Origin of the sequence: Sorangium sp. So ce204 (genome assembly GCF_051526795.1) — a bacterium.
GTDB lineage: Bacteria > Myxococcota_A > Polyangia > Polyangiales > Polyangiaceae > Sorangium > Sorangium cellulosum_B.
In genome coordinates this window covers 1,556,772-1,784,646 of sequence record NZ_CP150317.1, presented here as the reverse complement: position 1 = coordinate 1,784,646, position 227,875 = coordinate 1,556,772, and the positions used below count along the sequence as shown (strand labels likewise).

General features: G+C 71.7%; 194 protein-coding genes, 1 tRNA gene and 4 pseudogenes (1 of these 199 running past the window's edge). 90 read left to right on the top strand and 109 right to left on the bottom strand.

The window, feature by feature from the left end; translation table 11 throughout:
• From WMF22_RS06665 to WMF22_RS06650, 4 genes are all read left to right on the top strand, one after another.
• Positions 1-414: the 3' end of an iron-containing alcohol dehydrogenase gene (locus tag WMF22_RS06665; protein WP_437298261.1), read on the top strand. It extends 765 nt beyond the left edge of the window; the window shows 414 of its 1,179 coding nt (coding positions 766-1,179); its start codon lies beyond the left edge, outside the window; it ends in the stop codon at positions 412-414.
• 27 nt (positions 415-441) lie between these two features.
• Positions 442-642 carry a hypothetical protein gene (locus WMF22_RS06660; RefSeq protein ID WP_437298260.1) on the top strand — a complete coding sequence of 67 codons (201 nt, stop codon included), beginning with the start codon at positions 442-444 and terminating at the stop codon, positions 640-642.
• Positions 643-685: 43 nt separating this feature from the next.
• A complete protein-coding gene (locus tag WMF22_RS06655; protein ID WP_438035222.1) occupies positions 686-1,846 on the top strand; it encodes a class I SAM-dependent methyltransferase in 1,161 nt (386 codons plus the stop codon).
• 251 nt (positions 1,847-2,097) lie between these two features.
• Complete coding sequence (locus tag WMF22_RS06650; protein WP_437298258.1) at positions 2,098-3,264, top strand: acyl-CoA dehydrogenase; 1,167 nt, start codon at positions 2,098-2,100, stop codon at positions 3,262-3,264.
• A 40-nt stretch (positions 3,265-3,304) separates the two neighbouring features.
• On the opposite strand, the gene WMF22_RS06645 is transcribed toward WMF22_RS06650, so the two are convergent.
• The 6 genes from WMF22_RS06645 to WMF22_RS06620 form a co-directional block, all read right to left on the bottom strand.
• Positions 3,305-3,598 (bottom strand): type II toxin-antitoxin system RelE/ParE family toxin, encoded by a 294-nt coding sequence (locus tag WMF22_RS06645; RefSeq protein ID WP_437298257.1) that lies wholly within the window; start codon positions 3,596-3,598, stop codon positions 3,305-3,307.
• Positions 3,595-3,816 carry an addiction module protein gene (locus WMF22_RS06640; RefSeq protein WP_437298256.1) on the bottom strand — a complete coding sequence of 74 codons (222 nt, stop codon included), beginning with the start codon at positions 3,814-3,816 and terminating at the stop codon, positions 3,595-3,597. Before WMF22_RS06640 ends, WMF22_RS06645 begins: the two co-directional genes overlap by 4 nt.
• A gap of 58 nt (positions 3,817-3,874) precedes the next feature.
• Positions 3,875-4,354 (bottom strand): DUF2383 domain-containing protein, encoded by a 480-nt coding sequence (locus WMF22_RS06635; protein ID WP_012233797.1) that lies wholly within the window; start codon positions 4,352-4,354, stop codon positions 3,875-3,877.
• Between the two features lie 268 nt (positions 4,355-4,622).
• The gene (locus WMF22_RS06630; RefSeq protein WP_438035221.1) at positions 4,623-5,129 is read right to left on the bottom strand and encodes a hypothetical protein; all 507 of its coding nucleotides are present in this window, start codon (positions 5,127-5,129) and stop codon (positions 4,623-4,625) included.
• 296 nt (positions 5,130-5,425) lie between these two features.
• Complete coding sequence (locus tag WMF22_RS06625; RefSeq protein ID WP_438035220.1) at positions 5,426-6,772, bottom strand: DNA topoisomerase IB; 1,347 nt, start codon at positions 6,770-6,772, stop codon at positions 5,426-5,428.
• A gap of 12 nt (positions 6,773-6,784) precedes the next feature.
• Positions 6,785-7,135 (bottom strand): polyhydroxyalkanoic acid system family protein, encoded by a 351-nt coding sequence (locus WMF22_RS06620; protein ID WP_437298253.1) that lies wholly within the window; start codon positions 7,133-7,135, stop codon positions 6,785-6,787.
• Between the two features lie 284 nt (positions 7,136-7,419).
• Here WMF22_RS06620 and WMF22_RS06615 point away from each other — a divergent pair, with 284 nt between their 5' ends.
• On the top strand, positions 7,420-9,384 hold the full coding sequence (locus WMF22_RS06615) for a hypothetical protein (protein ID WP_438035219.1): 1,965 nt from the start codon (positions 7,420-7,422) through the stop codon (positions 9,382-9,384).
• Between the two features lie 321 nt (positions 9,385-9,705).
• Positions 9,706-11,232: an amidohydrolase family protein gene (locus tag WMF22_RS06610; protein WP_438035218.1), complete on the top strand. Its 1,527-nt coding sequence runs from the start codon at positions 9,706-9,708 to the stop codon at positions 11,230-11,232.
• A gap of 123 nt (positions 11,233-11,355) precedes the next feature.
• Here WMF22_RS06610 and WMF22_RS06605 read toward each other — a convergent pair whose 3' ends face one another.
• From WMF22_RS06605 to WMF22_RS06590, 4 genes are all read right to left on the bottom strand, one after another.
• Positions 11,356-12,744: an MATE family efflux transporter gene (locus tag WMF22_RS06605; protein ID WP_438035217.1), complete on the bottom strand. Its 1,389-nt coding sequence runs from the start codon at positions 12,742-12,744 to the stop codon at positions 11,356-11,358.
• A gap of 56 nt (positions 12,745-12,800) precedes the next feature.
• A complete protein-coding gene (locus tag WMF22_RS06600) occupies positions 12,801-13,409 on the bottom strand; it encodes a DUF2239 family protein (protein WP_438035216.1) in 609 nt (202 codons plus the stop codon).
• 155 nt (positions 13,410-13,564) lie between these two features.
• Complete coding sequence (locus WMF22_RS06595) at positions 13,565-15,010, bottom strand: hypothetical protein (RefSeq protein ID WP_438035215.1); 1,446 nt, start codon at positions 15,008-15,010, stop codon at positions 13,565-13,567.
• 44 nt (positions 15,011-15,054) lie between these two features.
• Complete coding sequence (locus WMF22_RS06590; RefSeq protein WP_437298247.1) at positions 15,055-15,411, bottom strand: hypothetical protein; 357 nt, start codon at positions 15,409-15,411, stop codon at positions 15,055-15,057.
• 176 nt (positions 15,412-15,587) lie between these two features.
• Here WMF22_RS06590 and WMF22_RS06585 point away from each other — a divergent pair, with 176 nt between their 5' ends.
• The 4 genes from WMF22_RS06585 to WMF22_RS06570 all read left to right on the top strand — a co-directional run bounded on the left by WMF22_RS06585 (position 15,588) and on the right by WMF22_RS06570 (position 18,474).
• Positions 15,588-16,016, top strand: a complete 429-nt coding sequence (locus WMF22_RS06585) for a hypothetical protein (protein WP_437298246.1) — start codon at positions 15,588-15,590, stop codon at positions 16,014-16,016.
• A gap of 14 nt (positions 16,017-16,030) precedes the next feature.
• Positions 16,031-17,203 (top strand): hypothetical protein, encoded by a 1,173-nt coding sequence (locus WMF22_RS06580; RefSeq protein WP_438035214.1) that lies wholly within the window; start codon positions 16,031-16,033, stop codon positions 17,201-17,203.
• Positions 17,200-17,574: a hypothetical protein gene (locus tag WMF22_RS06575; RefSeq protein ID WP_438035213.1), complete on the top strand. Its 375-nt coding sequence runs from the start codon at positions 17,200-17,202 to the stop codon at positions 17,572-17,574. The genes WMF22_RS06580 and WMF22_RS06575 overlap by 4 nt, the downstream gene beginning before the upstream one ends.
• A gap of 168 nt (positions 17,575-17,742) precedes the next feature.
• The gene (locus WMF22_RS06570) at positions 17,743-18,474 is read left to right on the top strand and encodes a hypothetical protein (protein WP_438035212.1); all 732 of its coding nucleotides are present in this window, start codon (positions 17,743-17,745) and stop codon (positions 18,472-18,474) included.
• A gap of 44 nt (positions 18,475-18,518) precedes the next feature.
• On the opposite strand, the gene WMF22_RS06565 is transcribed toward WMF22_RS06570, so the two are convergent.
• The 6 genes from WMF22_RS06565 to WMF22_RS06540 all read right to left on the bottom strand — a co-directional run bounded on the left by WMF22_RS06565 (position 18,519) and on the right by WMF22_RS06540 (position 26,314).
• Complete coding sequence (locus tag WMF22_RS06565; RefSeq protein ID WP_437298242.1) at positions 18,519-19,178, bottom strand: hypothetical protein; 660 nt, start codon at positions 19,176-19,178, stop codon at positions 18,519-18,521.
• A gap of 324 nt (positions 19,179-19,502) precedes the next feature.
• Positions 19,503-20,045, bottom strand: a complete 543-nt coding sequence (locus tag WMF22_RS06560; protein WP_437298241.1) for a YkgJ family cysteine cluster protein — start codon at positions 20,043-20,045, stop codon at positions 19,503-19,505.
• An 83-nt stretch (positions 20,046-20,128) separates the two neighbouring features.
• Positions 20,129-21,580, bottom strand: coding sequence for an FAD-dependent oxidoreductase (locus tag WMF22_RS06555; RefSeq protein WP_438035211.1), 1,452 nt, complete (start codon positions 21,578-21,580; stop codon positions 20,129-20,131).
• Entirely contained in the window at positions 21,580-23,712 is a 2,133-nt protein-coding gene (locus WMF22_RS06550; protein ID WP_437298239.1) for a molybdopterin oxidoreductase family protein, read from the bottom strand. Before WMF22_RS06550 ends, WMF22_RS06555 begins: the two co-directional genes overlap by 1 nt.
• 100 nt (positions 23,713-23,812) lie before the next feature.
• Complete coding sequence (locus tag WMF22_RS06545) at positions 23,813-25,522, bottom strand: WD40/YVTN/BNR-like repeat-containing protein (RefSeq protein WP_438035210.1); 1,710 nt, start codon at positions 25,520-25,522, stop codon at positions 23,813-23,815.
• Between the two features lie 204 nt (positions 25,523-25,726).
• Entirely contained in the window at positions 25,727-26,314 is a 588-nt protein-coding gene (locus tag WMF22_RS06540) for a hypothetical protein (protein WP_438035209.1), read from the bottom strand.
• Positions 26,315-26,745: 431 nt separating this feature from the next.
• Between WMF22_RS06540 and WMF22_RS06535 the strand changes: the two genes are divergently transcribed.
• From WMF22_RS06535 to WMF22_RS06525, 3 genes are all read left to right on the top strand, one after another.
• Positions 26,746-27,021: a barstar family protein gene (locus WMF22_RS06535; protein WP_437298236.1), complete on the top strand. Its 276-nt coding sequence runs from the start codon at positions 26,746-26,748 to the stop codon at positions 27,019-27,021.
• Between the two features lie 939 nt (positions 27,022-27,960).
• Positions 27,961-28,500, top strand: a complete 540-nt coding sequence (locus tag WMF22_RS06530) for a hypothetical protein (protein ID WP_437298235.1) — start codon at positions 27,961-27,963, stop codon at positions 28,498-28,500.
• Between the two features lie 601 nt (positions 28,501-29,101).
• The gene (locus WMF22_RS06525; protein WP_438035208.1) at positions 29,102-30,604 is read left to right on the top strand and encodes a choice-of-anchor Q domain-containing protein; all 1,503 of its coding nucleotides are present in this window, start codon (positions 29,102-29,104) and stop codon (positions 30,602-30,604) included.
• A 91-nt stretch (positions 30,605-30,695) separates the two neighbouring features.
• Here the strand turns inward: WMF22_RS06525 and WMF22_RS06520 are convergent, their stop codons facing one another.
• A complete protein-coding gene (locus WMF22_RS06520; RefSeq protein WP_437298232.1) occupies positions 30,696-31,406 on the bottom strand; it encodes a DUF3943 domain-containing protein in 711 nt (236 codons plus the stop codon).
• A 315-nt stretch (positions 31,407-31,721) separates the two neighbouring features.
• On the opposite strand from WMF22_RS06520, the gene WMF22_RS06515 reads away from it, so the two are divergent.
• On the top strand, positions 31,722-32,468 hold the full coding sequence (locus tag WMF22_RS06515) for an SDR family oxidoreductase (protein WP_437298231.1): 747 nt from the start codon (positions 31,722-31,724) through the stop codon (positions 32,466-32,468).
• Between the two features lie 88 nt (positions 32,469-32,556).
• On the opposite strand, the gene WMF22_RS06510 is transcribed toward WMF22_RS06515, so the two are convergent.
• Entirely contained in the window at positions 32,557-33,063 is a 507-nt protein-coding gene (locus WMF22_RS06510) for a hypothetical protein (RefSeq protein WP_438035207.1), read from the bottom strand.
• A 344-nt stretch (positions 33,064-33,407) separates the two neighbouring features.
• On the bottom strand, positions 33,408-34,973 hold the full coding sequence (locus WMF22_RS06505; RefSeq protein WP_438035206.1) for a PLP-dependent aminotransferase family protein: 1,566 nt from the start codon (positions 34,971-34,973) through the stop codon (positions 33,408-33,410).
• A 68-nt stretch (positions 34,974-35,041) separates the two neighbouring features.
• Between WMF22_RS06505 and WMF22_RS06500 the strand changes: the two genes are divergently transcribed.
• Positions 35,042-36,322 (top strand): hypothetical protein, encoded by a 1,281-nt coding sequence (locus WMF22_RS06500; RefSeq protein WP_438035205.1) that lies wholly within the window; start codon positions 35,042-35,044, stop codon positions 36,320-36,322.
• Positions 36,319-36,861, top strand: a complete 543-nt coding sequence (locus WMF22_RS06495; RefSeq protein ID WP_438035204.1) for a GNAT family N-acetyltransferase — start codon at positions 36,319-36,321, stop codon at positions 36,859-36,861. Before WMF22_RS06500 ends, WMF22_RS06495 begins: the two co-directional genes overlap by 4 nt.
• A gap of 58 nt (positions 36,862-36,919) precedes the next feature.
• Here WMF22_RS06495 and WMF22_RS06490 read toward each other — a convergent pair whose 3' ends face one another.
• Positions 36,920-38,365 (bottom strand): sensor histidine kinase, encoded by a 1,446-nt coding sequence (locus WMF22_RS06490; protein WP_438035203.1) that lies wholly within the window; start codon positions 38,363-38,365, stop codon positions 36,920-36,922.
• 294 nt (positions 38,366-38,659) lie between these two features.
• Here WMF22_RS06490 and WMF22_RS06485 point away from each other — a divergent pair, with 294 nt between their 5' ends.
• The 5 genes from WMF22_RS06485 to WMF22_RS06465 all read left to right on the top strand — a co-directional run bounded on the left by WMF22_RS06485 (position 38,660) and on the right by WMF22_RS06465 (position 42,621).
• Positions 38,660-39,766: a substrate-binding domain-containing protein gene (locus WMF22_RS06485; RefSeq protein ID WP_437298225.1), complete on the top strand. Its 1,107-nt coding sequence runs from the start codon at positions 38,660-38,662 to the stop codon at positions 39,764-39,766.
• A 46-nt stretch (positions 39,767-39,812) separates the two neighbouring features.
• Entirely contained in the window at positions 39,813-40,643 is an 831-nt protein-coding gene (gene modA, locus WMF22_RS06480) for a molybdate ABC transporter substrate-binding protein (RefSeq protein ID WP_438035202.1), read from the top strand.
• Positions 40,640-41,455, top strand: a complete 816-nt coding sequence (locus tag WMF22_RS06475) for an ABC transporter permease (protein WP_437298223.1) — start codon at positions 40,640-40,642, stop codon at positions 41,453-41,455. Before modA ends, WMF22_RS06475 begins: the two co-directional genes overlap by 4 nt.
• Positions 41,455-42,231 carry an ABC transporter ATP-binding protein gene (locus tag WMF22_RS06470; RefSeq protein ID WP_438035201.1) on the top strand — a complete coding sequence of 259 codons (777 nt, stop codon included), beginning with the start codon at positions 41,455-41,457 and terminating at the stop codon, positions 42,229-42,231. The genes WMF22_RS06475 and WMF22_RS06470 overlap by 1 nt, the downstream gene beginning before the upstream one ends.
• 159 nt (positions 42,232-42,390) lie before the next feature.
• Positions 42,391-42,621: a hypothetical protein gene (locus tag WMF22_RS06465; protein ID WP_438035200.1), complete on the top strand. Its 231-nt coding sequence runs from the start codon at positions 42,391-42,393 to the stop codon at positions 42,619-42,621.
• A 311-nt stretch (positions 42,622-42,932) separates the two neighbouring features.
• Here the strand turns inward: WMF22_RS06465 and WMF22_RS06460 are convergent, their stop codons facing one another.
• From WMF22_RS06460 to WMF22_RS06440, 5 genes are all read right to left on the bottom strand, one after another.
• Complete coding sequence (locus tag WMF22_RS06460; RefSeq protein WP_438035199.1) at positions 42,933-43,424, bottom strand: Fur family transcriptional regulator; 492 nt, start codon at positions 43,422-43,424, stop codon at positions 42,933-42,935.
• A 102-nt stretch (positions 43,425-43,526) separates the two neighbouring features.
• Positions 43,527-44,021 carry a DUF3368 domain-containing protein gene (locus tag WMF22_RS06455; RefSeq protein WP_437298219.1) on the bottom strand — a complete coding sequence of 165 codons (495 nt, stop codon included), beginning with the start codon at positions 44,019-44,021 and terminating at the stop codon, positions 43,527-43,529.
• Positions 44,018-44,272, bottom strand: coding sequence for a UPF0175 family protein (locus tag WMF22_RS06450; protein WP_437298218.1), 255 nt, complete (start codon positions 44,270-44,272; stop codon positions 44,018-44,020). The genes WMF22_RS06455 and WMF22_RS06450 overlap by 4 nt, the downstream gene beginning before the upstream one ends.
• Positions 44,273-44,399: 127 nt before the next feature.
• Complete coding sequence (locus WMF22_RS06445; protein WP_437298217.1) at positions 44,400-44,759, bottom strand: ArsR/SmtB family transcription factor; 360 nt, start codon at positions 44,757-44,759, stop codon at positions 44,400-44,402.
• On the bottom strand, positions 44,743-45,261 hold the full coding sequence (locus WMF22_RS06440; RefSeq protein ID WP_438035198.1) for an SRPBCC family protein: 519 nt from the start codon (positions 45,259-45,261) through the stop codon (positions 44,743-44,745). Before WMF22_RS06440 ends, WMF22_RS06445 begins: the two co-directional genes overlap by 17 nt.
• 108 nt (positions 45,262-45,369) lie before the next feature.
• On the opposite strand from WMF22_RS06440, the gene WMF22_RS06435 reads away from it, so the two are divergent.
• From WMF22_RS06435 to WMF22_RS06425, 3 genes are all read left to right on the top strand, one after another.
• Positions 45,370-45,699 (top strand): ArsR/SmtB family transcription factor, encoded by a 330-nt coding sequence (locus WMF22_RS06435; RefSeq protein ID WP_437298215.1) that lies wholly within the window; start codon positions 45,370-45,372, stop codon positions 45,697-45,699.
• A gap of 10 nt (positions 45,700-45,709) precedes the next feature.
• A complete protein-coding gene (locus WMF22_RS06430) occupies positions 45,710-46,219 on the top strand; it encodes an SRPBCC family protein (protein ID WP_437298214.1) in 510 nt (169 codons plus the stop codon).
• 123 nt (positions 46,220-46,342) lie between these two features.
• Complete coding sequence (locus WMF22_RS06425) at positions 46,343-47,011, top strand: glutathione S-transferase family protein (RefSeq protein ID WP_437298213.1); 669 nt, start codon at positions 46,343-46,345, stop codon at positions 47,009-47,011.
• Between the two features lie 95 nt (positions 47,012-47,106).
• Here the strand turns inward: WMF22_RS06425 and WMF22_RS06420 are convergent, their stop codons facing one another.
• On the bottom strand, positions 47,107-47,952 hold the full coding sequence (locus tag WMF22_RS06420; protein ID WP_438035197.1) for a ketopantoate reductase family protein: 846 nt from the start codon (positions 47,950-47,952) through the stop codon (positions 47,107-47,109).
• 60 nt (positions 47,953-48,012) lie between these two features.
• On the opposite strand from WMF22_RS06420, the gene WMF22_RS06415 reads away from it, so the two are divergent.
• The 4 genes from WMF22_RS06415 to WMF22_RS06400 all read left to right on the top strand — a co-directional run bounded on the left by WMF22_RS06415 (position 48,013) and on the right by WMF22_RS06400 (position 50,707).
• Complete coding sequence (locus tag WMF22_RS06415) at positions 48,013-48,915, top strand: LysR family transcriptional regulator (RefSeq protein WP_438035196.1); 903 nt, start codon at positions 48,013-48,015, stop codon at positions 48,913-48,915.
• Positions 48,916-49,116: 201 nt separating this feature from the next.
• Positions 49,117-49,782 (top strand): TetR/AcrR family transcriptional regulator, encoded by a 666-nt coding sequence (locus WMF22_RS06410; RefSeq protein WP_438035195.1) that lies wholly within the window; start codon positions 49,117-49,119, stop codon positions 49,780-49,782.
• 17 nt (positions 49,783-49,799) lie between these two features.
• Complete coding sequence (locus tag WMF22_RS06405; RefSeq protein WP_437298209.1) at positions 49,800-50,096, top strand: YciI family protein; 297 nt, start codon at positions 49,800-49,802, stop codon at positions 50,094-50,096.
• The gene (locus WMF22_RS06400; protein ID WP_438035194.1) at positions 50,093-50,707 is read left to right on the top strand and encodes a DNA-3-methyladenine glycosylase I; all 615 of its coding nucleotides are present in this window, start codon (positions 50,093-50,095) and stop codon (positions 50,705-50,707) included. The genes WMF22_RS06405 and WMF22_RS06400 overlap by 4 nt, the downstream gene beginning before the upstream one ends.
• A 58-nt stretch (positions 50,708-50,765) precedes the next feature.
• On the opposite strand, the gene WMF22_RS06395 is transcribed toward WMF22_RS06400, so the two are convergent.
• The gene (locus tag WMF22_RS06395) at positions 50,766-52,172 is read right to left on the bottom strand and encodes an MFS transporter (RefSeq protein ID WP_437298207.1); all 1,407 of its coding nucleotides are present in this window, start codon (positions 52,170-52,172) and stop codon (positions 50,766-50,768) included.
• Complete coding sequence (locus tag WMF22_RS06390) at positions 52,169-52,708, bottom strand: hypothetical protein (protein ID WP_438035193.1); 540 nt, start codon at positions 52,706-52,708, stop codon at positions 52,169-52,171. Before WMF22_RS06390 ends, WMF22_RS06395 begins: the two co-directional genes overlap by 4 nt.
• 149 nt (positions 52,709-52,857) lie before the next feature.
• Between WMF22_RS06390 and WMF22_RS06385 the strand changes: the two genes are divergently transcribed.
• Positions 52,858-53,817 carry a LysR family transcriptional regulator gene (locus tag WMF22_RS06385; protein ID WP_438035192.1) on the top strand — a complete coding sequence of 320 codons (960 nt, stop codon included), beginning with the start codon at positions 52,858-52,860 and terminating at the stop codon, positions 53,815-53,817.
• 34 nt (positions 53,818-53,851) lie between these two features.
• On the opposite strand, the gene WMF22_RS06380 is transcribed toward WMF22_RS06385, so the two are convergent.
• Positions 53,852-54,916 carry an NAD(P)-dependent alcohol dehydrogenase gene (locus WMF22_RS06380; RefSeq protein WP_437298204.1) on the bottom strand — a complete coding sequence of 355 codons (1,065 nt, stop codon included), beginning with the start codon at positions 54,914-54,916 and terminating at the stop codon, positions 53,852-53,854.
• Positions 54,917-55,334: 418 nt separating this feature from the next.
• Here WMF22_RS06380 and WMF22_RS06375 point away from each other — a divergent pair, with 418 nt between their 5' ends.
• Positions 55,335-55,829: a DUF421 domain-containing protein gene (locus WMF22_RS06375; protein ID WP_437298203.1), complete on the top strand. Its 495-nt coding sequence runs from the start codon at positions 55,335-55,337 to the stop codon at positions 55,827-55,829.
• 45 nt (positions 55,830-55,874) lie between these two features.
• On the opposite strand, the gene WMF22_RS06370 is transcribed toward WMF22_RS06375, so the two are convergent.
• The gene (locus tag WMF22_RS06370) at positions 55,875-56,291 is read right to left on the bottom strand and encodes a LysR substrate-binding domain-containing protein (RefSeq protein WP_438035191.1); all 417 of its coding nucleotides are present in this window, start codon (positions 56,289-56,291) and stop codon (positions 55,875-55,877) included.
• 36 nt (positions 56,292-56,327) lie between these two features.
• Here WMF22_RS06370 and WMF22_RS06365 point away from each other — a divergent pair.
• Positions 56,328-56,867 (top strand): annotated as a pseudogene (locus tag WMF22_RS06365) (O-methyltransferase); the annotation flags it as partial.
• A gap of 260 nt (positions 56,868-57,127) precedes the next feature.
• Here WMF22_RS06365 and WMF22_RS06360 read toward each other — a convergent pair.
• Complete coding sequence (locus WMF22_RS06360) at positions 57,128-57,307, bottom strand: hypothetical protein (RefSeq protein WP_438035190.1); 180 nt, start codon at positions 57,305-57,307, stop codon at positions 57,128-57,130.
• Between the two features lie 124 nt (positions 57,308-57,431).
• On the opposite strand from WMF22_RS06360, the gene WMF22_RS06355 reads away from it, so the two are divergent.
• The 3 genes from WMF22_RS06355 (at position 57,432) to WMF22_RS06345 (ending at position 59,773) form a co-directional block, all read left to right on the top strand.
• Positions 57,432-57,668: a helix-turn-helix domain-containing protein gene (locus tag WMF22_RS06355; RefSeq protein WP_438035189.1), complete on the top strand. Its 237-nt coding sequence runs from the start codon at positions 57,432-57,434 to the stop codon at positions 57,666-57,668.
• Positions 57,665-59,095: an ATP-binding protein gene (locus tag WMF22_RS06350; RefSeq protein WP_438035188.1), complete on the top strand. Its 1,431-nt coding sequence runs from the start codon at positions 57,665-57,667 to the stop codon at positions 59,093-59,095. Before WMF22_RS06355 ends, WMF22_RS06350 begins: the two co-directional genes overlap by 4 nt.
• Positions 59,096-59,590: 495 nt before the next feature.
• Positions 59,591-59,773 carry a hypothetical protein gene (locus tag WMF22_RS06345; RefSeq protein ID WP_438035187.1) on the top strand — a complete coding sequence of 61 codons (183 nt, stop codon included), beginning with the start codon at positions 59,591-59,593 and terminating at the stop codon, positions 59,771-59,773.
• A gap of 221 nt (positions 59,774-59,994) precedes the next feature.
• Here the strand turns inward: WMF22_RS06345 and WMF22_RS06340 are convergent, their stop codons facing one another.
• Positions 59,995-60,840, bottom strand: coding sequence for a hypothetical protein (locus tag WMF22_RS06340; RefSeq protein ID WP_438035186.1), 846 nt, complete (start codon positions 60,838-60,840; stop codon positions 59,995-59,997).
• 443 nt (positions 60,841-61,283) lie between these two features.
• Between WMF22_RS06340 and WMF22_RS06335 the strand changes: the two genes are divergently transcribed.
• The 5 genes and pseudogenes from WMF22_RS06335 to WMF22_RS06315 all read left to right on the top strand — a co-directional run.
• A complete protein-coding gene (locus WMF22_RS06335; RefSeq protein WP_438035185.1) occupies positions 61,284-61,496 on the top strand; it encodes a hypothetical protein in 213 nt (70 codons plus the stop codon).
• A gap of 77 nt (positions 61,497-61,573) precedes the next feature.
• Positions 61,574-61,693, top strand: coding sequence for a helix-turn-helix domain-containing protein (locus tag WMF22_RS06330; protein ID WP_438035184.1), 120 nt, complete (start codon positions 61,574-61,576; stop codon positions 61,691-61,693).
• 112 nt (positions 61,694-61,805) lie between these two features.
• The gene (locus WMF22_RS06325; protein WP_438035183.1) at positions 61,806-64,526 is read left to right on the top strand and encodes a DUF499 domain-containing protein; all 2,721 of its coding nucleotides are present in this window, start codon (positions 61,806-61,808) and stop codon (positions 64,524-64,526) included.
• A complete protein-coding gene (locus WMF22_RS06320; protein WP_438035182.1) occupies positions 64,526-65,542 on the top strand; it encodes a hypothetical protein in 1,017 nt (338 codons plus the stop codon). The genes WMF22_RS06325 and WMF22_RS06320 overlap by 1 nt, the downstream gene beginning before the upstream one ends.
• 2 nt (positions 65,543-65,544) lie before the next feature.
• Positions 65,545-65,820: pseudogene (locus tag WMF22_RS06315) on the top strand (hypothetical protein); the annotation flags it as partial.
• 101 nt (positions 65,821-65,921) lie between these two features.
• Here WMF22_RS06315 and WMF22_RS06310 read toward each other — a convergent pair.
• Both WMF22_RS06310 and istA read right to left on the bottom strand, forming a co-directional pair.
• Positions 65,922-66,683, bottom strand: a complete 762-nt coding sequence (locus WMF22_RS06310) for an ATP-binding protein (RefSeq protein WP_438032200.1) — start codon at positions 66,681-66,683, stop codon at positions 65,922-65,924.
• The gene (gene istA, locus WMF22_RS06305; RefSeq protein ID WP_438032199.1) at positions 66,680-68,167 is read right to left on the bottom strand and encodes an IS21 family transposase; all 1,488 of its coding nucleotides are present in this window, start codon (positions 68,165-68,167) and stop codon (positions 66,680-66,682) included. The genes WMF22_RS06310 and istA overlap by 4 nt, the downstream gene beginning before the upstream one ends.
• Before the next feature lie 515 nt (positions 68,168-68,682).
• Here istA and WMF22_RS06300 point away from each other — a divergent pair.
• From WMF22_RS06300 to WMF22_RS06280, 5 genes are all read left to right on the top strand, one after another.
• A complete protein-coding gene (locus WMF22_RS06300; RefSeq protein ID WP_438032198.1) occupies positions 68,683-68,829 on the top strand; it encodes a hypothetical protein in 147 nt (48 codons plus the stop codon).
• Between the two features lie 82 nt (positions 68,830-68,911).
• Positions 68,912-71,869 (top strand): DUF1156 domain-containing protein, encoded by a 2,958-nt coding sequence (locus tag WMF22_RS06295; protein WP_438035181.1) that lies wholly within the window; start codon positions 68,912-68,914, stop codon positions 71,867-71,869.
• Positions 71,870-71,892: 23 nt separating this feature from the next.
• A complete protein-coding gene (locus WMF22_RS06290; protein WP_438035180.1) occupies positions 71,893-72,387 on the top strand; it encodes a hypothetical protein in 495 nt (164 codons plus the stop codon).
• Positions 72,387-72,764: a hypothetical protein gene (locus WMF22_RS06285; RefSeq protein ID WP_438035179.1), complete on the top strand. Its 378-nt coding sequence runs from the start codon at positions 72,387-72,389 to the stop codon at positions 72,762-72,764. The genes WMF22_RS06290 and WMF22_RS06285 overlap by 1 nt, the downstream gene beginning before the upstream one ends.
• A gap of 404 nt (positions 72,765-73,168) precedes the next feature.
• A complete protein-coding gene (locus WMF22_RS06280) occupies positions 73,169-75,928 on the top strand; it encodes a DEAD/DEAH box helicase (RefSeq protein ID WP_438037243.1) in 2,760 nt (919 codons plus the stop codon).
• A 189-nt stretch (positions 75,929-76,117) separates the two neighbouring features.
• Here the strand turns inward: WMF22_RS06280 and WMF22_RS06275 are convergent.
• The 5 genes and pseudogenes from WMF22_RS06275 to WMF22_RS06255 form a co-directional block, all read right to left on the bottom strand.
• Positions 76,118-76,201: pseudogene (locus tag WMF22_RS06275) on the bottom strand (SEC-C metal-binding domain-containing protein); the annotation flags it as partial.
• 129 nt (positions 76,202-76,330) lie between these two features.
• The gene (locus WMF22_RS06270; RefSeq protein ID WP_438035178.1) at positions 76,331-76,528 is read right to left on the bottom strand and encodes a hypothetical protein; all 198 of its coding nucleotides are present in this window, start codon (positions 76,526-76,528) and stop codon (positions 76,331-76,333) included.
• Positions 76,529-76,598: 70 nt separating this feature from the next.
• Positions 76,599-77,060 carry a PIN domain-containing protein gene (locus WMF22_RS06265; protein ID WP_438035177.1) on the bottom strand — a complete coding sequence of 154 codons (462 nt, stop codon included), beginning with the start codon at positions 77,058-77,060 and terminating at the stop codon, positions 76,599-76,601.
• A complete protein-coding gene (locus WMF22_RS06260; RefSeq protein ID WP_438035176.1) occupies positions 77,057-78,004 on the bottom strand; it encodes a hypothetical protein in 948 nt (315 codons plus the stop codon). Before WMF22_RS06260 ends, WMF22_RS06265 begins: the two co-directional genes overlap by 4 nt.
• A 283-nt stretch (positions 78,005-78,287) precedes the next feature.
• Positions 78,288-78,363: transfer RNA gene (locus tag WMF22_RS06255), tRNA-Asn, on the bottom strand.
• An 87-nt stretch (positions 78,364-78,450) separates the two neighbouring features.
• On the opposite strand from WMF22_RS06255, the gene WMF22_RS06250 reads away from it, so the two are divergent.
• The 3 genes from WMF22_RS06250 to WMF22_RS06240 all read left to right on the top strand — a co-directional run bounded on the left by WMF22_RS06250 (position 78,451) and on the right by WMF22_RS06240 (position 86,607).
• Positions 78,451-80,103 carry a lipopolysaccharide biosynthesis protein gene (locus WMF22_RS06250; protein WP_438035175.1) on the top strand — a complete coding sequence of 551 codons (1,653 nt, stop codon included), beginning with the start codon at positions 78,451-78,453 and terminating at the stop codon, positions 80,101-80,103.
• 189 nt (positions 80,104-80,292) lie between these two features.
• Entirely contained in the window at positions 80,293-81,966 is a 1,674-nt protein-coding gene (gene ettA, locus WMF22_RS06245) for an energy-dependent translational throttle protein EttA (RefSeq protein WP_438035174.1), read from the top strand.
• A 153-nt stretch (positions 81,967-82,119) separates the two neighbouring features.
• Positions 82,120-86,607: a translocation/assembly module TamB domain-containing protein gene (locus tag WMF22_RS06240; RefSeq protein ID WP_438035173.1), complete on the top strand. Its 4,488-nt coding sequence runs from the start codon at positions 82,120-82,122 to the stop codon at positions 86,605-86,607.
• A 54-nt stretch (positions 86,608-86,661) separates the two neighbouring features.
• Here the strand turns inward: WMF22_RS06240 and WMF22_RS06235 are convergent, their stop codons facing one another.
• The gene (locus WMF22_RS06235) at positions 86,662-87,465 is read right to left on the bottom strand and encodes a phosphate/phosphite/phosphonate ABC transporter substrate-binding protein (RefSeq protein ID WP_437298183.1); all 804 of its coding nucleotides are present in this window, start codon (positions 87,463-87,465) and stop codon (positions 86,662-86,664) included.
• A 182-nt stretch (positions 87,466-87,647) separates the two neighbouring features.
• Between WMF22_RS06235 and WMF22_RS06230 the strand changes: the two genes are divergently transcribed.
• Positions 87,648-91,076, top strand: coding sequence for a POTRA domain-containing protein (locus WMF22_RS06230; RefSeq protein WP_438035172.1), 3,429 nt, complete (start codon positions 87,648-87,650; stop codon positions 91,074-91,076).
• A gap of 66 nt (positions 91,077-91,142) precedes the next feature.
• Positions 91,143-92,273, top strand: coding sequence for a hypothetical protein (locus tag WMF22_RS06225; protein WP_438035171.1), 1,131 nt, complete (start codon positions 91,143-91,145; stop codon positions 92,271-92,273).
• A gap of 106 nt (positions 92,274-92,379) precedes the next feature.
• Here the strand turns inward: WMF22_RS06225 and trpA are convergent, their stop codons facing one another.
• The 6 genes from trpA to WMF22_RS06195 all read right to left on the bottom strand — a co-directional run bounded on the left by trpA (position 92,380) and on the right by WMF22_RS06195 (position 100,466).
• Positions 92,380-93,204, bottom strand: a complete 825-nt coding sequence (gene trpA, locus WMF22_RS06220; RefSeq protein ID WP_437298180.1) for a tryptophan synthase subunit alpha — start codon at positions 93,202-93,204, stop codon at positions 92,380-92,382.
• Entirely contained in the window at positions 93,201-94,394 is a 1,194-nt protein-coding gene (trpB, locus tag WMF22_RS06215) for a tryptophan synthase subunit beta (protein ID WP_438035170.1), read from the bottom strand. The genes trpA and trpB overlap by 4 nt, the downstream gene beginning before the upstream one ends.
• 50 nt (positions 94,395-94,444) lie before the next feature.
• Entirely contained in the window at positions 94,445-95,947 is a 1,503-nt protein-coding gene (trpCF, locus tag WMF22_RS06210; RefSeq protein ID WP_438035169.1) for a bifunctional indole-3-glycerol-phosphate synthase TrpC/phosphoribosylanthranilate isomerase TrpF, read from the bottom strand.
• The gene (trpD, locus tag WMF22_RS06205; RefSeq protein ID WP_438037242.1) at positions 95,940-96,983 is read right to left on the bottom strand and encodes an anthranilate phosphoribosyltransferase; all 1,044 of its coding nucleotides are present in this window, start codon (positions 96,981-96,983) and stop codon (positions 95,940-95,942) included. Before trpD ends, trpCF begins: the two co-directional genes overlap by 8 nt.
• A 547-nt stretch (positions 96,984-97,530) precedes the next feature.
• Entirely contained in the window at positions 97,531-98,442 is a 912-nt protein-coding gene (locus WMF22_RS06200) for a hypothetical protein (protein ID WP_438035168.1), read from the bottom strand.
• On the bottom strand, positions 98,439-100,466 hold the full coding sequence (locus WMF22_RS06195; protein ID WP_438035167.1) for a redoxin domain-containing protein: 2,028 nt from the start codon (positions 100,464-100,466) through the stop codon (positions 98,439-98,441). The genes WMF22_RS06200 and WMF22_RS06195 overlap by 4 nt, the downstream gene beginning before the upstream one ends.
• Positions 100,467-100,745: 279 nt before the next feature.
• Here WMF22_RS06195 and WMF22_RS06190 point away from each other — a divergent pair, with 279 nt between their 5' ends.
• The gene (locus tag WMF22_RS06190; protein ID WP_438035166.1) at positions 100,746-101,675 is read left to right on the top strand and encodes a hypothetical protein; all 930 of its coding nucleotides are present in this window, start codon (positions 100,746-100,748) and stop codon (positions 101,673-101,675) included.
• Between the two features lie 269 nt (positions 101,676-101,944).
• Here the strand turns inward: WMF22_RS06190 and WMF22_RS06185 are convergent, their stop codons facing one another.
• The gene (locus WMF22_RS06185) at positions 101,945-102,538 is read right to left on the bottom strand and encodes a Uma2 family endonuclease (RefSeq protein ID WP_438035165.1); all 594 of its coding nucleotides are present in this window, start codon (positions 102,536-102,538) and stop codon (positions 101,945-101,947) included.
• Between the two features lie 298 nt (positions 102,539-102,836).
• Between WMF22_RS06185 and WMF22_RS06180 the strand changes: the two genes are divergently transcribed.
• The 4 genes from WMF22_RS06180 to WMF22_RS06165 all read left to right on the top strand — a co-directional run bounded on the left by WMF22_RS06180 (position 102,837) and on the right by WMF22_RS06165 (position 108,410).
• Entirely contained in the window at positions 102,837-105,317 is a 2,481-nt protein-coding gene (locus WMF22_RS06180; protein ID WP_438035164.1) for a sulfatase-like hydrolase/transferase, read from the top strand.
• 18 nt (positions 105,318-105,335) lie between these two features.
• Positions 105,336-106,427: a formylglycine-generating enzyme family protein gene (locus tag WMF22_RS06175; protein WP_437298173.1), complete on the top strand. Its 1,092-nt coding sequence runs from the start codon at positions 105,336-105,338 to the stop codon at positions 106,425-106,427.
• Positions 106,428-106,518: 91 nt separating this feature from the next.
• On the top strand, positions 106,519-107,127 hold the full coding sequence (locus WMF22_RS06170; RefSeq protein WP_437298172.1) for an SH3 domain-containing protein: 609 nt from the start codon (positions 106,519-106,521) through the stop codon (positions 107,125-107,127).
• Entirely contained in the window at positions 107,124-108,410 is a 1,287-nt protein-coding gene (locus WMF22_RS06165) for a guanine deaminase (RefSeq protein ID WP_437298171.1), read from the top strand. The genes WMF22_RS06170 and WMF22_RS06165 overlap by 4 nt, the downstream gene beginning before the upstream one ends.
• On the opposite strand, the gene WMF22_RS06160 is transcribed toward WMF22_RS06165, so the two are convergent.
• The 4 genes from WMF22_RS06160 to WMF22_RS06145 all read right to left on the bottom strand — a co-directional run bounded on the left by WMF22_RS06160 (position 108,401) and on the right by WMF22_RS06145 (position 113,848).
• Positions 108,401-108,649, bottom strand: a complete 249-nt coding sequence (locus tag WMF22_RS06160) for a hypothetical protein (protein ID WP_044964103.1) — start codon at positions 108,647-108,649, stop codon at positions 108,401-108,403. The two genes, WMF22_RS06165 and WMF22_RS06160, sit on opposite strands and share 10 nt — an antisense overlap.
• A gap of 130 nt (positions 108,650-108,779) precedes the next feature.
• On the bottom strand, positions 108,780-110,165 hold the full coding sequence (locus WMF22_RS06155) for a hypothetical protein (RefSeq protein ID WP_438035163.1): 1,386 nt from the start codon (positions 110,163-110,165) through the stop codon (positions 108,780-108,782).
• 361 nt (positions 110,166-110,526) lie between these two features.
• Positions 110,527-111,909: a CCA tRNA nucleotidyltransferase gene (locus WMF22_RS06150; RefSeq protein WP_437298169.1), complete on the bottom strand. Its 1,383-nt coding sequence runs from the start codon at positions 111,907-111,909 to the stop codon at positions 110,527-110,529.
• Positions 111,910-111,961: 52 nt separating this feature from the next.
• On the bottom strand, positions 111,962-113,848 hold the full coding sequence (locus tag WMF22_RS06145; protein ID WP_437298168.1) for a protein kinase domain-containing protein: 1,887 nt from the start codon (positions 113,846-113,848) through the stop codon (positions 111,962-111,964).
• A gap of 210 nt (positions 113,849-114,058) precedes the next feature.
• On the opposite strand from WMF22_RS06145, the gene WMF22_RS06140 reads away from it, so the two are divergent.
• Positions 114,059-115,705 carry an ABC transporter permease gene (locus WMF22_RS06140; RefSeq protein WP_437298167.1) on the top strand — a complete coding sequence of 549 codons (1,647 nt, stop codon included), beginning with the start codon at positions 114,059-114,061 and terminating at the stop codon, positions 115,703-115,705.
• A 57-nt stretch (positions 115,706-115,762) separates the two neighbouring features.
• On the opposite strand, the gene WMF22_RS06135 is transcribed toward WMF22_RS06140, so the two are convergent.
• From WMF22_RS06135 to WMF22_RS06105, 7 genes are all read right to left on the bottom strand, one after another.
• Complete coding sequence (locus WMF22_RS06135) at positions 115,763-116,920, bottom strand: hypothetical protein (protein WP_438035162.1); 1,158 nt, start codon at positions 116,918-116,920, stop codon at positions 115,763-115,765.
• Between the two features lie 49 nt (positions 116,921-116,969).
• The gene (locus WMF22_RS06130) at positions 116,970-118,886 is read right to left on the bottom strand and encodes a 4Fe-4S binding protein (protein WP_438035161.1); all 1,917 of its coding nucleotides are present in this window, start codon (positions 118,884-118,886) and stop codon (positions 116,970-116,972) included.
• Between the two features lie 5 nt (positions 118,887-118,891).
• Positions 118,892-119,884, bottom strand: a complete 993-nt coding sequence (locus tag WMF22_RS06125; RefSeq protein ID WP_438035160.1) for a DUF362 domain-containing protein — start codon at positions 119,882-119,884, stop codon at positions 118,892-118,894.
• Between the two features lie 195 nt (positions 119,885-120,079).
• Positions 120,080-121,873, bottom strand: a complete 1,794-nt coding sequence (locus WMF22_RS06120) for a protein kinase domain-containing protein (RefSeq protein ID WP_437298163.1) — start codon at positions 121,871-121,873, stop codon at positions 120,080-120,082.
• A gap of 251 nt (positions 121,874-122,124) precedes the next feature.
• Positions 122,125-122,442, bottom strand: a complete 318-nt coding sequence (locus WMF22_RS06115; protein ID WP_438035159.1) for a type II toxin-antitoxin system RelE/ParE family toxin — start codon at positions 122,440-122,442, stop codon at positions 122,125-122,127.
• Complete coding sequence (locus tag WMF22_RS06110) at positions 122,439-122,675, bottom strand: hypothetical protein (RefSeq protein WP_272100633.1); 237 nt, start codon at positions 122,673-122,675, stop codon at positions 122,439-122,441. Before WMF22_RS06110 ends, WMF22_RS06115 begins: the two co-directional genes overlap by 4 nt.
• Positions 122,676-122,824: 149 nt before the next feature.
• Complete coding sequence (locus WMF22_RS06105) at positions 122,825-123,706, bottom strand: hypothetical protein (RefSeq protein WP_438035158.1); 882 nt, start codon at positions 123,704-123,706, stop codon at positions 122,825-122,827.
• Between the two features lie 818 nt (positions 123,707-124,524).
• Between WMF22_RS06105 and WMF22_RS06100 the strand changes: the two genes are divergently transcribed.
• The 10 genes from WMF22_RS06100 to WMF22_RS06055 all read left to right on the top strand — a co-directional run bounded on the left by WMF22_RS06100 (position 124,525) and on the right by WMF22_RS06055 (position 131,792).
• Complete coding sequence (locus WMF22_RS06100; protein WP_012233715.1) at positions 124,525-124,881, top strand: DUF4398 domain-containing protein; 357 nt, start codon at positions 124,525-124,527, stop codon at positions 124,879-124,881.
• A 7-nt stretch (positions 124,882-124,888) separates the two neighbouring features.
• Entirely contained in the window at positions 124,889-125,257 is a 369-nt protein-coding gene (locus tag WMF22_RS06095; RefSeq protein ID WP_437298160.1) for a hypothetical protein, read from the top strand.
• Between the two features lie 370 nt (positions 125,258-125,627).
• Entirely contained in the window at positions 125,628-126,062 is a 435-nt protein-coding gene (locus tag WMF22_RS06090; RefSeq protein ID WP_437298159.1) for a universal stress protein, read from the top strand.
• Between the two features lie 157 nt (positions 126,063-126,219).
• Positions 126,220-126,771 carry a CDP-alcohol phosphatidyltransferase family protein gene (locus WMF22_RS06085; RefSeq protein WP_437298158.1) on the top strand — a complete coding sequence of 184 codons (552 nt, stop codon included), beginning with the start codon at positions 126,220-126,222 and terminating at the stop codon, positions 126,769-126,771.
• 84 nt (positions 126,772-126,855) lie between these two features.
• Complete coding sequence (locus WMF22_RS06080; RefSeq protein WP_437298157.1) at positions 126,856-127,764, top strand: DUF4349 domain-containing protein; 909 nt, start codon at positions 126,856-126,858, stop codon at positions 127,762-127,764.
• Between the two features lie 14 nt (positions 127,765-127,778).
• Complete coding sequence (locus WMF22_RS06075; protein ID WP_437298156.1) at positions 127,779-128,261, top strand: serine/threonine protein kinase; 483 nt, start codon at positions 127,779-127,781, stop codon at positions 128,259-128,261.
• A 91-nt stretch (positions 128,262-128,352) separates the two neighbouring features.
• Positions 128,353-129,171, top strand: a complete 819-nt coding sequence (locus WMF22_RS06070; RefSeq protein ID WP_437298155.1) for a hypothetical protein — start codon at positions 128,353-128,355, stop codon at positions 129,169-129,171.
• On the top strand, positions 129,168-130,451 hold the full coding sequence (locus tag WMF22_RS06065) for a hypothetical protein (protein WP_438035157.1): 1,284 nt from the start codon (positions 129,168-129,170) through the stop codon (positions 130,449-130,451). Before WMF22_RS06070 ends, WMF22_RS06065 begins: the two co-directional genes overlap by 4 nt.
• Positions 130,452-130,549: 98 nt before the next feature.
• The gene (locus tag WMF22_RS06060; RefSeq protein ID WP_438035156.1) at positions 130,550-131,386 is read left to right on the top strand and encodes a hypothetical protein; all 837 of its coding nucleotides are present in this window, start codon (positions 130,550-130,552) and stop codon (positions 131,384-131,386) included.
• 142 nt (positions 131,387-131,528) lie between these two features.
• On the top strand, positions 131,529-131,792 hold the full coding sequence (locus WMF22_RS06055; RefSeq protein WP_012233706.1) for a NifU family protein: 264 nt from the start codon (positions 131,529-131,531) through the stop codon (positions 131,790-131,792).
• A 166-nt stretch (positions 131,793-131,958) separates the two neighbouring features.
• On the opposite strand, the gene WMF22_RS06050 is transcribed toward WMF22_RS06055, so the two are convergent.
• Positions 131,959-132,798 (bottom strand): hypothetical protein, encoded by an 840-nt coding sequence (locus WMF22_RS06050; protein WP_437298152.1) that lies wholly within the window; start codon positions 132,796-132,798, stop codon positions 131,959-131,961.
• 292 nt (positions 132,799-133,090) lie between these two features.
• Here WMF22_RS06050 and WMF22_RS06045 point away from each other — a divergent pair, with 292 nt between their 5' ends.
• The 3 genes from WMF22_RS06045 (at position 133,091) to WMF22_RS06035 (ending at position 136,337) form a co-directional block, all read left to right on the top strand.
• Positions 133,091-133,684 carry a cobalamin ABC transporter substrate-binding protein gene (locus WMF22_RS06045; RefSeq protein ID WP_438035155.1) on the top strand — a complete coding sequence of 198 codons (594 nt, stop codon included), beginning with the start codon at positions 133,091-133,093 and terminating at the stop codon, positions 133,682-133,684.
• A complete protein-coding gene (gene map, locus WMF22_RS06040) occupies positions 133,681-134,499 on the top strand; it encodes a type I methionyl aminopeptidase (protein WP_437298150.1) in 819 nt (272 codons plus the stop codon). The genes WMF22_RS06045 and map overlap by 4 nt, the downstream gene beginning before the upstream one ends.
• Before the next feature lie 305 nt (positions 134,500-134,804).
• Positions 134,805-136,337, top strand: coding sequence for an FAD-dependent thymidylate synthase (locus WMF22_RS06035; protein ID WP_438035154.1), 1,533 nt, complete (start codon positions 134,805-134,807; stop codon positions 136,335-136,337).
• A gap of 160 nt (positions 136,338-136,497) precedes the next feature.
• Here the strand turns inward: WMF22_RS06035 and recN are convergent, their stop codons facing one another.
• The 3 genes from recN to WMF22_RS06020 all read right to left on the bottom strand — a co-directional run bounded on the left by recN (position 136,498) and on the right by WMF22_RS06020 (position 141,691).
• Positions 136,498-138,195: a DNA repair protein RecN gene (recN, locus tag WMF22_RS06030; RefSeq protein ID WP_437298148.1), complete on the bottom strand. Its 1,698-nt coding sequence runs from the start codon at positions 138,193-138,195 to the stop codon at positions 136,498-136,500.
• Positions 138,196-138,229: 34 nt separating this feature from the next.
• On the bottom strand, positions 138,230-140,650 hold the full coding sequence (locus WMF22_RS06025; protein WP_438035153.1) for a hypothetical protein: 2,421 nt from the start codon (positions 140,648-140,650) through the stop codon (positions 138,230-138,232).
• Between the two features lie 228 nt (positions 140,651-140,878).
• On the bottom strand, positions 140,879-141,691 hold the full coding sequence (locus WMF22_RS06020; protein WP_437298146.1) for a hypothetical protein: 813 nt from the start codon (positions 141,689-141,691) through the stop codon (positions 140,879-140,881).
• A 223-nt stretch (positions 141,692-141,914) separates the two neighbouring features.
• On the opposite strand from WMF22_RS06020, the gene WMF22_RS06015 reads away from it, so the two are divergent.
• Entirely contained in the window at positions 141,915-143,129 is a 1,215-nt protein-coding gene (locus WMF22_RS06015; RefSeq protein ID WP_438035152.1) for a DUF3829 domain-containing protein, read from the top strand.
• 96 nt (positions 143,130-143,225) lie between these two features.
• Here the strand turns inward: WMF22_RS06015 and WMF22_RS06010 are convergent, their stop codons facing one another.
• Entirely contained in the window at positions 143,226-144,920 is a 1,695-nt protein-coding gene (locus WMF22_RS06010; RefSeq protein ID WP_438035151.1) for a glycogen synthase, read from the bottom strand.
• Between the two features lie 34 nt (positions 144,921-144,954).
• Positions 144,955-145,854 carry a shikimate kinase gene (locus WMF22_RS06005; RefSeq protein ID WP_438035150.1) on the bottom strand — a complete coding sequence of 300 codons (900 nt, stop codon included), beginning with the start codon at positions 145,852-145,854 and terminating at the stop codon, positions 144,955-144,957.
• Between the two features lie 89 nt (positions 145,855-145,943).
• On the opposite strand from WMF22_RS06005, the gene boxC reads away from it, so the two are divergent.
• On the top strand, positions 145,944-147,749 hold the full coding sequence (boxC, locus tag WMF22_RS06000) for a 2,3-epoxybenzoyl-CoA dihydrolase (protein WP_437298143.1): 1,806 nt from the start codon (positions 145,944-145,946) through the stop codon (positions 147,747-147,749).
• Positions 147,746-149,197, top strand: a complete 1,452-nt coding sequence (boxB, locus tag WMF22_RS05995) for a benzoyl-CoA 2,3-epoxidase subunit BoxB (protein WP_437298142.1) — start codon at positions 147,746-147,748, stop codon at positions 149,195-149,197. The genes boxC and boxB overlap by 4 nt, the downstream gene beginning before the upstream one ends.
• Here boxB and WMF22_RS05990 read toward each other — a convergent pair.
• Entirely contained in the window at positions 149,194-149,685 is a 492-nt protein-coding gene (locus tag WMF22_RS05990; RefSeq protein ID WP_438035149.1) for a hypothetical protein, read from the bottom strand. The two genes, boxB and WMF22_RS05990, sit on opposite strands and share 4 nt — an antisense overlap.
• Positions 149,686-149,728: 43 nt before the next feature.
• On the opposite strand from WMF22_RS05990, the gene WMF22_RS05985 reads away from it, so the two are divergent.
• On the top strand, positions 149,729-150,802 hold the full coding sequence (locus tag WMF22_RS05985) for an AAA family ATPase (protein ID WP_437298140.1): 1,074 nt from the start codon (positions 149,729-149,731) through the stop codon (positions 150,800-150,802).
• On the top strand, positions 150,802-151,434 hold the full coding sequence (locus WMF22_RS05980) for a hypothetical protein (RefSeq protein WP_437298139.1): 633 nt from the start codon (positions 150,802-150,804) through the stop codon (positions 151,432-151,434). Before WMF22_RS05985 ends, WMF22_RS05980 begins: the two co-directional genes overlap by 1 nt.
• Positions 151,435-151,476: 42 nt before the next feature.
• On the opposite strand, the gene WMF22_RS05975 is transcribed toward WMF22_RS05980, so the two are convergent.
• From WMF22_RS05975 to WMF22_RS05960, 4 genes are all read right to left on the bottom strand, one after another.
• Entirely contained in the window at positions 151,477-152,373 is an 897-nt protein-coding gene (locus WMF22_RS05975) for a hypothetical protein (protein WP_437298138.1), read from the bottom strand.
• Between the two features lie 130 nt (positions 152,374-152,503).
• The gene (locus WMF22_RS05970) at positions 152,504-153,073 is read right to left on the bottom strand and encodes a Uma2 family endonuclease (protein WP_438035148.1); all 570 of its coding nucleotides are present in this window, start codon (positions 153,071-153,073) and stop codon (positions 152,504-152,506) included.
• A gap of 49 nt (positions 153,074-153,122) precedes the next feature.
• A complete protein-coding gene (locus WMF22_RS05965) occupies positions 153,123-155,792 on the bottom strand; it encodes a HEAT repeat domain-containing protein (RefSeq protein ID WP_438035147.1) in 2,670 nt (889 codons plus the stop codon).
• 150 nt (positions 155,793-155,942) lie between these two features.
• The gene (locus WMF22_RS05960) at positions 155,943-157,043 is read right to left on the bottom strand and encodes a hypothetical protein (protein WP_438035146.1); all 1,101 of its coding nucleotides are present in this window, start codon (positions 157,041-157,043) and stop codon (positions 155,943-155,945) included.
• Positions 157,044-157,350: 307 nt separating this feature from the next.
• Here WMF22_RS05960 and WMF22_RS05955 point away from each other — a divergent pair, with 307 nt between their 5' ends.
• Positions 157,351-158,265 (top strand): hypothetical protein, encoded by a 915-nt coding sequence (locus WMF22_RS05955; RefSeq protein WP_437298134.1) that lies wholly within the window; start codon positions 157,351-157,353, stop codon positions 158,263-158,265.
• Positions 158,266-158,406: 141 nt separating this feature from the next.
• The gene (locus tag WMF22_RS05950; protein ID WP_438035145.1) at positions 158,407-159,330 is read left to right on the top strand and encodes a hypothetical protein; all 924 of its coding nucleotides are present in this window, start codon (positions 158,407-158,409) and stop codon (positions 159,328-159,330) included.
• 50 nt (positions 159,331-159,380) lie between these two features.
• On the opposite strand, the gene WMF22_RS05945 is transcribed toward WMF22_RS05950, so the two are convergent.
• Positions 159,381-160,343 (bottom strand): phosphoribosylaminoimidazolesuccinocarboxamide synthase, encoded by a 963-nt coding sequence (locus WMF22_RS05945; protein ID WP_437298132.1) that lies wholly within the window; start codon positions 160,341-160,343, stop codon positions 159,381-159,383.
• Between the two features lie 127 nt (positions 160,344-160,470).
• Between WMF22_RS05945 and mdh the strand changes: the two genes are divergently transcribed.
• Positions 160,471-161,412: a malate dehydrogenase gene (gene mdh / locus WMF22_RS05940; protein ID WP_012233684.1), complete on the top strand. Its 942-nt coding sequence runs from the start codon at positions 160,471-160,473 to the stop codon at positions 161,410-161,412.
• 114 nt (positions 161,413-161,526) lie between these two features.
• On the opposite strand, the gene WMF22_RS05935 is transcribed toward mdh, so the two are convergent.
• Positions 161,527-162,702, bottom strand: a complete 1,176-nt coding sequence (locus WMF22_RS05935) for a hypothetical protein (RefSeq protein ID WP_438035144.1) — start codon at positions 162,700-162,702, stop codon at positions 161,527-161,529.
• A 310-nt stretch (positions 162,703-163,012) separates the two neighbouring features.
• Between WMF22_RS05935 and WMF22_RS05930 the strand changes: the two genes are divergently transcribed.
• The gene (locus WMF22_RS05930) at positions 163,013-163,486 is read left to right on the top strand and encodes an N-acetyltransferase family protein (RefSeq protein ID WP_437744545.1); all 474 of its coding nucleotides are present in this window, start codon (positions 163,013-163,015) and stop codon (positions 163,484-163,486) included.
• Between the two features lie 52 nt (positions 163,487-163,538).
• Here WMF22_RS05930 and WMF22_RS05925 read toward each other — a convergent pair whose 3' ends face one another.
• The 4 genes and pseudogenes from WMF22_RS05925 to WMF22_RS05910 all read right to left on the bottom strand — a co-directional run bounded on the left by WMF22_RS05925 (position 163,539) and on the right by WMF22_RS05910 (position 166,901).
• Entirely contained in the window at positions 163,539-164,009 is a 471-nt protein-coding gene (locus WMF22_RS05925) for an NUDIX domain-containing protein (protein WP_437298129.1), read from the bottom strand.
• A 199-nt stretch (positions 164,010-164,208) separates the two neighbouring features.
• Positions 164,209-164,700 (bottom strand): annotated as a pseudogene (locus WMF22_RS05920) (hypothetical protein); the annotation flags it as partial.
• 326 nt (positions 164,701-165,026) lie between these two features.
• Positions 165,027-165,575, bottom strand: coding sequence for a hypothetical protein (locus tag WMF22_RS05915; protein WP_437298127.1), 549 nt, complete (start codon positions 165,573-165,575; stop codon positions 165,027-165,029).
• Between the two features lie 759 nt (positions 165,576-166,334).
• Positions 166,335-166,901, bottom strand: coding sequence for a Uma2 family endonuclease (locus tag WMF22_RS05910; RefSeq protein WP_437298126.1), 567 nt, complete (start codon positions 166,899-166,901; stop codon positions 166,335-166,337).
• Positions 166,902-167,003: 102 nt separating this feature from the next.
• On the opposite strand from WMF22_RS05910, the gene gpmI reads away from it, so the two are divergent.
• Positions 167,004-168,635: a 2,3-bisphosphoglycerate-independent phosphoglycerate mutase gene (gene gpmI, locus WMF22_RS05905; protein WP_438035143.1), complete on the top strand. Its 1,632-nt coding sequence runs from the start codon at positions 167,004-167,006 to the stop codon at positions 168,633-168,635.
• Positions 168,636-170,120: a serine/threonine protein kinase gene (locus WMF22_RS05900; RefSeq protein WP_438035142.1), complete on the top strand. Its 1,485-nt coding sequence runs from the start codon at positions 168,636-168,638 to the stop codon at positions 170,118-170,120.
• An 18-nt stretch (positions 170,121-170,138) separates the two neighbouring features.
• On the opposite strand, the gene WMF22_RS05895 is transcribed toward WMF22_RS05900, so the two are convergent.
• The 8 genes from WMF22_RS05895 to WMF22_RS05860 form a co-directional block, all read right to left on the bottom strand.
• Positions 170,139-170,663 (bottom strand): YkgJ family cysteine cluster protein, encoded by a 525-nt coding sequence (locus WMF22_RS05895; protein WP_437298123.1) that lies wholly within the window; start codon positions 170,661-170,663, stop codon positions 170,139-170,141.
• On the bottom strand, positions 170,615-171,631 hold the full coding sequence (locus WMF22_RS05890) for a peptidylprolyl isomerase (protein ID WP_437298122.1): 1,017 nt from the start codon (positions 171,629-171,631) through the stop codon (positions 170,615-170,617). The genes WMF22_RS05895 and WMF22_RS05890 overlap by 49 nt, the downstream gene beginning before the upstream one ends.
• A 73-nt stretch (positions 171,632-171,704) precedes the next feature.
• Positions 171,705-172,460: a ribonuclease HI gene (locus WMF22_RS05885; protein WP_437298121.1), complete on the bottom strand. Its 756-nt coding sequence runs from the start codon at positions 172,458-172,460 to the stop codon at positions 171,705-171,707.
• A 169-nt stretch (positions 172,461-172,629) separates the two neighbouring features.
• Positions 172,630-174,741 (bottom strand): DUF4215 domain-containing protein, encoded by a 2,112-nt coding sequence (locus WMF22_RS05880; RefSeq protein WP_438035141.1) that lies wholly within the window; start codon positions 174,739-174,741, stop codon positions 172,630-172,632.
• Between the two features lie 179 nt (positions 174,742-174,920).
• Positions 174,921-176,081, bottom strand: a complete 1,161-nt coding sequence (locus tag WMF22_RS05875; protein ID WP_437298119.1) for a glycosyltransferase family 4 protein — start codon at positions 176,079-176,081, stop codon at positions 174,921-174,923.
• A 4-nt stretch (positions 176,082-176,085) separates the two neighbouring features.
• Positions 176,086-177,081: an NAD-dependent epimerase/dehydratase family protein gene (locus WMF22_RS05870; RefSeq protein ID WP_438037241.1), complete on the bottom strand. Its 996-nt coding sequence runs from the start codon at positions 177,079-177,081 to the stop codon at positions 176,086-176,088.
• Positions 177,082-177,214: 133 nt separating this feature from the next.
• Positions 177,215-178,444: a glycosyltransferase family 4 protein gene (locus WMF22_RS05865; RefSeq protein WP_438035140.1), complete on the bottom strand. Its 1,230-nt coding sequence runs from the start codon at positions 178,442-178,444 to the stop codon at positions 177,215-177,217.
• Positions 178,445-178,708: 264 nt separating this feature from the next.
• Positions 178,709-179,143 (bottom strand): hypothetical protein, encoded by a 435-nt coding sequence (locus WMF22_RS05860; RefSeq protein ID WP_438035139.1) that lies wholly within the window; start codon positions 179,141-179,143, stop codon positions 178,709-178,711.
• Positions 179,144-179,450: 307 nt separating this feature from the next.
• Between WMF22_RS05860 and WMF22_RS05855 the strand changes: the two genes are divergently transcribed.
• On the top strand, positions 179,451-179,918 hold the full coding sequence (locus WMF22_RS05855; RefSeq protein ID WP_438035138.1) for a hypothetical protein: 468 nt from the start codon (positions 179,451-179,453) through the stop codon (positions 179,916-179,918).
• A gap of 51 nt (positions 179,919-179,969) precedes the next feature.
• On the opposite strand, the gene WMF22_RS05850 is transcribed toward WMF22_RS05855, so the two are convergent.
• The 8 genes from WMF22_RS05850 to WMF22_RS05815 form a co-directional block, all read right to left on the bottom strand.
• Entirely contained in the window at positions 179,970-180,608 is a 639-nt protein-coding gene (locus WMF22_RS05850; protein ID WP_437298116.1) for a lysophospholipid acyltransferase family protein, read from the bottom strand.
• 168 nt (positions 180,609-180,776) lie between these two features.
• Positions 180,777-182,225: a GuaB1 family IMP dehydrogenase-related protein gene (locus tag WMF22_RS05845; RefSeq protein WP_437298115.1), complete on the bottom strand. Its 1,449-nt coding sequence runs from the start codon at positions 182,223-182,225 to the stop codon at positions 180,777-180,779.
• Between the two features lie 126 nt (positions 182,226-182,351).
• Positions 182,352-183,710: a glycosyltransferase gene (locus WMF22_RS05840; protein ID WP_438035137.1), complete on the bottom strand. Its 1,359-nt coding sequence runs from the start codon at positions 183,708-183,710 to the stop codon at positions 182,352-182,354.
• Positions 183,711-183,714: 4 nt separating this feature from the next.
• A complete protein-coding gene (locus WMF22_RS05835) occupies positions 183,715-184,893 on the bottom strand; it encodes a glycosyltransferase family 4 protein (RefSeq protein WP_437298113.1) in 1,179 nt (392 codons plus the stop codon).
• Positions 184,890-187,508: an MMPL family transporter gene (locus WMF22_RS05830; protein ID WP_438035136.1), complete on the bottom strand. Its 2,619-nt coding sequence runs from the start codon at positions 187,506-187,508 to the stop codon at positions 184,890-184,892. The genes WMF22_RS05835 and WMF22_RS05830 overlap by 4 nt, the downstream gene beginning before the upstream one ends.
• Before the next feature lie 90 nt (positions 187,509-187,598).
• Positions 187,599-189,188, bottom strand: a complete 1,590-nt coding sequence (locus WMF22_RS05825) for a glycosyltransferase family 4 protein (RefSeq protein ID WP_437298111.1) — start codon at positions 189,186-189,188, stop codon at positions 187,599-187,601.
• A 259-nt stretch (positions 189,189-189,447) separates the two neighbouring features.
• Complete coding sequence (locus WMF22_RS05820) at positions 189,448-190,443, bottom strand: glycosyltransferase family protein (protein ID WP_438035135.1); 996 nt, start codon at positions 190,441-190,443, stop codon at positions 189,448-189,450.
• Positions 190,444-190,449: 6 nt separating this feature from the next.
• Complete coding sequence (locus WMF22_RS05815; RefSeq protein ID WP_437298109.1) at positions 190,450-190,992, bottom strand: cysteine hydrolase family protein; 543 nt, start codon at positions 190,990-190,992, stop codon at positions 190,450-190,452.
• A 396-nt stretch (positions 190,993-191,388) separates the two neighbouring features.
• On the opposite strand from WMF22_RS05815, the gene WMF22_RS05810 reads away from it, so the two are divergent.
• Positions 191,389-192,897 carry a serine/threonine-protein kinase gene (locus tag WMF22_RS05810; RefSeq protein ID WP_012233660.1) on the top strand — a complete coding sequence of 503 codons (1,509 nt, stop codon included), beginning with the start codon at positions 191,389-191,391 and terminating at the stop codon, positions 192,895-192,897.
• Between the two features lie 28 nt (positions 192,898-192,925).
• Here WMF22_RS05810 and WMF22_RS05805 read toward each other — a convergent pair whose 3' ends face one another.
• From WMF22_RS05805 to WMF22_RS05795, 3 genes are all read right to left on the bottom strand, one after another.
• The gene (locus WMF22_RS05805; protein ID WP_438035134.1) at positions 192,926-194,242 is read right to left on the bottom strand and encodes a glycosyltransferase family 4 protein; all 1,317 of its coding nucleotides are present in this window, start codon (positions 194,240-194,242) and stop codon (positions 192,926-192,928) included.
• Between the two features lie 280 nt (positions 194,243-194,522).
• Complete coding sequence (locus WMF22_RS05800) at positions 194,523-196,547, bottom strand: SBBP repeat-containing protein (protein WP_438035133.1); 2,025 nt, start codon at positions 196,545-196,547, stop codon at positions 194,523-194,525.
• Between the two features lies 1 nt (position 196,548).
• Entirely contained in the window at positions 196,549-197,484 is a 936-nt protein-coding gene (locus WMF22_RS05795; RefSeq protein WP_438035132.1) for a hypothetical protein, read from the bottom strand.
• 280 nt (positions 197,485-197,764) lie between these two features.
• On the opposite strand from WMF22_RS05795, the gene WMF22_RS05790 reads away from it, so the two are divergent.
• Both WMF22_RS05790 and WMF22_RS05785 read left to right on the top strand, forming a co-directional pair.
• Complete coding sequence (locus WMF22_RS05790) at positions 197,765-199,504, top strand: DUF1592 domain-containing protein (protein WP_438035131.1); 1,740 nt, start codon at positions 197,765-197,767, stop codon at positions 199,502-199,504.
• Positions 199,504-200,883, top strand: coding sequence for a DUF1552 domain-containing protein (locus WMF22_RS05785; RefSeq protein ID WP_437298104.1), 1,380 nt, complete (start codon positions 199,504-199,506; stop codon positions 200,881-200,883). The genes WMF22_RS05790 and WMF22_RS05785 overlap by 1 nt, the downstream gene beginning before the upstream one ends.
• 144 nt (positions 200,884-201,027) lie before the next feature.
• Here the strand turns inward: WMF22_RS05785 and WMF22_RS05780 are convergent, their stop codons facing one another.
• The 3 genes from WMF22_RS05780 to WMF22_RS05770 form a co-directional block, all read right to left on the bottom strand.
• Positions 201,028-201,675, bottom strand: coding sequence for a hypothetical protein (locus WMF22_RS05780; RefSeq protein ID WP_438035130.1), 648 nt, complete (start codon positions 201,673-201,675; stop codon positions 201,028-201,030).
• A 480-nt stretch (positions 201,676-202,155) separates the two neighbouring features.
• On the bottom strand, positions 202,156-203,247 hold the full coding sequence (locus tag WMF22_RS05775; protein ID WP_438035129.1) for a PEGA domain-containing protein: 1,092 nt from the start codon (positions 203,245-203,247) through the stop codon (positions 202,156-202,158).
• Between the two features lie 65 nt (positions 203,248-203,312).
• Positions 203,313-204,767, bottom strand: coding sequence for a protein kinase domain-containing protein (locus WMF22_RS05770; RefSeq protein ID WP_438035128.1), 1,455 nt, complete (start codon positions 204,765-204,767; stop codon positions 203,313-203,315).
• 176 nt (positions 204,768-204,943) lie between these two features.
• Here WMF22_RS05770 and WMF22_RS05765 point away from each other — a divergent pair, with 176 nt between their 5' ends.
• Positions 204,944-205,540, top strand: a complete 597-nt coding sequence (locus WMF22_RS05765) for a hypothetical protein (RefSeq protein WP_437298100.1) — start codon at positions 204,944-204,946, stop codon at positions 205,538-205,540.
• Between the two features lie 657 nt (positions 205,541-206,197).
• Here the strand turns inward: WMF22_RS05765 and WMF22_RS05760 are convergent.
• Positions 206,198-206,731, bottom strand: a complete 534-nt coding sequence (locus WMF22_RS05760) for a hypothetical protein (RefSeq protein ID WP_437298099.1) — start codon at positions 206,729-206,731, stop codon at positions 206,198-206,200.
• Positions 206,732-206,968: 237 nt separating this feature from the next.
• On the opposite strand from WMF22_RS05760, the gene WMF22_RS05755 reads away from it, so the two are divergent.
• Both WMF22_RS05755 and WMF22_RS05750 read left to right on the top strand, forming a co-directional pair.
• Positions 206,969-208,756, top strand: a complete 1,788-nt coding sequence (locus tag WMF22_RS05755) for a hypothetical protein (RefSeq protein ID WP_438035127.1) — start codon at positions 206,969-206,971, stop codon at positions 208,754-208,756.
• 11 nt (positions 208,757-208,767) lie between these two features.
• Complete coding sequence (locus WMF22_RS05750; protein WP_438035126.1) at positions 208,768-210,339, top strand: hypothetical protein; 1,572 nt, start codon at positions 208,768-208,770, stop codon at positions 210,337-210,339.
• A gap of 54 nt (positions 210,340-210,393) precedes the next feature.
• On the opposite strand, the gene WMF22_RS05745 is transcribed toward WMF22_RS05750, so the two are convergent.
• Positions 210,394-211,110 carry a type IV pili methyl-accepting chemotaxis transducer N-terminal domain-containing protein gene (locus tag WMF22_RS05745; protein WP_438035125.1) on the bottom strand — a complete coding sequence of 239 codons (717 nt, stop codon included), beginning with the start codon at positions 211,108-211,110 and terminating at the stop codon, positions 210,394-210,396.
• Positions 211,111-211,395: 285 nt separating this feature from the next.
• Here WMF22_RS05745 and WMF22_RS05740 point away from each other — a divergent pair, with 285 nt between their 5' ends.
• The gene (locus tag WMF22_RS05740) at positions 211,396-213,195 is read left to right on the top strand and encodes a protein kinase domain-containing protein (RefSeq protein WP_438035124.1); all 1,800 of its coding nucleotides are present in this window, start codon (positions 211,396-211,398) and stop codon (positions 213,193-213,195) included.
• A 25-nt stretch (positions 213,196-213,220) separates the two neighbouring features.
• Here the strand turns inward: WMF22_RS05740 and WMF22_RS05735 are convergent, their stop codons facing one another.
• Both WMF22_RS05735 and WMF22_RS05730 read right to left on the bottom strand, forming a co-directional pair.
• A complete protein-coding gene (locus tag WMF22_RS05735) occupies positions 213,221-214,015 on the bottom strand; it encodes an alpha/beta fold hydrolase (RefSeq protein ID WP_438035123.1) in 795 nt (264 codons plus the stop codon).
• Between the two features lie 200 nt (positions 214,016-214,215).
• The gene (locus tag WMF22_RS05730) at positions 214,216-214,902 is read right to left on the bottom strand and encodes a YqiA/YcfP family alpha/beta fold hydrolase (RefSeq protein ID WP_438035122.1); all 687 of its coding nucleotides are present in this window, start codon (positions 214,900-214,902) and stop codon (positions 214,216-214,218) included.
• Between the two features lie 45 nt (positions 214,903-214,947).
• On the opposite strand from WMF22_RS05730, the gene WMF22_RS05725 reads away from it, so the two are divergent.
• Together WMF22_RS05725 and WMF22_RS05720 are read left to right on the top strand one after the other, a co-directional pair.
• Positions 214,948-215,439 (top strand): N-acetyltransferase family protein, encoded by a 492-nt coding sequence (locus tag WMF22_RS05725; RefSeq protein WP_438035121.1) that lies wholly within the window; start codon positions 214,948-214,950, stop codon positions 215,437-215,439.
• 401 nt (positions 215,440-215,840) lie between these two features.
• Complete coding sequence (locus tag WMF22_RS05720; protein ID WP_438035120.1) at positions 215,841-217,127, top strand: MFS transporter; 1,287 nt, start codon at positions 215,841-215,843, stop codon at positions 217,125-217,127.
• Positions 217,128-217,153: 26 nt separating this feature from the next.
• On the opposite strand, the gene WMF22_RS05715 is transcribed toward WMF22_RS05720, so the two are convergent.
• From WMF22_RS05715 to WMF22_RS05690, 6 genes are all read right to left on the bottom strand, one after another.
• The gene (locus WMF22_RS05715; RefSeq protein ID WP_438035119.1) at positions 217,154-218,455 is read right to left on the bottom strand and encodes an ABC transporter permease; all 1,302 of its coding nucleotides are present in this window, start codon (positions 218,453-218,455) and stop codon (positions 217,154-217,156) included.
• Positions 218,398-219,624 carry an ABC transporter permease gene (locus WMF22_RS05710; protein ID WP_438035118.1) on the bottom strand — a complete coding sequence of 409 codons (1,227 nt, stop codon included), beginning with the start codon at positions 219,622-219,624 and terminating at the stop codon, positions 218,398-218,400. Before WMF22_RS05710 ends, WMF22_RS05715 begins: the two co-directional genes overlap by 58 nt.
• The gene (locus WMF22_RS05705; protein WP_438035117.1) at positions 219,621-220,742 is read right to left on the bottom strand and encodes an efflux RND transporter periplasmic adaptor subunit; all 1,122 of its coding nucleotides are present in this window, start codon (positions 220,740-220,742) and stop codon (positions 219,621-219,623) included. The genes WMF22_RS05710 and WMF22_RS05705 overlap by 4 nt, the downstream gene beginning before the upstream one ends.
• A complete protein-coding gene (locus WMF22_RS05700; RefSeq protein WP_438035116.1) occupies positions 220,739-221,533 on the bottom strand; it encodes an ABC transporter ATP-binding protein in 795 nt (264 codons plus the stop codon). Before WMF22_RS05700 ends, WMF22_RS05705 begins: the two co-directional genes overlap by 4 nt.
• Before the next feature lie 237 nt (positions 221,534-221,770).
• Positions 221,771-222,970, bottom strand: a complete 1,200-nt coding sequence (locus WMF22_RS05695) for a glycoside hydrolase family 88/105 protein (RefSeq protein WP_438035115.1) — start codon at positions 222,968-222,970, stop codon at positions 221,771-221,773.
• A gap of 25 nt (positions 222,971-222,995) precedes the next feature.
• Positions 222,996-225,248 (bottom strand): heparinase II/III domain-containing protein, encoded by a 2,253-nt coding sequence (locus WMF22_RS05690; protein ID WP_438035114.1) that lies wholly within the window; start codon positions 225,246-225,248, stop codon positions 222,996-222,998.
• 535 nt (positions 225,249-225,783) lie between these two features.
• Here WMF22_RS05690 and WMF22_RS05685 point away from each other — a divergent pair.
• Positions 225,784-226,101 carry a hypothetical protein gene (locus WMF22_RS05685; protein WP_437298078.1) on the top strand — a complete coding sequence of 106 codons (318 nt, stop codon included), beginning with the start codon at positions 225,784-225,786 and terminating at the stop codon, positions 226,099-226,101.
• Positions 226,102-226,135: 34 nt separating this feature from the next.
• On the opposite strand, the gene WMF22_RS05680 is transcribed toward WMF22_RS05685, so the two are convergent.
• Positions 226,136-226,531: a hypothetical protein gene (locus WMF22_RS05680; protein ID WP_438035113.1), complete on the bottom strand. Its 396-nt coding sequence runs from the start codon at positions 226,529-226,531 to the stop codon at positions 226,136-226,138.
• A 70-nt stretch (positions 226,532-226,601) separates the two neighbouring features.
• Positions 226,602-227,660 carry a glucuronyl esterase domain-containing protein gene (locus tag WMF22_RS05675; protein ID WP_438037240.1) on the bottom strand — a complete coding sequence of 353 codons (1,059 nt, stop codon included), beginning with the start codon at positions 227,658-227,660 and terminating at the stop codon, positions 226,602-226,604.
• Between the last annotated feature and the right edge of the window lie 215 nt (positions 227,661-227,875).

Below are 227,875 nucleotides of genomic sequence, written 5' to 3'. Positions count from 1 at the left end.
GGCGGCCTCTGCCTCGCGAACGCCGGCCTCGGGGCCGTCCACGGCTTCGCGGGGCCCGCGGGCGGCATGTACGACGCGCCGCACGGCGCGGTGTGCGCGGCGCTCTTACCCGCCGTCCTGGAGGTCAACCTGCGGGCGCTGCGCGCGCGCGACCCGGCGCACCGCGCGCTGCCGCGCTTCGACGAGCTGGCCGCGCTCGTCACGGGGCGCGCCGGAGCCAGCGCCGAGGAAGGGATCGCCTGGGTCCGCGAGCTCTGCCGTGACCTCGCGATCCCGGGGCTCCGGCGCTACGGCATGGCTGAGGCGGACCTCCCGGCGCTGGTCGCGAAGGCCAGGGCGGCGAGCAGCATGAAGGCGAACCCGCTGCCGCTCACCGACGAGGAGCTGTTCGACATCGCGGCGGCGTCCTTGTGATCGCGGCGCTGGTGGTATCATCACGGGGTGGCAAGCCCGTACCGCACGAGACCGCCCACTCCGCCGCGGGTCCGGTCGATCGACCAGCGGCGGCGGATCAGCGTGGCGAGCCTCGTGTTCGGCATGCTCTGCGGCGTGACGGGGATCTCGCTCGCCGACGAGGGTCGGGCAGAGTGCGCGCTGCTGTTCACGGGCGTCTGCGGCTTCGTCTTGCTCCTCCAGCGCTAGGGTGCACCCTAGCCTTGACCCCACCCCCGACGACCGGAGCTCGATGAAGAACGATCCCGCCCCGAATCCCACCCTCGACGCCATGCTCGCCGCCCAGCGCATCGCGTTTGCGCCCGTCATGTTCCAGGTGGCGCGGGTGATGCGAAACCGCGGCGTCCTCAAAGCGCTCCAGCGCGCTGGCAAGGGCGGCAGGACACCGGCGGAGGTGGCCCAGGACACCGGCCTCTCCGCCTATGCCGCCAAGACCTTGCTGGAGGCGAGCCTGAGCTTCGGCCTGGTGGAGCGCGCAGGCGGCGCAGGCAGCGGAAGCGGCGCAAACGCCGCGAGCGGCGCAAACGCCCATGCAGAGCCGCGAGAGCGTGGCGAGCGCTACACGATCACGCGGGTCGGGCTCATCGTCGAGAATGACAGGATGACCCGCATCAACATGGATTTCATCCATGACGTCTGTTACGAGGGCATGCGCTTTCTCGACGAGGCCATCGAGGACGGCAAGCCGGCTGGCCTGAAGGTCTTTGGCGAGTGGCCGACGGTCTATGAGGCGCTCCCGGCGCTCCCGCCGAAGGTGAGGGAGAGCTGGTTTGCGTTCGATCACCTCTACTCCGACTCCGCGTTCCCCGAGGCGCTGCCCGTCGTGTTCGAGCGGAGGCCGAGGACGCTCCTCGACATCGGCGGCAACACGGGGCGGTGGGCGATCCAGTGCTGCACGCACGACCCCGACGTGCGCGTCACGCTGCTCGACCTGCCGGGCCAGCTCGAGGACGCGCGCGTCAACGTCGAACAGCACGGCCTGCTCGGCCGGATCATGGGCACCCCCATCGATTTCCTGGATCACGGCCAGGCGTTCCCGAAGGGCTTCGACGCCATCTGGATGAGCCAGTTCCTCGTGTGCTTCTCCGAGGCGGACATCCTGCAGATCCTCCGGCGGGCCGCGTCGGCCATGGGGGACGAGACGGTGCTCTGGATCCTCGACACGTTCTGGGATCGGCAGGCGAACGAGGTGGCGGTCCACTGTCTTCACGGCTCTTCCCTGTATTTCACGTGCCTGGCGAACGGGAACAGCCGCATGTACAGCGCCGCCGATATCCGGCGTTGCATCGACGAGGCGGGCCTCGTCGTCGAGGCGGAGATCGACCACCTCGGCCTCGCCCACACGCTGCTCCGGTGCCGCCGGCGCGACGCGCCCGCGGGCAAGCGCGCGTGAGCGTCCAGGTGAAGCAACGCGCGTGGCAGCCTGGACGATCCCGACCCCGGAGCGCGCGGCGACACAACGGATGAGGCGGCTCGGAGCGGCGCGCCCCGTCCGCCGCCGGCGCGGCGTGGCCTGCGTTGCGCCGCGGCGATGACCGGGCGGGGCGCGCTCGAACGGCTTTCGCTCGTGGCCCTCGCGTAGCATAGTGGGGCGACGCCGCCATGGCGCCGCGCCGCGCCATGGGCCCACAAGGAGAAACCGTCGTGTCCCACCCCCCGCTCACCCAGCTCTCCGACGAGGAGCGCCTCTTCCGCGACTCGGTGCTTGATTTCGCCCGGAAGCGCGTCGCGCCGCGCGCGGCGGCGATGGACGAAGAGGGCGCGCTCGACCACGATCTGCTCCCTCCGCTGTTCGAGCTCGGCCTCATGGGGATCGAGATCCCGGAGGCGTACGGGGGCTCGGGCGCGGGCTTCTTCAGCGCGATCCTCGCGATCGAGGCGCTCGCCGTGGTCGACCCGAGCGTGAGCGTGCTCGTCGACGTGCAGAACACCCTGGTGGCCAATGCGTTCCTCCGCTGGGGCACCGAGGCGCAGAAGGAGAGGTACCTCCCGCGGCTCTCCCGCGACTGGGTCGGCTCGTATGCGCTGAGCGAGGCGGGCTCCGGCTCGGACGCGTTCGCCCTCGCGGCCCGCGCCGAGCGCCGGGGCGACCGCTGGATCCTGAACGGCCGCAAGCTCTGGATCACGAACGCGAACGAGAGCTCGGTGTTCCTTGTGTTCGCCAACGTCGATCCGACGAAGGGCTACAAGGGCATCACGGCCTTCGTGGTCGAGCGATCCTTCCCCGGCTTCTCGGTGGGCAAGAAGGAGAACAAGCTCGGGATCCGCGCCTCCAGCACGTGCGAGCTCGTCCTCGAGGACTGCGAGGTGCCGGAGGGCAACGTGATCGGCGAGGTCGGCAAGGGCTACAAGATCGCCATCGAGACGCTGAACGAGGGCCGTATCGGCATCGGCGCGCAGATGCTCGGCCTGGCCGCGGGGGCGTTCGACCACGCGATGCGCTACATCGGCGAGCGGAAGCAGTTCGGGCAGCCGATCGCGAGCTTCCAGGGCGTGCAGTTCCAGGTTGCGCGCGTCGCCATGGAGATCGAGGCCGCGCGCCTCCTCGTCTACAACGCCGCGCGGCTCAAGGACGCGGGCCAGCCTTTCGTGAAGGAGGCGGCGATGGCCAAGCTGTTCGCGTCCGAGGTGGCCGAGCGGACGGCGTCGCTCTGTATCGAGTTCATGGGCGGCGTCGGCTTCACCAAGGACTATCCTGTCGAGAAGCTCTACCGCGACGCGAAGATCGGGAAGATCTACGAGGGGACGTCGAACATGCAGCTCTCCACGATCGCGAAGCTGCTCCAGGCGGGGTACGACGCGAAGGGCTGAGCGGGGGAGTTCGCCCCGCGTCCCACGACCGACGTTGCCCTCAGCGCCTCCGCTTCCATGACTCGGGTCTTCGGCGCGTGTGAAAGCACGCGACGAAGACGACGACGTCATCCATCAGACGAAAGAACAGCCCATAGGGGAAGCGCCGGACGAGCGCTCGTCGTGTTTGGCGGTGCAGAACGGCGCAGGCCGTCGGCGCCTCGACGACCGCCTGCATCGCCGCGCGGACCTCCACGAGGAACTCCTCTCCTAGACCGTCGCGCTCTCGCTCGTACCAGGCATATGCCCGCGCGATGTCCGCCGCAGCGGCGGGCCGAACGAGGTACGGCCTCACCGTGACCGAGCGCGCGCTTGGGCGACGACCTCATCCCAGGTGAGCCCGGCTGGCCCCTCGGCCTCGAGCTCATCGAGGCGCCGATCGAGCTCGACCCGCTGGGCGTCGCTGAGAGGCAGCGCGTCAGGGTCTCGCCCGAGGCTCGTCCATAACTCGTCGAGGAGGTCGAGCTGCTCGTCGCGGCTCAGTCGGGTGATGTCCAGCGCAGCCCTGCCCATACGCCCGAAAGTATCGCACGGAGGACCCGCCGGAACAATCCACCGGCGGCTCCGCGCGTCACGGCAGCTGCCGCTTGAGATCCGCGAGCGAGCGGCGCGTCGATACCTGCTGCGGCAAGATCACGTCCCGCACCAGGGCGTGCGACTCGGTGTCGAGCTCCTCGATGTCGTTCCGGTAGTCCTTCAGGCCGTGCTCCTCCCCCTCGGCCAGCGCCGAGAGCGCCGTCTTGTGGCCGAGCGCCAGCGCGGTCCCCTCGACGGCCTTGGCGAACGCGCCCCATGGCCCGGAGCTCGCCGGGGGGTCGCCTCCGAGCTCCTCGATCCGCCGGCGCAGCACCTTCACCCGCGCCTCGTGCGACGCGAGGTTCAGCCGGAGGTGGTGAGCAACCCAGCCCTGGCGCGCCGCGGCGATGGCCTGACGGTAGGTCTCGACCGCGGACATCTCGCCGCGGCAGAACGATTTGAGCTGCTCGATCGAGTCATCGTCGATGAGTCCGTCCAGGCCCACGCTCTCGTCTGCGAATGCGACCGGTTCCATGGGTACTCTCCTGAGATGTCTGGTGAACGCCCGATTCCTCTCTCCTCCTTACCTCCCAAGGTGGGCCACCACGCCATACGTCCACGCAGGAGCCGCGATCGCCAGGGATCGTCGCCGCTGCGGGAAGGCGCGCGCCCCCGTTGCCTCAGGGGTACATGTTCGCCTTGTACTGCATCAGTCTCGGCTGAACCCTTTCATTCCCTTCAAGTCCCGTTCCAATGTCCAGGACTTCACGGTCATGAAGCGAGCTCATCGAGCCGGCGACGGCTCACAGCGCGGCGAAGACGCGGGCTCCCTTGCCCGTGCCGCAGAACTCGCCGTTGCCTCCGTCTCGCAGGATCGCGCGCAGCGCCGCGGCGTCCTTCTCGTCGCGCGCGAGGGCGCCGAGGAGCATCGCGCCTTCCTTGAGGCGCCTCTCGATCTCCGGCGCGCTCTGCTCGGGGATCCCGGCGTCGACGAGCACGCTGCTCAGGCTGGCCGTCTCGCTCGCCGAGCTCGCGTCCGCGAGCCTCACCGCGATGGGGCCGGCCACCGCGAGCCGCAGCCCCGGGACCACGAGCCCCGCGCTCGCCGCGGCGAGGACGGAGGTCAGCGCGCTCCCGTGCGAGGCCGCACCGTATGCGCGCGAGCGCAAGATGTGCTGGCGGCGCGTCGCCTCGCTCACGATGGCGCAGACGTCCCATCGCGTGTGCCCGCTGTCCAGGATGCGCCGGACGACGTCTTCGGCCTCCCCACGTGCTCGCACCATCCCGGTGATCAACCTCTGGCTCGCCATGCAGACCTCCTTGGCTGAGGGTTCGCGCCGCGCGCGCTGGTTTCCAAGGAGCTGCGCACAACACGAACCGTACCGCACGCGTACCCGGCGGGAGATCGCGGGCCGCTCGCGACCCCAGCAACAGCGCCCGTCGCGTCCGCGGCACGATGCCACAGCGAGGCGATCACGCTGTGACGCGACGACACGGCAGACCCGTCGGCAACAGCGGGGCGCGGCGCATCCCCGCGCGGCCGCTGCGCGCTCGCCGCGGCGCGGCTCAGGCTGCGGCGCTCGTGCGGCGCTCGCCGCGGCGCGGCTCAGGCCGCGGCGCGTCGTTCCCCGGGGGGACGCTTCGCGCTCTTGCCGGCTCGCCGCGCGTTCACCGCGCGCGCCGAGCGCACGCTCTCGCGGAGGCGGGTCACGAGCGGCACCGCCTCTCGCTCGCCGAAGCCGCGGACGATCCGGAGCATCTTCGCCTCTTCGGGCCTGAGCGCCGCGACCGCCCCGTCCGCGACGGCCTCCTCCGCGTCGATCAGGGACTGCAGGGCGCCCTCCGTGTAGGCGCGGATCACGGCGGGGTGGACGTAACAACGCTGGCAGACCGCGCGTGTGTTGCCCAGGCGGGCGGACACCCTGTCGATCACCTGCGCCACGCGCTTCTTCACCTGGCGGACCGAGCTCGCGATCTCCATCTCGCAGAAGAACGACGCGCACAGCACGGTGCCGGTCCAGATGCGGAAGTCCTTCGCCGTGAAGTCGTGGCCAGCGACCGAGCGCAGGTACTCGTTCACGTCGTCCGAATGGATCCTTTGCCGCCGGCCCTCGCCGTCGATGTACTGGAACAGCTCGTGGCCGGGCACGTCCTGACAGCGCTTGACGATGCGGGCGAGCCGCCGATCCCGCACCGTCATCGCGTGCTCCTTGCCGCCCTTGCCCCTGAAGTGGAACCTGATGAGACTCCCCTCTATCTCGACGTGCTCGTCGTGGAGCGTGGTGAGTCCATACGAGTCGTTGTCGCGCGCGTACTCGTCGTTTCCTATGCGGATCGACGTCTCGTCGAGCAGGCGCACCACGGCCGCCAGCACCTTCTCGCGCGGCAGGCCAGGCAGCGCGAGATCGCGCTCGCTCGCCGCGCGGATCGCCGGGAGCGCCGCGCCGAACGCGAGCATGCGGTCGTACTTCGTCTCGTCGCGGACCTCGCGCCAGCGCGGGTGATACCGGTACTGCTTCCGGCCGCGCGCGTCCCGCCCTGTCGCCTGGATGTGCCCGCGCTCGCTCCGGCAGATCCACACCTCGGTCCACGCGGGCGGGATCGCGAGGCGGCGGATGCGCGCGAGCGTCGCCTCGTCCTTGACGGGGCGACCGTCGGCGTCGACGTAACGGAAGCCCTTGCCCGCCCCTCGCCTGGAGATTCCCGGCTCACCGTCGTTCACGTACCGGAGCCCGGCCGACTCGGCGGACTCGACCGGTGACGGGGTGAGCTGCTCTGTCCCCGCGAGCTCGCCGTCCGCGCGGGCGAGCTCGACCGTCTCGACGGACTCGACCGACACGCTGACGCGGCGCCGGCGCAGGACGACGCCGCTCGCTGCTCCGCGCCGCTCGCGGCGCGGGGCGCTCCGCGGGCGGCGCCCTTCATGGGGGGTCGTGGCGCTTCCGCTCTTCATGGCGCGGACCGCTCAGAGCGCCTCCTGCGCGACCGCGCTCGGAGCGCGCCGCCGCGCGCGATCGCGGTGCGCGTCATCGATGCACCGCCTCACCTCGGCGTCGATCGCCGCGATCGCCATCCGGTTGAACATGCGCAGCGGCAGCGGCATGTCGATCGCGAAGTCGACGGCCCTGGGCCGGAGCTCGAGCCGCCCGGAGAGCGTGAAGCCCTTGAAGGAGAGGCTGAGATCCGCGCGCCGCTCATCGCTCCAGAAGATGGAGGGAGCGTACTCCGCGTATCGATCACAATACTTCGCCATCGCCCGCAGGACGGCGCACTTCGCTTCTTCGTCGTTCAGGTCGTGATGGACAGTGTGGTTCATGATGACCTCGGGTGATGGCTGGAAGCTGGAAGATCGACTCCAGCGGACCTCCAGCGGCGTCGACGCGCGACAGGCTCGCCAGCGCCGGCGTTCGCGGGGTTAGCAAGCCGGGTGCCTGCCGGGTCCGACGGAGGCCGAGCGCTCGCGGCAAGGCCATTTCCGGGCACGTCCGCGCGAGATCGGGCCCCACCGCGGTCCGCGCATGTCGACGTTCGCCACGAGCGGGGCATATCGCCACGGCCAGCCCTGAGCTCGCCCCCTCGCGCCGCGGCTCAGCTCGCGGCATGGCGCGTGCGATCCATGCGCTCATGCACGCGCTCCTGCCCGAAGCCGCCGCGCTGAAGTCCTCACCTGCGCTCAGCGGGCGGCTCGAGCCACGGGCCAGGAGGGCGCTGAAGGCGCTGTTGATCCTGCCTTTGGCGCTCTGGCTCGGCTACGTCGTCGTCGTGAACATCATGCTGAGCACGGGGCTCATCGCGAGGCTCGTCAGCGAAAACCCCGTCGACGCCTCGCTCTACTACGGCTCGGCGTGGAGCCTCTGGCCGGGCGTCGTTCACGTGAAAGAGCTCCGGCTCAGCGGCTCCGACAGCGTGCTTCAGTGGGCGGTGGAGCTCGACGAAGCGGACGTCGATATCCACCTGACCGATCTCCTCCGGAAGAAATTCTATGCGGAGGACATCCGCGCCAGGGGCTTCGTGTTCCGGCTGCGGATGCTCGTGGATCCGACGAGCGAGCGCGATCTGGAGGCGCCGCACATCGAGGCGCTGCCGCCCATCCCGGAGTTCGCGAACCCTCCGCTCAAGCCGGAGCTGCCGCCGAAGCACGATCTCGAGAGCTCGGACGAGGGCTACAACCTGTGGACGGTTCACCTGGAAGGCATCGACACGACGCTCAAGGAGGTCTGGATCCAGCAAGTCCGGTATGCCGGCGGCGGTCGCGTGCGGGGAGGGTTCTATTACAAGCCGCTCCGCGCCGTTCGCGTCGGGCCCGTCGCGCTCGAGCTCCGGTCGGGCGAGATCCACGTCGCCGATCGCGTCGTCGCGCGGCTCGACGCCGACGCCGACGTGACGATGAGCACGTTCGATCCGCGGGACGTCGACGGGCTCGACGTCCTCGAAACCGCCTGGGCGCGCGTCCGCCTCGACGCGCAGCTGCCGGGGCTCGATTTCATCCCTCTTCCCGCGGGCGATGGCGCCGGACCCCGGCTCGACGACGGGAGCGGAGAGCTCCGGACGAACCTCGTCGTGAACCGGGGGAGCGTCGAGCCGGGCAGCACCGTGTCCTACGAGACGAGCCACCTCGTGGCCTCCACCGCGTCGCTCCGCGCGACCGCCGAGGCGCGCGCGGCGCTCCGCGTCGACGAGCGCGGAGCGGCGCGCCTCGCCGTGACGCTGCCCCGCGCGACGCTCGAGCGCCCGGGAAGCGGGCTGCCGCCCATCGTCGTGGAGAGGGCGAGCGCCGCCTTCGACGCGCCGGAGCTCCACCTCCTGCGGCTGCAGCCGGGGTTCGCGTCGAAGGTGGATGTCGTCGCCGCGGCCATCCCGGACCTGCGCTGGCTGAACGCCGAGGGCGCCGCGCCGGACGCGCCGCGGTTCACCGGCGGCGCAGCCTTCCTGCGGAGCAGCCTGGAGGTGGACCCGCTGGGCCGGGGGACGGGCTCGCTGAACCTGCTGTTGAAGCACGGCGCCCTGCAGTGGAAACGGACGAGGGTGAAGGGCGACGTGGCGGCGCGCATGACGCTCGACGCGGCGAACGTCTTGAATCAGGCAGCCAAGCTGCGGAAGGGCCGCATCGACATCGAGGACCTCGCGATCGAGCACGAGGGCGAGGCGCTCCCTGGCTGGTGGGCGCACATCGACATCGAGGACGCCGAGGTGAAGCGGGGGCTCATGGAGGCGGCGATCCGGGTGGAATGCAAGGACGCGCGGCCGGCCGTGATGCTGCTCGACGCCGAGGATGCCATTCCTGGCTGGGCCGCGGGGCTCCTCACGATGGAGGGGCTCAAGGCATCCGCGAGGGTGAGGCGCGCGGACGACGGCGTCGATTTCAGGCTGCTGGAGGCAAAGGGGGGCGATCTCGCGATCCGCGGGCGGCTCACGAAGTCCGACGGGCAGACCCCCAGGGGGGCGTTCCTCGTGAAGAGCGGGCTGCTCTCGGTGGGGATCGCGCTCGAGCAGGACGGGGCCGGCGTGCACCCCCTCGCCGGAGACGGCTGGGTCAACGAGAAGATGACCGCGCTGGGCAGGTGATCTCGCCGCGACCGCATCATCACACTCGATACTCCTCTGTAGTCATTACCGGGAGATTCGCTGTGTAATACGGCATCTCGGGTGAAATTCTCCATCCGGCCTTCCAGCGCGATGCCGTGCGACCGTGCAACCGTGCGACCGTACAACGGCACAAGGCGCACGACCTCCGCGCTGCATCGCATCGTATCTCACGAGGCTCGACCCTGGCTTCCGCACCGGGTTAGTCTCTGCTTTGCTCAGCCCACCAGAACGCAGCGGTCGGTGTCTCGAGAGGCGGACGCACGACAGAAGGACGCGTGAGCTGAGCAGGAGGAACTTAGTATGTGCCAGAAGCTCTGTGGAAACGACTCGAACCACGACGGAGAGCCGGGCGAGGCGGGCTCGTCTCGTCGCCGGTTTCTCGCGGCGGGAGCTTCAGCGCTCGGTGCTGCGGCGGCCTTGTCGACGCCCGCGGCGGCGAGGGGAAGGTCGGAGCACGAGGATGACATGCCGCACGGGACCGGCGCCCCGCACCGGCGTTACATCCTGAGGGGCGGCGCCGTGCTCAGCATGGATCCGAACGTGGGGGACTTCGCCCGCGGCGACGTGCTCGTGCAGGGCAAGAAGATCATCGCGGTCGGGCCGCACCTGCACGCGCCAGGCGCGGAGATCATCGACGCGACGGGCACGATCGTGATGCCGGGGTTCGTCGACACCCATCACCACCAGTACCAGACCGCGCTGCGGAGCTTCCTCTCGGACGGCCTCCTGGCCAACGACGGGCTGCCGCACGGCGAGAAGAACTACCTCGACTACATCCACTTCACCATCACGCCGGTCTTCCGGCCGCGGGACGCCTTCCTCGCCATACTCGCCTCCTCGCTCAGCCAGCTGGATGCCGGGGTGACGACGGTCGTCGACACGTCCCAGGTGGGCCACACGCCGGAGCACACCGATGCCGTCATCCGTGGGCTGCAGGATTCGGGCCGCCGCGCGCTCTTCGTGTATTCGCCGGGCGCGGGCCCCGGCAACATCTTCCCGAACGATCTCGATCGGATCCAGAGCCAGTACTTCTCCTCGACCGACCAGCTCCTGACCCTGGCCATGGGCGGGGAGGTGTTCGACCCCGCGTGGCGCGATACCTGGGCGATCGGGCGCCAGCACGGCCTGCCCATCGTGACGCACCTCGTCGGCAGCATCGGCCAGGGGACGCTCATCGAGCAGATCGAGAGCGAGGGCCTGATGGGGCCAGATCTCGAGTTCATCCACGCCAGCGCCATCTCGGAGGCCTCCTGGCAGGCGATCGCCGATTCGGGCGCGAACGTCTCGATCGCGGCCCCGATCGAGATGACCATGAGGCACGGCATGCCGCCTATCCAGGCCGCGCTCGATCATGGCGTCCAGCCCGCGCTGAGCACCGACGTCGAGTGCACCATGACCGCGGACTTCTTCACCCAGATGCGGACCGTCTTCACGCTTCAGCGGGCGCTCATCAACGAACGCGCGCTGGCCGGGGAGACGGATCTGCCCGAGCTCCTCACGTGCCGCGATGTCATCCGCCTGGCCACGGTCGAGGGGGCCCGGGTGGCCGGTCTCTCCCACAAGGTCGGCACGCTGACTCCGGGCAAGGAGGCCGACATCCTCCTGCTGCGAGCGGATGCCATCAATGTGGCGCCGCTCAACAACGTACCGGGGGCCGTGGTGACGTTGATGGACCGCAGCAACGTGGACACGGTCATCGTCGCGGGGAGCATCCGGAAATGGCGAGGCAAGCTCGTCGGCGTGAACTTTGGCGGGCTCCGCGCCGGCCTCGAGGCGTCCAGGGACTACCTCCTCGACGCGGCCGGAGTCGAGCGCGTGCTCTTCTGAGGCGGTAGCCGCGAGCCTTCTCGCGAACGGCGATACGCCATCCACAGCCTCGGCAGCTACATCCTCTCGAACCTCGCGCGCTTCGTGCCGCGCGCCATGGCGGCGCGCACCCCCGGCGGCGCGTCACTGCGACACGGGCACCTTGAGGGCGAGCTCGCGCCGCAGCAGGATCTGCTGGAGCCCGAGCTGGCCGAGCGTGGTGGCGACCGAGACGAGCCAGATGGTGTGCATGCGGAAGCCGGGCCGCGCGCTCAGGACGAGCACGGGGAGGACGAACGCGACCGCGCGCGCCCCCGAGGCGGCGAGCGAAGGCCAGGTGTTGCCGAGGCCTTGAAAGACGCCGGCGCAGACGAACACGATGCCGCTCGCGAAGTAACCCCAGGAGGTCACCTGGAGGTAGTCGACGCCGGCCGCGACGACGTCTGGCGCGGGCGAGAAGAGCGCGACGAGCTGCGCGGGGAAGACCTGGCAGACCAGGGTGAAGAAGAGCATGAACCCGAGCACGAGCTTCACGCTCTCGAGCGCGGTCTCGCGGACGCGAGCGTAGGCGCGGGAGCCATAGTTCTGGCCGACGACCGCCGCAGCGGAGAAGCTGATCGCCACGGCAGGCATGAAGCCGGCCTGCATCAGCCGCAGACCGATGCCGAACCCGGCTTGCGCCTCCGAGCCGAAGGGGCGCGTGACCACGTAGATCACGCCCATGGTGACGGCCAGCAACAAGAACTCCGCGCCCGAGGGCAAGCCGATGGTCACCAGCCTTCGCCATGTGGCGAGGTCAGGCTGCCAGTCGGCGAGGCGGAGGCGAAGGAAGGTCTTGCCGCGCAGCAGATAGACGGCGAGCCCCACGACGGCGGCCGCGGTCGCGAGGAGCGTGGCGAGGGCCGCGCCGAACACGCCGAGCGGGCGCCCCGATACCCAGCCGAAGACGAGGAAGGGCGCGAGGACCATGTTGAGCAGCACGCTCGCGGTCTGGGCCACGAGCCCCGGCTTCATGTCGCCGATGCCGCGCAGGGCCGAGCCGAGCCCCACCATCGTGAACTGCAGCGCGAGCGCCGGAATGAACGCGAGCAGAAAGCTGCTCGCGAGCTCGGCGGTCATGGCGTCTCCCGAGAGCCTCTCGGCGTACGTGCGGTGAAGCGCGAGGCCGAGCACGAGAAAGACGGCGCCCGCCCACGTGGCGAGGCTCTGCACCTGGTTGAACAGGCGCTGCACCTCGCCGTGCTCCTTTCTCCCGGCCGCCTGCGAGACGAGCGCCACGCAGCCGACCGAGAGCATCTGCGTCGCGGCCAGGGAGACGAACATCAGGTTGCTGGAGACCGCCACGGCGGCGACGGCCTCCTTCCCGAGGCGACCCACCCAGTAGATGTCGATCAGGCCATAGAGGGTCTGGATCGCCATGCCGGCCAGGATGAACAGCATGACGCGCACGACGTGCACGCGCGGCTTGCCCTGCGTCATGTCGTGCACGCCGCGCGGCGCGGACGGCGCTTCGACTTCGATGTTGGTGTCCATATATTTTTACCGGGTAGTATCTGACCGTCTCGTGGATGGCGGCTCGGCGGCCACGGCTACCTTGTTCGCCGCGGTTTGCCCTCGCGCGCTTCAGGGAAGGCCCCGCCCTCGCGCAGGAGCTCGTTCAGGTGCTCTCGCACGTCCGCGGGCCAGGCGCGGGTGAGCTCCGTGAAGCGCCGCTTGTCCGAAGCGAAGAGCGCGCGCGACGCCTCCTCGAACAGGGGCAGGTCGCCAGCCATGACCCACATGAAGCGGCTGGCGGCGGCGCGGGCCTCCCGGGCGCGGTCCTCGTCCGGGGCGCGCTTGCTGGCCTCCTCGACCAGCCTGCGGAGCGCGGCCGAGATCCCCTGCGGCTGGCGCTCGAGCCACGCCCAGTGGCGGGGCAGGAGCGACACCTCGCGCGAGACGACCCCGAGCTTCGGGCGCCCGGGGCCCGCCCTGGCCGGGCGCTCCGGCCTGGCGCGCGAGAGGACCTGCTCGAGGGAGCCGCGGAGGTCGAAGTCGACCTGCTTCCCCGAGGCGTCCTCGAAGATCAGGAGCCGGAGCTCCGGATCCGCGTCGAGCCGCCGCTTGGCCTCGCGCAGCGTCTCCTCCAGCGTGCCGCGGACGACGCGCTCGGCGCCGGCGAAGGCGGTGAACGTCGGCAACGTCGGCGGATCGCTCATGACGGCGATAATATTACCCGGGTATATTCTCTTGGCAAGGGCCAGGCGGGCGAGCTCGTTCGCGACGGCTCGCCACCGCGGATCGGTCCTCGGGGGACGCGGCGATGGCTCTGCGTGTCATGATTGCGGCCAGGGAGCGCTGCCCCCGTCGGAGCTCACCAAGGCCAGTCGACGTCGAGGTTCTCGGGGTTGCCTTGGCCGACGGATCCGCCCACCGTGTTCTCCGCCTCCTCCCAGCTGTCGGAGTCGCCTGCGTTGGTGTGGCCGACGGATCCGCCCACCGGGTTCTCCGCCTCCTCCCAGCTGTCGAAGTCGCCTGCGTTGGTGTGGCCGACGAATCCGCCCCCGTGTTCCTCGACCTCGTCCCAGCTGTCGAAGTCAACGTGGCGGTGCCCGGCCTGCTGGGACCCACCGAATTCGTGGTCGGGCTGCTGCCAAGCTGCCGATGCCGTCGCTGCCGGCTTCGCTTTCGCGGCCTCGATCCTCTCCTGGTGGTCGTACCTCACCTGCATCATCTGCGCTCGCAGCCGGGGAGCTAGATGCGTCAGCTCGACGACCGTGTGCTTCTCGCGGATGTCCTTGGCTCCCTGCTGGTAGTGCTCATCCAGGGCGCGCTCGAGAGCGGCGTCGGGTTTGGGCGGCTTCGCGCCCTTCAGGGCCGCATCCAGCTCCGTGAGCGCGTGTCGGCGGTAATCGAACGCGCCCTCTGCAGCCTCCTCGTCGCTCTCGGGCACGTCGAGCGCGTCGAAGCTGAGCGTGACGCCGTCGCCCAGCGTCCGTCGAAGCCACTCCATCGTGCTGCCCACCGTGCAGCACAAGGGCAGGCCGCCGCCGGTCCATCCGTCCGCGCCCGCCTCCTCGCTGCCATAATTGTTGAGGAGAACCGGCCGCCCCTGGCTGTCCACCCAGATGCCGCCCGACTCGCCGGCCACCGAGACGGGGTTCGGGCTCTTCAGGACGGCGACGTTGACGAAGCGCGCATAGAGATTGCCGCCGAAGGAACACTGTCTACGTTCGTCGACGAAATCGAACGTGCCGCAGACGAGCCCCCTCCCGGTCCACATGCTCAGCACCTCGCCCTTCTCCAGCGGTTCCTGATCGAGATCCCGGACGGGCCCTCGGACGAGGGGGTGGGCCTCGACCTTGGTGCCGGGGACGAGCTGGGCCAAGCCCACATCATACAAGTTCCCCCCCTTGCGCGTGATCCTCGAGTACTGCCGGGTCCAGGCGACGATGGTCTCGCCGGACACCACCGCCAGGGAGCCCTCGCTGTCGTCGAGCCCTGAACCCGCTCCGAACACGTGGGCGTTGCTCACGATGAAGAACTTGCCGCCGTAGCGCACGCAGGCGCCGAGCGTGCCTTCCTCGAACCCGAGCCGGCCTTCGGCGGTCTTGGCGACCGAGATCGCCTGACCGAGCTGGACGCGTGGCCTCTGCCAATCATCGCGGGCGACGCTCTGCGCCAGCGCCTGCCTACAGGAGATCGAGGTCTGGCCGAGCTTGGGGCTCGTGGCGATCTTCAAGACCCATTCCGGGGTCACGACGGTATCGAGGTAGCGTTGGAGATTGTCGTCACCCGCCGCGGCCCAGCTCGCGATCACCGCGGTCCACCGCGACAGGCGCCGTTCCCCCGAGCCCTCGTTGTTCACGCTCGTTGCCTCCGCGAGCGTGTGGCGGCGTCGAGCAGCCTGCCCACCCGCGCGCGCTCGTCCCCCCCGCCGCTCAGGCACCGGGACGCCCACGGAAGCTTCGGGTCCGAATCGAACGCCGGCCCGAACACGAACATCAGCTGCACGAACACCCGCACTCCGGCTTCGCTCTCGATGCGGTACGACCGCGCCCGCCCAATCCCGTATCGGATCGCCTCCCGCACCCCCTCCTCGCCCAGGGCGCCGAACTGCCGAGGCAAGTGCTCGCGGAAGTGCGCTGAGAGCTCGCCGACGAAGCGATCGACCGCTATCTGCGCGAACATCGCCGACTGGCGGCGCCGGATCGTGAGCATCGCGCGGAGACTATCCCGCCCGCCTGCTGCTGTCACCACGCCCGAGCGGCAACTAACGGCAACTAACGGCAACTAACGGCAACTAACGGCAACTAACGGCAACTAACGGCAACAAACGAGCGTAGATCGGCGGCACCGCTCTTGAAGTTTTCCGGAGAAAAGCAGAGAGTGGCGGGATGATGAAGCCCTCGTGCCTCGTGGCGATCGCCGCCTTGCTCGCAGCGCCGCTCGTCACCTCTTCAGCGCGGGCGGACATCCCGCCGCCCGACGCGTGCGACACGCCGGGATCGAGCTGTAACAACGCAGGGCCCGAGGGCAACGGGCCTGGCACGTGCACGAAGCAGAAGTGCCAGCGAACGCTGCCGGGCGAGGACGGCGGCTTCACCACGATGGAATACGACTGCAATCTGTGCATTTCCTCGGGCGGGAGCTCGACGTCGACCTCGGGCGCGGGCTCGGCGTCGGCCGGCAGCGCGGGCGCGGACAAGGCGTCGTCGGACGACGGCGGCTGCGCCATGAGCGGCGCCGCCTCGGGCGGCGCGATGGCGGGGCTGATGCTGCTCTGCGGCGCCGCGGCGCTCGTGACCGCCCGCCGGCGCCGCTGAACCGGGCGTCGACCGTGGGTGCGCCCGGTCCTCCGCCCGCGAGCGTGGCCCGCCTGCTCGAGCGCGGCGTCGCGCCGCTCGACGGCGCGCGGCGGCGCCTCTTCGGCCTGCTCCGCCGGAGCGAGCTCGCGATCGCTGTCGTGGCGCGCCCCGATCGCAGGATAGCCACCGTCGCCGCGGCCAACGCGCTCGGCGCCTTCACCATGGCGGTCTTTGCGCCGAGCGCGCTGCTCGTGCTCGGGCCCGTCCTGCTCGGCGTCCTGCACGTCGCGGCCGACGTGCGCTACCTCGTGCTGCGGCGCGGGCTGCCGTCGTGGTGGCGCGGCGTCGTCTGGGCGGCCTGCGCCGCGCTCCTGGGGCTGCGGGGCGCCCAGGAGCTCTTCGGCTCGGCCGCGGCGCTGCTCCGCGCCGAGCACGCTTTGCTCGCCGCCTGGCTCGGCGCCGCGGTCGTCGCCGGCGCGCTCGCGTCGCGCGCGTGGCGGCGCGCCGCGCTGGCCGCCGCCGCCGCCGTGGCGCTGTCGGCGGCGGCGCTCGCCGCGCCGCGCGGCTTCCGGCTCGTCCTCGCGCACGCGCACAACCTGGTCGCGCTCGCGCTGTGGCTCGCGCTCTTCCGCCGCCGGGCGCGCGCGGTCGCCTGGCCGCTCGGGCTCGTGCTGGCCGGGACCGCGCTCCTCGCGGGCGGGGCGATGACCTCGCTCACCCTGCGCGCGGGGTGGCTGGACGCCTTCGGGCTGCACCTCTTCCTGGCGAGCGACTGGCTCGCTCCCGGGCTGCCGACCCGCTCCGCGGTCGCGCTCACCGCATGTTATGCGTTCCTGCAGTCCGTCCATTACGCGGTCTGGCTGCTGCTCATTCCCCAGGAAGATCACCTGGGCCAGCGGACAACCACCTTCCGCATGTCCGCGCGCTCGCTCCGGCGCGACTTCGGGGACGCAGGGCTCGCCGCTGTGGCGGTCCTCGCCGGCCTGGTGCTGCTCGGCGCCCTGCGCGGCGCGCTCGGCGCGCGCAACCTGGTGCTCTCGCTCGCCTCCTTCCACGGGTACCTGGAGCTCGCGCTGCTCGCGTACTTCTATGTCCGCGGCGACGTCGGCCGGCGCGCCGCGGAGGCGCGCCAGGAGCGGTCCGGGCGCGCGCGCGGGGTGGACCGCGGCGGGCCGGAGATCGCCGCGCAGCCGGCCGCGCCATGAGCCGCGTCTTCACCGATCCGCTGGTGGCCGCCTGGGCGCGCGCGTTCGCGTTCACGCTGCTCATCGAGCTCGCCGTCGCCTCACCGCTGCTCGGCGCGGCGGAGCGGTCACGAGCCCGCCGCGCCGCGCTCGTCGTCGTCGCCAACCTCGCGAGTCACCCGGCGGTGTGGTTCATCTTCCCCGCGCTCGCGCTCGGCGCCACGGCGCGACTGGCCCTCTCGGAGCTCTGGGCGGTGATGCTCGAGCTCGGCGTCTACCGGCTCGCGCTGCGCGAGCTGCCTGCCACGCAGGCCATCGCGGCCTCGGCGCTCGCGAACGGCGCGTCGCTCGGGCTCGGGCTGCTCCTGCGCGCCACGACCGGCTGGGTGTGAGCGGGCCGCGGAGCGCCGCTCCGCCGGCTCCGGAGCGACACCACCGCGGACAGCGCCCCTGCGGGCGGGCTCGTCCGGCGCGAGCGAGACGCGACATCGCTCGTTCGCCGACAGCGTGGGTGTTCGTCTCACGCAGCGCGGACGGCTCCGCTGCGCTATGACTGCGGGATGTTCGGTCCAGGGCGCCCTCAGTACCCTCCCCAGCAGCCGCCTCAGTACCCTCCGCAACCGCCGCATCACTACCCTCCGCAGCCGCCGCCTTACTACCCTCCACCGCCGCCGCAGCGCCCGAAGTCAGGCCTGTCGCCGCTCGTGATCGTGCTCATCGTCCTCGGCGGGCTTTTCGCGCTGGGCGTGGGCGCCATCTTCGTGATCGGCGGCGCGGTGTACCTGGTGGCGAGCGCCTCGCCGGAGCAAACCGTCGTCGAGACCACGCCTTCCGGCGTGTCGACCGCCGGCGGCGTCTCGCCCGTGGTGCCCACGTCGACGAGCACCCCGCTTCGCCCCGACCAGGAGGCCGGCGAGGCGGCGGGCAAAGACCCGTCGACCGGCGACCGCGCCGCGGGCGAGGCGCCGGCGCCTGCTGCCGACGACGAGACGGGTGAGGCGCCGGCGCCTCTGTCGACAGCGGCGCGGACGCCCGCCTCCCCGAGCGAGGGCTCCTCGAATGGAAGCCCGAGCAACGGAGGCGCGGCGGGCGGGACGTCCTGGTGGTGTACGGCGAGCGCGTCCGTGCGCGTCTGCGGCTTCGCGGGCGCGTGCAACTATCAGATGGTGTTCGGCAACGGCTCGGCGAAAGACCGCTTCATGGCGTCGCAGCAAGCGAAGAGGTCGTGCGAGGCGAGCGCCCGCGCCAAGGGCGCCACGGCCTTCTGCGTCGTGCAGTGCAGCCCTCGCTGACGGGCGATGACGTCGCTCGCTCCGCTCCGCTCCCCTCGCCAGCGCTAATAACCGCCGCTGCCGCCGACCCCCGCCGCGCTGTATCCAGAGCTGTAGTCGCCGCCGCCCGCGCCCCCGACTCCGACCGCAGTCACGTTTCCGCCGTAGTAGTAGTCGTCCGGATCTTCGTAGACGCTGACGCCGAGGTTCACCTTGCCGTTGAGCCACAGCTCGCTGCTCCCGATACCGAACGCATACTCGGCCCAGGTCGTCGAACGCGGCGAGACGTACACGTAGACCCGTTGCGGCGATAGCAGCGTGGCCTCCACGTTCGGATCCGTCACCGTGCCGTCCTCGACCTTCTCGAAGTGCCAGCCCGGAAGGAGCGTGACGCTGTACCCTCCCTGCTCCAGATCGACGAGGAGGGAGCTCTCGTTCGGATCCTGATCCTCGCTGCTGACCGTCACCACGGTTCCGTAGCCACCACCGACAGCCATGGCCGAGGTATTCTCGTCTTCGTAGTAGTAATAACCGTTCGAGATCTCGAACGTGGCGTCGCGGAGCCGATACCGCGCTCCAGACGGCGCATCGGCCGCGAGCGGCAAGCTGATCGAGCCGACGTCCGGCCCGCGATCGGCCCCCTGCGAGCCGCAACCGCTGAGCAAGGCCGCGAACACCACGCCAGCCGCCGCCACCGACCCAAACCCTCTGATCGTCTTGGTCATTCTATCCTCCAGATAAGCTGCCCCTCCCGGATCGACGGCGGCGTGTGCCATGACCTGCTACCGGTCCAGAGTGGGCCACCACCTAAAAGCAACCCGCGGGCCAACCTGGATTTGCCAAAAATTCGGGGAACTATCGGGAGCCACCAAGGACCCGGCCAAAGTGTGTCAGCCATAATGGGCCAACATGAGCCTGCACCACCGTCCGCCATGTGCCACGTCCAACGCGCACAGCCGAGCGCGGGGGCGTGGGGGCGTGGGGGCGCTGAGGGCGTTCGCTCAGCCGAACCCGATCTGCCCGTCATCAGGCCGGCGGCTCGGCGGCAGCTACCCCTCGCCCGAGAGCACCGCGGCGATCGCGACGCGCTGCCCTCGCGGCTGCCCCGCCGCGTCGGCGTGCGCCATGTCGAGGGCGGCCAGCACCGTCGACAGCGTCGTCTGGTCCAGGACCGACGACGCCTCGACGGCGTGGAGGTCTTCTCCCACGAAGTTCTTCGGGCAAGCGTCGATGACCGGCAGCGCGCGCTCGCTGGCCGGCGCGAACCGGATGGGCAGGCCGTGCGTGCGGCAGATGAGCGGCCGCGCCGCATAAAGCGCGCACCTCCCCTCCCCGTCGAGCGCCGGGCACACGCCCGGATCGCCCGCCCGCGCGCGCTCGGCCAGCGCCTCGCGGTCGGCCTCCGGGAGCGCCGCGAGCGCCTCGCGGATCGCGTCGGCCTCGATCGACGTCACCGAGAACCGCCGCCGGCAGCAGTCGCTGCACCCGGTGCGGCAGGCCATCCGCTCGCCGTGGCGGGCGCTCGCGCTCGCGAAGAACGCGTCGACCTTGGTGAAGAGCTCGTGGAGGCGCTCGCGCGGCGTGCGGTGCATGCGCCGCGGTCTATAGCGGGGCGGATCCTCGTGCGCCAAGGGCGCCTCCGCGCCGCTCGGCTCCCCGCGGCGTGTTTTCCACGTTATCCGACGGCCACGGCGCGGCCGCCGGCGACCTCCGGCGAGGGCGCGTGCCGGGCCACGAGCTGGGCGACCTCGCCGCGGCAGGAGCCGCACCCCGTCCCCGCCCTGGTCGCGGCGCACGCCGCCTCGAGCGAGCAGGCGCCGCCCTCGATGGCCTCCCGGAGGGTCGCCTCGCTGACCTTGTGACAGGTGCAGACGACGCGCTCGGCCTGCGCCGCCGGTCCCGCGCCGCCGCCGGCGCAGAGCGCCTCCAGCGGATCGGCGGGCAGCGGATCGTTGCGATCGAAGAGCTGCACGAGCGTGGCCGCGGCCGCGGTGTTGCCGACGAACTGGGCGCCCAACAATCGCCCGTCGCGGATGATCAGCTTCCGGTACGTGCTCTTCCGCGTCTCCACGACCTGGAGCACGTCGTCGCTCTCGAGCTCCGGCTCGGTGCTGCCCATCGAGGTGACGTCGACGCCCGCCACCTTCAGCCGCGTGTACAGCTTCGTGCCGCGGTAGCGCGCCTGCGGGTTCGCGCCCGTCAGGACGTCGGCGAGGACGGCGGCCTGCTCCCAGATGGGCGTCACGATGCCATAGAGCCTGCCGCGGTGCTCCGCGCACTCGCCGATCGCGTAGATGCCGGGCACCTGGGTGGCCATCGTGTCGTTGACGACGATGCCCTTGTTGATGGGCAGGTTGGAGGCGCGCGCGACGTCGACGCGAGGCCGGACGCCGCACGCGAGGACGACCATGTCGGCCGGCAGGACGCTGCCGTCGTCGAGGCGACAGCCCTCGACCGCCTCCTCCCCGCAGATGGCCTCGACGGTGCGCCCGGTGCGGACGAAGATGCCGCAGCGCTCGATGTGCTGCTCGAGCATGTCGCCGCCCATCTGATCGAGCTGCGCGTTCATGAGGCTCTTCGCGACGTGGATGACGGTCACGTGGAGGCCCATGTCGCTCAGCACCTTGGCCGCCTCGAGGCCGAGGAGCCCGCCGCCGACAACGATGGCGTTGTCCCCCGCCCGCGCGCAGCCGCGCATCCGGATGCAATCGTCCATCGTCCTGTACACGAAGACGCCCGGCCGCAGATCGCCGTCCGAGGTCGTCATGCCCTCGAGCGGCGGGACGAGCGGCTGGCTGCCGGTCGCGAGCACGGCGACGTCGTATCGGTGGCGCGCGCCGTCCGCCGCCACGACCGCCCTCGACGCGGTGTCGATCCGCGCCACGGAGGTGCCGCTGACGAGCCGCACCCCGTTCCGCTCGTACCAGGCGGGGGGCTTCGTGACGATGGAGTCGGGCGCCTCCCCTGCGAGCACCTTGCTGAGCAGGACGCGGTTGTAGGCGCCGCCCCGCTCCTCGCCGAAGACGGTGATGTCGTAGCGGTCCCTGGCGCCGCGCGACATCAGCTCGTCGAGCAGGCGGCACGCCGCGTTGCCGTTGCCAACGATGACAAGGTCCTTCCTTCGCATCAGTTCGACTCCGAGACCCGGCGCGCCCTGACGGCGCACACCTTGAACTCCGGCATCCGGCTGGTCGGGTCCAGCGCCGGCACGGTGAGGACATTGGCGGCCTTCCTGCCGCCCCAGTGAAACGGAGCAAAGAGCGTGTCCGGCCGGATCGAAGGCACGACCGCGACCCGGAAGGTGACCGCCCCTCGCCGGCTCTCGACGAGCAGACAGTCGCCCTCGACGACGCCGAGGCGCGCCGCCAGCCTGGGGTGGACCTCGACCTTCGGCTCGGGCCTGGCCTCTTCGAGCTTGGAGACCCGGCGCGTCTGGGCGCCGGAGTTGTAGTGTTCCTTGTAGCGGCCCGTCGTGAAGTAGAATGGATAGGCGTCGTCGGGGAGCTCGGCGGCGGGGCGGTGGTGGACCGCGTGGAACCGCGCCCGGCCGTTCGGGTGGTGGAACCGCTCGGCGAAGAGGCGCGGAGTCCCCGGGTGCTCGACCGACGGACACGGCCAGAAGACGCCTCGGTGCCGGCGTATCTTGTCGTAGGTGATGCCGCTGTAGTCCGCCCTGGCGCCCGCTGTCGCCCGGCGCAGCTCGTCGAACACCTGCTCCGCGGACGTGTACTGGAAGTGCCTGCCCGCGCCGAGGCGGCGCGCGAGCTCGCAGAAGATCTCGATATCGGTCTTCACCTCGGGGGGCGCGGGGCGGACCTTCTGCCGCAGGATCACCCGCCCTTCGAGGTTCGTCATCGTCCCCTCCTCCTCGGCGAACTGGGCGACCGGGAGGAGGACGTGGGCGTCCCGGGCCGTCTCGTTGGCGAAGGCGTCACAGACAACGAGCAGATCGAGCGAGGCGAGCCGCCGCTCGACGTTGAGCGCGTTCGGCGACGCGACAGCCACGTTGGACCCGAACACGAGGAGCGCGCGGATCCCCCCGTCGGGGCCGAGCGCGTCGAGCAGCTCGTAGGCGCTCTTCCCCTTGGCCGGCAGCTCGGCGGGGTCGATGCCCCAGACGCGGGCGATGGCCGCCCGGTGCTCGGCGTCCTCGATATGCCGGTAGCCGGGGAGCTGATCGGCCTTCTGGCCGTGCTCGCGGCCGCCCTGGCCGTTGCCCTGTCCGGTGAGGCAGCCATAGCCGCTGTACGGCTTGCCCACCTTGCCGAGCGCGAGCATCAGGTTGATGAAGGAGAGCACGGTGTCTGACCCCTTCGACTGCTGCTCCGGCCCGCGGCCGGAGAGCAGCATGCTGCTCGGCGCCTCGGCGAGCATCCGCACGGCCTTGAGCTGATCCTGCGTGGAGACCCCGGTCAGCCGCTCGACGTGCGCCGGGTGGTACGAGAGGACCGCGCGCCGGAGATCGTCGAAGCCGTCGGTGCGCGCGGCGATGTACGCCGTGTCGACGAGCTTCTCCTCGAGGGCGAGGTAGAGCAGGCCGTTGGCGAGCGCCAGGTCGGACCCGGGCGTGGGCTGGAGGTGGAGCGCCGCGGCGCGCGCCGTGTCGGTGCGCCGCGGGTCGACGACGATGAGCGCGCCGCCGCTATCGCGCTGCGCGAAGATCCATTGCATGATCGGCGGCAGGGTCTCCGCGCAGTTCGCGCCCCAGAGGAGGAGCGCCTTGGTCTGGGCGATATCGGACACGGGGAACGGCAGGCCGCGGTCGATGCCAAACGCCTTGTTCTGCCCCGCGGCCGCCGAGGACATGCAATAGCGGCCGTTGTAATCGACGTTCGGCGACTGGAGGGCGAGGCGGACGAATTTGCCGAGGAGGTAGGTCTTCTCGTTCGTCAGGGCGCCGCTGCCGAACGCGGCCAGCGCCGCGGGGCCGTGGAGCTCGCGCAGCCGGAGGAGCCGCTCCGCGACGAAATCGAGCGCCGTGTCCCAGCGCGCCGGCAGGAGGCGGCCGGCGCGCCCGCGGATCTTCGGCACCGTCAGCCGCTCGGGGTGATCGAGCAGCGCCGCGGAGGTGAACCCCTTGATGCACATCTGCCCGCGGTTGACGGGGAAATCGTCGTCCGGCCGGACGTCGATCGCCCCCGCGTGGTCCGCGCGATCCGTCATGACCACGCCGCACTGGAAGGCGCAGTAAGGACAGTGGGTGTGCGTTGTCGTCTCGGAGGTGACGATCTTGAGCCGGAGGGAAGAGCGCGGTGCCATGGAGTCGCGTCAGCCCCCCCTCACCGAGCGCGTCGAGGAGGCTCTCCCTGGTGTAGCAATCGCTCTGTTTCGAGCGTATTTCTCAGGAATGTGCGGGCAGTTAATCTGTCGACGCCCGATGCCGCCGGCGCAGCAGGAGGTTTTCTCCCAGCGCCCACACCTCGCCCCCGTCTCCGCGCACCTCGAACAGGGTGCCCCAGGTGCCGGACGCCTCGCCTCGCCAGGTGTGGCCCCCATCGATGGATCGCAGGAGCACGCCGCGCGCGCCGCACGCCCACAGCGTGCCGACGTCGTCTCCCCAGAGGCTCCTGAGGCTGCCGGAGACCTGGGCCAGCACCTCCCAGGTCGCGCCGCCGTCTCGAGAGCGCAGCACGTCGCTGACGCCCTGTCCGCCAGCCACGAAGAGCTCGTCACCCCTGCCCCAGATGGCGGACAGATCGCGGGAGCTGCCGCTCTCCGCGGCTTCCCACGTGGCGCCGTCGTCGATCGTGCGGACGATGGTCCCGCCGGAGCCGACCGCCACGGCGCGCTGCTCCGGCCCTGCCCAGACGGCGCGGAGGCGCGGCTCGCGCGGGACCTCCAGCTCCAGCCATCGTGAACCGCCCGCGACGAGGCGGCAGACCCGACCCTCGATGACGGCGAACGCCCTTGTCTCGCCCTGCCCGTGGACCGAGGCGCCGCCAGGTTTGCCTGCCACTTCTATCCAGGAGCGCCCGCCGTCCTCGGTCCGGATCTGCGAGGCGCCCTCGCCGACAGCCAGGATCGTCTCGCCGCTGCCCCACACGGAGATCAGCGCGCCGGCGTCCTCCACGGCGCTCCTCTCCCAGGTCTGGCCGCCGTCGTGGGTTCGCGCGACGGTGCCTCCGTCGCCCACCAGCACGACCCTCCCCTGGCCTTGCGCCCAGAGACCCCGGAGCTTCCCCCGGACTGGCACCTTTTCCCAGGGCCCGTCGAGCGGCGCGTCCCCTGCCTGGACTGGCACCTTGGCGAAGCTCTTCCCGCCATCGAGGGATCGGGCGGCAGGGCCGTCTCCCACGCACCAGATCGCGCCCTGGTCATCGCCCCACGCAGCGCAGCGGTGCTGATCGGACCGGAGCGCCGTGCGCCTCCAGGTGCGGCCCTCGTCCTCGCTGACCGCCAGGATGCCGCTCTCGCCGGACGCGATCACGAGGCCCGCGGCGCCGAGCCACAGCGCCTTGATCGAGCGCCCGGTCCCGGTGGAATGCGACTCCCACGAGGCGCCCCCGTCCCGGCTCGCGTGGGCATGGCCGTCGCCGTCGCCCACAATAACGAGCCCGCCTCGCGCGCAGAGCGCCCTCGGACTCCGGCCCGGGACCTTGTGGCGCGTCCATGCCGCTCCTTGCAGGGTGGCGAGCTGTCCTTCGAGCGCCAGCGCGACGAAGCGGCCCTCGGCGTCGACCGCGGCGGCCTCCAGGCAGAGGTCTCCGGGGCTCGCCCCGGCTCCCCAGGTCTGGCCGTGATCGCCGGAGCGGAGCACCGTCCCGCCGAGCCCCACCGCGATGGCCTCGCCGTCGTCCCGCAGGGCGACGCCGCGCAGGTCCGCGTTTGCGCTGCAGCTCACGTCGGACCAGCGCTGCCCGTCATCGCGCGAGGACAGCAGGGTCCCGCAGTGTCCGGCGGCGATCAGCGCCGCGCCGGTGCCTGCGAGCGCGCTCAGATCCTGGCGGGTGGACGTCTGCATCCTCTTCCAGCGCTGGCCGCCGTCCTCCGAGCGGAGCACGTGCCCCTCGGATCCCGCGATGACGATCAGGCGACCTCGTCCCCAGACGGCGCTGTGCCGGATGCTCATTCCGGGCACGATACCAGGCCGGTGCACCGGGGCGCTCGCGATCGTGTCCAGGCCTCCACGCGCTGCCGGCGAAGGCTCGCGCGGGTCGACATCGTGGGTTGGCAACGGCGGTGGTCGTTCGACGTCTCATGTCCTCACCACAAGGAAGATCGGCGTGAGGACGGCGCCGTGTACCAGCTGCCCGACAACCGACAGGAGCGGGGGTCAGACATCACCGGGCTCCTTCCGGAAGAAGTGACCGTGCAGAAACTGCCCGTTCGCCGGATCTCGATGATAGTTGTACTTGAAGCAGCGGCTCGGGCAGCTCACATCGAATAGGCTTGGCGAATCGTGGACGCGCAGCACCGCCGAACACAGGGGGCAAACGGCCGCCACGCCCTCGTGCCTCGCGATGCAGCCGCAGAGGTGCTGGAGCTGTCGACCTTCCGCCTCGTATCGATCGCGGCGGGCGGGAGTCCAGAGGTAGAGCGGCTTGTTCCTTCTTGCGGAGAACGCCCTGGCCTGCGCATGGAACACCAGATCGACCTTGATCGTGTCATCGCCCGACGAACGATGGAACGCGAACTCGAACTTGTAGATGTCGCGGACCGCGCTGTTCGGACCGCAGTACCTTTCGGCGTCGTAGGCCGCCACCAGGGTTCCGCTCGTCGACTCGAAGGGCTGTTCGACCTGCGGCAGCAATTCCTTCTCCAGAAATGCGCCGAGCGCCTCCTTGAGCTCCGGGGTCATCGCTGCCGCGTGGTAGGCGCTCGCAAAGGGGCCGAATCGAATGTTGGCGAAGGCAGGGTGCATCTTCGATCCCCAATACCGTCGTTCAGCAGCGGGCGCCAGAGCGACGGCGAAGCCCGCGGGCCGTGGCGTGAGAGCGGCCCCTTCGAACCATGGATAAGTTGTTGATACAGCGTCATTTTTCCAGGAGGGAGGCGGATCGCGCAAGGTGCTCGATGTCAACCAGCGCGTACAGCGTAACTGTACGGTGAACCGGTGATGCCGCAGGCCCTTCATCGCGGGCGATGTGGCGGCGGAGGGCGCCCCGGCCCCCTGGGGAGGCGTCGACCGCCGCCGGTGCTCGACGGACCTACCCCATGGCGCTGGACAGCATCGGGGCCTTGCGGCGCAGAGCCGGTTCATGCGACCTTTCGTGGGGGAGGCCACGAGAGGCGACGATCTCGACAGACCTGGTCAGGCGGCTTCGTTGACCCATCGAGGAACAGTGAGAAGACATGCGATCGATCGTCGTCGACTGCGCCCCCGTCCAGACAGAAGCAGACTTCTGGTCCGCGTACGTCATTGCGGCAGAGCCGGAAGGTGCGGCGTACTTTGGTCGGAACCTCGACGCCTTCTGGGACGGCCTGAACGGCGGCCCTGGGTGGCCGGGCGAATGTGAGCTCAAGCTCGTCAACACACAGTCCTTGCATCGGCTCCGCGACGGGCAGTTTGTTCGAGCGTTGCGCGACATCGCCAGTCGATCCACCTTTGTGAAAGTCACACTCGAGTAGCCTTCCACCCCGCCATACCGGCCGACGGCCTCCCGTCGCGGCTGAATGTCACAGGACCCGTGTGTTGCAGGATCGCGGGGAGGTCGTGGCGGTCCTCACGCGAATCGACCTTCCCGGGAGCTCGGAGCCCTTCGCGCGCTCGTGGGACGTACCCAAGAGAGCGCTCCTCAACATGATCCAGGCGGTCCACTCCATCATCAGCATGCTGGAGGCGAGCCACACGGAACGGGCGCTTGCTCTGATCTCGCAACGTCAGCGCGCTCGATAGCACCGTTTCATTTCTCGAACGCCGCCGTTCCAGCCCGCCGTCTGGCGTCGCCCACGGTGTCGCTGCATACTCTGGACGTGATCCTTGCGCGGTTGCGGGGTGGGCCGGATGCGCCTGCCTCCGTACCTCGGGCTGCAGCGGGCTCATCATGCGGCACCGCCGCTGCGGAGGGCATCACGGCGGATGGAACCTGGCCTCGATGATCCGCCGCGGTGCTCCGGGCCGATCCTTCCAGCGTGAGGGTCGCGCGCGGGCGCTGCGGCTCTTCCAGGCTGGCGATTGCCGTGAAGGGAGACGAGATCGCGAGCGGCACGCGCCTCGCCGAGCTCTGGGACCCACGAGCGAACTGCAGAGCCCGGCTGAAGGCAGGGCCTGTTCTACTGACCGAGCGGCTAGGACCCGATTGCCATTTTCACCTCGACCAGAGATATCCATGAAAACAACACGCTCGTTTAGACATTGACAGCGTTTCCGCTTGTGAGAATGATGCCTCCGCGCTGGCAGATGAAGCACGGGACGGGCTCTCCGCTGCGGAGCCCACAGCGCATCTTGCGGCGTGACCAAGACGCACCAATGAATCCCTGCGCCTGGCCACGCGCTTGGCTTGGAAACATAACCCATCATAACAGCACATTGGTTGACACATGAAACACACTCGTCACACGACGTCCATGGGCGCCCTGATCTGCGGCCTTGTCGGCGGAGTCATCTCGCTGAGCGCACCCGCTGAAGCTCAAGCGGTGGAATTTGGAGTATATGAAGGAGAAACTTGCCCCGTAGGATACACGCCGCTGCTCCCAGTCGACGCCTTCTGGACGTTTATCGCCAGCTGCGATGAGCTCCCCTATTCAGGAGTCTTTCGTCTCGCGGACGGGAGTTCGATAGACGGCCCGTGGAACAACTGCCAGCAGCATGCCAACGACACCCGCGAGCTGGACTACGTCCTCTGCAAACCCAACTACCAGCTCTTTGACATCGGCGGGACTACCTTTGCGGTAGTGAGAGGCGGAGATCAGTGCCTGGAAGGCTTCGAGCACGTGGATTTTGCTACCGCGTCCGCCTACTCCGATGAGATATGCACTCACGTCGGGTACTGGGGGATTGCGAGGATCGGTGGAGGGGGCTCCATCGACGGCGTAGGTTACGGTTGCGGCATCCGCGCGACCGACTCTCGCGAGCTCGGTGATGCCATCTGCGTAGAAAGCGAGTGAACATCCCGAACCAGAGGCAGCTCGCGCGATCCCGACCAACGTGAGGTCTGGGTGACGCGCGACGGAGCCGTCCACGACCGCCGCGTGACGCTCGCTCCTGCCGGCGCTCGATGGTGAAGCCCGAGGTCATCTCGTCGAGGCCGATGTCACTGACGTCCCCGTCTGCCGTGAGGACGCGCGACTGGGTCGAATCCCTCCAGAGCACGTCGTAGAGCGTCACCTTGAAGCCGGCGGGGAAGCCGGCGGAGCTGATCCTTGTGTCCCAGGCGCCGCCGCCTCCGACGAGCTCGTCGCGGAGGTGACGAGCCATGCCTCAACGCGCTCGCCTGCGCTGCCGCCCCTCCGATGCCCACCACCCCGGTCACGAGGCGCAGGGTGGGAATTCCCACAACGAGCTACGTGGAAGAGAGGACTTGATGAAGCGCTGAATGACGTCAGGTGAGAGCGTTCTTGGAACCAGGAAAATGCGCATGGCAGTCGTACCGCGAGCTGACAAACTGGAAAGGCGCGGAAGGGCTGCGTGCGATGCTGAGCGGATCCACGCCCAAGACGCCTCCGCGCGCGCTGCATTCCTTTCTCACGGAGGGGGCCGAGGATGGGCATGGAACGAAGAGCCGTGTCAGCGTTCGTCGCGCTGGCTGTCGTGGTCGCAGGGTCGCGCGCTGCGCGCGCACGCACCATCGACGTGCCGGAGGACTACCCGACGATCCAGGCCGCCGTTGATGCGGCCGGGAACCACGACAGGATCCGCGTCGCCACGGGCACGTACCCGGAATCCATCGCGTGGACCGGCAAGTCCATCGCGCTGATCGGCGCCGGGCCGGACGCGACGATCGTGGATCCGAGCCTCGGGCCGGGCGGCCGGTGTCTGATGCTGGTCGACGTCCCCCATGGCACCCGGGTGGAGGGCTTCACCTGCCAGAACGGCACGACCGACGCGATCAACCCGGACGGCGGCGGGATGCTGATCCAGGGGGGCAGTCTGCAGGTCAAGAGGGTGGTTTTTCAGAACAACCTCGCGTCCAGGGACGGAGGTGGATTGTGGATCGAGGGGGCCGACGTGATCCTCCACGAGGTCAGCTTCCTCAACAACGAGGCCTCCATCAGCAGCGGCGGCGGACAGGGCGGTGGGCTGGGCATCACGCTCGGTGGCGAAGTGAAGGTCGTGCGATCCATCTTCTCCTTCAATTTCGCCAACCCATCAGGGGGCGGGCTCGCCGTCCGTGACGGCAGCAGCGCGAAGGTGGTTGAGTCCCGTTTCGAGGGGAATTTCGGCAGGAGCGGGGGCGGGATCTTGTCCTCCGACAGCGAGCTCAGGGTCTCTGGCTCCATCTTCTCCGGCAACGCCAGCGACTTCAGCGGGGCCGCGCTCCGCGCCTCCAACAGCAGCGTCGAGGTGGCCGATTCGACGATCGACGGTAATGACTCGGACGCACGCCAGCAGCATGTAGTCAGCGTCAGCGGGAGCCTGGCGATGTTCCGGTCGAGCGTCACCGGCAACCTGGGCGGCGGAATCTCGTCCGTCGGCGACCTCACGGTGCTCGACTCCTTGTTCGCGAACAACACCGCGACGAGGGGTGGAGCGATCAACGCCACGGGCACCGCGCGCGTGACCAACAGCGTCTTCTTCGCCAACACGGCGAACGGCGCGGGCGGCCTCGACGACATCGAGGCGCAAGGCGGAGCGATCTACGCGGACGGCGATCTGGACGTGACGCACTGCACCTTCTACGGCAACCAGGCCCAGGGCTTCAACCCCCCCTCGGATGGCGGCGGGATCTACGTGGCCTCCGGGACCACAACGGTGCTCAACTCAATCCTCTGGGGAGACTCGCCCAATGAGATCGCGGGCCCCGGAACGGCCGTGATCACCTACAGCGACGTGATGGGCGGCTATCCGGGCGCGGGCAATATCGACCAGGATCCCCTCTTCGTTGCCCCTGCTGGCGGCGATCTGCACCTCCAGGCTTCCTCGCCCGCCGGGGATGCCGGGCTCCTCACTCGTGGCCTGCCAAGGACGGATCTGGACGGGAATCCGCGCGTCGCGGGAGCCGCTCCCGACATGGGCGCCTACGAGATTCGCCGACGAAGGAGAGGGTGTTGAATGACCTCGCAGGGATGGGAGGTTCGCCCCGGGGTCGTGCACGCGCCGCAGCGGCACCACGAACACCGAAGTCGCTCGCGCAGCGCGGGGCCTAGCAGCCGAAGACCCCGGCGCCCCGCTCGATCTCGCCGAACGGATCCATGAGCGCGCGCAGGATCAGGCGCGCCGGCCCGCTCTCGATGCCCCCCGCCGCGCGCCAGGTCGCGTACCGGAGCTCGCCCAGGAGGACCCCGGCGAGCGGCGTGTAGACCAGATCGAGCGCCGAGGGGCGGACGCCGTTGGCCTCGTAGCCGTACTCCCAGAGGTGCGTGCCGGCGATGGCGAACGCGAGCGCGGCCGGGGCGCCGAAGCGGCATATCCGCGCCCTGAGGTACATCTCGCTCCCAAGCAGGCCGTGGCCGACCACGTTGATCGGCCACGGGTCGTGATCCCACCGGAAGGCGGGCTGAGCGGCGTCGAAGATCGGCGGCTTCGTGAGCGCCTCGCCGTAGTGGTATCCCCATCGCTCCGCACGAAAGTCGGCGAAAGGCTCGGGCCACAGCACCGCCTCCACGCTGCGGGTCACCGTGAGCACGGCCAGGGTGTGCACGATCGGCGGCGCCCAGGCGGGCTCCACGGCGTCGGTCGCAGCGGCGCGGGGCCACGCCTGAGGCTCCCCCGTGGCAGGCGCGCGCTCCGGCAAGGGGGCCGGGAGGCCAGGTGGAAAGGCCGACTCGGCCGGAGGAACCGCCGTGGTCCGGCCGGCGCACGCGGAGACGAGCACGGCGACGGAGGCGGCGGCGAACAGGCGGATCGGGGCCATGGGACGAGCGGCCGCGTCGCGAGGTGGATGCGGCGACCAGACCCAAGTCTAGAGCGACAAACGGGCTGAAGCCCAATGCAAACAGCAAGAAGCTGAACTACCAAGCAAGAAGTTGAACCGCCAAGTCGCCAAGGACGCCAAGATTTTGATGTCTTCTTGGCGTCCTTGGCGACTTGGCGGTTCATTTTCATGTCTCCTTGGCGCCCCTTGCGGCTTGCCGGTTGATTTCTCCGGTTTCCAAGGCGGCATGCTCTGGCGCGACCGCGGGGCTGACGGCGCGCCGCCTCGCCGCGGGCTCGCGTAGGCTCCCGCGCCATGGCCGACATCATGCTCATCACGGGCGGCAGCCGCGGGATCGGCGCCGCCACCGCGCTGCTCGCCGCGAGCCGAGGCTACGCGGTCGCCGTGAGCTACCTGCGCGACGAGGGCGCCGCGGCGAGCGTCGTCGACGAGATCCGCGCGCACGGCGGCGCCGCCCTCGCGATCGCGGCCGACGTGAGCCGCGAAGAGGACGTCGTGCGCCTGTTCCAGACCGTCGACCGCGACCTCGGCCCGATCGCGGCGCTCGTCAACAACGCGGGCGTGGTCGACCGGCAGGCGCGCCTCGAGGACATGACCGCGGCGCGCGTGGAGCGCATCCTCTCGACCAACGTCGTCGGCAGCTTCCTGTGCGCGCGCGAGGCGGTCCGGCGCATGTCGACGCTCCGCGGCGGCAAGGGCGGCGCCATCGTGAACGTCTCCTCGCGGGCGTCGCAGCTCGGCTCTCCGGGCGAGTACATCGACTACGCCGCCTCGAAGGCCGCCGTCGACACGCTCACGATCGGCCTCGCGAAGGAGGTCGCCGCCGAGGGGATCCGGGTCAACGCCGTGAGGCCGGGGATCATCGCGACCGACATCCACGCGAGCGGAGGCGATCCAGGGCGGGTCGAGCGGCTCCAGGCGAGCCTGCCGCTGGGCCGCGCCGGCAGCCCCGAGGAGGTCGCGCACGCCATCCTGTGGCTCGCCTCCAGCGAGTCCTCCTACTGCACCGGCTCCCTCCTGGACGTCGCCGGCGGCCGCTAGCGCCGCCCGCCAGCCGTCTGGCCAGGGACTGGCGACGTCGCTGCATCGCCCTGCCGGGGGCGAAGCCGGGCCGCTCGCGCGCTCGGCCTCAGAGGTCCATGAGGCAGTCGCAGCCGCACTGGACGGTGGCCTCCTGCTGGTTGTATTGCCGCGAGCCGAGGGCACAGCCGGATTCTTCCCACGTGTCCGTGTCCGTCACCTCGTACGAGCACATCCCCGTGCCGGTCGTCTCGTCGTACCCGTTGAACTCGCAGATCTCCCGACAGAGGATGTCCCAGACCTCCGGGTTGTCGTCCCGGATCGCCTCACACTCGTTCTCCGCGTGGGCCTCGAGCGCGTCGATCGCGCGGCTCTCGGCGTTCTTCTTCCGCCCGATGAGGGAGCAGGACGAGCCGACGCCGTACGCTTCCATCTCGAACATCGCCATGGCCACGGGGACGCAACCGAACCCTTGATATTCGTTCTCGATCGGGCTGGCGAGCGCCTCGACCTCCTCCACGTCGGTCCCCTGCGAACCTTCGAGCCCGCCGCAGCCCAAAGCCGAGCCGACCGACAGCATGAGCACGGATATCCCCACGATCTTCTTGAGCAGCATGAATGTCTCCTCCGTCAACGAGGTCACGGGGCTCGCGGATTGCGACTTCGATGCCAGCCCGTCCTCGCGGCGAGGACCCGCGCGATCTCCGCATGCGCGCGGTCCGCTCCTGCTTCTGGCGCTCGCGCGCCCGTTCTGCGACGCCGGGGGGCCTGCCACACCGACCGGGTGTGACAGGTGTCAGGTGTGGCAGGAGGTGACACGGCGATGGCGTGCCTCGGCGTGCTCCTCGGAACGCGCCCGGACCAGCGGGCCGGATCGCGGACGAGCCCTGCTCGTACGGCGCGGTGGTGGGCGCGGCGCTCGCTCTCGACGGGCGGTACCCGCATCCTGGGGGACAAGCACTATCGCGGCGGCGACCCCGGCGGCGCGCCGGCCTCGCCCGCGCCGATCGCCTGCGTCACGACGGCCGCCAGCGTCCGCGCCGCGTCCCGGAGCGCGCCCTCCGAGTGCGCGCCGAACCCCAGGATGAGCCCGGGCGCGCGCGGCGCGCGCGCCGCCGTGCTGCGCGAGAGCGGCAGCGCGTCCACGCCCCGCGCCGCGAGCGCCTGGACGATGGCGACGTCGTCCGCGCCCGCGGGCAGGTCGAGCGTCAGCACCGAGCCGCCCGCGGGCGCCCGCGCCCGGACGGCGCTCGGCAAGAGCAGCCCGAGCTCCGCGAGCAAGAGGTCGCGCCGGCGCCGCGTCGCCTGCTTCAGCTTCCGGAGGTGGCGCGCGAAGTGGCCCTCGTCGATGAAGTCGGCGAGCGCGGCCTGCAGCAGGTAGGGCGGCGAGCGGGTCGACGCCGCGCGCACCATGGCCACGGCGCGCACAAGCGCGGGCGGCACGATCATGAAGCCGAGCCGCAGGCCCGGGAACAGCGAGCGGCTGAAGGTCCCCACGTGGATCACGCGATCCTTCACGCCCTCGAGGTCGAGGCTGAGGAGCGAGGGCAGCGGGGTGCCGTCGAACCGCAGCTCGCCCTCGTAGTCGATCTCGACGACCACGGCGCCCGCCCTGGCGGCCCAGGACAGCAGCTCGATGCGCCGCGGCAGCGTGAGCCGCGCCCCCGAGGGGAACGCGTAGGCCGGCGACACGAAGGCGACCCGCGCGCGCGGGGCGCCCCGACGTCGATGCGCGCCGGCGTGCACCCGGAGCCCGTCCTCGTCGACCGGGATCGGGATCAGCCGCGCGCCCGCCATGCGCACCGCCGCGCGGAGGGCGAGCGGCCCCGGGTCCTCCACCCAGGCGGCGTCGCCCGGGTCGAGCAGCGCGCGGCAGCACAGGTCCACCGCGGCCTGGGATCCCTCCGTGATGAACACCTGGTCGACCGTCGCGCGCACGCCGCGGGCCACCGCGATGTGGTGGAGCACCGCGCGCCGGAGCAGCGGCGCGCCCCGCGGATCGTGATCGAGCGCGTCGGCCGCCGACATCGAGCGGACGCGGCGCGCGAGGCACCGCTCGAGGATGCGCCACGGGAGCAGCTCGAGGTCCGGCAGGCCGACCCCGAACGGGCGCGACCGCGCGCGGCCGCCGAGGAGCGCGTCGAGCTTGTCGGGGGGCACCACCGCCGAGAGCCGCCGCGCGCTCTTCGACGTGCGCGGCGCGGCCGCCGCCGGCGGGACGCGGGCGGCGCCCTGCCACCCCGCGCGCGCCGGCACGTGCGCGACGACCGGCGCCCGCCGAGGGCGCACCACGATGGTGCCGTCCGCGGCCAGCGCCTCGTACGCCGCCACGGCGGTGTTGCGCGACACGCCGAGCTCCCGCGCGAGCTCGCGGGACGACGGGAGCGGGTGATCGGGCTGGAGGACGCCGTCCAGCACGGCGCGGCGCAGCTGCTCGACCAGCTGGGCGGCCAGCGTCGCCGGCGCGCCGCGCTGCAGGTGAAGGAAGGCGTGGGCGGCGTGGGAGGTGGAGCGCGCTGGCACCATCGAGATCGGCTTCGCTGGCCCTTTCCAGGGTGCCAGATCCGGGGCACCGTGTCGACGAGGAGCCAGCCATGCCCACCGCCGACGACCCGACGCTGTCGACCGCCCGCAAGCGGCCCACCGCCCGCGAGCGGCCCACCGCTCCCCCGCTGCGGCCGCTCGAAGGCGACAAGACGGGTGAGCTCTCGTCGCGCATCGCCCGCCGCGCGGCCGAGGCGCACGCCGGTCAGCCGCTCGATCGGCTCCTCGCCGAGGACCTCCCCGGCAACGAGCTGACCACGCTCCTGCTCCATTGCCTGCGCCGGCGCGCGCTGCGGCGGGGCTTCGCCGACGTCCTCGACCACGCGGAGCGCGCGCCCATGACGCACGCCTCGACGGCGGACGCGCGGCGGCTGCACGCCCTCGACGCGGCGGCGTACGCGGCGGCGGCGGGCTTCGAGGCGGTGGATCTCGCCCCGATCGGGCCGCTCGGCGCCACGGCGTGCGCGGGCGTCGAGCCGAACAACGTGCTCGCGACGGTCCGCTTCGCCGAGGTCGCCGCGGATCCCACGACGGGGCTCGCGCTGCACGCCGCGCGGCGCCGGCGCGGGACCCGGGGCGGCGAGCCGCTGCGGTTCTGCGCGAGCCAGCGCGTCCTGCGCATGCAGCCCACGACCCAGCCGGGCTTCACGCCGCACTTCCGCCTGTTCGCCCTCGTGACGGCGGCCCGCTCGCCGGGCCGCGGCGAGGACGACGCGTGCGAGCGGCGCGCCCTGCTCGAGCACCTCGTCGTCTGGGCGGACCTCGTCCGCGCGCTGCCTCACGCGGGCTTCCGCGCCGCGGGGCTGCGCGTCGTGCTCTCCGACACGTCGCTGGTCCGCGCGAGCCTCGGCGCGCGCGGCGTCGACGCGGGCGCGATGGCGCGGCGGGCGAAGGCGCACGAGCCCGGGTCGTCCGAGGCGGCCCTGCGCGAGGCCGGCGTCGATCTGCCGCGGCGCGCGGCGGATCTCGTGGGGGCCGCGCGGTCCCTCGGCCTCGGCCCCGAGCTCCTCGCGCGCGCCGAGCGCTGGGTCGCCGAGGTCAGCGAGCCGCTCGCCCGCGCGCGGCCGGAGGTCGAGGTCGTGCACGATCTCGGGCGGCTGCAGGGGCTCGGCTACTACGCCGGGCCGTTCATCCAGCTCGTCCTCCGCCGGGACGACGGCCTCGAGCTCCCGCTCGGGGACGGCGGCGCCTTGCCGTGGCTCGGCGCGCTGCTCTCGAACCGCCGCGAGCGGATGGTCGCGACCGGCATCGGGAGCGAGATCCTCGTGAAGCTCTTCGATCGATCGGAGGCTCGGGCCGGCGAGGCTCGACCGGAGGGAACGACGCCATGATCCTCGAGATGCCCGCGTTCACCCTGCGTCCCTGGGCGGCGGCCGACGTCGGCGCGCTCGTGAAGAACGCGAACGACCGCCGCGTCTGGGCGAACCTGCGCGATCGCTTCCCGCACCCGTACACGCGCGACGACGCCGAGGGCTGGATCGCCCACTGCGCGGCGCGCGCGCGGCCCGGCGAGGCCCTGGCGATCGTGGTCGCCGGCGAGGCGGCCGGCGGCATCGGCCTCGAGCGCCTCGACGACGTGCACCGGCGCACCGCGGAGCTCGGCTACTGGCTCGGCGCGGCCTACTGGGGCCGCGGGCTGGCGACCGAGGCGGTGATCGCGCTGACGCGGTACGGCTTCGATCAGCTGGGCCTCGAGCGCATCCAGGCCGGCGTCTTCGACTGGAACGGGGCGTCCGCCCGCGTGCTCGAGAAGGCGGGTTACGCGCTCGAGGCGCGGATGCGCCGCCACGTCGTGAAGGACGGGCGGCTCGGCGACGTGCTGCTCTACGCGCGCGTCCGGGAGGACGCGCTGGCCGGCGGGCAGCCGTGAAGCGCCGGGCGGCTCGGGCGCCGCCGCGCGCCGCGCGCCGCGTTGGTTGCTCGACGCCTCACCCGCGCGGGCGGCCCTCGCCTCCCGCCGAGGGCGCGGGCGCCTCTGCCGCCGCTGGCGCCTCTGCCGCCGCTGGCGCCTCGGCCGCCGCGGGCGCCTCTGCCGCCGCGGACGCCTCGTGCCCCGCCGCCTCGGCGATCGGGAGCGTGAAGTAGAACCGGGCGCCCTGCCCGACCTCGCTCTCCACCCAGATGCGGCCGCCGTGCGCGTCGACGATCCCCTTGGCGATGTAGAGCCCGAGGCCGGTGCCCTTCTTCCCGGGCGTCTCGTCCTTCCAGAACCGCTCGAAGATGCTCGTGAGGTTCTGCGGGGGGATCCCCGGCCCCGAGTCGAGGACGGCGAAGCGGGCCATCGCCCCGTCCCGGTCCACCGAGAGGGTCACCTGGCCGCTCTTGGGCGTGAATTTCAGCGCGTTGCCGAGGAGGTTCGACAGCACCTGGAGCACGCGCTCCCACTCCGCGCGGATCACGAGCCCGGGCTCCTTCAGCGATTGCTCGAACCGGACCTGCTTCGACTCGGAGAGCGGCCCGAACATCTCCATGGTCTCGTGCAGGAGATCCTCCACCGCGCACGGCTTCGGCGTCACCGAGAACCTGGAGGCTTGCATCGTCGTCACGTCGAGCATCGTCCTGATGAGGCGCTCCATCCGCAGCGAGACGTGCTCGATCGACTCCGCTTGCTGCCGTGTTCGCTCGGAGTCGGCGCCCCGCCGCAGCCACGCGGCCTTCAGCGCGATGGCGCCGAGCGGGTTGCGCAGATCGTGGGCCACGATGCCCATGAGCTCGTCGCGGGCCGCCAGCGCCAGGCGCGCGGCGTCGCGCGCCTCCCGCGCCTTGTTGTACGGGCCGCCGAGGAGCTTCGTGAAGTACCAGGCGATCCCCAGGCCGGCCAGCACCAGCAAGCCCAGCAGGCCATCGAGCCACAGCTCCAGCCGGACTCGCTCCGTCTTCGCGTCATCGTAGAGCTGCTTCAGGACGTCTTGCTTGTGCTCGACGATACGAGCGAGGGAGCCCTCGAGATCACGGTGACGCGGCCTCAGCTCCTCATCGAACCGACGCACGAGCTCGCTCGCGTCGTCGGTCCGCTGCCGTGCGGCGAGCAGCTCGTCCTGCACCCGGACGAACTGCCTGGCCGCCCGCTCGATCTCGGCCACTCGCTGAAGACCGGTCGGGCTGAGCGCCCGGTCGCGAAGCGCGCTGACGTTCTCGTCGAGGTGCGCCCTGGCGCTCTTCGCCTGCTCGAGGAGCTCGCGATCGCCGGAGATGAGGTAGCCCCTGCCGTGAGACACGATGAGCTCGCTGCTCCACCGGAGCCGCTCCGCGAGCGTGATCTCGTGCTCTTTGGCGCGTAGCCGATCGATCTGAGCCTCGGCGACGGACGAGAAGCGCCGCACCGAGAACGCCATGCCGAGCGCCAGGAGCAGGGTGAGGATGGCGTAACCCATCCTCGCCGTGGCCTCGAAGCGCGTCCGCGTCGGAATGACCGAAGTTCCGTCCTCTCGACGGGCGTCGGCGGATCCGTGGGGCTGAGCCACTCCGCGAAGGCTAGGCCGCGTTGCGCGAAGAGCAAGGCGCCCCGGCGCCGCGCCGCACGGCGAGGCGCGCTCCGGCGGCGAGCGGGAGCGTGGCAGGACGACGCGCGACGAGCGGGGCGACTCGACCTGTCGAGGGGGCGAGGGGCATTTCAAGGCCGCCAACCGATGACAAGCAATCGTTCCTCGGTGTAAAGAGGTTGCGTCATGACGGACCGAGCGGCGAACCGGGTTCGCGAGCGGCGCGAGGCGCGCGGGCTGACCCAGGTGGCGCTCGCCGAGCGCGCCCGCCTCACGAGGCAGAGCGTTGGCGCCATCGAGGCGGGCCGCGCGACCCCGGCGGTCGACGTCGCGCTGCGCCTCGCGAGCGCCCTCGACTGCTCGGTCGAGGTCCTCTTCGGGGAGCCGAGCGCGGTGGCGGACCTCGCGACCGAGACCGACGCTCCGGCGGCGCTGGGCCGCGCCGCGGTCGCGCGCATCGCGGATCGCTGGGTCTCCTACCCCCTCGAGCAGGACGCGGTGCGGATGGCCGCGGACGGCATCGTGACCGGCGAGCGGCGCGGGAGGGCCGTCGTCGAGCCGCTCCGGGCGCTCGCCGAGGTCGAGGAGAACGTCGTCGTGATGGGCTGCGCGGCCGGCCTCGGGCTGCTCGCCGACCGGCTCAACACGAGGCCGGGGCCGGGGCGGTTCCTCTGGTTCCCCCGCTCGAGCACCGCGGCCCTCCAGGCGCTGGCCCGGCAGCGGACCCACGTCGCGGGCGTCCACCTCGTCGACGCGCGCACCGGCGAGGCGAACGTCGCCGACGTCCGCCGGCTCGGGCACGCCGAGCCGATCGTCCTCATCACGCTGGCGCGCTGGGAGGCGGGCTTCCTCGTCCGCCGCGAGGACGCCGGCCGCATCCGCGGCGCGGCCGACCTCGATCTCCCCGGCCTGCGCGTCGCCGGCCGCGAGGCGGGCGCCGGCGCCCAGCGGCTCCTCGAGCGCGAGGTCCGCGGCCACGGGCTGCCGCTCGAGCTCGCGCGCAAGCCGCACCTGCGGGTCGCCGGCCACCTCGACGTCGCGCGCGCCGTGGCGATGGGCGCGGCGGACACCGGCGTCGCGACGCGCGACGCGGCGATGGCGTTCGGGCTCGGCTTCGTGCCTCTGGCCGAGGAGCGCTACGACCTCGCTGTCCCGCGCGAGGGGCTCGCCGACGGCAGGGTGCAGCGCCTGCTCGACGTCCTCGTCTCAGGGGAGTTCCGCCGTGAGCTCTCGGCGCTCGCCTACGACGCTCGCCAGGCGGGCGAGCGGGTCGCCGAGGTGCGGGCGGCATGACGGCGCGGACCGAGCCAGGGAACGACGGAACAGAGGAGCCTCCCGGATGAATTGCCCCCGACGACAGCTGGTGCGCGCCCTCCCCCTCCTGATCCTCGCGGCGTGCCTCGCCGTCCTCGGCGGCTGCAAGCGCTCGAAGCCGGCGTCCGCCCAGCGGGAGGACAGGCTCGTCGTCTTCGCCGCAGCCTCCCTCCGGGACGTGTTCACCGCGCTGGGAGAGGATTTCAAGCGCTCCTATCCGGGCGTCGAGGTGACGTTCAACTTCGCCGGCACGCAGGAGCTCCGCACGCAGCTCGAGCACGGCGCCGCCGCCGACGTGTTCGCCTCGGCGGATCAGCGCCACATGGACGAGCTCGTGAAATCTCAGCGCGCCGCCGGCCCCGTCGTCTTCGCGCGCAACGAGCTCGTCCTCGTCGTCGCGAGCGAGAGCGCCGCGACAGTCCGGGGGCTCGCCGACCTCCCCGCCGCGACCCGCATCGTCGTCGGCACCCCCGAGGTCCCGATCGGCCGCTACACGCTGCAGATCCTCGATCGCGCGTCGGCCTCCCTGGGCGGGGATTTCCGCGCGCGCGTGGAGTCCAAGGTCGCCTCGCGCGAGCCCAACGCGCGGCAGGTGCTCGCCAAGGTGCGCCTCGGGGAAGCGCAGGCGGGCGTGGTCTACAGGACGGACACGCAGGCGGCGCAGGACGGCGTGGTCGTCGTGGCGATCCCGCCCGAGGTCAACGTCCTCGCCGAGTACCCGATCGCCGTCGTGTCCGGCGCCGCGCACCCCGGGCTCGCGCGCGCGTGGGTCGACCTCGTGACGTCGGAGGCCGGCCGGACGGCGCTGTGGCGCGCCGGGTTCCTGGTGCCTTCCGGCGGGGGCGCGCCTCGGTGAGCGGGCGCCTCCGCGCGGAGCGGGTCGCCCTGGCCGCGGTCGGCGCGGTCCTCGTGGCCTTCCTTGCCGTCCCGATCCTGGCCTTGTTCGCGACGGCCACGGCGGGGGACGTCGCGCAGGGGCTCCGCCACCCCCTCGTGTGGCCCGCGCTGCGCCTGAGCCTCCTGACGACCTGCGCGAGCCTCGCCGTCGTGGTCGTCCTCGGGACGCCGCTCGCCTGGGCGCTGGCGCGCTCGCGCGGGCGGCTCTCGCGCGCGGTCGAGGCGGTGGTGCAGCTGCCCATCGTCGTCCCGCCCGCTGTCGCGGGCGTCGCGCTGCTGCTCGCGTTCGGCCGCCGCGGGCTCCTCGCCGGGTGGCTCTACCCCGCGGGGTGGTCGGTCTCGTTCACGACGACGGCGGTCGTCGTCGCCGAGGTGTTCGTCTCGGCGCCGTTCTTCGTGCAGGCGGCGACCAGCGCGTTCCGGAGGGTCGACGCGCGGCTGCTCGTGGTGGCGCGGACCTTCGGCGCGTCGCCGCTCCGGGTGTTCTTCCGCGTGGCGCTGCCGCTCTCGGCCCCTGGGCTCGCCGCGGGGGCCGCGATGAGCTGGGCCCGCTCCCTCGGCGAGTTCGGCGCCACGCTCATGTTCGCCGGCAACCTGGAGGGGCGGACGCAGACGCTGCCGCTCGCCATCTACACGGCGCTCGAGTCGGAGCTGCGCGCCGCGCAGGCGCTGTCGATGGTCCTCGTCGTCGTGGCGTTCACGCTGCTCCTGTTCGTGCGGGCCGTGCTGCGGCGCTCCACCGAGGCCGAGCGCCCCGAGGCGGCGCCGTGATGGCGGCGGAGCGCCTCCGCGCCCGCGTGACCGCGCGCGTCGGGCGCCTGTGCATCGAGGCCGATCTCGACACCGGCGGCGGGTCGCTCGTCCTGGTGGGGCCGAACGGCGCCGGCAAGACGACCCTGCTCTCGCTCCTCCTGGGCGTCTTCCCCGTGGAGCGAGGGCGCGTGGAGGTCGGCGAGGCGGTGCTCCTCGACACGGCGGCCGGGATCGACGTGCCGGTCGAGCAGCGCGGGATCGGCTATGTGCCCCAGGACTACGCGCTGTTTCCGCACCTCAGCGTCCGCGAGAACGTCGCGTTCGCGGTGCGGAGCGATCCCGCGCGGCGGGGGCGCGCGGCCGGCGCCGAGGTCGTCGACGCCATGCTCGCCGACCTCGGCATCGCCGCGCACGCGCACCGGCGGACGCAGGCGCTCTCCGGCGGCGAGAAGCAGCGCGTGGCGCTCGCCCGCGCGCTCTCGGTGAGCCCGCGGGCGCTGCTCCTCGACGAGCCGCTCGCCGCGCTCGACGTCCACTCGCGCCGCGCGGTCCGGGCGTTCCTCTCGGACTACCTGCGGACGCTCGCCATCCCCACCGTCGTCGTCACGCACGACGCCACGGACGCGCGGCTCCTCGGAGATCGCATCGCGGTCCTCGAGGCAGGGCGCGTGACGCAGGCAGGCACCTGGGAGGAACTCTCCGCCCGACCGGCGTCGCCCTTCGTGGAGGAGTTCGTCGCCTCGGCGCGCAGCGCCGGCGACGCGCCGCCCTCCCGGCGCGCGGATTCAGCCTGAAAATTCGGCAAGAAGCAGCGAAACCATCTGTCACGGCCGGATCTCCGGTCACGAGGCCATCCGTCCGTCCGTCGCTCCCCCCAGCGCGCAGCTGCCACCCAGCGCGATGATATTGAAAATGAGAATCATTCGCGTTACTGTCTCGCTCGGGAGGTCGACTTGTCAAACCCGAAGGACTGTCGTCACGAAACCCTCGCGCACAACGGCGTCGCGCACGTCCAGCGGTGCCTGGACTGCGGGAGTATCTCGATTTATCTCGGCCCCATCTCCGTCCGGCTCGACGATTCAAGCCTGGAGGCGCTGTGGGCGGTGCTCGGAGAGGCCACCGCGGAGCTCCACGCGAGGAAGACGACCGAGGTGCTGAACGTCATGAGGCGAGGTGTCGCGTGAGGGCCCGGGCGCTCGCGCGCGCGTCCTCGACGGCCCTTCCGCTGGACGGGCCCTGGGGGACGTTCGGCGTGCGGGTCCGGGGGCTCGCGTGCGCGGCCATGGGGCGCCTTGGTCGGTGGGTCGCCGCGGCCGGCTGCGCGGCGATGTTCGGCTTCGTCGGCGCGTTCGTCGCCCTGAGCGCCGGCTGGATCGCGTGGCCTGGCTACCTGGCGGCGGTGTCCGGGTCGCTGCTCGTGTACGCCGCCTGCCTCGCGGTCGGGCACGCCGGTGATCCGGTCGCGCTGCGGCGCCGGCAGGGCGCCTCTCGCGCGTCAGCCCTCGACGCCGGCAGCGCTGCAGTCCTTGCAGATCCCGAGCAGCTCGTGGACGTGGCCCGTCAAGCGGAAGCCGAATCTCTCCGCGACATCGCGCTGAAGAACCTCGATCGCCTCGAACTCGAACTCCACGACCTTGCCGCAGCGTGTGCAGATCAGGTGGTCGTGATGTTCACGCTCGAACGCCCGCTCGTACCGCGCGCCGTCGCCCTTCGACACGAGCGTCATCTGGAGGAGCCCCGCCTCCACCAGAAGGGGTAGGACGCGGTAGACGGTGGCGGGATGAGCGTCGATGATGCCGCCCTCGCGGAGCTCCTTCAGCAGGTCGTCGACCGAGAAGTGGCCTCGCCTGAGGAGCGCTGCGCGCGCGATGGCGTCGCGGACCGCCGACCCCTTCAGGCCGCGCTGCCGCACCGTGCGCCGCAGCCGCTCCAGTGCCCGCTCGAGGCCGGCCTCGTCGAGCGCGGGCGGCTGGATCACATGGCGCACGCGGGGGACTATACGAACCGTTCGCAAGATGGTCAACGCTGGCCCAGCACCTCGGCGGGTGCGCGGCATCGTGGGCTGGAGCTCGCCTGTCCGGCGCCGCCGTCAGTCCGCCTCCCCTGCTCTCTCCAGCACCGCACGCCAGACGGGTGTGGCCAGGCGAAACCCGAATGTCTGCAGGCGTTCCAGCTCAGGACGGACCAGGTCGAGAAGCCCGCGCTCCTTCGCGACCACAAGGACGCCAGCCGTTCCGGTGATGTGCAAGCCCAGGGATGTCGCGACAGTTCGCGCGTATCCGTCGTCCAGAAGGACCAGCGATCCAGGGAGCGACCGCGAGAGCGCTATCCCCTCGGTTTCCCCGGCGCCAAGCCCGTCGATCCCCTGGAGCGCATGAGCAGGGGGCGATCGCAGCTCGATCCAGTCCAGGGTGGTCACGTCGGGCAGATCCCTGCCCAGGCGAAGCCCTACGTTGAGCTCTGCGACGACGGCAGGTGGGACGAGCAAGCGCCGATAGAGATGTTGCAGAAGCTCGAGGCGCCCGAGGCGGTGAAGGTAGCTCAGCGGCCCCGTATCGCTGATCACCGCGACCGGAAGCGTCATCTCGCCGCCGTCTTGGCAACATCCACATCGGCCGGGTCGAACGCCGCGGTCGGGATGCCGATCTCCGCGAGCCGGGCGGCGAAGCGAAACCGCTCCACGCATGCGATTTCGGCGGCCTTGGCCAGCGACACCCGGCCTTCCTCGTAAAGGCGGATCGCGGCGGCGAAGGCGATCTCGGACGCCAGCCGTTCGGCCGGCACCTGCAGCGCTGCGCAGAGGTCGTCGGGAACCGTCAGGGCGACGATGGTCATGCCTCTGAGTATCGCGCGAAGCGCTCCGGTGTCGAGGTCGGCTCGGGGGCCACAGCCGGCGTCCGCGTCGCGATCCTGGGCGGCGCTCGACTGCCTCGCCCGAATGCGTGCGCGGCAAGCCGTTCTCCTAGCGCTTTTCCCGTTCACGCGTCGACGGCGGAGGCTCCTCGACCATCCGGCGCAGCCGATCGAGCGCGCGATCCCAGCCTGCGGAGATGCCGTCGAGGAACACGCGGGCTTCCTCGATCCGCCGCGGCTCGAGCGCGTAGAGGACCTCGCGCCCGCGCCGCTCGTGCGTCACGAGGCCCGCGCCCTCGAGCACCCGGAGGTGCTTCACGATCGCCTGTCGCGTCACCTTCGCTCCGTCGGAGAGCGCTGTCGCCGACAGCGCCCCTCCGGCCCCGAGCCGGGTCACCACCGACAGCCGCGTCCCGTCGCCGAGGGCGAAGAAGACGTCCGCGACCGCCGGTTCACACGCTTTCGACATACTTCGCGATGTTCTCGGCCTGAGCGGCCCATCCCCCCTCGTTCATGCGGAACGCGCGCTCGCGCCGATGCGCCGGCACACGGTCGAAGCCGGACTCCACGATGGTGAGCAGGGTGCCTTCAGCGACCCCCTCGAGGCGGAACTCGACGAGCGTCGTCGGCTCGTTCTCCGGGTCGGCCTCGGCGTCGATGCCATACGGGATCCAGCGAAAGCTGAAGTACCGCTCCGGCTCGACGCGCTCCACCGTGCAGAACACCGCGTTCTTCTCCGGGAGCTTCACCTTCGAAGGCCGGAGACCGCGGCTCTTCTGGTAGTCCATGATGGCGGCCTCGTTGAGCTCCTCGTCGAAGATGCCGGTGAGCGTCTTGCCCGCGACGAACTCACCCTCGAGCTCGACCCCGAACCAGCGCCCGAACTCCCGGGCGTCGGCGATCGCCCGCCACACGCGTGACACGGGCGCGCGCAGCGTGACCCGCTTCTCGATCCTGTCCGTCGATGCCATGTGCAACCTCCTGGATGCACAATACCGAGCCGCTCGACGAAGTGCAACCATATGATTGCACTTCGTCCTTCGCTTGACTTCAGGGAGCCAATCCACAACCATATGGTTGTGGATTCGCTGAGCACGACCCTGGCCGCCCTGAGCGACGCCACCCGGCGCGCGATCCTCGTGCGGCTCAAGGCGGGGCCTGCGTCGGTGCACGAGCTGGCGCAGCCGTTTCAGATCTCGCAACAGGCCATCTCCAAGCACCTGGCGACCCTGGAACGAGCGGGTCTCATCGAGAAGCGGCGCGACGGGCGGCAGCACGTTTGCCAGCTCAACCCCGCGCCGATGCGGGAGGTGGCGAGCTGGGTCGAGCAGTACCGGCAGCACTGGGACGAGGCGTTCGGCCGCCTGGACGACCTCCTGCACGAGCTGCATCCGCCGAAGAAAGGGTGATCACGTCACGATGCAATTCTCTCAAACCCCTCATGAGCCCACGGTCCTCATCGAGCGCACGTTCGACTTTCCGCGCGACGTGGTGTTCGATGCGTGGACGAACCCCGACCTGCTGGCGCGCTGGTTCGCGCCGCGGGGGTGCACCCTCCGCTTCGCGCGGATCGACGTCCGGCCGGGAGGGGGCTTCCACTCGTGCATCCACAACCCGCAGTTCGGCGATTGCTGGACCGTCGGTGTCTACCGCGAGGTGGTGCGGCCGGAGCGGCTCGCGTTCACCCTGCGGATCGCCGACGCGAACGGGGATCCCGTCTCCTCCGAGAGCCAGGGGCACGATCGGGAATGGCCCGAGGAGACGCTCGTGTCGATCACCTTCACCGAGCGAAGCGGGCGGACGCTCGTGAGGCTCGAGCAGAACGTGAGCGAGGCGCTCGCTCGCCGGACCGGCGCGCACCCGAGCTGGCTCCAGATGCTGGACGCGCTCGGCGAGGAGCTGGCGAGGGGCGCGCGGAGGCCCGGCTAGGACATCGATGAGGCTGATTTTGCGAGAATTTCGGGCGCTCCGATGGAGCGCGCGACGGTCTCGCCGACCATGACCACTTGCAGACACGAACCGCTCGCAGACACGCGAAGCAGCAAGGCCACCATGACGACACCGATCCTCTACGCCCACCCCTTCTCGTCCTACTCCCAGAAGGCCTTCATCGCCTTTTACGAAAAGGACGTCCCCTTCGAGCTGCGCCTGCTGGAGCCTTCCAACCCGCAGGCCGGCGCCGAGCTGGCGGCGCTCTGGCCGCTCGGCAAGTTCCCCGTGCTCCGGGTCGGTGACCTCGCCCTGTGGGAGGCGAGCATCGTTGTCGAGTGGCTCGACCAGGCCCATCCGGGTCCTGCCCGCCTGATCCCGCCCGATCCGGACGCCGCGCTCCAGGTGCGGATGTTCGACCGCATCTTCGACAACTACGTCATGAACATGATGCAGGTGATCGTGAACAACCGCATTCGCGCGATGCAGTCCAACCCGCGCGATGAGCACGGGGAGGTTCTGGCCCGCGCGGCCCTGGACAAGGTCTACGCCTGGCTCGACGGAGAGCTCGCCGGCCGCACCTGGGCGACAGGCGAGGCCTTCACCCTCGCCGACTGCGCCGCCGCCCCGTCGCTGTTCTACGCCGACTGGGTCCACCCCTTCGACGATCGCCCGAACCTGCGCGCCTATTACCGCCGCCTGCGCGAGCGCCCGTCCGTCGATCGTGCCGTGGACGGCGGCCGCCCCTACCGCCACTACTTCCCGGGCGGCGCGCCGGCCGATCGCGACTAGTTCCGCCCGCCAGAAGTCCGGCCAGCGATCTGGGGCGAGATTTCAACGCAAAGCCGCAAAGTCGCAAAGCCGCAAAAAAGAACAGATTGATACCTCTACGGGCGGATCGCCAGCAGCTCGGCGGCCTGACTCGGCGCCGCGGTCGCCACCATGTCGATGAGCATCCGGGGCTCGGCGGCGCCGAGCGCGCCGAGCTTCCGGAGCTCCTGGGTGCGGCTCATGAGCCACAACAAGCCGGTCGTGAACGGGCGCGGCAGACGGCTGAGCAGCGCCACCACGGCGGGCTCGACGGCGTGGCCCAGGCCGCGCACGATGTGAAACCCCTGGGCGAGCGCGGCGGCGTAGCGGCGCGCCTCACCCCATGTGATGCCGGCGTTCCGGTGCGCCACGACGACGCCGATCGACATGAGCGGGATCACCATGGCGGCGTGCGAGCGCAACCATCCGTGCATATCGGCGCTTGTCACGGTCGGGATCCCCGCAGCGCCGAACACCTTCGCCCAGGCCGCATCGCCCACGGTGGTTCCGGGCAGGATGCGCCTCCGCAGCTCGCCGTCGATGAGATGCGCCAGCACGCCGCCGGGGAAGCCGAACGAGAAGCGCTCGGCGCCCACCGCGTCCCGCAGTCGATCCAGCGGCTCGAAGGTGTTGAACATGAACATGACGTGTCGCGCGACGCTCTGTCGCAGCGCGGGTAAGACGCTGTCGACCTGAGGCGCCAGCACCGTCACGAGCACGAGATCGTACGGGACGCTCGGGTCGAGCGTGCCGGCGACGGCGACAGGGGCGCGCGCGCCGTCGGTCAGGACGATGGCGCGGTCTTCCCGCAGGCGCTCCAGCCGCGCGCCGCGCGCGACGGCCGTGACCTCGTGGCCGGCCTTCGCCAGCTGGTAAGCGAATGTACTGCCGATGGCTCCTGTACCGAGCACTGCTATTTTCATAAAGACAGCATAACCTGCGCCGCACCATGGATGTTTTGCGCGAATACAAAACAGTTTTGCATGGACGAAGATCCGCCGAGATGGCAGGGTCGCCCCATGGACTGGGACGATTGTCGTGTGCTGCTCGAGGTCCACCGCCGCGGGAGCTTCCTCGCGGCCGGACAGCGCCTCGGCATGTCGGCCTCCACGGTCATGCGCCGCGTCTCGACGCTCGAGCGCGCGCTCGGGCGCTCCGTCGTCCACCGGACGAGCCACGGGGTGCGGCTCGAACGCGAGGCCCTCGCGCTCGTAAAGATCGCCGCCGGGTTCGAGCAGGCGCTCGGGGCGCACGATCGTGAACGAGCCGGCACCGTGCGCCTCTCCGTGCCGGAGGGGTTTGGCGCCGTGGCCGCCCAGGCGGCGCGGCGATGCTGGGAGCAGGACCGGACGACCATCGTCGAGGTGTCGGTCGAGTCGCGGCTCGTCGACCTGGCGGAGCGCGAGGCCGACATCGGGCTCCGCGGGGGTCGTTCGGCCTCGAACGTGCTCATCGAGAAGCGCGTCGGCGAAGTGAAGCCGGCTCTGTACGCGAGCGCCGCTTACCTGGCAGCGCATCTGCCCGGACGCCTGGTCACGAGAGACGACTACACGGGCCAGCGCTTCATCGTCGATGAGCGGATCACCCAGGGACTCGGCCCCTTCCGCTGGCTCGTGGAGCGCGGCGCGCAGAGCTTCCCGCTTCGTTCAAACGCCGTGGAGACGCGGCTCGAGGCAGCGCGGGCAGGCATGGGCATCGTCGTGCACGCTGCCGGCGTCGATGTTCCGGGCCTGGAGCCCGTGGCGCTCGACGCCCCGGGTCCGTCGCTTCCGTTCTACGTCGTGATGCATCGAGAGCTGCGCCAGGTGCCGCGCATGCGCGCGATGGCGAGGGCGTTGGGTGAGATGTTCGCGGAGTACACGACCAAGGCCACCGCTCGCGGATAACAGCGGGCCCTCGCACCGCTCCAGCGTGCCGACCGGCGCGACGGCGGGAGGGTGCTGCAGACGCCGCCGGTCCGCGACCGTGCCCGCTGATGCCCCGGGTCGTGGCAGGGCGGGCGCGGCGACGCTTGACATCCTAGGACAATCGTCCTACAAGTTCGACTCTCCGCGGCTGCGACAGCGGCCGTCCGGCGAGGCGACGCTGTGAGCAACCCGACGACGCGCGCTCAGATCGTTCAAGCGGCCGATGGTCTCTTCTATCGACGGGGCTACGAGCACACATCCTTCGCCGATATCGCGGAGGCCGTCGGTATTTCACGCGGCAACTTCTATTACCACTTCAAGACGAAGGACGAGATCCTGGATGCGGTGATCGACGAGCGCCTCGCCAATACGCAGCAGATGCTCGATCGGTGGGAGACCGAGGGGAGCAGCCCCGCGGACCGCATACGTAGCTTCATCGGGATCTTGATCGCGAACCGCGCCAGCATCAAGCGATACGGTTGCCCCGTCGGCACCCTGTGCGCCGAGCTCGCAAAGCTGGACCACCCTTCCCGGCCGGGAGCCAACCGGCTGTTCACGCTCTTCCGGACGTGGCTGAGCCGGCAGTTCGCCCTGCTCGGCCGGGCGGACGACGCCGATGAGCTCGCGATGCACCTCCTGGCCCGGAGCCAGGGGGTGGCCACGCTGGCGAGCGCCTTCCACGACGAGGCCTTCATCGCGCAGGAAGTGGAGCAGATGCACGCGTGGTTGCTGTCGCTGACGACCAGCGCCGCCCCGCCTGGCCCCGACGCTCGGTCAGAGCGGGGGAGCCAGGCGACGCAACGCAAGACGACACGTGGCCGCCCCCGCGGCAGACGTGAGCCGTAACCCCAGGAGCATGCGCCGTGTTTCTTGTCCTTCTCAAGTTCTCCGACAACAAGGGTCAGGCCAGCCTGTACATGGAGCAACACAACGCCTGGATCCGGCGTGGCTTCGACGAAGGCGTGTTCGTGCTGGTCGGGAGCCTGAAGCCCCACGGCGGCGGCGGCATCCTCGCGCATCGGACCACGATGGAGGAGCTTCGCGACAGGGTGAACGGCGATCCGTTCGTCACCGCGGGCGTCGTCAGCGCCGAGATCCTCGAGATCGCGCCGTCTCGAGTCGACGAGCGGCTCGGGTTCCTGCGAGGCGACGCGCCATGAGCACCGCGACGATCGTGGGGCCCGACGGCCGAGCGCGTTGCCGCTGGTCCGGCGCGGCGCCGGAGTTCATCGACTACCACGATCGCGAGTGGGGGTTTCCTGTCAGCGACGACCGCCGGCTGTTCGAGAAGCTGAGCCTCGAGGGCTTCCAGTCCGGGTTGAGCTGGCGCACCGTCCTCGCCAAGCGTGAGAGCTTCCGCGCGGTGTTCCACGGCTTCGACGTCGACGAGATCGCCCGCTTCACCGGGCGAGACGTCGAGCGGCTCCTCGGAGATGAGCGGATCATCCGCCACCGCGGCAAGATCGAGGCGGTCATCCACAACGCTCGATGCGCCAGAGAGCTCGTCGCGCGCGAGGGCTCGCTGGCGGCGTTCGTCTGGCGCTACGAGCCCGCGGCGGAGCAGCTCGCGCGCCCGCAGACCGTGTCGACCTCACCGGAGTCGGTCGCCCTCTCGAAGGATCTGAAGAAGCTCGGCTGGAAGTTCGTCGGCCCCACGACGGTGTACGCGTTCATGCAGGCGATGGGGCTTGTGAACGATCACGTCGAGGGCTGCGTCATCCGAGGAGACGTCGAGCGCTCGCGCGAGCGATTCAAGCGCCCCCGGCGCTGACAGCCCGCACCCGTCACGGTCGGGACACCACGGCTTTCAGCTGCCCATCCGCCCACCGTCATGGCTCGCGGTGCGAGCCAGCGCGCAGCGCGCTGACGATCCCGGCGCTCAGCGTCAGCGCGGCGCCGATACCGAGGCCGATGCGCGGCGCGGCATCCACTGGCATGAGCGTGAAGAGCAAGGTCATGACGACGGCGCCCGCCGTCTGGCCGGCCAGCCGCGCGGTGCCCTGCATGCCGCCCGCGGCGGCGCTCCGCGCGCGCGGCGCCGCGAGGAACATGTTGCGGTTGTTCGGCACCTGGAACAGGCCAAAGCCCGCGCCGCACAGCGCCACGAACGGCACCAGCGACAGCGCGCCGCCGTGCGCCGGCGACAGCGCGAGCGCGGCGAGCCCCAGCGCGAGACACCCCGCGCCCGCCGCGCACAGCCAGGCCGTCGAGATGCGGTCGGCGAGGCGGCCCGCGACGGGCGCCAGGAGGGCCACGCTCAGCGGCCAGGGCGTGATCAGCAGCCCGGTGGCCAAAGCATCCTGGCCAAAGCCGTGCCGCAGATAGAAGGGCAGCGCGACGAGCGCCGAGGCCTGCCCCGCGAAGCACGCGACCGAGGCGATCACGGAGACGCGAAACGAACGGCTGCGCAGCAGGTCGAGCGGCACCAGGGGCGCCTCCTTCGGCAGCTCGCGGCGGAGCAGCAGCGTCGCGCTCAGGACGGCCGCGGCGAGCAAGCCGGCCCCGAGCGCCGGCGCCGCCGGCAGCAGCTCCGCACCTGTGATCAGCGCGCCGAAGGCCCCCGCGCTCAGCGCCATGCTCGTCGCGTCCAGCGCCCGCGCCGTGCCGGGGACCTCGGGGAGGCCGCGCGAGGCGAGCAGCACCGCCACGCCGAGCGGAAGATTGACGGCGAACAGCCAGGGCCAGCTCGCGCTCGAGAGCAGCACGGCGCCGACCGTGGGCGCCGCGGCCGAGGACAGCGCCACGGCGAGCGCGTTCCAGCCGATGGCGGCTGCCAGCTGCGCCTGCGGAACCACGAAGCGCAGCAGCGCCACCCCGAGCGCCATCACGGCGGCACCCCCGAGCCCCTGCAAGAAGCGCGCAGCGACAAGCCAGTGGAGCGACGGCGCCAGCGCGCACAGCGCCGACGCGCCCGTGAACAGCCCGACGCCCGCCGTGAACACGGCGCGATAACCCAGGCTCTCGCCCAGCGCGGCGCACGGCAACAGAGCCATCACCAGCCCGAGCTGGTAGGCGCTGACGACGCGCACCGACGCGGCGGGCGTCACCTGGAGCGCGTGCGCCAGCGCAGGCAGCGCCACGTTGGCGATGCCCGCGGAGAGCACCACAAGCACCATGGCCGCGAGCACGCACGCAATCGCCTCCGCCCGCGCCGGGCCCTGCGCACAGGAAGCCGCCTGATCGCGCGCCCCGCTCGGCAGGGGCGCGCCCGCGATCGAGGTGCGCAGCGCCATCATGTTCCCACCGTCCAGACGCCGTTGCGCTCGACATAGCGGGTCACGCGCCGCGCGACCTGATCTTCCTGTCGGAGATCGCGCTCGGTGAAACGGAACAGCAGCGCCGGGCCGGCGACGCAGCGCGTGTCGTGGATGTCTCCCGGCAAGAACAGCTGCGCCTGCCCGGCGCGCAGCAGCGTCTCGTCACGCTTGACCAGCTGGACGCCGGCCCCGGTCTCCACGCGAGCGTAGGTCGACATCGCGATCTCTCCGCGCTGCACGGCGTAGATCACCCAGGCGCGACCGTGGTCATGCGGCGGGCGGTAGAGCCCGGCTTGCTCGGTGTGGGCCTGCAGCACGAAGCCGTGCCTCGCGTCCCGGTAGAGCTCCCTGGACGCGGGCGCCTCCTCGTGCAGCGCCGCGAGCCAGGGCTCCGCGGCGCGCGCCTTCGCCAGCTGTTCCAGGTGATCGCGACAGCTGGCGACAAGGTCGCTGCTGAGCGGTCCCCAGCTGGCGCGGGTGCGATGGACGAACAGGTCAAGGGCGTTCTCGGTCATGGCTGGCCTCCGGCTCGGCTCGAATCGACGTGATCCGCGCTTCGACGTCGAAGCTAGGGCGCCGGCGCGGATTGCGGAACGCGCAACGATCGCAATCACTATGTGCATACGACGCTATAGTTCACCCCGACCTCTGCTAGCCTGGCGGCGTGTCGCTGCCTGATCTGAACCTGCTCGTGACGCTCGACGTGCTGCTCACGGAAGGCAGCGTCACCGGCGCGGCCCGACGCCTGCGCCTGAGCCCGTCGGCGATGAGTCGGGCGCTCGCGCGCCTGCGGGAGACCCTGGGCGACCCCCTGCTGGTGCGCGCCGGACGCGGCCTGGTGCCGACCCCGCGCGCGCTCGAGCTGCGCGAGCGCGTGAGCCACCTGGTGCAGGGCGCCGAGGCCGTCCTGCGCCCGGCCGAGGAGCTCGACCTGAAGCGCCTGGTGCGCACCTTCACGCTGCGCACCAGCGAGGGCTTCGTCGAGAGCTTCGGTCCAGCCCTGATCGAGCGCACCGGCGCCGAGGCGCCAGGCGTCCGGCTGCGCTTCGTGGCCAAGCCCGACAAGGACAGCGCGCCGCTGCGCACGGGCGCCGTCGACCTCGAGACGGGCGTCGTCGACGAGGACACCAGCCCCGAGCTGCGGACCCAGGCGCTGTTCCGCGACCGCTTCATCGGCGTCGTGCGCGGCGACCACCCCCTCGGCCGCGCGAAGATCACGCCCGCGCGCTACGCCGCCGGACGCCACGTCGTGTTCTCGCGGCGCGGCGTGGCCAAGGGGCGCATCGACGAGAGCCTGGCCGCGCTCGGCCTGGCGCGCGAGGTGGTGACCATCGTCGGCGGGTTCGCGACCGCGATCGCCCTGGCGCGCGCGACCGACCTGATCGCCACCGTTCCGGATCACCACACAAGGAGCCTGCGCGACGGCCTGTTCAGCTTCGCGCTGCCCTTCGCCGCGCCGGAGATCACGGTGTCTTTGCTGTGGCACCCGAGGCTGGACGCGGACCCCGCGCACCGCTGGTTGCGCGACAGCGTGCGGGAGGTCGTGGCAGGCGGGGAAGAGACGGCGGCGCGGAGCGGGCGCGCCGGGCCGCGCCGCGAGCCACGGAAGAGGCGAAGGGGCTAGCGCCGCCCCTCGGCTTCGACGATGACCTGTGGCTTTACCCCTGTGGCCCGGCGGCCAGGCTGGCGGTGTCGATGACGAAGCGATACTTGACGTCGCTTCTGAGCATCCGCTCGTACGCCTGTTCGATCCGCTGGATCGGAATCACCTCGATGTCGGCGACGATCCCCTTCTCCGCGCAGAAATCGAGCATCTCCTGCGTCTCGGCGATGCCGCCGATCGTCGACCCGGCGATCGTCCTGCGCTTGAGCACGAGGTTGAAGACGGCGGGCGACGGGTGGGCGTCCTTCGGCACGCCCACGAGCACCAGGGCGCCGTCCCGCCTGAGCAGCCTCGTGAAGGCGTCGAGGTCATGGCTCACCGCGACCGTGTCCAAGATCATGTCGAAGCTCTCGGCGTGAGCGTCCATCTCGCTCGCGTTGCGCGACACAACGACCTCGTCCGCGCCGAGGGCCTTGGCGTCTTGCCGCTTCGACTCCGACGTCGTGAACGCGACGGTGTGCGCGCCCATCGCGTGGGCGAGCTTGACGCCCATGTGGCCGAGCCCGCCGATGCCCACCACGCCGATCTTCTTGCCGGGCCCGGCGTTCCAGTGCCGGAGCGGCGAATAGGTGGTGATGCCGGCGCAGAGCAGCGGGGCCACGGCCGCCAGCTGCTCCTCGCGATGGCTGATCTTCACCACGTACTTGTCATTGACGACGATCCGCTGGGAGTAGCCGCCCAGCGTGTGCCCGGGGGCGTCCGGGGTCGGAGAGTTGTAGGTGAGCGTCATGCCCCTCTCGCAGTACTGCTCGAGGTGATCGGCGCAGGACGCGCAGGTGCCGCAGCTGTCGACCATGCAGCCGACGCCGACCAGCTCGCCCTCCTTGAAGCGAGATACCTGGGCTCCCACAGCGGACACCCGCCCCACGATCTCGTGCCCAGGAACGCACGGATAGAGCGTGCCCGCCCATTCACCTCGGACGGTGTGCAAGTCCGAGTGGCAGACGCCGCAGTAGACGATGTCGATCTGCACGTCGTGGTCGCCCGGGGCGCGACGAAAGATGTCGAGCGCCTCCAGCGGCTTGTCGGCGGCATGGGCACCAAAGGCTTTCACGGTCATCGTTTACTCCTGGAAGAGCTTGAGCTCCTGGAAGGGGGGGATCGGCCCTGCTGGCTCGTCGGCTGCCGGGCCACGTGCGGCACTATAGTGCGCTCGGCGCCGGCGGTGAACCAGCGCGCCGAGCTGGCATAAACACGAGCAAATACGATAATTTAGCAAGCAGCGCACCGAGCGCCCCCTCCTCGCCCGCGCGGCACACGATCTGGAGCGGTCCCCTTCTTGCGAGGGCCCCTCCAGCGCGAACGAAGCAGTGCTCCCGTGCCCCCGAAGGAGGCGGCCATGCCCAGCAACACAGAGATGAGACACCTGCACCGCTGCGTCGAGCTCGCGGCGCTGGCGCGCTGGGCGGCCGCGAACCTCGATCCCGGCTTCCGTCCCGCGCGCTGACGCGCGTGGCCGTACCGGTGGGAGGACGCCCATGGAAGGGAACTTCGGTTTTTCCAAGCCCCTCTGGGAGATCGCCCTGCGCACGACGCTCGTCTATCTCGCCCTCGTCATCCTGATCCGCGTCATCCCCAAGCGACGCACCGGGCATCTCTCACCGAACGACATGCTCGCCCTCATTCTCATCGGTGGTATGGCCGCCGACGGCATCATGGGCGGCTCGAGCTCGCCCGCGGACACCTTGCTCATGATCGCGCTCATCGTCGCCTGGGGCTACGTGCTCGATATCCTGGAGTTCCGCGTCCCCTTCTTCCGGCGTTGCCTGCGCGACACGCAGACGACCCTCGTCCGAGACGGCCGCCCGCAGTGGGAGAACATGCGCCGGGAGATGGTCACCGAGGAGGAGCTGCTGGCGGCCCTTCGCAGGCAAGGGATCACGGACATCACCACCGTGCGCTCTGCCTGCCTCGAGGCGGACGGGGAGATCAGCGTGGTCAAGGAGCAGGGTGCGCAGGGCGGCGAGCCGTGAGGCGGGTCATCGACCCATGTCCTCGAAGCGCTCGGCCCGTTGTCTCTAGCCGCGTCGCGGTCGCCGCTGGCGCTCGCTCTCCTGTCTGCGCGGCCCCATCTCCCGATCGCGAAGCGCGGCGCCGAACTCACGTACCAGGTCGACGAGCGGCCGGAGCAGGAGAGACTGCGCGTCGGGCCGCCACATCGCGATGTTGCGCATCTCCAGGCCGAGATTGCTGACCGGCTTCCAGATCGCGGTGCCGACCGCGAGGAAGGGCGCCGCGGGCTCCGCGCCGAAGGTCAATCCGAAGCCGCTCGCCACGAGCGTCAACAGGGCTTCTCCGTCGAGGATCTCCGAAGCCACGTTCAGGGTCACGCCGCGCGCGCGAACGGCGGCGATGATGTCGTCATACAGACGAGGGTTGCTCCTCCGCGGATCCATGAGCATGGGCTCGTTCGCCAGGTCCTTGACCTTGATCATGGATTTTGTCGCCAGAGGGTGCTGCTCCGAGCCAGCGATCTGAAAGGCACATATCGCGGGTTCGCGGAGAATTTCCTCAACGTCTCCCCGGATTTCGGGCGTTTCCTCTACATGTGTGCCCGCGCATGCAAGGCCAAGCGCATCGTGGAGTTCGGCTCCTCGATGGGGATCTCCACGATCTATCTGGCGACCGCGCTGCGCGATATGGGCGGCGGCCGCTTGATCGGGACCGACCTTGTGCCCAGCAAAGTCGAGCGGGCGCGGGCGAACGTCGCCGCCGCCGGGCTGTCCGGCATCGTCGAGCTCCGGGTCGGTGATGCGCGAGAGACCCTCGCGTCGGGTGTCGGCGGCGATATCGACATGGTGTTGCTCGACGGCGCCTTCATCCTTTATCTGGACGTCCTCAAGCTGCTCGAGCCGCATCTGAAGCCTGGCGCGATCATCATCGGCGAGAACGCGTTCGAGCAGGCCTCGGGCTATATCGACTACGTGCGCGACCCGCAGAACGGCTACCTCTCCCAGCCGCTCCCGTTCGAGGCGGGACGCGGCAACGAGCTCACGATCAGGACGAGCTGAGCACCCTGGATCGAGGCGCGCTGACCCCGGCAGGACCGCCGCATGCCCGCCGGGGAAGTAGAGCGCGCGAACGCTGTCCCGGCGCGCACGTCACCCGGCACCCGTTCCGGGACACCCGGGCGCGATCGGAGCGCAGCGACGCGATCCCTCGTCCGAGCTCGCATGGCACCGGGGCGGAGGGGGCCGCATCGGCTCGGAGGTCGAGGGCGGAGGCGCTGCCGGTGACCACGACCGGCGGCACGGCGGGGCGCGAGCGGCCGCTAGCGCGGGCGCAGAGGAAGCGCCTGCTCGGCTTGCTCCTCCTCGCGCCCGATCTTCACGCCGCCGTCCGTGCGCTCGAAGCCACCGACGGCGCAGAGCCCGATGGCCGAGCGGCCCCTCCGGTCGGTGGCCCGCGCGGGGGCGGGGGCCCCGCAGCGGGCGGTGTGCGCGTCCGCCATCCGGCGTCGGCAGGTTCCGAGCCACACCTGTTCTTCTCGACCCTGCTCGGGTCTTGTTGGCAGAGTTCGGCCCGGGTAGCGTGCTCCGGTGCACAGGGGATTCCACGCGACCGGAGCGGAGCCGATGACGCCAGAGCGTTGGGCCTCGGTTGAAGACGTCGCCAGGCACCTTGGGGTGGCGAAGGGCTCGGTCTACCGATGGATCGAGACCAGGAGCCTGCCGGCGCACGAAATAGGACGTCTCTGGAAGCTCCAGCTTTCCGAGGTCGACGAACAAGAACAGCGCGACGCTGCGCTGGCTGGCCTGCGCGACGAGTGTGCGCGCCTCAGCGGGGCGGGCAAGAAGGTGGTGCTCTCGTGACGGCCCGCATCGACCTCGTGGAGCTCGCGAGGCGGGAGAGCGAGCAGACGGAATGGAAAGAGAACGTCGCTGATGTCAACGACGTCGTCGAGACGCTCTCTGCCTTTGCGAACGACCTTCAGAATCTGGGCGGCGGCTACGTGGTATGCGGTGCGAAGGAGGAGAAGGACGAGAGCGGATTTCCCAAGCTCGTTCGCGCGGGGCTGACCGCGGCACGCTTGAAGGAGGTCGAGAACACGGTCCTGACTCGGTGCAGGGATCGCGTTTCTCCGCCTCTGGCGCCGTTGGTCGAGGAGCTCGAGTCGGATGATCCGCAGCGGCGGATCCTGGTCTTCCTCCAACCTGCCACGGGCTCCGCGCACACGTTCCGCCGAAACAACGAGGGGGCGAAGCGCTTCGTGCGGGTGAGCCGCTCCACCATCGAGGCGCGGAACGGGCTGCTCAAGGACCTGCTCGTTCGCAAGGGGGCGCTGGAGCCCTGGGATCGGAGGCCGTGCAGCGCCGCGACCGTGAACGACATCGATCTGCTCACGCTGAGGGACGCGCTGCAGCGCATGGGGGTCTTCACGCTCGACCGTGGTGTCGAGCCCTACCTGGTCGCCGGGGTCCAGCTGTCGCCGTTCGTGCCGTCGCTGTGCGTGGCCGAGCCGCTCTCCGGCGTGCTGCGTCCGAGGAACTTCGCCGTGTTGCTCTTCGGACGAGAACCCCAGCGCTTCATCCCCGGCGCGTTCTCGATCTTCTCCGCGTACCCGGGGCTCGATCGCACCGATCCCATCGCCCGTCGCTTCGAGATCCCCGGCACGCTGCTCGATCAGGCGCGCCGCCTTCAGGAGCTCCTCGACGCCGAAGCCGTGACGCTGTTCGACAAGACCAACCTCGAGGCGCCGAATGCTGAGAAATATCCGCGGCGAGCTCTCCAGGAGGCGATGGTCAACGCGCTCGCGCATCGAGACTATGAGCTCGTCGATCCTGGCCGCTTCACCTCGTACCGTGATCGCATCGAGTTCATCTCACCGGGACCGCTTCCCGTCGGTGTGACGCTGGAGAACCTCCGTACGGGTAACGTCACGCCCCGCTGGCGAAACCAGGCGCTCGCCTGGTTCCTCTCTCGCCTCCAGCTCGCCCAGGCGGAGGGACAAGGTATCCAGACCATCCGCAGCACGATGGCGGCGACGGGCTGTCCCCCGCCCATCTTCGATGCCACGGAGGTCTCCGTGACTTGCGTCCTGCGGGCCCATCCCCGCTTCGAGTCGGCGAAGCTAGGGAAGACCATGTCGAGAGGCGGAGCCAAGAAGCCCACTGCTTCGAAGAAGACCAAGCCGAAGGCAAAGAAGGTCGCATCGAAGTCGAGACCAGCGGCGAAGCCCAAGGAGACCGGCGCGAAGGCGACCCAGAAGAGCAGCAAGAAGAGGGTGCGTCGCGGATAAGCGCTGTCGCCGTAGAATGCGCCGCACCAATCGCTGCCGCACGCCGACGCCGTCGCCATCACGCGCGGCAAGGTCGAGCCGATGGTGCGGGGGCTGTTCCCGCGGGTCGAGCAGGACGCGGTGCTCGCGACGCTCGACGCGGTCGGCTATCCAGCTGCTACGGGCGTCGTGGGTCGCTGAGGAGGCTGCCCGACGCCGGTGATCGAGTCGGGTCCGACATCCATGCATGTCGGCCCGTCGGCCCGGCACGCCTTCTATGTCATCGTCACCCCACCGCCGTCACGTTCACGGGGAACCAGCACACGCACGCGCTATCGTGACATCACGACACCCTGGGCACGGGGCGCCGACATCGAACTCCCGGAAGATCGGAGGGTCGGGCAGCTTCGGCACGCGGCGAACGGCAGCTGGAGGCCTCGGTCTGCTGGAGGACCTGCCCCCTTCCCGTCGGGCGTTCCAGCCGGTCGAAGGGGGTCATCCCTCGTCCGAGCTGGCATGGCACCGGGTCGGAGGGGGGGCCGCATCGCGTTCTGCGGGGCGACACCGCCCGGCGTCGGCCTGGGAAGCAAGTCGGTCGCGGTCGTGGCGGTGGAGCCGGGCGCGTGTGCGCCGCAGGGCGGCGAGCCCGTCGGCGAGCTCCAGCCGACCGAGCCGTCCACGTTCTGCTGCATCGCCTGAGCTCGCCGGAGCCGCCGCCGTCCGGCGGAGCCGCGGCCCGGCGCAACGACCGGCTACCGGCGCCCCCAAACCGGCGGCGTTGTCTCGGATGGCTGCAAACAGTGATGGTGGATGGGGACGGGCGCGCCGCGGAGCACAGTTTCCGCGCGGACGGCGAGCCGGCCGGGATTGAGCCGGCCGAGGCCCGGCCGGGATGGCGGCGGCCGAGCGCCGGTCGATGTCTAGTTGGTCGAGGGCACGGCGGTCCCAGGCGCGGGCGCCGCCGCCGGCTTGCCGTTGGCCTGTCCGGCCTCGGCGGCCTTGCGGGCCTTCTCGCGCCGCGCCGCCGCGCGCCGGCGCCGCTCGTAGGCGCTCGTCACCTCGCGGGCGATCTCGGGGTGGCGCCGGAAGACGTGGGCCGCGGTCTTCCGGATGGCGCCCACGCGCCCGACCATGAGGTGCAGGAGCTGGTTGCGGATCGTGGTCGCGGCGGCCGAGGCGCCGGCCTCGGGGGCCGCTTCCAGCGCTCGCCGTTGCAGATCCTCCGCGAGCTTCCTGGCCTCGGCGATGAGGCGCACGTCGAACGCCTCGTCCGCCTCGACCAGGCGGTCCTTGAGCGGCTCCGCGAGCCCCGCGTAATCGCGGAGCGCCTGGGAGAGGGCGCTCGAGCGCTGGCCGTCCTGCGCGTGGAACTCCTTGATGCGCGCGAGCTGCGCGTCGGCGGGCTCGTCGACGTCGTCGTCGAGCAGGAACTCGAGCGCCGACTCGAGCTCATCGACGACGAACCGGGCGCGCTCGCCGAGATCGGCCACGGCCGGATCGACGATGAGGAGCAGCCGCGTCTGCGCCTCCTGCACCGCGTGCACGATGGAGAGCAGCTCCTCGCCGCTCGAGGCGGGCAGGCGGCTCTTGACCCGCTTGAGGCCCGGGCGATCGCCGTCGGGCTCCCAGTACTTCTTCACGAACGCCGCGGCGGCGACCGCCTCGCGCACGGCGACGTCGTACGGAATGTTCAGCGGGTTGTCGGTCCGCTCCGAGCCGGCGGCGACCTTGACCCAGCGATCGAAGTCCTGTCCTTGCTTTGCCATGACGATTGCCTGACCCCTCCTCCTGCGACCCGCGCCCCTCGGGGCACGACGCAAAGCGGCAAGGATGAGCTCGGTCGGAGGGACGTCCAGCGCGGAGCAGGATCTGGACGGGCGTGGGGGGAGCCGGGAGACGAGGCGGCTGGGTGGGACATGTCCAGATGGGTGGGCAGGGTGTCCAGATGACCCCGCCCCCTGTCCAGACGGGCGGGCGGGATGTCCAGATGGGCGGGCGGGATGTCCGGATGGGTCGAAGGGTGTCCAGATGGGCGGGAGGCGCGAACGGCGGGGACGCGGACGACGGCGGGGACGCGGACGACGGCGGGGCGCGCGGACGGCAGGGGCAGCAGCAATGCGCCGCACGGTGTCAGGTCGCCCGGATGCTAGCCCTCGCGCACCACCTCTAGGGCGCCATCGACCCGGGGCTCGTCGCAGACCAGCCCGCCGTGGCCCGCAAGCTGGGGCTCACGCGGGCGCGGGTGACGCAGCTGCTCGACCTGCTGCTCCTCGCGCCCGCTCTTCAAGACGCCGTCCTAGCGCTCGAAGCTGTCGGCGGCCCCGAGCCGACGGCTGAGCGGCCCCTCCGGGCGGTGGCCCACGCGGGGACATGGGCCCTGCAGCGGGCGGCGTGGGCGCGGAGGTACCCCAAATCGCCTTGAAATTTCGTCCTCGGCGTTGTCTTGGTGAAAGTGTTTCCGTATCCTCGTGCGGCCAGATGCCAGCGCGAGGACTAGCCTTGCCAGAGGACATCCTCACCATCCGTGAGGTCGCGGAGCACCTGCAGGTGACCGAGCGCACGCTCTACCGCTTGGTCCAGGATGGAAAGCTCCCGGCGTTCAAGGTCGGCAATTCCTGATCGTTCCGCCGCGAGAACCTGGAGCGGTGGATCCCCCAGCAGTCACGCGAAACAGACACGAACCACGAGGACGACCGACTTGAGCACGCCATCTGCCGAACGGGGCCGAACGATGCTGGGATTGACACTGCGCGAGGAGTTTCAGGGCCGCCGCCTCAAGGGCACGGCTATCGAGCTCGCGAACGAGAACAACACGGGCGCGACGCAGATCGGCGCCGCCGAGTTCCTCGGCATCACGTACCCGACGGCCGACGTGATCTCAGCGATGGAGGCAATCGGGCCCGGGCGCGGCCAACCCGTCGTGCTCATCGGCGAGCGCGGACAAGGTAAGTCACATTTGCTGGCCGCCGTGTACCACGGGTTCACGAGCCCCGAGGTCACCTCGGAGTGGCTCAAGGCGTGGGCCATCCGCCTGGGCCAGCCTAAGCTCGGCGAGATCAAGCTGCGACCGAAGACACACGTCATCAGCGAGAGCCTCCACCGCCAGAACTACAAGTTCCTGTGGGACCTCGTTTTCGAGCATCACCCGCACGGCAGCTACATCAAGGGGAAGTGGGAGGCACGAGGTGACAAGAAGACCGACATCCCTGGTGACAAGCTCCTCATCGAGCTCTTCAAGCACACTCCGACGGCGCTCATCCTCGACGAATTCCAGACCTGGTACGACGGCCTGACAAACACCAAGCAGTTCCCCTGGCGAACCTGGGCGTTCAACTTCATCCAGCTCCTCTCCGAGATTGCCAAGGAGCACCCCGAGTTGCTCGTGCTCGTCATCTCGGTCCGCAACGGCGAGACCGAGGCGTACCAGCAGGTCCACCGCGTCAACCCGCGTCAGATCGACTTCAAGGGGCCGCACGCGAGGCGTGACCGCCTGCGGCTGCTCCTGCACCGGCTCTTCGATAACCGCATGCACGTGCCCGCGCAGCAGATCGAGACGGCGATCTCCGCGCACATCTCGGAGCACATTCGCCTCGCGGACGTTGCGCCCGCCGAGCACCAGCGTGTCCGCACCGACTTCGTCGAGGCGTGGCCGTTCGCGCCGCACCTCATGACGTTGCTTGAAGATCAGGTGCTCGTCGCGACGCAGGCACAGGAGACCCGCGACCTGATCCGCATCCTCGCCGACGTGTTCAAGTCACGGAACGCCAACTCGCCTATCATCACGGCCGCCGACTTCCGGCTCGATGACGACAAGAGCGGCATCGCTGCGCTGCTCGACTCCGTTTCGAACCAGCACCACGCGAACCTCCGCGAGAAGGCGCAGCGCAACCTCAGCGCCGTCCTCGACGCGGTGAAGGAGCCGGCGCAGAATGTTCCGCACCTCGCTGAGATCGTGGGGGCGCTCTGGCTCCGCTCGCTGGCGATCAAGAACGCCGGCGCCGAGCCTGCCGAGCTCCACGTCGACATCACGCGGGCGAACGCGATCGACGACAACTTCTTCTCGGCCGAGCTGTCCACCATCGTCGAGCACAGCTTCAACATCCACCAGGACGGCTCGCGCCTCGTCTTCCGCGAAGAGGAGAACCCGCAGGCGAAGCTCATCGCGAACGCGCGCAACGACAAGCTCTTCGATGGTTCTGACAAGCAACAGCTCGCGCGCGAGCTGCGCTACGTCATCGGCAGCACCGAGAGCGTTGCCAATGCGTTCCGCGTCGTGGTTCTCGGCGCGAGCTGGACGACCGACCCCTGGGCAGGCGTCGAGGACAGCGATCTGCCCGCGCAGTGGGATGACCGCATCCCGCTGCTCGTCGTTCCGGAACCGCCGGACAAGGTCGAGGCGCGGCTCGGCACCTGGCTCAAGGAGCGGCTGCAGACGCGCCGTAACGCGGTTCGCTTCCTCCTGCCGCGCGACGGCAGCGAGAACCTGTTCTATGACCGTCACCTCCTCGTGCTCGCGCGCGCGGTGCTGCTCGCTGAGAAGTGGAAGACGCAGAACCCCGAGTTCAAGAAGCTGCACACGAAGTACGAGCGCGAGCTGCGCGATATCCTGAAGCGCCGCTTCGACCGCTTCGCGATCCTCGCCACGTGGAACTTCCAAAACCCCTCGCAGTGCATGTTTCACGTCGAGAGCCACAAGGCCGAGGGCGCGCAGATCCCGGAGACCGTCGACGTGCTCGTCTCCAAGAATCTCTTCGTCTCAGAGGACTTCGACGCGCTCGTCCTTGTGGCTGCCCAGCACAACGAGTCGGTCGGCAAGCTCCTCCGCGAGCTGCAGGAGCCGCGCCCGGGTGGCGAGGACTGCATCCCGTGGCTCGGAGAGACGCTGATGAAGGAGAAGCTCGTCAAGATCTGCGCGCGCGGCGAGATCGCCATCAACCTGCGTGGCATGGAGTATTTGCAGGTGCGCGCCGGGGAGAACGAGGACAGCGCGTGGAAGCGGATGCGCGGCAAGCTCGGGACCGGCAAGCACCTCGACGAGACCTACGTCCTTCTCCCGCAGGCGGTCCCGCACGCGGAAGGTGTCGTGCCGGTACAGCCGCCCGTCATCACGACGCCGAACGGCGGCGCGGGTGGCCAGATTCCTCTCGGGCCGCAGCCGTCAGTCGCGGGCGGTGATCCTGGCGCGGGCCAGGACCCGAGCGCGACGCCGCCCGGCGGCGGCATCTTCGGTGGCGGCTCGAACACGACGGTTCGTCAATTGAGCACCGCGGGCGCCACCTCCGCGCTCAACCTGCTCGGCAAGGTGGAGCGCTGGGGCATCACCACCGGCACGCAGGTCCAGGATGTCCAGCTCAAGGTCGCGAACCTCACGGGCGCGCAGCTCACTGATCTCCTCAGGAAGCTCCCCGACGGCATCACCTACGAGCTGACACTGAACAAGGAGGAGAAGTAATGCCGTTGCCGCTCACGCTTCTCCGGAAGATTCAGGCCGCCTCGCCGGCCGACGCCTGGGCACGGCTCTTCGAGCACGCATGGAACACCTGCTCGACGTCGCTCGCGCCGGAGAAGGCGTCCTCGGAAGGGACCAAACGCGACGCCGAACTCGGGGCAGCAGACCTGTTCCTCGCGACGGCGGGATGGGACCTGTGGAAGTCCTATGAGGCGCTGGTCCCTCGCACGGCCGACGTCCTGGCCTCGTGGTGGGCCGAGCGGGGCGCCGGGCGCGCCGTACTCGTTCTCGACGCGCTCTCGCTCCGTGAATTGCCGTGGCTCCTGAAGGGCGCTGCCGAGCGGGGCTACACGGTCCATCAGGCTCGCGCCACCGGCGCCGAACTGCCGGCCGACACGACGCCGTTCGCCGAGGCCCTCGGTTTCGCGAGCCGCAGCTCGCTCCAGAACAACGGCGGGGCTAGCAAGGGGCGCCTCCCGGGCGCGACGACCGACTCGACCGACCTGCCTTGGGAGGACTGCGCGGCTCAGATCAACGCCTCGCAGGACTGGCTGCTTTGGCACCACTGGCCCGACGAGCGACTGCACGACCTCGGCGCGCCGGGGCACGGCCTCGCTGCGCTGGCCAGGGAGGCCGCCGAGAAGCTCACGAGCGACGCCTTCTGGGGCCTTATCCACACGCTCACGACGGGGCGACGCCTCGTCATCACGGCCGACCACGGCTACGCGGCGAGCGGGCACTTCCCTGACACCGCCGACCCTGCGCAGGCGCAGTACCTGAAGGAGCGGCTCAAGAGTGGACGCTGGACCGCACTCGCCGATCTCGAGCAGCCCGATCCGGGCAGCTGGGTGCCGCCGCTCGACCTGCATCTGACGACCGCCCACGCCGACGCGACGTTCGCGCTCGGCCGTCGAAAATGGAAAAGCCAGGGCGGCTATCCAACTCTCACGCACGGTGGCCTCTCGTTGCTCGAAGTCGCGGTGCCGTTCATCGAGCTTTCGCGCACGGGTGGAGCATAAACATGGCCAAAACAAGCAGTAGTGGAACGACGAAGGTCCAGCGCGTGGCGAAGGCGATTGCCGACGCCGTCGACGCAGGCCGAGCAGTGCAGGTCGAAACAGTCGACTTCAACGATCCGAACCGGCCGAAGACTTGCCTCGAGATCGACTTCCCGATCCTCCCGGTGAACCAAGTCGCGGCGATCGAGGGCAACGCGGGCAAGCCCATCTACCAGATGTCGAAGTGGTGGGCGCGGCGTCGCTCGAGCGTGTTCCGCTCGCTCTTGTTGATGATCGCGGCAATCCGCGGAGATTCGGTGAAGTTCACCGGTGAAATCCGCGCCCGGTGCCGGTGAAACCCGCACCCGACGCCGGTGAAGTTCACCGGTGAAGAGGCCGCTCAGTGCTTTTTGGTGCGGCGCTGCTTGGTGCGGATGGCACTCAGCTCCTTGGCTTCCTTGAGCCGGTAGCTCTCGGCCTCGATCTCGATCACCTCGGCCCGGTGCACGAGCCGGTCGACGAGCGTAACGACGCAGGCGGCGTGCGGAAAGACCTGGCCCCAGTCGGAGAAGGCCTTGTTCGTACTGAGCAGGATCGGCTTCTGCGCGTCGTAGCGACGGGTGACGACCTCGAATAGCAGGTCGGCGTAGCGGCCATCGTAGGAGAGATAGCCGACTTCATCGATGCAAAGAAGGGCTGGAACCGTGTAGCGGTGCAGCCGGCGCGCGAGCGCGGCCGAGGACTCCTGCGCGGCGAGGTCGGCAAGCATGTCGCTCGCGGTCGAGAAGCGGACCGTGTGACCGCGGACGACGGCCTGGTGGGCGACGTTCTTGAGGATCATGGTCTTGCCGACGCCGTTGGGGCCGACGAGCACGGCGTTGTGGCCGGTGGCGAGGAAGCCGGGAGCGAAGAGGTCGTCGACGGCCTCGCGGTCGATTTTCTTGGGCCAGGACCAGTCGAAGTCCGCCATGGGCTTGAAGGCGGCTACGCGGGAGTTTTTGAGGCGGCGATCGAGGCTGCGTTTTTGGCGCTCGCGCTCCTCAATGGCGAGCACCTCGCGAAGCCAGGGCTTTTCGGCGAGCTCCTCCCAGCAGGCCAGCAGACCAAACAGGCCGAGGCTTTTCAGGCGGGCCTTGGTCTCGGTGGGCGTTAGATCGGTCATGGCGTCGGGTCCTTCTTCAGGGCGTCGTAGGTGGCGAGCGAATGCGGCGTGACGACGAGGGCGGCGTGCTGGCCGCGCGTGACGGGGATCGAGACTGGAGGCGGCAGGTGGCGCTCGGAGCGCCGGCGGTCGATCACCTGGCGCACGGCGCCGACGTGAATGGTGTCGCGCTCGAGCACCTCGACGAGCGCCTCTTCGAGCTCGGCGGCGCCGACGGCGTCGAGCAGGTGCAGAAGCCGGGCGATGGCGCTGCCGACGTTGTCTCCGCGCTCGGCGAGGATGCGCAGGAATGCCTGGCTGCTGCGGGCGGCGCGGGCGAGGCGATCGAGGCCGCGATGCTCGCGGGCGCGGCGCTTCTCGTCGACCAGGCGCTGGATGTGCTCGGGTTGCTCGATCTGCTGGCCGCGGTCCCACGAGCGGACATGGGTCGCGACGATCTCGTTGCCGTCAGCGATGCGCACCTGTTCGAGGTCGGCGAGGACGACGAGCGTGCGGCTCGTCCGGTCGTGGGGAACAGAATAGTCGTTGAGATCGAAACGCGCGTAGGGGGTCTTTCCGATCTCGACCTCGACGCGCTCATGGGCTGGAAACGGCGTGTCGGGGTGCCCGAGCAGCACACGGCTCTCGTCGTCGAAGGCCTGCCGCACGGTGCGGGCGCGGTCCTCGACCCAGGAGCGATCGAGCGCTGCGGAGCTGGTCCACTCGGTCGCTTGTCGGTTGAGGTCGTCGAGATCGGTATAGGTCCGGGCCTCGAAGAATGCCTCGCGGACGTAGCGGATGGCGCGCTCGACGCGGCCCTTCTCGTTGCCGCGAGCGACGGCGACGGGGCGCGGCTCGAAGCGGTAGTGCGCCGACAGAGCCAGGAGCATGGGGTGGAACCGGATCGCGTCGCCGTGACGCTCCACGACAGCGCTCTTGAGGTTGTCGTAGAGCAGCACGCGCGGGACGCCGTCGATGTCGGCGAACGCCTCGACGTGCCCGCGAACGAAGAAGGGCATCGCTGCGCTGGGGAAGAAGCGCAGGAAGATCCGCCGCGAGTAGCTGAGCACCATGACGAACGCCCAGAGCGGGCGCAGCGCCCGGCCGACAGCCAGCTTGCCGAAGTGCGCCCAGTCGACCTGCGCTTGCTCGCCGGGCAGCGTGCGCAGCCGCTGGAATGCCTCTGCCGGCTTCTTGGGGCGGAGACGACCGATCACTCGGCGCAGATGATCGGGACCGCCCGGATAGCCGCGCTCCTTGAGCATGCCGAAGAGGCGACTCGAGCGCAGCGAGGGATACTTGCCGAGCTGCTCGACGATGAAGGGCACGAACGGGTCGACCATCGACGGGCGCGGCGCGACGACCTTCGGGTCGACGCCCGCTTGCCCGAGCACGCGCTGAACGGTGGTGTGGTGCAGCCCGAGCTGAGCGGCAATGGTGCCCACGGGCCACTTCTCACCGTGGTAGAGGCGCAGCACCTCGGCCTCCTTCTCTTTCGCGATCACCGCCGCCTCCCGTCACCGCGGAGGGCTTCGTGGGACGCGGGGAGCGCGTCGGTGAACAGCTGACCGAGCGCGCCGCTCGCGCAGGGCCCAGGGCGGAAGCCGCGCTCCGCAGAGCGAGCAGCGGCCGACATCTCGGATCCAATCGTCATTGTTGTCCTTTCGGCCGGGGGTGATCTCCGGCGCGAGCTGGGACATCGACGCGGCCGCGGCTTGTGTCACCCTGTGATGCGTCACTTTCTGCGCGGAGAACTTGTCCCGCTGCCGGTCCCGATACCGGGCCTGGCGAGCGGCATGGAGGCGGCGAGCGCGAAGCTGCGTCTGGTAGGCCGCGCCGGCGCGGCGGAGCGACTCACGACGCTGGAGCGGGCGGCAGTCGGGGCAGAGGCGCTGGCCGCGATCGCAGCGACGGCAGAGGCGAAGCTGGACGCGGCAGCGGGCGCAGTGGGCGAGGCGGTAGGCGGACGAAGGCAACGGGCTCCATGACGCCGCTTTCTGGACCTGGAGCCCGGCTTGTGATGAAGGTGGGGGACTCCGGCAACGCGGAGCTCCAGAAGGCCCGAGGGTGGCAGCCCTCGGGCCTTCGACTTTTCGGCGGGCGTAACGTCTACGCCGCGGAGGCGAGCGTGGCCCAGATCGGCGTGGGGACCGGCGGTGAACGGTGAACGCCGCCGATCATGGGGCCGCGGTCTTCACCGATCGGACGCGGGACGCGATGCTCACCGACAGCTCTTGCTCTCGGCATCGATGAAGGCGCCCGAGGATACGCCGCAGGCGGCGAAGGCCGTATGGAACGTCTACTACGCGAACCACCAGAAGAAGCGTTCGTTCGCGAACCTCAAGGTCGCCGACATCTTCATGGGGGGCGGCACCACCATCGTCGAGGGCAGCCGCCTCGGCATGCAGATGTTCGGCAACGACCTGAACCCGGTCGCGTGGTTCGTCGTGAAGACCGAACTGGCCGACGTGAAGAAGACCGAGGTCGAAGCGCTCCTCGCAGACATCGAAGCCGACGTAAGGCCGCAGATCATGCCGTTCTACGCGTGCAACGGTCCGCACGGCGAGCGTGGAACGTGGACGCGACTCTCGGACGGCAGGGTGATGGGCGACGATTTCGACCCGCTGACGCTCAAGCCCGAGCAGCGCAAGGGCTTCAAGTACGACGGGCCCGAGACCGTCTACGTCTTCTGGGGCAAGCACATCCCCTGCGCGATGACAGGCTGTGGCCACCGCACGCCCGTCATGACGTCGCCTGTAATCGCGCTGAAGGAACTCTCTGTGAAGGCGTGGACGCACACCTGCAAGGCGTGCAAGGCGTCGTTCGACATCGAGGATTCCGAGGCGCGCATGGCGCCCGACGCCAAGCTCATCGTGTCCGATGACGAGAAGGCGTTCTGCCTGCTCGACACGAAGAGCAGCAGCATCGCGTGCCCGTCCTGTGGAAAGGCGGAGCCCTTCCCGAACCTCGGGAAGCCGACGAAGAAGAAGGTCCGACTTGCGTTGATGGCGCATCCTCGTTGGCTTGCAGGAATCGCGGGCACGAGCGCAGCCGGCGCGTTGGGAGGCAGTGTCACGGACAATGCCGCCGATACGTGCCGGTGGCTGGAGGAACGCTCGAAGGATGCCGTTGTCGTCGAGCTTCGTGGATCCTTGCCGGACAACGTCACCGTTGACGGCGTCGTCGTTCAGCCCAGCACGAAGGGTGGGACGGTTCCGAAGGATGGCCACTTCGCTTGCGGGGCATGCGGCGCGGTGCAGCGCATCGTGGTCGCGACCAACGCCTCCGGAAAATCAGCCCCCGTCGCGCCGCTCGTGATGCAGTGCCTTAGCGCCGGACTCAAGAAGACCAACGTTGCATATGGTGGGCGGTTCTTCACGGCGTCTGTCGATCCCGCTCCGTTCGAGGCCGCTTGCCGCGAGTGGGAAGTCCGTCGCGATGCTGATCTGAAGGGATATTGGCCTGAGAGCGACATCCCGTTCGGTCACATGACCCACCAGCGACAGCCTCTCCCGCAGCATGGCTATCTCCGCTGGACGGACATGTTCAACGCGCGGCAGCTGCTGGTTCACGCGTTGCTGCTGAAGGCGATCTCCAGCGTCGGTGGCGCGAAGCATCGCTGGGAGACGCGCGAACTCGTACTGGGTTCGTTCCAGCAGTACCTGCGAAATCAGAACATGTTCTGCTTCTGGAACTGGCAGCGCGACACGCCAGAGCCGCTGTTCTCCAACAACAACTACCACCCGAAGTACGTGGTAGTTGAGAATGGTGTCTTTGGGGCGATGGGGCGCGGGAACTGGTTATCGTGTACCGAGTCGCTGGCCGAGACCCTCGATTGGCGTGAGCGCCCGTGGGATGTGCTCAGCAACGAATGGCTAGCCGAGCAGTCGCCAACGATCGCGGCGGACCTTACCGGCAAGAGTGAGAAGGGCTACATCGGAGACCCGCCGTTGTTCGCGACGACGCTCAAGTGCGGATCGGCAAGCGACATCGATGAGTGGAAGACTGGGGACTTCGATTTGGTCATCACCGATCCGCCGTTCGGCGGCCTGCTCTTCTACGCCGAACTCGCGGACTTTTTCTACGTCTGGCTGCGGAAGGTTCTCCGCGACAGGTACCCCGAGTTCTTCTCGGCCGAGTACACGCCGAAAATGCTTGAAGCCATCTCGAATCCTGCCCAGCACCCGGACGACGCCGATGCTCACTACAAGCGCGTCTTGACCGAGAGTTGGCGTGAGGCATCGCGGCTTCTTCGCCCGTCGGGTATCCTCGCGTTCACCTTCCACCACAGCGAAGACGCACCGTGGGTTGCCGTGCTCGAGAGCCTCTTCGATGCGGGCTTCTACCTGGAAGCGACCTATCCGATACGTAGCGACGAGTCGAAGGGCGAAGGCGAGTTTGGCTCGAAGCAGATCGAGTACGACATCATCCACGTTTGCCGCAAACGAGCCGAGGAGCCGACCCCGGTGAGCTGGGCGAAGATGCGTCGGCAGGTCCTGCAGGACGTTCGCGCTCTGAAGAGCATGCTCGAGCACCACCAGAAGGCCGGTCTCCCCGAAGCCGACCTACAGGTGATCCGTCGTGGCAAGGCCCTCGAGTACTACTCGCGGCATTATGGCAAGGTGCTCGTCGACGACGGGCGCTCGATGGCGGTGCTCGAGGCGCTGGTCGGCATCAATCAGCTCCTCGACGAGGAGACGGGCGGCATCAAGGACCCGCCGCCGGTTACCGCCGAGCCGTTCACGCGGCAGTTCCTTCGACTCTTCGACGGCGTGAAGGAGCTCCCGCGCGACCAGATCCAGAAATTCCTGCGCGGCACCGGGATCGCTCCGTCGGATTTCGAGGCGCGCGGCTGGTGCAAGGAGGAGAAGAAGGTCTATCACCTGACCTCGCCGCTCGACATCGCTCGCGCATGGCAGGGCAAGCACCGTAGCGGGATGACGAGCGACTACGACCAGGCCGCGTTCCTGATCGGCGCGTGCTTCGAGAACAGTGGTATCAACGCGACCGACACGCTCTCTAACGAACGGTTCCGGCCGCATCCGGCGCTTGGGTCGTTGCTGGAGTGGTTCGCGACCCGCGGTGCGACCTCGGAGATCCGCAACGCCTCGTCGCGCGCGCGGACCATCCTGCGCTCGTGGCGATCGAAGCATGAGAAGCAGCACCAGCAGATGACGCTCTTCTTCGAAGACCAGGGGGCGGCATGAGGGTCGAGAGGTCACAACGATGGATGCGTCGCGGCTTCTCGCTGCTGTGGGAGCCGCGTGTTCTGACCGATGTCATCGTACCGACTGCCGTGGTCTCGATGCGCGACTTCTTCGCGCTCCGAAAAGCCTGGCCCGATGACCTGCCTGGTTCTGAAGGCGATGCGCTCGTCGTTGCTGGACTCGACGGCTGTCTCGATTCGCTCTCGGAGCAGGACGCGGTGACATGGCTCGAGACCGATCTGAAGTCGGTGGTGCTCAGCTTCCAGGAGCACTACGAGGGGCAGGCCGCACTCATCCTCTGGCTCGCGTCGGGCCGTACCCGCATCGGGATGGACCTCGCCGACGAGGAGTACTTCTGGAAGATCGGCGCTGGTCGTGACGGAGCGCGGTTGCCCCTCGGCCGTTACCTGTGGGGCGGCGCAGAGGCGGACGTCGCCCGTATCCTCGTCTCCGAGGAGAAAGACCCGGATTTCGACGGCAACGCGTACGTCGGCCTGCACCACCCGAGGATTTCTTGATGCAGCCTTCGAGCTTCTGTCCAGACGGATGCCCTCCCGACGATGCCGGACCTGCAGTTGGCAGGATCTTTCGTTTCGTGCAGGGTTCGCCGCCTTGTCGTGATGACATGAAGTCGTGGGCCGAGCAGGGACGCAATCCGGGCCAAGGAACCGAGTGCCAACGGTGCGCTCTCAGCGTGCTGGTCGCTGAAGGCGATGTCGCCAAGGTGCGGAAGGCTGTCCCGCTGTTCCGCAAATGGAAGGTCGCTGTCGCGGAGTTCAATCCCGGTCAGGGGATGATCAAGCAGACTGGGAACAACGAGTGGCACCACAGCCTTTGGGTCGCGCGCGCCATCGAAGCGACGGTGCATGAGCAGTTTCAGGTGGTGGCGGGGTGAAGCCGCTCACCACGTTCCATGGTCAGCGCACGCAGTTCTCGTGGCCTGACGAACGGCACTCGCTGTTGGATTTCGATGGTCCGGCTGCGATCTTGGCGATCGCAGATTCCAGCGCCGTTTACGTGGGCGTACTGGTTGACGAGGTTGAGGAGATTCGGCGCTGGCTTGTGGGCGAGCTGTCATCGGATCAAGCGATTGAGCTGCTTGGGGGGCGCCCGATCCTCCGGGATGCGATTGTCGACGGACAAGGTGTCCTCGTCGACCAAAGCGCATTCGAAGCCATCGTCGACGCGGTTCGAGTCAAGGGAGAGCTCATCCCGGAGGAGTATCTTCCAGCACAAGATGCCGCATTCGAGCTCACGCCAGCGGCTCGACGCACCCTGGTTCAGCGCCTCGAACGGCTCCTGCCTGTCGCTCAGCCGGGCGCCCGCGTCCATCACGCCGAGTTCGGAGACGGCGTTGTCGTCGGCGTAGCACACGAGGGGTACGCACGCGTCTTCTTCACTTCGAGCGAGCGACTCGTACCGATAGCGAAGCTGAGGCCCACCCTCGCATGGGCAGACCGTGTAATCGGCGATGTGGCTGCATCCGCCGAACGCGTCCGCCAAGCATCGCTGGTCTACGAATCATTCTCGCTGCCCCTCATGGAGAGCGCGGCCGCGCTGACAGCGGCGCCGATCGACCTGCTCCCACACCAGGTGGTACTGACCCATCGCATCGCGACCGCATCTCCGCGCCGCTACCTCGTCGCCGACGAGGTGGGACTTGGCAAGACGATCGAGGCGGCGTTGCTGCTTCGCGAGCTGGCTAGTCGAGGCGAGCTCAATCGCGCGCTGATGATCGTCCCAGCGGGCCTCGTGAACAACTGGCACCGGGAGATGAACGAGGTCTTCCGCCTCGACTTCGAAGTGTTCGGCAGCGAGGGCGACGTCACCGACCGCAAGTCCAACGCGTTCGCGAAGCACGACAGACTCATCGCCAGCATCGACACGCTCAAGCGCCCGGCTCGCATCAGGCGCCTACTCGAGGCCCCGCCGTGGGACCTCGTCGTGTTCGACGAGGCGCACCACCTAACCGCCTTTCGCAATGGCAAAAAGGTCACGAAGACCGAGAACTACAAGCTCGCGGAGGCGCTGAAGGCGCACGCACGCGACCTCGTACTGCTCTCGGCGACGCCGCACCAGGGCGACCACTTCCGGTTCTGGATGCTCATCCAGCTCCTGAACCCGACGCTGTTCAAGAGCCCTGAGGACATGGTCGAGAACCGGCACCGCCTAAATTCGGTGGTGTTCCGACGCACTAAGGCCGACGCGTGCCGCCCCGACGGCTCGCCGCTCTTCGCCCGGCGCTGGGTTCACACCGAGTCGTTCACGATGGTCGACGAGGAACGCATGTTCTACGCGGCGCTCAAGGAGTACCTCGAGGACGGCTTCGCGCTCGCCCAGCGGCAGGGGAACCAGGGCCGAGCACTCGGCTTCGTAATGACGATTTTCCAGAAGATCGCCGCGTCGAGCTTCGCGGCGGTCCGGCGCACGCTCCGTCGGCGCATCCTGATGCTCACGCTGCACGAGGCGATTCTCAAGGATCAGGAGCTGGACATCGACGCGCGCGAGCAGCTCTTTGCGGAAGCCCGAGAGCTAATCCACGACGAGTTCGAGGTGGCGCGCGACTCTGTGGGCCGCGGGCAGGTCGACGCGATCCTCGCCGAGCTTCGGGTGAAGTTGCTCAAGAAGCTCAATGAGGAGGAGCTGGAGCTCGCATCGGACTCGAGTGCCGGCGAGCTTGCCTCCAGCGGCAGCGAGGACATGGCCGTGATGGCCGTGAGCCTCGCGCTACCCGAGGAGCGGCTGCGCATCCGCGAGTTGCTCCGCGTCTTCCCCGAGCGTCGCGAGACCAAGGTCGAGAAGCTGCTGCGTGGGCTCGGGGCGCTGTGGGAGCAGGACCCGACCGAGAAGGTCGTCATCTTCGCGACGTACCTTGGCACGGTGGACCTCCTCGGTCGCGAGATCGAGAAGGCCTACCCGGGCCAGGGGGTCGTCGTCTTGCGCGGTGGCGATCACGGCGCGAAGCTGGCCGCCGAGCGGAAGTTCAAGAAGGCTGATGGCCCGCGCGTGTTGGTGTGCACAGCTGCGGGGCGCGAGGGCATCAACCTTCAGTTCGCCCGCATCCTCTTCAACTTCGACCTCCCGTGGAACCCGATGGATATGGAGCAGCGCATCGGGCGCATCCATCGCTACGGCCAGAAGCACACCGCGCAGGTCTACAACTTGGTCCTCTCAGACACGATCGAGGGGCGCATCTTCCTGCTGCTCGACGAAAAGCTGCAGGAGATCGCGAAGACGCTCGGCAAGGTCGACGAGCATGGCAACGTCGCGGAGGACCTGCGCAGCCAGGTGCTCGGCCAGCTCTCCGAGCGGCTCACGTACGACAAGCTCTACCGCGAGGCTCTCGGCGATCCCGAGTTGCGCCGCACGAAGGAGGAGCTCGAAGCCGCGCTCTCGAACGCGTCGGAGGCGCGCAAGGTCGTCTTCGAGCTGTTCCAGGACCTCGATGGCTTCTCGCTCGACGACTACAAGCCCTTTGCCGACGTGAAGCCGGGGCTCGAGCGCGTGCTGGAGTTCCTCCGGGCGTCGCTCGCCGCCGAAGGACGGCGCGTCGCGGCACAGGAAGACGGCAGCTATGTGGTCAAGGACGCGGAACAGAGGACAGTGTGCCGCTTCACGCTCGACCGAGAGGCGGCTCGTTCCCGCGCCGACCTCGACCTACTCGGTCTCGATCATCCGCTCGTGCAGGAAGCCATCAAACGCTGGCAGGCCACGTCGCCCGAGAGCATCGGCGTGGCCGTGTCGGGCGCGGAAGGACCCGGCGTGCTGACTTGGTGGCTCGTCGAGACGCGCGGCCCCTCGGGCGAACACCGCGCCTGCGTGTTGCCCTTGGGTGTGAGCGACGACGGCAAGCGCAACGCGCGCCTCGAGCGCCTCGAAGCGGGCGTGTTCACGCGACCAGGGCACGTCAACGACAGGACGTCCTCAGCGCGGAAGACGCTCCTCCACGAGAAAATCGAGCCGATGCTCGAGCGCGAGCTGCAGCACCGCGAGATCGTTCCCGAGGGCGGCAGCTACGCGGCGAAGCTCATCGGCTGGGTCGAGGTCGCTGGACCATGAACGCGTCTCATCGGGATGCGGCAGGACTTCGTCAGAATTCCGCGTTCCCGCCGTGCCGGTGGGGTTGCATGTACAGGCGACGAGCGACGTTGGGCCAGATCGACATGGCCGAGGAAGTTTTTTCAGCCGGCAGCGCCATGCTCGCAAGTTACCGTGCAAGCATGCGGGCAGCCTCGCCCCGGCGTGCCCTCATGCAGCACCACAGCACTTCTTGTGCTTCTTGCCGGAGCCGCAGGGGCACAGCTGCTTGCGGCCGACCTTCGGTATCGCCCGCGCCGGGACGATGCGCCCCGCAAGCCCGTGTACGATTGCGACCCGACGTGCGAAGCGCGCCGCGTCGAGAACGCCGTCATCGAGCCGGTCGGCGATGGCCTTGATCTCAGACCCCGAGGAAGCCCTGCGTCACGCCGGAATGTTCGCGTTTGCGGGCCGCAAGACGAGAACAGCGACATCGTGATGTCCGACGTAATGTCCCATGTGTCCCGTGCAGCGAACCTCGGCGAGCACCATCGGGCCGAGCTGCTTCCCGGCGACCATGACGTCCACGGGCGCGCCGCCGACAGGCGTCAGCCGGCCCTCGGCGAAGAGCTCGTGGTTCATGGCGCCGAGCACGGGGCTGTCCGGCGTCGCCGCGATCCCGCGAGCGCTTCCGTCGTGCGGGATGCGTATCCTAGTCGCCCTTGTGGCGCGATGCCATCATGGGAGCGATGACCTCGCCATCGAGGTGCTCGGGGATCAGGTGGGAGAAGTCGTCGTCCGTGGTGAGCAGCGTCGCGCCAGAAGCCTTGGCGCAGGCCTCGATCCACAGATCGTTCTTTCCCATGTTGCGGGCGCCGTCGGGATGGCTCTGCGAGACCAGGTCGAGCTGCACGTACGCGTCAAGGACGGCTGGATGATTGATGTCCACGACAACCAGGTTGTCGAGCGCATTCGAGAGCGCCTTCAGCTTGGCGTCGCCCCAGGCGTTGCGCAGCGCGAGCGCGCGCACCTCGCCGAGGCTGACCACCGACACGAGCGGGCGTTGCGCAGCGGACCGCAGGCCGAAGCGCTCGTCGATGTACCGACCGAGCGCGTTACCGCGCACCAGCGGGAGAATCACGCTCGTGTCGAGCAGGTAGATCCGCTGGCTCACCGGATCGCCTCGAGCGCGCCGAGCAACTCCTCGTCGGTCTCGTCCCCCGGCCATGTGCCGAAGAACGCCGACACGCCAGTGGCCTCGTCCTGCGGCACCCAGGAGGCCACGGGCTTCCTGGCGGTGGCTTTCGGCGCGCTCTCGAACACGGTGTCACCAGCGCGCGCGGGGCCGAGATACTCGACGTCGATGACCAGGAGCTTGCCGGACGGACGGAACTGGGCCATGCCCGAAACCACCACCCGCGAGCCGAACAGGGTCTTGAGCTGCTCGTTGTCGCGGGCGTCGAGCCGGGCAGCCACGGCAGTGCCATCGGCCAGCGTGAGCATGACGTCTGACGTCGTCGCGGACATCGTGTCCAGCGTGCCGGTCACACGCACGGCCTTGGGATCCGGGGTCTCGTCGCGAAGGAGCTCGATCTTGCCCACATCGTCGCGTCGCACGACGAGGGGGGCGTCGAGCCCAGCAATGCCTTCGAGCTGTACGCCATGAAAGCCGTCACGCGCAGCCCGAGCGAACCGGACGCAGGTGTCGAGCAGCGCGCGGTCGGCGAGCACGCGATCTCGGTCGCCCTTCACGACGCTCGCGAGCACCCCCGCGAAGAGGTCCACGGCCGAGCTGCTCGCCTCGATCAGCCGCTGCGCCTCGACGAACAGCGAGACTTGATGCGCGCCTCCAAAGCGCTCGGGCGCCACGTCGGCCAGCGTCGGAGCCTCGAGCGCCAAGACGGCGGAACCAGCGGTCAGCCCGGTGATTTCCACGCGACACGCCGCATCGAGCCACGCGGGTCGCGGCCCCTTGCGCGTGCTCTCGCCCTCGACGACGAAGCGCGTCGCGTGGCGGGCCCCCTCGATCAGCGCGCCGACCGTCTCGAGAAGCACGTCTGCCGGAACGCGAAGCTCGCCGCGCGTCCCTCCCAGCAGTGTCATGGTGTGCTTCTTCATCGCGGCCTCCCTCTCTATCTTCCGGTGTGCGGGCGCGACCGGCAAGGAGAGGAGGAGGAGCTGTGAACCCCAGAGCGAGGAGCCGTTCACCGTGAACTCAAGAGCACCGCTCGGTCTCGGCTCTCCGTGGGCCGAACCTTGTGGCTCGTCACGCGCCCCGTCTTGCTCTGAGCGATCTCCTGGGTTCCGCGTGCGCGAGCCGCGGAAAACAAAGAGGCCTTGCCAGGTTTTCCAGCAAGGCCCTTTGTCGGCCTGGCGCCCAGACCGGGTCGCCTCGATGAAATGGCTCCAGCTGCTGGACTCGAACCAGCGACCCGGCGGTTAACAGCCGCCTGCTCTACCAACTGAGCTAAGCTGGAATGCGTTGGAGACGGGCGCGAGGATAGTCAGCGAGGCCTCCCCGTCAAGCGAATCCGCACCGCCGCTGAAGTTTACGTGACGCCCCGGTGTGCTCGCCCGCTCCGCGCGAGATTGCCCGCCCGGCGTGCTTCTGCGACAACGCCGCCGTGCAGCACGCCGCCGTGCCCTTCCCGCCGCAGCCGCCGGACGCCCCGGCGCCCTCTCCGGCCCCCTCCCCCTCCGCCGCCCGCTCCGCGGGCCGCGGCGGCCTCGCCATCGCCGGCGCCAAGGTCTCCTTCATCCTCTTCGGCTTCGTCCAGCAGCTCATCCTCCCGCGGCTGCTCGGCACCGACGGCTACGGCGCTGTCTCCGTCGTCCTCGCGGGCGTCGGCGTCGTCAACAACGTCATCGTCGCGACAGGCATCCAGGGCGTCTCGCGCGCCGTCTCCAGCGTCGCGGAAGCGGACGTCGCCGCCGCCTTCCGCCGCACGCTCGCCCTCCACGCCCTCCTCGCCGTCGTCGTCTCCGCCGGCTTCGCGCTCCTCGCCGGCGCCATCGCCGACTTCTCCGAGGCCCCGCACGTCGCCACCCCGCTGCGGCTCGCCGCCGCCGTCGTGCTCCTCTACGGCCTCTACGCCCCGCTCGTCGGCGCGCTCAACGGCCAGCGGCGCTTCGTCACGCAGGCCGCCTTCGACGTCGGCTACGGCGCGCTCCGCACCGCGAGCATCGCCGCCTTCGCCCTGCTCTTCCTCCGCGCCGGCCAGAGCGGCGTCCTCGGCGCGATCGCCGGCTTCGTCGCGGCGGCCGGCTTCATCGTCCCCCTCGCGCTCACAAGGACCGGCCTCGGCCGCCCCGGCAGCGCCGGCCCCTCGATCCGCGAGCACGCGACCTTCCTCCTGCCGCTCGCCGTCTCGCAGACGTTCCTGAACCTTCTGCTCCAGACCGACTTCTTCCTCCTCCGCCGCTTCCTCGGGCAGGCCACGAGCGGCCTCGCGCTCGGCGCGAAAGCTGCGGACGACCTCATCGGCGTCTACCGCGGCGCGCAGCTCTTCGCGTTCCTGCCGTACCAGCTGCTCCTCTCGGTCACGTTCATCCTCTTCCCGATGCTCGCCCGCGCGCACGCCGAGCACGACCGCGCCGCGGTCCGCCGCTACGCCATGACGGGCGTCCGCCTCTCGTTCCTGCTCACCGGGCTCCTCTGCGCCCCGATCTCGGGCCTCGCCCCGCACGTCCTGCGCTTCGCCTTCCCCGTCGAGATCTGGAGCCGCGGCGGCGACACGCTCCGCGTCCTCTCCCTCGGCATGGGCGCGTTCGCCGTCCTCGGCGTCGCCTCGGCCGCGCTCACCAGCCTGCACCGGGAGCGCGTGGCCGCCGCCCTCACGGCCGCCACCGTCCTCCTCGTCGCCACCGGCTGCTCGATCGCCGTCCCGCCCGCCGCGTTCGGCCCCGACATGCTGGTGCGCTCCGCCGTCGCCACCTCGCTCGCGCTGGCCACCGCCGCGGTCGCCGGCGGCGTCCTGCTGCACCGCGCCGCCGGCGGCTTCGTCGCCGCCCGGACGGCGCTCCGCGTCGGCGCCGCGCTGCTCGCCGGGATCGCCGTGGGCACGCAGCTCCCGTGGCTCGGCAAGATCGCCGTGCTCGGCGAGGCGATCCTCGTCGGCCTCGTGTACCTCGCCGTCCTCGTCGCCACGCGCGAGGTCGGCCGCGAGGACCTCGCCGCCCTCAAGCAGGCGTTCGGGCGCGGCGCGCGGCGCGCCTAGCTCCGCCCGCCCGCCCGCGTCCGTCCCGACGCGCGCCCTGCGCGCCCGCCTACAGCTGCTTCCGCGCCCTCTTGACCGTCAGCCGGCGATCTCGCATACGGCCTCTCCCCCAGCCCGGCCAGCGCCGCGCCCGCTCGAAGGCCGAGCGGGGCCCCACGGCGCGCCGGGCACGCACAGGCAGGCGAAGACGTGGCCCCTCAATTCATCTTCACGATGCAGGATGTCCGGAAGGTGCACCCCCCGAACAAGGAGGTGCTGAAGGGCCTGTGGCTCTCCTTCTTCCCGGGCGCGAAGATCGGCGTCCTCGGCTCGAACGGCGCCGGCAAGAGCACCCTGCTGCGCATCATGGCGGGCGTCGACAAGGAGTACCTCGGCGAGGCGAAGCCCGCCGACGGCACCCGCATCGGCTACCTCCCCCAGGAGCCGCAGCTCGAGGCCGGCAAGACCGTGCAAGAGCACGTCGAGATGGCCGTCCACGAGGTCCGCTCCCTCGTCCAGCGCTTCGAGGAGATCGGCGCGAAGCTCGGCGAGTCGCCCCCCGACATGGAGGCGCTGCTCGAGGAGTACGCCGCGCTCCAGGACAAGATCGAGGCCGCGAACGGCTGGGAGATCGACCGCGTCGTCGAGCGCGCCATGGACGCCCTCCGGCTGCCGCCGCCCGACGCCGACGTCGCCAAGCTCTCCGGCGGCGAGCGACGCCGCGTCGCCCTCTGCAGGCTCCTCCTCGAGAAGCCGGACCTCCTGCTGCTCGACGAGCCGACCAACCACCTCGACGCGGAGAGCGTCGCCTGGCTCGAGCGCTTCCTCCACGAGTACCCCGGCACCGTCGTCGCGGTCACCCACGACCGGTACTTCCTCGACAACGTCGCCGGCTGGATCCTCGAGCTCGACCGCGGCGCCGGCATCCCGTACGAGGGCAACTACACCGGCTGGCTCGAGCAGAAGAAGAAGCGCCTCGAGCTCGAACAGAAGCAGGAGAGCGCGCGCAAGCGCACCCTGGAGCGAGAGCTCGAGTGGGTCCGCATGGCCCCGCGCGCCCGCCAGGCCAAGAGCAAGGCCCGCCTCGCCGCCTACGAGACCCTGCTCGCCGAGGACAGGTCGAAGAAGGTCGAGGAGAACGAGATCCACATCCCCGCCGGCCAGCGCCTCGGGAACGTGGTCGTCGAGGCCGAGCACCTCCGCAAGGGCTTCGGCGACCGCGTCCTCATCGACGACCTCAGCTTCTCGCTCCCGCGCGGCGGCATCGTCGGCATCATCGGGCCGAACGGCGCCGGCAAGACCACGCTCTTCCGCATGATCATGGGCCTCGAGAAGCCCGACGGCGGCGCGCTCCGGCTCGGCGAGACCGTGGAGCTCGCGTACGTCGACCAGTCGCGCGACGCGCTCAACCCGACCAACAACGTCTGGCAGGAGATCTCCGGCGGCGAAGACCGCCTCCTCGTCGGCAAGCGCGAGGTCAACTCGCGCGCGTACGTCGCGAGCTTCAACTTCGCCGGCAGCGACCAGCAGAAGAAGGTCCGCGATCTCTCCGGCGGCGAGCGCAACCGCCTCCACCTCGCCAAGCTGCTCCGCCGCGGCGGCAACGTCCTCCTGCTCGACGAGCCCACCAACGACCTCGACGTCGACACGCTCCGCTCGCTCGAGGAGGCGCTGCTCAACTTCGCCGGCTGCGCCGTGGTCATCAGCCACGACCGCTGGTTCCTCGACCGCATCGCGACCCACATCCTCGCCTTCGAGGGCGACAGCAAGGTCGTCTGGTTCGAGGGCAACTACGCCGACTACGAGGCCGACCTGAAGCGCCGCCTCGGCGCCGACGCGGCCGAGCCCCGCAAGCTCCGCTACCGCAAGCTCACCGCGGGCTGACCCGGCCCAGCGCGCCTCACACGCCGCCCCCGCGGCGTTCCACCCCGGAGCACGTTTCCGGTCGGGTGCGACGCGCACGCACCGGCATTTTCCAGGCACAAGATCGCCCCGCCCACGTAAGCGTCCGACCGCGCTTCAGCTAAGCTGCGCCCGATGCACGGCACGAGGAGAAAGGGCTCCCCGCCGAGCGCCCGCAGGGACTGGGGGCGCGTCGCCGTGCGCGTTTTGTGCGCCGTGTTCGCGCTGATCGGCGCGATCCCGCTCGCGCTCGGCTTCCTCGTGCGCACCGAGACGGTGCGGGCCTGGGCGGCGCGCGAGACGGCGGCGCTGCTCCAGCGCGAGCTCGGCATCACGGCCCGCTACGACGTGCGCGTCCAGGCCTGGCCCCTCATGGTCGGCCTGAACCGGCTCGTCGTCGACTCCTCGGACGGCGGCGCGCCGTTCCTCGAGCTCGAGCGCGTGGCCATCCGCCCGCGCCTGTTCTCGCTGCTCGCGGGGCACATCGACGCCGGGGACGTCGAGATCATCGGCCCCCGCGTCCGCGCGGTGCTGAAGGACGGGGAGCTCCGCAACATCACCCTCCCGAGCACCGGCGGGGGCGGCGGGGGCGGCCTCGACCGCGCGCCGCTCTCCTCGGTGGCCATCACCGACGCGCGGGTCGACCTGACGATCGACAACGTCCGCGTCCAGGCCACCGAGGTCGACGTCGACGTCTCCGCCGAGCCGTCGGACGCGTTCGAGATCGCGATGCGCTCCGGCCTCGTCTCGGTCGTCCACACGCACCCCGCGCCCGGCCACGAGGCCGAGGAGGACAGCGTCGACGAGGACGTCGTCTGCCGCTTCGACACGCGCGTCCGCGTCGAGCCGGGCCGCGCGCTCGTCCGCCGGCTGATCCTCGAGGGCGCCGCCGACTTCGACCCGGATCCCGGCACCGCGCCGCCCTGCGCGCTCCACGACGGCGACTGGCGCCGGGTGGAGCTCGAGCTCGGCGCCCTCCGCGCCGTCGGCCTCGGCGGCGGCATGCCCCACCGGATCGAGGGCCGCGTGCGGGCGCGCCTCCCCGTGCCGATCGTGCACCGCTTCCTGGCCCTGCCGCCCGCGTCCGGCGCGGTCTCGCTCGACGTCGACGCGGAGTACGACGCGGCGTCCGCGCCGCTCGGCCTCGCGCTCCCCCGCCTCAAGGGCACGCTCCTGCTCGACCGGCCGGGCCTCGACGGCAGGGTCTTCGTCACGCGCCTCGCGGGCAAGGTCTCGACGACCCCGGACGCCGTGCAGCTCTCCGACGCCGACGTCGCCTGGGCCGACGGCACGCTGAAGATCTCGAGCGCGGAGATCAAGCCGTTCGAGAAGGGCGTGCCGCTCCAGGCCGGGCCGATCGACCTCGCCAACGTCGAGCTGCCCGGCCTGCTCCGCGACCTCGCCGTCCACCCGCAGGCGCACGTCGCGTGGACGCTGCGCGAGGGCAGGTTCGATCGCTTCGGCGGCACGCTGTCCCCGCTCTCCCTCGAGGGCCCGCTCGCCGTGCAGACGCACGGCTTCGAGATCTTCGATCACCCGACGAAGCACCCTGCCCGCAAGCGCCTGATGGGCGTCAAGGAGGGCACGGTCCGCGGCTCGTTCCAGGTGCGGCCGAACGCCGTCGTGCTCTCGGGCTTCTCGATCGACACGCCGAGCTCGCACCTCAGGACCACCGTCTCGCTCGGCTTCAACGACCAGCTCGGGGTCGAGGTCCACCCGGGCTCGCGCGTGGACCTCGCCGAGATCTCCCCGCTCGCCGCGCTCGAGCTCGCCGGCGTCGCCACGATGAAGGCCGCGATGCACGGCTCGTACGAGCACCCGAAGCTCACCGGCGAGATCGGCGTCGAGAAGTTCGTGTTCGGCGGCTTCCCCATCGGCGACCTCGAGCCCTCGCCGGTCGCGTTCGAGCCGCTCGCCCTGACGCTCGAGAACGCGCGGGTCCGGCACGGGGCGAGCCGCGTCCGGGTCCCGTCGATCAAGGTCGATTTCGACCCGGCCGGCAACCTGCCCAAGGGCCGCCCGCTCGACAGCTCGACGGGGATCGTCGTCGTGGACGCGACCGTCGACACGCGCGAGGCGCCGCACCTCGCCGCGCGCGACCTGCTCGAGGTGCTCCGCCTCGACAAGGATCCGCGGTTCGCCGACTACAAGGCGACCGCGAGCGGGACGGCCCGCGCCCGCTTCGCGCTCGGCGGCCCCGAGGACCGCTGCGGCGGCGGCACCCTCGCCGTGAGCGCGGGCATGCGGCTCACCGGCGTCGAGCTGCTCGAGGAGCGCTTCGATGAGGGCGAGATCGACCTCGACATGATCTGGGACGACCAGGCCGCCGGCGCCGACGGCATGCGGCTCGACGTCCGCTCGGCGTCGCTGCGCAAGGGCACGGGCTCCGTGCTGGCGAGCGCCTCCATCACGCACGGCGGCGCGCTGAAGGGGAGCGTCATCGCGAGCGGCCTCCCGCTCTCGCGGATCGACGGGCTCGGGGCGGCGGCCTCGCAGTTCGACGGCTCGGTGTCGGTCGTCGCCAGCCTGGGCGGCACCGTGAGCAGGCTCGCCGGCTTCGCGGACGTGCACGTCTCGCGCGTCGGCATCCGCCGCGCGCACGCGAGCCTGCCGCCCTCGCGGGTCGAGCTCACGATCGTGCCGAACGACAAGCCGCCGAAGATCATCGGCAGGACGCCGATCTGCGGCAACCCCCAGGGCGCGCCGTTCGATCCGGCGGAGTACGAGCGCGACCTCCCCGACGGCGCCTTCGTCGCGAACGGCTCGCTGTTCGGCGGGCAGGTCGCGCTGAAGGGGCTCCGCGTCACGCGCCAGCGGCGCAAGATCGTGGACGGGGACGTGCGCATGGACGCGCTCGACCTCGGCACGCTCGCGAACCTGATCCCGGGCGCCGCGCTCGCGGCGGCGCCGAAGGGCACGATGACCGGGTCGCTCGACATCGAGCGGCTCCCCCTGACGGATTTCCGGCAGTCGGCGCTCACGCTCACGGTCGACGCGCTCAAGCTCGATCGGGAGGGCCAGGGGGTCCACCTCACGAGCCCGAGCGGCCCGATCCGCCTCGCGGGCAACACGCTGAAGGTGCCGGAGCTCCACCTCGAGGCGCACACCGCCTCGCGCCTGTCCGCCGCGTTCACGGCGTCCGGCGAGGTCAAGCGGGTGTTCACGGCGCCGGACCTCGACGTGGCGATCCGGGTGAGCCCGACGAACCTGGCGCGGCTCAGCGCCGACATCCCGCAGATCCGGCACGCGCGGGGCACGGTGCAGGCCGAGGTCCAGGTGGCCGGGCCGCTCCAGGGGCTGCGCTACACGGGCTCGGCGACGCTCAAGGAGGGCGAGCTCGACGTGGTCGGCCTGCCGGTCTCGCTCGACGACATCGACGTGGAGTTCGCGATCGGCGGCGACCAGGTGCGCCTCACGAAGGCGAACGCGCGGGTCGGCACGGGCACGGTGACCGCGGTGGGGCACATGCCGGTGCGCGGCCTGACCCTCGGCACGGCGCAGGCATCCATCGTGGCGACCGGCGTGAAGCTGCCGGTCGCCGAGGGGGTGAACCTCACCGCGAACGCCAACCTGACGGCGAGCTTCCGGCCCGGCGTCGAGGACGACGCGTCGGGGGAGAAGAACCTGCCGCGGGTCGAGGGGAAGATCACGCTCACGTCGTTCAGCTACACGCGGCCCATCCTGATGAGCATGGACCTCGGCGATCTCACGGGGCGCCAGCGGACGACGGTGCAGACCTACGACCCCGCCGCCGACGTGGTCCGGTTCGACGTCACCGTCGCCTCGCCGAACCCGCTGCGCTTCTCGAACGATCTGGCCGACATGCGGCTCGAGGTCTCGCAGCCCGGGCTCGCGCTCTCGGGCACGAACCAGCGCTTCGGCGCGCGCGGCACGCTGCGCATCCTGCCCGACTCGAAGCTCATGCTGCGCAGCACCGAGTTCGAGGTCCGGGACGGCTACGTCCGCTTCGACGATCCGTTCCGCATCGCGCCCAAGGTCGACGTGCGCGCCGAGAGCGAGTACCGCCGCTACACGTCGACGAGCTCTGCCGCGGCGGACGCGACGTCGGGCGCGGAGCCCGCGGCGCCGACGGCCGCGGCCGCGGGCAGCAGCGCGAACTCCAGCGGGCTCTGGCGCATCAAGCTGCACGCCCAGGGCGACGCCGACAACCTCCAGCTCAACCTGACGAGCGATCCGCCGCTCAGCCAGGAGGACATCGTCCTGCTGCTGACGCTCGGCATGACGCGCGCCGAGCTCAACCAGGGCGTCGTGTCGTCGCTCGGCGAGACCATGGGCCTCGAGGCGCTCTCGTCGCTGACGGGCGCCGACAAGGCGGTGAAGACGATGGTCCCCCTCATCGACGAGTTCCGCTTCGGCACGGGCTACTCGTCCAAGAACGGCGCCCCGGAGCCGACGGTGACGATCGGCAAGCGCATCACGGACGCGGTGCGCGCCAACGTGACGACGGGGCTCTCGCAGGGCAGCCAGGTGCGCGCGGGCGTCGAGGTGAAGCTCAGCGACCGGATGAGCCTCCAGGGGTCGTACGACAACTCGAGCGACGCCTCGAGCTCGCCGCTCGGCAACGTGGGCGCCGACCTGAGGTGGCGGCTCGAGTTCGAGTGACGCTCGAGCCGCGGATGGCGCTCGCAGGCTCGCGCGGCGCTCGGACCGCGGCCGTCAGGTGGCCGCGGCGAGCGCCGCGTCGAGGGCGCCGTACCGGTCGTCGCGGCCGGAGACCCACTGCCTGTGGCCCATGAGCTCGAAGATGCGCCGGTGCTTCGGGTTCTTCCAGGTCATGCCGAGCAGCGCGCGCTGGAACGCCTCGGCCTTCGCCTCGGGCAGCGCCGGCAGCGCGTCGAACATCGCGAAATCGTAGGCCGGCGTGGTCCAGAGGACGTCGACCCGGCGGAGGTCGATGTGGCCGTTCGCCTGCTCGGCGAGCCACACCGCGTCCCCGACCGCCGCCGCCTGCACCTTGCCCTCGTGCAGCGCCGCGAGCGCCTGGACCTCGCTCGTCGCTGTGTCCCCGTGCTTGCCGACGTCCACCTCGAACGGCACGAGCTGGATCTTCTCCACGGCCACGCCCGCCTGCCGGAGGAAGTGGAGCGGCAGGATGCGCGCGTGCGCCGAGTCGACGCTCCCGACAGCGAGCGCCTTGCCCTCCAGATCGCTGAGCGCCCCGACGGCGGCGTCGCGGCGGACGAGCAGCTTGCTGTGGAAGTCGCGATCGATCTCGCGCATCGCGAGCGAGCGGGACCGGCCCTCGGTCTGCCGCTTCACCCGCACGTGCGCGACGGCGCTGTTCCAGGCGACGTCGATGTGCCCGCGGATCAGCGACTCGACCTGGCGCTCGTACGTAGAGAACAGCGCGAAATCAATCAGGATTCCATGTTCGCGGAAGTGCTCGCGCAGGCTCTCCCACAGCGTCACCACCTTGGCGTCATGCGCCACGGCGCCGACGAGCATCGCCAGGTCCTTCATCCGGTGCCTCGCACGGGCGGCGACGCTAGCACGAGCTCTGCCCGCCGCGAGCCCCGCGTCTCGCACATAAGCGCCTCGCGGGCTGCCTCTTGCCCATCCAGCGCCCAACCGGGCTACGCTGCGTCCGTCGTGCACGCCGGCGCCGGTTCATTTCCGTTTCGTCCCCCGGCGCTCCGCGCCTGATGGCTCGCTTCCGTTCCACCCTCATTCCCTTTCTGCTCGGCTTTTTGCCGCTCGGCGCGATCGCCGTCCCGGCGCACGCCGACCCAACCCCGGCACGTCCGGCTCAGGCCAGCCCCAACCCCGGTCAGGCCAACCTCAACCCCGGTCAGGCCAACCTCAACCCCGGTCAGGCCGGCCTCGACCCTGTCGACCCTCCGGCACGGGCCGTGCCCTCGGGCGAGGCCGGCACCCAGGCCACCGACGTACCGTCGCTCGGCCAGCCGCTGGCCCTGGGAGAGCTCGTCGGCAAGCCGATCGTCCGCATCGATGTCACCGCGCAGGGCGACCGCTGGCAGATCGTGTCGCCGGTCACGAGCGTCGACCTCGGCGAGCCGCTCAGCCCCGACGCCGCGCGCCGCGCCATGCGCGAGCTGCTCGCCTCCGGCAACTTCGCCCGCGCGTCGGCCGAGGCGTACCTCGTGCCCGACGGCGCCGCGCTCCGGATCGTCGTCGTCCCCCGCCGGAGCATCGCCACCGTCCAGATCACCGGCGGCGCGCTCGACCGGCAGGACACCCTCGAGGCCGCCGGCATCGCCGAGGGCGGCGAGATCACCGCGGCCACGCTGGCCGAGATCAGCCCCCGCATCCGCGCGTTCTACGCGCTTCACGGCTACCCCGCGGCCGCCGTCACCATCCGCGCCGTCGACACCGACGAGCCCTCCCAGGTCGTCCTCGCCCTCGACATCGAGGCCGGCGCTCCACGCGTCGTCTCCGAGCGCGTCTTCGTCGTGGCGCCGCGCGCGGACCGGGAGCTCGGCTCGCTCAAGCAGAGCTACGGCCTCGGCGTCGGCGCCCGCGTCGACGAGCCCGCCCTCGCCGAGGCCGACCGCGAGATGGCCGAGCTGCTCCGCCGGAGCGGCTTTCACGACGCCGAGGTCTCCCACCGCGTGCTCGCGGTCGGCCCGCACAACTACCTCTACGTCTACCTCGAGCCCGGCGCGCGCATCGTCCCCGTCTTCGACGGCAACCGCGCCTTCGACGACGACGCCCTCGAGGCCGCGCTCGACCTCGGCGAGACGACCGAGACGAGGACGAACGATCTCACCGATCGGCTCCGCGCGTTCTACGTCGAGCGCGGCTTCCTCGACGCCGAGGTCACCCCCTCGCTGGGCGGCAAGCCCGACGATGCGGTCCGTTACCTGACCTTCACCGTCCGCGAGCACGACCAGGTGCGCGTCACGAAGCGCGTCTTCCCCTGCCTCACGGGCGACCTCAGCCCCGACGACCTCGGCCGCGAGATCGAGAGCTTCCTCGAGGAGGACCTGCCCGGCGCCGACGCCTTCTCGATGCCCGACCCGCGAGGCATCTCGGACCTCTTCGGCCCGACCCGCGGCGCCGGCGGCCGCGCCAGGCCGATCGAGCTCATCCCCTCGATGACGTACGCGCAGGAGACCTACGAGCGCGCCCTCAAGCACCTTCGCGATCTCTACTTCAGCAAGGGCTACCTGAACGCCGTCGTCGGCCCGGTCTCCGTGCTCCGCGCCACCTGCTCGCGCCGCTCCCCGCCGGGCGCCTGCATCCCCGAGCCGGTCACCGAGCGCGTCACGGCCCAGTGCCTCACCGACGCGCAAGGGCTGCCCCTCCCCGAGCCGCCCGTCCCCGCCGCCCTCACGTGCCGCCCCGACGCCGCCCGGCACATCACCTGCGCCCCCGAGGTGACGCTCCGCATTCCGGTCCACCCCGGCCCGCAGACCCAGCTCTACGATCTCGCCTTCGAGGGGAACAAGGGCTTCTGCCGCCAGGCCGGCCTGAGCGAGCGCGACCGCGCCCTCTGCGCCGAGGAGCGGCCGTTCAGCGAGCGCTGGCTCAGCGACCTCGCCGATCTGAAGGTCGGACAGCCCCTCTCGACGCTCGCGCTCGACGCCGCGCGGCTGCGCATCATGGATGCTTACCGCGACCTGGGCTACGCGTTCGCCGAGGTCCGCACGGCCATCGAGCCCTCGCCCGACCGCACGCGCGCCCGCGCGCGGTTCATCGTCTCGGAGCGAGATCGGGTGTTCGTCACCGGCATCGTCGTCAAGGGCGCCGTCCGGACCGACGAGCAGCTGATCCTCCGCCGCGTGCTGCTCCGCGAGGGCGCCCCGTTCCGCCAGTCGCAGGCCCGCCTGAGCGAGGAGCGCATCGCCACGCTCGGCCCCTTCTCCAGCGTGTCGATCTCGCTCGAGGATCCCGACGTCCCGCAGAAGAACAAGCGGGTCGTCATCCACGTCGTCGAGCAGCTGCCGCAGTACCTCAACCCGCAGATCGGGTTCTCGACCGGCGAGGGCGCGCGCCTCGCCTTCGAGTACGGACACCGCAACATCGGCGGCCTCGCCATCGGCCTCACGATGGGCGTCCAGCTCAGCTACCTGTTCGAGTTCATGATCGTCGACAAGGCGGCGAGCCGCCACTACGAGGATCTCCAGATCGACGACCAGCTGGAGCGCCGCATCGCGGTCTCGGTCACGCTCCCGGACATCGGCCTCGGCCCGCTCGTCAGCATGTCGCTCGCGGGCATCAACGTGCGCGACAACCAGCTGGATTTCGGCGTCACGAAGACGGCGATCATCCCCGCGATCACCTACCGCCCGCGGCGCGCCATCACGACGCAGCTCGCCCTGTCGACCGAGCTGAACAAGGTCGGCTTCTTCCCGGGCGCCGTCGGCGCCGACAAGCGGGATATCCTCGACCAGCTGCGCATGCCCGAGGGCGAGACGATCGCCCTGGCGCAGCGGATCGACGCGTCCTGGGACACGCGGGACACCCCCTTCGCCGCGACCCGGGGCTTCCTCCTCTCCGGCGGCGTCGAGCACGTCGACGCCTTCGACGCCTTCGCCTCGGTCCGGGCCCAATCGAGCTTCCCCGAGAGCCACTTCCTGCGATTCACCGGCCGTGTGTCGGGCTATATCCCCCTCGCGCCGCGGTCGCGGCTCACCCTCGCTCTGAGCCTGTCCGGAGGGTATATTCATCCGCTCGTGGCCGAGAGCGGGACGTACCCGGATCGCCTGTTCTTCCTCGGCGGCGTCGACTCGCTCCGTTCCCATCTGGCCGAGTCGCTGTATCCTGAGGACGGGCTCGAGGAGGCGAGAAAGGCGCTGGGCGGCGACGCCGAGGTGTCGACCGACGATATCCCGCGCGGCGGGACGGTGATGGTGAACCCCCGCGCCGAGCTGCGCGTCCCGCTGACGGATCTGCTCCAGCTCGGGCTCTTCCTCGACGCGGGCAACCTCTGGATCAGGGCGAGGAACGTCAACCTCGATCCGCGGCTCTTGCGTTACGGGCTCGGCGCCGGCCTGCGGGTGAACACGCCCATCGGCCCCCTCGCCTTCGACTACGGCTTCAACCTGGATCCGCGCGACGAGCTGGATGAGATCGACGGTGCACTCCACTTCTCCGTGGGGCTCTTTTGACAGGCGGCCTCGCGCGCGACGCGCGCGAGGCGGCTCCCAACGCACGATGATAGCGAGGCTCCCCTGATGAACCGTTCACTCCGCATGTGTGCTTTGCTCGCCCTGACATCGACCCTCACGATCGCCGGCTGCGGCGACGACGAGAGCGCCGCGCCGAGCAGCGCGGCGAGCACGTCCGGCGGGCAAGGCGGGGCCGGCGGGCAAGGCGGGTCCGGCGGATCGGCGGGCAGCGGCGGAGCGGGCGGGCAAGGCGGCTCGACGAGCAACGCCTCGGCTGGCGGCGATGCCACGGGCGGCGGCGGAGCGGGCGGGCAAGGCGGCTCGACGAGCAGCGCCTCGGCTGGCGGCGATGCCACGGGCGGCGGCGGAGCGGGAGGGCAAGGCGGCTCGACGAGCAGCGCCTCGGCTGGCGGCGATGCCACGGGCGGCGGCGGGCAAGGCGGCTCGACGAGCAGCGCCTCGGCTGGCGGCGATGCCACGGGCGGCGGCGGAGCGGGAGGGCAAGGCGGCTCGACGAGCAGCGCCTCGACGAGCAGCGCTTCGACGAGCAGCGCCTCGGCGGGCGGAGGCGACGCCGCCGGCGGCGGCTCCGCGAGCAGCGCTTCGACGGGCGGCGGCGACGCCGCCGGCGGCGGCTCGGTGAGCAGCGCCTCGGCGAGCAGCGCTTCGACGGGCGGCGGCGACGCCGCCGGCGGCGGTGGAGAGGGCGGGGCGTCGGCGTGCGGCGATCTGCGGTGTGACGCCGGCGAGACGTGCGATTCGTGCGCCGACGACTGCGGCGTGTGCCCGCCGGTCTGCGGTGACGGCACATGCGAGCCCGACAGGGAGAACTGCCAGGCGTGCGCCACCGACTGCGGCGCGTGCCCGCCGGCCGAGTGCAGCCACGACCTCTGCGAGGAAGGAGCGCCCCTCCTCATGGGCTGCGACCCGTGCGTGACCGCGCTGTGCGCGGAGGACCCGGCGTGCTGCATGAGCGCGTGGGACACCCACTGCGTCGCTGGCCTCACCGCCGCCTGCGGGCAGGCCTGCGGGTGCGCCCACGACCTCTGCGAGGAAGGCGCGCCCCTCGACGCGTCCTGCAACAGCTGCGTCGAGACCGTGTGCGGAGAAGACGGAGACAGCTTCTGCTGCACGATCGGGTGGGACGAGGGCTGCATCGCGCTCTCGGAGATCCTGTGCGACGCCACGTGCCTGTGAGCTCGGCCCGCCGCCCGAAAGGCGAACCACGCAGGGCGCGGTAGCGACGGCGCTCCGCCGTGAACCCGACCGGCTCGGCGGGTGGAGCGCCATCCGGCCGGCGCGCTCAGCGCGCCGTCGCCGCCTTCATCTCGCGCACGAAGCTCGCGACGGCGCGCGCGGCCGCCTCGGGATCACCGACGTTCGCCGAGACCCGCTGCACGACCGCGGACCCGCTGACCACGCCGAACGCCCCGGCGGCGAGGGCGTCGCGCACGTGCTCGGGCTTCGAGATGCCGAACCCCAGGATCGCGGGCGGCGCGCCGAACCGGCGCAGCGTCTCGAAGAGCGCCCCGTGGCCCAGGCGCAGCTGCTCGTCCGCCCCTGTCACGCCCTTGCGCGTCACGCAGTACGTGTACGCGCTGCACCGCTCCGCGAGCCCCTGCAGCGTGGCCTCCGAGGCGTTCAGCGGCGCGATCAGCACCGGCGCCACCCCCGCGGCGCGCGCCGCCGCCACGTACGGATCCGACTCCCTCACCGGCACGTCGGCGACGAGCACGCTGTCGACCCCGGCCGCGGCCGCCGACGCGTAGAAGCCCGCCAGATCGCGGTGCTTCACGAGGTTCGCGTACGTCAGGATGCCGACCGGCACCTCCGGCGCCTCCGCCCGGAACCGCGCCAGGAGCTCGATGCAGTCGCCCGGCCTCACGCCGGCCTCGAGCGCCCGCACGGCGGCGGCCTGGATCGTCGGGCCGTCCGCGATCGGATCCGAGAACGGGATCCCGACCTCGATCGCGTCCGCGCCGCCCTCCACGGCCGCGCGCAGCAGCCGCGCGCTCGTGGCGAGGTCCGGATCCCCCAGCATCAGGAAGGGGATGAACGCCCCCTCGCCCCGCTGCCGCAGCCGCTCGAATGCGCGATCGTAGCGCGTCGTCACCGTCTCCCGACTCATGTCGACCTCCCGGGATCGAGCAGCCTCTGCGCCTGCTCCATGTCCTTGTCTCCGCGACCCGACAGGTTCACGACGAGCACCGCCTCGCGCCCTGCCTGCGCCGCCTCCGCCACCATCTTCAGCGCGTGCGCGATCGCGTGCGCCGACTCGAACGCCGGGATGATGCCCTCGCTGCGCGCGAGCCGCTGGAACGCGTCGAGCGCCTCGTCGTCGGTCGCCGCGACGTACGTCGCCCGGCCCGACGTCATGAGGTGCGCGTGCTCCGGCCCGACGCCGGGGTAGTCGAGCCCCGCCGAGACCGAGTGCGTCTCGGCGACCTGTCCGTGCTCGTCCTGGAGGATGTACGTCTCCGACCCGTGCAGCACCCCCGGGCGGCCCTTGAGGAGCGTCGCCCCGTGCATGGCGGTCGACAGGCCGTGGCCGGCGGGCTCCACGCCGACGAGCGCCACGTCCTTGTCCGGGATGAACTCGGAGAAGATCCCCATGGCGTTGCTGCCGCCGCCCACGCACGCGACCACCGCGTCGGGCAAGCGCCCCTCGGCCTCCAGGATCTGGGCGCGCGCCTCGCGGCCGATCACCCACTGGAAATCGCGCACGATCGTGGGGAACGGGTGAGGCCCGGCGACCGTCCCGATCAGGTAATGCGTGTCCTCGTAGCTCTCGGTCCAGTAGCGCAGCGCCTCGTTGAGGGCGTCCTTCAGCGTCTGCGAGCCCGAGGTCACGGGCACCACCTCGGCCCCCATGAGGCGCATCCGGAAGACGTTGAGCCGCTGCCGCTCGACGTCCTTCGCGCCCATGTAGATGCGCGTGGGCATGCCGAGCAGCGCCCCGATCATGGCGGTCGCGACGCCGTGCTGTCCGGCCCCGGTCTCGGCGATGAGCCGCCGCTTGCCCATGCGCCGCGCGAGCAGCCCCTGGCCGAGCGCCTGGTTCGTCTTGTGCGCGCCGCCGTGGAGCAGGTCCTCGCGCTTGAGGTAGAGCTTCACGCGCGGATCGCCGGTCAGGTTGCGGCACAGGGTGAGCGGCGTCGGTCGCCCCGCGTAGGTCGTCAGCAAGGCGTCGAACTCCGCCGCGAACGACGGATCGCCGCGCGCCTCCAGGTACGCGCGCTCGAGCTGCTCGAGCGCGGGCACGAGGATCTCCGGGACATAGGCGCCGCCAAAGGCGCCGAAGCGGCCGCTTTGCTGCATGGTGATTGCCTCGATCGTCGGTTGTGCGTTGTGGGTCGTGAGAGCTGCCGTCAGGGGGAGGCGCGGTCCGCCGGGGCCGCGGGATCACGGTCGTGGCGCGACGGGCCGCGCGCGCTGTCGAACAGGCGCACGAGCAGGTCGGCGCACTTCTCGCCGGGCGCGCGCTCGACGCCCGACGCCACGTCGAGCCCCCACGTCCCCACCCGGCGCGCCGCGGCGATGTTGTCCGGGTTCAGCCCGCCCGCGAGCAGGCTCCGCGCGCGCGCCGGGTGGCCGTCGATCGCGCTCCAGGCGAACGTCCGCCCCGTGCCTCCCCGCGCCTCCGCCGTGCGCGTGTCGAATACCAGCCGATCGGCGCTGCGCTCGACCTCCGCGCCCGCGCCGTCGTCGCGCGCCTCGCCGCCCGCGCCCGCGGCGCCCGCCTCGCCGCCCGCGCTGGCCGCCTCCCCGGACGGCGCCATCGGGACCGCCTTCCAGACCTCGCACCCCTCGGGGAGCGCGCGCCGCAGCGCCTCGATGAACGCGGCGTCCTCGTCGCCGTGGAGCTGCACGGCGCGCAGCCCGATCGCCCGCGCCGTATCCGCGACGAAGTCTATGGATTGATTGAGGAAAACGCCGACGAAGGGCAGCCCCGCGGCCGTGGCGACCAGGATCTCGGCCTGCTCGCGCGTCACCCGCCGCGGCGAGGTCTCGGCGAAGACGAGGCCGCCGAAGCGGGCCCCGAGCCGCTCCGCCTCGCGCGCGTCCCCGGGCCGGGTCAGGCCGCAGATCTTCACCCTGCCGGTCACCAGCGCGCGCGCGGCGTCCGCGATGTCGGGGCTGCGCATGAGCGACGTGCCGACGAGGAACCCGTCCACCGAGGGCGCGAGCCGCTCCACGTGGGCGCGCGACTCGACGCCCGACTCCGCGATGACGATGCGATCGCGCGGCACGCGCGGGGCGAGCCGCTCCGAGACGGCGAGATCGACCTTGAGCGTCTTGAGATCGCGGTTGTTGATGCCGATCACGGGCGCGGGCAGCGCGAGCGCGCGCTCGAGCTCCGCCTCGTCGTGGACCTCGACGAGGCAGTCCATGCCGAGCGCCTCGGCGGCGCCCAGGCAGAGGAGCGCGGTCGCGTCGTCCAGCACCGACAGCATGAGCAGGATCGCGTCCGCGCCGTTCGCCCGCGCCTCGATCACCTGGTAGGGCGTCACGACGAAGTCCTTGCAGAGGATCGGGACGTCCACGACCGCGCGCACGGCCTGGAGGATCTCGAAGCTGCCCTGGAAGAAGGGCTCGTCGGTCAGCACGCTCACCGCGTCGGCGACGCCGTAGTACGCGGCGGCGACGGCGTGCGGGTCGAAATCCGGCCGGATGAGGCCCTCGGACGGGGAGGCCTTCTTGCACTCCAGGACGAACCGCGCGCCCGGCGCGGAGAGCGCGCGCCGGAGGCTCCGCGAGGTGGGCGGCGCGCTCGCCCGGAGGCTGGCCAGCGGGGTCCGCCGCTCGCGCTCCGCCACGTCCGCCCGCTTCCGCTCCACGATGCGCGCGAGCACATTGCCCTGCTCAGCCATGTTTCGCCTCCTTCCGCGCTTCCTGGGCCCCGTCCCGGCTCAGCGCCACGAAGCGCGTGAGCCGCTCCGCCGCGCGCCCGGAGCCGAGCGCGTCGAGCGCCAGGGCCGTCCCTTCCCGCAGCCCCTCGGCGCGCCCGGCGATCCAGAGCAGCGCGCCGGCGTTGATCGCGACGGCGTCGCGGTGCGCGGGCGCGCCGCGCCCGGCGAGCAGGTCGCGGAGCCACGCCGCGTTCGCCGCCGGGCCGGCGCCCCGGAGCGCCTCGATCGGCGCCGGCGAGACCCCCGCGTCGGCCGGGTCGATCAAGAGCTCCTCGACGACCCCATCGCGGAGCCGGGCCGCGCGCGTCGGGGCGTGCAGGGCGACCTCGTCGAGCCCCCCGCCGTGGACGACGAGCGCGGCCTGGCACCCGAGCATGCCGAGCGTGCGCGCGGCGTGGGTGACGAGCTCCGGATCGTAGATGCCCATCACCTGGATCGGCGGCGCGCTCGGGTTCACGAGGGGGCCGAGCAGGTTCATGATCGTGCGCACCTTGAGGGCGCGGCGCACGGGCATCGCGTGGCGGAGCCCGGCGTGGTACTGCGGCGCGAAGAGGAAGCAGAAGCCGACCTCATCGAGGGCGCGGCGCGAGACCTCGGCCGGCGGGTCGAGCCGGGCGCCGAGCGCCTCGAGCGCGTCGGCGGAGCCGCACTGGGAGGAGACCGAGCGGTTGCCGTGCTTGGCGACCGGCAGGCCTGCTTCGGCCGCGACGAAGGCGACGGCCGTCGACACGTTCACGGTGGACTGCCCGTCTCCGCCGGTGCCGCAGCAGTCGGCATAGGCATAATCCGGCCGCGCGAACGGCACCGACGTCCCCCGGAGCGCGCGCGCCGCGCCCGCGATCTCGGCGGGGGTCTCGCCCTTCGCCTTGAGCGCCACGAACAGCGCGGAGAGCTCGATCTCCGTCAGCGCCCCGGCGATCAGGTCGCGGAACAGCGCCTCGGTCTGCTCCGCGGAGAGGTCGACGCCGGCGCAGAGCGCATCGATGACTGCATGCATCATGGTTCTCTCCTCATCTTCACGGCTGTTCTGGCAGACACGGGTCCTCGGGACTCGGGCGTCGCGCTGCGGCGCCCTGCATAGCGGACAAAAACGAAAAGGCCCACCGTTGTTCGGCGGGCCCTCTTTCTTCTTTCCTTCAGGTCGTCCTCCCCGCAGGGAGGCGCGTTACCCGTGGTAAGGGCCCGCCTTGGTAGAGCACCAGCGCCACCAGCGCAGCCCTGCCACGCACGCACCCACCTCGACGGCCGAGCACGACGCGCCGCCGAGGACGAAGGCCTCGGAACAGCGGCGAGCGCAGGACGCGGGGAGCGCGCGGGACATGCGGGGAACATAGCTTGCGGGCGCGACGAGCGTCAAGCGGGTTCCGCGCGCGCCTCGAGCCGCCGCGTCCCATCGGCCATGTCGGCCATGTCGGCCATGTCGGTCACGTCGGTCATGTCGGTCATGTGACCGACGAGATAGAAGGCGCGGAAGATCGCATAAAAGAGGTCGTTGGGCGCCTGGCTCGAGGAGAAGCCCGGGAGAGCGCACGCGCGTTACCTGGTTACCTGGAGATCACGAGCCAGGTCAGCTCGTCGATCCCGGAGCCAGGCGACGTCCTGATGAACGAGCCGTCTGCCTCACCGGCAACCGACGCCGAGAGCCTGCCGTCGTACTCGCTCATGCTCCGGATGCTCACGCGCGTCCCGGGCGCCAGATCCGAGGGGACTTGAACCCCGACGGGCGCGTCGCTGGTCGTCGCGAACGGGTAGAGCGCGTAGACAGCCACGATCTCCTCCCCGCCGAGATCCGGGAGCGGTGGCACGCGCTCCGGCGGGATCCTCCGGGCCGCGATGTCGTGGAGGGCCTCGCCGAGCGGCGTCTCGAGCGCGGCGCGGTTCACGGTGAGCTGGAGGCCATCGCCGACCTCCAGGACCTGCGGATCGTCGCTGCTCGGCCCAAGGACGGCGCCCGCGGGCAGGTGCGGCACGAAGAGCACTCCCGCGTCGACGGTGACCGCGTCGGTGAAGCGCAGCGGGAACATGGTCGTTCCCCGGCGCGGCGTCGTCCCCGCGTCTTCCATCGACTTCACAACGAAGTCGACCGGGGGCTCCGCGTCGCACTGAAAGGTGAAGCGACCATCCGCCCTCGATCGGTCCGAGTAGCAGACCGCTGTATTGCAAAACAGCACGGTGGCTCCGCCGATGGGCTGTCCCGCCTCGTCCGCGAGCACGCCGGTCACACCCGGACCCGCCGGCGCGCCGCCGGCGCCGGAGCCGCCCGCCGCGCCGCCGCCTCCCGCCGCGCCGCCGCCACCACCGTCGCCACCGCCGCTGGTCGCTGCGCCGCCGCCTCCGGCGCCGCCGCCCGCCGCTGCGCCGCCGCCGGCGTCCCCCGCCCCGCTGGTCGAGCCGCCGCCTCCATCGCAACCGGACGCAATCAGCGCGACCACCAGGAGCAGCGCGCGCTTCATCATTCGGCCAGCGCCTGCTCGATGACCGCCGTCATGGCATCGGGGTCGTACTCGTGGCTGGCGTACCGGACGATGCCGTCCTTGCCGACGATCACGTCGACCGGGAACGGGTTGGGGCCGGGGAAATTGGACGTCACGGCGGCGTAGGTGCTCGCGGTCTCCTCGAGCCCGACCGGGAAGCTGACCTTGATGTTGTCGCAATACGCCTGCACCTGGCCGATCTGATCGACCGGCTCCCTCGGGTTGAGGGCGACGATCTGCAGGCCTTGGTCCTTGTACTTCAGCCAGAACCGCGCTTCGGTGTCCGGCAGGTGGTTGGCGCAGACCGGACAGAAGGTGGCAAAGTAGGTGAGAAGAAGCACGCCCCCTGCCGACTCCTCCGAGGTCCATGTCGTGCCGTCCAGCATCGTGCCCGTTGTCGCGGGCAGGGGCGCCCCGACGCTCACGCCGGGCGCGTTGCCGACGAGATAGCTCTTCCGCACCGGGGCCGCGGGGTCATCCGAGGTGATGTGGAGATAGCCGATCTCCTGGTCTGTCGCCGAGGCGAGGTACGTCACGTTGAGCTCGATCGTCTCGCCGGGCGCGATCCGGGCCTGGCGCGGCTCGACGCTGAACGCGGAGCCGCTGACCCAGCTGTCCACCAGCGTGAGCGGCGCCGTCCCCTGGTTCGTGACCTCGAGCGGGAGCGTCTTTCTGTCCCCGACCGCGACCGGGCCAAAATCGATCCGCGCGGAGGATTCCGGGAGACGGATGTTGGGCGCGAGGCGGTCCGGCTCGAGGCGGTAGGAATACGGGTTCTCCCAGGTGCCGATGAACACGTCCTGACCCCGGGCGGCGACGCCGAAGGTGCGCATCGTGGGGAGCTCGCGATCCGGATCCTCGTACTCGAACGCCCTCGGGATGCGCACGGCCGCGATGAAGGTCGGGGCGGCGGGCGTGGACACGTCGTACACGCGCACGTCGTTCCACGCGGCGACGAAGAGGCGGCGCTCGGAGTAGGCCAGGCGGAGCGGGGTCCCGGGCATCTCGGCGCGACCGACGACGACAGGGCGCGCGAGGTCGGAGATGTCGACGACGGCGACGCCCGCAGAGCCCGCCGCCACATAAGCGAAATCGCCGTCCACGACGACGCCCTTCGCCTGGCCGCCGGTCGCCACGCGCCCGAGCTCCACCGGCGCCGTCGGGTCCGTCGCGTCGACCGTGACGAGCCCGTCCACGCCGTCGGCGACGAAGACATGGTTGTCGCGCGCCGCGACCCCCCACGCATTGGTGAATCCACCCAGGCTGCCGACCCGCGTGAACCCGACCGCGCCGTCGTAGCGGTAGACGCCGAGCCCATCTCCGTGCAGCCCCACGAAGATGTTGTGGTTCGCGACGTCGACTCCCTCGTAGCTGATCCCCTCCTCCTGCAGGACGGCGAGCTGCACCGGGGCCTCGGGATCGCTGATGTCCCAGCCGCTCAGGAAGGCCGGGTTCCGGATGTTGCCGAGGTGCGTGGTGAAGACGAGATCATCGTCCCACGCGAGGTGCTTGCAGCCGGGCGTACGGGTGTCGCCGGGGATGGTGTGCTTGAGCCCCCCCGCGAGCACCTCCATGTCGGCGGGGTCCTCCGCGTCGATGACGTTGAATGTGTAGCTACAATTGAGGAGCAAGTCATCGTCGCGGACGCGGACCTCATCCGTGTGGCTCCCGACCTCGTGCAAGCTCTGGAGCTGCACCAGCGGGCTCAGGAAATGGCCGGGCTGGAGCGCGGTCGGGACGCATTCCCCGCCTACGTCCTCGGTGCCCTCGCCGCAGACGACACCGGGGCCCGTCGCCGAAGGCACACACACGCCGTCGACGTCCTCGGTGCCCTCGCCGCAGACGACACCGGGGATCGTCGCCGAAGGCAAACACACGCCGTCGGCCGCCTTCGTGCCTGGACCGCACGACAGCCCTGTCTCGCTCACCCCATCGTCGTCTCCGCAGGCGGACACGGCGAGCAAGATCAGCGCGGAGACGGAAGCGCGGCGTCGCAGCAGCGTCATGAAGAGCTCCTTAACGGGGATGAAGGACAGGGCGGCTGATGAAGCAAGGGCAGCGTCGTGGCGACGATACAAGTCGCCGGGGGGGCCTGGGCAAGGAGAACCGGCGTCGCGGCGGCGCCAGCGCACATCTCCGACGGTGTCCGCCGTTGCGCCGTCCCGCCGGACGCGGGGCGGCGGTCCGCCATGGCGCCGCCACCCCCGCAGCGCACGAGACACGCGAGGATGCCGTCACTTTTGGCCCTCCACCCCCTGGCACGCTCCCTGCGCAAGGCGCGTTGCATGGGAGATGCCGACATCACATTACGCCATATCGCCCGGAGGCGACCCGAGGAGCTTGCGCGCGCCTTCACCCCGGAAGGCCACTCCGTCGAGGTCCTTGGCTGGATCGATACCCAGGTCACCAAGCTCGAACGTCGCATGGACAAGGCGCTGCGCCTTCGCATCGACGGCACGCTGCGCGTGCTGCACGTCGAGTTTTGCTTCGCGCTGCGCGACGAGGTTCCGGCTCAGGTCTTCGAGTACCTCGGCTTCCTCTTCGCCGCGCTGCGCATCGAAGCGCCCCGCGAGCCGGTGCCGCCCATCGAGAGCGTCGCCGTGGTCCTTTCCGGCGGCAGGCGGCGCTTGCCTGTGACCGGCGTGCTCCGAACGGCCTGGCCGGAACGGCGGTTCAGCGGTACGCACTTCCGCATCGACGCGGTCTATCAACGCACGGTCGCCGAGCTCCGAGCGCGCGGCAGCGTGCTGTGGCTGGCGTTCGCGCCGCTCGCCAGGGACGCGACCGCGAAGGCGATGCGGGAGGTCATCGCTCAGATTCACGCGCAGACGGTGGCCGGCGAGGAGCGGGCGGAGCTGTACACGGCGTTCCTGGTACTGGCGACCATCGACCCCTGGGGGCACAATCTGCAAAAGGAGCTCGTCACGATGGTGGAGGACATGGAGGAAGGGCTGCTCCGGCGCACGCCGATCATCGGCGAGATGATCATCGAGGCCGAGCAGAGGGGACAGTTGAAGGGCCGTGAGGAGGCGATCGCCGAGTTGCTCGGCCGCCTCTTCGCGCGGCGGGTCGGGCGGCGACCCACCACCGAGGAGGAGCGCTCGATCCTCGAGCGGGCGCGCGCGCTCGGTCCGGGCGAGGTCGAGGACACGCTGCTCGAGCTCGAGGGCGACGCGCTGGTCCGCTGGCTCGCCGAGCCAGCGCGCCGGTCGTGAGCCTCACGCAGAGCGGCCCGCCAGCTCAGCATTTGCCCATGCAGGCTGCATCCGTCGAAGCTCGGCTGCGGCCGCTCGGCGTGCTCCCCGGGGCGCTCAGCCCGGAGTGCCTGCCGACGGCCTCTTCCTTGCTCTTCTAGCTCCGGTCGGATGCCAGGGAGCGCAACGACCTTGCGCTCATCCCGTGCCCTCGCCGCAGACGACACCGGGGCTCGTCGCCGAAGGCAGTCCGCCGTTGCGCCGTCCGGACCAGGCGTCGAGACGCCGCTCTACTGCTCGTCCTCGTCCGGGTCGTCCCCGAAGAGCGCCCCGACGGACCACGTGATCGCGTCGAACGGCTCTGCCCTGACGCGCTCGCCCCGCTCTGCCGTGAGCACGTTCAGATACCCGTCATCCATCCAGCGATGCACGGTGAGCACCTCGTTCATCGGATCCACGATCCAGGAATGCGGCACCTTGCACCGGTGGTATGTGCGCATCTTCTTCACGAGATCGTTGCGCGTGTTCGAGACGCTCAGCACCTCGCAGCCCCAGTCGGGCCGCACGACGATCGGCGTCTTCTCGGGCAGCTCGGGGAGGCGCTCACGCCGCCAGCCCGCCACGTCGGGACGGTAGACCTCGTGCTCCTCGAGCTGCACCTCGACCTCGGTGGCGAACCACCACCCTCCTGGCCAGCGACCGCCGGGCCGCCGGTTGTAGGGGCGGAACACGATCCCGGCGAGCGATGCCTGGGCGCCGCCGTGCTTCGGCGAAGGCATCGCCTTCGGGACGAGCTCGCCGTCGATGATCTCGTGGAAGCGCTGCGCCTCGGGGACGGCCAGCAGATCCGCGATCGTGGCGAGCTTGCGCGCGGGGAGCGACACGGCTCCACCATCGTGCCGTACCCGCGCGGAGCCCGCCAGCGGGCACGTGCCAGGCGCCGCGCGGGCCCCGGCGCACCCGTGCAGCCATCGTGCCGGCTTCGCGTGGCGCAGCCTCGACGCCGAGCGCGTCGCTTCCGGATTGCCGGCCGCCGGCGCCCCCCGGCTCGTCCGCTCCCGCAGGATACTTTGCGACCCGGTACACCGATGGTAGGCCCCGTTCTCCAGGGCGCACGACCTCGCGGCCAGGCGCGACAGGCCCTCGCGAGGCGCCCGCGCGGCCCTCCCCCCCTGTGTGCCCATGATCACCGCCGAACCAGGTCCCCCGCCGCCGCCGAGCGCCGCCGGCGCTCATGACAGCGTCCCGCCGCGATCGCAGAGCGGCCCGCCCGCCCGGCAGAGCGCGCCGCCGGGGCGGTCCGTCCCCCCGCCGGGGCGGTCGGCCCCTCCGCAGCCGCGCCGCAGCGCCTGGACGACCCGCCTCGGCGAGGCCTGCGTGCTCGGCCTCGGCGTCGCCTCGCTCTCCGCCGTGCCGACCGCGCTGCGCACCGCTCGCGCCGGCGCGTCCTTCCTCGACGGGCTCCTCGTCGGGACGGCCGTCCTGCTCCCGCTCGTCACGCTCGCGCTCATCCTCTCGCGCGCGGCCGGCCGCGGCTTCCGCGGCATCGTCGGCGCCGGCGGCGAGCGGCTCGCCGTCCTCCGCGTCGCGCTCTGGATCGGCGTCGCCTTTCCGGTGCTCGCCGCGCTCGCCGCCCTCCTCAAGGCGACGACCCACCACCGAGGCCTCGCCGGCGCGACCTTCGGCGTCCTCGGCCTCGCCGGCGTCGTGGCCGCGGCGCTCGTCACCCAGCGCCTCGTCGCGCTCGGCGATCGCCTCGCCGCCCGCGGCGTGAAGCCGTGGCTCCTCGCCATCGCCGGCACGGCCATCGGCGTCGTGCCCCTCGTCGCCGCGTTCGCTCCGCTCGCCGCCCACGCGGCCAGCACGACAGGCGACGCCGGGGCCGCCGTGCGCGCCGCCATCGTCGACGGCGCCATCGCGCTCGTGGCGACCGCGCTCGTCTCGAGCGTCGACCTCGGCGCGGCCGTCGGCCGCATCGCCGGAATCGCGGGCGTCCCGCTCGCCGCCCTGGTCCTCATGACCGCGACCGCCCGGATCGAGTCGTTCCCCCCGCTCGGCCAGGCCGTGCGCGCCGGCGGCGGGCTCGCGGCCACCCTCTTCAGCGCGCTCGAGCAGTGGACCGATCGCGACGGCGACGGGATGGGCTCGCACTTCGGCGGCCTCGACTGCGACGAGGGCGATCCCACCCGGTATCACGGCGCACCGGAGACGCCGGGCGACGGCATCGATCAGGACTGCAGCGACGGGGCCCACCAGGGCGCCGTCCCCCTGCCCGCCGGGGCCGTCGCGGGCTCGCCTGCCGGCGCGCAGACGACCGCGGCCGCCGGCGCCCCGCCTGCCGCCGCTTCCGGCGCCCCGCCTGCCGCCGCGCCGACCGCTCTCGCCGGCGCCGCGCCTGCCGCTCCTGCCGGCGCCACGGCGGCCGCGCACGTGCGCGCCGCCGCCACGCCCGCCGGGCGCGACGAGGGCGGCGCGGTCACCCCGGCCGTCCTGACGAAGACCATCGCCCCCGCCGGGACCACGCCTGCGTCCCCCGCGCCCGCCGCCGCGCCGGCGCGCCCCGACGTCCTCCTCGTCACGCTCGACACGGTCCGCGCCGACCACACGTCGGCCTACGGCTACGGCCGCGACACCAGCCCGCGGCTCGCCGAGCTCGCGGCCCGCGGCGTGCTGTTCGAGCGCGCCTACGCCGCCTCGAGCGAGACGCAGCGGGCCATCTCGCCGCTCGTCACCGGCCGCCGCCTCAACCGAGCGGCGCGCGACCGCCGCGAGTGGCCCACGCTGCTGCCCGAGAACGACACCCTCGCGGAGCGCATGAAGCGCGCCGGCTACCTCACCGCCGCGGTCAGCTCGTTCACGTGGATCAGCCAGGAGCGCGGCTTCGATCAGGGGTTCGACCGCTTCGAGACCGTCTACGGCGACGCCCACCCCGAGCGCGAGGCGACAGGCCACCTCGCGGTCGAGAAGGCCATCGCGCTCCTCGATGGGGTTGCCCAGCGCGCCCAGCCGATCTTCCTCTGGCTCCACCTCTTCGACGCCCACGAGCGCTACCTCGCCCACCCCGGCATCCGCTTCGGCGCCGGCAGGACCGCCGCCTACGACGGCGAGATCGCCTACGTCGACCGGCAGCTCGGCGCCCTGCTCGACGCCGTGGCGAGGGGCCCCCGCGCCGGCCGCACGGCGGTCATCGTCCACGGCTCGCAGGGCGAGGGGCTCGGCGAGCACGGCCCCGTGGGGCACGGCGTCGAGCTCTACGAGGAGGCGATCCGCGTCCCCCTCGTCATCGCCCTCCCCGGCGCCGCGCCGGGCCGCTACCCGCACCCGGTGAGCACGGTCGACATCGCGCCCACCGTCCTCGACGTCGGCGGCGCGGAGGCCACGGCCGTCGAAGGCGCCTCCCTGGCCGCGATCGCCGCCGGCCATGGCCAGGGCGAGCGCGCGCCCCGAGGACCGGTGTTCGCCCGCACCGCCCGCCGCGCCGCGGTCATCGACGGGCAGCTCAAGCTCCTCGTGATCGAGCGAAAGAAGCGTGACCGGCTGCTCCTCTTCGATCTCGGGAGCGATCCCCGGGAGACCCGCGACCTGTCCGGCGACCGGCGCTTCGAGGCCGACCTCGGGCGGCTCCGCGGAAAGTTGTCTGCCTTCGAGTCTCCCTCGCAGTAGAGTTTACTGCGAGGGATCATGCACCGATTCGCCCCTTCGACGCGGAAGCCCGCGCCTCCCCGCGCGAGGGCGCTGCGCGCCGCCGTCGCCGTCGGCTTCGCGCTGGGCCTCGCCTCGCTCGCGCTGCTCGTGGTGCGGCTCGCGGAGGCGCCGTCGGTGCCGCTGACGCTCGGCGCGGGCGCCATCACGGGCTCGCTGCCGCGGCGCCTCCGGTTCGAGTGGCGCCTCGTGCGCGATCGCCACTGGCAGATCGCCTCGTCGCCTGCCGAGTCGCGCGAGGCCACCGACCAGATCGAGGGCACCCGCGGCACCTGCCCGACGGGCATGGTCGAGGTCTCCGGCCTCATGAAGCTCGACCCCGCCCCGAAGGCCCAGGGCGACCTGCGCTCCATCGACGAGATGCAGCGGACCACCTGCAAGCACTGGATCAGCAGGAGCTACCCCGAGCGGTGCGCGGAGTTCGATCGCGAGAAGTGGCTCTCGATGTCGAAGGACCTCGACACGAAGCCCATGCACTTCTGCATGGATCGCTACGAGTACCCCAACCAGAAGGGCGTCTATCCGTTCATCCTCGTCTCGTTCTACGAGGCGAGCGAGCTCTGCGCCGAGGAGGGCAAGCGCCTCTGCGACGAGGCCGAGTGGACGTTCGCCTGCGAGGGCGAGGAGGCGCGCCCCTACCCCTACGGTTACGTCCGCGAGCCTGAAGCCTGCGTCGTCGATCAGGCATGGCGCCCGTACATCGAGACCGCGCTGCGCCCGCGGGGCGGCCCCGCGGCCATGGCCGAGATGGACCGGCTCTGGCAGGGCATGGCGGCGGGCCTCCAGCCCCGCTGCCGGAGCCCCTTCGGCGTCTACGACATGACCGGCAACATCGATGAGTGGACCCGTTCCGTCCGCGAGGGCGAGCGCCCCTCCATCCTGAAGGGCGGCTACTGGGGCCCTGTCCGCACGCGCTGCCGCCCCTCGACCCGCTCGCACGACGAGAACCACATGTTCTACCAGCAGGGCTTCCGCTGCTGCGCGGACCACGGCGCCACGATCGGCGTCCCCGCCGAGCGCGCCGTCACCGGCGATCCTGCCGCCGCCCCGCTGCCGCGCGAGGTCCGCTGACGCGCTCGCCGGCGCGGCGGGTCGAGCGTCATCGGAGCTCGCGCCGCCGCGCAGTCGACCGCGCTCACCGCAGCGCGTATCCTCTGCGCTGATGGACCACCCCCCCGCCGGACAGGGCGCCTCGCCTGGCCCCCGCGACGTGCGCGCCGAGCACGCCGGCACGCGCCTCGCTGCCCGGGCGGAGCCGCCGGGCGCCGCGCCAGCCCCGCCGCGCGCGCGCCAGCTCGATCGGCTGACCGGGCTCGCGCTCCTCGCCGCCGCCGTCGTCGTGCTGCTCCCGACGGCGCCGGTCGTGTTCCGGGCGGTCGCCGGCGATCGCTCGCCGATGCAGAGCGCTGGCCGGTTCGCGCACCTCCTCGACGGGCGCTCCCCGGCGGACCGGCGCGCACAGGTCCACCCTCGTTTCCCGTTCGACGACGATCCTGGCTCCGACGAGCGGCCATCCCCTCACGACGACGGCCCTGCCTTCGACGACGAGGACGACCCGGGCGCGCCCGCGCGCCTCCAGGCGGGCATCGCCTCGCGCGGCATCACGCTGCTCGACGAGCCGCGGGCGGACGGCACCCGGGTCGGCGCCATCGCCGCGGGCGAGGTCGTGATGATCGTGCGCGAGGCGGGCGCGTGGGCCCTCGTCATGAAGAACGGCGGGGGCGAGCTGCTCATGGGCTGGGCCCGCCGGAGCGAGATCGCCATCCGATGAGCGCGCGGCCGCTGGAGTCGCCGCGCGCCTACCGCGGTCGCCTGCTCACCCCGATCCCCGCGTCGCCGGACGGCGCTCGGGTCCGATTCATCGACGACGCGCTGCTCGTGGTCGGCAACGACGGTCGGATCGCCCAGGCAGCGCCGTTCGCCCCGGGCGCGTTCCCCGGGCCGGTGCTCGACCTGCGGCCCGCCGTGTTGATGCCGGGCTTCATCGACGCGCACGTCCATTTCCCGCAGACGCGCATCATCGGCAGCGCCAGCGGCCCGCTGCTCGACTGGCTCGATCGGTCGGTCTTCCCCGAGGAGGCCCGCTTCCGCGACGAGGCCTATGCCGCGCTCGTCGCCGGCGAGTTCACGGGCCGGCTGCTCGCGTCGGGCACGACGACCTGCGTCGTCTTCTCCAGCTCGTGCGCCGGCGCGACCGACCGGCTGTTCCGCGCCCTCTCGGCCGCCGGCTTGCGCGGCATCGCCGGCCTCACGCTCATGGACCAGAGCTGCCCGGAGGCGCTCCGCGTCCCTCACGACGAGGCCATCCCCGCCGCCCGCGATCTCGTGCAGCGCTGGCACGGCGAGGGCGGCGGCCTCCTCGAGTTCGCGATCACCCCCCGCTTCGCCCCGAGCTGCTCCCGTCCCTTGATGGAGGCGGCCGCGCGGCTCGCGCGCGATCACGGCCTCCTCGTGCAGACGCACGTCGCCGAGAACCCGGCCGAGGGCGAGGCCACGTTGCGCGCGCACCCCTGGGCGCGCGACTACGTCGACGTCTACGACCGCGTCGGCCTGCTCACCGGGCGCGCCCTGCTCGCGCATGCCATCCACCTCTCGCCGCGCGAGTGGGACCGCCTCGCGGAGACGGGCTCCTCGGTCGTCCACTGCCCCGACTCGAACTTCTTCCTGGGCAGCGGCCGCATGCGCCTCTCCGACGCGCGCGCGCGCGCGGTCCCGGTCGGGCTGGGCAGCGACGTCGGCGCTGGCCGCAGCTTCGACATGCGCCGCGGCATGTCGAGCGCCTTCGACAACGCCCTCTGCCTCGGCGACCGCCTGACCCCGGCGGATCTCTTCGTCATGGCCACGCAGGGCACCGCCGACGCCGTTGGCCTCGGCCGCGCCGTCGGCAGCCTCGACGTCGGCAAGGAGGCGGACTTCATCGCCGTGCGTTTCCCCGAGCACGTGCTCGGCGAGGCCGGGACGCTGAACCACCTCGTCTTCGCGTCCGACGCGACCGTCGCGACCGTCGCGAGCGTCCAACGCGCGTTCGTGCGCGGCCGGCCAGTCTACCCCTGACCGGTCCCCCTCTCGTCCTCGGCGGCCTCATAGACCTCGAGCTCCCAGACGAGGATCTCGAAGTCTCGCCGCAGGATGTACCGTGCGCCGTCGTCCCCGCGCACCTTGAAGTAGAGGTGATCGCCCCCGGGCCACCGGTCGAGGATCTCCGTCACCCGCACGCGGCGCTCCCCCAGGGTGACCGTCTCGGGCTCTTCGCTCCCGCCGTGGCCGGCACGGCACGCCACATCGACCCGCATCTGCCTCTCGCGCAGGGTAGCAGGCGCGGGCGCCTGGCTCCCGCGATCCCTCCACGGGGAGGGCTCGCTCGGCCGGACGCCCCGCAATGGCGGCGCTCCCGGGGTGTCGCGCCCGGGAGCGCCTCCTCGCTCAGTCCGGGTTGACCGAACAGCCGTAGAGCAGCTCCATGCCCGCGGTGTTGTCCTGCGCCGCCATGGCGCACGTGTCCTCGCACAGCTTGATCTGCCCCTCCTCGATGTAGAAGGACGAGGACGCCCCGGCGCACTCCTCCGGGCTCGTCACCTGGGAGAAGATCTTCTTCTGCCCGCCGTCGCTCGGCGTGAACTCGATCTGCACCGTCTTCAGGTCGATCGAGTGCCCGTCCGGCGCCTTGGGCACCTCGATCTCGCACGACAGCTTGGCGCCCGAGATCACGCTGTCTGCGATGGCCTGGAACACGGCATCGTAGGTGGCGTGCTGCTGGATCGGGTATCTCAGCCCGCCGGTCATGACGCTGAGGACCTGATAGGTCGTCCCGGGATCGACCGAGTCTGGCCGGCACTGCTCCCAGGTGGCTGGCGCCTCCGGCGGCCAGGGGGCGTTGATTGGGTCGTTCTCCTTGATGCCCACGAAGCTGAAGAACTTGTAGTTGCGCGCGTCCTTCGAGCCGAAGAACTGCGGCGCGACCGCCGTGAGGGCCGCGTCGAAGGTCTCTGCCGAGAGGGTGCCGCCGGCGACGTTCCTGTTCGCTGGCTCATCGTCGTCGAGGTCGTAAAGCTTGATGTCAGCCCCCTCGTCGACGAGCGTCTTGCTCGCGCCGAGCGACTTGGTCGTGCAGTCGACGCCGTCATCCGTGATCTCGACGAACACCTTGAGCGATTCCTCGCGCAGCCACTGCGACCATCCGGGCGACGCGGTCTCTCCCCTGGGCTGGATCGCGCCGTTCAGCGTGTCGATCGCCATGCAGAGCGAGTCGAGGCTGCTGATATCCAGGTTGTACTGGTAGAAGTGCGGCGGATTGGTGTTCGGGGCCGATGGGACCGGCGAGCAGCTCCCGCTGCCGAGCGGCGCCTCGATGCAGACCGACTGCTCCACGTCCGAGCTGCCGTGCCTCGAGAGCATGATGACGCGGAAATCGACCTTGCTCGCCGCGATGATCGAGGCGAAGTTCTGGTTGATGTTCCGCTGGACGCTGTTGATCTCGTCCTTCATGCTCTCCGAGTTGTCGATGATGAAGATGATGTCGGCCGGGCGCTGCTGGTAATCGGCCTGCAATCGGGTCGCGACGCACGCCGTATCGCCGTTGAGCCCCGCGTCCCTGTCCCCGGTCCCTGAGCCGACATCGAACTCACCGCCGTCCCCGAGCCCGCTCCCGGACGTCTCGCCGCTGCTCCCGCTGCCGCCGCTGCCGCTTCCAGAGCCGCTGTTGCCGGGGTTCGTATCACCACCCCCGCCGGAGCACCCACCGATGGCTGCCGCCGCCGCAAGCAAACCCAGACCAACCAGCCCAACAAGCGTCTTCGTCGAGAGCTTCAAATTGACCTCCAGATTGGGGAACGCGACAATGCGCAACGACCGACGTTACCAGACTCACGTCCCAGTGGACGCGATCGGCATGAAATAATCTAGACCGACATGAGGTAGACAACCGACCACCGTTGTCGGTCCAGGTACCTTGTCCACGACCGTTCGACTCGCCCTCTGGGACAGGCTCACCAAAGGAGCGAGGACATGGCCGAGGGCGGGTGAACCGGAGCGCCGCGCGACGAGGCGGCCCCGGGGCAGCCCTGCGAGACCACCCTCGGGTACACGCAGCGAGCGCGGCGCACAGCCATCCTGACGCCTCCCCTCGGCCGCTCGGCGACGTGAACCGCAGCTCTGCGGCGGGGGGGGAGCGCTAGACTGCGCTCTTCGAGGCGACGAGTTCGCGCGCCGCCGCGATCAGGCGCTCGGGCGTGTTCGCCTCGGGCTCTTCGGTGACGAGCTCGACGAGGCGCTCCAGGAGCTCGCCGACGAGCCGGCTCGGCGGAATGCCGAGCTCCTTCATCAATCGATTGCCGTTCACGGCGAGATCCTTGGCGGAGAGCGCCGCGCCCGCGGCGAGCAGCGCGTCCACGCGCTCCCGGAGCCGCCCGATCGTGGCGATGTCCTCGCTCGCGTCGCGCCCCTTGCCGAGCGCGTCGGCGAAGCCGATCTCGTAGAGATCCGGCGCCAGCCCCGGGGTCACCCGGCGCAGCCAGCGGCGCACCGCCGCGTCCGTCCAGGTGTCGTCGTAGCAGATCAGGTGGTGTCGGATGAGCGCCACGATCCGCGCGCGCTCGTCGTTCGAGAAGCGGAGCCGCGTGAGGATCGGCTCGGCCATCTCGGCCCCGACCCGCTCGTGCTCGTAGAACGTGTAGTCCTTCGTCTTGTCGGAGAACTCGCGCGTCCTCGGCTTCCCGATGTCGTGCATCAGCGCCGCCACGCGGAGGATCGGCTCGGGCTTGCACGCGTCGAGGCAGGCCATCGCGTGCCCCCACACATCGTAGGCGTGCCATCGGTTCTGCTCGCACCCGACCGACTCGATCATCTCCGGGCAGGTGATCGCCAAGAGCTCCGTCCGGCGCATGATCTCGAACGCCACGCTCGGGCGGCGCGCGCGCATCGCCTTCAGCCACTCGTCGCGCACCCGCTCCGCGCTCACGCAGCGGAACGTCTGGTGCGACCGCGCGGTGCCCATCGCGCGCTCGGTCTCCGGGTCCAGCGTGCCCTCCAGCGTCGCGGCGAAGCGCGCCGCGCGCAGCACCCGCAGCCCGTCCTCGGCGAACCGCTCGGCCGGATCCCCGACCGCCCGGATGATCTTCGCCTCGAGATCGCTCCTCCCGCCGAACGGATCGATGAGGTGCCCGTCCACCGGATCGATCGCGATGGCGTTCATGGTGAAGTCCCGCCGCGCGAGATCGGCGGTGATGTCGTCCACGAACTCGACCCGGTCCGGCCGCCTGCCGTCGCTGTAGGTCCCGTCGCCGCGCAGGGTCGTGACCTCGTACGGCACGCCGCGCACGAGGACGGTCACCGTCCCGTGCTGGATCCCGGTCGGGATCACCTTCCGGAACGCGGCCACGACCTCCTCCGGCCGCGCGTCGGTCGCGACGTCCCAGTCCTTGGCGTCCTGCCCGCGGAGCAGGTCGCGCACGCAGCCGCCCACGATCCAGCCGCGCTTGCCGCGCTCGCGGAGGCGGCGACAGATGCCGAGCACGTCCTCGGGGACGGCCTCGATGAGGTGATCGATCCGGGTCACGCCTGCGGCTTATCACGGGGCACGGCGAGCAGGGCCCCCGCCGAGCGCACGCTCACTTCTTCGGGTGAGCCCAGGGGTCCCGGACATCCGGGTTCTTGGGGGTCCGGGTCGTCGGCGCCGCCGGCGGCCGTCCCGCCCCGGGCCTCACCTTCGGACCGCTCTTCTCGTCGGCCTCGAGCTTCACGAGCTTGCTCGGCTCGGTGCCGTCGAGCACCACCGTGCTGGGCTGGTACCCCTCGGCCCGGATGTCGATCGTGACCGTCTGCCCCTGCTCCACGTCGATGCTCGCCGGCAGCTTCAGCTCCACGCCGTTGCGGTAGCCGACCGCCGTCTCCGGCACCGCGGCCAGCGCCACCACCGTCTTCTGGACCGGCGGCGGCTCGGGGGGCGCCGGCCTCGCGGGCGCCTCGACAGGCGGCTTCTGCGCCTTCTGGGCGTTGTCCCTGGCCGACCCGCTCGCGCCGATGACGAAGATCGCCGTCACGATCCCCACCGCGGCCGCCGCCCCGGCGACCCACACGTAGCGGGGCCAGGGCGAGCGCGGGGGCGACGGCGGCGTCGCGGGGACGATCACCTTCGAGGTCTTGAAGTAATCGTGCGGCACGTTGAAGCCGCCCGACCGCGCCATCATCTCCGCCACCGCGCCCGGCACGCCCCCGCACTTCACCTGCTCGAGGTCGGCGTGGAGATCGCCCATGGTCTGGTAGCGCGACTCCGGCTTCTTGGAGAGGCACTTCAGGATCACCGCCTCGAGCCCGGGCGGGCAGTCGGGGCCGCCGACGAGCGCGCGGATGGGGACCGGCGCCTTGTACATGTGCTGCGTCAGGATCCCCATGAAGTTGTCGGCGTTGAACGGGAGCTGGCGGCTCACGAGCTCGTAGAGCATCACGCCGAGCGAGTAGATGTCGGTCCGGTGATCGATGGGCGCCCCCGCGGCCTGCTCCGGGGACATGTAGTGCGGCGTCCCGAACACCGCGCCGGCGCGCGTCAGCTTGGTCGTCGTGCTCGTCGACACCTTCGCGATCCCGAAGTCGAGGATCTTCACGAAGTTCGGATCGCTGCCGCGGGCGACGACGAAGACGTTGTCCGGCTTGAGATCGCGGTGGATGATGCCGGCGTCGTGCGCGGCGGCGAGCCCCGCGGACAGCTGCAGCGCGATGTGACAGATGCGCTCCATCGGCAGCTCGTTCGGCGAGTCGATGAGCTGCGCCAGGCTCACGCCTTCCAGGTACTCCATGACGAAGTACGTGGAGCCGTCCGGCAGGTCGCCGAAATCGGAGATGTCCACGATGTGCGGGTTGCCGATGCTCGACGCGGAGCGGGCCTCCTGCACGAAGCGCTCGAAGATCTCGCGGTCCCTGGCGAGCTCCGCGCGGAGCACCTTCACCGCGACGCGCTTGTCGATGACCTTGTGGCGGGCGAGGTAGACGAACCCCATCCCGCCCTCGCCGAGCAGCCGCTCGATCTTGTACCGGTGATCGAAGGTCGTCCCGATGTAAGGGTCCTTGGCGCCCGGCGGCCGCCGCTCGCGCGGCTCGACCTCGTCCGGCGGCGGGATCTCCAGGGAAGGCTCCCCCTCGCTGATCGGCGCCGGGCTCGTTCGCCCGCTGATCTCGTCGGCGTCGGGCTCGCTCGGCCGCCCGAACCGCGGGGCCATCTGGCGCAGCGGCGGCGGCGCCCGGAAGCTCGGCGGCACCTCGCTCGCGGGCCCCTCGACCCACCCTGCCCTGGAGGGCCTCGACGAAGGGCGGACCTCGACCTCCACCGGCACGTCGTCGTCTGCGCCGCTCGGCTCCATGGAGGACGGCGCGACACCGGACGAGCGAGGCCCGCCCGCCGCGCTCTTGGGGCGCGACGGGGGCGGCTCCTCGAGCGCGCCTTCCTCGGCGTTGAAGACCCTGCTGCGCGCGGTGTGGTGCTCGTTTTTGGTGGCGCTCATGAAAGGCTCGCGGGCAGAAGTGCACGCCACATGCCGGCAGCTGCGACAGGATTGGATTCTAGCAGGCGTTCGGTCCGGGAAGCGAGATCATGCGGACCCCGCGCGCGAAAGGCCGCGGCGAGCGCGCGTCGACGGCGGCGCGTCGGCCCGCCGCCGACGATGGCGGCCCAGCGTGCCGCGCGCGCCGCGTTCTGCTAGGAGGGCACCGCGATGAGCTACCCTATCGAGGTCGCGCTGCGATATCTCGGCTCCAAGAAGCGGGCGTTCATCTCGGTCGGCACCACGTTCGCGATCCTCGGGGTCGCGCTCGGGGTCGCGGCGCTCGCGACCGTGATGAGCGTGACCGGGGGCTTTCAGGCGGAGTTCCGCGAGAAGGTCCTGGGCGTCAACGCGCACGTCCTGGTGATCAAGTACTCGACGGACTTCCGTGAGTACCGCTCGATCATGGAGCAGGTCTCCAAGGTCCCCGGCGTCGTCGGCGTCGCGCCGTTCAGCATCAACCCCATGATGCTGACGCACGGCGACGCGACGGCGACCGGCGTCCTGGTCAAGGGGGTCGACCCGGCCAGGAGCCTCGGCGTGGGGGCCGAGGGCGCCTCCACGGCCGTGCTCGACCTGCCCCGTCACATCCTCCCGGGCGGCGATCTCGCCGGGCTGCGGCGCCCTGGCTCGAAGCCCGCCGAGCGCGCCGTGCCGTCGTTGCCCGAGGTCCCCCTCCTCACGCCGGACGCCGGCGCGCCGTCATCCTCGGCCGCGCTCGCGCCGGACGCGGGCGCCGAGATCGATCTGCTGAAGGCCTACGAGGCGCGGATCCTCGAGGACGAGCGCGCCGCGGCCGCGCGCGACGCCGCGCTCGCGCCCCCGGCGGCGCGCGCGGCCGAGGCGGAAGGCGCGCCGGGCGCCGGGGCCGACGAGGCGGAGGTCGCGATCGATGAGGGCGCCCCGCGGGGCGCGATCGAGCCGCAGGGCGGCTATGGCAGCGTCCTCCCCGACGACGACGAGCTGCCGCCCGAGGTCGATCCGGACCCCTGCGCCGACAAGGAGCAGATCGCCAGGATGCCGGGCATCGTGATCGGCGCCGCGCTGGCGAAGAACCTGTCGCTCGACCTCGGCCAGTGCGTCACCGTCACCTCGCCCACGATCGGCTTCTCGTTCGCGAACGGCGCCATCAAGCCGCCGGTCGCCAAGCGATTCCGGGTCATCGCGATCTTCGAGGCCGGCTTCGAGCAGTACGACACCAAGCTGGCGTACGCCGATCTCTACGAGACACAGGCGTTCTACGACCAGGGCGACACGGTGACCGGCGTCGAGATGAAGGTCGACGACATCGACAGCGCGAGCGGCATCGCGCGCGAGATCAGCAAGCTCCTCGGCAGCGGGCTCTATTACACGATGGACTGGGAGGAGCTGAACCACGGGCTCTTCACGGCGCTGCGCATCCAGCAGATCGGCATGAGCGCGGTGCTGGCGCTCATCATCGTTGTCGCCGCGTTCACGGTGATCGCGACGCTGATCATGGTGGTGCTCGACAAGAAGAAGGAGATCGCGGTCCTCAAGGCGATGGGCGCGACGGACGGCGCCGTCCTGCGCATCTTCCTCTACCAGGGCGGGATCATCGGCGTCGCGGGCACCACGCTGGGCCTCTTGCTCGGCGTGGCGGTGTGCAAGGGGCTCCTGGTCTACGGCTTCCCGCTCGACCCGAAGGTCTATTTCATCTCCCGCCTCCCCGTCCAGGCGCGCCCGCAGGAGTTCATCATCACGGGCTGCATCGCCATCCTCATCTGCCTCGCCGCCACGATCGTCCCCAGCCTCTACGCCGCGCGCCTCCGCCCCGCCGAGGGCTTCCGCGCGCAGTGAGCCGCTGCCTACCCGCGCGGCTGCAGGCCCGAGGTGGGGGCCTGCTCGCCGCGCCGCCTACCGCCGAGAGGCGGCGTAGAGCTTCTGCTGCCCGTCCCTGTCGGACGCCAGGTAGAGCGTGCACTCGTCCGGGGACAGCGACGGCGTCATGAGGGCGACGCTCGGGGTCAGGTTGGGCAGCAGCATCCTCGCCGGCTGATCGTCCACGGGCAGCCCGTCGTCCCCGAGCGCCACGTAGAAGCTCCGCAGCACCGACGCCGCCGCGCACTCGCCGCGCGCGCTGTAGCGCGCCTGGAAGAAGAGCAGGCGGCCGTCGGGCGTCACCCACGGGGCGAGGTCGTCTCCCTGCGCCGGGCAGTCGCCTGGCAGGCGGATGTCCAGCACCTGCACCTCCGCGTCCTCCGCGCGCCTCGTGACGAGCCGGCTCGCGGTCCCGCCGGCGTCCTGCTGCCTGGTCATGAACCAGTACCGGTAGGAGGGCCGCTGCCCGTGGGCGACCGCCACCGAGCGGCTCCCCCCGTCCGGGCTGAGCGCGGGGAGCGCGTCCGCCTGGGTCGCCTCGATCCCATCCGCGACGAGCAGCTGCGGGAGGCTGCCCGGCGCGGTGGGGAGGCGATCGAAGAGCAGCGAGCCCGCGGGGAAGCCGCCCCGCGGCGAGGGCGCGTCCAGGGGCAGGAGGAGCGGGCCCGACTCCTGGCCTTCGGCGTCGACGAGGAAGCTCGCGACGACCTCGCCGGCCGTCCAGGGCCGCCCGGTGGCCGTGGCGATCTTCGTGTCGTCCGATCCGAACTTCGCCGTGTAGACGAGCCGGAGCGTCGCCTCACCCTCTCCGGACTCCGCGCGCACGCGCGGGAACGCGGGCATCGCCCCCATCACCTCGATCTCCGAGAGCGCGCCGAACGACAGCGCGCCGCCGCGGGCCGCGCACGAGACGCACGTCTCGCTGGCCGTGCAGAACTCCCCCTCCCTGCACGCGCCGCACCCGCCCTCGCCGCCCCCGCCCGACGCGGCGGACGACGAGGCCGAGCCCCCGCCTTCCCCGCCTCCCCCGCTGCCCCCGCCCCCGTCGCCGCCGGCGCCGCCCTCGCCGCCGCTCGACGACGTGGACGTGGCGCTCGCGCCGGCCGCCGTGAACCGCTCGCCGCAGCCGGCGAGCGCCGCGAGCGCCAGCTGCGCGGCGAGCGAGAAGGTTCCGTAGAAGCGAAGCGTGCGCACCCGAGCTGCCTCCTGTCGTGGTCCCGCCGCGCGGAGCCGGCGTGCGCGGTCAAGACGCCTTGTTGTAGTCCGTGTCCTCGAGAAGGATGACGTTCGTCTTCGAGCGGGTCTCGCCGACGCTTGTCACGTAGACCGCGGGCTTGTCCTGCACCGGACACACCTTCTCGCACGCGCCGCAGCCGATGCACAGCGACGGATCGACGTGCGGGCGCTGCACGTGGACCATCTTCATCGGCGGCTCCTTGCCGTGCTCGGCCGCCACCGGCTCGCGCTTCGGGATGTCGACCTCCTCGACCCAGATCGCCTTGGGCGACGTCGGGCAGAACTCCTCGCAGACGATGCACGGCACGCTCATCGACCACGGCAGGCAGCGCCCCTGATCGTAGAACGCGGTGCCGATCGAGATCGGCTTCTGGCCGACGCCCATCTTCTGCTCCTCGGTGATCTTCTGGATCGCTCCGGTCGGGCAGACGTCGCCGCAGAGGACGCAGGAGTGCTCGCAGTACCCGATGCGCGGGATGACGATCGGCGTCCAGAGCCCCTCGATGCCCGCCTCGAAGAACGCGGGGTGGATCGCGTTGTTGGGGCAGACCTTCATGCACTCGGCGCACCGGATGCAGCGCTCCAGGAACTCGCGCTCCTCGACCGAGCCCGGCGGCCGGATCACGCGGTGGTCGTAGTTCGCGTCGAGCACGTCGGCGATGCGCGCCGTCGGGATGATCACCGCGCCGGCGGCGGCGGTCGCGAGGGCGGTGCGGCGGCCCGTGTCGGGCGTCACGAGGGCGCTCTTCCGGTTCGGCAGGAAGCGGAACTTGATGACGTCCTCGGGGCAGGCGCTCTCGCAGTTGAGGCACATGTGGCACTCGTCCTGCCGCCACTTCACCCCGCCCTGGGGCGAGTCGGCGCCCTGGCAGTGCACGAGGCACAGGTTGCAGTCGGTGCACTTCGCGTGATCCTTCTGCATCCCGAAGAGCGCGAAGCGCGCGAACACGCCGAGGAACGCGCCGAGCGGGCAGAGCACGCGGCACCAGAACCGCGGGATGAAGCGGTTCATGAAGAGGATCGCGACGAACAGGATCCCGACGAACCACGTGTGGTGGAAGTAGAACTGCTTCGTCTGCCACACGCTCGCGGCCAGGAAATCCTGCGCGTGATCCGCGGCGAGCTGCACCGGCCGGCTCCCGGTCGTGGCCGCGGAGCCGGTCACCACGGCGGCGACGTACTGCGCTGCCGGGATGACGGCGAGGCCGATGGCCCTGACCGCCACGCAGATCGGATCGAACAGCCCGCCGATCACGCTGCCGGTCGCGCTCGCCGCGAGGAAGGCGTACATCAGGTAGTACTTCACCCGCTGCCGCGTGTACGTCTTGTTCGCCTCGACGCGCTTGCCGCCCTTGCCGTAGCGCGACGGGAAGATCCACCCGAAGAAATGGTGGAGGGTGCCGAAGGGGCAGATCCAGCCGCAGAACACGCGCCCGAAGACGAGCGTCAGCGCGAGGATCCCGAGCGACCAGAGCAGGCCGCGGTAGACGGTGTGCGTCGAGAGCAGGGTCATCGCGCCGACGAACGGGTCGGCGAGGAGGAAGCCCTCGACGGGGAGCGGCAGGCGCACGCGCGCCTCGGCGGAGGCGAACGAGCCGCGGAAGCCCGTCTGGAACAGGAAGTAGAGGAACAGCCCGAGGCAGCCGGCCTGCACGGCGCGGCGCGCCCAGACGAGCACCTGGATCACCTTGCGCGCCGGCAGCCCCGAGCCGGGCCGGCGCTTCGGGGCGGGCCGGACGATGGCGCCGGCCTTGCCCAACGCGCGCAACAGCGCGGCCCAGCGGGCCTCCTTCGCGGGCTCGGCGGGCGGCGTAGCGCTCGGCACGGCGGGCGGCGCCGCGCTCGCCTTCGCGGGCCCCACGGCCGCTCCTGCCGCCGGTTCACGGTGCGCCGGCGCGGCCGGCGTCGGATCGAGGTTTGCCATGAGTACTACACCTCGGCGAGCCGCAGGTTCTGCCAGTGCATCGTGCCCAGGCCACGGTCGTGGCCCATCTTCAGGTACGGGATCTCCTCCGGCTTGCGGCCGATGAGCTGGCAGCCGTACGCGTCGGCGGCGACCTGGTCGATCGTCGCGATCACGGTGTGCATGTCCTTCGCGTCGGCGACGTTCCCGCCCTGCGGCCCGTTGCGCATGAGGACGCGGACGGCGTCCACGATCGTGAGCGTCGGCTGGATGAACGTCGCGAGATCGGCGATCGACACGTCGATGTTCTGGTGGAGGCGGTTGCGCCGGCCCCCGAGCGCCCCGTACCAGTTCTTCATCGCGCCGGTGTACCTGGACAGGTTGTGGTGCTTCGCGATGGGGACGTTGATGACCTTGTCCGCGTTGACGAGCGGCGTGTAGACCGGCCAGTCGTCGAGCACCTCGCCCTTCAGGCGCATGCCGCGGAAGCGGTGCGCCGCGGGGATGACGACCTCCCCGCCGACGTCGTAGGCGGCCTTCCAGATGCCGGAGCGCTGGAAGCAGCGGTTCGGCTCGTTGCACGAGGCGTCCGTCACGATGACGCTCTTCGCGCCGGCGTCGTAGGCGAGGCGCACCACCTCGGCCACGACCTTGGGGTTCGTGTTGGCCGCGTGGATCGGCGTGCGATCCCAGCCGATGTTCGGCTTCACGACCACGACGTCGCCGCGCGAGATGAAGCGGCGCATCCCGCCGAGCGCGTCGACCGCCTTCCGGACCAGGGCGGCCGGGTCCGGGGCGCCCCCGGCGAGCGCCTCGGCGCCGGCGCGGGCGACGACGAGCTCCGGCACCCCTGCGGGCGCGTCCCGGAGCCGGTAGTCCCGCGTCTGCTGGCGCTCGGCGGCGGCGGCGGCGCTGCCGCCCCGGTCCCACCGGGCCGCCGCGAGCCCGCCCGCGCCCCCGAGGACGAGGCCCGCCGCGCCCAGCCGACGCAGCACTTCACGTCGAGAAATGTCACCCATGGCCCTCGCCTTCCCTGGACCTACGGATAGCCTCCCCGGGCGGTCGCCACAAGCAGAGGTGGCCTGGCGGCAGCGACGTGCGCCGCCTCCCGGCGCTTCCAGCGACGGCGTTCGAGGACGTGCGCCGCCTTCCGGCGCTTCCAGCGACGGCGATCAAGGACGTGCGCCGCCTCCCGGCGCTTCCAGCGACGGCGATCAAGGAGGAGCCGCGGCGGACGTCGCCGGGGCCGCCGGGGTCGCTGGCGTCGCCGGAGCGCCTGCGGCGGGGGAAGCGCCCGTGCTCGCCGGCTGCGGCGCCTGCGGCGCTTGCGGCGGCGCGCCGCTCGCGGCGGGCGGCGCGTGTGCAGGCGGCGAGGGCGGCGGGGCGGCGGGCTCGTCCGGCTCGTACGGGTCGGCCTTCAGGCGATCGCGCTCCGCGAAACAGCTGGCGCGCTCCGCGTCGCACGCGGCCCGCGCCTGCGCCGCGCTGGCGAGCTCCGCCGAGCGCTGGTCGGCGAGCGCCCTGGCCTCGTCGCGCTCGGCGGTGACGGCGGCGCGCGCCTTCTCGACCTCGGCGAGCCGCTCGCGCTCGTCCATGGCCGCCTTCTGCGCGGCCGCGGCGCTGTCCTCGCAGGTCTTGAGGCGCGCCGCCTGGGTCGCGTGCAGCGCCTGGATCTCGCGGGCGTGCTCGGCCTCCGACGTGGAGCCGCTCTTCTGGAGGGTGGCCAGCGTCGCGTTGAAGTCCGCGCGATCCTGCTCGCGGGCGCCGCGGCACGCGAGCGCCTCGGACTGGGCGATCTGGTGGCTGGCGACGCAGGTGTCGAGCTTGTCGAACGACTCGGCGCCCCGCTGGCGGGCCTGCTCGAGCTCGTTCGCGAGCCGCAGGGTCTCGCGCTTCGAGAAGCCGAGCAGCACGACCGCGCAGCCCACGAGGGTCAGCGCGCCGGCCGCGATCCGCGCGCGCAGGTAGGACGTCTTCTGCTTGATCCGCAGCCGCTCCGCCTCGCGCTCCGCCTCGCGCTCCGGCTCGAGCAGCACGTCGAGCTCCTCGGCGAGCTGGGTCATCGACGGGCGCTCGTTCGGATCGATCGCGAGCCATCGCCTGAGCGCGGCCTGGAACATCTCGCGCGGGCGCCCTGTGAGGTCTGGCAGCGCGTTGTCGGCGAGCGGCTTGTCGGCGCGGACGTCGTGCGACTCGGCGAGCTCGGTGCGGCTCTGCGCGGACTCGCCCGGGAAGTCCCTGGGGTTCACGAGCGAGTAGAGCAGGGTCGTGGCGAGCCCGTACGTGTCCATCTTCTCGGAGAGCGGCACGGCGCCGGGGAACCCGTTCAGCGCCCGGAGCTGCTCGGGCGAGGCGTAGAGCGCGGTGCCGGCGCAGAACGAGGCCTCTCGCTCCGCGGCCACGCCCAGGTCGAGCAGGATGGGGTGGACGCGGCCGGCGAACCTGGCGAGGAAGATGTTGTCGGGCTTGACGTCCTGGTGCCGGAGCCCGGCGGCGTGGAGCGCCTCGAGCCCGCGCGCGACGGCGAGGAAGATGTCGTGCGCCTCGCGCAGGGCGAGGGGGCTGCGCTCGAGGCGCTGGGCGAGGGTCTCGCCCTCGTAGACCGGCATGGTGAGCCACACGTAGTCGGCGTTCATGCCGTGGTCCTTCAGCTGGACGACGTGCGGGTGCCCGACGGTCGCGAGCATGACGAGCTCTCGCTCGACGTTCCGCATCGCGTACAGCGAGCGGGGCATGAGCTTGAGGGCGACCTGGTGCTCGGGGACGTCGATCCGCTGGGCGACGTACACCTTGCCGAACATGCCCTGCCCAAGGAGGCGCCCGAGGCGGTAGAGCCCGCCGACGACCTGGCCGACCTCGGGGAGGATCGAGGGGCCGCGTGTGCTGCTCTTCGCGGGGTCGTCGGTCCCGCCGCGCGACGTGGTGCGCACCAGGCTGGACGGATCCGCCACCGTGACGGCGAACGCGTGGACGATCGTGGTGCGGAGGTTGGGGTCGACGGGCGGCACAGCGATTGCCAGAGTAGCGGAAGCAGCGAGCGCTGAGAAAGAAGCCGGCGGAGACGGAAGACGACCGGGGCGGGGCGTTTATTCGAGGGGGGCGGGCGGAGGCGCCAGGGGGCTAACGTTCTCGCGCTCGGAGCGTCGCGTCGACGCGGAGGTGCGCCACCGTGGCTAGACGGGCGCTACGGCGCCGGAGCGCCGGGAGAAAACGGACGTCGAGGATCGCGCCGACGTGCGTGGGGTGCACCCGATGCGGCTCACTCCAGCGAGAGCTGCGGTGGCCGCCCGCGCAGGGCGCTCCAGACGGCCAGCACAAGGACCTCTCCGCCCTCGCGGTCAACGACGTAGTAGACCAGATAGCGCGACGTCGGGAGCGGAGCGCGGCGAACGCCTTTGATCCGCCGGTGCGCGTGCGGCGCTCCGGCCTCGGGCGCCGCTCTGAGCAGGCTGAGCAGGGCCGCGAGCTCCTCGCGGAACAGGGAAGGAGCGGCAGGTCGGTTCTCGATCCACCATGCGGCCGCTTCCCTCGCCTGGCGGACGGCTTCCTTGGTGAGCCGGATACGGGCTCGCTTCATCCGCGCGCCGGCTCGAGGCGCGCGATCTCCGCCAGAAACTCGTCCGCGTCGATCGTGCCTTCGCGCGCGCTCGCCAGCGACACCTCGAGCGCCTCGTCGAGACGAGCCCGCTCTTCTCCGTCCAGATCGTCGTTGTCGGCCACCACGAGCTCGATCACGGTCCCCTCGGCAAAGCTCGTCGGCTCGTCGAGGATCAGCCGGCCGCCGTGCACTTTGGCTCGCAGCGCGCTCATGGCCGCAGCGTACCATCGGGGGCCCGCCCAGGGAAGCTCAGCAGAAACGCTGAGCCTCCCTGTGGGGCAGCGTCGCTCGAGCGTGTGGCACGGGCTGCGATCGCGCTCTGGCTCGCTCGCCGCGGCGACGCGAGCCCCTCGCCTGCCGCTCAGCCCTCCAGCGGCATCCCCGGCGCCGCTGGCGAAGGTGCCGCCGGCGCTGGCGTCGCCGGCGAGGGGGCCGCCGTCGCCTTGGCCCGCCGGGCCGCCGCGCGCTTGCGGCGCTCGTACGCGCTCGTCACCTCGCGCACGATCTCGGGCTGGCCACGGAACACGAACCGCGCCGCGTTCCGGACGAGGCCCATGCGCTCGACGAGCAGCGTCGCCAGCTTGTTGCGGAGCAGCAGCGCGTCCTGCGCCTGCCTGGAGATCGCCTCCGCCTGCGCCGGCCGGCTCCGCAGCTCGGCGGCCACGGCGCGCGCCTCGTCGAGGTGGGCCGCGTCGAAGCCGCCGAGCCCGTCGAGCGCGTCGCGGTGCTTCTCCCCGAGCAGCGCGTAGTCGTCCAGCGCGCTCGCCAGGGCGTCGGCCGTGTCGGGATCCTCCGCGTGCGCCGCGTCGATGCGGGCCAGCATCTCGTCCTTCGCGTCGTCCACGCCGTCGTCGAAGTAGAAGCGCAGCGTCGTCGAGATCTCCCCCAGCAGGAACTTCCCGCGCTCGCGGGGGCTCTCGTTCTTCTCGACGGTCAGGAGATACCGCGTCTGCGCCTCCTGCGTGGCGCGCTGCAGGGAGAGGATCTCTTCCGCCGTCCTCGGCCCGAGGCGCGCGGCGTCCCCCTTCTTGCCGTCCTTCGGGACCGCCGACTCGAGCCCCAGGCGGGTCACCCGCTTCTGGGCATCGACCTGTGTCTTCCAGTACTTGTCACAGAACCTCGCCACGTCGACCGCCTCCCCGAAGAGCACGTGCAAGGGCACCGTGATCGCCGGGAGACTGCCGGCGCTCATCTGCTGGACGACGTCCGACCACCGCTCCATATCGCTCGTCTTCTTCGCCATCTCGACCTCCCCTGGGTTGCGGCGCCGGACACCCCGTCCGGAGCGGCAATCCCGGGCATTCATTCCGGAGAGCCCTGGCTCGGACTCCCCTCCACAAGGACCTGAGCCCGAGACTCCTGCTCTCTCGCACCACGACCCGCCGAGAGCGGGTCATGAAGCGCGCGAGATGCGGGAGCTTCGCGGCAGGGCGACAGGGATCCACGTCCCGTGCCTGGACGACACGGCGCCAGGGACACGCGAGGACGCTCCGGGGTGTCCCTGGCGCTTCACGACGTGTCCCTGGCGCTTCACGACGTGTCCCTGGCGACGTTCTCTGTGTCCCTGGCGCCGATCTCCGTGTCCCTGGCGAGAACACCGCCGATCGGGATCGACGCTGCCGCTTGTCCCTGTCGGCCTGTTCCCTGTCCCTGCCCCTCACTTCCATGTCCCTGGCGCCGCTCGACGAACGGCCGCATGGCCATCGCTGCCGGCTCGCTCGGGTGGTCCTTGTGGATCATTGCAACGAGGGCTGTCGATTCCGGGGCGTCGCTCGCGACAAGAGGTCGCATGCGGGGGCTCAGGCGCCGTCATCGGATGCGCAACAGCGCAATCCATTGCGCAAGGGGGACCAGCAGCGGACGACCAGGACCCTGCCATCGGCGAGGAGCACGGCGCTCGGGGTCATGGGCCAGATCAGCCCGGCTCGTCCGCGGGCAGCGAGCAGCCCGCGCGCACGGATCGCGCCGGCCAGGCTGGCCTGCCCGATGCACAGCGCGATCCCAGGCGCGCCGCCGGGAGCGACGGTGCCACCGGCGCCGCGAGATCGGGAATCCACGCAAATGCTCGCCAGAACCGCGCTCGTGATCGCCTGTCTGGAGCTCGCCGGGTGCGCCGCGTTCCGGCCGCCGGCGCCGCCGCCCGAGCTCGCCGGCGCCCGCGCGGCGCTCCGCGCGGCCGAGCGGGAGGGCGCGAGCGCCGACCGGCGCGCGGCCATGCACCTCGCGCTGGCGAGGAGCGAGCTCGCGCGGGCGCGGCGGCGGATCTCGGTGGGCGACGTGGAGGGCGCGCGCTGGCTGCTGCGGCGGGCCGAGGTCGACGCGGAGCTCGCGGCGCTCCTCGTGAGGGAAGCGGGGCTGCGCGACGCCGCGGGCCGCACGCTGGACCAGGCGAGCGCGCTCGCCGAGGGGAAGGAGTAGGGCCCGCGTGCGCGCCGGAGCCCCGCTCGCCATGGCGCTCGCGGCGCTCGCGCTCGCGGGCTGCGCGACGAGCGCCGCCGCGCCGCCGCCCGAGCTGCTGACGGCGCGCGCCGCCGTCGTGCAGGCGCGGGACAACCCGCTCTCGCCGCTCGCGATCGCCGAGCTGAGGCAGGCGGAGGAGGCGCTCGCGATCGCCGAGCGCGTGGAGCGCGAGCGCCCGCGCTCGTCGATCGCGCGCGACGCGGCCTACGTCGCGCGGCGGAGGGCGCAGTGCTCGCTGCTGTCCTCGCTCGTGCGCGCGAACCGGAGCGCGCTCGTGCGCGCGCGGCAGAGCCAGCGCGCCGGGGCGCAGCGCGCGCGCCCCGGCGGTGAGTGAGCCTGAGCCCGCGGCGCCCGACCCTGCCGACGATGTCGCTCGCGGCGCCGCGCTCGACGGCGCGCGCACGCGGCCCCAGCAGTCCGCCAGGTGATCGCTGCCGCGCCGTCGCGCTCACCGCCGCGCGCCCGCGCGACGCCTGATTTGCCGCCGGGATCCGTGCGGATCGGCCCGAGCGCCCCCGCGCGCCGCGTACCGCCCAGGGCGTCGGCGCGGCCTCGACGGAACGATTTCTCCTGGGAGTGACCAATTTTTGGATCCAAGATGCGCGCGACGCGCCTCCGCCGGCATCGAAAGCGTCCCGGAGGCCAGCGTCGGTCGAGGTTCGAAGTTCGACGGGACACCCGGTCCCGCGTGCGAGGAGAGCGCGATGAAGGAAGGCGCGAACGTCATACTGGTGCCCGTCGACTTCGAGGCGGCCTCGATGAAGGCGATCGAGCTCGCGAGGGATCTCGGCGCGAGGCTCGGGCACCAGGTCGTGCTGCTGCACGTCTACCAGCTCCCGGTCTACACGTACCCCGGGCTCGAGCCGGCGCTGATGCCCGGGTTCCACGCCGAGGTGAGCGCCGCCGCGTCGCGCGCGGTCCAGCAGCTCTCGGCGCAGACAGGGGGGCTCTCGACGGCGCTGCGCGAGGGCGACCCTGCGACCGAGATCCTCGCCGCCGCCGACGAGCAGGGGGCGGCGATGATCGTCATGGGCACGCACGGCCGCCGGGGGCTCACGCACCTCTTCCTCGGGAGCGTCGCCGAGAAGGTGATCCGGAAGAGCAACGTCCCCGTGCTCACGGTGCGCGTGGCCAGCTGATCCTCCGCGGCGCATCGCGGTGGGCGGGCCGGCGCGGCTGCCGGCCGGGGCGCGGCGGGCAGGGCCGCGCTCGACTGGGTTAGGGCGGGCTCGGCCGCGCTCGACGTGGGTCAGGGCCCCGGCTTCTGCGTCGCATGCGGCGCGTGGAGTACCTCGCATGTCGCCCCTGTGTCCGCGCGATCTCGCGCTTCCGCCGAACCTCGTGAGCCTGGCCCGGCTGCCGCTGGCGGCCCTGTTCCCGATCGTGGCCACGCGGCCCGCGCTCGCCCTCGCCGTCCTCTGCTGCGCAGGCCTGACGGACGTGCTGGACGGCTGGCTGGCCCGCCGCTCCGGTCAGGTGACGCCCACCGGGGCGATCGTCGACCCGATCGCGGACAAGGTGTTCGCGCTCGCGGTGGTGGGCACGCTCCTCGAGAGCGGCGCGCTCCCGCTCTGGGGCATCCCGGCGCTCTTGGCCCGCGAGCTCCTCGAGCTGCCGCTCGCGCTCTGGATCGCGGTGAGCCGCCGCTTCCATGGCGCGCGCCTGTCGGCGGCGAGCGCCAACATCCCTGGCAAGCTCGCGACGGTGGTGCAGTTCGCGGCGGTCTTCACCGCGATCGCGCTCCCCTCGGCGCTGCCCGCGATGCTCGCCGCGTCGGCGATCGCGGGCGCGGCCGCGGGCGTCTCGTACTGGGCGCGCCAGCTCCGCCGCGTGCCCGGGGCGGCGTAGGTGCCGCCTGGGGGCGCCCCTGGTGTAAGGTCGGCCCAGGCGGCGCGTTGAGCGTCTGCCACCGGCTCCATGCTCCGAGGAACCATGCGAAGAACGCTGCCCGTCTGGGCTCTCCTTGCCTCGCTCGCCGGCCCTGCCGCCTGCAGCTCCGCCCCGTCGGCCGCGCGCGACGCCTCCAGCTCGCCGGCGTACGGAGCGGCGCCGGCCCCGATGGCAGGGATGCCTCCTCGGGTCATGCAGACGGCCGGCGAGTCGGTGCGCGAGGAGTCGTACGACGCCGAGGTGCCGGTGGCGGCGGATTTCGCCAAGGCCGCGCCGCCGCCGGGGGCCGGCGGCGGCGCTCAGCTCCCGACGGCGAGGCCGGCGCCGACCGCCGCCACGCCGCAGCCGGCGCCGACCTCCTCCGGCGCCGCGCCGCAGGCCGCGCCCCACGCCGCCGGCGAGGCGAGCGCGGCGCGCGCGCCCCTCCTCGTCTACACGGCGGAGATCGGGATGGCGGTGTTCGAGGTGGGCGCGTCGCTCGCCAAGGTCGAGGCGCTCGCGCGGGATCTCGGCGGCTTCCTCGCCCGCCGCGACGATCGGACGATCACGATCCGCGTCCCCGCCGCCCGGTTCGACGAGGCGCTGAAGCGCCTGGCGGACCTCGGCGACATCCTCCAGCGCAACGTCGTCGCCCAGGACGTCACCGAGGAGTTCTTCGACCTCGCGATCCGCATCCGGAACGCGCGGGCCGTGCGCGATCGCCTGGAGAAGCTGCTCGAGAAGGCCGCGAAGGTCGAGGAGTCGATCCAGCTGGAGCGCGAGCTCGCGCGCGTGTCCAGCGAGCTCGAGCGCCTCGAGGGGCGGCTCAAGTTCCTGCGCGATCAGATCGCGTTCTCGACCCTCACCGTGTCCTTCCAGCCGCGCTCGACGGAGACCCTCGCCCCGTCGGGACCGCGGCTCCCCATCGACTGGCTCAACGAGCTCGGCCTCTCGCGGCTCCTCAACCTGTGAACCGGGCGCCTCCGATGAACCACTCCCTTCGCCACGCCTTCGCCCTCGCCGCCACGCTCACCGGCGCGGCGGCGCTGCTCGCCTGCGGCCGGCCCTTCACCCCCGCGACCCCGCCGGGGTTCGTCGATCTCGAAGACCGCTACGGCGACGACGAGTACCGCGCGACCACCGCCGAGGGGCTGGTGATCGGGATCCGCGCGTTCGAGAACGATCCGAAGGGCGACCTCGCCTTCTGGTCCCGCGTGATCGAGAAGCGGCTCCGCGAGGGCGGCGGCTACGCGCTGCTCGGCAAGACCGACGTGAAGGCCCGGAACGGCCTGCCGGGCGTCCAGCTGCGCTTCGGGCACGACGAGGGGAAGGAAGCGCACCTTTATTACCTCACCGTCTTCGTCAACGACGATCGCGTCTTCCTCCACGAGGCGGGCGGCGCGAAGGCGCTGGTCGAGCGGCATCAGCAGCAGATCGACTGGGCCCTCCGCAACTTCCTGCCGGAGTGACGCGCGCCGCCCGCGTCGGCTGCGCGCGCGTCCCTGCAGCCGCGGCGCCGCTGCGCTTGCTCGCGGAAGCCCCGTTTGCTACCTGGCGGACGTGCGTTCCCGCCCCATTCCCCGTGACGCGCGGCAGCGCCGGTCGAGCCAGGCGCTGCTCCTCGCCCTCGCGGCCACGCTCGGCAGCGCCGACGCCCTGGCGCACGGCGGAGGAGAGAAGCCGCTCGCCACGGTGCCCGCGCCGCCCCCCGGCGACGGCGCCAAGGCGGCGCAGATCCTCCGCGAGATCGAGGGCCGCGTCGCGCCCCCGCCCGCGGCCGCCGACGGCGAGAAGGCCGCCGACGGCGAGGAGACCGCTGCCGGGACGCCGAGCGTCGCGCCGAGCGCCGCGAGCGGGCCTTCGCCGAGCGCCGCGAAGGTCGTGGCCGAGCCGATGGCGCACGCGAAGCGCGCGCTCCAGCGCGCGCACGGCGCGCGCGCGGCGGGCGACGCGACGAACGCGCGGCGGCTCGACGCGGTGGCCCTCGAGTGGGCGGAGGCGGCGAGGACGCTGCTGCGCGCCGCCGCGGCGGAGACGGCGGCCGTGGAGGCCGCGAAGCGCGCGCGCGAGGTCGAGACGAAGCTCGAGCGGGCGCGCGCGCTGCTCGAAGAGACGCAGGCGCGGCGAGGCCGCGCCGCGGCGGAGCTCGAGCGGATCGAGGCCGAGGCGCGCGAGGCGACCAGGGCAGCGGCGAACGTCGAGGCGCAGCGGATCGAGGCCAGCAAGGGAGGAGCGGCGCGCAAGCAGGCGGCGCCGGCGACGCGAGGGGCGCGGGGGGCGCGAGCGGCCGAACAAGCACCCGCCGCGGCGCCAGGCGCCGGGCCCAAGGGCGGCGCCGGCAAGGCGACGGCTCCGGTGGGCCAGGGGGGCACGCCTTGAGCGCGCGTCGCCTCGCAGGGGTCGCCGTCGCGGGGGTGCTCCTCGGCGCATGCGCGCCGATCCCGCGGCCAGCGGTGCTCGATGAGCTCGAGCATGTCCGCGCGGGGGCGGTCGCCGCCGAGTCGAAGCGGCACGCGCCGGGCGCGTTCGCGCGGGCGGAGAAGCTGCGCGGCGACGCGCTCGCCGCGCTCGAGAGCGAGGATCGATCCGGGGCGCAGATCCTGGGCGAGCAGGCCATCGCGGCGCACGCGCACGCGCACGCGCTCTCGCGGGTGGCTCGGGCCGAGGCGGCCGAGACCGAGGCGAAGGCGCAGCGCTCCGCGGGCGAGGTGTCGCTTGCGGGCCTCGAGGCGGAGCAGTCGCGCGTCGCGGCCGAGGTCGACGCGCTCGACATGCGGACCAAGGTCGCCCGGGACGCGCAGCCCGTGGTCCCGTCGGGCAGAGCCGATGCGGATCGCGAGAAGGCGCGCCTCGCCGCCGCGCGCTCGCTCGCGCTCCAGGCCCGCTTGCTGTGCGGCGCGGCGCGCCTCCTGATCGCACCGGCGCCGCAGGACAGCTCGCAGCCCGCAGGCGCCAGCCCGGCCGGACCCCAGCCCACAGGCGCTAGCCCCGCCGGCGCGCAGCCCGCGGCCGCAAGCCCCGCCGGACCCCAGCCCGGCGGCGCCGAGCTCGCGACGCAGCTCGAGGGGGCGACCGCCGCGATCAAGAAGCTCGACGCGGAGCTCGCCGAGGCGAGCGGCTCCACCCGCGCCGTCCCGGCGCCCATCGACCAGGCTTCCCGCGCGCGGGCGGGCTGCCTCGCCGCGCTGATGGCCGCGCGCCGCGCCGCCACGCCGGTGACCCGCGCGCCTGGCGCCGGTGACGCGCTCCTCGCAGAGCTCTCGGCCGCAGGCACCTGGTCTCCCGTCCGCGACGATCGCGGCATCGTCGTCACGCTTCGCGGGCTGTTCGCCGGCAACGCCCTCACGAAGGACGGCGAGGCGCGCCTCCGCGACCTCGCGCTTGTCGCCACGGCGCACCCCTCCTTTCCCGTGGCCGTGGTCGTGCACACGGACCGGGAGATCCCCGCCAGGGAAGAGCCCGCGTGGGCGGCGCGGGCCGATGCCGTCGTCCGCGCCCTCGGTCCGGCGCAAGGTGCGACCGCCTCGGGGGCGCCCGCGGGCCCGTCCATCGCGCCGTTCCTCGCGGGATCCGCGTCCCCGGTCGTCGATCCGGGGGGCAGCGAGCGCGCCCGCAACGCCCGGGTCGAGATCATCTTTGTAACCCCGGAAACCCTGTGAGGCGTGATGGTCCCGGCCGCCGGAACTCCGCTCGCCTCGGAGAGTCGTTCTCGATGATGCGCTCTTCCACCTTCGCCCGAAGCGAAAGCAAGCCTGCAGTGCTCGCCTGTGCGCTGGTCGCCGCCCTCGGGAGCGGGTGTCAGGAGGACGGCAAGACCTCCCAGAAGCACGCCGCGGAGCTCTGCGCCAAGCTCGCGCCGGTCGTCGCGGAGGACGTCGGCCAGGTGCGGACGGGCCTCCCCGCGGGCTCGCAGAAGCTCGCGGCGCTGGTGGACACCGACCCGGGCGCTAACCTGCTCGGGCTCCAGAAGGCGATCGCCGGAGCGCGCGCCTCGGTCAAGGAGCTCGAGTTCGCGAAGAGCACCTTCTTCTCTTTCGCCGATCCGAGCGGCACGGTGCTGCGCAGCGAGGCCGATCCGGACATGCTCGCCAACAGGTCCGTCCTGGCCTCGTTCCCCGAGCTCAGGAAGGTGCTGGCCCCGGGCAGCGGCGTCGTCGAGGCGTTCGGGGAGATGCAGGAGATGCGCGGGGTCAGGAACGGCCCCGACCTCCAGTGGGTCGCCGTGCACCCGGTCACGGGGAGCGGCGGCGAGCTCCAGGGCCTCTTCGTCACGGGCTGGTCGTTCCGCGCCTACGCGTACCGGCTGCAGGAGGCGGCCAAGCGCGACATCGCCGAGCTCGCCAAACGCGACGGGCTGAAGTCGACGCCGCTGCTCTACGTCTTCGCGTGGAAGGGCGCGAAGGCGTACGGCGGACCGGTGACGCCCGACGTCAACACCGAGGCGCTCGAGAAGCTGGACCTGCCGGCGAAGACGGCCTCGGGCCCCTGGAGCGGCACGGTGGAGATCGCCGGCCGCACCTTCGGCGCTGCGGCGCAGCGCGCTCCGGAGCTCGCCGCGGACGCCGGCGTCGCCGCGCTCGTCTCGACGCTCTGAGCGTGAGCGCGCCCTCCAGGGCGGTCCCCCTGGCGACGACCCGGGCGCTGTGACGGCCGGCGGCGGGCCTGGGGGAGATCTCCTTATCGAGCGCTACCGTGCTAGGCTGTGGCGACTGGCTCGCGCTGCCGAGCTCACCCCCATGCCGGCTTCCATCGATCAGCTTCTCAAGGTTTGCCGCGAGGTGATCGCGCCGCTCGTCCGAGCCGACGGCGGTGAGCTCTACATCGTGGCCGTCGAGCCCGATCACCTGACGCTCCACCTGGCCGGTGCGTGCTCGGGCTGCCCCGGGGCCATGCTCACCGCGCGCGCGGTGATCGAGCCAGCGGTGCTCGCCGTCGCGCCGTCCGCGCGGGTCATCGTGACCAACGGCATGCGCGTCCCCGACGGCGCCTCCCTTGCCTGAGGCGGTCACCCGCTGCGGAGACGGGCCCATCTCGACGTTTTCGGTGCTCAGCGTACAGGAGTACGCTTCCGCGCCGAAAACGCCGATCTGGACCCGTCTCCTGTGCGGGTGACCGCCTCAGGCGGGCTAGCGGAACCGGGGGTTGAGAGAGAGGGAAGAGCGGGGGCTACTTCTTCTTGCCGGACTTGTCGGCGGAGGGGGGCGGGCCGGGAGGGGGCTCTTCCTTGCGGACGGCGGAGGCTACGGCGGGGTCGATGGCGTTCGCGTCGACCGGCTTGTTGGGGCGGAGCGAATCGAGGCTGCCCAGCGTGACAAGGTCCTCGTAGGCGAACGCGATCTCGGAGTCGTTCCGCTCGATCGCACGGAAGCGCGTGGCCGCGTCCTTCCAGTCGACCTCGTTGACGTAGCGGCCCTTGTCCGGAGCAGGCGGCGTCACGCGGCCAGGCACCCCGAACACCGTCGCGAGCTTGACCACGGCGGACGCATAGTCCTTCCCGCGGGCAGCCTTCTCGCCCAGCGGGTGCTCGTCGATGATCTTCCAGAGCTTGTCCTGGATGAAGAAGAAGTACCGCTTCCCGCTCTCGCGGGTCAGCGTCATCATCGACTCCTTGTTGAGGTAGGTGTACTCGCCCTTGAGCGGCGTCGCGTCGATGCCCGTCGGCAACCCGCCGAAGTCGATGCGGCTGCGGCGGAACGCGCTCTTCTCCTCGGCGAGCTCCGCGTCGAGCGCCCTCATCTTCACGCCGGGCGAGACGGCCTTGTAACGCGGCACGTACACCTCATCGAGCATCTTGTCGATGACCGCCGCCACCTGCTTGGTGGTCATCCCCCAGGCGATGCCCGGAGGCGTCAGCGCGATCGTCTTCTTCGTCACCGGCGTATCGGCAGGAGCCGCGGCGGACGCCCCCCCCCGCTTCTGCTGGGCAGCCGCCACGGTCGCACTCGTGATCGCCGCAAGGCCCAGCCCCAGAGCCAGCGCCGCTCCCAGGAGCCTCTTCGCTTTCATGTTCCTCCTCCAAGCCGGCGCAGGCCCTGTCCCTGCGCTCTGTGCAATCGCAAAAGCCAGGAAACCCAGCCCGGCAAGCCGGAGAACGCTAGCACCTGCGGTAGGACAGGAGAATAGGTTCTCCGCACCGAGCGGGGTCGACCGCCGTTGGACGATCGCTCGGCCGGATCGATGGAGAGCGAGCGCGAGGCGGATCGCGACGAGGGCAAAACAGCCTCGACAGCGCATGTAGCCAGTGTGTGCCGGGTCCTGACAGGGACCGGCCGACGTGCTACGAGCTCTGGCCCCAAGGATGATCCCTGCCGCCGGTGCTGCACCTTTGCGCCTTGCGCTCGCCGCGCTGGCGACCGTTGGCCCCGCCGGCGGCTGCGTCGCCGATCACGAGCGCCCCGCGGCGTCCGTCGATTCACAGGCTGGCCTGCTCCCATGGGAGGGGCGCGCGCGCGAGGTCTTCGACGACAACATCGAGCCCGCCGCCGTGGGCTTCTCGCTGGACGGCCCCTCGCCCAGATCCGACCCGTTCCTCCGCGAGAGGGCGCAGACGGGAGACGTGGTCGCGCGGGTGCGCGTCAACACGGTGACCGTCGACTCGATCGGCGAACAGCGCACCTACCACCTCGGGATCCAGGTCGGCTACCCTCCGCTGGCCACACCCCGGGCGCCGGACCGGGCGTTCGAGCTCCACATCCGGCCGCAGAGCCGCGCGTTCGGCGTCGCGAAGGCGATCGACGCGCGGCTCCGCGGGCTCACCTTCGTCGCCTTCATCCGGCGCTTCGCCGGCGAGGCCGGCGAGCCGGAGATCCACTGGCACCTTTCACCTGATACAGCGGAGGTCGCCGCGGCCGTCAAAGAGGCCGTCGTCCTCGGGGAGCTGTCTGCGCCGTGAGCAACGTGAGCATCAAGACGGTCAAGGAAGTCGACGCCCTCCGCACGGCCTCACAGATGGCTGCGGAGACGCTCCTCGGCGTCGGCGAGATGATCCGCGCCGGCATCACCACCGAGGACATCAACACCTTCGTCCACGAGGACACGATCCGCCGCGGCGGCTACCCCGCGCCGCTCAACTACCACGGGTTCCCGAAGAGCGTCTGCACGTCGATCAACGAGGTGGTCTGCCACGGCATCCCGTGCGATCGCGTCCTCGTTCCGGGCGACATCATCAACGTGGACGTCACCACGATCTACAACGGCTTCTACGGCGACACGTCCGCGACCTTCTACATCGGCAAGCCCTCGGCCGAGGCGAAGCACGTGACCGAGGTGTCCCGGCGCAGCCTGCAGCTCGGCATCGCCCAGGTCCGGGACGGGGCGCGCCTTGGCGACATCGGCGCCGCCATCCAGGAGTTCGCCGAGGGCGAGGGCTGCTCGGTGGTGCGGGCCTTCGTCGGGCACGGCATCGGGCGGCGCTTCCACGAGGCGCCGCAGGTCTCGCACGTGGGCAAGTACGGCAGCGGCGCCCGCCTCCGCGCCGGCATGTGCTTCACGATCGAGCCGATGATCAACCTCGGCACCTACGAGGTCGAGATCCAGGAAGACAAGTGGACCGCGCTGACGGCCGATCGCTCGCTGTCGGCGCAGTTCGAGCACACCATCGTCGTGACGAGGAACGGCTGCGAGGTGCTGACCCGCCGCAGCCGGCCGCTCGCGAACAGCGAGATCTTCCCCGATCCCTTCGTCGTCTCCGCGGCGCGAGCGCTCTGACGCAGAGCGCGCTCGACGACGCGCACGACGCCGAACACGCGCACGACGCCGAACACGCGCACGACGCCGAACACGCGCACGACGCCGAACACGCGCACGACGCCGAACACGCGCACGACGCCGAACACGCGCACGACGCCGAACACGCGCACGACGCCGAACACGCGCCGCGCCCGGACCGCGCGCGCCGGCCAGCCCCGGCCGCGAGGGCCGGCGCGGCGGTGCGCCGACGTGGCCCGGATCTGTCGATCGGAAACCGAGTTTTGTCGACCGTCCGGCCTGCGATTGGGAGTAGAAGCAGGGGCATGGCCTTGGACGAAGCGTCGCGTGCGCGAATCGCGCCGTATGTGTCGAGCCTGACGGCCGACGTCTTCTCGCTGTCGGGTCTGCCGGAAGAAGTCATCGCCGTCCTGTTCGCGTACTACTCGCGCAGCCGGGACGATCTGCGCACCAACCTGGCGCGCCTGCTCGGCGACGAGGAGCTCGACGTCGCCCCGGAGGCCGACGGCCGGCCGCGCCGGGGCCTCGCGTTCGCGTCGGACAAGGCGCGGAGCTTCCACGAGAAATGGGTCGTGGGCTACGGCCACGCGTCGGTCGCCGAGCACGCCGTGGTGCACCTCGCGATCGAGAACGTCAGCATCGTCGCGTCCAAGGTGATCGAGGACCTGCGGCTCGGCTCGTACACGGAGAAGAGCACGCGCTACGTGGTCTTCGATCAGCACTCGTTCGTCGACCTGCCGGAGCTCGACGCCGAGCACGCCGCGAAATACAAGGCCTCGAGCGAGCGGCTCTTCGCGACCTACCTCGACCTCGTCCCCAGGGTGACCGAGCGGCTCGGCGCGCGCTCGCCGAAGCCCGAGAAGATGTCGGACGCCGCCTACAAGGGGGCGCTGCGCGCGCAGGCGTGCGATCTCCTGCGCGGCCTCCTGCCGGCGGGGACGCGGACGAACATCGGCCTCACCGCGAACGCGAGGGCGCTCGAGGTCCTGCTCACGAAGATGCTGTCGCACCCGCTCGAGGAGGTGCGCAGGGTCGCCCGCGACATGCACGCGGCGGCGCTGGCCGTGACCCCGACGCTCGTGAAGTACGCCGCGCCGAACGAGCTCCGGCAGACGCTCCAGGCCAGCGTCGCCGCGGCGATGAAGCGGGTCTACACGCCGCCGGACGAGGGCGTGAGCGCGACGATGGTGATAAACCAGCCTGTCCGGCTGGTGCGCTACGACAAGGACGCGCTGGAGCGCGTCGCGCTCGCGCTCGCGTATGACGGGAGCGATCCGGGCGTGCACGCCTACAACCTGGGCGACGCGCTCCACCGCGCGACGCTGCCGGAGCTCATCGGGATCGCGAAGGCCGCGTGCGAGAAGCGCGGCCCGTACGACGCGCCGCCGCGCGCGTTCGAGGCGTCGACGATGACCTTCGAGCTGATGCTCGACTACGGCGCGTACCGCGACCTGCAGCGCCACCGGATGCTGACGCCGGCGACGCAGCGGCTCACCTGTCGGCTCGGCTTCGAGACGCCGCAGGCCCTCTCGGATCTCGGCCACGCCGAGGCCTACCAGGACGCGATGCTCGCCGCGCGCGACGCGTGGAACGCGATGGAGGAGCGCTACCCCCTCGAGTCGCAGTACGCGGTGCCGCTCGGCTTCCGCGTGAGGACCCTCTGGACGCTGAACCTGCGCGAGCTCTTCCACGTCATCGAGCTCCGCTCGGCGAAGCAGGGGCACACGAGCTACCGGCGCATGGCCCAGGGGCTCTACCGCACCGCGATCACGGTGCACCCCTGGCTCAAGGACCTGATCCGCGTCGATCTGAACGACTACGCGCTCGCGCGGAGCTGATCCGCCCCACGCGCCCCGCCTGGGCTACGCCGTCGCAGAGCGGCGGTCACCCGCACAGGAGACGGGTCCAGATCGGCGTTTTCGGCGCGCAAGCGCACTCCCGTGCGCTGAGCACCGAAAACGTCGAGATGGGCCCGCATCCGAAGCGGGTGACCGCCGCTCAGAGGCGGGCCGCCTCGATGAGCTCCGTCGCGGCGCGGAGCGACGCGCCGGTGACCTTCGCCCCCGACAGCATCCGCGCCACCTCGGCGATGCGGTCCTTCTTGTCGACGCGCGTGACCGAGCTCTTGGCGATGCCGCCCGCGTTCTCCTTGGCGACGACGAAGTGAGCGCCGGCGAACGCCGCGATGGGCGCGAGGTGGGTGATGCAGAGCACCTGGTGGTGGCGCGCCACGTCGCCGATCGCGCGCCCGATCTTGTCGGCGACGGCGCCGCCGACGCCGCTGTCGACCTCGTCGAAGACGTAGAGCCCGGCGGGCCCGCACTCCGCGAGCACCCGCTTCAGCGCGAGCAGTGCGCGCGAGAGCTCGCCGCCCGAGGCGATGCGGCGCAGGGGGCGAGGCTCGATCCCCTTGTTGGGCGAGATGAGGAACTCGACGCGGTCGATCCCGTCCTGGCCGAGGCGGGCGCCGTCGACGACCAGCTCGGCGCGGTCGCCGCCGTGCGGCTCGATGTCCACGACGACCCGCGCCCCGCCCATGCCGAGATCGGCGAGCTCCGAGGAGATCGCGGCGCCGAGCTTCTCGCCGGCCTTCCGCCGCTTCGCCGAGAGCTTGCGGGCGCGCTCCGCGGCGACGGCGAGCAAGGCGTCGCGCCGCCGCTCGAGCTCCGCGACGTGGCTCTCGACCCCCGAGAGGCGCTCCAGCTCGGCCGCGAGGCGCGCCCGCGCGGCGAGCACGTCGTCGAGCGTGGGGCCGTGCTGCCGCAGCAGGCCCTCGAGGCGGTACATGCGATCCTCGATCTCGGAGAGGCGATCCGGGTCGGCCTCCGCGCGCTCGGCGTAACGGGCGATCTGGCGGGCCGCCTCGCTGAGCTCCGTCCAGCAGCCGTCGACCGCGCGGGCGACATCGTCGAGCGCGGGATCGATCTCCGCCGCCGCCCGGAGCTCCGAGGCGAGGCGCGCGAGCTCGTCGCACATCGCGTCGTCCCCTTGATCGAGGCGGGACGCGGCGCGCCGCGTGATGTCGTGCAGGCGGCCCGCGTGGCGGAGCCGGTTGCGCTCGGCCGCGAGATCGGCGAGCTCGCCGGGGCGCGGCGACAGCGCGTCGATGGCCTGGAGCTGGAAGGAGACGAACGCCTCGCGCTCGCCGCGGCCGCGCTCGAGCTCGCGGGCGGCCCTGAGCTCGGCGGTGAGCGCCTCGAGCGCGCTGACGTCCGCCGCGAGCTCGCTGCGCGCAGGCACGAGGCGGCCGAAGCGATCGAGGTAGCCGAGGTGCGTCGACGGATCGGTCAGCGCGACGCTCTCGTGCTGCGAGGCGACGTCGGCGAGCTCCGGGGCAAGCGCCTGGAGCTCGCCCGCGGTGCAGAGGCGGCCGTTCAGGTAGGCGCGCGAGCGGCCGGTCGCCTGGACCACGCGGCGGACCACGAGCTCGCCCTCGCTCGCGATGCCGGCGGCGTCGAGCATCGCCATCGCGCGATCGGAGCCGCGCACGTCGAAGAGCGCCTCGATCTCGGCCTCGTCCGCGCCGGGGCGGACCTGCTCGGCGCTCGCGCGGCCGCCGAGGACCAGCGAGAGCGCGCCAACGACGATGGACTTGCCCGCGCCCGTCTCGCCGGTGAGCACGTTGAACCCGGGCTCGAGCCGGAGCTCGAGGGCGTCCATCAGGATGAAGTTCTTGACCCGAAGCGCGACCAGCACAGCGGCGGGAGGATAGAAAGCTTTCGACCCGTCGTCAGCGGATCTTCACCTGCTTCATGACGGTGACCGGAATTCCTTCGAAAGGCGGCACCGCGACGTCGCGGAACGCAGCGGCGATGCACCCGGCGGTGGCGGTCCCGACCAGGTCGCCCCCCTCCACGCGCGCCGACATGGCCTTCCCCGTGGGCGCGAAGGTGACGGCCACGCGGGCCGTGCCGGTGAGGCCCTCGCCGGTGCACCCGGCGGCGGCCGCCGCCGCGGACGCGAGGACGCTGGACGCCGCGCTCTGATCGAAGCGCGCTGGCTCGTCCTTCGCCGGAAGGAGCGGCGCCGGCGGCGGCTGCTTGCCCGCCGGCCTGGCGCGCTCGGGCTCGCTCGGCGCCGCGGCCCGTGCAGGACGCTCGGGGACATCCGGCTTCTCGCTGGCCTGCGGCGCGGCGGTCGACACCGGCGCGGCGGTCGCCGCCGGCGCGGCGGTCGCCGCTGGTGCAGCGGTCGCCGCTGACGCGGCGGTCGCTGCTGGCGCGGCGCTCGCCGCCGGCGCGGCGGTCGGCTCGGGTGCCGCCCCTGCCTGCACGGGCTGCGGCGGTGCCGCTGGCTCGCCGGCAGGGCCGGCGGAGGCGGCCAGCGCCTGCTCCGCAGGGCCAGGAGCGGCGGCCGGCGGCTCCGCGACCGGCTCGTCATCCAGGGACGGCTCCCGGTCGGCGGTCTGGCCAGCGGGATCCGTCGCGGCAGACGACGGAGGCGGCGCCTCAACGAGCGCGCCGCTGCCCGCGGGCGCGCTCTGGGTCGCCGCGGCGCTGGACGAGCGGCCGTGAGCTTGCGCGAGGTAGAGCGCAGCGCCGAACACGATGAAGACGACGGTCACCCAGCCGGCGAGCGCCATGTTCTGCCGCGATGCCGGCGTCGAGAGGGCGCGCAGCTTCTCGGACACGAGGGAGCCGGCCGTGATCGAGGTGCGCACCGGCGTCTCTTCCCCGGAGGACGTGTGTCCCTCGACGGCCAGGAGCTCGGGCTCGACGGGCTGCGAGGGGAACGAGGAGTCCGAGCTCCGCCCGGCGGCGGCGTCATCGAACAGCCCGCTGTTGATGCTCAGGATCTCGTGATCGGCCCGGTCCTCGTTGCGGCGCGCCTCGCCCTCCTCGCCGGGCGGCGGCGCCATGCTGCGCAGGTCGATCAGGCCCGAGGTCTCCTTGCGCTCGGCGCGCCCGCGAGGCTCGGTCTGGCCGGGCCAGTCGCCCGCCGCGCGGGCGGCCGACCGCGGAGAGAGGTTCGTGAGCGCGAGCGGCTCGTGCGACGGCCGCTCGTCGCTCCCCTGATCCCGCGGCCCTCCCGCGGCGCCCGGCGCCTCGGACCTGGCGCGGCCTCGCCGCTGCTCCTCGGCGGCGCGCGGCGCGCCCGCGGCCGGCGACGGGACGAGCGAACCCAGCAAGGCGAGGTCCGCCGGAGAGGCGTCGGCGGGCTGCGCGGCGCTCGGGCCGGAACGGGCGCGCCGCGCGGACGGCATGGGCTGCGGGGCGAGCGCCGCCATCGCCTGCACGTCCTGGAGCCGGAGCTCGGGCGACGAGCGGTGCGACGACGGCCGGCCCTCGTCGATGGACAGCGGCGCCGACGGTATCTCGGAGAGCGGCGCCGGCGGCATCTCCGACGGCGGCGCGACGGGCCGCGAGGTGCCGCCGGCGCGCGGGACGGCAGCGGTCCGCGGCCGCGCCACCGGCGCCGTGGTGCGCTGCTCGCGCCGCGCCGGCGGTCGCGCCGGGACCGGCGTGCGCGGGGCCGCGCGGGGCACCGCGGCGGGTTCGGGCGCGGGCGCGGGCTGGCTCGCGCGCTCCTCCTCGAGGGCGTGCGAGCCGAACGAGAGCGACGGCGGCTCGACGCCCGGGGAGAGCATCTGCGCGAGGTCCTGGATCGAGACGGGATCCGAGTCGGCGGGAGGGAGCGCGGACGGGCTCCTGCCGGTCGGCGCCGCGCCGCCGCGGGGCGTGTCGTCCCAGGAGAGGCCGGCGAACGTGCGATGCCGCGCCGGGACCTCGCGCCGCCCCAGCCCGCCGTCCGGCGTCACGACGGCGTGCTCGAGCGAGGCCTCGGCCGCCGCGTCGAACGCATCCAGCGCCCTCGGGCTGGACTCGGGCGCGGCGTCCAGCTCCTGCTGCGCGATCCGCTCCGCGAGCGTGAGCCCTCGCCTGCGCACGGCCGCCGGCGCCGCGCGCCGCTCCGCCTCGCCCGCGGGCTCCACCAGCCGGCGCTGGATGCCAGCGCCCGGGAGCGTCGTCTCGGCGTCCAGCACGTCGCTCGACAGCCCGGCCCCCCTCTCCGAGCGGCGCCCGGAGGAAGGCTTCGCGCGCTCCGGCTCGCTCGGCGGCTCCCGCCGGTCGCGCCCGCTCGCGGAGCTCGGAACGCCCGAGGGGGAAGACCGTGGCTCACCCCTCTCGGACGCGGCCTGCTTGCTCTTCATGCGACACGTCTTGCAGACAAACGGCAAGGACGGACGCATCTCGCGTCCTACACCGATCTCCACGTAGGTCCTGCAGAGAGAGCAGGCGAGTTGCACCTTGAGAAGAGAATCGCGCAGCTCGCCAGCACGCGCAATCTTCTTCACAGGTGACCGGGGCGGTCGCCCTCGGGCTCGCCCGCTCCGCCCGGCTCCGCGCCGCGGGATCCCGCCGGATCCCGCTGGATTCGCCTAGGCGGAGGGCTCACCGGCGGGCGCCGGCAGGGGCGCGGGCGGGCGCACCCAGCGTTGCTCCAACCAGTCCAGCGACACCGGCGCGCTCCGCAGCGCCGCGTCGACGGCGCGCGCGACCGGATCGGGGGCGGGGGCCGACCCGGAAGCGCGGGTCGACAGGATCCAGTTCGACAGCTCGTAGTGGTGGAGGAGCGGCGCGAACCGGTGGGCGTCGAAGCCGGCGAGGATCTCCGCGGCGCGGCTCAGGCGATCGCAGCGCACGAGCGCCGTCGCGACGTCGAAGAGCAGGGCGCGGAGGTCCTCGAAGGCGCGCTCCGGGTTCCCGGCCACGCTCTCCAGGAGCGCCTCGAACCCGGCGTCGGAGAGGCCAGCCGCGTCGGCCGCCTCGGCCATCGCGGGCACCTGCGTGGCCAGGAAGTCGGAGCCGGGGGCGTGCCCAAGGAGGCGCCCGACGAGGTACAGATCGAACGCGCTGGCGATGGCCTCGGCGAGCAGGAGCGCCTCTGCGCTGGGCGGGGCGCCGGCGCCCGCCGCCGTGAGCGCGCGGTGGGCGAGGTGGTGCCACGCGACGTGCGCGACGACGTCGGCGGCGAGGTGATCGCCGGCGATCAGGTCGCCTTGCTCGCTCTGGCTCCAGAACGTCAGGTTCAAGAAGACGACGCGATCCCAGCTCGCCTCGCCCTCGGGCACGCGAAAGCGGTACCCGTCGCGCCGGAGCGCCTGCTTCAGATCGTCGTAGAGCGCGACGTGCCGGAAGGAGCGCTCGTCGTCGATGGTCAGCTCGTCCAGGGTCAAGGTTCGCAGCTTCACGCGGCGGACATTAGACCCGGAACGTTTCGTCAGCCACAGCGGAGGCCGGGGAGGGACAGCCCCGGCGGAGGCCTGGAAGAACCGCGCGGCGTCGCGTGTTTTGGGCCGAGGGCGGGGTTTTCCCGACCAGGGCCGCAAGTTCTCGCCCCTGGCCGGGTGTTGCAAGCGCCGCCGGCTTAGGCATGATGCGCCCGTTCCTGCGCCAGCCGAGGAGGCACACCGAATGATTTCCGTCAGGTCTCTCTGTTCTATCGCGCTCGTGCTCGTCGCCAGCGGTGCCGCCGGCTGCAAGGAGGACCCGCCCCCTCCCCAGCCGGAGCCTGCAAGCTCCGCGGCGGCGAACACGAACAAGGGAAAGGCGAGCCTGCGGACGCCCGTGTCGCCGATGGCGAAGGTCGACCCGCAGTCGATGAAGGAGTACCGCGTCGACGTCTGCTATTTCGGGACGCTCTCGCTGAAGCAGGCCCGCGACGCGTACCTCGCGAGCCTCGGCAAGGATGAGCCCAGCGAGAAGAAGATCCCGAGCTTCGGCAACGGCGATCAGGCGAAGGGCGCGCTCCCCGCGAAGTCGCCCGCGCCCGGCGCCGCCGCGCCGAAGACGGCCGGCCTGCCCGGCGCCGCCGCCGCGCCGGGCGGCACCAGCGCCCCCGCCGCCAAGGGCGCGCCGACCCCGCCTGGCAAGCCGGACGAGCGCCGGCCGATCAACTTCAGCGCGCGCGCGCCGCACGAGCGCAACGCGCGCGCCTGCACCGTCGCCCTCAGCCTCAAGGAGCCGGCCATGGCGGACGTCGACGCCGCGCTCGCCGAGTACGCGCCGTTCGCGACCGAGCTGGCGAAGAACATCGCCGCGGCGGCCAACTACTACCAGCGCGAGGAGTACAAGAAGGACAGCTTCGCGAAGGGCAAGGAGCTCCACGCGAAGCTCCTCGCCGAGTTCCAGAAGCTCGACGCGCACTCCGAGAAGCTCGGCCTCGCGGTCTCCGCGTGGCACGCGTCGCACCTGCCCGACCTCGCGAAGGCGGAAGAGGGCCAGAAGGAGGCGATCACGGCCCTCGAGGACGCGCGCGCGCTCATGCTGATCCTCACCAGCAAGAACGTCGATCCGGCGGCGGAGAAGGCCGCGCTCCAGAAGCTGGAGACGTCCGCGGCCGCGCTCAAGACGTACGGCTCGACCCACCAGACCGACCCGTGGGCCAAGATCATGGAGCCCGCGCTCGCCGGCTTCATCCGTGACGTGAAGGCGGCCGAGCCCAAGCTGACGGACAAGGGGATCACCTCCCCTGCCCTGTTCCTGCCGGTCGTCACGAGCTTCGTGTCGGTGATCGAGGGCAAGCACCGCGCGCTCTCCCGCTCGCTCATGGCGAAGAGCCAGGCGGCGACGCGCGAGGCCGCCGGGACCGCGCGGCCCGCCGCGCCGGCCGCCCCCGAGAAGGAGTGACGCTCCCGGGCGCGCTCCCCGCAAGGGAGGCACGCGCTCCCCGCAAGGGAGGCACGCGCCGATCGCGCCGCGCCTCCGCCGGGGGCGCGGGCGCGATCAGAACGGGCGGCCGGTGCGGCGGGCGATCGCGAGGCGGTAGAGCGCCTCGTACTGCCGCGCGGCTTGCGCCCAGCCGAAGTTCTTCTTCATCGCCCGCAGCTGCATCGACCGGAAGTAGGCCGGGTCGGCGCGGTAGAGGTGCACCGCCCACGCGACGGTGTTCCCGAGCGCGCTCGACGACATCTCCTCGAACTTGAAGCCCGTGACGTTGTTCTCGACCGTGTCGTCGAGGCCGCCGACGGCGCGCACGACCGGCAGCGTCCCGTAGCGCTGGCTATACATCTGGTTCAGCCCGCAGGGCTCGTAGCGCGACGGCATCAGGAAGAGGTCGGCGCCCGCCTCGATGCGGTGGGCGAGCCCCTCGTTCATGCCGACGTAGACGCGGAAGCGGTCGCTCGCGCCGGAGATCCGCGAGAAGAGGTCCTCGGCCCAGCGCTCGCCGGAGCCCAGGACGATGAGCTGGACGTCGAGCGAGAGGATGTGGTCGAGCGCGCCCGCGAGGATGTCGATCCCCTTCTGGGTCGCCAGGCGGCTGATGAGCCCGAGGAGCGGGACGTCGGGGCGCTCCTCGAGCCCCATCTCTCGCTGGAGCGCCGCCTTGCAGAGGCGCTTGCCGCCGAGATCCTCGGCGGAGAACGGCGCCGCGATGTGGGGATCGGTCGCGGGGTTCCAGATGGAATCGTCGATGCCGTTGAGGATCCCGATCACGTCGGTGCCGCGATCCCGCAGCACGCCGTCGAGCCCCTCGCCGCCCTCCCACGTCTGGATCTCCTGCGCGTACCTGGGGGAGACCGTGGAGACGAGCGTGGCGTTGTAGATGCCGCCCTTGAGCAGGTTGATGCTGTCGTACGCCTCCAGGCAGAACCTGTGGAACTGATCCCACCCGAGCCCGGTCGTGTGGAGCTGCCCCTTGTTGAACCAGCCCTGGTAGCCGAGGTTGTGGATCGTCAGCACGGACGCGGCGCGGGCGAGCGGCGACCGGTGCTCGAGGACGTTGAGGTAGAGCGGGACGAGCGCCGACTGCCAGTCGTGGACGTGGACGATGTCCGGCCAGAACTCGAGCGCGTGGCAGAGCTGCAGCGCGCCGCGGGACAGGAGCGCGTAGCGGGCGAGGTTGTCCCCGAACTCGCCGTGCGCGTCGCCGTAGATGCCGTCGCGATCGTAGAGCACGTCGTGCTCGAGCAGGTACACGCGGGGCGCAGGCGCGCCGGGCGCCCCGGGATCGAGGCGCGTCTCCCAGACGGCGGTCCACGCCTCGCCGCCGCCGAGAGGCACGCCGAGCGAGAGCGGCAGCCGGTGCGGCACGAAGCGCTCCGCCGGGGGCTCGCCGCCTCCGCCTTGGGCCGCGCCGGCCGCCGGGGCCGCGTCGGCCGACGGGGCGGCATCGGCCGCCGGGGCCGCGTCGGCCGCCGGGGCCGCGTCGGCCGCAGAAGCGGCGAGCCCGTTGCCGGCGGCCGCCGCGGCGACGGCCGGCGCGGCGACGGCCTCGCTGCCCGCGGGCTGCTGCTCGGCGAGCGCGATCTGGCGGTCGAGGTAGCGCTTGGCGGCACGGTATGCGGGCATCACGACGCGCACGTCGTGACCGGCCGCAGCGAGCGCGATCGGCAGCGCGCCCGCCACGTCGGCTAGACCACCTGTCTTGCTGAAAGGGACGCACTCGGACACCACGAAGAGAATTTTGAGGCGCGGCATGGACATGGGTGAGGAGGGGGAGCGCGCCCCCGACTCAAGGCGAGCGCGTCGCGTTCCTTCTACCAGCTTCACGCGCGATCTTGACCACGCGATCGACAGAGCGCGCGAGACCGAGCGCCGACGTGTCCACCGCGAAGTCGGCCTGCTCATAGAGCGCGCGCCGCGCCTGGAAGAGCGCCCTGAGCTCCTTCATGGCGTCGGCCCGGTTGGCCATGGGCCGCGCGTCCCCCTGCTCGACCACGCGGCGCCAGTGGTCCTCGGGCGTCGCCCGCAGCCACACCGTCACCGCGCAGCGCCTCAGTCGCTCGAAGGTCGCCGGATCGGTCACCAGGCCGCCGCCCGTGGCCACGATCCCGTGGGCGCGCGCGCCTTCGAGCCGCGCGAGCTCCTCGCGCTCCAGCCGCCGGTAGTAGGCGTTTCCATGGATCTCGAACAGGGCGGCGAGGCTCATCCCCGCGCGCGCGGCCACGAGGGCGTCGAGCTCGAGGAAGGGCACGCCGAGGCGCGCCGCCGCGCGGCCGCCGATCGTTGTCTTGCCGGCCCCGCGCAGGCCGAGCAGCGCGACGAGGGGCTCGCCCGCCCCTTCCCCCGCCTCGCCGGCCGACCGGCCGCGCGGCGACGCCTCCTCGCCGAGCTCGCCCGCCGAGAGCAGCGCGGCGGCCGAGGTGCCCATCGCGCGGCCGATGTCCTCGAGCCGCACCACGGAGACGTTCGCCCGCCCGCTCTCGAGCAGCACAAGGAAGCGCTCGCTCACGCCGGCGAGCTCGGCGAGCTCGCGCAAGGTGAGCGCGAGCTCCGTCCGCCGCTGCCGGAGCCGACCGCCGAGGTGCGCGAGGATTGGCGGCGCGCCGTCCGCGACGCCCGCCGCGCCTGCAGCGCCCGCCTCCGGCCCCTGGCCTGCGCGCGCCCTGCGCGATGTCTGACGGGACGCCATCTCGTCGATGCACTATATTTCATGAAAGGCGGTCCAACAAGAACTATACTGCTTGACTGAACCCCGGCGTGGTGGTGGGCTCGTCGGGTATGGAAGCGACCACCTCTCCTCCTTCCGCGGCGCCGGCGCCGCAGATCAGGGCCCGGGAAGACGGCGCGTCCGGCGAGGACGCGCCCCTCCGCTTCGAGACGGAGCCAGGCCGTTACAGGCACTGGAAGCTCTCGTTCGAGGGGGCGATCGCGCGCGTGGCGATGGACGTCGACGAGGACGCGGCGGCGCGGCCCGGCTACCAGCTGAAGCTCAACAGCTACGACATCGCGGTCGACATCGAGCTCGCCGACATCGTGCAGCGGCTGCGCTTCGAGCACCCCGAGGTGAAGGCGGTCGTCGTGACGAGCGCGCAGCCGCGGATCTTCTGCGCCGGCGCGAACATCTACATGCTCGGGTCGTCGACGCACGCGTTCAAGGTCAACTTCTGCAAGTTCACGAACGAGACGCGCCTCGCGCTCGAGGAGGCGTGCTCCGAGAGCGGGCAGCGCTACCTCGCGGCGCTGAACGGCGTCGCCTCGGGCGGCGGCTACGAGCTCGCGCTGGCGTGCGAAGAGATCCTCCTCGCCGACGACGGGAGCAGCGCCGTCTCGTTCCCGGAGACGCCGCTGCTCGCCGTGCTCCCGGGGACCGGGGGGCTCACGCGGCTCGTGGACAAGCGCAAGGTGCGGAGGGATCTCGCGGACGTGTTCTCGACGCTGGCCGAGGGGGTGCGCGGCAAGCGCGCGGAGCAGTGGGGCCTCGTCGATCGATCGATCCCGAAGAGCCGCTTCGAGCAGGCGGTGGCCCAGCGCGCCGCCGAGCTCGCGGCGGCGACGCCGGACAGGGCGGGGCCCGGGGTGAGGCTCTCGCCGCTCGAGGCGCGGCGCGCCACGGCGGGCGACGTATCCACCTGCGACTACCGCCACGTGTCGATGAAGGTGGACCGCGCCGCGAGGACCGCGGAGATCTGCGTGCTCGGGCCGGACGGCGAAGGGCGCGAGACGCGCGAGACACCGACCGACGCCGCCGGGATGCGCCGGGCGGGCGCGGATCTGTGGGCGCTCCGCGCGTTCCGCGAGCTGGACGACGCGCTGCTCGACCTCCGCTTCAACCACCCGACGGTGGGCCTCGTGCTCCTGCGGACGTCCGGCTCTCCCGCCGCGGTGCGGGCCGCGGACGAGGCGCTGTGGGCGAGCCGCGACGACTGGTTCGTGAAGGAGGTGCTGCTCCACATGCGGCGCGTGCTCAAGCGGCTCGACCTGACGGCGCGCAGCGTGTTCGCGCTGATCGAGCCGGGCTCCTGCTTCGCGGGGAGCCTGTTCGAGCTCGCCCTCGCGGCGGACCGCTCCTACATGCTGGACGGCGGAGGGGACGAGGGGCAGGCAGGGGCGCCCGCGTCACCCGCGTCGCCCGCGTCGCCCGCGTCGCCCGCGTCGCCCGCGTCGATTGCGCTGAGCTCGCTGAACTTCGGTCCGCTCGTCATGTCGAACGGCCTGACGCGGCTCGCGTCGCGCTTCCTCGGCGCGCCGGAGCGCGTGGCCGCGCTGAAGGAGAAGACGGGCCTCCTGTCCGCCGAGGAGGCGCTGGAGGAGGGCCTCTGCACCTTCGCGCCGGACGCGATGGACTGGGACGACGAGGTGCGGCTCGCGATCGAGGAGCGGGTGAGCCTGTCGCCCGACGCGCTCACCGGAATGGAGGCGAGCCTGCGCTTCTGCGGGCCCGAGACGATGGAGACGAAGATCTTCTCGCGGCTGTCGGCCTGGCAGAACTGGATCTTCCAGCGCCCCAACGCGGTGGGCCAGCGGGGCGCGCTGACGGTGTACGGGCGGCCAGAGCGCCCCGAATTCGACTGGAGGCGGACATGAGCGCGGTCGTCAACTCGGAGAGGATCCCGAACAACGTCGACCTCGCGTCGGACAGGAAGCTGCAGCGCGCCCTCGAGGCGTGGCAGCCGAAGTTCCTGGACTGGTGGCGGGAGACGGGGCCCGAGGGCTTCCAGGCGGACGACATCTACCTGCGCACGGCGATCAGCGTCGATCACGAGGGGTGGGCGCATTTCGACTACGTGAAGATGCCGGAGTACCGCTGGGGCATCTTCCTCGCGGATCGGGTGGCGGACCGGACGATCGGCTTCGGCGATCACCTGGGCGAGCCGGCGTGGCAAGAGGTGCCCGGGGAGCTCCGGAACATGCTGCGGCGGCTGGTGGTGACGCAGGGAGACACGGAGCCCGCGAGCGTGGAGCAGCAGCGGCTGCTCGGCCAGAGCTGCCCGAGCGTCTACGACCTGCGGAACCTGTTCCAGGTGAACGTCGAGGAGGGGCGGCACCTCTGGGCGATGGTGTACCTCCTGCACAGCCACTTCGGCCGCGACGGCCGGGAGGAGGCGGAGGCGCTGCTGGAGCGGCGCAGCGGCGACCCGGACAAGCCGCGGATCCTGGGCGCCTTCAACGAGCCGTGCACGAACTGGCTCTCGTTCTTCATGTTCACCTACTTCACGGATCGCGACGGCAAGTACCAGCTGCTCGCGCTCGCGGAGAGCGGCTTCGATCCGCTGTCGCGCACGACGCGGTTCATGCTGACCGAGGAGGCGCACCACATGTTCGTCGGCGAGACGGGCCTGCTCCGCATCGTCGAGCGCACGTGCGAGCTGATGAAGCGCAACGCGAACGAGGACGCGCGCGCCGAGGGCGGCATCGATCTGCCGACGATGCAGAAGTACCTGAACCTCTGGTACTCGCTGTCGCTGGACCTCTTCGGCGGGGAGATCTCGTCGAACGCGGCGTCGTTCTTCGCCTCGAGCGTGAAGGGCCGCGCGAAGGAGGCGTCGTACGACGACCACCGGGCGCTCGACGGCGTGTACGTGATCGACGTACCGCACGTACCGCACGTGCCCGCCGCCGGGGGCGGCGCGGTGACCGGCTGGCGGCGCGAGGAGGTGCCGCTCAGGAACGCCATGAACGAGGTGCTGCGCGACGAGTACGTGGCCGACTCGCAGCGCGGGATCGACAAGATGAACCGGGTGATCGAGGCGTCCGGCGTGTCGTTCAAGCTGAGCCTGCCGAGCCGGCGCTTCCACCGGAGCTCGGGGATCCACGCGGGGCTGCACTTCGACGTCGACGGCAACCCGCTCTCGAAGGAGGCGTGGGAGCGCCGGCGCGACGCGTGGCTGCCGACGGCGAGCGACGAGGCCTACGTGCGGAGCCTGATGGAGAAGCCGGTGTTCGATCCGAAGCAGATGGCGAACTGGATCGCCGCGCCGGCGAAGGGGCTCAAGGGCAAGCCCGTCGACTTCGAGTACGTGCGGCGCGGCTAGGGCGCGCCCGCGTCGGGCGAGGGCGCGCCCGCGTCAGGGGGAGGCGCGCCCGCGGGCGCCTTCTTCGGCGGGTCGCCGTGCTCGTCGGTGAGCTTCTTGACGAGCCCGTCGAGGAGCACCTGCTCGTGGTACTGCGGCATCGCCGGGAGCTGCACGGCGACGTGCACCCCGGCGCGGCCGTCCACGACCTCGATCGCCCCCTGCGTCACCCTGCCGCCGCTCTCCGGGCTCCGGTACTCGAAGAGCAGGTAGCCATTGGAGACGTCCTTCTCGACGATCTTGAAGCCGAGATCGACGCGCACGAGGCGCAGCGCCGTGCCGAAGGTCTGCTCGAAGGTGTAAGGCGACGCATAGGCGACGCTGGCGCTGGCGTGCCGCTCGCCGAGTCCGCTCGCCACGGGGACGGCCAGCGCGATGAGGGCGACGAGCGCGATCGACGGGAGGCGGCGCATGACCGCGGCGTAGAGGGGCTGGCGAGGACGGGCCAAGTTCCTTGCTGCCGAGCGAGCGGCTATGCTGGGGTCGATCTCGATGGACCGACCCTACGTCGAGCAGCTCCGCATCCAGGGCTACGGCTGCGTCCAGGACGCGACCCTGGAGCTGACGCCGCTGCATGCGCTCATCGGGCCCAACGACAGCGGCAAGAGCACGGTGCTGCGGGCGCTCCGCACGCTCTCCACCGTCCTCGAGCGGGCGCTCGGGGCGCCGTCGCTGGACACGCTCGGGCGCGCCGGCCCCGCGAGCAAGGCCCCGGACGGCGCCGTGTTCGAGGTGTCGGCGGCGAGCACGACGTGGCGCGTGGAGCTCGACGCCGGGGGGCGGGTCCGGTCCATGTCGTTCCCCAGGGATCTCGAGCCCCCTTCCCTGCTCGACGACGCAGACGGGGACGACGCGGTCGGCGCGCCCAGCCCGGAGCGCCCTGCGCTGGACATCGTCCAGGCGCTGCGCGGGGCCCAGACGCTCCGCCTCGATCCGGACGCGCTGAGGGCCCCGCACCCGCTCATCCCCGACGGGCACCCGCTCTGCTTCGCCGACGAGCGCGGCACGGGCCTGCCGGCCGTCTACGACGCCGTCATCAGCCGCGACCTGTCGGCGTACGTCGATCTGAACGAGGAGCTCACCCGCCTGTTCCCCAGCGTGAAGAGCCTCCACCTCGCCAACCCGAGCTCCACCACGAAGGCGATCGGCGTGAAGCTCGAGGGCGGCGCCGTCGTGCCGGCGTCGCTGATGAGCGAGGGCATGCTCTACTACCTCGCCTTCGCGGCGCTGCCGCACCTCGATCCGACGCCCCTGCTCCTCGTCGAGGAGCCCGAGCACGGGCTGCACCCCGCGCGCATCGCCGACGTGATGCGCGCGCTGCGCCTCGTCTCCGAGAAGACCCAGGTCCTCCTCGCGACGCACAGCCCGCTCGTGGTGAACGAGCTGCAGCCGGAGGAGGTCACGGTCGTCACCCGCGCGGGCGAGCGGGGGATGAGGGCCACGCGCATCCTGGACACGCCGGGCTTCGAGGATCGGGCGAGGGTGTACGCGCTGGGGGAGCTCTGGCTGAGCTACGCGAACGGCGGTGACGAGGCGCCGCTCCTCGGAGGAGGGCCGCGGCCGTGATGAAGGGGCCCGATCGGATCCGGGTCTTCCTCGTCGGCGAGGGCGAGAGCGAGCTCGGCAGCCGCGCCGGGGCGCCCGCCTACCAGTCGGACAAGCACCCCGGCGTGCTCTTCACGCTGCTCTCCCGCGTCCAGCCGAGCGGATGGGTCGTCGGCGGCGCCCGCGAGTGGAAGAGCATCCGGAAGTACCAGGCGCGCGGCGCGGCCCACGAGGACACGCACCACGTGCTGGGCGCGGCGCTCGACGCGCAGGAGGCGGGGTGCGAGATCCTCGCGTTCGCCCGCGACATCGACCGTGATCCGGCGCGCCGCGAGGCGATCGCGGAGGGCATCCGGCGCGTCTCGTCGGCCCTGTCCTCGCCGCCCGACGTGATCGGCGGCGTGGCAGCGCCGGCGCTCGGCGGCTGGATCCTCGCGCTGCTCGGCGAGAAGGCGACCGAGGAGCTGTCGCCCCTCAGGGCGCAGGCGATGCTCGCTGCGAAGGGCATGATGCCCGGCGACGGCGCCGCCATGGTGCGCGTGGCGGAGGACGCCGACCTCGACGCCGTCCCCCCGGACGCCACGTCGCTCGTCGAGTGGCTCGCGCGCGCGCGCGCGGTGCTGCCGCGGCGGGCGGGCCGCGGCGTGAGGTGAGCGCTGACGCCCTCACCATGGAACAGCCATCGTCGGAAGGGGCTATCCCAGAAGTCGAAGCGTGCGAGCTGCTTCGGCGGCGACCCTTGCGCGTTTGTCCTTCACGAACGTCTCGATGAGAGGTCGATCCTGTTCGCGGCCGAACTCTGACAGCACCGCGAGGGCGCCGATGAGCTGCGCGGTCTGGCCGGAGGAGCTCGTGAGCATCGAGAGCGCGCGGTCGCCGGTCTGTCCTGCCCATCGTCGGACGGGAGGACTCGCGTCTTCGAGGGCTCGAGCGAGGCGCGGGGTGAGCTCGTCCGGGAACAAGCGAGCGAGGTGGGTGAACGCGCTCAGGCGCAAGTATTGGTCTGCCGAACGGGTCGCGAGGTCGAGCTCGGCGACGGCCATGTCCGGGAAGCGGGACATGAAGCCTTCGACGTCTTGCAGAACACTGGAGCGCGCGCCCCGTGGCGTCTTGATGACCATGTCGACGAGCGGGAGGCACCAAACCAGGTGCTGGACGCTCGAATACGCCAGCAGCGAGGCCCAGGCGTCGCGCGCCTGTTCAGCGACCTGGGGAACAGGGTCGACGATCCGGCTCGCGACGCCAGCCAGCGAGATGGCTTCCACTCGGACGGCGAGCGCGGAGACAGCGCGCTGGCGCAGGTAGCCGTCGCGCTGCATGGCGAGACAAACCAGGAGCGGAGTCGACAGGCTGGAGATATCGAAGGGGAGCAGCGAAGAGAACTCGGTGAGATCGAGACCGACCCTGGCGTAGGCCTCACGGCTGCGCAGGATCCGGTCGAAGTAGCGAAAGGCGCGCGCCCCGTCCCGCTCGAGACGAGCTCGCAGGGTCGGGGCGTGCGTGGCGTCGTCCAGAAGCGCGTCCCGAACCAGCTTGTGAAGGTTGAGCATGCGTTTCGTCGGCCGATGAAGGGGAGTGGAGAGCGAGGGCATCGCTTTCGGCCTGCCGACGCCGCTTCTCGCGGCGACCAGTCCGGGCGACCTCCTCACGCCGCCCCCGCGGGGGGTGGGATCGATCCGCGGTGCTGTCGCAGCGGATCGGCAGCACGATGAGGTGAGCCGGTCAGCCGAAGAGCTCGGCGACCTTGCAGGTGAAGCCCGGCAGCACAGCGCCGCCGTCGAGCGTGTCCTCGCGCCCGAGAATGCGCACATGATCAGGCGGCGTGAGCACCATCACCCGCGCTGGATCGGGATCGATCACCCAGACCATCGCGGCGCCCGCAGCCATGTACTCGAGCGCCTTCTTGAGGAGCTCCGACGCGGACTGCCCGTCGCCCAGGATCTCCACGGCCAGATCCGGAGCGCCGTCGAGCCAGCCGTCCGCGCCCCTTCCCGTGGGGAGGCGCTCGACCCGCGCCATCGCGACGTCAGGCCCGCGCAGCCGGTCCGGATCGCGCGCGAGCTTGGTGCCGGGATCACCGCCGGCGACGCTCCAGCCCGGGTGCTCGCGGGCATAGAGCTTGAGAAGAACGCTGACGTTGACGACGAGCTCCCCGTGCCGCCAGGTGTTGCTCGTCATGGGCACCCATTCTCCATCGACGATCTCTCCAGCCTGCGCGTCCGGATCGAGGCGAGCGGCTTCGTCGAAGGTCATGTCCTTCGGGGTCGAGATGCGGCCAGCGATCACGCTCATGGAACCACTCTAGCGCGCGAACGGCGCGCGCGGAGGCCGGTCTGCCGCCTCAGCGGCGGCGGCACTGCGGCGCCGCGGAGAGCGCGGCCCTCGCCGCCTCGCGCAGGCCGTGCGGCGTGTCCTTGTCGAGCAGCGGCTTGAGGCGCGCGGGCAGATCCGCCGGGTGCACCGACCCGAGCGCCGCGAGCGCCGCCGAGCCGAGCCGCTGATCGTGCTCGCCGATCGGCGCCTTCGCCCGGAGCGCGAGCCGCGTCCACAGGTCGACCGAGCTCGCGTCGCACATCGCCCCGAGCGCGAGGATCGCCCGCGCGCGCACCTCGAGGTCCTCCTCCTTGTCCTCCGCCCGGTCGCGCACGGCCTCGATGTGCGCGGTCGCGCGGTGCGCGCCGAGCCCATCGAGCGCATGCCGGCGCACCTCGGGCGAGCTGTCGGCGAGCGCCCCGACGAGCGCACGGTCGCCCGCCGGCGTCGCCGGCATCGCGCCGATCGCGAGCGCAGCGCCGCCCCGGATGAACGTCCACGGGTCCGAGGTGAGCCGCGCCGCGAGCGCCTCGGCCGCGCCGGCGGGCAGCTTCGCGCCGGCAGCGGCCGCGCGCGCGAGCGCCACGATCGCCGCCTCGCGCACGCGCGCGTCCCGATCGGAGGCCGCCGCGAGCAGGTCCTGCGCGAGCGACGGCACGTCCGCCGCGACCTCGGCCGCGCGGAGGCGCACGTGCGCGTCGGCGTCCTTCCTGAGCGACGCCCGGAGGTACGCCTCCGCCGGCGCCTCGCCCGCGCGCGCGAGCGCCGCGGCCGGCGCTTGCAGCAGGTAACGCCGCTCGAAGGGCGCGCTGCCCGCCGACGCGAGCGCCTGGAACGCCGCCCCGCCGCCCTTCACCCGCCCGAGCGCCGGCCCGAGCGCGCGCAGCAGATCGAGCTGCGCGTCCTCCGGCCGGGCGCGGAGCCGCTCGATCTGCACCTCTTCCTCGACCACGGAAGCGGCCCGCTCGCTCCGCGCCGCCAGCGCGAGCGCGGCCCGTAGCTCCCTCCGCGCCGCGCCGCGCGCCCCGGCGAGGGCGTCGAGCAGCGCCGGGATCGCCTCGGCCGGCGCGACGAGCGCGAGCTCCCGGGCCGCCACCACCCTGGCCGCGGCCGCGCCCGACTTCACGATCTCCGCGAGCGCCGGCGCGGCCGCGCGCCCGCAACGGCGGACGCGATCGCGCGCGTGGTGGAGCTCCGGATCGAGCTCGGGCGGCGCAGCGCGAGCGGCGCGCCCCGGCGCGGCCGACGCCAGCCCGGACGCGCGCCCCGCGGACGCCGCGCCGGGCGCGAGCTGCGCCGCCGATGCCGCGCCGGACGCCAGCCGCGCGGCGAGGAACGGGATCTGCACCGCGCAGGGCGCCGTGTCGATCACGCCCCGGGCGAGGTGCCTGCCCGCGGGGTCGAGCCTGTCGTAGCCGGCGATCGCCGCCTCGACCGCCTCCGGCCCGCCGCGCGCGAGCAGCGCCGCCGCCGCCCTGGATCGCTCGCCGCCGCCCGCGAGCGCGCCCACGAGCGCCGCCGGGCCCTGCCCGTCGAACGCCGTGCGCGCCGTGACCTCGGCGATCGTCACCCGCACCTCCGGCGCCGCGGGCGCGCCGCGACCCCCGGCCCCCGCCGGCGCGTACGCGTCGTCGAGCACGACGGCGATGCACGAGGCCTTGATCTCCTCGGGGAGCTTCACCTCGTAGCCGGCGGACTCCTTGAGCCACGCGTCCTCGGGCAGGCTCACCTGGAAGAGCCGGTCGGGCGTCGCCACGAAGAGCGTGCGCGGCGCGGCGCCGCCCTCGACGCCGTCGGGCGGTTTGATGCGCAGACCCAGGCCCGTGATCCCGACCTCGTCCGCCGACGAGAACGACACGAACTCTCCCCGGCCCGCGCCCGCCTTGCCCTCGGACCACGCGGTCTTCGGATCGCCGTCGGCGATCTCCGCGAAGCGCTTGCCGACCGCGCTCGACGCGGCGGTCGGGCGCAGCAGCCGGAACGCAGCCGCCGCCGCGTCGGCGTCACGGCGCTCGGCGACCACCTTGCCCGCGGCGCGCCGCTCCTCCGCCGAGAGGTTCTGGAAGCTGGCCCCCTTCAGGAGCGTCATGGTCCGGGGATCGACCTCGCTCGCGCCGACCAGCGCCGGCCGCCCGCAGAGGGTCACGTCGTCTCGCAGCTGCCCGACGAGCACACGGCTTCCGCTGCCGCCGAGCGGCTCCACGACCACGGCGTCGCTCCGCCCCTCGCCGTGCTCCCCTGTCGCGACGCCGGTCCAGCCGCTCCAGAGCACGAGCGGCTCCGTCCCCTTCCCCGCGAGCGGCGCCGCGAGCAGCATCACCCAGCTGCCGCTCGCGCCTTCCGGCGCGCCGGCGCCCGCCGGCTTTCCCGCGGCCGGCGCCTCGATCTTGGCGAGGCGCTTGCCGTCCGCCAGGGTGACCGGCACGACGCGCGCGCCGCCGAGCAGCGGCGCCACCTCGGACGGCACGGCGAGGACCTTGCCGCCGTCGGGCGCGCACGCCGCCGCAGCGGGACAGGCGCGGGCGGTGACCCCGCCCGGATCGATGCGGACAGCGAGCGCCTGCTGGCCCGCCGCGTGAGGGAGCACCACGGGCGCGGCCTGCGCGGCGGCGCTGCCACCGACGGCCGCGGAGGCTGCGATCACCCCGGCCGCGGCGCCAAGGCGAGGCCGCCGGAAACGAAACGGCGATCTGGACATGCGCGCCATCCTAGTCGCCCGGCGCGGCGAAACCGCTCGAGAGTTGATCGAGCGTTGACGCCTCGAGCACGGCGCCGCTCCCGCCCGGACCGGCGCTGCGGCGCGTCGTCCGGGCGAGCCCACCGCGCACGGCGGGCCCGCGCGCCCTCGCTACTTCGGCGTCTCCGTGGCGGGGATCCAGAAGCCGCCCTCGTCCGGCGGCGTCATCCCGAGCGCCTTCGGGAGCACGTTGGTCCAGCCCGCCACCGTCTCGAGCAGGTAGATCTCCGCGCCGGCCTCGATCTCGCCGATCGGCTTCTCCTTCTCGTCGCGCCGCGCGCGGACCGGGATCGCCCTCGTCGCCTTCACGATCGGCGGCGCCTTGTCGAGCGCCAGCTGCGCGCCGGCCACCGCGGTCGTCGGCGGGATGTACTGGTCCATCATCTCGCCCTTCTTCAGCGGCTCGAGATCCTTGAGGCGACCCCAGGCGTCGATCGTGAGGTCGCCCCGAGACATCAGGTGGACGAAGCCGGACTTCGCCTCGGTGCTCCAGAAGAGCTGGGCCGTCCCCTCGAGCATCCTCAGCGTGAAGATCACGTCGCCGTCCGGGCGATCGAAGAGCTCGATCGTCGACGTCTTCATCAGGTACCCGCGGGCGCTGCCGGGGATCTCCATCTTCGTGGGGACGCCGCGCTGCAGCGCGAAGGCGTCGCAGGGGGCCGAGGCCTTGGCTGTCTGCCTCTCGGACCCGGAGATCGAGAGCTCCGCGCGCAGCGAGTCGCCCGTGGCCGCGACGAGCTTCACCTTCTGCGCGCTCGAGATCCACACGTGCCCGGCGATGACCGGGATGTCGCGCGTCGTGAACACCGCGACGTCCGAGGGCGCGATGTAGCCGTCGATCCGCAGCGCAGGCGAGCTGTCCGACGTGCTCAGCCGCGCGCGGCCCGCCGCCGGATCCGCCGGGATCGCGCTCAGCGTCATCGGGACCAGCGCGCCGGTGAAGCTCGCGACCGTCCTGCCGCCGCTCGGCGCGTCATGCAGCCGGGCGCCCTTGGGCACCGGCGCCGTCCCCTTCAGCTTGCACGCCGGCCCCGACACCGCCTGGCCGACCGTCGCGGTCGCCTGCGCGGCCGCCCCCGTCACCTGCGCGGCCGACACCACCACCTGGGCGGGCTCTGCCTTCGCCTCGGAGACGGCCGGCGTGCCCGGGAGCCCCGCGCAGAGCACCCCCCCAAGAGCCAGAAGACCGAGTCCCAGAACGTCGCTTCTCATCCACTTCCTCCGACACAGGACGGCAGCCCCGCTCGCGCGGCGAGCCCGAGCGCCGTCCCCACCTGTCGAGTCTCCCTGGAACCGCCGGCCTTCTCTGCGCGGCGGCGCACTCACTGCGGGGCCGCCCGGCACGCCGAGCCGCCCCTGCCGTTGGTCGGATCATCCTAGCGGATCATTCAGGCCTCGCCCGAGAAAGGTCCTCCGCCGCAGCGCCTCCACCGTTTCGGGTGTATGGAGCAGGGCGCCCGACGCGGCACGCGCCGGGTCGCCCGGCTGGACGGTACCTACCTCCCCGGGAAGCCACGCCATGCACGGATTCGATCTCGCCTTCGCCTCCCCCCGCAAGCTCCCCCGCGCCCGCGATCTGCGCGGCAACGTCGCCGTTCTCGACATCGCCTTCGCCTCGGAGGCGGGAGGCAAGAGCTTCGAGACGGTCACGCTCCCCCTCATCCAGGACCTCGGGCCGCGGCTCGCCGCCTGGGTCGATCACCACGACAGCGCCCACCACGCGCGCTTCGCCGGCGACCCCCGCTTCGTCCTGTCGACCAAGGCCGAGCACGGCGCCTGCCCCGAGATGATCACGCCGGAGCTCGTCGCCCGCGCCGGGCGCGTCGACACCCTCGTCTGCCACGTCGACTTCGACGGCCTCGCCAGCGGCGCGAAGTGGATGCGCGGCGGCGTCGAGCCCTACCCCGGCTGCGACGACGACGCCCGCGCCATCGACACCCGCATCGGCGTCCCGGGCCCGGCCGCCACCCGCATGGACCGCGCGCTCCGCGCCCGCCCCCGCGATCAGGCCCTCTTCGGCCTCATCGTCCGGCACCTCGCGTCAGGCCTCTCCGACCCGTCGCTCTGGACGCCCATCGACCAGGCCGGCGCCGAGCTCGCCACCATGGAAGCCGAGACCCGCCGGCTCGCGCTCCGCTACGAGCGCGTCGAGCCGGGCCTCGTCCTCGTCGACGCCTCCCAGCGGGGCGGGGCCTACGACAAGACCCTGCTCCTCCTCATCGGGCAGGAGCGCGCGCCCATCTCCGTCGTCGTCGACAACGACAGCATCACCTTCGCCGCCCGCTTCGACAGCGGAGTGAACTTCCTCGAGACGTTCAAGATCTCCGGCGGGATGCCGACCCGCATCTCCCTCCAGCGCTCCCGGCTCCAGGAGGCGCTCGTGGCCCTCGGGGTCAAGGCGAGCGACGCGAGCCGGCTCGCCGCGACCCCCTGAGCCCCTCCTCACCGCGATCCCGCCGACATCGTTGACGCTGTGGGCCTCGACTGCTAGGGGGGGCATTGCAGATCTGCAATTTGCAATTCTGCAATGAACATCGGATCCGAGGCGTCACGTCTGCGCCGAGCGTGAGGGGGTATGGCAGCGACAAACTTGTCTTCGACGGCGAGCAGCGGTGTCGACGAGCTCCTGTTCCGGAACGACTCCGTCTCGCTCTGTCTCCTGGTCAATCGACGGCACCGGACGCTCCGCATCGTCGACTTCCGCGCGGGACCCACGCCGTCCAAGCGGAGCTTCGTGCTGTCGGCCGCCAAGCGCGAGGGGGTCGAGAAGATCTTCACGCTGGTCGAGCGCGACGAGGTGCCGACGTGGACCCGCCTCGGGTTCACGCGGGAGGGGTCGATCCCCGGCTTTTACAAGCGCAGCGACGCCTGGATCCTCGGGGCGGTCGTGTCCGAGATGACGTCGCGGCTGCGCGCGAGCGGCGACGGCGAGGAGGGCGGCGGGGGAGACGACGTCGCGGCCTCTCCGGCGGTCCTGCTCGCGGAGCGCACGATCGCCCGCGCGAGGCGGCTGCTCCGGGAGGCCGAGGGGCGGCCGCTGCCCGCGATCAAGATCGCGCCCGCGAGCGGCGTCGAGCTGCGGCGCGCGGTCGCGGCCGCGCAGCGGGCGGGGCGGGCGCTGACGGGCTTCGAGCCGTTCGGGCGCGACGCGGTGCGGACGGGCTACGTGCTGTCCGCGCGGGGCGGCTTCACGCTGCACGCCGCGTGGGAGATGCAGTCGTGCTTCGGCAACTCGTTCCTGGAGATCCTGTGCCCGCCGCGCCACGAGGCGGAGCGGCTCGCCACGACGGCCGCCATAGGCGCGCTGTGCGAGCGCCTCGTCGAGGAGAAGGCCGTGAGCACCTTCACCTTCGCCCCCGCGGACGACCAGGAGCTGTGCGCCGCCCTCCTCGCGAACGGCTTCCGCCGCTCGGCCGTGCTGGCGCGGCACCTCGTCGTCGGCCGCGCCCGCAAGGACGCCATCCTCTGGGCGAAGAAGCTCGTCGCGCCCGAGGCCTGAGCCCGCCGGCCCGCGCCCCGCGACGATTCATGGGCGCGGCCGCGCCCGCCTCACACCCCCAGGTTGCGCGGGATGCGCACCGCCGGGTCCTCGAGGTCAGGGACGAACGCCGCCCCGGTGATCCGCTCGAACGCCTCGATGTAGCGGCGGGACGCCTCGATCCGGACCTCGTCCGGGATCGCGGGGATCGGCCCGTCGCCCTGGAAGCCGCGCGCGGCGAGCCAGCGGCGCACGTACTCCTTGTCGAACGACTCCGGGTCCTCGCCGGCCGCGAAGCGCTCGCCGTAGGACGAGGCGAACCAGAAGCGGGACGAGTCGGGGGTGTGGATCTCGTCGATGACGACGATGTTCCCGTCCCGGTCCTTGCCGAACTCGTACTTGGTGTCGACGAGGATGAGCCCCTGCTCCGCGCACGCGCGGGCGCCGTGCTCGAAGAGCGCGAGGGCCATCTCGGCGGCGGCGTCGAAGTCGCGCGCGTCGATCGTGCCGAGGGCGAGGATCTCCTCGCGCGAGGCGGAGAGATCGTGCCCGCCCTTCGGCGCCTTGGTGCTCGGCGTCAGGATGGGCCGCGGCAGGCGCTCGTTCTTGCGGAGGCCCTCGGGGAGCCGGTGGCCGCAGAAGACGCGCTCGCCACGCGCGTAGTGCGTCCAGATGCTGGTCGAGGTCACGCCCGTCACGTAGGCGCGCACCACCATCTCGACCGGCAGGGGCACACACTCGATCGCCTCGAGGACGTTCGGGTCGGGCTGGGAGATCATGTGGTTCGGGGCGACGCTCCGCGTGCGCTCGAACCAGAAGGCGGACAGCCGGTTCAGCACCTGGCCCTTCAGCGGCAGCGTGCCGAGCACGCGATCGAAGGCGCTGATGCGGTCGGTGACGACGAGCAGGCGGCGGCCGTCCGGCGTCGTGTAGCAGTCCCGCACCTTGCCCTCGTAGCGGGCGAAGGGGCCCGCGAGCGAGGTGCGCTCGAGCACCCTGCCGAGCGCGGTGCGCAGATCGTCCTCGGTGACCATGGGGCGCGGCTTACCCGGGCTCGCGGGCCGAGTCGACAGGTTTCGAAGGCGCCGGCCGAGTTCCCTCCCCCGCGCCGCCCTGGAGCCCCGTTGGTCTCCGGCCGGGGGGGTGGTATTAGGGCCGCCCATGGCAAACCGAAGAAAGATCGCCCTCATCGGCGCCGGCAACATCGGCGGGGAGCTCGCGGCCCTCATCGCGCGCAAGGAGCTCGGGGACGTCGTGCTGTTCGACATCCCCCAGAAGACGGACTTCGCGAAAGGCAAGGCGCTCGACCTCGAGCAGAACGGCGCCGTGCTGGGCTACGACGCCTCGATCAAGGGCACCTCGAGCTGGGCGGACTGCGCAGGGGCCGACGTCCTCATCGTCACGGCCGGCATCCCGCGCAAGCCGGGCCAGAGCCGTGACGACCTTGTCGCGACGAACCTGCCGATCATCCGCAGCGTGGCGGACGGCGCGAAGGAGCACTGCCCGAACGCGCTGGTGATCGTCATCTCGAACCCGATCGACGCGATGGTCTACGAGTTCAAGCGCCGCACCGGCTTCCCGCGCGAGCGCGTGCTCGGCATGGCGGGCGTGCTCGACAGCGCGCGCTTCCAGCTGTTCCTCGCGCGCGAGGCGAACGTGTCCGTGAAGGACGTGCGCGCGATGGTCCTCGGCGGCCACGGCGATGACATGGTGCCCATCCCGTCGGCGTGCACGATCAACGGCGTGCGCGCGACCGAGCTCATCAGCAAGGAGAAGCTCGACGCGCTCATCGCGAGGACCCGCAAGGGCGGCGGCGAGATCGTCCAGCTCATGGGGACGAGCGCCTACTACGCGCCCGCCTCGAGCGCCGTCGCGATGGCCGAGAGCTACCTGCTCGACCAGAAGCGGCTGCTCCCCGTCGCGGCCTACCTGGACGGCGAGTACGGCTACAAGGACATCTTCATGGGCGTGCCGGTCATCCTCGGCGGCAAGGGCATCGAGAAGATCGTCGAGCTGCCGCTGACCGCAGAAGAGAAGGAGATGCTCGCGAAGAGCGCGAAGAGCGTGCAGGGCATCACCGACGTGGTGAAGGCCTCGAGCTAGCGCCGGCCGCGCGGCGCGCCGCGCGTCACGAAGCGCGCGAAGAGCACGCGCGCCAGGAGCGGGAGGGAGAGGAGAGAGCGAGGGGCTCTCCCTCTCCCTCGGCGCTTCAGCGGCTCACATCACACCGCCGCAGAGGCCATCCAGCACGGCCGTCAGCTCGCGCCGTGGATCGCGGGCGAGCTCGCCGGGGCTCGCGCCGCCCGCCGGCATCTCGGCGGCCGCGTCGCCGTCCCCCGCAGCGATGTCGCTGATGCGCTGGCAGATCAGGTTCATCATCTGCCAGCCCTCGGTGAGCGCGCCCCGCAGCGGGCCGAGGTCCAGGCCGGGGAAGCCCTTCAGGAGGCTGTACCCGAGCTTGAAGTGCTCGGCGTCCACCTCGGCGTGCGTCGCGAAGTAGTCCGAGTCGGGGAAGATCTGCTGGGCCGCCGTGAGGAGGACGTCGGCGCAGCGCTCGATGACGAAGTGGACGAGGACCGTCCGCTCCTCGGTGGACGCCGAGCCCATCCGCTCGATGAACCAGGACGACGCCGCGGCGATGCCGCGATCCCAGGACGGCGAGCTCCGCGGGTCGTGCATCCTGGAGAGCCTCCGGTTGTGCCCGACCTCGTCGGCGAGGTGGCGCTCGGCGATCGCGATGGCCCCGGGGTGCGACTCGAAGACGACCCTGGCGCACAGGACCTTCTGGAACGCGTTCGACCAGATCTGGAGCGCGCCGAGCATCCGCCGCTTCACGTCGTCCCGGAGGGCGCGCTCGGACCGGATGAGCTGCATCAAGGGGCTGCCCGCGAACTCCCGCGCGTGGACCTCGTTCTCCTCGACGAGCAGATCCACGGGAGAAACGGCGCGATCCGGGGACGCCTCGTCCGCGCCGTCCTCCCGCCCGAGCGCCGCGCACAGACACGGCGTGTCCCAGCGAGGCTCGCTTTCGTCGAGCTCCTCGAGATGGATGGATATCGCGGAGAGCCCGCCCGGCGCGCCGCCCACGAGCCCCTGCAGCCCGCCGGGAGGGACCATCACGACGTCTCCCGCCTGGACGCGGCAGGGCGAGCCCCCGATGACCTCGCCCGAGCCTTCGGTGACGACGAGCATGCCTTTGCCGAGGAGCGCACGAGGCTTGAGCGGCTGGCGTTCGAGGAGGCGTACCCATCTCAAGGACAGGTGGCAGACTTCGGGCAGGTACGCCGAGAGCTCCGAATGTTTCCGGAGTTCCTTGAACAGCCCCAGCAGGGTGCGCTCATCCGCCTTGAGAGACTCGATCGCGAGGATGTCGGCTGTGTTGACTACGCGCATCTACACGGTCCTCCGGGTCGACATGATGCGTCGACTCTGCACGGCTTGATCGCCTGTGTCTAGATCGCACTCGAGCATGAAGGCGAATCGTGCGGGCCTGAAAAGGAAGAACTCCCGCGGTTCTCTTCATTCACGCTTCCCGCTCCCTGCACCGCTGTTTCTCGGCATCTCTATTTTTCTGCTCGTCTGTTTCTATGCCTCTCTGCTCCCCTGCCCGGCTCCTGGCGTGATTCCGTGATCCCGTGATCCCGTGATTCCGTGGTTCCGTGATTCCGTGCGGGACCGCCATGTGTCGTGGCAGGATGCGCGCATGAGCCAGCCGCAGCTCGTACCCGCCATCCGCCGCGCCGCCGAGGCAGACCTGCCGGCGATCGTCCATCTCTTCTCGATCCCGGACGAGGGCAACGCGAAGACGGACCACCCCGGCCCGCCGCTCGACCCGCGCTACCGCGAGGCGCTCGCCGCCATCGCCGAAGATCCGAACAACGCGCTGCTCGTCGCGGAGGTCGAGGGGCGCGTCGCCGGCGCGTTCCACCTGACCATCATCCAGTACGTGGCGAACCGCGGAGCACGGGTGGCGCAGATCGAGAACGTCATCGTGGACCCGAGCCTCCGGGGCCGCGGGATCGGCGAGGCGATGATGCGATGGGCCATCGACGAGGCGCGGCGGCGGGGGTGTTTCCGGGTGCAGCTCACCTCGAACAAGGCGCGGCTGCGCGCGCACCGCTTCTACGAGCGGCTCGGCTTCGTGGCGAGCCACGAGGGGATGAAGCTGAAGCTGTAGACACGAGCAGCCGCGCGGCCAGCGGGATCGCCACGGCGCGGGGGGCGCCGCCTCAGCGGCCGCTCACGAGGAGCGGCCCCCCCTCGGCCCCGAGCAGCGACAGCGGGAAGACCTGCGCTCCGGCCAGCACGTCGCCGCAATAGCGCTCCACGTCGGGGCCGCGCAGCGGCAAGGCCGCGAGCTCCTCCAGCGTGACCCAGCGCGCCTCGAGCGAGTGCTCGTCCGGCTGGCTCTTCGGGGGCGTGGCGTCCCGAGGCCGCGCGAGGAAGATCACCCGGAAGCGCGCCTGCCAGGGGCCCGGGCTGTGCTCGATGCGCAGGATGCCCTCCAGCTCCACCGGGACGCCGCTCTCCTCCAGCGCCTCGCGCCGCGCCGCCTCCGCGAACGTCTCCCCGGGCTCGACGCGGCCCGCCGGCAGATACCAGCGCTGGTCGTGCTTGCGCTCGTGCACGAGGAGGAACCGGTTCCGGTGCCTCACCAGCACCACGGCGATGCACCAGGTCGGGATGGCCGTGCGGGACATGATCGGACCTGCGACAGCTTATCCGGGAGCGCCGTTCGCCAGAAGGGGGGACGTGAGGATCACCCCGGCGCCGCGCCAGCCGGAGCGCCGGCCCGGGCGGCTCGCTCGGCACCGCGAACGCGGCGATGGTGAGCACCGCCATGAGGGCGCCGAACACGAGGAGCCCCATGAACAAGGCGATCCCGGCGTGCAGCGCCATGGTGGCGACGACCCATGGCAGCCGCGTGCGGCGCGGCCAGATGAGGAAGCCATAGCCGATCTCCACGAGCAGCACCGTCCACCCGGCGACCGCCGCGAGCCAGGGGGCGCCGGCGAGCCACGCGAGGTCGAACTGCCGGTATTCGGGCAACATGACCGAACGCCAGATCGCCTCGCCGTCCCACCACGGCTCGCCCGCTGCCTTTCCCAGCCCGCTGACGAGGTAGGCGAACGAGAGGTGCAGCTGCACCACGCGCAACCCGAGCCGGGCTGCCGGCGTGGGCCCTCCGCGCGCGCGCCCGAGCCGGCGATCCATGGAGAACGCGGCCTCCGAGGGCATCCAGAGGAGATAGAAGAGAAAGATGCTGGCGAAGCTGTCCACGCCATAGACGGTGGAGCTCGCCGTCGTCACCAGCATCAGGTGGGTGAGCCACGCCAGGAAGGCCGCGGCCCTGGTGCACCAACCGACCAGGAGCGCGGCGAGGGCAACCACGTAGATCACGCCCGTGCCCAGGATGACCGGATCCTCCCCGATCCCGAGCGGGGCGAGGAGCTCCACCGCCCAGCCGATGCGCGGCAGATCGGTCCTCGCGAACACGTCGCGCAGAGGCCCCTGGAGGATCCCGGACCGGCCGTAGAGCTCGAAGAGCGCGGGCGCGACGAGCGCCGCTTGAAGCAAGAGCACGGCCGCGAGCCCGATGCGGAGGGCGGCGAGCGGCGCCGCCGAGGCCGGCGCCAGCGCGAAGCGCTCGATCGCGCGGAGGACGCGCGCGGGCTCGGCGCCTGCGGCCACCCCGCGGAGGCCGATCGAGGGCTCCTTCACCGCGCACCCCCGCTCGCCTCTCGAGAGGTCCGGAGCTTCGAGCGGATCATGAACTTCGCCTCGTACTGCAGGTTCCAGCTGGACCGCTTCCCCTCCCGGTACTCCCGCATCGACGGCAGATCACACGTCTCCAGTCGGACGAGGACGCTCTCGGCCGCGGGGTGTCTCGCCAGCACCTTGCCCGCCCACGAGGCAGCGATCGAGCGCTGGATCGTCGGGTCTTCCACGCTCAAGAAAGGCGTGATGAGGTTCAGTATCCGGATCTCCGTCTCGCGGCTGGCGCCCGACTCGAGGGCGTCGGTGAGGGTCGCACCGCCGGCATCCGAGACGTGAAAGCTGGCCCTGGGCAGCGGGGTGATGCTGTCCGCGAAGAAGGCATAGCCGCTCTCGGCCCCGGAGAGCGCGCCGTAAACCGCGAGCGCCCGCGCAAGCCAGCCGTCTCCCGCGGGATGAATCTGGAGAGCCCCCATGACGACGAGGCCCAGATGGCCCACGACGGCGACAAGGGCTGCGGCGTGACTCCGGCGGTTCCGCTTTCCCTCCATGCAGTCCCCTCCGGGTGTGCCCGCCTGCGAGCGCCCGCGAACCTGACCGACGAGAGCGATACCGGGAGAGGGCCGCCCGTCCCGCTCTCCTGCCGCGGCGCCGGCGCCCTCAGCGATCCGCCCTGCCCTCCCTCGGGCGTCCGCCGGCCGAGGGGGCGAGGCCCCCCATCGGGCCGCCGCCGGTCATGTCACCGCCAGTGCCCGTACCAGAGACCATGCCAATGACCATGACCGTGCCAGTGACCATGACCGTGCCAGTGACCATGACCGTGCCAATGACCGTGCCAGTACCCATGCCAGGGCCTGTACCAATGACCATACCAGGACCCGTACCAGGGACCGTACCAGGGCCACTGGCGTGCAGGACGAGCGCCGGCCGCATCCGCGGCGACGGGAGCTCGTGTTTCCGCGATGAGGACGAGTTCCTCGACGGGCGTCGTGGGTGCGGCCGATGCGAGCTGCGCTGCCCCGAGGCATGCGGGCGGCGCGGCCAGCAGGCCGATGATGTTGATGCGCTTCATGTTCCCCCCGTGTGACGGCTGCACATGACGAGCGCCGAACATGGCCGAGTGTCCTCGACACCCATGCAAGCCGCACGCCCCGGCTGCATCCGGCGGCGGACGGTCGTCGCTTCCCCGATCTCGGGGTGACAATCACGATAAAGCGGAGCTCACGCACCTCGCCTGGCGCGCGGCTCGACGCCGACCGGCGACGGCAGATCCTGCGCTATTCCTGCGCTATTCCTGCGCTATTCCTGCGCTATTCCTGCCAGAGAACGCCGAGCTCGATCTCCACGGCGTCGAAGGGCGCCGCGCGCACGGTGACGTCACCCTCCCACGCGCCCACGCGCGCGAACCGCCCACCGTCGATGCGGTAGACCTCCAGGAGCCGGAGCCGCGGGTCGATCAGCCAGTAATGCGCCACGAGCTCGCGCGCGTAGATCTCCATCTTCTCGCGGCGATCGAGCGCCTCGGTGGACGGCGAGATCACCTCGCACACCCAGTCGGGCGCGAGGAAGATCGCCGCGTTCCGCATCGGGATCTGCGGCATCCGATCGCGGCGCCACGCGGCGATGTCAGGGATCACGATGTCCGGATCGGTGCCGAGGTGCAGCTCGGGCTCGACCAGCAGCGCCCACCGGCCAGGCCCCTTGATGCCCCGGCGAAATGGCAGGTACAGCTCGCCCGCGAGCACCGACGTCACGTTGCGGGAGGACACGGAGGGCCGCGGCGTCGCGTGGAGGACGCCGTTCAGGACCTCCGCCACCTGATTCGGCGGCGTGTCAAGCACATCCTGGTACGTGGCGCGACGGGCGCAATCGGACATGGTCGGATGTTAGCATGCACGCCGCGTGCGGCGGCTCGCCCGGCGAAAATCCGTGAGCAGCCCCCCTCCGATCGCCGCGGGTTCGTTGTAGATTCCGCCGCCATGAGCGAAGCAGCCCCCTCCCCCACGCAACGCCCCCGTCCGCTCGTCCTCTGCATCCTCGATGGATTCGGCGAGCGCGAAGAAAAGGACCAGAACGCGATCGCCCTCGCGGCGATGCCGAACCTCGACGCGATCAAGCGCGACTCGGAGAAGACGCTGATCGGGACGAGCGGCCCGGACGTCGGGCTCCCGGTGGGGCAGATGGGCAACAGCGAGGTCGGCCACCTGAACTTCGGCGCGGGGAGGATCGCGCTGATGGACATCTCGCGCATCGACGTCGCGATCGCCGAGAACAAGCTCGGCTCGAACGAGATCATCGACCGGACGTTCCGGATCGCGCAGGACCGCAAGTGCCGGGTGCACCTCTTCGGGCTCGTCTCCGACGGCGGCGTCCACTCGTCGCTCGACCACTTCCTCGCGCTGATCAAGCTCGCGAAGTTCCACGAGGTGCCCCTCGTCCTGCACGCGTTCCTCGACGGCCGCGACACGCCGCCGAAGAGCGCGTGGGGCTACGTCGAGAAGATCGAGGAGGCGCTCCAGGGCATCGGCGTCATCGGCACCATCTCGGGCCGGTACTACGCCATGGACCGCGACAAGCGCTGGGACCGCGTCATGAAGGCCTACACCGCGATCGTGCGCGGCGACGCGCCGCGGGCCGACACGGCGTTCGACGCGATCCAGCAGTCGTACGCGGCCGGGAAGACGGACGAGTTCGTCGAGCCCGTCCGCATCGGCGACTATAACGGCATCAAGGGCGACTTCGTGGCCGACTTCGCCTCGCAGGAGCCCCGCTGGGAGTGGCAGGGCGAGGAGGTCGGCCTCTCCGTCAACTTCAGGCCCGACCGGATGCGCGAGATCTCGGCGATGCTCACGCGGCGGAACCTGCCGGCCGAGGTGCTGGAGCTCCTCTCCGACCGGGGCAAGCCGGTCTTCGCCTTCCAGGAGAACTGTTACAGCGGCATGACCGAGTACGACGCGGCGCTGAAGCTGCCGGTCGCGTTCCCGAAGGACGAGGTGACCGAGTCGTTCCCCGAGGTGATCGCCCGCGCCGGGCTCACGCAGCTCCGCTGCGCGGAGACCGAGAAGTACGCGCACGTCACGTACTTCTTCAACGGCGGCCGCGAGGAGACGTTCCCGGGCGAGGACAGGAAGCTCGTGCCCTCGCCGCGCGACGTCGCCACCTACGACAAGAAGCCGGAGATGAGCGCGGCGGGCGTCGCGAACGAGGTCGTGGCCGCGATCAAGAGCGGCAAGTACGACTTCATCCTGGTGAACTTCGCGAACCCGGACATGGTCGGGCACACCGGCATCCTCGAGGCCGCCATCCATGCCAACGAGGCGGTCGACAAGGGGCTCGGCGCCATCGGGGAGGCCGTGCGCGAGGCCGGCGGCGCGCTGATCATCACCGCGGACCACGGCAACTGCGAGCAGATGAAGGACGAGCACGGCAACCCGCACACCGCCCACACGCTCAACCCGGTGCCGCTCTACTACCTGAACAAGAACGACCCCGGCATCGTGCTCCGGTCCGGCGGCCGCATCTGCGACGTGGCGCCGACGATGCTCGAGATCCTCGGCCTCCCGCAGCCCGCGGCGATGACGGGGCGCACGCTCCGCGTCCGACAGCGGTAAGTGGGCGCCGACCAGAGGCAGCTCGGCCCGTACATCCTGCGCGAGGCCGTCTCGTCGCGGGCGCTGACCGTGACGTACCGGGCCGAGCACGCGGGGCTCGGCCGGGCGGCGCTGATCAAGACGCTCAAGCCCACGGTGTCGGCCGCGAGCGCGTTCGCGGCCGGCCTCGAGCGCGAGGCGAAGATCCTCGCGCGCATCCGGCACCCCAACATCATCGACATCCACGACTTCCAGCGCGACGAGGACCGGATATGGCTCGTGCTGGAGCCGCTCTCGGGGCCGACGCTCGCGGCCCTGTGCGCGCGCGCCGGCCGCCTCGACGAGGGCGCCGCGGCGGCCATCGCGCTGGAGATCGCGCGCGGCCTCGGGCACGCGCACGAGCGGGGCGTCGTGCACCGCGAGCTGCGCCCCGAGCGCGTCATCGTCACGCCCGCGGGCGGGGTGAAGATCCTGGAGTTCGCGGCGGCGTCCGACGGCCGGCAACCCTCGCTGCCAGAGCCGTTCGAGGGCAGCGACACGTTCGCGCGGCCCGACTACATGGCGCCGGAGCAGATCCTCGGGGCGGAGCCCGGGCCTCAGGCGGACGTGTTCACGCTCGGCGTGGTGCTGTACGAGATGCTCACCGGCGTGCGCCCGTTCGACGAGCCGAAGGCGGGGCCGGAGGATGCCAATCGTACGTCGGACCGCACGTCGAGCCACGCGCCGAACCGCGCGTCGAACCGCGCGTCGGGCGCGCCGCGCGAGCGCGACGAGGACCGGTGGGCCGAGGGCAGGGCCGTCGCGCACCGGATCCGCAACGCGCCGCCGCAGCCGCTGCGGGGGCTCGTGCCCGACGTGTCGCGCGGCCTGGAGCGCGTGGTGCTCCGGTGCCTCGAGAAAGAGCCGGAGCAGCGCTACGATAGCGGCCGCGCCGTCGCGGACGCCCTGGCCGAGGAGCTCGCGGAGCGCGGCCATCCGCAGCCGCGCGCGCTCATCGCGAGGGCCCTCGCAGCGGCCAAGCTCGGCGGCGACGAGCTGCCGCCCGCGCAGGCGCCCTCCGCGCGCCCCGCGGTCGAGCAGCGCAGCGCGCCGTCGCTCGCGCCCGACGTGGGGCGGCTCGTCGGCGTCTTCGCGCTGGTCGTCGCGGGCGGCGCGCTCATCGAGCTCAGCCTCCGCCAGCACGACGCCGCGGAGCCGCCCAGCGCCGAGGCCAGGCAGCCCGGCGCGCGCTCGGAGGAGCGCGGCTACCTGAAGGTCCTCGCCAGGCCGTGGGCGGAGGTCGTCATCGATGGGGAGCTCGTCGACGTGACGCCGATGGCGCGGGCGATCCCGCTCCAGGCCGGACGGCACTACGTCACGTTCCGGCACCCGAACGCGCCCGAGGAGAAGCGCACGATCACCGTCTCCGAGGGGCAGACGGTCACGCTCGACGTGAGCATGCGGCTCGATCGCAGCGCGCTCGACGCGGGCGCGCCGCCGGTTCCGGACAGGGACGCGTCGCCCTGAGGGCGACGCCAGCCGCGCCTACGCGGCGCCGCCCGCCGTCCCCGCGCCGCTTGCGCCCCCCGCGTCGCCCTCGCCGCTCGCGCCGCCCGCGCGGCGGCGGAGCGCCTCGAGGGCGAGGAGCGGCCGCTCCCGCTTCTCGTGAAGCTCGCCGAGGCACGCGCCGCTGCCGCGCTCGAGCGCGCGGCAGCAGTCGGGCCGCACCTCGTAGATCGAGCAGAGGAAGCGGCCGTGCTCCGCGTCCAGCGTGAGCGCGGCGCAGCGGCCGTCCTCGATGCGCATGTAGCAGCGGTTGCCGATGAAGTGGGTGAGCCCCCGCGCGCGATCGTCCATGCGATCGTGGTCGCAGCCGAAGACCCGGACGTACTCCGGCAGGGCCGAGAAGCAGCAGGTGCCGCACGCGGTGCACTCGGGGACGACCGCATCTCCCCCGCCGCTCGCGCTGCCCCCCCGCGCCGCGCTCGTCGCGCTCGTCGCGCCCCGCTCGCCCTTGCGCGTCAGAGCCGGACCTCCACGTGCGTCCCGCGCTTCAGGTCGTCGAGCCACTTCTGCTTGGCCTTCGTCATGATCTCCGCCTGCAGCCGCTGGAGGACCTCCGGGCGAGCCGCCTCGAGCGTCGTGAAGCGGGACGGCTGGCGGCTCAGGAGCTTCATGACCACGAACGCGTCGCCCGCGCGCATCGGCCCGGCCACGCCGCCCGGCTCGATCGCCATCAGCGCGGCCTCGAGCTCCGGGGCCATCACCTGGCGCTGGCCGGTCACCGCGGCCTGCGTCCCCTGCGGCGCGCGGACCCCGAGGTCGCCGCCCTCCTCGCGGGTCGCGGTGTCGTCCGAGAATTGCCGCGCGAGCGCCGCGAAATCCTCCCCGCCGCGCGCGCGCTCCGCGAGCGCCGCGGCGAGCGCGCGGCGCTCCTCGACCGCCTCGGCGCTCGAGCCGGGCAGGACGCGCAGGACGATCCACGCCGGGTGGTAGTCGCGCCGCCGGCGCTCCTCGCGCACCAGCCGATCGAAGGCGGACCGCACGTCCTGCTCGGTGATGCGCACCCGGCCCTTCACCCGGAGCTGCAGCATCTTGCCCTCGAGGATCTGCCGGCGGATCTCGTCGCGGTACTCCTGCTCGGTGAGCCCCGAGCTCGCCCGCGCCGCCCGGAACAGCTCCTCGACCGTCATCTGCTCCGCGGCCGCGATGTTCCGGAAGGCGTTCTCGATCTCCTCGGAGGTCACGCGGATATTGGCCTTCTCGGCGGCCTGGCCCTCGAGCTCCTCGTCCACCATCTTCTGGAGGAGATCGCGGAAGACCTGCGACTCGGCCGCCGCCTGCTGCGCGCCCGGCGGGACCCTGGCCTGGATCTGCAGCAGGAAGGGGCGAGCCCGCTGCCGCAGATCCGAGAGCAGGATGGCGCGATCGCCGACGACGGCGACGATCCGCTCGCTCACGACCGCGTGGGCGAGCGGCGAGGCGAAGGCGGCGGCGGCGACGAGCCCGGCGAGGGCGAGGCGGAGCGGAACACGCATCGCGCGCCTCTACCACTGGGCCCCAGGCGGTTCCACGCGTTTCCGGCCCCGCGCGGCCCGGGTTGCCCCGGACTCAGCCGCCGGAGCCGGGGTACACCGTCCGACGGGAGGCGCGCTCGCGGACGGCCTCGCGCGCGAGCGCGTCGGCGCGCTCGTTGAGCAGCACGCCCGCGTGCCCCGGCACATACACGAGGCGCGCGCGCGGCCGCGCGGCGAGCGCGCCGCGCAGCGAGGCGATGAGCTCGGTGTTCGCCTTCGCCTTCCACCCCTTCTGGAGCACGCCGATCGAGTACTGGCTGTCCGTGTGGATGACGATGGGCCGCCCCGGCTCGTCCACCTCCTCGAGCGAGCGGAGGATGGCCGTCAGCTCGGCGATGTTGTTGGTCGCGGTGCCGAGGAACTCGCTGCGCTCGATCCGCCGGCCGCCGTCGATGATCACCACGCCGAGCCCCGCGGGCCCCGGGTTCCCCGAGCACGCGCCGTCCGCGTAGACGATGACAGCCCCTTCCGGGACGGGCGCCGCGCCGGACTCCCCCCGCGCCGGCGCCTTGCGCTGCGAGCGCCCGGCCGGCGCCGGGGCGGCCGCGCCCCCCTCGGGCTGCTCGCCGGCGCGCGCCTTCACGACCGCCTCCGCAGGCCCACAGGTGTCGTCGGGCAACACCTTCGGGTCGATCACGGTCAGGTTGTCGGCGCGCGCCTTGTACCTGCGGCCGTCGTGCGGCTTGTAGCGGATCTCGACGCCGCCGCCCTCCTCCGCGACCAGGGCGCCGGCGGCGTCGGCGCGAGCATAGACGGTTTGACCTCGAAGCGATGCGCGGACCCAGGGCACGAGCGCACCCTGGCATGGATCGAAGGCCGCCGGTACGGGAGAGCACGCCAGGCGAGCCCGGCCGATCGCGCCGGCCGGGCGCGGCCGCGCCTGCCCTCGCCGCAGCCCTCGCGGCGCGCACGGCGGACAGCGTGGCTTTCGGCGCGCGCGCGGCCGCGCCGCGCTGCGCTCACGGGTCGATGCAGAGCGCGAGCGACCACGCGGTCAGCGTACCGGAGTCGGACCCGGCGTCGTCCCCGACCCGGAGCGTCCACGTGCCGTTCGCCGGCCCCGAGAGGAAGGCCACGAACGACGACTCCGGGCGGAAGCAGCCGCGGAACGGCGCCATCGCCCCCATGACCGAGGTCGCGCAGCCCATGTCGAAGACGGTCCTCCGGTAGTTGTCGCCGGAGCCGCCGTTGTCGCTCGACACATCGACCGTCGCGCCGGCCGGAGAGGTGAGCGAGATATCGAGATCTCCGTCGAACGTATGCACGATATCGAGCTCGAGCGTCACGCGCCGGATCGCGCCCCTCGAGACGACGGGGAGGACGCTGGCGGCGACCGCGCGATCCGTGACGTTCTTGGGGATGTCCGTGGACGACTGCACCCACAGCATCTGCCCGGGCGAGCACGCGCCGACGGCATCGTCGCAGCCGAGCGCGCAGTCCGGGTCGTCGCAGTCCGTCTCGCCGTCGAGGTCATCGTCCGCCGCGTCGCTGCAGTTGCGCTCCTTGGCGTACGTGCACACGCTCGGCGTGCCCCGGCAGGTGTACCGCGCTTCCACGACGCAGCCCGCGCTGCAGCCGTCGCCGCTCGACGTGTTGGCGTCGTCGCAGCCCTCGACGCCGTCCCGCACGAAGCCGTCGCCGCACCTCGCGTGGCGACAGGTGATAGGGCAGCCGTCGGCGCTGTCGGCGTCGCCGTCGTCGCACTCCTCGCCGGCCTGGATCGCGCCGTCGCCGCAGCCGTCGAGGAGGCACCCTGGGCTGCAGCCGTCGCCCGCGCTCCGGTTCCCGTCGTCACACGCCTCGACGCCGGCACGGACGAACCCGTCCCCGCACACAGCGCGCGCGCAGCGCGTCGGGCAGGCGTCGGTGTTGCTCGCGTTTCCGTCGTCGCACGCCTCGACGCCGGCGCGGACGAACCCGTCCCCGCACGAGGCGGCGACGCACGTGGTGAGGCACGCGTCCGTATTGCTCGTATTGCCGTCATCACACGCCTCGGCGGCGGCGTTGACCACGCCGTCGCCGCAGGCCGGCGCGGCGCAGGTGCCTGCCGCGCTGCACACGTGGCTCAGGCAATCGCGCCCGACGGCGCAGCGCATTCCGGCGGCGCACCCGACGCACGCGGGGCCGCCGCAGTCGATATCGGTCTCCGCCCCGTTCCGGGCGATGTCGGTGCACGACGGGAGGCACGTCGTCCCTGAGCAGCGGCCGCCCAGGCAGTCGCCGTCCGCGGCGCACGCCTTGCCGGTGGCGCAAGGCGAGCACGCCGGTCCGCCGCAGTCGACGTCGGTCTCCGCCCCGTTCGTCGCGCCATCGGTGCACGACGACGCGCGGCACCTGCCGTCCGCGCAGATCCCGCTCCGGCAGTCCGCGCCAGTGAGGCAGTCCTCGAGATCCGCGCACGGCACGCACTCCGGTCCGCCGCAGTCGACGCCGGTCTCGGCGCCGTTCATCGCGCCATCGCCGCAATCGGGCGCGACACAGCTGTTCTCGACGCAGATGTTGCTCAGGCAATCACCGGCGACGAGACACTCGACACAAGCGCCGTTCCCATCACAATAGCGCGCTCCAATGGCGTCGGGTCCCCCGCACTCCGTGGTCGCCGGCGCCGGGAGGTTCTTCGGCGCCCCCGCGACGCACACGTCGGCCGAGCACGGGTCTCCGTCGGAGAAGGCGTCTTGGTCGTCGTCGAGCTCGATCACGGCGCCAAGCCCATCGCAAACGCGCGCCTTGCAGTCGCCCAGCACCTGCTCGCCCACGGGCTTTCCCCGCGGCGCGTCGTCGAGGGCGCACCGGCCGCCTTCGCAGCTGCGCAGCCGACACGCGCCGTCGACCCCGGGGCAGTCCGCGGCCGTGAGGCAAGGCGCGCCGTCCCCTCCGCCCCCGCCGTCCTCGCCGCCTCCGCCGTTCCCGCCGTTCCCGCCGCTTCCACCGTTCCCGCCGTCGCCGGCCTCCGGCCCCGGCGCCTGCCGGGGACGATCGCAGTCGACCGCGGTCAAAGCAGCAGCGATGACGAGCGGCGACAGAACCTTCGTGAACGGAGCGCTTCTGAAGAGGTCCGCTCGCACTGACACCTCGATTCCTTCGCTTCTGGCGGGAACGGCGACGTCCCTTCAAGGCTCGATCCGAGCCTGACGGACGCGCAGGCGGTCGATCATCGGCGCACTAGACTGATATGGAATCGAGATGACGCCAGCAGCCAAGCGGATCGGGAGAGCCCCTATCGCGACGCGCGGCGCCCGCGGCGCGCGGTCTACGGCCCCGCGCAGCCGTGATGTTCGCCCCGGGGCTCGGGACGCGAGGCGTCGGCCGCCGCGAGCTGCGCATACAGCGCGGCGTACTCCGCCATGATCGTCCGGCTCGCATAGCGGCGCACGGCGCGCCGGCGCGCGGCCTCGCCGAGCTGCGCCCGCAGGGAAGGGTCGTCGCGCAGGGAGCGGAGCGCGCCCCGCAGCGCGTCCTCGTCTCTCGGCGCCGCCAGGAGGGCCACCCGACCGCCCTCGCCCTGGATCACCTCCGGCACCCCGCCGACCGGCGTGACGACGCAGGGCAGGCCGCTGGCCATCGCCTCCAGAAACGCGTTGGGCAGCCCCTCGCCATGGCTCGGTAGGCAGAAGACGTCCGCGTCGCGGTAGACAGCGGGCATCGCGTCTTCGGGCACCTCGCCGAGCAGGCTCAGGCGGCCTCGCCGCTCGAGCTCCGCGAGCGCCTCGTCGAGACGGCGGGACGGGCCGGCGGCGCCGCCTGCGTCGCGAGGCCCCGCCAGCGCGAGGGTCAGGCCCTCGACCGCCAGCACGGCCCGCGCGAGCTCCAGGACCCCCTTCTGCGGCGTGACGAGCCCCGCGAAGAGCACCCGCAGCGGCTGGCCGGGCGAGCGCGGCGCGGCGGCGGGGTGGAAGACGTCGGTGTCGACCGGGTTGGCGATCCGGAGGACGCGGCCCCCTGGAACCAAGGCCTGCACGTAACACCGCAGCTCCTCCGAGAGCGTGATGACGGCCGCGGCGCGGCCCAGCGCGGCGCGCACGGCCTGCCGAGCCGGCCACGGCAGGGCCCGATGCCAGGCGATGATCTGCGGCGACAGGCGCAGGTGGAGCACGGCCGGCACCCCCGCGCGACGGCACAGCTCCACCGCGAGGCCGTCGCGCGCGGTCGCCCAGAACAGGGTGGTGCACAGATGAACGACATCCGGCCGGCGCCGCGCGAGCAGCCGGTGAAGCGCCGCCAGCGCTTCGCCCGCGCGGACAACGCGCGCGGGCCGAAGCCTGCTCGTCGGATCGGTCGAGGCGGCCCGGGGCGAGGTGTCGATGACGTCCGCCTCGATGCCCGCCGCTGCCGCCGCGTCGAGGTAGTTCCGCATCCACCGCGTGATTCCGCCGCCGGGCGGCGGGAGGGGGCCCCAGAGCGCGACGCGCATGTCCCTAGAAGCGCGCGTCGGCCTCGATCTGGGCCCAGCGCTCGCGGAACCACGCCACGGTGCGCGCGAGCCCCTCATGCAGGCCCGTCTGCGCCTCGAAGCCGAGGACGCGACGGGCCTTGTCGGTGGATGCGACCCGACGGCGCTGCGTATCCCACGCCCGGCGCCCGACGAACCGGACGCCGGCGCGGTTGCCCGTCAACTCGTTGATGGCTCTCGCGACGTCGAGGATGGCGATCTCCTCGCCCGACGCCAGGTTGAACGCCTCGCCCGAGGCGGCCGCCGCGGCGCCCGCCCGGAGAAACCCGTCGACGATGTCGCCCACGTAGGTGAACGAGCGGGTCTCCTCTCCCGTCCCGGTGATCGGCAGCGGCTCGCCGCGCAGGGCCCAGTAGACGAAGTTGGGGATCACATTGCGGTATCGGCCAGGGACCTCGCCCGGACCGTACGAGTTGAAGGGGCGGACCCGCACGGTGCTCAGCTCATCATGGCCGGCCGAATGACCGCAAAAATAATTGCAATAGAGCTCGCCGAGCAGCTTGGTGGCCTGGTAAGGCGTGTGGACATCGAGCGCGAGGTGCTCCTCGTGGACGGGGCGCGGCGGGTCGCTGCCGTAGGGCGCGCACCCGGACGAGGCGAAGACGACGCGCTGCGCCGCGCTGCGCCGCGCGTGCTGCAGCACCCGCAATGTGCCGAGGCCGTTGACCTCGAGATCGCGCTCCGGGTTGTCCACCGAGTTCTGGTTCGCGAACAGCGCGGCGAGGTGGAAGACATGCGATGGCCGCTCCCGGAACACCGCCGCGAGCAAGCCGTCATCAACGACGCTCCCCTCCACGAAGCGCACGTTGCGCCGCGCCGGGACGCCCCAGCGGGAGGAGGAGGAGAGGTCGTCCACCACGATCACGTCCGCGCCCGCGTCGGCCAGGGCCGCCGTGAGCGAGCCGCCGATCGCGCCCGCCCCACCGGTCACGATGATCCGCCGGTCCTTGTAATCCTGCATGGTGCCCACCGCTGTTCCTGTCGTTTCGCCCATGGAACGTTGCCCACCGCAATGCCCCGGTGCATTGCGTCCTTCGGTCCCCTGCTGCCCCGCGCCGGCGCGCCAGCTCACGAAAAAGGGCGCGCCGGCGTCCTCACGACGGTGCTTCACCCGCTGCGCGCGCGAAGATCTCCTCATAACGACGCACGAGCGGCTCGCGCGTGAACCAGCGAAGGAAATAGAGCCGGCCGGCCTCCCCCATCGCGCGCCGCGCCTCCGGCGTCATGCCGTGAAACCGCCGCACGGCGTCCGCGAGCGCCGCCGGGTCCTCGGGCTCGCAGGCGAGCCCCGCCCCGCTGCTCCGCACCAGATCCGCCGGATCCCCGCCCGCCGCGACGAGCACCGGCCTGGCCGCGGCCATGTAGGCCGGGATCTTCGAGGGGATCGTGATCTCGAAGCGCGGGTCGCGCCGGAGGTGCGAGAGCACCACATCGGCCAGCGCGAAGAAATGCGGCATGCGCTCGTGGGGCTGCTGGCCGATGAAGACGACGTTCGAGAGGGCCCGCGCCGCAGCCTCGCGCCGGAGCCTGGGCGCGTCGTTCCCGTCCCCGACCATCACGAACCGCACGTCGGTGAGGTCGCGCAGCCGCTCGGCCGCGTCGAGCACGCTGGAGAGGGCCTGGGCAGGGCCCATGTTGCCGGCGAAGAGGACGACGAACCGCCCTGACAACCCGTGCTCGGCCGCGAGCTGCGGGTCGGGCTCCACCGGCCTGTAGATCCGATCGTCGGCCCAGTTCGGGATCAGGTGCACCTTGTCGGTGGAGACGCCTTTGCGCGAGAGCTCGCGCTCGAGCCCCGGGCTGATGACGGTGATCGCCGCGGCGCGCCGGAAGAGGGCGCGGTTCACGCGATCGACGCCAGCGAACACGAGCCTGTTGTCGAGCATGCCCGAGGCCGCCGCGGTCTCGGGCCACAGATCCTGGACCTCATAGACCCACGGTATCCGGCGGAGCGCGGCGAGCCAGGAGGCGGCGATGGCGTGGCTCGGTGGGGGGTTGTGGACCCAGGCGACGTCGGCCGGCCCGGAGAGGGCGGTCCCGAGCAGCGCGGTCGAGGCGGCGAAGCTCGCGTAGTTGAGCGTCCGCCGCACGCACGATCGGCTGTGATCAGGGTAGGTCGGGAGGCGTATCACCCGGGTGCCGCTCGCGTGCTCCACGTCCCAGAGGCGCTGTCGGTACCCTGGATAGGTGCGGCCATGCGGGTAGTTCGGGAACGCGGTCACCACCGTCACCTGGTGCCCGCGCTCGGCCAGCGCCTCTGCGAGCAGATGGGGGCGCGCGATCGGCTCGGGGTGATACCACTGCGACAGGAGGAGAATCTTCACTCACCGCGCTGAGATGCACCGGCGCGCGCGGGCATTCACGCGATGGACGGTGGACGGCGCCGAAACGTCGGGACCGGGCCGACGGCTGGCGCCGACCTCGATGGGACGGGCGACCACCACGCCTCGACAGCATCACGAGGGGGCGGCGGGCGGCACGGCGATGTCGCTGGCGCCGCGGGTCGCGCCATACGGCCGCGACGCGCACGCCGGGAGCGACTCGAGCAACGCTGCGAAAGTGCACCCCCGGCGGAGAACGCGCTCTCGTCAGTACTCGACGTCCTGCTTGAAGATGAGCTCCGAGGACGGCGACTCGGGATTGGCGGTCGTCTCGAGGCTGATGACGAGCTCGAACCGGGTGAGCGGCACGCTCACGTCCTTGAGCTTGCCGGTGCGGGCATCGGGGTCGAAGTTGAGCGCGCCGATCCGCTGCCAGGGCGAGTCGCTGTCCGGGCGCGCCCAGACGACGTAGGCCGTGCTGCTCGAGTCGAGGCGATCGGGCGGCGGGAGATCCTTCGCGTTGATGTCGAGGCGGGTCATGGCCGCGTCGAAGTTGACGTCGGCGATGATCACGGCGTCCGCGCCCGGCGCCTTCCCGATGCCCTGCGGCGTGTAGCGCAGCGGGCCGCCGCAGCCCGCCATCAGCGCGCACGCAAACGCCACGACAGCGAGCCGCAGCACCCTGGAAACATGTCCTCTCATCTCGGTAGCTCCTCCTTCGTCCGTCTGCTGCGGGCGAAGACGCCTCGCGAGCCGCCAGCACCGGCCGGCGGCCGAAACAGCCGCGGCATCATAGCCGCTTTCGGCCACGCCGACGGCGCTCGACGCAGCAGGAGCCGGCCAGGCCCGCCGGACGTGCTCGACGCGCCGGAAACCCCGCCGCCTCGCGCGCCCGGCCGGCGAGGCGCCGTCCGCGAGCGCAGTACAGGCCCCCGGCGTCGGGGAACGGCGCGGATCGGACGGATCGCGTGGCGGAGCGCCGCCCATCGACTAAAGTCTCGAAATCGAGATGGATTTGGCACACACACGGCTCGGAGCTCGGGGCGATCGCTGGTCGACCGGGCGGGGAGTCCTCGATGTCCGAACGCCGGCGTCCGACGTCGTGACGAGGCGCCTCGAGGGGTACGCGTCGCTCGATCTCATCGAGCCGGCGATCAGGCACCTGGAGACCCTCGTCGAGACGGGCGTGCACCCGGTCGTGTTCGACGATTTCGAGCTCGGCACCGGCTATGACAGCGACGTCCGGGCAAGGCTCACGGCGTGGCACCTGCGGAACCCCGGCAAGCTGAAGGAGGTCCATATCCTCGTTCGGCCGGGGCTCGTCGCCATGGGCGTCACCGTCGCCAACCTCGCCACGGGCGGCCGCTTCAACGTGTACACCGACCGCTCCGCGTTCGAATGGGCGCTCGCGGGCGTGCTGACGACGAGGATCACGGCGGGGCCCGCCTCGTCGGTTCGCGCGCCGTCCCTGCGCTGACGAGCGCCCCCGGCCGCGCGGATAGGCGGCGCGCGCGCCCTCGACCTGAGCTCAGGGGTGCTGGACGGCCCCGTTCGCCGGAGCCCCCCTGGCGCCGAGCGTGATCTCGCTCATCCGCTCCGGGTGCTTTCCTTCGATGCCCTCGTAGAGACGGCGGATCGCCGCCATGTCGGCCTCGATGTCGCCCGTCGGGTGGAACACGTGGAGGATCCCGCCCCGCTTGCGGGGGAAGTCGAGGTATCCGAGGAGGATCGGGACGCCGGCGCCGAGCGCGACGTAGTAGAAGCCCGTCTTCCAGCGCTTCGTGCGCGAGCGCGTGCCCTCGGGCGCGATGATCAGGATGAGCTCGTCGCGCTCCTTCAACACGTCGACCACGGCCGCGACGAGGTTGTTCCTGTCGCGGCGGTCGACGGGCACGCCGCCGAGCCACTTGAAGAAGAAGCCGAACGGCGGCTCGAAGAGCGTGTGCTTGCCGAGCCAGGAGAACTCGAGGTCGAGCACGTAGCTGACCGCAAGCGTGAACGGGAAATCCCAGTTCGAGGTGTGGGGCGCCGCGATGATCACGGCCTTCGACGGGAGCTCCGTCATGCCCTCCACGCGCCAGCCGAACACGGACAACCAGGTGCGGCCGACGAACCGGCGAACGGCGCGGCGCGCGGCGGAAAAACGTGGAGCGGGTGCGTTCGGCATGGAGGACCTCGACGGTAAGCAGCCGGAGGTTCGTCGCTGCCCGGGTGGAAGTCACGTCACCTTTCCGTCATCCCGCGCCGCGGCTCGAGCGCATGGGAAGCATGGCGCGATGAGCGCGCCGCGTCGTCAACGCCGCGTCGTCAACGCCGCGTCGTCAAACTCGCTCGATCAACGCCGTTCGATTCCGTGCGGCTTGCCCTCGCCGTACCCCGCCAGCGTCTGCACCCCGATGACGGCCTTGTCGTGGAGCTCGTCGAGGTTCGCCGCGCCGGCGTAGGTGCACGCCGACTGCACGCCGGTGATCATCTCGATCAGGATGGCGCCGACGCTCTCGCGCCCCTCGTGGATGTAGATGCGCGACGTCGAGATGCCCTCGCGGAAGAAGGCCTTCTTGGCGCGCTCGAACGCGTCGAGATCCGCCGTGCGCTCGCTGACCGCGCGGGCGCTCGCCATGCCGTAGTTCTCCTTGTAGAGCAGCCCGTCGCGGTCCTCCATGACGTCCCCCGGGCTCTCGTAGGTGCCGGCGAGCGTCGTCCCGACCATGACGCGCGAGGCGCCGGCGGCGAGGTAGAGCGCCACGTCGCGCGGGTGACGGACGCCGCCGTCGGCCCAGACGCGCTTGCCGTGGCGGCGCGCCTCGCGGGCGCACGCGAGCACCGAGGAGAACGTCGGGCGGCCGGCGCCGGTCTGCATGCGCGTCGTGCACATCGCGCCGGGGCCGACGTTCACCTTCACGATGCCGGCGCCCGCCTCGATGAGGGCCCGCGTGCCCTCCGCCGTGCAGACGTTGCCGGCCACGAGCGGGACGGCGTCGCCGACGGCGCCCCGCACGGCGCGGATCGCCTCGATCATCCGGCGCTGGTGGCCGTGCGCGGTGTCGAGCACGATCGCGGACACGCCGATCTCGAGCAGGCGCGCGGCGCTCTGGGCCGCCTGCGCGGAGATCCCGATCGCCGCCGCGACCATGAGCTCGCCGCCGCCGTCGAGCGTCGGCTTGAGCAGCTCGAGCCGCACGGCGTCGTCGCGCGTCAGCACGCCGTGGAGCCGCCCGTCCCCGTCGAGCACGGGGACCGCCTTCACGCGGGCGTCCTCCATCAGCAGGAAGGCCGTCCGGTTCGGCGTGCCGGCCGGGATGGTGATGAGGCGCGACGACATGAGCGCGGACGCGGGCGTGTACTGATCCCGGTCGCGCAGGTCGGCGTGGGTGACGATGCCGATCGGCCGCCGCTCGTCGTCGACCACGACCACCATGTCGTGCGATCGCTTGCGGATGATGCCGTGCACGTCGCGGAGCGTCGCCCGCGGGGAGACCGAGAGGGGCGTGTCGTAGCGCGGGTCGGCGCGCTTGATGTGGTGGACGATGCGCTCGACCGTGTCGAGATCCATGTCCTGCGGGAGCACGCCGAGGCCGCCGAAGCGGGCCATCGTCTCCGCCATCCGCTTGCCGGTGACCGCGTTCATGTTCGCCGAGACGATCGGGTGCGAGCCGCCAGGGAAGTCCGCCGGGCGCAGGTCGCTCTCGAGGCGGGAGCCGCCGGCGAAGTACCCGGGGGTCAGGAACACGTCTTCGAGGGCGAGCTCCAGGCTCTCGTCATGCTCGGGGTGGAGAAAGCGCATGCACAGCTCCGAGGAAGGGGGATGGCGCCGCGAAGGCGGCGCGGCGCGCGCCAGTCTAGTGCCTGACGGCAGGGCGAGGGTCGGCGCTGGTTGCGCGACGGCCCCCTCCCCGCCAGGCTCCCGTGTTCAAGGAGGCTGGCGGGCGCGGCGGGCGGCCGCGTCGGCGATGACGCGGTCGAGGATCGCGGCGACGCTGGCCGCGGCCGCCTCGGACGACAGCGCCGCGGGCGGAGGCGCCGGGACCGGCAGCGCGCCCGTCTCCCGGAAGCGCGCGAGGTGGCGCGCGAGCGCGGCGGCGATGCCGTCCGCGTCGTCCGGCGCGACGCGCGCGTTGTCGCTCCGGTACGAGAGGAGCTCCTCGACCTCGCGGTTCGCGGTCACGCTGACGACGGGCATCCCCGACGCGGCGTAGTCGTAGGTCTTGGCCGAGACGCGCAGCACGACGTGGGGGCTGAGCATCGCGAGCAGCACGTGCGCCCGCCTGAGCTCGCCGAGCACGTCGCGCTGCGGGACCGGGGGGAGCGCCTCGATGTACGGCGCGAGCCCCATGCGCTCGAAGCAGGCGCGATCGTGGTCGGACATCCGGCCGATCTGCCGGAGGACGACGTCCTCGGGCGCGAGCCGCTCGCGGTCGATGAACCGCCGCAGCGCGGCGCCTATCTGGTCCGCCGAGGCCTCCTCGCGGATCGTGCCGAGGTGGAGCACGACGAAGCGGCGGGGCGGCTCCGGCACGGGCGGCGGCGCGTACAGCGCGAGATCGAAGTGGTTGCGCACGAACGAGGACTTCGACGAGAGCTCGGGGAAGCGCGCGCGGTAGGCCTCGAGCGAGGCCCGCGTGTTGAAGATCACGTGGTCGGCGCCCTCGAGCCAGCGGCGCTCCAGGCGCGGGACGATGGCGCGCCGGGCCCGCTCGGCCAGGCCGGACGGCGGCCCGCTCCCCGTCTCGTGCAGCGAGTACGGGTCGCGCATGTCGAGGACGAGCGGCACGCCGAGCGCCCGCTTCACGTGGAGGCCGACCGGGCAGGCCGAGTACGGGCCGGCGCTCACCACGACGGCCCGCGCGCCGGTGCGGCGGGCCACGGCCACCGCCGCGCGCGCCCCGCGCGGCGCGTGCGCGATCCAGCGGTCGGTGATCGCCTGGAACGGGCGGAGCCCGACGAGCGGCCCCGCGCGCCCCGCGGGGAGCGGCGCCCGCGCGCGGAGGGCGCGCAGCGCGGCGCCCGCGGCGAGGACGACCGGATCGAGGTACTCGTCGAAGATCTCGACCTCGGGCGGCAGCGCGGCGAGCAGCCCGTCGTCGCGCGGATCCTCGGGGAAGGTCCCCGACAGGACGGCGACGCGGAAGCCATGGCGCGGCAGGTGCCGGGCGAGCTTCACCCAGCGGAAGGCGCCGACGCTCGTCTGGGGCGCGAAGGCGGGGGAGATCAGCAGGAAGGGGCGCACGTTCGGTTCTCTCGCGTCCTCTCGCGGCAAGCTGGCGTCCACGACGTCAGCCCTCGCCGCGCACCCCGCGCTCGAGCAGGTCCGCGTAGAGCGCGAACAGCGCTTCGAAGTGCTCGTCGCTCGTGGGCAGCCGCTCCCCCGCGGCCCGCGCCGCGGCGACGCGCTCCTCCCGCGGGCGCGCGAGCACCCGCTCGATCGCGGCGGCCACCTCGCCCGGCGAGGCGCGCGGCGCGTACACCTCGGCGGCGCCGGGCTGCACGAAATCCAGCGCGGCGCCGGCGGCCGGGACGACGAGCGGCAGGCCCGAGCACAGCGCCTCGCCCAGCACGAAGCCGAACGTCTCGGCGGCGCCCCCGTGGACGAAGACGTCGGCGCTGGCGTGCAGCGCGGCGTAGGTGGCGCGGTCCTTGGCGAAGCCGAGGAAGGTCACCTGCGGAAGGGCGGCCGCGCGGCGCTCGAGCCGCGCCCGCTCGGGCCCGTCGCCCAGCACCGCGAGGGCGACCGGGCGCCGCGCCGCGAGCTCCCGCGCCGCGTCGATCACGAGCGCCACCCGCTTCTCGACGGCGAGCCGGCACGCGACGAGGAGCAGCGCGGCCGACGGCTCGTCCGCGAACCGGCCGAGCAGGCCGCGGCGCAGCGCCGCGTCCGCGCGGGAGGGGCCGAAGTCGCCGCGCTTCACGCCGAAGGTGACGCGGTGCACGCGCTCGCAGCCGTGGCTCTGGAGCTGCTCCGCGATGAACGTCCCGGGGGCGATCGTCGCGTCGAACCGCCGCGACAGCGCGCGCGGCCAGGCGAACAGCGCGCCCTCGAGCGCCCGGGCGACCGCGCGCGGGCGCACCCGGTCGAGCAGCGGCGCCGCGTAGGTGCTGATCTGATCCGAGTGGTACACGAACGTGCGGAGCGGGACCTCGCGGGCGCTCGCCGCGACGAGCGCGGCCGTGTACGGCGCGCTCGCCTGCACCACGTCCGGCGCCTCGCGGCGGATGATCGCCCGCGCCGCGCCGAGCCGGAGGAGCGCGTGGTAGGTCGGGTCGTACGGCATCGGCGGGCCGGCCACCCGCACGATGCGGCCCCGCTCGAGCGGGACGACCTCGTCGCGCGGCCCGGGCGCCACGACGACGATCTCGTGACCGCGCCGGCTCCCCTGGCGCACGAGCTCCTCCAGGTACGACCGCACGCCGCCCCCGCGGGACGAGAAGAACTCCGCGACGTCGAGGATCTTCACGAGTGGTTGCTCCCGCGCAGGAGGAGGCCGCCCTTCCACGAGCGCCGCATCCGCGCCGAGCGGTTCATGACGTGGAGCAGCGCCGGGAGGAACAGGAGCGCTGTCGCGACGCACGCCAGCTCGCCGCTGACCGCGACCCAGCCGAACGAGTTCAGCGCCTGGTTGTCGGCGAAGACGAGCGACCCGTAGCCCAGCACGGTCGTGTAGCTGCAGAGGGCCACGGGGCCGGCCGAGCGCTTGAGCGCGAGCGACACGTCGCCGCCGAGCAGCCGCGCGCGATCGAAGACGTTGAAGGGGTACTCGCAGCCGATGCCGAACGTGATCGGGAGCGCGATGAAGTTCAGGAAGTTGATCTTGACGTCGAGCGCCGCCATGGCGGTGGCCGTCGCGAGCACGCCGAGCACGAGGGCCAGGAGGACCGCGAGCGCGCCCGCCATGCTGCCCGTCGCGACCACCACGACGATCGTGACCGCGAGGAACGAGGCCGCCGTCGCCAGCGGGCCGTCGCGCTCCATCGACCGGATCATCTCGGCGAAGACCGTCGGCCTGCTCGCCGTGACGACGTGGGTCCCGTCGGGGAGGACCACGTTGCCGGTCGTGTCGGCCATCCGCAGGAGGTTCCTGCCGTTCGAGAACGAGACGTTGTTCTTGTACTTCACGTAGAACACCGTCCCCACGACGCCGTTGTTCTCCTCGAACCTGCGGCGGATGAGGTCGGGCAGGTCCTTCGGGCCGATGACGCGCAGCGTCTCCGGCGGCTTCATGCTGAGGACGCGCTCCCGCTCCTCGGGGCGCAGGGCCTTCAGCACCCGCGGGGTCAGCCGGTCCCGGATGCGCTCCAGGACCTCGATCTTCCGCCGCTGCTCCTCGGCCGTGCCGGGGAGGGCGTCGGCGATCGTCGCGACGTCGGCCACGAGCTGGCCCTGCGGATCCTTCGCGTCGTTCGCCAGGATCTGCGCCTTGATGGCCGGCACCTGCTCGGGGGTGTCGGCGAGCATCATCGCGCCGGCGACGTTCATCTTCCCGCCGAAGACCTCGGACGCCTTGAGCGACCAGCTCCCCGCGCCCTTCTCCCGCGAGCTCTTCGAGCCGAGGCGCGCGAAGTTGTACTCCCAGGGATCGCGGATGTACGCGGGGAGCTTCCACGCCGCGAGCGCGACGATGACCGGCGCGATCGCGAGGAACGCGAGCGGCCACCGCGACGTCACGCGCGCGAGCGCCCGCGCGCCGGGCCCCGAGGTGCCCTCGTCCGAGACGCGCGGCGGCGGATCGCGCATCCAGGGCGGGAGCCTCGCCTGGATGCGCTCGATCGCGACGAGCGTCGCGGGCACGAGCGGCACGATGGACGCCCACACCATGATCATCCCGACGAAGCCGATCGTGCCGAACTGGCTGAACCCGCGGAAGTGCGTGATCGTGAGCGATCCGTAGGCGATCGCCGCCACGCTCGCCCCGACGAGCTCGGCGCGGAACGCGTTGATGACCGCCTCGCGCCGCGCCTCGTCCGCGGGCATGCCGCGCGCGCGGAAGTCGCGGTACCTCGACAGGAGCACGATCGGGTAGTTGACCCCGTTGCCGACGATGATCGCCCCGAGGAAGGCGCCGACCGTGTTGACGTAGCCGTAGGTCAGGGTCGCGAACGCGTACCCCGCGCTGGCGCCGAAGGCCGTGGGGAGCAGGATCACCAGCAGCGACCAGGGCGAGCGGTAGTAGATCATCACGCCGCCGACGATCAGCACGAGCGCGATGACGGTGGCCCACACCGCCTCGCTCACGAGCGACTTCTGCTCGGCGATGGCGTTCGGGATGTCGCCCGCGTACCCGACCTGCATGGCCGGGTGGAACGCCCCAGGATCGAGGCGCGAGACGAGCGCGGTCACCTGGTCGAGGAGCTCAGCCGCGCGGCGATCGCCCATCCCGGCGCTGCGCGAGACGATGCGGAGCGCGACCATGCGCCCGTCGGGCGTGGCGAAGTAGCCGCTCGGGAACTCGTCGATCTTCTTCAGGCGCCGCTGGAGCTCCTGCCAGGTCTCGTCGAGCGACAGCCCCTTCTGGGCCGGCGTCGTCGCCGCGCCCGCCGCGCCCGCGTCACCTCCGGGCGCCCCGGGAGCCTCCAGATCCTCGATAAGGCCGCTCCGCAGCGCGAGCTCCAGCTCGATCGCCTCGTCCGCCGCCTCGAGCTCGCGGACGCTCGCGTAGAGCCACTTGTTCGCGTCGAAGAAGCTGCGGACCTCCTTCGTGCCGGACTCCAGGTAGCGGATGAGCGCCGGCGGCCCGCACGCCGCCCGGCAGGCGTCGTCGGCGCACGCGGCGGCGCAGGCCGCGCGCTTCCGGAGCGGCTCGTTCAGCTGCTCCGCGAGCGCGTCGATGAACCGCTCGTTCGCGCCGCGATCCGGCGACTCGGCGATGACGATGAGCTGCGCTCCGCCGTCCACGCGCTGCGCCTGACGCTCGTAGGCCTGGAACGCCGGGCTGTCGCGCGGCAAGAGCTCGCGGAGCTCCGTGCGCAGCTCGAGCCGCGACGCGTACCCCCATAGCCCTGCCATGGAGAGGAGGCCGAGCGCGATGACGAGCCAGGGACGGCGCCCGCTGAAATCGACGAGCGCACCGATCATCCTGAGGAGCATTCGAAGGACACCTCGAAACCGGGAACACCTCGAAGCGGCCGCGTGCGGGCCGGCTTCGGGCCGGTCTTACCACGCGCGCTAGGCGCAGAACGACGGCTGGATACCCTTGGGCCGCGGCGCCGCCGCGGGGCGCAGGTGGCCGAACGCGAAGAGGCCGCCGGTGAAGCCCATCCAGGTGCGGAAGTGCCGGAAAGTCTCCAGCCACTGGAGCGCCTTCGGCCCCTCGACGAGCGGGCGCAGGTTGGATTGCCTCGCGTGCTCGCGCGCGTGCGCGAATGCGTTCGCGAGCATGCGCTGCACAACGAGGGGCGAGGACCGCTCGCGCGCCCGCTGCGCGGCCGCGCCTCCGAGCCGCGCCGCGGCGAGCGGGTCGCGCGTGAGCGCGAGCACGGCCTTGCCGAACGCGGCGTTCGCGCTCTCCTCGGCGATCGGCCCGCGGCCCGGGTCGATGAGCAGGCCGTTGTGGCCGCTCTGGATCTGCGAGCTCACGCCCATGCCGTCAGCGAACGCGACCGTCGGGGAGCCGCACCAGAGCGCCTCGCTGAGCACGTTCCCGAACGTCTCGCTCAGCGAGGCGTGCAGGAAGAGGTTCGCGTGCCGGTAGTAGTCCGAGATCTGGCTGTACGGCACCTCGCCCGTGAAGATGACCCGGCGCGCGACGCCCAGCTCGCGCGCGAGCGCCGCGTACGCCGCGCTGTCCGGCCCGTCGCCGACGAGCGTGAGCGTCGCCTGCGGCTCGTGCGGGGCGATGTGCTCGGCGAAGATGCGGATCAGCCGGTGCTGCGACTTCTCCCGGGTGTGCCGGCCCGCGCAGACGAGGCGGGGGCCGCGCGGGTCGAGCCCGCGCTCCTCGAGCAGCTGCACGTAGGGGTCGGGGCCGAGCGGGCGCTCGAACACGTCCTCGGGCACCATCCGCGGGATCACGTGGATGGGCACCGTCACGCCCCGTTCGCGCCAGTAATCGCGCAGGCCCTCGCTCAGCACGACGAGGCCGTCTCCCTGGTTGTACAGCTCCACGAAGAGCCGCTCCATCGGCGCGCGGAGCGTCTTGTGGAGCACCGTGTGGACCGCGCCGATCCGGGAGACCCGCTCCGGCAGGAGCACGTCGTACGCGGCCGCGAGGTGCGTCGTGTTCACGCAGAGCAGCGGGATGCCGCGCATCTTGCGCAGCCAGATGCCGAACTCGACGAGCAGGGTCGTGGTCTGCGCAAAGCAGATGTCAAAATCCCACCGCATCGGATCGAGCACCGAGGATCCCACGGGGATGGGCAGGTGCACCCCCGGGTAGGTGCGCAGCGGCAGGCTGGGCAAGGCGACGGTGCCGGGAGGGATCTCGTCGGCCGAGGCATCCGGATCCCGAGGTCCGATCAGTGTTGCCTGGTGACCACAGGTGTTGAGCGCGCGATACAGGGCCCGCGTCTGGAAGACCGCGCCATTCGCGTAAGGAATGCGCGTGAAATCGCTGAGGATGGCGACCTTGAGCGGCCGCCCGTTGGCGCCGGAGAGGGCAGCGAAGGGATTCTCTGGAATGGCCGCTTGCACCCTGACGGAGGAGAGCCCTCCCCGCGCGGGTCCCGTCGACGGCGTGTGACGCGCCGGCGCGATCGCCTCGTGCGGCGCGCGATCGCTCCGGTGGTCGCTGAGCGGCAGAATTGCATCCATCGTCATCTTCGTTGCTCCTGGAGAAGCGGCGCGAACCGTGGTCGATGACCGACCGAGGCGCGCAGCGTGACGGGCGGTAGGGCGTTCGTGTCGCGCCCGCGACAGCCATGTCGCGCTGCGGCCGCGAGCGCTGCCTGCTGCTCGACACAGCAGCCATTCCTCGTCGGCCGATCGGCCTGTCGGCGGTGGGCGTAATTAGCAAAGCTCATGCCGCTTGTGTCGACTTCGGCCACGGTGCGAGGTGCGAACGCCGCGATGCACCTCGTCACGAGGCGCCCGCGCACGCCTCCTCCAGCAGGGTGAGCACGGCGGAAGGCGCGCTCGGCAGCGCGCGCTCCAGGTCGATGCGAGCGAAGTCGGCGGCGCGGCAGCGATCGAAGAAGCGCGCCACGACGTCCGGCGAGAGCGCCGCCAGCGAGCTCGCGGCGGCGACGCCGGCCCGCTCGGCGAGGAGCGCGTTGAGCGTCTGCTCGTTGTGGCGGTCGTCGTAGAGCGCGAGCACGGGCTTGCCGGCGAGCACGCACTCGGCGAGGACGTTGCTGCCGGCGGTGGTCACGACCGCCGACGCGCCCTCGAGGTGACCGAGGAACGCGCCCGGATCGAAGGGGCGCGCCTCGACGCCGGGCACGTCGAGGCCCGGGTCGCCGAACGCGACGACGCGCCGGCCGCCGCGCGCGACGAGCTCGAGCACGCGGCGCGCGTCGCACTCGCTGAAGTAGCAGACGACGGCCCCGGGCTCGCCGGCGCGCGCGGGGGCGAACCGGCGCTCGGGCCGCGCGACGAGGGTGCCCGGCGTCTCCGGCTCGATCGGCAGGAAGTGGACGGCGACCGCGCGGCGCGCCCGGCTGGAGGCCCAGGTCGTGCGCCGGCACGCGAGCACCCGCAGCCTCGGCAGCCCCTCGGGCAGGCGGCAGCGCGAGAAGACGAGATCGTGGCCGAGCGCGACGGCGGGGATCCCGAGCGCGCGCGCGGCGAGCAGCGACGGGACGTCGCCGTCGCTCACGATGGCGTCGGGCCGGAAGCCCCCCTGCTCGACGATCTCCTTCGCCAGGCGGCGCGGGAGCTCGATCACGCCCGCGAGCCCGCGGTGGATCGGCCGCACGAGGCGGTGCTCCGGGAGCGCGCCGAGCAGGTCCGCCGCCTGGCCGCCGCCGTAGATCCGGAGCTCGTGGCCGAGCTCGCGGAGGGCTCCCGCGATCGGGAGCGCGCGGCTCGCGTGCCCGCGCCCGCGCCCGTGGACGTAGTAGCCGATCTTCGCCACGGGCCGTCAGAGCTCGATCTGCTGGCTCGGGACGGCGCGGATCTCGCGCGGGCGCCCCGCCATCATGACGCCGAAGCCGTCCAGCAGCCGGTTGTGATGTGCGACGATCACCGCCGCCGCGAGCGCCGGGCTCTCCGATGTGCCGTGCGCGTCCGCGGCGAGCGTCACGTCGAAGCCGAGGGTCACCGCGCGCCGGCAGGTCGTGTCCACGCAGAACTCCGTCTTGCAGCCCGCGATGATCAGGTGCTCGACGCCGAGCTGCTCGAGGCGCTCGGCGAGATCGGTCTCGAAGAACGCGTCGCATGCGAGCTTGCGCACCCGCGCCTCGCCGCCCGCCGGCGCGACCGCTGGGTGGATGTCCCACGCGGCCGAGCCCACCTCACCCACCTCGTCGTCCTGCACGAAGATCACCGGCACGCCGCGGTCGCGGGCGCGCGAAAGGAGCGCTGCGATGCTCGAGAGCAGGCCGCTCGCCCCCTGCACGGGGGCCTCCCCGGCAAGCACGCCATTCTGGACATCGATGATCACCAGCGCACTTCTCGGCTTCATCTCATTTCCCTGCGGATCGACGCCGAGATCGCCGCCATTGCGGGGGTCTCGGAGGGAGCGCGGAGCGCGTCTACAACGGACGCCCCGCCGGCGGAACCCCCGGAGGCGCGCGCCTTCCGACGGTGCGCGCTCGCCGGGTCGCGCTCGCGCCGCGCGGCGACGCGTACCACGTGGGCGGCGCGTACGACGTGTGCGATGCAACCGTTGCGTGCGACACGTGCGATGCGTCATTGCTCGCTCCTCCAGGCGGGCGACGTGCGCTTTGACTCCGCGCCAGCGCAGGGCTCCAATGGCCTGCGATACGGCCCGCGCCGCACCATGACCGCCTCGAGCAGCTTCCATTCGACGGGATCCCAGGGACCTCGAGGCGCCAGCTCGGCGGACGAGCGCCGCGCGATGGCGCGGGGCCTCCCCACGGCGCTCGTGACCTGGCCCACGTTCGCGGCGCTCGACGTGTTCGTGGTGCTCGCCGTGTTTCCGAGCGCCTCGGTCACCCGGCTGCTGCTCTACCGGCTGCTCGGCGAGGTCATCCTGCTCTGGCTGTACCTCCTCGCCCGGCGCGAGCAGACCTCGGCCGAGCTCCTCGACGCGGCGCACGTCTTCGCGGTCTGGAGCACGGGGGGGCTCATCTCCGTGATGGCGCTGGAGTTCGGGGATCTGACCTGGAACTACATGCACGGGCTGTCGATCGTGATGCTCGTCGACGCGACGATCCTGCCCACGCACTTCTCGCGATCGCTCCGGATGACGATCCCGGTCGCGCTCAGCTTCCCCATCATCATGGGCGCGGGGGCGTCCCTCGACCCGGCGCTCGCGGCGCAGTGGACGTCGCCGCGGTCGCTCGTGATCTTCGCCTGCAACTACATCTTCGTGCTCGCCACCGCGATCCTCGTGTCGGCGGCGAGCCACGGCCTCTGGTCGGCGCGCCAGCAGGTCTACGAGGCCCGCAAGCTCGGTCGCTACCGGCTCGTGGCGCCGGTCGGCCGGGGCGGGCAGAACGAGGTGTGGCTCGCCTGGGACGAGTCGCTGCGCCGCGACGTGGCGCTGAAGCTGCTCCGCAGCGAGAGCAAGTCCGAGGGCGACGTGCGCAGCTTCGAGCGCGAGGCGCGCGCGACGAGCCGGCTCACGTCGCCGCACACCATCCGGATCTTCGATTTCGGGGCGAGCAGCGACGGCATCTTCTACATCGCGATGGAGCACCTGGCCGGCGCCGACCTGGCCACCCTGGTGCGCGATCACGGCCCGATGCCGCCCGCCCGGGTCGTCCACTTCGCGCGGCAGGCCTGCCTCTCGCTGGCGGAGGCGCACGACGCGGGCGTCATCCACCGCGACATCAAGCCCCACAACCTCTACATCACGCGCGTGGGGGACGAGCAGGACGTGCTCAAGGTGCTCGACTTCGGGATCGCGAAGCAGGTGAGCCTGGAGGGAGACGCGAGCATGACGGACGTCGGCGTGATCAAGGGAACGCCCACATACATGTCCCCGGAGATGATCTCGGCCGGCGCCGTGGACGCCCGGAGCGACATCTACTCGCTCGGGGTCACGCTCTATTACCTGCTGACGGGCGTGGCCCCCTTCGACGGCCGGAGCTTCGGCAAGCTCGTCTACTCGCACCTGACGATGCCGCCGATCCCGCCGTCGCTGCGCGCGCCCTGGCCGCTGTCGTCGGAGCTGGAAGAGGTGGTGATGCGGTGCCTCGCCAAGCGGCCAGGCGACCGTTACCAGAGCGCGCGCGAGCTGCTCGCCGCGCTCGACGCATGCGAGCCGGCGCCGGCGTGGACGCCGGACGACGCAAGGAGCTTCTGGACGGCGCGCGCCGCGATGCCGCGCGCCGAGCCGCCGCCCCCGGATCCCGGCCCCACCGTTCGCCTGCGGCCGGAAAAGGCCGTGCCCGTGGCCTGAGGCGGGGTCAAGGCGATCGCGCGGCCCTTCAGGCCTGGCCGACCCTGAGCTGCGCGCCGTCGGGGAACCGCCGCGAGGGGGGCGGCGCCCGTAGCACCGACGCAGGGGGTTGCGCGTCCGCCTGGAGCGCGGGGCCCTTGTCGATCACGGGCACGCGCAGCGGCGCGGGCGCCGGCGAGCGCCGCTCGCTCCGCGCCAGGACGAGCGTGTCGTGGAGCGCGCGAGCGCTCTCGTCCCACCCCTTGCACCCGGTGAGCGCCTCGATCCGCTCGGGATCGTAGGGCGCGTGCGCCGCGCGCGCCATGGCGCCGGCCAGGGCGGGGAGATCGCCGGGCGAGACGAGCTCGCCGAGCTCGGGGCCCGTGATCACGTCGGGGATGCCCCCGACCCGCGTCGCGACAACCCGGCGGCCCGACGCGATCGACTCGATCACGACGTTGGGTGTGCCCTCGTGATGGCTCGGCAGGACCAGCGCATCGCAGGCGGCGACCCAGCGCGCCACCTCGTGGTGCGGCAGGCGACCGGTCATCAGGACGCGCCCGCCGAGCCGCTCCGCCGCCGACCTGCAGGCCTGCTCGTCCGCGCCGCTCCCGACCAGCGCGAGGTCGATGTCGGGGTGCGCGGCGGCGATGCGCTCGAACGCGGCGATCGCGTCGAGCGCGCCCTTGTCGCGGAGCAGGTGGCCGACGTAGAGCAGCAGCCGGCGCTCCGCAGGGCGGCCCAGGGCGGCGCGGGCCTCGCCCCGGTCGCGCGGGTAGAACACGCTGCGATCGACGCCGTTCATCACGACATCGATGCGGTCGCGACGGACGCCGAGCGCGTGGACCCCCTCGGCCAGCTGCTTGCTCACGGCGACGACGCGGGTCGCGCGCCGGAGACCCCACTCGAGCGAGGGCCTGATCGCCGGTTGCTGCGAGAGCACGTCGACGTCCGAGCCGTGCACCTTGACGACCGCCGGGACGCCGAGCAGCTCCGCGAGGCACACCGCGGCGAATCCGTCCGGATAGGCGAACGAGCCGACGATGACGTCCGGCGCCGGACGGTGGCGCGCCAGCTCGAAGAGCATGGACGCCGCATAGAGCGGGCCATTGAGATACGGCGCCACCTTGGGCACATAGAGGAATCGCGGGTGGCGCACCGGCAATCCCTCGATCACGTCCTCGCGAGGCGCGTCGCTCGACATGGACCATCGAGAGAACCTGGAAGCCCCAGGAAACCAGGGGATCGTGGCGAAGACGTCGATATCGCAATACCTCGAGAGCGCGGCGAACTGCCTCCGGTTGAACGGCGCCTGCCCCGGGTTCGTCGCGTTCGGGAAGATCTTGGTGATAAGCAGGATGCGCATGCCTCTGCTCCTTCGGACTCGCCCGCTCGGCTCGACGGAAATCCTCCGATCAGCGGAGCATCTCGCCGCGCGGTCGAGCGGCTTCGAGCAGAGAACATGCCACTCCGAGAAAGCTGGAAACGAGGCAAGGACTGGGAGCGACGTGCCCAGACGAGCGATGAAAGAACAGCCATGCCGCCCCAGCGAGGCAAATTGTCACGCGCCGAGGTGACTCCGACAGACGAGGTGGGCAAACAGCGCTCATCGCTGCCGAGCGCGGCATTTGCAACGAGAACGGTATTTATAAAGAGAGCTTTGCAACGAACGCGTCGCCCTGGCCTGCGCTCGAGAGCGCCCCTTGACCGAAGTTGATGGCGCCGTAGAAGCGGCCGGCGACCAGCACGCTCGCGCCCGAGCCCGCCGCCACGTCGAGGCCGACCTGCGTCTGGACGTCGCCGAACAGCTTGCTGAACACGTGATCGCCCGAGGCGCCGAGCTTGACCAGGTAGACATCGGTCTTGCCTCGGCTCGTCAGCGGCCCTCCGCCGAAGTCCGCCGAGCCGAACAGCGGCCCCGCGAGCAGGAGATTGCCGGCGGAGTCCACCGTGACGCTCGCGCGCGCCCCGGTCTCGAAATCGGTGAGCAGCTGGTCCTCGTCGTCGCCGAAGCGCCGGCTCATGAGGTGCGCGCCGGCGCCGGAGAGCCTGGCGACGAACAGATCCCGCCCGCCGGCGCTCGCCAGCGGCTCGCCGCCGAGATCGATGGTCGACGCGAACGTGCCCGTGAGCGCCACGTCGCCCGTCGCTGGGTGGACCGCGACGTCGTGGGCCTCGTCCGCCTCGGCGCCGCCGAACCGGGCGCTCCAGACGTGGTCGCCGGAAGGACGGAGCTTGGCGAGGAAGATGTCGGAGAGGCCGGCGCTCTCGAGCGGCGCGCCGCCCAGATCGATGGATCCCTCGAAATACCCCGCGACGAGCAGGTTGCCGTCGGCGTCGGCCGCGATCCCGTGGGCGTAGTCGTCGCCCTCGCCGCCGGCGCGCATGGCGAGGAGCGTCCGGCCGTCGTCCGAGGCGAGGCGCAGCACGAAGGCGTCGCGCATGCCCGCGCTCGTGAGCTCGCCGGCGCCGAAGTCCACGGCGCCGTTGTAGCCGCCCGCCACGAGGACGTTGCCCGCCGCGTCGACGGCGATGCGGTCGCAGCGATCCGCGCCGGATCCGCCGAAGAGCCGGCTCCAGATGTGCTCGCCGTCGCCGCCCAGCTTGACGACGAAGACGTCGTCGCTCCCGCGCGACGCGAGCTCGCCGCCGCCGAGGTCGACGCGGCCGAAGGCGCGGCCCGCCACGAGGACGCTGCCCGCCGCGTCGACCGCGAGCGCCATCGCGAACTGGTTGCCGTCGCCCGGGAACAGCTTGCTCCAGACGTGCGCGCCGAACCTGTCGAACTTCGCCACGAAGGCGTCCGTGCCGGTGGCCGTGAGCGGGCCGCCGCCGAGATCGACGGTCCCCTCCAGCTGGCCGGCCACGATCACGCTGCCCTCCGCGTCGAACGCGACGGATCGGGCGTACTGGCCGTTCGCGTCGCCGAAGCCGCGGCTCCACACGTCCTCGCAGGCGGGCGTCGCGCCGTCGCAGTCCTCGTCGTCGGGCGTGTCGCACGCGTCGAACGCGGGCAGTACCTCCCCCATGCACGGGCCCCACGACGTGCCCTCCGCGTTGCAGGCCCGCGTGCCGGCCGCGCAGCGCCCGACGCCGTCCGTCCCCCCCGGGCCCGTGTAACACGCCTCCTGCTCGCCGGGCATACACACGCAGCCGGGACAGCCGCAGTCGAGGCCGCTGCACGCGGCCGGCGTGAGCTCCGCGATCCAGGCGGCGACACACGCGATCTCCTCGGACGAGTACGGGGCCCCGCCGAGCGGCATGCGCGCGCCGCACGAGGGCGCGTCGGTGAGCCGCACGTAGAGCGCGCTCTCCTCCGGCCGATCGGGGTCGGCGAGCACGCCGGCGCAGTTCGTGGCCGGGCGGCGGGCGACGCGATCGCCGACGCCGAGCGTGACGAGGTCGAGGCCGGCCGCCGGCTCGCCCGGCCCGTGGCAGCCCCCGCCGCCGCACCGCTCGGCGAACACCGCGGGCACGTCGGCGCACGCGGCCTGCGGGCCGCCGCCGCCGTGCCGCCGGTCGAACCGCTCCTGATCGTCGATCGTCCCCGGACACCCCGCGAGCAGCGGCAAGGCCGGCGCGACGAGCGCCGCCGCCGTCACCGCCGTCGCCGCCGTGAAGCGCCCGCCGCGACGGGCAGACCCGGCGCGCGCCGCGCGCGCTGAGCGCACCTCACTCCCCATGATAAGCCACCCCCAGGTGAACGCTGAAGAGCTGGTCGAGCGCCCCGCCCGCGATGTACGTGTCCTCTGGCTCCGAGTCGAAATCGTAGAAGAACCGCGCGTACGACGCGCCGGCGCGCGCCTCGAGCCCCGGCGCGAACGGGGCGGCGACCGCGACGCGGAAATCGACGCCTCCGGCGCTCGGCGCGCGGAAATGAGAGGCGAGGGCTCCCATCGAGAGGGGCGCCTGCACCCCTCCCCCGGCCTCCAGCGCGACCGGGCCGACCGGCAATCGCCCGTCCACCCCCGCGCGCAAGGCGACGTAAGACACCGACGCGGCGTCGCGCGACGGGTCGCCCGTCGACTCGATATCGAAGTCGGTCCAGCGGAGTCCGCCGCCCGCGAACAGGACCGGCCCGTCCTGCCCGGCGAGGCGGTAACGGCCCCGAAGGCCGGCGTGGAGCCGGCTCCACGAGGTCGATACGCCCGCTCCGCCGGCGCCCTCCGAGTCGAGGCCGAGCGCGCGAGCGTACGAGAGCTCGACACCGAGGTCGCGGAGCACAGGGACGGCGCTCCGCGCGAACGGGTACAGCTCGCCCCGGAGGGACGGCATGGGCACGCCCAGCACCTCGTAGGTGCGGAGGTTGTCGGAGAGCAGATCGCTATAGGACAGCGTACGACCCGCGATCTCGAGATCGACACCCGCGCTGAAGAGCGCTGTCCCCGCGGCGGGGGGGCGGGCGCCCTCGTCGCGCTCGGCGCGATCGGCGCTGGACGCCGCGCCGGGATCGGCGAGCGCCGAGCCTGGCGCGAGGAGCGCCAGGAGCATCGACAGCGCCGAGCGCGCCGCGCCGAGCAGCGCGGCCGCAGAAGAGCGGCGCGCGCGGCGCCGCGGCGCCCGAGGAGAGAGAGGAGAGCCAGGACAGGCGAGCGTTCGCCTTTGCATTGGGCGCGAGCATAGTCGCTCCGTACACCGCAGGTCGAGCCGCCTTCGAAGGCCGGAGTCCGCGGCAACGCCGTAAGACACGCGCACACGGGATGATCACATCGGCCCCGTGCTCCCACTTGATTCGGCCGCTCCGAGCGCGGCTCCTATCCGGGAGCGACGGTTTGCCATACGCTCCTTGAAGATGGCGAGATGGCGCGCCACGCACACACGGCCGCGCCGCGCACGCTGCACGGAGGGGAACGCGCCGTGCCCTGCTCGCGCTCGCCGACGAGGCACCATGGCTGAACCAAGAGCTCTCCGCTGGCCCATCGGCCTGCTCCTCCTCGCCTCCTGCTCAGGGCAGTTCGGCGATCTCCCCGCGAACGACGACGACGACGACGGCGGCGAGGCGACCGCCCCGCTCTGCGCCTCCATCGAGCCAGGCGAGTCGCCGCTCCGCCGCATGACACGGGTGGAGTACGACAACACGATACTCGATCTCCTCGGCGACGACAGCCACCCTGCGAGGGGCTTCGTGCCCGAGGAGGAGTCGCTCGGCTTCAACAACCAGGCGGCGGCGCTCGTGGTGAGCCCGCTGCTCGCGGAGCAGTACATGACCGCCGCCGAGGGCATCGCGGCGCGCGCGGCGGGCAAGCTGCTCGGCGAGGCGCCCTCGTGCCGCGGGGCCGCGGCGGGCGCCGCGTGCCGCGGCGAGATCGCGGCGCTCATCGCGTCGCTCGGCAAGCGGGCGTTCCGCCGGCCCCTCGCCGAGGACGAGATCGCCGAGCTCGCGGCGCTCTTCGACCGCGGGCTCGGCCTCGGGGACACGCCCGACGACGCGTCGACCGGCCTCTCGCTCGTCGTCCAGGCGATGCTCCAGTCGCCGCACTTCCTCTACCGCGTCGAGCTCGGCATGCCGGATCCGGTGGAGGGCGACGTCGTGCCGCTCACCTCGTACGAGATCGCCTCGCGGCTCTCGTACCTGCTCTGGGGCACGATGCCCGACGACGCGCTCTTCGCGGCCGCCGACGCGGGGGCGCTCGGCACCGCCGCGGAGATCGAGGCGCAGGCGCGGCGCATGCTGGACGATCCGCGGGCGCGCGAGGCGGTGAAGAACTTCCACCGCCAGTGGCTCGGGCTCTCGAAGATCGACGAGATCGCCGCGGGCGGGAGGGATCCGGAGCTCTACCCCGAGTACCGGGACGAGCTCCTGCCGCTGTTCCAGGCCGAGACCGAGGCGTTCCTGGATCACGCGATCTTCGAGGAGGACGCGAGCGTGAGCGCGCTGTTCACGGCGTCCTATTCGGTGATGAACCGGGAGCTCGCCGAGCTCTACGGCGTCGAGGGAGGCCCGAAGGGCGAGGCGTTCGAGCGGGTGGAGCTCGATCCGTCGCAGCGCGCCGGCTTCCTGACGCACGCCGGGCTGCTCTCGCTCTACGCGAAGCCGAACCGGTCCTCGCCGGTGCACCGCGGCCGGTTCGTGCGCCAGAGCCTGCTCTGCCAGATCCCGCCGCCGCCGCCGGACGTGGTCCCGGAGCCGCCGATGGTCGACCGGACGAAGACGACGCGCGAGCAGTTCTCGCAGCACGTGTCCGACCCGGGCTGCAGGAGCTGCCACGCGCTGCTCGACCCGATCGGGTTCGGCTTCGAGCACTACGACGCGCTCGGCCGCTGGCGGGACGCCGAGAACGGCATCCCGGTCGACGCCAGCGGCGAGCTCACGCAGACCGACGTCGACGGGCCGTTCGACGGCGCGGTCGAGCTCGCGCACCGGCTCGCGGAGAGCGAGCAGGTGCGCGCGTGCGTCGTGAAGCAGTGGTTCCGCTTCGGCTACGGCCGCGCCGAGCAGCGCGAGGACGCCTGCAGCCTCTCGCAGGCGACGGAGGCGTTCGAGGCGTCCCGGTACAACATCAGGGCGCTGCTCGTGGCGCTCACCCAGACCGACGCGTTCCGCTACCGGCGCGAGATCGACGCGAGAGGCAACGTGGGAGACGACGCAGGGGGCGCCTCGGAGCGCGCCCCGGGAGGAGAGCCGTGATGAAGCCGTTCCGACTCAGCCGCCGCGCCGTGCTCAGGGGCCTCGGCGGCGCGGCGCTCGCGCTGCCGTTCCTCGAAGCGATGGGCTGCTCGAAGCGGCTCGCGCCGGCGTCGGAGCAGGCGGGGCGGGCCGCGTTCGGGCTCGAGTTCCCGAAGCGGTTCATCGTGCTCTACACGCCGAACGGCACCGTCCCGCCGGACTTCTGGCCGTCGTCCTCGACGTTCCGGGACGGCGAGGAGCTGTCGCCCATCCTCGCGCCGCTCAAGGACCACAACAGGGATCTGCTGGTCCTCGGCAACGTGAGCGCGCTGTCGGCGCTGACGGGGCCGGGCGACGCGCACCAGAAGGGCACGGGGCAGTGCCTGACGGCGCGCGCGATGCAGGAGGGCGACTTCCCCGGCGACGCCGGGCTGTCGTGCGGCTGGGCCGACGGCATCTCGCTCGACCAGGAGATCGCGAACCACATCGGCACGAAGACCAGGTTCCTCTCGCTCGAGCTCGGCGTGCTCGTCTACGGGGCGACCGTGGGCGCGCGCCTCGCGTACCGCGGGCCGGCGCAGCCGCTGCCGCCGGAGAACAGCCCGTACGCCGCGTTCGACCGGCTCTTCTCCGACCTGTCGGTCGCGCCCGCCGACGCGACGCGGAAGACCGAGCAGCGCAGGGCGGTGCTCGGCAAGGTGGCCTCGGACTACGACCGGCTGCGCAGGCGGCTGGGCGCCGCGGATCGGCTGAAGCTCGAAGGGCACCTCGCGTCGGTGGAGGACATCGCGTCGCGCCTCGATCGCGGCTCGGCGCCGGCCTCGCCGGCGTGCGCCGCGCCGGCGCTGACGCCGGATCTCGACGTCGACAAGGTCGCCAGCATGCCGGAGCTCTGCCGGCTCCAGCTCGATCTCATCGCGATGTCCCTCGCCTGCGATCTGACGCGGGTCGCGAGCCTGCACTTCACGAACTCCGCGACGACCAAGGTGCTGAGCTTCCTCGGGCCGGACATCACCGAGGGCCACCACCCGATGGCGCACAACGGCTACGCCGATCAGGTGAACCGCGGGCGGCTCACCAGGATCAGCCGCTTCTACGCCGAGCAGCTCGCGTACCTGATCGCCAGGCTGAAGAGCATGCCGGAGGGCGACGGCACGGTCTTCGACAACACGGTGATCTTCTGGACCAACGAGCACGCGGACGGCAATCACCTGCGCAAGAACATCCCGTATGTCCTCGCCGGGAGCGCAGGAGGCCATTTCAAGACGGGCCGATACGTCGTCCAGCAGAAGGAGGTCGCGCACAACGACCTGCTCCTGTCGCTGCTCCACGCGATGGGCATCGAGGCCGACACGTTCGGCGACCCGGACTTCTGCACAGGACCGCTCGTGGGGGTGTGACGAGCCGAGGGGCGCGGGGCGCCGCCCGATGCGGCGCGGGGCCCACGCCGTGGTGGGCGCCGCGCGGGGCGGCGCACCACCGCGGCGCGCGAGCGAGACGCCGGCGCACCCGCAACCGGAGCGCGGGCGCGCCCGGCCTGCCGCTCACTGCACGATGTAATGCCAGGTCGGCTCGGTCTCGACCTTGAGGTCCGTGCGCTGGGTGTCGGTGCAACCATCGGAGTAGGCGCAGAAGAGGGTTCGCGCGGCGACGCGGACCTTGTACCTTCCATCAACGTGCGGCGGCTGGCCGACGTAAGTCGGGAAACAACCGGTGCCAAAGATCTCGTCGCCGCTGCTGCTCCACGTCCCATGGGCCTCGACGGTGCTGACGGTGGGCGACAAGGAGAAGTTGGTGCTCCATACGTAGTAGCCCGCTAGCACGTGAGTCCTCTCGCAATCAGCCTCATTGTCGATGCTACCCCAACCGCCCTTGGGCTGGGCCCAGATCTGAAGATCGCCGTTGTTGGCGGCAGCCGGTAGATTCCTGTATTCCACGACGTACTGATAAGGGCAAGTCGGGGGGTTGTACGTCCAGTCCGGGCTTGCTTGCAAGCTGAGGGTCGAGTTGATGGCCCCGTCCGCGGCATCCAAGGTGGACATGTTGAGCGTCCCGCAGCCCTCGTCGCCGATGCCCTGCCGAGCCTCGCCGATCCCGTCGCCGGCCAGCTCCGACTCGAACGATTCACCTTCGACGCAGCCGACGGCAAGCACAGACAACACCGCCGCAGCGGTCAAGAACAAGGCTTTCATGTGTTCCTCGATGGTTTGGAAGAATTGCAGTCACGGCCTCTGCTCTCCGGGAGGCGGGCCGCGCGCCGCACATTGCAGAGACCGTGCCCGGTCCGCGACGCCAGGAGCGCGTCGCCCATGACCCGCGACTCCGGGGTTGTCGGGTGGGCTTTCCTCGACACGAACGCGAGAAATCCCGCGAAGGAGCGAGCTCTGCCGGGAGGAGACACCGGCATCGCTGCCTGCTACCGCGTTCCGCGGTTGTCACGATGGAGCCGTGACATGTCCCGCTGGAGCCGTGACATGTCACGCTGGAGCCGTGACATGTACGCCGCTTGTCTCAGGAGGCCGAGAAAGGCGCGCCCATGGCAGCGCGCGAGCGCGCGACCCGATGGCGCACGACGGCCATGCCGACCCGGCGAATCCACAGCGGCTCACGAAGCTCAGCCGCTCCTGCGCCGAGCACGAGCTCCCGCCCCGCCACAGACCACGACAGGCCCCTTACCAGCGGCCTCCGAATCCCGTAGGACGGGGCGCCCCCATGGATTGCTCGGCCGTCCCCACCTGCGCGGGATTGTGATCGTGCAAGAGGAGGATGCCGGCCGACAAGGCCGCCGCGACGACCGCCCCGGCGCCGACGATCCATATCCACGGCGGCGTCCCGCCGAGCTTCTCGGCCGGCACCAGGCCGACGCGGACGCTGCTCAGCGCCTCGTCCTGAATCAGGATCTGGGCCTGGTAGGGCACCTTCCCCGGCGCCGTCACCCTCACCACGTGGCGGCCGCCCGGCACGATGCCCTCCCACTGCCCTTCGCCCAGGAGCTCGCCGTCGAGCGCGAGGCGATCGCCCGGAGAGGCAACGATGGAGAGCCTGCCGCCGTTCATCGGCCGCGCCAGCCGGACGTCGAGCGCCAGCTGCGCGCCAGGGGACACGCTCTCCGCGCGGAGGTGCTCCTTGAACCCCGGCTTGAAGACACGGATTCGCCTCGTGCCGGCGTCGACGATCACCTTGCCCGGGAGCGGCGTCTTCCCGATCAGCTGGCCGTCGATCGTCACCTCCGCGTCCCGCTCGCTCGCGGTGATGTCCAGGTGACCGACGAGGGCGCTGGCCTTCCGCTCGACCTCGGCGATCGTCGCCCAGTCCTCCGGGAGCAGGACGCCGCGGTCCTCCTGCTTCAACCTCTCCACCAGCGCAAGGAGCTGGCTGTACCGGTGCATCTTGGACGTGCAGGCGATCATGTTCCAGAGGAGGCGCGCGTCCTTCGAGCTCTCGTAGGCGCTCTGGAACTTGAGGAAGGCGCTGGCGAAGTCGCCGTCGCGAAAGAGCGCCTTGCCGGACTCGTAATCGGCCCTGGCCTCACCGCTCAGCCGCTCGCGGGCAGGCGCAGGAGCAGCCTCGCCCGGCGCGGCAGCGGCCGGCGCAGGCGCCGCCGCCGGCGCGGCAGCGGCCGGCGCAGGCGCCGCCGCCGGCGCGGCAGCGGCCGGCGCAGGCGCCGCAGCAGGGGGTCGCTGCGCGGCCGCGCCGCCGGCCGTGGTCAACACCACGATGGCGACCGCTGGCGCGAGCCGCGTCGCCGGGCGGCGCGAACGCACAGGCGCCTCGCCTGCCTCCAGAGGGAATGCGGGGTGCAACGGGTCGGAGGCCGGTGGTTTCTGTCTCATCTGAGCGGTGGTTCCAAGGGATTCGTCCCTCCGGGCGAAGGCGGCGCCTTCGGCGTCGCCGACGCGCTCGTGGCCGGGGGCGCGCGCCGGCCCTCGAGCGCCGCCCCGGAGGGCGCCGCGTCGGCGGCCGGCGCGACGACCGGGGAGGCCGACGGCTGCTGCGGCGGCAAGGCGTCACGGATCGCCGGCGGCGGCTCCGGCGCGATCGGCGGATCCGCGCCGCGCGCCGCGGTGTCCTGCCGCGCGCGCCGCGGCGCCGTGTCGTCCTGCGAGGCCGCCGCGGCCTGCAGCGCCGCCGCCTGCGGCGCTCTGCCTGGCAGCGCGACCGCGCCCCAGAGGGCGAGCGCCAGCACGGCGATCACGACCGCCCCGAGCGCCGCCCCGAGGATCCTGCGCGACCCGGGCCGGGCGGACGTCCGCGTGAGCCCCCGCGTCGTGGGCAGGAGGCTCGCCATCGCGCCGGACGGGGCGCTCGGAGGGCTGCTGGCCGGCACGCGCCGCGGCGGCGGCGCCGAACCGGTCGGCGGCAGCGTCGGCTGCGCCCCCGCCGCGAGGATCCTCGCGGCGCGCTCCGCGCGCTCCTGCCCGCCCGCCGTCGCGAAGGGCACCAGCGCGCGCGCCAGGTCGGCCACGGTCTGCGGCCGCCGGGCCGGATCCTTCTGGAGGCAATGGAGGATCACGGCCTCGAGCCCCGGTGGGATGTCGCTCCTGAGCGCGGTGGGCGGGATCGGCTCGGCGCTCGCGACCTGCAGCACGAGCTCGGCGAGCGCCGGGGCCTCGAACGGCGGCTGCCCTACCAGGAGGCGGTAGAGCAGCGCGCCGAGCGCCCACACGTCCGAGCGGGCGTCGACCGAGCGCGACGACCGCATCTGCTCCGGGGACATGTAGATGGGCGAGCCGAGCATCTCCCGCGTCTGCGTCAGCGACGCGCCGACGCCCTCGGTGCTGCCCGGCACCTCCTTCGAGATCCCGAAGTCGAGGACCTTGATGAGCGTCGCCCCTCCGGGCGTCGTCGTGAGGAAGAGGTTCGCCGGCTTGAGATCGCGGTGCACGATGCCCGCGGCGTGCGCCTCGGCCATCGCCAGGCAGGCCTGCAGGACGTAGTCGGCCGCGTCCACGACGCTGAGCGTGCCGCGGGCGCGGAGCACGTCGGAGAGATCTTCGCCCTCCAGGTACTCCATCACGATGTACGGGATGCCCGAGCCGAGCTCGCCGACGTCGAACACCCGCACGACGTGCTCGCCCTTGAGGCGGACCACCGCGCGCGCCTCGCGGAGAAACCGCTGCACGAGCGCCGGGCTCTCCGTGCTGAGGAGGAGCTTGATCGCGACGCGCTGCGGGAGGAACAGGTGGCTCGCCGCGACAACGATGCCCATGCCGCCTCGGCCCACGACGCGATCGACCCGGTACTTGCCGGCGATGACGTCTCCTTCGACGACAGGTGGCTTCATGAGAGCTCCGTGCTTCACGCCCGGCCACGGGGCGTGCCGCCATCCGAGCCTGCTGTGGTCGACGGTAGCACAGGTGGCCCCCGGCCGGTCCATCGACGGAGGCTTGCCCTCGCCTGCGATCGCGGGCCGGAGCGCGATACGATGCGACGATGAAGCGCTCACCTCGATGCATCTCAATGGCGGTAGGCTCGCTCGCGCTGCTCGTCCAGAGCGCGTGCGGCGGCGCGGTGATCATGGACGGCGGAGGAGACGGGGCCGGCGGCGCGGGCAGCACGAGCGGCCAGGGCAGCACGAGCGGCCAGGGCAGCCCGGATGGCCCGGATGGCCCGGTATCGACGACGAGCTCGGTCGCGCCGTCGCCGACGACCTCGGGCGGCGGTGGGCGCCAGGTGAGCGCGATCGTCTTCGGCGACTCGACCGTGACCTTCCGCGTCGCCACCCTGGCGCTGTCGTGCCGCGACCCCGACGCGAACCCCACGTACGAGCCCTGCAGCGACTGGTGGGACCTGGAGCTGCGCATGCCCGAGTCGATGCTCGCCGTGGGCGAGGTGGACACGGCGAGCGGCGATCTCACGATCTACGGGACGTCCTCTCGCGCGGACTGCGGCAGCACGGGGGCCGTCAGCGGCGGCGGCAACACGGGCTTCGGCAGGCTCACCATCACGGCGATCGACGCAACATCGGTCAGCTTCGAGCTCTCCGACGTGGGTCCCGTGTTCGTCGACGCCGACCCGAACGGCCGCTACGTCGCGCCCCGGTGCGCCGCGCGGTAGCACCGCGCGGCGGAGGAAGAATTCACGGCGATTGGACGGGCTGCTCGGGCTGCCGGTGCCGCCGGAGGGGCGTGCGAGCAAGCTTGAACGCTCCGTCTCGGAAGGTCGCCTCCGCGGCCCGCGCTCGTGAAACGTCAGAACGGACGTCGCGACCTGGGGTCTGGCGTAATTTTACAGGAGCGCCCAGGTCCTGACCTGGACCTCGCGTCCCAAGCAGGATCCTGGAGAGATCGCGACCTGGGCGCTGGTCAAAAAACGATGGCTTGGACAGGTCGCGACCTCCGCGCCGCCTCCGAAACGACGCTTCCGCCAGATCGCGACCTTCACGCCGCCTCCGGAACGACGCTTCCGCCAGATCGCGACCTCCGCGCCGCCTCCGGAACGACCCTTCCGCCAGATCGCGACCTCCGCGCCGCCTCCGAAACGACCCTTCCGCCGATTCGCGACCTGGGGGTCGGCTTCCCAGGCGGATGGCGGCGAAGCGCTTCGTCGATGTGAACCATCCTCGGCTCTCGGCACGCCATGAGCCATCCATCAGGAAAAGAGAGCCAAAACGATTCGAGGACGTGAGGGCGAATCGCCGCGCTCAGCGGTCGCGCTGGACCGGACCTGACATCGCATGCTCGATGTGAGCGGCGGCTCGATGAGCCGGGTCCTTCACTCCAGCACGACGCTCACGCTCTTCGTGCCCTCGTATCCGTCGCCGCGCACGGTCACCGTGAGCCCGAGCTTCTGACCTTCGAGGGTCTCGCGGTCCCACGCGAAAGGGTGGTAGAGCGCGCCGTCCGAGACCAGGAAAGAGCCGGTCTTGATGAACTGGACGTTGAACTGCGCGGCGGCGATCCCCTCGGGATCGCTGGCGAGCGGGCCCTCGAGCTCGTTCGCGAGGCGCACCACATGGCACGTCTCCTCCGCGTCGCCGGGCAGCGCCTCCACCTGGACCCAGGGCGTGATCATCATCGAGCCCTGGTTGCCGAGGATCAGTCGCACGCTGGCACCGTCGGCGTAGGGCACGAACGTCCCAGACGACGCGTCGCCGATGTCGACGGCGCGGGTCTCGGAGAAGTCCTCGCCGAACAGCGTGGGACAATCGCTGGCTTCCGCGGGAATCGACGGATCACCGTCGACAGGGCCACACCCGGAGAGGGACGCGAGAAAAGAGAAGGCAGACGGTAACAGGCAGGATCGCATTGCGCGCGCAGAGCTCCGAAAAAGCCGGGACGGGCCGGGCAGGAGAGACGCCGGCTCGCAGAGGCGCGAGGGCGAGGGCGAGCTGTAGCACGCCGGGTCCGGAGCCACCTCGGCGAGCAAAGCGCGTCCGAGTGGCACGCGCGCTGCCTTCGGCTCGCGGCGATGCTGAACTCATCACGGCGAAACGCCGGCGGCCCCGCAGGTGCTCTGACGTTGGTGTCGCGGTCACGACAATCTGTGTCGCCTCGATTCGCGGTCCTCCGCCACCCCCTCTTCCTTGGCGCCCTGGCGCTCCTGGTGGTCAACGACCACCTCCTGAAAGGCGCCGGGCTCTTGCCTGGCGCGCTCACCGGCAAGCTCAGCGATCTCGCCGGCCTCGTGGTCGCCCCCGTCCTCGCAGCGGCGCTCGCGGACGCGCGCACGTCGCGCGGGCGGGCGCTGGCGTTCGCGGCGGTGGCCGCGCCGTTCGCGGCGATCAAGCTCTCGGCCGCCGCCGCGCAGCTCCTCGTGGGGCTCGTGGGGCTGGCGGGGATCACGTGGCGTATCTGGCAAGATCCGACGGACCTGGCCGCGCTCGTGGTGCTCGTCCCGGCATGGCGCCTCTCGGCGCGCGCGGCTTCCAGCCGGGAGCTCTCGGCCCGGAGCGCCGAGCAAGGCTCGCGTACCGGCTGGGTGCTCGAGCGCGCGATCCTGGGGGCGTCCGCCGTCGCCTGCGTCGCGACCGGCACCCCCGCCCCCGAGGGCTATTTCACCGACGCCTATCTCATCAATGCGACGCCCGGGATCGTGGACGTTCGCGTGCGCTGGGTGGACGCGTCGCTCGATTGCTCCGCCGTCACCTCCGGCGATCCGACACGCATGTTCGGGCCGAGCGCGTTCAACCTCGGGATCACGTACCGGCTGGACCCGCAGGACACGCTCCCGCTCAACCGGACCGAGGCCCACCTCGCCGCAGGCAACTTCGAGGAGACGGCGCCGACCCCGGAAGGGCGTTGCGAGGTGGTGCTGCTCGAGACCGATGGACTGCGGCCTGTGATGGCATGGTGGTCCGATCTGCAAACCGTCATGATTCCGCAGAAGGTGAACGACGACAGCGATTTCTGGAAGGACGCGGAGACGGTGGCGGGGCGCGTCGCGCTGAAGCCGGACACGATGGTGGCGCCCGGACAGGTGAAGACGGGCGCGCTGCTGACGAACGTCGGGCCCTCGTCGTGCGCTGGCGCGCCTCAATCGTCCTTCCAGTGGGCCGGCCCCTGGTCGAAGCAGGTGGTCGGCGAGATCGCGCACATCGATGCACTTTCGGACGGCTGCATCGAATTGACCATGAACTACCGGCGGCGCGGCCCCGACGATGGCTCGGGCGGCGCAGGCGGCGTGGGCACAGGCGGCGCGGGTGCCGGCGGAGCCGACGTCGGTGGCGCTGGCGGCGCGGGTGCCGGCGGTGCCGACGGCAGTGGCGCTGGCGGCGTGGGCACAGGCGGCGCGGGTGCCGGCGGAGCCGACGTCGGTGGCGCTGGCGGCACCGGCGGCGAGGGCGGCGGCGGCGCCGGCGGCGAAGGTGGAATGGGCACCGGCGGCGAGGGCGGCGGCGAGCCGGACCCGAGCTTCACCCCTCTGACTCACTACCTGTGCATTCCGATCGAAGACTTCCCGTTCTCGGCGGGCGAAACGGTGCAATGGTCCGACGAGGGCGACCACCTCGAGATCTCGGCCGTCGACTCGGCGAAGCGGCTCGAGGTCTATCCCAACGTCGTCGAGCTCCAGCTCGGGGGCCTCGCTGTCTCGATCGAGGCGACCGGGTGCGAGGGCGACCGGCTGGGATGCGGCGCCTACGTCACCGACGCGGCGGTGGCGGTGCAGAGCGGCGGCGAGAAGACCCTGCTGAGCCCTGGAGACGCCCTCGAAGGGCCGGATTTCCGCGTGCGGGTCGGCCGCGCCGAGCGCGTGCTCGCCGGGCGTGACGAGTGCGACGCGGGCTACCAGACGCCCAGCGCGTCCGCGGACCTGTTGATCGCTTACGAATGAGGAGAAGCCATATGTCGTCGAAGATGAAGCTGGTCTCACTCGGTCTCTGCGCCGCCGCCGCCGGTTGCTCCACCGACAACGTCGGCGAGGGCAGCGGCGTCCCCGCAGGCTCGGTCAACGTGGCCCAGGGCGGGGCGCAGGACATCTCCCAGTTCCGCGCGATCGTGAAGGCGGGGAAGGTGCCCACGCTCGACACGCTGGACCCGGTCGGGTTCTTCGCCGAGCACGCGATCGACCTGCCCGACGCCGACTGCGGCAAGGACGTCTGCGTTCACCCGTACCTCGCTGTGGCGCCACGCTTCAACGGTGGGAACTGGACGATGGCCTTCGTCGCGATGAACACCGCGGTCGACCCTTCGAGGCTGGACAGGCCGCCGGTTCACCTGGCGATCGCGGTCGAGAACAGCCGCTTCGCCGAGCTCGATGAGGGCGCGCTGGACGCGGGGATGGGAGGGTTGCTCGAAAGCCTCCGTCCCGAGGACCGCGTCAGCGTCATCCGTTATGGCGAGCGGGTCGAGCGCCGCGCCTTCCTCGCGGCGCCGGGGTCGGCGGAGCTCGCGCGCCTCATCACCGACGAGCGCCTCGGCGACGGCGCCGGCGAGCTCGTCGGCCTCTACGAGGGGATCGCCGCCGCCGAGAAGGCGTTCGACGAGGGCGACGCGGCGGGCTTCGAGGGCGCGCACCGCGTGCTCCTGCTCACGAGCGGGCACGCGACGAGCGGTATCACCGACCCCGACCGCATCCTCGGTCTTGGCGAGGCGCTGGTGGAGAACGGCACGGCGTTCGGCGTGATCGGCGTGGGTGAGCGCTTCCTCGTGAAGATCCCGTCGGCGCTGGGCTCGATGGGCGCGGGCACGTACGCCTACGCGCTGAGCCCGGGCGACCTCGGCGGTTTGCTCTCGGAGGAGGGGAAGACAACGCTCTTCCCGCTGGCAACGGACTTCAGCCTGGAGGTGACCCCGTCCGCCGGCTACAAGGTGGGGCGCATCTACGGGACGAAGCGGGCGACCGCCAGCGCCGCGGGGGCGGCCCTGGAGATGCCGGCGCTGTTCATCGGCCAGCGCGACGGCGCGACCGACGTGGGCGGCAGCCGCCGCGGCGGCGGTGGTGGTCTGTTCGTGGAGCTCCTCGCCGATGCGTCCCTCGCCGACGGCATCGGGCCGGACAAGGCGGCCTTCCAGGTGACGGCAGGCTGGACCTCGGCGAAGGACGGAGCCGCGCAGGACGTCGACACAACCCTGCTCAACGCCCTGCCTCCCGGGCAGAACCCCGACTCGAGGTGGTGGAACATCTCCGACGGCGGCTCGGGCAAGCCGTACATGATGCTGAACATGTACCTGGCGCTGCGCGGCGCGCTCGACTTCTACCAGGCGGGCGACTGCCGGCGATCGCTCGGGGTCATCGAGATGATGAAGCCGCCGATCGGGGCGTGGCTCGGGAAGTACCCGGACACGGACATCCAGGACGACAACAACCTGATGTTGATGTTGCGACAGAACATCGAGGATGCCTGTCGTGCGTCGCAGTCGTCCACGGAGCCCACGCCCCCCCTCGACTTCGACGGCGGCTGCGGCTGGCTGTGACCGCCGCCTCCGCCCTCTGAACGCCGCTCGGCGGTCGCGGAGAGCCGGCGTGCATCACGGCTGTCCGATGCCTGCGATCGTCCGGAGCGCCTGAACCGTGTTGTCGAGGTGCCCCCTCGCCTGGACGAGGTGGCTGATCGTCCTCCGGATCTCGCGCACCGCCGGGCGGAAGACATAGAGCCCTTCGAGGAAGAGGACCCCCAGGGTCACACACAGCAAGATCAGCTCGACGAGCCGGAGCCGCTCGATCCGCGCCGTCGCCTCGTGAGCATACTGAGAGACGACGCGGTCCATCCCGCTCAGGAAGCCCGGCTCCGCGGCGAGGATCGCGGCGACGATCGGCTGGATGGCGGCCGCCTCCGCCGGCTTTTCCCCGCCGGCGCCGACCGCGGCGAGGAGATCCTTCCCGTCCCGGAGCATGCTCTGGTGCAGCGGCTCGATCGCCTGGAACATGCGTGTCACCTCCGGCGTGTTCTTCCCCGGCAATCCCATCCCGGGATCGCCGTGCTGGAGCGCGCGATGCGACCGCTCCCAGAGCGCCATCACCTGCGCCAGCTCGTCGACGCGGCCCTTGCGCTCGGCGGGGTCGGTGGTCACCTGGAACGTGAGCGCGGCCTTGCTGAGCCGCTGGCTGAGCATTCGCTGGCGGCCTGCCACGTTGACGACGTGCGCGTCGCTCGTCTGCTGGTTCAACGCGTGCTGCACGAGGAGCTGGGCCACGACCGACAGGAGCGCCACGGCGCCGAGCGCGCTGACGTACAGGCGCGTCAACCGGCGGGTCGGTGCCAGGAGCTCAGAGGAAACCTGCGCCATTGTTCTCTCTCCGTGGGCGAGTGTGGAGACATTACCCGACCATTGGAACGAACGTGTATCGCTCATGTTTCCGAAGAGTGCTTTGCGCGCGCCGCCCCGCGCTCCGCCGTTTCAGGCGGACGCGCTCAAAAAAAGCTGAGATCTCATGACCGCTCCATGGTAAGACTCGCCCGAGAGCGCTCCTCATGAGGCCCCTTTGCGCTGGCCTTGCCGTAGCGTCCACTGGAACCAGGAGAATGTCTCATGCAAGAGCGTACCGCGTTGACCGCGGGCGGCGCGCCGCCGAGCGCGGCCGGAAACGCACCTGAGCTCTTGCCGAAACAGTTCGGCAAATACACGCTCTTGTCGAAGCTCTCGGCGGGGGGCATGGCGGAGATCTTCCTCGCGCTGCATCGCTCGTCCTTCGGCTTCGAGAAGCTCGTGGTGATCAAGCGCATCCTGCCCTCGATGAACCAGGATCCGTCGCTCATCGACATGCTGCTCCACGAGGCGCGCATCGCGGCGACGCTGTCGCATCCCAACATCGTCCAGACGTTCGACGCCGGGCAGGTGGACAGGACGTATTTCATCGCGATGGAGCACATCCACGGCGAGGACGTCGGCTCGATCGTGCGCGAGGCGGCGGAGCGCGACCCGGGAGGGATCCCGCTCGAGCACGCGCTCAGCATCATCCTCGGCGTCTGCGCGGGGCTCGCGTACGTCCATGACAAGCGCGGCCTCGACGGTGCGCCGCTCGGCATCGTCCACAGGGACATCTCGCCGCGCAACGTGGTCGTGAGCTACACGGGCGACGTGAAGATCGTCGACTTCGGCATCGCGCGGAGCGAGCTCGGCGACGTCGAAGAGCAGAAAGAAAACGTGCTGATGGGCAAGTTCGCCTACATGGCCCCGGAGCACGTGGCGGGGGATCGCATCGACCATCGCGCGGACATCTTCGCCGCCGGCGTGGTCCTGTTCGAGATGACGACGGGCAGACGGCTGTTCAAGGGAGGGACCCAGATGCGGACGCTCCTCCAGATCCACGGCTCGGAGTACCCCCTCCCGAGCGCGATCAAGCCCGGCTACCCGAAGGGGCTGGAGAAGATCGTGCTGCGCGCGCTCGAGAAGCGGCGGGAGGATCGCTACCAGTCAGCCCGCGAGATGCACGCCGCGCTCGAGGAGCTCATCCGCGACGAGCGCATCCCCGCCTCGCCCATGGGCCTCACGGCATGGATGGAGTCGCTCTTCCGGGACAAGCTCGCTCGCCACAAGGAGGCGCTCCTCGGCGTCAGGCAGCTCATCGACGTGATCGCGGCGCAGCAGCAGCGCTGGTCGCTGGAGATGAGCGGCGGCGCGACCGTCTCCCAGAGCGGCGTCCCGACGAGCACGAGCCCGACGAGCTTGAGCAGCCCGCCGCCGCTCTCGGGCAAGGGAGGTGTTGCGGCGTTCATCCCGGCCGCCAGCGCGCTCGCGCTCGTGCCTGGGTTCCTCTACATGCAGGGGCAGCTCTCGGAGCGGCACGCCGAGTTCATGACGATGGTCCACGACGCCCAGGCGAGCCGTCAGGAGCCGCCCGCGCCGCTCGAGGCGAAGGGCTCGCTGGAGATCACGAGCAAGCCCGAGGGCTGCACGTTATGGGTGAACGGCGAGCGTCACCCCGTCGCCACGCCGGCCAAGGTCCACGAGCTCCCGCTCGGGCGTGAGCTCCACATCAAGCTCACGAGAGACGGATACAAGCCGTACCGCACGGCCGTGAAGCTGAGCGACGAGGCGCGCTTCAAGGAGATCGTGGCCGAGCTGGAGAGGCTCACGGCGACGGTGGTGCTCTGGGTCGATCCGCCGGCCAGCGTCTTCGTCGACGGGAAGCTCTGGAAGGGCGATCGCACGAGGATCGAGGGGCTCACGGTGGGCGAGGGACACCGCTTCGTGCTGTCCGCCCCCGGGCATGCCTCCAGGACGCTGATGGTCAATGTGGAGCCGGGAGAGACGAAGACGCTGAGCGTCCGGCTCCCGAAGCTCGGCGCGCAAGCGCCGGCGGAAGAGCGCGCCGAGGGTGCGCAGTGACGCTGCGCGCCGCGCGTCTCCCTCGTCATGCCCTGATGGCCACCTGCTCGCCCGGATCATCGCGCAGGAACGCCAGCGCCGCGCGGGCGAACGGCTCCTTCCACTCGCCGAAGATGGGGCCGTGTCCGCCGTTCGGCAGGATCCACAGGCAGGAGCGCGGGATGGCGCGGTACATCTCCAGGGCGAGCTCGGCCGGGTAGAGCGGATCGCGGTCGCCGCTCACGATCATCGTGCGCGCCGTGATGGTCGACAGGTGGGGGGGCGTGAAGCTCATGTCGTCGTGGCTGGCCGCGAAGCGGCGCGGCTGATTCCACAGCGCCCGGATCTGCGCGTCGCCGAGCGCGTGGCGGCTCCTCATGTCCCGCCATTCCTCCTCCGAGCGGCCCTCGTCGGAGATGAGGCGCATGATCGCCCTGGCCTGCTCGGGGAAGTACGGTGTCGCGGACACGAGGACCATCGACGCGACGCGGTCCGGCTGCTGCGTGGCCAGGTGCAGGAGGCACTTGGCGCCGAAGCTGAGGCCGATGGCCCGGAACGCCTTCACGCCCAGGTGGTCGAGGAGGGCGAACACGTCGGAGGCGCACTGGCGGATGGTCAGCTCGCCCGCCGGGTTGGTCGACCGGCCGTGGCCGCGCAGATCGGGGGTGATGACCGTGTGTCCACCCCCGAGCTCCGCGAGGTCGAACACGTGAGCCCAGTCCCCGCCCGCTCCGGTGAAGCCGTGGAGCAGCACGAGCGGCGGCCCTTCGCCGCGGAGCTCGTAGTACATCTCGATGTCGTTGACGGGCGCGGTGCGCCCGGTGGCCGTCGCTGTCGCCATTCGCTCCTCCGATCGCTCGACCGCGGCCGATCCGCGGCCGGTCACACGCGATCTGTATGCGGCGCGCTCCGCTCTTGATAGCTGTGCTCTTCTCGCATAGAATGCCAGTCGGCTGGTGAGGGGACGGCCTGCGAGCGTATCCCGTTGAATGCGCTGAACAGATGGCCAGCGTCCGCGCTCCTGGCGGCGACGGGTGTTCGTCAGCGGCCGACGAAATGGCGCAGGAACTCGTCCGCCTCGCGGAGGATGCGCGGGATCGAGGCGACGAGCTCGTGGCCGTCGTCCACCTCGATGAGCCGGACATGCCGCTTCCCCGCGGCGAACGTCCGCGAGAGCTCGATGTCCACCACCTCGTCGCTCCGGCCGTGGACGATCAGCGTGGGCACACGCACGTCCGGCCAGCCTCCCGAGCGCTCATCCACCTCGGCCGCGTCGACGGCGAAGCCGAAGTCCACCCGGGCTCGCTTCTTCTCCGCGTAGTCGTCGACCTCGAGCCACCCCCGCTCCTCCCACGCCCGGAAGGCCTCCTCGCCCAGCCGCAGCCGCCATCGCTCCATGATCCGGAACGCGGGCGCGAGCAGCACGAGCGCGCACACCCGCGCGTCCTCCTCGGCGACGCGGCACGCGGTGAGGCCCCCGAGGCTCGATCCCATCACCACCGCCCGGTCGCGCTCTCCGCCGATCGCCTGCTTCACGGCGCCGATCATCGCGCGTAGGCGCAGCCGCTCGAACGAGGGCACCCGCAGGTCGAGCCGCTCGAGGGCCACCCCGCGCTGCTCGAAGTGCGCGGCGATCCGGACGCCCTTGGTCGAGCTCGGGCCCGAGGCGAAGCCGTGCAGGTACAGCCAGCGCGGGCCGGCGGCGGAGGGCGGCGTCGTCATGGTCATGCAGGCGGGGAGCCTACTCCCTCCACCGAGGCGCGACGATGCGGTATGACGCGCCGGAGAGACGCCATGATCCGCCCCGCCACCGCCGCCGACATCCCCACCATCGCCCGCCTCATCCGGATGCTCGCCGAGTACGAGCGGCTCGCGCATGAGGTCACCTTCGACGAGCGAGAGATCGAGGCGCACCTCTTCGGCCCGAGGCCGGCGGCCGAGGTCGTCCTGGCCGAAGCGGAGGGGACCCCGGTGGGATTCGCCCTCTTCTTCCAGAGCTTCTCCACCTTCCTCGGCAAGCCCGGGATCTACCTCGAAGACCTCTTCGTGCTCCCGGAGCACCGCGGAGGAGGCCACGGCAAGGCCCTGCTCGTGCACCTCGCGAAGCTCGCTGTGGAGCGCGGCTGCGGGCGCCTCGAGTGGTCCGTGCTCGACTGGAACGAGCCGGCGCTCGGCTTTTACCGGAAGCTCGGCGCCAAGCCCATGGACGAGTGGACCGTCCACCGCCTCACCGGCGAGGCGCTCGCCCGGCTCGCGCAGGGCTGACGCGCTCGCCACGGGTGTTGCTCGTGGCGGCGCAACCGAGCACCACCGGCTGCTGCTGGAGCAGCAGCGGCCGCGACCCCTCGGCGCGCTCGCGGCCCGATCGCGCCCGAGGCGCGCCGTCCAGGCGACCACCGCGAGCGCGGGGGATCCTGGTACGGATGTTGCGAATCATGGCCGATGGCCGATGGCCGATGGCCGATGGCCGATGGCCGATGGCCGATGGCCGATGGCCGATGGCCGATGGCCGATGGCCGATGGCGGATTGCGAATCGCCCATCACCCACGCCGCGTGTGCTGAGAACGGCGGCGCGACTCCTGGACTCGGTCGCGACACGCCCTACTGCTCATCGTGATCGAGCGAGAGTCCACAACGCCCAACCAGGGCCGCCGCAGGCGTCGAGATGTCTTCCAACAACCTCACCGGGCTCGGCGTGCTGCGCCACCGGAGCTTCGCTTTCTACCTCGCGGCGAGGCTGCTCTCCGCGGTCGCGGTGCAGATCCAGAGCGTCGCGATCGGCTGGCAGGTCTACGCGCTGACCGGCGATGTCTTCGATCTGGGCCTCATCGGCCTCGCCCAGTTCGCGCCCTTCTTCGCGCTGATCCTCTTCGCCGGCCAGGCGGCAGATCGGTTCGACCGGCGCCGCATCATCACGGTCGGCCTCGCCGTGGAGCTGCTCTGCTCCCTCCTGCTGCTCGCGTTCACGGTGTCGGGCCTGACGGTCGTGTGGCCCGTGTTCGCGGTGCTCGTGCTGTTCGGCAGCGCGCGCGCCTTCATGATGCCGGCGCAGCAGGCGATCTTGATGAACCTGGTGCCGCAGGACAGCTTCAGCAAGGCGGTCGCGCTCAGCTCATCGAGCTTCCATGTCGCGGTCATCGTCGGGCCGACGCTCGGCGGGCTCCTTTACCTCGCCGGGTCGACGATCGTGTATTCGATCGTCGGGGCGCTCCTCCTCGTCTCTCTCGTGCTCATGAGCCTCGTGCGCGCGACCCGGCAGGCGAGGCACGCCGAGCCGACGTCGTGGAGCGCGGTGCTCGAGGGGCTGCGCTTCGTCTGGTCGAAGCCGGCGGTGCTCGGCGCCATCTCGCTCGACCTGTTCGCGGTGCTGTTCGGCGGCGCGGTCGCGCTCCTGCCCGCGTATGCGCGCGACGTGCTCCACGCCGGCCCGACCGGCCTCGGCCTGCTCCGCACGGCGCCGGCCGCGGGCGCCGCGATCACCGCCGGCGTCCTCGCCTTCCGGCCGATCACGCGCCAGGTGGGCCGCTGGATGTTCGGCGGCGTCGCCGTGTTCGGGCTCGCCACCATCGCCCTCGGGCAGACCCGGAGCTTCACCGTCGCGCTCATCGCCCTGTTCCTCGTCGGCGCGGGCGACATGGTGAGCGTCTATATCCGCCACATCCTCGTGCAGTTCGAGACGCCGGACTCCATCCGAGGGCGGGTGAGCGCGGTGAACGCGGTGTTCATCGGCGCCTCCAACGAGCTCGGCGAGTTCGAGTCCGGCCTCACCGCCAGCTGGTTCGGCCTGCTCCCCGCCATCCTCCTCGGCGGCAGCGCCACCGTCGTGGTCGCCGCGCTGTGGGCCCTCGGCTTCCCCGTGCTCAGCCGCATGGACCGCTTCCCCCACGCGAAGCGAGATCCCGAGCAGAGCGCGGACGGCGGCGGAACGGCCGAGGCCGCCGCGACGACGTGAGGACGTGAGCGTCCTCGGGAGCCGCGCTACTCCGAGCGGAGGGCCTCGATCGGGTCGAGCCGCGAGGCGCGCCAGGCCGGGTAGAAGCCGAAGACAACGCCGATCGTGACCGAGAGGCCGAGGCCGAGGAAGAGCGACCAGGGCTCGACCTGGAACGCCCAGCGGCCGACCATGTGCGCGAGCAGCGCGCTGGCGAGCCAGGAGAGGGCGAGCCCCGAGAGCACGCCGAGCACCCCGCCGAGCAGCGAGACGGCCGCCGCCTCGCACAGGAACTGCAGCAGGATCGCCCGCGGCGAGGCCCCGACCGCGCGGCGGATGCCGATCTCCCGCGTCCGCTCGGTCACGGTCACCAGCATGATGTTCATGATGTTGATGCCGCCCACGATCAGCGCGACGACGCCGGTGCTGAGCAGCAGCATCTTGATGATGTCGAGGACGAGCTTCTCCTGGCCGTGGCTGTCCTCGTCCTCGATCCTGAAGTTCTTGACCCCGTGATGGCGGCGCTGGAGCGTCGCGTCGATGACGCCGCGGAGCGCGGCGAGCGGGGTCCGGACGGTGACGAGCGGATCCTGGCGGACGTACAGGCGGTCGGTCCTGTGCGACGGCGCGTAGAGCGCGTCGTAGGTGGTCTCCGGGACGAGGACCTTGCGGTTCCAGATGTTCGTGTCGTCCGTGGAGCCGAGGATCGGCCGGTCCTGGAGCACGCCGACGACCGTCCACACGTGGCCGTCGGCCGTCATGTGGAGGGGCTCGGCCTGCTCGGCCCGCGCCGGAGGGCCGCCGAAGAGCTCGGCCCAGACCTCGTGGCCGACGACGCACACGCGCCGCCGCGCCGCGAGATCCGCCTCGACGAGGAACCGGCCCGCCGCGAGCTCCAGGTCGTAGAGGGCCGGCGCCTCGGGCACGGCGCTGACGAGGGAGATCCGCTTCTTCTTGCCGCCGGCGCGGGCCTCGGTCGGGCGCACCGACTCGCTCAGGGCCGAGGCGCCGCCGAGGGCGCGCGAGGCGGCGAGCGCGCGGGCGTCGTCCCGCGAGAGATCGCGCCGGGTGCGGCGCCGATCCTTGACGCTCACCTCCGCGGGGTGGACCTGGATGAGGTCGGCCTCGACGGCCTGCTGGCTCGCCCGGAGGAGCGCCTCCTCGCCGCCCGCGAGCAGCGAGGCGAGCAGCACGATCGAGCCGGTGCCGATGATGATGCCGAGCAGCGTGAGCGCCGCGCGGGTCCGGTCGGCGACCACGGCGCGCGTCGAGTGGAGGAGATCGTCGAGCCTCATCGCCGCATCGCCGCCACGGGGTCGAGCCGGCCAGCGCGCTGGGCCGGCAGCCACCCGAAGATCACGCCCACGCCGGAGGAGACGAGCAGCGCCGCGACGACGGCCGGCGTGGAGACCGCGCCGATCCAGCTCGGCGTGAAGCGGCGGATGACCGCCGAGGCGAGCTCGGCCGCTGCGGCGCCGCCGGCGACCCCGAGCAGGCCGCCGAAGCCCGAGAGCAGCGCCGCCTCGGCCAGGAACTGCGCGCTGATGTCGCGCGGCGACGCCCCGAGCGCCTTGCGGATGCCGATCTCACGCACGCGCTCGGACACGCTGACGAGCATCATGTTCATCACGCCCACGCCGCCGATGAGCAGCGCGACGCCCGCGATGAGGCCGACGATCGCCTTCATCGTGGTGAACAGGGCCTCGAATTTCTGCATGATGCTGCTGAAATCGAGGAGAGTGAAGTCGTCGACGCCGTGGTGGCGATCGACGAGGAGCGCGTTGATGATGCGCTTCACCGGGTCGTTGTTGCGGACGTCGTCGGTCTTGATGACGAGCAGCGCCGAGGTGCTCACCGCCTTCTCGACGTCCGCCGCCGTGTCGAGCGGGGCGACGAGCAGGTCGACCCAGCTGAAGCCGAAGTTGACGCCCACCCGATCGGCGTCGGCCAGCACGCCGATGACCCGGCAGCGCAGGGCCCCGACCGTCACCCACCGGCCGATCGGGTCGCCGCGCCAGAGCCGCGCCGCGAGCTTCGGGCCGGCGACGCAGACCCGGGCCCGGCGGCGGTCCTCCTCGTCCGAGAACGTCCGGCCGCGCGCGACGGGCATCCGGAAGGCGTCGAGGAAGCCGCTGTCGGCCGCGATGAAGTCGGTGCGATCCTCCTTGCCCTCGTCGGAGATGACGTCGCGCGAGCCGAGCATGGCGTACATGGTGTGCTCGGCGACGTGGGGGACGCCGCGCGCGAGCCGATCGCGATCCCGGCGGGTGAAGCCGGTGACGTACATCGTCTTCTTCCGCTCGGCGCGCTCCGGCGCCTTCGGGACGACGAGGATGAGCCGCGCCCCGCCGAGCTGCTCGATGCCGCGGCCCAGCGTGAGCAGGCCGCCCTCCGCGAGCGAGGTCATGAGCACGATGGCGAAGGCGCCCAGGGTGATGCTGAGGACGGTCAGGAGCGACCGCAGCTTGTGCGCCGAGAGGGCCTTCGCGGCGATCGCGAGGTAGGCGGACCACCTCACATCTTCGTCTCGTTCGCGGCCGCCGAGGGCGGGTTGATGAGCACGCGGGCCCCCTCCGGGACGCCGTTGACGATCTCGACGTCGCGGTCGTTGCGCGCGCCGAGCGCGACCTCGACCTTCTCGGTCGTCTGCTTGCCGTCGGGGCCGTCGACGACGCGCGTGACGAGCTGCTTGCCGCCCTCGTCGGCGACGGCCTCGATGGGCAGCGAGACAACGCCCGGCCTGCTGTCGAGCCGGATGCGCACGTCCGCGGTCATGCCGGGCTTGATGAGGCCGTCGATCTGGGTGAGCTCGGCCTCGACCGGGAAGACGTCGACCTCGCGGCCCTCGAGCTTCACCGAGGCGGGCGCGATCTTGGTGACCCTGGCCGCGTACGTCTTGCCGGGCAGGGCGTCGAGCGTCAGGGTCGCCGTCTGGCCGAGCGCGACCTTGGCCACGTCGATCTGGTTGAGGTCCACCTTGACCACGAGCGTCGAGAGGTCGGCCACGGTGAGCAGCGCCTTGCCGTTGAAGGTCGACTGCACGCCCGGCGTGACGACCTCGCCGGGCTCGATGTTGCGCTGGATGACGGTGCCGTCGAGGGGCGAGGAGATCTTCGTGTACCGGAGCTGGTCCCTGGCGGCGCTGAGCGCGACCTCGGCGAGCCGGATGGCGACGGTCTTCTCGGTGAGGTCGTGCTTGGCCGTGTCGAGCTCCTGCGCGGGGACGACGCTGGCCTCGACGCCGGCGGTCCGCTGCGCGACCACGCGCTTGGCGAAGCCCGCGGCGGCCCTGGCCCGGGCGAGCTCGGCCTCGGCGCGGGCGACCTCGCGCTCGTAGTCGGTCGGGTCGAGCACGAGCAGCAGCTGGTCCTTCTGGACCCGGGCGCCCTCGTCCGCGAGCACCTCGGCGACCTGGCCCGCGACCTTGGACTTGAGCTCGACCTGCTCGCGGGCCTCGATGCGCCCGGTCTCGAGGATCTCGACGGCGAGGTCGCCGCGCTTCGCGGTCACGACGAGCGCGGGGTCGATGGGCGCGGGGCCGGAGCCGGCCTTCGCGAGGACGGCGGCGCCGCCCCCGGCGAGCGCCAGCGCCCCGACGATCCACGGCCAGAGCCGCCGCCGGCGCCGGGCGCTCACGAGAGGCCTCCAGGAGGCGACGACGACGGTCCAGGAACCGATGACGACGGTCCAGGAACCGACGACGACGGTCCAGGAACCGGCGGCGGGACGTCCACGCGCCGGCCGCGAGGGCCGGTGTCCTCGACGATGGCGCCGTCCCTGAAGGTGACGACGCGGGTGGCGTAGTCGGCGATCGAGCGGTCGTGGGTCACGACGACGACCGTCATCCCCTGCGCGTGCAGCGCGCAGAAGAGCTCCATGACCTGCCCGGTGGTGGCGGAGTCGAGCGCGCCGGTCGGCTCGTCCGCGAGGAGGAGCGGCGGCTCGTTGACGATCGCGCGGGCGATCGCCACGCGCTGCTGCTGGCCGCCGGAAAGCTGGTTCGGCAGGTGGTGCGCCCGGTCCTCGAGGCCGACGCGCGCGAGCGCCCGCGCGGCCCGCGCCCGCCGGTCGGCCGGCCGGACGCCGGCGTAGACCATGGGCAGCTCGACGTTCGCGAGGGCGGTGTCGCGCGGAAGGAGGTTGAACGACTGGAAGACGAACCCGATCTTGCGGTTGCGGAGCTGCGCCAGCTCGACCTCGTCGAGCTCCTCGACCGGCTCGTCGTCGAGGAGGTACCGGCCGCCGGTGGGGCGGTCGAGCGTGCCGATGACGTTCAGGGTCGTCGATTTGCCCGACCCCGAGGCGCCCATGATGGCGACCATCTCGCCCCGCGAGAGCTCCAGCGAGACGCCGCGGAGCGCCTGCACCTCCACCTCGCCCATCCAGTAGACCTTGGTGATCGCGTCGAGCTTCACGAGTGCAGCCATGAGGGTCCTCGGCGGTGGCCTGCGCGCCGTCCGCGGGACGGCCGCGACCCGCGCGAGCCCGGTTCGCCTGACCCGCGCGTGACGCACCAGGGTGCGCCGCTCTCGTCGTTCAGGCCATCGCGCTGCGAAGGCCGGCGGACGCGCTGAGGCGTAGGCGAAGCGCAGCAGCAAGGCAACTGCGGCGCAGGAGCGCGGCGGTCGCGCGCCGAGGCCACGGCGAGCGTGGCGCTGGCAGCGCTACAGCCCGGACGTTTCGACGAGCGCGAGGATCACGGCCCCGACGCCGTACGAGAGGTCGTCGCGGAGCTCGACCGCCGCGTAATCCTCGAGCTTCCCCACCGTCGTGGGCCCGGAGATTCCGGTCACCACCGGCCGCCCGGAGCCGTCGTCCTCGATGCGCGAGCGCACGCCCGCCATGGCGCGGTCGATCGCGGGGCGCACCGAGGCGTCGAGGAAGCCGTGGCGCAACCCGCGCGCGAGCCCGACGGCGAAGAGGGCCGTCGCGCTCGTCTCCAGGTAGATCTCGCCCGGGCGGTTCATGATGGTCCACCACAGTCCGCTGTCCTGGTCCTGCGCGCCCAGGACCGCCGCGATCTGCCGCTCGAGCGCCCCGGCCACGGCGTCGTCGCGCTCGCCGCGCGCCGCGCGCACGCGGAGGTACTCGTAGCCGGCCGCCGTGACCCAGCCGTTGCCGCGCGCCCAGTACACGTCCGGATCCTGCGGCGCCGCCCAGTCGTACGCGTGCCGGAAGAGCCCGGGCTCGTCCTGGAGGAGCGACGCAAAAATCTGGAATTGATTCGAGAATTCGTCGAGCGGACGCGCCTCGCCCGAGCGCTCGCCGGCGCGGACGAGCATGTTGCCGAACATGAACAGCGAGTCGACCCAGAGGGTGGGCTCGAACAGCGGCGACACGCCGAGGTGGTTGATGCCGCCCTGCTCCGTCCGGCGGGCCTCCTCGTAGAGGTAGCGGAGCACGTCGTCGACGACCTTCGCATAGGGGGCCGCGCACGTTTCCTCGTGGAGCGCGAGCGCGGCCATGGCCGGCGGGCAGCGGTCGCTGGTCGTGATCTCGTAGCCGTACTCGAGGTGGCGGTCGGTGTAGCGCTGGTAGTAGTCCCGGTAGGGGGAGTGCTGCGTGACGCGGTACAGCTCGACCAGCGAGAGCATGACCGTGCCCTCGCCCCAGTCCCACTGCAGCGACTCCGCCGGGTGCTCGGCGATCCAGCGGTCGGCGATGGCGCGCGCCAGCGTGATGCTCTCCGAGTCGGGCGCGCGCTCGCGCGCGAACGCGTCCTCCGCCGACGGTGACGTCGGCGTGCACGCTACGCCGGAGCTGCCCAGCTGCCCGGCGCCCGGGTCCCCCGCGCACCCGCCGGCCACCGCGGCGCACGCGGCGGCAGCGACGAGCAAGGCGCGGAGGCGCGACGTGCGCGGCATGGGAGGGCGCGCTCTCCGGGGCATCTCACTCCTCCACGGCGAGGCCGGTCGCGTCGGGCGCGGTGACGCGGGGGCTCCCGTCGACGAGCACCCTGGTCCCCCTCGCCATCAGCGCGAACGGCCGCTCGCCCTCGATCCGCAGCACGACGAGCTCCGCGTCGGTCTCGAGGACCTGCCCGCCAGGCAGCGCCAGCGCCTCCGGGGCTCCCTTGCTCCGCAGCACCGCGACGTCGGTCCCTGCTTCGCTCTCGATCCGCCACGCGACGACGCCGGCCTCCGCCGCGATCGGCGCCGCCTGGAGCGGCGCGTCGGGGCCCGCGTCCACGCCGACCTTGTAGGGCAGGAGCACCGCCAGGAACCCCGGCGCCTCGGCCTGCACGGCTGCGTCGATGACGGCGTGGTCGGCGGCCTTGCGGTCCTCCTCGAACTCGTGGACGTGGGGCGCGGTGAGCGGCGTGTACGGCGGCTCCACGACGGCGAGCCCCGGCGACGTCGACTGCACGCGCGCCTCGACGCCCGCCCGCGCCCGCTCCCAGCGGCCGCCGTCGGGGAGGAGCTCGAAGGTGCCGCCGGAGGTGAGCCCCGCGTAGCCGTGCAGCCGCCACGCGTGCGCGCGGGCCGCCGGGTGCGACGTCGAGAGGCGGTCGCCGACAACGAAGTAGCGGCCGTCGATGAAGGCCACGGATCGCTCGACGTGCGTGTCCTGGTAGTCCTGGTGCGCCTCCGCGTAATCGACGGCGTCGCCGTCATGGGTGTTCCGGAGGAACGCGTCCGCGTCGCCGAAATCATTGAAGAGCCCCTTGTCGGGCGCGGATCGGCCGTCGATCAGGATCACGTTGTGCGACGGCGACTGGCTGGTCTTGGCGTTGTCGAGCGAATCGGGCTTGTAGTAGCCGGCGTCGATCAACAGGTACTCTCCGTAGGCCGCGAGGGAGAACGACGTGCCGTCCACGTGGTCGTGGATCGCCTTGCGCGCCGAGCCGTGCTCCGCGAGGAGCAGGAGCCAGCGCGCGTCGTCGCCCCAGTCCGAGCGGAACACCGCGTGGCCGGTGTCGGGGAAGAAGCGCGTGAGGAAGCGCGGCGCCTCGGGGGCCACCGCGTCGTCGACGTAGAGCAGGTGATGGGCGATGAGGTCGGCGCCGAACTCCATGGCCTGCGGGTCGCGGTTCTGCTCCCAGTCCCACAGGTACTCCCCGCTCCCGCCGAAGGAGGTGAGCAGCGGGCTCCCGTTGAACGGGGTGAAGACCCCGTCGTCGACCGGGGGCCGGCTGCCCCAGGGGAGTCGCAGCGAGAGCGACCAGTCGACGGCCTTCGTAAAGAGCCCGCCGCGCAGCGGGACCTCGAGCGCGCCCTGCTCGCCGTCGACGCAGCCGTGTCCGGCCCACGGGTCCTCGTCGGAGCGGGTACGGCAGTCGCGGGTGAAGGCCACCTCGCCCTCGAGCGCGTTGTCGAGGGCGATGAAGAACGCCGCCGTGGGGCCCCAGGCGAAGCCGGAGTAATACGGGCCCTCGGACGCCCCGCCGTCGGGCTGCACGTACTGCCCGTCCGGGCCCCAGAGGTAATCGAGCTCCGAGATCGACCAGTTCCACCAGGTCGCGGCCGCCGGGTGCTCGGGGAACGCGAGCGCCACATAACCGAGCGCGTCGGCGGTCCTGATCGGGTGGTTGTTCTGCGCGGGGCGCAGCAGGAGATCTCGATAGAAATCGTGCTCGAGGTACTTGGCGAAGAACTGACCGGTGATGTCGGTGATCTTGCTCTCGGCCTGGGCGGACTCCTCGTCGGGGAACCACGGCGTGGCGCTCAGGAGGTCCCACGTGTTCGTGTACCCCATGAGGATCTTCGCCATCCGGATGTTCATGTCGAGGACCGTGTTCGTGTCCCAGTCGGTCTCCAGGCGGCGCAGGAACTCGCGCGCCTTGTCGGCCGCCGCCCGGTCCTCGAAGGCCCAGGCGAGGAGGGCATTCGCCTGCGCGGTCGAGGCGTTGTTGCCGTTCGTCTTGTGGTCCCATGAAGCGGGGTCGGGCTCCTCCGCGTAAGGGCGGTCGGCGCGGCGCTTCAGGGTGGCGAGGATCGACGCGTAGGGCTCGCGATCGACGCGCGAGCGCAGGAGGTCGCGGTGCTCCGGGCGCGCGAGGAGCCGCGGATGGACGCCGGTGTCCCGCGGCTCGCTCGGCCCGGCGGCGTCCGTGCCGCATCCCGCGGCCGCGAGCGCGGCGCACGCGAGCGCCGGAGCGAGGGTGTGAAGAGGGAGAGGAAAGCCGCGAGACCGTGATTTCATGGAAGGATGGGGCGAGGGCTCAGAGGGACGAGCTGGTGCGTGAGGCCCAGCGTATCAGCTCGCCCCGGCCTGGAGCCGCTCGAGTTCTCGCTGCCGTGGGGCCGATCACCACATGTCCACGATGGGCAGTCTCGGCAGCCGCCGACACGCCGGAAGATCCGACCAGAGCGGAGATAACAACGCGGGTGACGCGCGGTCGCGAGGGGAAAGCGGGAGAGGAGGAGTCTTCTGTGAGCCCGCCGGGATCAGCCCGGCAAGCGCCCCGGGGAGCGTGGCCTGCGAGCTGAGCCGTGCCTGTTGTGGTGGCCTGGCGCGGGCTGCGTCGAGCGCGCTCGCGGCCTTCTCCGCGTGAGGGGGCGCGATCGCGCAGGGTGGTGCGATCCTGCGCGGGCGTCTGCCTGCTGTGGCAGGACGCGACGGGCGGGGTGGAGCGACCGCGCCGCTCGCGCGGCCCCCCCTCGACACAGGGGCTCCCCGCCGCGCGGTCTCCCGCTTGCATTGCCCGGCCTCGGTGGGGGGAGTCGAGGAGGTTGATATGGCGACCGAGCAGAAGCAGGGAATGGGCGCGCAGGGGCAGCAGGGCGCTGGCCTACAGGAGGGCCGCACCGAGAGCAGCGTGATCCCCGACAAGGACTACAACCTGGTCAGCGTGCTCTACCATACGCTCAAGGGCGCGCAGACCCACTCACAGTACATCCAGGACGCGAAGCAGCAGGGTGATCAAGAGCTCGCCTCCTTCTTCAGCGAGGTCCGGCAGGAGGAGCTGCAGCGCGCGGAGCGCGCGAAGCAGCTCCTCGGACAGCGGCTGAGCGGAGGGCGCCCGGGCCAGGGAGGGGCCCGCGGGAGCGCCTAGGGCTCACGGCGCTCCGGGCCGCGCTGACGGGCCCTCAATCGGCGATGTACTGGTTCCGGCCGACGAAATCGAGGTACGGATTCAACGCCGAGCGCAGGTTATCCACCTGAACACCGGAGTTGATGCCGCCGATCTCCCAGCCGTTCCACCTGGACGGGTTCCGGGTCGTCGCGTTCAGGAGCAGCGGCACCTCCAGCAGTGACTCCACGACGCCGGCGTTGCTGTCGCCGTAGGCCGCCACGATGAACCCGTTGAAATTGGACGGGTTCTTGTTCACGCCCATGAGCAGCGGGACAACCAGCACCCGCGCGGTCACGCCGGTCGTGTTGATATTGTCGAAGACGACGCGCGTGAAATCCTTCTGCCCGTCCGTCACATTGCGGACGTACAGCGAGCCGAGGCCGGTGCCCACGGTGGGGTTGACGACCATCGCGAGCCGCTCCGATCAGGGGCTCACCGGTCGGGGCGCCCCTTGCGAGGCGCCCCTTCGCTCCGAGCGGTTACTGGAGGGTGGGCGCCGTCCACTTCATCCACCTGTTCAGATCGGCCGTCGCCCCGTCGCCCTTGAGCAGGTTGGTGTCCGCGGTGCCGCCGCCGACAAGGAACTTCTTCACGTACGCATCGAGGGCCGCCCTCTGCGAGGACGGGAACGCGCAGTGGGCATGGGCGGCCGTCTGCCAGTAGCCCATCTTGTCCTGCACCCCGAGCCCCTTCCAGATCTGCTGGGCGATGGACCCCGCCGTGAAGGTGCTGTTGATGCCGAGCCAGTCGATCCTGTTGTCGATGACGAGCAGCGCGCGCGGCGCGACGAGCCCCATGACCATGTGATGGTCGAAGGGCAAGGACGTCACCCGGTTGCCGAAGGTCGAGCCGAAGTTCGCGCGGAACCACGGCTGCTCGCTGGCCGCGCTGGACAGGGTCTGCACGTTCTCCCCGGCGTTGGCGCCCGCCTGCGAGACGCGCCAGCTCGCCGAGCCGCCGGCGCCCGACTCCTGGGGGATCGTCAGCACGATGCGCTCGTCGAACGCACCTGCCGTGAGGGCGCCCTTGCCGTTGCGCGAGCAACCCGTCACGGCGATGCGCTTCGGATCGATGTTGGCGCCCGGGGTCTTCTCCAGCGCGTCGATGATCCGGCTCACGCCCCAGGCCCACGCGATCATCGAGCTGGCCGAGTGGTTGCTGCCGTAGAGGTTGTAGAACGTGCCCGTCCCGCGCGAGCCGCCGCCGTTCTGGGCGCCCATCGCGTTGTTGTCGAAGGTCGCCATCGCGACGCCGTTCTGCGTGAACACGCTGGTGTCGAGGTTGTTGCCACCGATGCCGATGACGAGCGGGATCGGACCAGCAGGCGCGCCGGAAGGCCGGCTGATGTTGATGGAGAAGGAGGCGCTCTTCCCTGCGTCGTTGACGTTGACCGTCAGCCTGTTCGCCGAGAACTGCCCTGTGACATTGTCCTTGGACACCACGGGCTTCGATCCGGACTCATACGTCTCGACCTGCGACTTGATCTCCGCGCGCCGGCACGCCCACTCCGACTTCTTCGTGATACGTGAGCCGCTCAAGCTCAGGAACGGATCGTGATGCGTGTCGAACACCGGGAGAGACGAGGCGGCGGGCAACGTCGGCCTGGGGCAGCTCGCGCCGCTGTCCTCGACCGCGCCCGTGCTCCCGCCCGACCCGCCGGAGCCGCCGGACCCGCCGGAGCCGCCCGCACCGGAGCCACCGGCACCGCCCGAGCCGCCTGCCCCGCCCGAGCCGCCCGCACCCGAGCTGCTGC

Excerpts from the sequence above, each read along its gene's own strand:
- WMF22_RS05700 (WP_438035116.1), bottom strand. The coding sequence starts at position 221,533 with ATGGCTGCACTCGTGAAGCTCGACGCGATCACCAAGGTCTACTGGATG.
- WMF22_RS06130 (WP_438035161.1), bottom strand. The coding sequence starts at position 118,886 with ATGGCAAACCTCGATCCGACGCCGGCCGCGCCGGCGCACCGTGAACCG.
- WMF22_RS05770 (WP_438035128.1), bottom strand. The coding sequence starts at position 204,767 with ATGAAGCCACCTGTCGTCGAAGGAGACGTCATCGCCGGCAAGTACCGG.
- gpmI (WP_438035143.1), top strand. The coding sequence starts at position 167,004 with ATGAGCGAAGCAGCCCCCTCCCCCACGCAACGCCCCCGTCCGCTCGTC.
- WMF22_RS06100 (WP_012233715.1), top strand. The coding sequence starts at position 124,525 with ATGCTCGCCAGAACCGCGCTCGTGATCGCCTGTCTGGAGCTCGCCGGG.
- WMF22_RS06495 (WP_438035204.1), top strand. The coding sequence starts at position 36,319 with ATGATCCTCGAGATGCCCGCGTTCACCCTGCGTCCCTGGGCGGCGGCC.
- WMF22_RS06055 (WP_012233706.1), top strand. The coding sequence starts at position 131,529 with ATGCCGGCTTCCATCGATCAGCTTCTCAAGGTTTGCCGCGAGGTGATC.
- WMF22_RS06110 (WP_272100633.1), bottom strand. The coding sequence starts at position 122,675 with ATGAGCGCGCTGCGAGCCAAAGTGCACGGCGGCCGGCTGATCCTCGAC.
- WMF22_RS06455 (WP_437298219.1), bottom strand. The coding sequence starts at position 44,021 with ATGACGCTTCCGGTCGCGGTGATCAGCGATACGGGGCCGCTGAGCTAC.
- trpB (WP_438035170.1), bottom strand. The coding sequence starts at position 94,394 with ATGCAGCAAAGCGGCCGCTTCGGCGCCTTTGGCGGCGCCTATGTCCCG.
- WMF22_RS06570 (WP_438035212.1), top strand. The coding sequence starts at position 17,743 with ATGTTCGGTCCAGGGCGCCCTCAGTACCCTCCCCAGCAGCCGCCTCAG.
- WMF22_RS06555 (WP_438035211.1), bottom strand. The coding sequence starts at position 21,580 with ATGCGAAGGAAGGACCTTGTCATCGTTGGCAACGGCAACGCGGCGTGC.
- WMF22_RS05850 (WP_437298116.1), bottom strand. The coding sequence starts at position 180,608 with ATGCCGAACGCACCCGCTCCACGTTTTTCCGCCGCGCGCCGCGCCGTT.
- WMF22_RS06640 (WP_437298256.1), bottom strand. The coding sequence starts at position 3,816 with ATGGGCAGGGCTGCGCTGGACATCACCCGACTGAGCCGCGACGAGCAG.
- WMF22_RS06370 (WP_438035191.1), bottom strand. The coding sequence starts at position 56,291 with ATGATCAAGGTCAAGGACCTGGCGAACGAGCCCATGCTCATGGATCCG.
- WMF22_RS06545 (WP_438035210.1), bottom strand. The coding sequence starts at position 25,522 with ATGAGCATCCGGCACAGCGCCGTCTGGGGACGAGGTCGCCTGATCGTC.
- WMF22_RS06535 (WP_437298236.1), top strand. The coding sequence starts at position 26,746 with ATGCGATCGATCGTCGTCGACTGCGCCCCCGTCCAGACAGAAGCAGAC.
- WMF22_RS06260 (WP_438035176.1), bottom strand. The coding sequence starts at position 78,004 with ATGAAGAAGCACACCATGACACTGCTGGGAGGGACGCGCGGCGAGCTT.
- WMF22_RS05730 (WP_438035122.1), bottom strand. The coding sequence starts at position 214,902 with ATGACCATGACGACGCCGCCCTCCGCCGCCGGCCCGCGCTGGCTGTAC.
- WMF22_RS06550 (WP_437298239.1), bottom strand. The coding sequence starts at position 23,712 with ATGGCACCGCGCTCTTCCCTCCGGCTCAAGATCGTCACCTCCGAGACG.
- WMF22_RS06115 (WP_438035159.1), bottom strand. The coding sequence starts at position 122,442 with ATGAAGCGAGCCCGTATCCGGCTCACCAAGGAAGCCGTCCGCCAGGCG.
- WMF22_RS06655 (WP_438035222.1), top strand. The coding sequence starts at position 686 with ATGAAGAACGATCCCGCCCCGAATCCCACCCTCGACGCCATGCTCGCC.
- WMF22_RS06200 (WP_438035168.1), bottom strand. The coding sequence starts at position 98,442 with ATGATGAAGCGCGCGCTGCTCCTGGTGGTCGCGCTGATTGCGTCCGGT.
- WMF22_RS06270 (WP_438035178.1), bottom strand. The coding sequence starts at position 76,528 with ATGAACCACGAGCTCTTCGCCGAGGGCCGGCTGACGCCTGTCGGCGGC.
- WMF22_RS06310 (WP_438032200.1), bottom strand. The coding sequence starts at position 66,683 with ATGACCGATCTAACGCCCACCGAGACCAAGGCCCGCCTGAAAAGCCTC.
- WMF22_RS06360 (WP_438035190.1), bottom strand. The coding sequence starts at position 57,307 with ATGGCGGACGCGCACACCGCCCGCTGCGGGGCCCCCGCCCCCGCGCGG.
- WMF22_RS06025 (WP_438035153.1), bottom strand. The coding sequence starts at position 140,650 with ATGAAGAGCAAGCAGGCCGCGTCCGAGAGGGGTGAGCCACGGTCTTCC.
- WMF22_RS06500 (WP_438035205.1), top strand. The coding sequence starts at position 35,042 with ATGCCCACCGCCGACGACCCGACGCTGTCGACCGCCCGCAAGCGGCCC.
- WMF22_RS06615 (WP_438035219.1), top strand. The coding sequence starts at position 7,420 with ATGGCGCGTGCGATCCATGCGCTCATGCACGCGCTCCTGCCCGAAGCC.
- WMF22_RS05735 (WP_438035123.1), bottom strand. The coding sequence starts at position 214,015 with ATGGCGACAGCGACGGCCACCGGGCGCACCGCGCCCGTCAACGACATC.
- WMF22_RS06170 (WP_437298172.1), top strand. The coding sequence starts at position 106,519 with ATGGACCACCCCCCCGCCGGACAGGGCGCCTCGCCTGGCCCCCGCGAC.
- WMF22_RS06175 (WP_437298173.1), top strand. The coding sequence starts at position 105,336 with ATGCACCGATTCGCCCCTTCGACGCGGAAGCCCGCGCCTCCCCGCGCG.
- WMF22_RS05950 (WP_438035145.1), top strand. The coding sequence starts at position 158,407 with ATGGCAGCGACAAACTTGTCTTCGACGGCGAGCAGCGGTGTCGACGAG.
- WMF22_RS06240 (WP_438035173.1), top strand. The coding sequence starts at position 82,120 with ATGCACGGCACGAGGAGAAAGGGCTCCCCGCCGAGCGCCCGCAGGGAC.
- trpA (WP_437298180.1), bottom strand. The coding sequence starts at position 93,204 with ATGAGTCGGGAGACGGTGACGACGCGCTACGATCGCGCATTCGAGCGG.
- WMF22_RS06050 (WP_437298152.1), bottom strand. The coding sequence starts at position 132,798 with ATGAAAGCGAAGAGGCTCCTGGGAGCGGCGCTGGCTCTGGGGCTGGGC.
- WMF22_RS06180 (WP_438035164.1), top strand. The coding sequence starts at position 102,837 with ATGATCACCGCCGAACCAGGTCCCCCGCCGCCGCCGAGCGCCGCCGGC.
- WMF22_RS06015 (WP_438035152.1), top strand. The coding sequence starts at position 141,915 with ATGATTTCCGTCAGGTCTCTCTGTTCTATCGCGCTCGTGCTCGTCGCC.
- WMF22_RS05685 (WP_437298078.1), top strand. The coding sequence starts at position 225,784 with ATGGCGACCGAGCAGAAGCAGGGAATGGGCGCGCAGGGGCAGCAGGGC.
- WMF22_RS06325 (WP_438035183.1), top strand. The coding sequence starts at position 61,806 with ATGCTGGGATTGACACTGCGCGAGGAGTTTCAGGGCCGCCGCCTCAAG.
- WMF22_RS05830 (WP_438035136.1), bottom strand. The coding sequence starts at position 187,508 with ATGATCGGTGCGCTCGTCGATTTCAGCGGGCGCCGTCCCTGGCTCGTC.
- WMF22_RS06630 (WP_438035221.1), bottom strand. The coding sequence starts at position 5,129 with ATGGCGAGCCAGAGGTTGATCACCGGGATGGTGCGAGCACGTGGGGAG.
- WMF22_RS06045 (WP_438035155.1), top strand. The coding sequence starts at position 133,091 with ATGATCCCTGCCGCCGGTGCTGCACCTTTGCGCCTTGCGCTCGCCGCG.
- WMF22_RS05810 (WP_012233660.1), top strand. The coding sequence starts at position 191,389 with ATGGCGCGGGGCCTCCCCACGGCGCTCGTGACCTGGCCCACGTTCGCG.
- WMF22_RS06190 (WP_438035166.1), top strand. The coding sequence starts at position 100,746 with ATGGGAGATGCCGACATCACATTACGCCATATCGCCCGGAGGCGACCC.
- WMF22_RS05910 (WP_437298126.1), bottom strand. The coding sequence starts at position 166,901 with ATGTCCGATTGCGCCCGTCGCGCCACGTACCAGGATGTGCTTGACACG.
- WMF22_RS06300 (WP_438032198.1), top strand. The coding sequence starts at position 68,683 with ATGAAGGTGGGGGACTCCGGCAACGCGGAGCTCCAGAAGGCCCGAGGG.
- WMF22_RS06445 (WP_437298217.1), bottom strand. The coding sequence starts at position 44,759 with ATGTCGAAAGCGTGTGAACCGGCGGTCGCGGACGTCTTCTTCGCCCTC.
- WMF22_RS05890 (WP_437298122.1), bottom strand. The coding sequence starts at position 171,631 with ATGCGTGTTCCGCTCCGCCTCGCCCTCGCCGGGCTCGTCGCCGCCGCC.
- WMF22_RS06540 (WP_438035209.1), bottom strand. The coding sequence starts at position 26,314 with ATGCACCCTGCCTTCGCCAACATTCGATTCGGCCCCTTTGCGAGCGCC.
- WMF22_RS05965 (WP_438035147.1), bottom strand. The coding sequence starts at position 155,792 with ATGTCCAGATCGCCGTTTCGTTTCCGGCGGCCTCGCCTTGGCGCCGCG.
- WMF22_RS06340 (WP_438035186.1), bottom strand. The coding sequence starts at position 60,840 with ATGGCAAAGCAAGGACAGGACTTCGATCGCTGGGTCAAGGTCGCCGCC.
- WMF22_RS05750 (WP_438035126.1), top strand. The coding sequence starts at position 208,768 with ATGTCGTCGAAGATGAAGCTGGTCTCACTCGGTCTCTGCGCCGCCGCC.
- WMF22_RS05780 (WP_438035130.1), bottom strand. The coding sequence starts at position 201,675 with ATGAAAGCCTTGTTCTTGACCGCTGCGGCGGTGTTGTCTGTGCTTGCC.
- WMF22_RS06235 (WP_437298183.1), bottom strand. The coding sequence starts at position 87,465 with ATGAAGGACCTGGCGATGCTCGTCGGCGCCGTGGCGCATGACGCCAAG.
- WMF22_RS05960 (WP_438035146.1), bottom strand. The coding sequence starts at position 157,043 with ATGAGAAGCGACGTTCTGGGACTCGGTCTTCTGGCTCTTGGGGGGGTG.
- WMF22_RS06005 (WP_438035150.1), bottom strand. The coding sequence starts at position 145,854 with ATGGCGTCCCGTCAGACATCGCGCAGGGCGCGCGCAGGCCAGGGGCCG.
- WMF22_RS06565 (WP_437298242.1), bottom strand. The coding sequence starts at position 19,178 with ATGACCAAGACGATCAGAGGGTTTGGGTCGGTGGCGGCGGCTGGCGTG.
- WMF22_RS06515 (WP_437298231.1), top strand. The coding sequence starts at position 31,722 with ATGGCCGACATCATGCTCATCACGGGCGGCAGCCGCGGGATCGGCGCC.
- WMF22_RS05725 (WP_438035121.1), top strand. The coding sequence starts at position 214,948 with ATGACGCGCCGGAGAGACGCCATGATCCGCCCCGCCACCGCCGCCGAC.
- WMF22_RS06525 (WP_438035208.1), top strand. The coding sequence starts at position 29,102 with ATGGAACGAAGAGCCGTGTCAGCGTTCGTCGCGCTGGCTGTCGTGGTC.
- WMF22_RS06380 (WP_437298204.1), bottom strand. The coding sequence starts at position 54,916 with ATGACCGTGAAAGCCTTTGGTGCCCATGCCGCCGACAAGCCGCTGGAG.
- WMF22_RS06295 (WP_438035181.1), top strand. The coding sequence starts at position 68,912 with ATGAAGGCGCCCGAGGATACGCCGCAGGCGGCGAAGGCCGTATGGAAC.
- WMF22_RS06485 (WP_437298225.1), top strand. The coding sequence starts at position 38,660 with ATGACGGACCGAGCGGCGAACCGGGTTCGCGAGCGGCGCGAGGCGCGC.
- WMF22_RS05985 (WP_437298140.1), top strand. The coding sequence starts at position 149,729 with ATGGACCGACCCTACGTCGAGCAGCTCCGCATCCAGGGCTACGGCTGC.
- WMF22_RS06165 (WP_437298171.1), top strand. The coding sequence starts at position 107,124 with ATGAGCGCGCGGCCGCTGGAGTCGCCGCGCGCCTACCGCGGTCGCCTG.
- trpD (WP_438037242.1), bottom strand. The coding sequence starts at position 96,983 with ATGCATGCAGTCATCGATGCGCTCTGCGCCGGCGTCGACCTCTCCGCG.
- WMF22_RS06075 (WP_437298156.1), top strand. The coding sequence starts at position 127,779 with ATGAACCACTCCCTTCGCCACGCCTTCGCCCTCGCCGCCACGCTCACC.
- WMF22_RS06395 (WP_437298207.1), bottom strand. The coding sequence starts at position 52,172 with ATGATGGCGCTGCGCACCTCGATCGCGGGCGCGCCCCTGCCGAGCGGG.
- WMF22_RS06145 (WP_437298168.1), bottom strand. The coding sequence starts at position 113,848 with ATGAGCGCCACCAAAAACGAGCACCACACCGCGCGCAGCAGGGTCTTC.
- WMF22_RS05815 (WP_437298109.1), bottom strand. The coding sequence starts at position 190,992 with ATGAAGCCGAGAAGTGCGCTGGTGATCATCGATGTCCAGAATGGCGTG.
- boxB (WP_437298142.1), top strand. The coding sequence starts at position 147,746 with ATGAGCGCGGTCGTCAACTCGGAGAGGATCCCGAACAACGTCGACCTC.
- mdh (WP_012233684.1), top strand. The coding sequence starts at position 160,471 with ATGGCAAACCGAAGAAAGATCGCCCTCATCGGCGCCGGCAACATCGGC.
- WMF22_RS06290 (WP_438035180.1), top strand. The coding sequence starts at position 71,893 with ATGCGTCGCGGCTTCTCGCTGCTGTGGGAGCCGCGTGTTCTGACCGAT.
- WMF22_RS06080 (WP_437298157.1), top strand. The coding sequence starts at position 126,856 with ATGCGAAGAACGCTGCCCGTCTGGGCTCTCCTTGCCTCGCTCGCCGGC.
- WMF22_RS05790 (WP_438035131.1), top strand. The coding sequence starts at position 197,765 with ATGGCTGAACCAAGAGCTCTCCGCTGGCCCATCGGCCTGCTCCTCCTC.
- WMF22_RS06415 (WP_438035196.1), top strand. The coding sequence starts at position 48,013 with ATGGACGAAGATCCGCCGAGATGGCAGGGTCGCCCCATGGACTGGGAC.
- WMF22_RS05870 (WP_438037241.1), bottom strand. The coding sequence starts at position 177,081 with ATGCAGGATTACAAGGACCGGCGGATCATCGTGACCGGTGGGGCGGGC.
- WMF22_RS06450 (WP_437298218.1), bottom strand. The coding sequence starts at position 44,272 with ATGACCATCGTCGCCCTGACGGTTCCCGACGACCTCTGCGCAGCGCTG.
- WMF22_RS06085 (WP_437298158.1), top strand. The coding sequence starts at position 126,220 with ATGTCGCCCCTGTGTCCGCGCGATCTCGCGCTTCCGCCGAACCTCGTG.
- WMF22_RS05845 (WP_437298115.1), bottom strand. The coding sequence starts at position 182,225 with ATGCGCTTTCTCCACCCCGAGCATGACGAGAGCCTGGAGCTCGCCCTC.
- WMF22_RS05945 (WP_437298132.1), bottom strand. The coding sequence starts at position 160,343 with ATGGTCACCGAGGACGATCTGCGCACCGCGCTCGGCAGGGTGCTCGAG.
- WMF22_RS06590 (WP_437298247.1), bottom strand. The coding sequence starts at position 15,411 with ATGCTCACGATCCGGCGCCGCCAGTCGGCGATGTTCGCGCAGATAGCG.
- WMF22_RS06425 (WP_437298213.1), top strand. The coding sequence starts at position 46,343 with ATGACGACACCGATCCTCTACGCCCACCCCTTCTCGTCCTACTCCCAG.
- WMF22_RS06285 (WP_438035179.1), top strand. The coding sequence starts at position 72,387 with ATGCAGCCTTCGAGCTTCTGTCCAGACGGATGCCCTCCCGACGATGCC.
- WMF22_RS05915 (WP_437298127.1), bottom strand. The coding sequence starts at position 165,575 with ATGGAGGGAAAGCGGAACCGCCGGAGTCACGCCGCAGCCCTTGTCGCC.
- WMF22_RS06225 (WP_438035171.1), top strand. The coding sequence starts at position 91,143 with ATGAACCGTTCACTCCGCATGTGTGCTTTGCTCGCCCTGACATCGACC.
- WMF22_RS05765 (WP_437298100.1), top strand. The coding sequence starts at position 204,944 with ATGGCGGTAGGCTCGCTCGCGCTGCTCGTCCAGAGCGCGTGCGGCGGC.
- WMF22_RS06635 (WP_012233797.1), bottom strand. The coding sequence starts at position 4,354 with ATGGAACCGGTCGCATTCGCAGACGAGAGCGTGGGCCTGGACGGACTC.
- WMF22_RS05825 (WP_437298111.1), bottom strand. The coding sequence starts at position 189,188 with ATGACGATGGATGCAATTCTGCCGCTCAGCGACCACCGGAGCGATCGC.
- WMF22_RS05875 (WP_437298119.1), bottom strand. The coding sequence starts at position 176,081 with ATGCGCGTCGCGCTCTGGGGCCCCCTCCCGCCGCCCGGCGGCGGAATC.
- WMF22_RS05690 (WP_438035114.1), bottom strand. The coding sequence starts at position 225,248 with ATGAAATCACGGTCTCGCGGCTTTCCTCTCCCTCTTCACACCCTCGCT.
- WMF22_RS05785 (WP_437298104.1), top strand. The coding sequence starts at position 199,504 with ATGAAGCCGTTCCGACTCAGCCGCCGCGCCGTGCTCAGGGGCCTCGGC.
- WMF22_RS06530 (WP_437298235.1), top strand. The coding sequence starts at position 27,961 with ATGGGCGCCCTGATCTGCGGCCTTGTCGGCGGAGTCATCTCGCTGAGC.
- WMF22_RS06400 (WP_438035194.1), top strand. The coding sequence starts at position 50,093 with ATGAGCACCGCGACGATCGTGGGGCCCGACGGCCGAGCGCGTTGCCGC.
- WMF22_RS06430 (WP_437298214.1), top strand. The coding sequence starts at position 45,710 with ATGCAATTCTCTCAAACCCCTCATGAGCCCACGGTCCTCATCGAGCGC.
- WMF22_RS06375 (WP_437298203.1), top strand. The coding sequence starts at position 55,335 with ATGGAAGGGAACTTCGGTTTTTCCAAGCCCCTCTGGGAGATCGCCCTG.
- WMF22_RS05695 (WP_438035115.1), bottom strand. The coding sequence starts at position 222,970 with ATGCCGCGCACGTCGCGCCTCCGCGCCTTGCTCGTCGCTGCCGCCGCG.
- WMF22_RS06125 (WP_438035160.1), bottom strand. The coding sequence starts at position 119,884 with ATGGGTGACATTTCTCGACGTGAAGTGCTGCGTCGGCTGGGCGCGGCG.
- modA (WP_438035202.1), top strand. The coding sequence starts at position 39,813 with ATGAATTGCCCCCGACGACAGCTGGTGCGCGCCCTCCCCCTCCTGATC.
- WMF22_RS06520 (WP_437298232.1), bottom strand. The coding sequence starts at position 31,406 with ATGGCCCCGATCCGCCTGTTCGCCGCCGCCTCCGTCGCCGTGCTCGTC.
- WMF22_RS05680 (WP_438035113.1), bottom strand. The coding sequence starts at position 226,531 with ATGGTCGTCAACCCCACCGTGGGCACCGGCCTCGGCTCGCTGTACGTC.
- WMF22_RS06160 (WP_044964103.1), bottom strand. The coding sequence starts at position 108,649 with ATGCGGGTCGATGTGGCGTGCCGTGCCGGCCACGGCGGGAGCGAAGAG.
- WMF22_RS06560 (WP_437298241.1), bottom strand. The coding sequence starts at position 20,045 with ATGCACCGCACGCCGCGCGAGCGCCTCCACGAGCTCTTCACCAAGGTC.
- WMF22_RS05740 (WP_438035124.1), top strand. The coding sequence starts at position 211,396 with ATGCAAGAGCGTACCGCGTTGACCGCGGGCGGCGCGCCGCCGAGCGCG.
- WMF22_RS06090 (WP_437298159.1), top strand. The coding sequence starts at position 125,628 with ATGAAGGAAGGCGCGAACGTCATACTGGTGCCCGTCGACTTCGAGGCG.
- WMF22_RS05980 (WP_437298139.1), top strand. The coding sequence starts at position 150,802 with ATGAAGGGGCCCGATCGGATCCGGGTCTTCCTCGTCGGCGAGGGCGAG.
- WMF22_RS06470 (WP_438035201.1), top strand. The coding sequence starts at position 41,455 with ATGGCGGCGGAGCGCCTCCGCGCCCGCGTGACCGCGCGCGTCGGGCGC.
- WMF22_RS06605 (WP_438035217.1), bottom strand. The coding sequence starts at position 12,744 with ATGGACACCAACATCGAAGTCGAAGCGCCGTCCGCGCCGCGCGGCGTG.
- WMF22_RS06345 (WP_438035187.1), top strand. The coding sequence starts at position 59,591 with ATGGCACCGGGTCGGAGGGGGGGCCGCATCGCGTTCTGCGGGGCGACA.
- WMF22_RS05805 (WP_438035134.1), bottom strand. The coding sequence starts at position 194,242 with ATGCGCATCCTGCTTATCACCAAGATCTTCCCGAACGCGACGAACCCG.
- WMF22_RS06320 (WP_438035182.1), top strand. The coding sequence starts at position 64,526 with ATGCCGTTGCCGCTCACGCTTCTCCGGAAGATTCAGGCCGCCTCGCCG.
- WMF22_RS06600 (WP_438035216.1), bottom strand. The coding sequence starts at position 13,409 with ATGAGCGATCCGCCGACGTTGCCGACGTTCACCGCCTTCGCCGGCGCC.
- WMF22_RS06195 (WP_438035167.1), bottom strand. The coding sequence starts at position 100,466 with ATGACGCTGCTGCGACGCCGCGCTTCCGTCTCCGCGCTGATCTTGCTC.
- WMF22_RS05955 (WP_437298134.1), top strand. The coding sequence starts at position 157,351 with ATGCACGGATTCGATCTCGCCTTCGCCTCCCCCCGCAAGCTCCCCCGC.
- WMF22_RS06620 (WP_437298253.1), bottom strand. The coding sequence starts at position 7,135 with ATGAACCACACTGTCCATCACGACCTGAACGACGAAGAAGCGAAGTGC.
- WMF22_RS06420 (WP_438035197.1), bottom strand. The coding sequence starts at position 47,952 with ATGAAAATAGCAGTGCTCGGTACAGGAGCCATCGGCAGTACATTCGCT.
- WMF22_RS06035 (WP_438035154.1), top strand. The coding sequence starts at position 134,805 with ATGGCCTTGGACGAAGCGTCGCGTGCGCGAATCGCGCCGTATGTGTCG.
- boxC (WP_437298143.1), top strand. The coding sequence starts at position 145,944 with ATGGAAGCGACCACCTCTCCTCCTTCCGCGGCGCCGGCGCCGCAGATC.
- WMF22_RS05935 (WP_438035144.1), bottom strand. The coding sequence starts at position 162,702 with ATGCGCGTAGTCAACACAGCCGACATCCTCGCGATCGAGTCTCTCAAG.
- WMF22_RS05930 (WP_437744545.1), top strand. The coding sequence starts at position 163,013 with ATGAGCCAGCCGCAGCTCGTACCCGCCATCCGCCGCGCCGCCGAGGCA.
- WMF22_RS06355 (WP_438035189.1), top strand. The coding sequence starts at position 57,432 with ATGACGCCAGAGCGTTGGGCCTCGGTTGAAGACGTCGCCAGGCACCTT.
- WMF22_RS06440 (WP_438035198.1), bottom strand. The coding sequence starts at position 45,261 with ATGGCATCGACGGACAGGATCGAGAAGCGGGTCACGCTGCGCGCGCCC.
- WMF22_RS06510 (WP_438035207.1), bottom strand. The coding sequence starts at position 33,063 with ATGCTGCTCAAGAAGATCGTGGGGATATCCGTGCTCATGCTGTCGGTC.
- WMF22_RS06010 (WP_438035151.1), bottom strand. The coding sequence starts at position 144,920 with ATGCCGCGCCTCAAAATTCTCTTCGTGGTGTCCGAGTGCGTCCCTTTC.
- WMF22_RS06230 (WP_438035172.1), top strand. The coding sequence starts at position 87,648 with ATGGCTCGCTTCCGTTCCACCCTCATTCCCTTTCTGCTCGGCTTTTTG.
- WMF22_RS06585 (WP_437298246.1), top strand. The coding sequence starts at position 15,588 with ATGATGAAGCCCTCGTGCCTCGTGGCGATCGCCGCCTTGCTCGCAGCG.
- WMF22_RS06625 (WP_438035220.1), bottom strand. The coding sequence starts at position 6,772 with ATGAAGAGCGGAAGCGCCACGACCCCCCATGAAGGGCGCCGCCCGCGG.
- WMF22_RS05720 (WP_438035120.1), top strand. The coding sequence starts at position 215,841 with ATGTCTTCCAACAACCTCACCGGGCTCGGCGTGCTGCGCCACCGGAGC.
- WMF22_RS06390 (WP_438035193.1), bottom strand. The coding sequence starts at position 52,708 with ATGACCGAGAACGCCCTTGACCTGTTCGTCCATCGCACCCGCGCCAGC.
- WMF22_RS05975 (WP_437298138.1), bottom strand. The coding sequence starts at position 152,373 with ATGCCCTCGCTCTCCACTCCCCTTCATCGGCCGACGAAACGCATGCTC.
- WMF22_RS06105 (WP_438035158.1), bottom strand. The coding sequence starts at position 123,706 with ATGGCGAAGAAGACGAGCGATATGGAGCGGTGGTCGGACGTCGTCCAG.
- WMF22_RS06575 (WP_438035213.1), top strand. The coding sequence starts at position 17,200 with ATGAGCCGCGTCTTCACCGATCCGCTGGTGGCCGCCTGGGCGCGCGCG.
- WMF22_RS05760 (WP_437298099.1), bottom strand. The coding sequence starts at position 206,731 with ATGCGATCCTGCCTGTTACCGTCTGCCTTCTCTTTTCTCGCGTCCCTC.
- WMF22_RS05925 (WP_437298129.1), bottom strand. The coding sequence starts at position 164,009 with ATGTCCCGCACGGCCATCCCGACCTGGTGCATCGCCGTGGTGCTGGTG.
- WMF22_RS06505 (WP_438035206.1), bottom strand. The coding sequence starts at position 34,973 with ATGGTGCCAGCGCGCTCCACCTCCCACGCCGCCCACGCCTTCCTTCAC.
- WMF22_RS05860 (WP_438035139.1), bottom strand. The coding sequence starts at position 179,143 with ATGAGAGGACATGTTTCCAGGGTGCTGCGGCTCGCTGTCGTGGCGTTT.
- WMF22_RS06610 (WP_438035218.1), top strand. The coding sequence starts at position 9,706 with ATGTGCCAGAAGCTCTGTGGAAACGACTCGAACCACGACGGAGAGCCG.
- trpCF (WP_438035169.1), bottom strand. The coding sequence starts at position 95,947 with ATGGCTGAGCAGGGCAATGTGCTCGCGCGCATCGTGGAGCGGAAGCGG.
- WMF22_RS05970 (WP_438035148.1), bottom strand. The coding sequence starts at position 153,073 with ATGAGCGTGATCGCTGGCCGCATCTCGACCCCGAAGGACATGACCTTC.
- WMF22_RS06490 (WP_438035203.1), bottom strand. The coding sequence starts at position 38,365 with ATGGGTTACGCCATCCTCACCCTGCTCCTGGCGCTCGGCATGGCGTTC.
- WMF22_RS05855 (WP_438035138.1), top strand. The coding sequence starts at position 179,451 with ATGGATTTGGCACACACACGGCTCGGAGCTCGGGGCGATCGCTGGTCG.
- WMF22_RS05795 (WP_438035132.1), bottom strand. The coding sequence starts at position 197,484 with ATGCAAAGGCGAACGCTCGCCTGTCCTGGCTCTCCTCTCTCTCCTCGG.
- WMF22_RS06140 (WP_437298167.1), top strand. The coding sequence starts at position 114,059 with ATGAGCTACCCTATCGAGGTCGCGCTGCGATATCTCGGCTCCAAGAAG.